Genomic DNA, 178,363 nt, shown 5'->3' on the forward strand with positions numbered 1-178,363 from the left:
AGCACGACACCGCGATCGCCACCGGGCAGGACGCACCGTGCCGCGGCAGCCGGACGACGCGCACGTCGTGGCAGAAGTACTTGCCGCCGAACTGCGCGCCGATCCCGAACGACTGGGTCAGCTCGAAGACCTGCTGCTCGAGCTCGAGGTCGCGGAACCCGTGGGCCGCCATCGAGCCCTCGGTGGGCAGGTGGTCGAGGTAGTGGGCGCTGGCGTACTTGGCGGTCTTGAGCGCGTACTCCGCCGAGGTGCCGCCGATCACCACCGCGAGGTGGTACGGCGGGCACGCCGCGGTGCCGAGCGAGCGGATCTTCTCGTCCAGGAAGCCCAGCATCCTGGCCGGGTTGAGGATCGCCTTGGTCTCCTGGAACAGGAACGACTTGTTGGCCGAGCCGCCGCCCTTGGCCATGAACAGGAACTTGTACTCCGGCGTGCCGCCCGCCGGCGTCGGCGTCGAGTAGAGCTCGATCTGGGCCGGCAGGTTGCTGCCGGTGTTCCTCTCCTCGTACGTCGTCAGCGGCGCGAGCTGGGAGTAGCGCAGGTTGAGCCGGGTGTAGGCGTCGAAGACACCCCGAGAGATCGCCTCGGCGTCGTCGACGCCGGTCAGCACGCCCTCGGACTTCTTGCCCATCACGATGGCGGTGCCGGTGTCCTGGCACATCGGCAGCACGCCGCCGGCGGAGATGTTGACGTTCTTGAGCAGGTCGAGCGCCACGAACCGGTCGTTGCCCGAGGATTCCGGGTCGTCGATGATCCGCCGCAGCTGGGCGAGGTGGGCCGGCCGCAGGTAGTGGCTGATGTCGTGCATCGCCTCGGTGGTCAGCCGCTGCAGCGCCTCGGGGGCGACCTGGAGGAACGTCCGTCCGGCCACCTCGACGGTCGAGACCCCCTCGGTGGTGACCAACCGGTAGGGCGTGTCGTCGGGCCCGGTCGGCAGCAGGTCGGAGTAGCGGAACTCGGGTCCCGTCGGCACAGCGCTCACGACCGATCAGGGTAGTTGCTCCTACTCTGGTGGGGTGAACGAGCCGGAGCACCTGCGCATCTCCGACGCCGAGCGCCACGAGGTCGCCGAGCTCCTGCGGCGCGCCGCGGGCGAGGGTCGCCTCGAGCTCGACGAGCTCGACGAGCGGCTGGAGGCGACGTACGCCGCCCGCACCTACGCCGACCTGGTGCCACTCACCAGCGACCTGCCGTCGTCCTCGACGCCGGCGCGCGTGTCACCGGCGGCGTCCCCGCCGGTGCCGGCCGGCCCCGCGGTGCCCCGTCGGTCGCGCCACCTCGCGATGATGGGCGGGATCGACCGCCGGGGCGCGTGGACGGTGCCGCCGGCGATGTCCGTCACCTGCTTCATGGGTGGAGCCGACCTCGACCTGCGCCGCGCCCGCTTCACCGCGCGGGAGACGGTGCTCACCGTCCACGCGTTCATGGGCGGCGCGTCGATCGTGGTCGGTCCCGACGTCGACGTGGTCGTCGAGGGCACCGGCGTCATGGGCGGCTACTCGGCCCCGTCCGACCGGGTGGAGGCCGAGCTCACCGCCGACTCGCCGGTGCTGCGCATCCGGGGCGTCGCGGTCTGGGGTGGCGTCTACGTCGAGCGCCGGCCGCTGGACGACGGCCCGCGCCGCTCCGGCAAGGGTCACCGGCTGCACTGACGACACCGGCGTGGGACCGTGGTCCCGTGAGCCAGCCGCCCGGTGACCAGCCCGACCAGGTGCCCCCCGCCCAGCAGCCCTGGCCGGCCCCGCCACCCGGAGCAGGTCAGCCGGCCTGGGGACCGCCGCAGCAGCCCCCGGCCTACCCGCCCCCGGCCTACCCGCCGCCGGCGTACCCCCAGCCCGGCTACCCGCCGCCCCACCACCCCTACGGTCCGCCGCCGATGGCGCCGCCGCCCCGGCGCGGCCGCGGCTGGCTCGTGCTGGCTCTGGTGGCCGGCGTCCTGGTGATCGCGCTGGCGGTGCTGGTGCCGGTGCTGGTCGTGGGCTCCGACGACGACGACGAGGACGCCGGTGGCGACCGGTCGTCGCAATCGGCCGACCCGGACGACCCGACCGACGAGACGGGGGAGCCGACGGCCGACCTGTCGGAGGTCGTCGTGTACGACGACCTCGTGCCCCAGCACGTCGAGACCGACGTCGACTACGAGCAGGTGCCGCCGGTCGGCGGCGACCACTACGCCGAGTGGCTCGAGTGCGGCGTCTACGACGCCCCCGTGCCCGACGAGAACGCGGTGCACGACCTCGAGCACGGGACGGTGTGGATCACCCACGACCCCGACCTCGACGAGGGCGACCTCGAGCTGCTCGCCGAGCAGCTGCCGCAGAACGGCATCATGTCGCCCCTCGACGACCTCCCGGCGCCAGTGGTCGTCACCGTCTGGGGCCGCCAGCTCGCGCTGACCGGCGCCGACGACCCGCGCCTGGCGCTGTTCGTCGAGGAGTTCGACGACGGCGTGACCGCCCCCGAGCCGTACGCCTCCTGCGCGGGCGGGACCGCCGAGGCGCCGCGCTCGTCCTAGCCCGGACGCAGCGACGCCCGCGGTCCCGCGACGAGGTGTCGTCCGGGACCGCGGGCGTCGTCGACGTCGCGGGGCTGGCTCAGCCGGCGGCGGCGGGCTGCTCGGCAGCGGCCTCCATGGCGTCACCCTCGATGCGGCCGGCGCGGCTGCGGTCGACGGTGAGGTTCTCGCCCGTGGCGGGGTCGAAGAGGTGCATCTTGGCCGTGTTGACCCAGATCTCCGCCTCGTCGCCGGCCCTGATCGCGCTGGCGCCGTCGAGGCCGACGACCAGCTGGGTGCGCAGCGACTCGCCGTCGAGGTCGCGCTCGAGCTGCTGCAGCTGCGTCTGCACCTCGGGCGGCGCCTCGAACGGGATGTAGGCGTAGGCCTCGTTGCCGAGCCACTCGACCACGTCGACGGTGGTCCGGAAGGTCGAGCCCTTGACGTCCTTGTCGACCACCGAGGCGTCCTCGAAGTGCTCGGGGCGGATGCCGGCGATCAGCAGACCCCGGCCCTGGGCCTTCTCGGCCTTCTCGGGCGGGATCTCCACCGAGCCGAACGGCAGCTTGACGGAGGTGCCCTCGACGGTGGCCGGCAGGAAGTTCATCGGCGGGCTGCCGATGAACCCCGCGACGAACAGGTTGCCGGGGTTCTCGTAGAGCTCGCGCGGGGAGGCCAGCTGCTGCAGGACGCCGCGCTTGAGGACCGCGACCCGGTCGCCGAGCGTCATCGCCTCGGTCTGGTCGTGGGTGACGTAGACCGTCGTGATGCCGAGCCGCTTCTGCAGCCGCGCGATCTCGCTGCGCATCTGGCCCCGGAGCTTGGCGTCGAGGTTGGACAGCGGCTCGTCGAAGAGGAAGGCGTCGGCGTCGCGCACGATCGCGCGACCCATCGCCACCCGCTGGCGCTGACCACCCGAGAGGTTGCCGGGCTTGCGGTCGAGGTGCTCGTCGAGCTCGAGCGTCTTCGACGCCGCGCGCACCTTCTCGTCGACCTCGTTGTCGGGCCGCTTGGCCAGCCGCAGCGGGAACGCGATGTTCTCGTAGACGGTCAGGTGGGGGTAGAGCGCGTAGTTCTGGAAGACCATCGAGAGGTTGCGGTCGCGCGGGGCCAGGTCGTTGACCCGCTTGTCGCCGATCATCATGTCGCCGGAGGTGATGTCCTCGAGGCCGACGATCATCCGCAACAGGGTCGACTTCCCGCAGCCCGACGGGCCGACGAGGATCATGAACTCGCCGTCCTGCACGTCGATGCTCACGTCGTTGACGGCCGGGAAGCCGTCGCCGTACTTCTTGACGATGTTCTTCATGTCGATAGCAGCCATGGCTCAACCCTTCACTGCGCCGGAGGTCAGGCCGGCGACGATCTTGCGCTGGAAAATCAGGATGATGATGATGATCGGGATCGTGGAGACGACGGCGCCCGCCGCCAGCAGCGAGGCCGGCCGGTTGAACGGGTCGGCACCCACGAAGAACGAGAGCGAGGCCGGGATCGGCCGCGCCGCCTCGGTCGAGGTGAGCGAGATCCCGAAGACGAAGTCGTTCCAGGCGAAGAAGAACGTCAGGATCGCCGCGGTGAACACCCCGGGCGCCGCCAGGGGCACGATGACCCGCCGGAACGCCTGCCACGACGTGGCGCCGTCGACCTGGGCCGCCTGCTCCATCTCCCACGGGATCTCCCGGAAGAACGCCGACAGGGTCCAGATCGCCAGCGGCAGCGTGAAGGACATGTAGGGGATGATCAGGCCGGGCCAGGTGTCGTAGAGCCCGAACGTGCGCCACATGTCGAACAGCGGCCCGACCAGCGAGACCACCGGGAACATCGCGATCACCAGGGCCATCGTGAGCACGAGCTTCTTGCCCTTGAAGTCGAGGCGGGCGATGGCGTAGGCCGCCAGCGTCGCCAGGATCACCGAGAGCGTCGTGGCGATCAGGCTGATGCCGATCGAGTTGATGATCGCGCGGCGGAACTGCTCGTTGTCGAGCACGTCCTTGTAGTTCTGCCAGCCGGCGCCGGCCCCGTCAGCGGGGAAGAACCCCGGGCTGCCGTTGGTGATGGCGTCCTGGGACTTGAACGACAGCGAGATGATGAACACGATCGGCAGCAGGCACCACACCATGATCATGGCGATGCCGACCACCATTCCGAGCTTCTGCTTCATCTCTCAGTCCTCCTGTCGGGCTGCGGCGAGGTTGACCCGGAACAACCGCATGATGAGGAACGCCACCACCAGCACCGAGAGGAACAGCAGCACCGACAACGCGGAGCCGATGCCGAGCTGGAACTGCTCGATCGTCTGCCGGTAGGTCAAGAAGCTGATCGACTCGGTGTTCACGGCTCCGGCGGTCATCACGAAGATGTTGTCGAAGATCCGGTAGGCGTCGAGGGCGCGGAACAGGACCGCCACCATGATCGCGGCCCGCATGTTGGGCAGGATCACCCGGAACAGGCGCTGGAACCAGGTGGCGCCGTCGACCTTGGCGGCCTCGATCATGTCCTCGGAGACCTGCGCCAGGCCGGCGAGCAGCAGCAGCGACATGAACGGCGTGGTCTTCCAGATCTCGCTCACCATGATCGCGATCACCGCGGGCGTGGTCTCGCCGAACCAGTTGAAGTCGTCGCCGATGAACGGCAGCCAGCCGTTGACGTAGCCGTTGCTGAAGCTGAACGAGAACTGCCAGGCGAAGCCCGAGACCACGGTGATGATGCCGTAGGGGATCAGGATCGAGGTGCGGATGACGCCGCGGGCGAAGATCACCTTGTGCATCACCATCGCGAACGCGAAGCCGATCACCAGCTCGACCGCGACCGTCACGACCATGTAGAGCACGGTGACGCCGGTGGTCTTCCAGAACAGCGGGTCGGTCAGCGCGACGCCGTAGTTGCTCAGCCCGATGAACTCGCGGTCGTCGGGTGCGGTGAGGGAGTAGTTGAACAGCGAGAGGTAGAGCGCCCGGAGCATCGGGAACGCCGTCACCAGCAGCATCAGGATGACCGCGGGGGCCACCAGCCGCTGGCCCAGCCGGGCTTCTGCCTTCATCCGGTCGCTGGCGACCGCCTTGGGCGGGCCGCCCTTCCCGCGCTTGCTCTTCGTCTGGTCCAGGGGAGCGACGGTGGCTTGCTCGGTCACAGGAGTGCCTTCCCGTCGAGGACGTCCCGCAGGAACTTCGCCGACTCCTCCGGGGTGGAGTCGGGGTCGACGCTGGTCGGCGAGTGCCACCGGCTCTGGATGGCCTGGGAGATGAGGGCGTAGTAGGCGCTCTTGGGGCGCGTGCCGCCGTCCCGGAGGCTGTCCTGGAAGAGGGTGAGCAGCTCCTGCGGGTAGGCCTCGGTGAGCTCGGGCGAGGCGTAGGCGTCCTCACGGGCCGGCATCAGCCCGTCGGTGACGGCCAGGGCCGTCTGCGCCTCGGGGGTGGTGACGCACTGGGCCGCCTCGAGCGCGAAGTCGGGGTGCTCGGTGAAGGCGCCGACCCCGATGTCGATGCCGCCGACCGGCGGCTTGGAGGGCTCGCCCTCGACCGTCTGCGGGTAGCGGGCGAAGCCGAGGTCGTCGAACTGCTCCTGGGTGAAGGTCTTGCCCTCGCCGGGCTCGTAGTTCTTGTAGACGAAGGTCCAGTTGGTCATGAACTCGCCCGCGCCCTCCTCGGGGAACATCTGCCCCAGGCTGGTGCCCTCGTTGGACACCGACAGGTCGGGCTGGGCGGCCGCGGAGTCGGCGAGCTTCTGGATCACCGCGGCGGCGGCGCGCCCGGCCTCGGAGTCGATCTCGACCTGGGCGTCCTTGCCCTCCTCGGTCTTGGAGACGATGCTGCCGCCGGCCCCCTGGATGAGGGAGTTGATGAGCACGACGTAGGCCTCGTACTTGTTGCCCTGGATGCCGACCGTGCCGCCGTTGTCGGCCGCGGCGTCGATCACCTGGTCCCAGGTGACGGGCTGGGTCATGTCGAGGCCGGCGGCCTCGGCGAGCGACTTGCGGTACCAGAGCACCTGGGTGTTGGCCCACTGCGGGGCGGCGTACACCTGGTCCTCCCACATCACGGTGTCGAGCGGTCCCTCGAGGACGCCCTCGGTGACCTTCTCGCCGGCCTCGCCCTCGAACGGCTTCAGCCAGCCGGCGTTGGCGAACTCCGCCACGAACACCGGGTCGAGGCTCATCAGGTCGGTCGAGGAGTCCTCGGCCGCGAGACGTCGGGCGAGCTGGGTGCGCTGGTCGGTCGCGGTCGCCGGCAGCAGCTGGATCTCGATGTCGTACTCGTCGGTGCTGCACTCCTCGGCGAGCCCGGTGAGGGTCTCCTGGCCGTCGGGGTTGATGTACCAGTTGAGCACCGGCTTGCCCTCGCTGCCGCACGCGGACAGCAGGGTGCCGCTGAGCACCAGGACCGAGGCCACCGCGAGCGCCTTGTGCGGTCGCCTGCGTGGTTGCCGGAGACGGCCACGACGCGTCGGGCGCCCCGAACGCCTGCTACTGCTCGGATCCATCGACGAACACCTCCCGATTGTGTACCTCGTCACACCGTCGTTGCACACCTTGTCCCCCTTGGTCGGTGATGTCCAGACCATCCGAGGGGTGGCGTCGCACGTCGTCGCAGGTCAGCGGGGGAGTGCTCGGTGGGCGTTGGCGACGATCGCCTGGGCGAAGGTCTCGAACAGCTCCGGGGGCAGGTCGTGGCCCATGCCGTCGATGAGCAGCAGCTCGGCGCCGGGCACCGCGCTGGCGGTGGCGCGACCGCCGGAGACGTGCACCATCCGGTCGGCCAGCCCGTGCACCACGACCGTCGGCACCTGCAGCGCGCGCAGCCGCGCGGTGCGGTCGCTGGTGCTGACGATCGCCACCATCTGGCGCGTCAGCCCGGGCTGGGACACGCCGCGGTCGTAGGTCTCGGCGGCGCGCTGCTCGGCCTTCTCCTGCGGCTGGCGGTAGCCCGGCGACCCGATCAACCGCCAGGTGGCGACGCTGGAGCGGATGTAGCCCTCCCGGCCCTGGCTGCTCGCCAGCAGGGTGCGGAACAGCACGGGGTGCTGCCAGCCCACGGTGCGGCGTCCGGTCGTGGACATGATGCTCGCCAGCGAGCGCACTCGCGCCGGCTGCTGGATCGCCATGGACTGGGCGATCATGCCGCCCATCGAGGCGCCGACCACGTGGGCCGAGTCGAGGCCGAGGTGGTCGAGGAGCCCGAAGGCGTCGCGGGCCATGTCGTCGATCGTGTACGGCGCCCGCACCGGGATCCCGGCGAACGCCCGCACCAGCAGGCGCCGCGTCACCCGACCCTCCCCGCGGCTGGACCGCCCGGCGTCGCGGTTGTCGAAGCGGACGACGTGGAAGCCGCGGCGCGCGAGCATCTCGCACAGCTCGTCGTCCCACCACGTCATCGGGGCGCCGAGCCCCATCACCAGCAGCAGCGGCTCGTCGGCGTCGTCGCCGAAGGTCTGGTAGCACAGCTCGACGTCGGCCGAGATCGGTGCGAACAGCTCGCCGGACACGGCTACGGGCGGAGGGCTGGTCGGCACCGCTCCATTCAAGCAGGCGTCTTACGGGGCGGTTCCTGCCACGCACGGGGGTCCTCGGGACGTAACGTGCGTCACATGAGTGACAGTGCGCTGGGGTCGTTCCTGCTGCCCGACGGGTTCCGGCGCCCCGCGCTGGCCGCCGTCCTGCGCGAGGGCAGCGTGGTCACCGAGGCCGGCCGCTACGCCGTCCGCGTCCACGACGACCGACGCACGCGGCGCGCCCGCTCCTGGACCGAACGGTCCGTGGAGCAGCCGGCGGAGCCGGTGGTCCTGGTGCCCGGCTTCCTGGCCGGTGACGGCACGCTGGCGCTGATGGCGCGCTCCCTGCGGGCCCAGGGGTTCCGCACCTACCGCTCCCACATCCGCGCCAACGTCGGCTGCACCTACGACGCCGCGACCCAGCTCGAGTCGCGCCTCGAGGCGATCTCGCTGCGCCGGGGCACCCGCGTCCAGGTCGTGGGCCACAGCCTCGGCGGCATGATCGCCCGCGGCATCGCCGTACGCCGTCCCGACCTGGTCTCGGGCATCGTCACCCTCGGCAGCCCGATGCTGGCCCCCGCCGCCCACCACCGCCTGCTCTCGTGGGGCGTCGACGGCCTGGTGCGGCTGAGCAGCGCCGGCGTACCGGGCCTGATGTCGGCCGACTGCGTCGCTGGCCCCTGCGCCCGGCGGAGCTGGGACGAGAGCCGCGAGCCGGTCCCGGTCGGCACCGGCTTCACCGCGATCTACAGCAGGCGCGACGGCATCGTCGACTGGCGCGCCTGCGTCGACCCCACCGCCGAGGCCGTCGAGGTCACGGCGTCCCACTGCGGCATGGCTCTCGACCCTCGGGTGATCGACCACGTCGTCGCCGCCCTGCACCGCCAGATCGACTCCGCGCAGCTGGGGTTGCGGTCGGCCTGAGCTCCGACGCTGGTAGGGACGACGCTGGTCGAGGAGGTTCCGCCAGGAACCGTCTCGAGACCGCTGGTACCTGCACACGTCACTCCGTGGCCCGAGGGTTTCGAGACGCCGAGGGCCCGGGCCGGATCTGACGGTGGTCGAGGAGGTTGCGCTGGCAACCGTCTCGAGGCCACGGCGGCGGCTCCGGCCTCTGCTGTAGCCCGAGGGTTTCGAGACGCCGAGGGCCCGGGCCGGAGCAAGCTCCGTCCGGGCCCTCGGCTCCTCAACCTGGTGGGTCGTGTTGACCCGGTCCGAGCAAGCTCGACCCGGGTCAGGACCCACCGAAGTCGATGGCGGCGAAGGGGCGGAGCTTCTCGAGCCGGTGCTCGGAGGTGATCGAGCGGATGGTGCCGGAGCGCGAGCGCATCACCAGGGAGTGGGTGCTGGCGCCGCCGGCGGAGTAGCGCACGCCCTTCATCAGCTCACCGTCGGTGATGCCGGTGGCGACGAAGAAGCAGTCGTCGCCGGTGACCAGCTCGTCGGTGGTCAGGACGGTGTCGGGGGAGAGGTCGTGGCCGGCATCGATCGCGCGCTGGCGCTCGTCGTCGTCCTGCGGCCACAGCCGGCCCTGGATGACGCCGTCGAGGCACTTGAGCGCGCAGGCGGCGATGATGCCCTCGGGCGTGCCGCCGATGCCGAGGAGCAGGTCGATGCCGGTCTCGGGGCGGGCGGCCATGATGGCGCCGGCGACGTCGCCGTCGGAGATGAACTTGATCATCGCGCCGGTGGCACGGATCTCCTCGACGAGGGTCTGGTGGCGGGGGCGGTCGAGCAGCACCACGGTGACGTCGGAGGCCTTCTTGCCCTTGGCCTTGGCGACCTGGTGGATGTTCTCGGCCACCGGGTTGCGCAGGTCGACGACGTCGGCGGCCTCGGGGCCGGTGACGAGCTTCTCCATGTAGAACACCGCCGACGGGTCGTACATCGAGCCGCGCGGGGAGACCGCGAGCACCGAGACGGCGTTGGTCATGCCCTTGGCGGTCAGGGTGGTGCCGTCGATCGGGTCGACCGCGACGTCGCACTCGGGGCCGGTGCCGTCGCCGACCTCCTCGCCGTTGAACAGCATCGGCGCGTTGTCCTTCTCGCCCTCGCCGATCACGACCGTGCCGCGCATGCCGATCGAGGAGATCATCACCCGCATCGCGTTGACCGCGACGCCGTCGGCGCCGTTCTTGTCGCCCCGGCCGACCCACCGGCCGGCCGCCATGGCCGCGGCCTCGGTGACCCGGACCAGCTCGAGCGCCAGGTTGCGGTCGGGCGAGCTGGGGGCGACGGCGAACTGCGGCGGTACGGCGGTGGGGCTCATGCGCCGGATGCTATCGGCCGCGGCGACCCGGGCGGGTGGCGCGGACACCTGGGCAGGCGGTGCCGCCGGCCCACCTGGGAGGATGGCGAGGTGAGCGAGAGAGGCGCGCGCTACGAGCGCTCGTTCAACGGACTGGTCGGCGCCATCATCGTCACGGTGGTGGCGGTGGTCGGGTTCGTCGTGTTCACGAGCATCTTCCGCGACCCGGCCGAGACCGAGCTGGAGTCCCAGGACTACCTCACGACCGTGCGCGACCTGCAGGCCGGCGGGGTCGACGTCGTCCACCCGGCCGACCTGCCCGAGGGGTGGCGGGCCACCGACGTCCGGTACGACCCGGGGGAGCGGCCGCGGTTCGAGCTCAACCTCGCCACCGGGGACGGGTCGTTCGTCGGGCTGCGCCAGGTCGACGCCGACGTCGACGACCTCCTCGACGAGGCCGGGCTCGAGGACGCCGACGAGGCCGATCCGCTCACCGGCGTCGGCGCCGTCGCCGACCCGTGGGACGGGTGGAGCGATGCCGACGGCGACCACGCCTACAGCGCCGACGTCGACGGCGAGACCGTGCTGGTCTACGGGTCGGTGCCGGCCGACGACCTGGCCGACCTCGTCGGCCGGCTCAGCGTGGAGCCCGTGCCTCAGGAGAGCCCGAGCCCGTCGGGCCGGTGACGGCCTCGAAGCGCTGCCGGGCACCGTCGAGCCAGTCCTGGCAGGTCGTCGCGAGCGCCTCGCCCCGCTCCCAGAGCGCCAGCGACTCCTCCAGGGTCGTGCCTCCGGCCTCGAGACGACGGACGACGTCGACGAGCTCTTCTCGGGCCTCCTCGTAGGTCTGGGCCTGGTCGGTGGCCTGGTCGGGGTCGGGGGTGGTGGTCATGCGGGGTCCTCCTCGGTGGACGTGACGTCGGCGTGCACCCGGCCGTCGGCCACCCGCACGCTGACCCCGGCGCCGGCGTGGACGCCGGCCACCGAGGTCACGACGTGGCCGTCGACGTCCTGGAGGACGGCGTAGCCCCGCTCGAGGGTGGCGAGCGGCGAGAGCGCGCGGGCGCGGGCGCGCTGGTGGGCGATGTCGTCGGCGGCGCGGTCGAGCCGGTGCACCAGGCAGCGTCGGGCGCGCTCGCGCAGCATGGCGAGCTCGTGGTCGTGGCGGTCGACCAGCGTGCGGGGGTCGGCGAGCGCCGGCCGCGAGCGGAGCGCGTCGAGCCCGGCCTGCTCCCGCGTGAGGCTGCCGTGCAGCAGCGATCGGAGCCGATCGCGGGCCGCGGCGACGGCGTGGGCCTCGGCGGCGACGTCGGGGACGACGAGCTTGGCGGCGTCGGTGGGTGTGGAGGCGCGGACGTCGGCCACGAGGTCGAGCAGCGGCTGGTCGGGCTCGTGGCCGATCGCGGAGACCACCGGGGTGCGGGCCTTCGCCACCGCCCGGAGCAGGCCCTCGTCGCTGAACGGCAGCAGGTCCTCGACCGACCCGCCGCCGCGGGCGATCACGACCACGTCGACCTCGTCGTCGCGGTCGAGGCGCGCGAGGGCCTCGATCACCTCGCCGGCCGCGCGCGAGCCCTGCATGGTGGCGTGCACGACGGTGAACTCGACCGCCGGCCACCGACGCTTGGCGTTGTCGAGCACGTCGCGCTCGGCGGCCGACCGGGGTGCGGTGACCAACCCGACCCGGCGGGGCAGGAACGGCAGCGCGCGCTTGAGGGCGTGGTCGAAGAGCCCCTCGGCCGCCAGCAGCTGGCGTCGGCGCTCGATGCGGGCGAGCAGCTCGCCGAGCCCGACCATCCGGATCTCGCGGGCGTGGAGCGACAGGCTGCCGCGGTTGGCGTAGTAGGACGGCTTGGCGTGCACCACGACGCTGGCGCCCTCGACCAGCGGCGGGTTCATCGAGTCGACGAGGGCACGGGGTGCGGTGACCTGCACGGAGATGTCGGCGACGGAGTCGCGCAGCGTCAGGAACACCGTCGCCAGCCCGGGTCGCTTGCTGAGCTGGGCGACCTGGCCCTCGACCCAGACCGCGCCGAGCCGGTCGATCCAGCCCGAGATCGCGTTGGCGACCTGCCGGACGGGTGCCGGCTGCTCGGCGGACGACTGGAGGGCCATGCGCGCGAGGTTACTGGGGCGTGCCGACGGTCCACGCGTCCTCCAGCAGGCGGCCGGCCTGGGCGAGGGTCAGGCCCAGCCGGCGGGCGGTGGCGGCGTACTCCGCGGCGGCGTCGACGGCGTCGGCCGGCGCGCTCGCGGCGGCGATCGACGTGCCGCGACGACCCTCGGTGACGACGACGCCGTCGGCCTCGAGCTCGGTGTAGACGCGCTGCACGGTGCGCACCCCGATGCCGAGGTCGGTCGCGAGCCGGCGGACCGTGGGCAGCCGGGTCCCCGCGGCGAGGTCGCCCGAGGCGGCGCGCCCGGCGATCTGGGCGCGCAGCTGCTCGTAGAGCGGGGTCGACGCGTCGGGATCGAGGGGGTGGATGGTCACCGTCGCAGGCTACGGGCTGGTAAGACGGACCCGTGACCTATGCGCTGGTGGTCGGGGAGTCGCTCGTCGACGTGGTGACCGACGCGTCGGGCGCGACGGTCGAGCGGCCCGGGGGCAGCGCCGCCAACGTCGCCGTCGCGCTGGCGCGGCTCGGCCGGCCGGTGCGGTTCGCCACGGCGTACGCCGACGACCCGCGGGGCGCGGCGGTCGCTGAGCACCTGGTCGCCTCGGGCGTCGTGCTGGCGACCGACCCGCACGTGCTGACCCGGACCTCCTCGGCTGCCGCGACGATCGGTGCCGACGGCTCGGCGTCCTACGTCTTCGACCTCGACTGGCGGGTCGGACCGGTCGACCTCGACGAGGACCCGCTGTTCGTGCACGTGTGCTCGATCGGTGCCGTGCTCGAGCCCGGGGCCGACGACGTGCTGGCGCTGCTCGACCGCCTCGGCCCCGCCACCACCGTGACCTACGACGTCAACGCCCGCCCGGCGATCACCGGCACGGGTCCCGAGGTCGTCGGGCGCGTGGAGTCGGTCGCCCGGCGGGCGCACGTGGTCAAGGCCAGCGACGAGGACCTCGCCGTGCTCTACCCGTCGTACGCCGTCGCCGAGGCCGCCGCCCACCTGCGCTCGCTCGGCGCGCGGGCGGTGGTGGTGACGCGGGGCGCCGACGGCGCGACCTGGACCGACGCCGACGGCACCGTCACCGGCGCGGCGACCCCGACCACCGTCGTCGACACCATCGGTGCCGGCGACACGTTCTCGGCGGCGATCATCGATGCGCTCTGGTCGGGCCTCGACCCGGCCGCCACCGTCGCCCACGCCGCTCGCGCCGCCGCGGTCACCGTGTCGCGCCTCGGCGCCGACCCGCCGACGCGCGCCGACCTCGGATAGCCCCTACGGCGCCAGCCAGGAGTGCACGAGCGGGACGACCGAGGCGCCCTCACCGGAGGCGGCGGCGACGCGCTTCATCGAGCCGGCGCGGATGTCGCCGACGGCGAAGACGCCGGGGACCGTGGTGGCGAGGTCGGCCGGCGGGAGGCCGTCCTTCCAGGCCGACTGCGGCACGTCGCGGCCGGTGAGCACGAAGCCGTGGGAGTCGCGGGCGACGCCGCCCGGCAGCCAGTCGCAGTGCGGCTCGGCGCCCAGGAGCAGGAACAGGCCCTGCACCTCGCGGCGGGTGACGGCGCCGGTGGCGGTGTCGCGGACGTCGAGCCACTCGAGGCGGCCCTCGCCGCCGCCGTCGGCGATCTCGGCGCAGGTCTGCACCTCGATCCGCGGGTTGTAGGTGATCTCGGTGACCAGGTAGGACGACATGGTCTCGCCCAGCGACGGACGCCGGACCATGATCGTCACCGACGCGGCGAAGCGGGCGAGGTGGATGGCGGCCTGGCCGGCGGAGTTGCCGCCCCCGACCACGACGACGTGGTAGCCCTGCATCTCCCGCGCCGACGACAGCGCGGAGCCGTAGTTGACGCCCAGGCCGACCAGGTCCTCGACGCCCTGGCAGCCGAGCTTGCGGTAGGCCACGCCGGTGGCGATCACGACCGAGCGGGCCGCGACGACGCCGTCCTCGGTGCGCAGCAGGTGGTGGCCCTCGGGGCTGTGCTCCAGGGCGTCGACCTCCCAGCCGGTCATGAACTGCACACCGAAGCGGATCGCCTGGTTGCGCGCCCGCTGGGCGAGCCGCATCCCCGAGATGCCACGGGGGAAGCCGAGGTAGTTGCGGATCATCGACGACGTCCCGGCCTGCCCGCCGACGGCGTCGGCCTCGAGCACGACCGTGGAGAGGCCCTCGCTGCCGCCGTACACCGCCGCCGCGAGGCCGGCCGGGCCCGCGCCGACGATGGCGAGGTCGACCACGCCCTCCACCTGGGGCTGGCCGGGCGTGCCGAAGATCTGGATCGCGACCTCGCGCACCGACTGGGGCGCGTACGCCGGGCGACCCATCGTCCGCACCAGCGGCCAGGTCACGGTGCCGCCTGCGCCCTCGTGCTCCTCGACCACCTCGCGACCCTCGTCGGTCTCGGGCTCGAAGACGCGGGTCGGCAGGCCCATCCGCGTGGTGAACTCGCGCACGGCACTGGTCAGGGCGTGGCCGGCAGGGGAGACGATCCGCACCATCTCGACCTCGGGCGCCGCGACCGTGGAGCCCCAGTCGGAGAGGAGCTCGGTGATCGCGCCGTGGAACTCCTCGTCGCGGACGCCGCGGGGCATCAGCAGGTAGGCGTCGTACTTGCCGGTGGCCAGGCCGGGCCGCAGCGCCGGGGCCTGCTCCTGGAACCGCGCGTACGGCGCCGCGATCACGCGCCGGGCGGTGGGCACCTTCTTGCGCCAGTGGTGGAAGGCCTCGAGCGGGTGCGCGTCCGGCAGGTCGCCGTCCTGGACGAAGAGGGCGACCGTGCCGCCCTCGGACTTGACCTGGAGGACGACCTCGATCGCCTCGGCCGCCGAGCGGGCGGTGCGCAGGTCGTAGTCGCGGGCGTAGCGCCCGAACTCGTCGAGGAGGAAGTCGGAGTGCTGGGCCGAGACGAGGAGGATGACGGGATCGGACACCCGCGCATTATGGCGCGGCCGGATGTCCGTCCGGTGACCTCAGTCGCGCCAGAGCAGGAGACGCAGCAGGTGCCGGGCGGCCTGGCGGGTCACAGGAGCACCATCAGCAGCACGATCAGGGCGGTGACCGCCAGGGACAGGAGCAGGGAGCCGACGCAGCCGAGCCGGTTGCTGAAGAAGAACACGGTCAGGTCCTCGGGTAGGAGGGTGGAGGGGCGGGGGAACGGCGACGGCGCGACCTCGTCGAGGCCGCGCCGTCACCGGTCGATCAGTGGCGGTTCGCGCCACCGTTGTCGTGCTCGTCACGGTCGTAGAAGTCCCGGCTGCCCGACTTCGCCAGGCCGCGGCTGACCAGGTAGCCGATGGTCAGCAGGGTGACCAGGAACCAGGCGTCCTGGGGTCCGAAGTCGCTCTCGCCGTCGGAGACGGCCGAGGCGACGAGGACGCCGATCACGGCGACGACGTAGGCGATCAGCTCGGTGGTCTTGAACGACGCCTTGGTCTCGGTGCTGACGCGCCGGGCGCTGGTGGGGTTGTGGTTGGTCGTGGTGCTCATGGTGTTTTCTCCTCATGGATAGACGCACGCCGAGGCGGTGGGAACGGGACCGGGTCGGTCCGGGGCGCGGGCGCAGTTGGGGGGAGCCTCGTCCGTACTCACCGGTGTCCCTTCCGGCTGGCAACCAACAACCCGTTCGGGTGATAGCGCCCCGGTGCGGCCGTGATCCACGTCTCCGCGGCGGCCGCTGCGACCGGCCGGCCCGCGTGCGGGAGGATGGACCGGTGCGCCTCCGGATCGACCTCGCCTACGACGGCAGCGGGTTCCACGGGTGGGCGGCCCAGCCGGGGTTGCGGACCGTGCAGGGTGAGCTGGTGGCGGCGCTCGCGACGGTGCTGCGGCTCCCGCCCGGGCAGGTCGCGGTGGTCTGCGCCGGACGCACCGACGCCGGCGTCCACGCTCGGGGCCAGGTCGTGCACACCGACGTCGCCGACGACACGCTGCCCGACCGGCTGGTCCGCCGGCTCAACGGCGTCCTGCCCCCCGACGCGCGGGTCCGCCGCGTGGCCGGGGCGCCGCCCGGGTTCGACGCCCGCTTCGGGGCGCTGTGGCGCCGCTACGCCTACCGCGTCGCCGACGCGCCCGACCTGCTCGACCCCCTGTCCCGCGCGCACGTCCTGGCCTGGCCCCGACCGCTCGACCTCGAGGCGATGAACCAGGCCTCGGCGCTGCTGGTCGGGCGGCACGACTTCGCGTCGTTCTGCAAGCAGCGTGCGGGTGCCACCACGATCCGCACCCTGCTCGAACTGTCCTGGACCCGTGACGAGGCCGGCGTCGCGGTCGCGACCGTGCGCGCCGACGCGTTCTGCCACAGCATGGTGCGCTCGCTGGTGGGCTGCCTGCTGGCGGTGGGGGAGGGACGCCGTCCAGCCTCCTGGGCGGCGGACGTCCTGCGCGCGGAACGCCGTGACGCCGCGGTCGCCGTCGTCCACGCCCACGGCCTCACGCTCGAGGAGGTCGCCTACCCGCCCGACGACGAGCTCGCCCCGCGGGCCGCGCAGACGATGGCGCGCCGGGTGCGCGGTGACGTCGATGGCTGAGGAGCACTACTTCACCGCCGACCCGTCGGTGCCGTTCAGGCGGGCCGCGGTCGAGGTCGACGTGTGGGGACGCCGGATGACGCTCGACACGGGCTCCGGCGTCTTCGCCCAGGGCCGGCTCGACGTGGGGACCGCCGCGCTGTTCCGCGAGACCCCTCCGCCGACGGGCGACGTCGCGTCGGTGCTCGACCTCGGCTGCGGCTACGGCGTGATCGGGCTCGCCGTGGCGCTCGCACTGCCCGCGGCCCGGGTGACCGCGGTCGACGTCAACGAGCGCGCGCTGCTCCTGACCCGCGACAACGCCGCCGCCCTCGGCGTCGTCGACCGCCTGGTGGCCGCGACCCCCGAGGCGGTCGACCCGGCGGCGACGTTCGACGAGATCTGGTCGAACCCCCCGATCCGGATCGGCAAGCCGGCCCTGCACGACCTGCTGCTGACCTGGCTCCCGCGCCTCGCGCCGGGCGGTCGCGCCGTGCTGGTGGTCGGCAAGAACCTCGGTGCCGACTCCCTGCAGCGCTGGCTGGGGGAGCAGGGCTTCCCGACCGAGCGGCTGGCGAGCGCCAAGGGCTTCCGGGTGCTGGAGTCGCGCCGCGCCTGAGGGTGACGGTGGTCGAGCCGGGTGCGGAACGAGCCCGGGTCGAGACCCGGGCGATGGGAGGCACCCTGCGGGGGTCTCGACTCGTCCTCGCTGGCGCTCGGACGGCTCGACCAGCGTCGGGTGGCCGCGGTGGTCGAGCCGGGTGCGGAACGAGCCCGGGTCGAGACCCGGTGCGGGAAGGCACCCTGCCGGGGCGGCTCGAGCCAGCGGGGGCTAGAAAAACACCCCGGCGCGCGCCGTGCGTGAGCACGACGCGCGCCGGGGCGCTGATCAGGTGCGGGTCAGCGCTTGAACGTGACCGTGACCGTGCTGCGTCCGCCGCCGTTGAGCGCGACGACCAGCAAGCCCTTCACCTGGGCCCGCTTGGCGAGCACCTTGCGGGCCTGCTTGTTGAGCGAGATCCGCACGGTGCCGGTCTTGCCACCGGCGATGGAGACCTTGCCGGAACCCAGGACCTTGCCGCTGTACTTCAGCGTCACGGTTCCGACGCAGCGCACCCCGACGGGCTTGCAGGTCGCCTTGGCCGTGCCGACGCGTCGTGCCTTGTCGGCGTCGACCTTGCGCGGGTTGACCGTGAGGACCGGCGCCGGCGCCGGCGCCGGCTTGGCCTTGACCACGACCTGGACGGTCGTCTCGCTGGGGTTCACCGAGTCGTTGCCGGCGTAGCCCACCGTGAGGGTGCGCGTACCGACGGTGGTCAGCGGACCGGCCTTGACCGTCGCCTTGCCGTCGACCAACGTGCCGGTGCCGACGGTCGTGGTGCCGTCCTTGACCGTGACCTCGCCGGTGGGCGTGGCGCCGTCGGCGGCCACGGTCACGGCGATGTCGGTCGTGCCGCCCACCTGCACCGTGGACGGGGTCGCCGTCGCGGTGGTGGTGGAGGTGGCGACGTCCGGCTCCTCCAGGTTGTTGATCCGGACGTTGCGGAAGTAGACCTGGTCCTCGGCGGCACCGTGGGTCTGCAGCCCGATGTAGGACGGCAGGTTCATCCGGTTGGCGTCGGTGTCGAGGAAGTCGTTGATCAGGGAACCGTTGAGGTAGACCCGGATCCGGTCACCCTCGACCCGGATGTCGTAGCTGTTCCACTGACCGTTTGCCTTGAGCGCGGCGTCCCGGGCGGCCTTGTCGGCGCCCTGGAAGTTGTAGATCGCACCGGTCGTCTTGTTGTCGGCGTCGGTCTCGTCGATCTGGACCTCGTGACCCTTGTCGATCGGGCCCTGCGTGCCGCCCTGCGGGTCCGGGAACCCGACGAAGACACCGGAGTTGCCGTTGCCGGGCTTCATCCACTCGAGCTTCAGCGAGTAGTCGTGGTCGATCGGGTCGGTGTGCCACAGCAGACCGAAACCACCAGCGGTGAGGATCGAGCAGCGCACGTTCTCCGGAGCCGTCGCGGGCTGGTGGACCATCTCGCCGCCACCGGCCATCCGCCAACCGTCGGTGAGGTCGGCGCGGGTGCCGTCGTACAGCACCTCGTAGCCCGCCTCGGCGGTCGTGGGGACGCAGGTGTCGGCCGGGAGGGCGGTGTCGGTGACGAGGAAGTCGTCGAACCGGGCGATCTCGCTGCCCGCGCCGTTGTAAGCCGCCAGCCCGAGCATCGGACGGTTGATCCCGGTCAGGCCGAAGGTCGACCCACCCGGCTGCGGCCCGACGTTGACCCACGTGGTGCCGCCGTCGACGGAGTACTGACCACGCAGCGCCGACCCGTCCGAGATCAGCTTGAGCCGGACGCCGGTGACGTTGGCGCCGACCGGCAGCTTCGTGACCGGCTGGCTGTAGGCCAGCCCGCCGCCGGTGATCTTGCCGAGCTCGACGACCCAGCCTTCCTGCGGGTGGTTCATCACGACGAGCTTGCCGTAGTTCTGGCCGTCGCCGTAGGCCACGAGACCGGACTGGATGTAGTCGTCGGTGCCGTCGACGGCGACCGTGGTCTCGACGGTCCAGGTGTTGTCGGCCTGCGGGGTCTTCTGCAGGACGAGGTTCTCGACGGAGGTGGTGCCACCGCTGAGGTCACCGGCCCGGGCGTTGATCTCCAGCTTGCCGCCGGCGAGGCGGTAGCCGGCGCGGACCTCGTTGACGACGTTCCAGCGGCACGGGTCGAGCGCGGCACCGTCGAACTCGTCGTTCGCCGCGACCGGCTCGGTGCCGCAGTCGAGGGCCCCGGGCATCCGGACGGCGAGGTGGTCGATGTTGACGTTGCCCTCGTCGCCGGTGGCATAGGCGATCTTGACCGTGTTCTCACCCAGCTCGAGCGGCAGGACGACGTCCTTGGTCAGCCAGGTCTTCCAGCTGCCGCCCGGCGGGAAGGCGACCCGCTGCACCTGGTCGCCGACCGTGACCGTCATGTGCTTGGTCTGGTTGGGCTGCGGGTCGGGACCGTTGGCGAACCGGATGGTCGTCGGGTGGTCGCCCGCCTCGGCGGCGTGGACCTTCATCGTGGTGCTCGCACCCTGGTTCCAGGTGCCGCCCATGAAGCCGCTGCCGGTGTAGCCGGCGTGCTCCGTGTCGGCCTTGGCGCCGTTCTCGAGCTCGCCGTCCTCGGCCTCGTAGAGAGTGCCGCGCTCGGGGACGAACTTGAGGAGGTCGAGGTTCACGTTGCCGTCGTCGTCGGCGTCGTAGCGCAGGACGACGTTGTTGAGCCCCTCGGTGAGGTCGACCTTGAAGCGGAACGTGCCCCAGGTCTTCCAGGTGCCGGTCGAGGGCAGCGAGATCTGCTGCTCGACGCCGTTGACGACGAGCGAGAGCTTCTTCGGGCCCGCGAACGGGTCGGGTCCGTTGGCGTAGCGCAGCGCGACCTCGTGCTCACCGGCCTCGGTGGCGGTGACCGCGGTGGTGATCGAGGCGCCTACCGTGTTGAAGCCACCGACGAAGCCGGTGCCGCTGTAGCCGGCGTGCTCGGTCTGCGGGGTGGCCGTGCCGCCGAGGACCTGGTCCTCGAGCTCGTACAGGCCGGGAATGGCCGGCGGGGCGGGCGGGGCGACGTAGCCCGGGTAGCTGTTGAGGGTGTACCAGGCCTCGGTGTTGTAGAGCGGGTCGCCGTCGGCCGAGGCGAAGGGACGCGGGGAGCGCAGGTGCACGACCCGGTCGGGCTTCAGGCCGTCGACCGCGAGGGTGACGGTGGTGCCGTCAGCCGACGCGGTGGCCGAGGTGACGTCGAGGGTCTCCTGGTCCAGCTTGTCGCCGCCGTACGCCGCGGTGGCGCGGTAGCGCCACTGCTCGACCTCGTACTTGGTCTCCAGCTCGGCGATCGTCGCGGCCGAGACGGGCTCGGTGTAGGTGATCTCGAAGCCGCCCTCGACGACCTCCATCGACTTCATCTCGAAGGCGGTCTGGCCGGTGGGGACCAGCATCTGCAGGCCGTAGGGCAGCTTGCCCGACTGCTCCCAGTTGCCGCCGCCACCGATGCCGCCGATGACGATCGTGCCGCTGGGGTCCATGAGGACCTCGTTGACGCCGGCCTCGAGGCCCTGCGTGCTGCGGAACAGCGCGCCCTGGTACTCGCCCTCGACCTTCTCGAGGAAGGCGCGCTGCAGGCCGCCGTAGGTGACGTCACCGATGAGCAGCTGGTCGGCGAAGGGCCCGTCGGGGACCATCACCGGCGTGCTCGGCGAGTTGGCGATCTCGTTCTGCGGCATCCACAGGACCGGCTTGGTCACCGGGCTGCTCTGGAACGGGCCGGCCGGGTTGGTGCGGTGCTCGAAGAACCGGCCCTGCTTGATGTGCACGAGCTTGGACGACGGCAGCCAGCCGCCCTGGTTGTCGGTGACGAAGACGCCGTCCTCGGGCCCGAAACCGATGCCGTTGGGGGTGCGCAGGCCGCCGGCGACCACTGTCGCCTGACCGGTGGTGTCGTCGATCTCCACCGTGTTGCCGCGCATCTGGACCCCGCCGGCGCCGAGCGGCGCCTGCTGCGGGTTGGTCGTCGCGCCGCCGTAGTCGATCGACACCGAGGTGTTGAGGATGAACTTGCCGTCACGGTGCAGCAGGCCGAAGGCGAACTCGTGGAAGTTGCCGCTGGTCGGCACCTCCCACAGCCGGAACTCGGAGTCGAGCTCGGGGTCGGCGTCGGTGTTGTCGAGCCGGATCAGCCCGTCCTTCTCGGAGACCCAGTACTCCTTGGTGCCGTCGCTGTTGGTGTCGACGAGGGCGAGGCCCTGGGGCTCGCGCATGCCGCCGTAGAGCTTGGTCCTGACGATGTCGGCCGGGCCGTCGGCGGTGCGGGCGCCCGCGAGGCGCCACAGCTCGCCCTCGGAGGTCTGGTTGGTCGGGCTGCCGGTGCCGCCCCAGGTGAGGACGAGCAGGTCGTCGCCCTCCCAGGCCAGGCCGGTCACGTCGGGCTGCCAGCTCGGGTCGCGCAGGGTGACGAGCTTGTAGGCCGGGTTCACGGTGTTGAGCGGGAGGCCGTCACCGGGGGCGTCGTAGGCCCCCTCGCACTCCTTGGTGCCGGGGGCGACGACGCGGGTGACGCCGGACTTGGTCGAGAGGACGTCGTTGCCGACGAGGCTGAAGGTGCTCTGGCCGGGCTTGCGCCACCGCAGGGTGAGCTCCTGGCCGTTGGTCGCCTCGAAGAACTCCGTGCGGAGGTCGTGCACGCCGGCGGTCAGCGTGACCGAACCGGTCTTGGCCACGGCGCCGTGCAGACCGTCGTTGTTGATGATCTGCTTGCCGTCGATGAACAGCCGTGAGCCGTCGTCGCTGGTCAGCTGGAACTCGTAGGTGCCCTCGACGTCGATCGTGAGGTTGGCCAGCGCGTGGGCGATGAAGTTGTCCGCCATCGCGTCCTGGGTGCTGCTGAACTGGGCGTTGGTCGTCCAGTTGATGTTCGGCATCAGCTTGTCGACGTTGGGCGTCGTCGCCGGCTTGAGGGTGCAGAGCGAGGTGAGTCCCGCGGCGACCCGGTAGACGCGCATGGTCACGCCGGGCTCGTCGCCAGCAGGCGGAGCCAGGCTGGCCACCGCGGCGCCGGCGCCCGAGGCCGGTGCCGCCATCGCGGCCATGACGCCGGCGCCGAGGGCGACGGCAAGACCGCCGGAGAGGAGGCGGCGAGCGCGGCTCCTCACGGGCGGGTGGTGCAAGGGAGAAGCGGGCACGTCGAGGCGTCCTTCCGGAGTGGTGACAGCAATCACAGACTGCTCCCCTGCATTATGCCGACCGTCACACGACTTTTGTCTAGGGATCGGACGAAACTTTCCGAGATACCGTCCAAAGGGTGACGGACCGTCGCGACGTGCACCCGCACCACCTGATGCGTGCGCTCCTGGCCGACCCGCTGGTGCGCGACGTGCTGCGCGACCTCGCGACCGACCCCGACGAGCTGCGGCTGACCCTCGACCGGCGGTGGTTGGCCGCGGCGGACACGATCGAGGTCGAGGAGATCGAGGCGGTCGGGATCGACCTGCCGAGCGTGCTGGTCGCCGTCAACCCGCCCTTCGACCATCCACCCGACTGGGGCGGGCGGCAGTTGACCGAGGCCACGCGCGAGCTGTTGATCAGGGCCCTCGGGCTCCGCGGGACCACCGCCGGACCGCGGGTCACCACCGGCCACCTGCTCCTGGCCCTGATGACCACCCGCGACGGCATCGTCGCCGGCACCTTCCGCGACCACGGCCTGCGGCTGCGCGCCGTCCGGCCGGTGGTCGAGCGGTGGAGCACGCGCGGCTGAGACCCCTGCGGTCAGCGGGACGCGGCGCGGGCGCCGTCCGGGCCGCGCTTGCCGCCCTTGCCGCTCTTGCCGGTCTTGCCGCTCTTGGCTGGTGCCGCCGGGGGTGGGAGAGGCGGAGGGGGCGGACGGAACGGGCGCCACCAGTTCCAGGTGCCGAGCAGCGTCATCACCGCGGGCAGCAGCAGGCCGCGCACGACGGTGACGTCGAGCAGGACCGCCACGCTCATCCCGATGCCGATCTCCTTGACGGCGACCAGCTCGCCCACGGCGAAGCCGCCGAAGACGATGCCTATGCAGATCGCGGCGGCGGTGACGACGGGACCGGTGGAGGTGATGCCGACGAGCACGGCGCGGTCGTTGGCCTCGCGGCTGTCGTCGCGGCGCCGGTCCCACTCCTCCTTGATCCGGGAGAGCAGGAAGACCTCGTAGTCCATCGACAGGCCGAAGACGAGGACGAGCAGCAGCAGGGGCGTGGTGAGGTCGAGGGCCCCCCAGGGCTCGAAGCCGAGCGGCCCGGAGCCCCACCCCCACTGGAACACCGCCACCAGCACGCCGAGGGTGGCGGTGAGGGTGAGCAGGTTGAGCAGCAGCGCCTTGACCGGGACCACGACCGACCCGGTGAGCACGAGCAGGAGCGCGATCGTGGCCAGCACGATCAGCACCAGCGCGACCGGGAGGCGCTCGGCGGTGGAGGCCTTGGCATCGACCAGCTCAGCGGCCGGGCCGCCCACCTGCAGCGGCAGGCCGTCGAGGTCGCGGACCGCGCGGACGAGCTCCTGCGCGTCTGGCCCGTCGGGCTGGCCCTCGGGCACGACCTCCACCCAGGTCACGCCGTCGAGGTCCTCCAGGACGAAGGCGCCGGCGGCTCCCGGCAGCTCGTCGAGCTCGACGAGCAGTGCCTGCACCTCCTCGACGGCCGGGTCGCCGTCGACCAGCACGGTGAGCGGCCGGAGGGCGCCCTCGTCGAACGCCTCGTCGACCAGCTCGGCGGTCTCCCGTGCCTCGCTGCCGGCCGGCAGGGCGCGCTCGTCGGAGTTGGCGAGCTCGAGCTGCAGCAGCGGGACGCCGAGCACCAGCAGGGTGCCGACCACGGCCACCGTCACCGCGACCGGGCGCCGCTGGGCGAACCTCGCCAGCCCGGCCAACGTGCCGGGGGTCCGGCTGCGGGCGCGTGCGCGCCAGACCCAGGTACGCCGGCCGCGTGCGGGGATGTGGCGGTGGGTCACCGCGACGAGGGCCGGCACCAGGGTCAGGCCGGCCACCGTGGCCAGCGCGACCACGAGTGCGCCACCGAGCGCCATCGCGGACAGGAGGGGGTCGGCCAGGACGACGAGGCCGGTCATCGCGGTGCCCACCGCGAGCCCGGAGACGATCACGGCCCGTCCGGCGGTGGCCGTCGTCCGCGAGAGCAGCGTCTCCACGGTCGCCTTGCGGTCGGCGGCCGCCTCCTCGCGGTAGCGGAAGACGATCAGCAGGCTGTAGTCGACGGCGAGGCCGATGCCGAGCAGCGTGACGATGTTGACGGCGTACTCGCTGACGGCCACGGCGCTCGCCGCGGCGGTCAGGGCCAGCAGGGTGGTGGCGATGACCGCGACGGCGGCAGCGAGGGGGAGCGCCGCGGCGCGCGCCCCGCCCAGGACCAGGAGCAGCGCGACGCAGAGGAACACCAGTGCGACGACCTCGCCCCGGACGGTGTCGGCGATGGCCTGGTCGGCGAAGTCGCGCTCGGCCAGCACCTCGCCGCCGACGAGCACCTGCGGGGCGTCGATCGTGCGCAGCACCTCGGCCACCCGGTCGGCGACCGCGACGGCCTCGTCCTCGCCGAGGTCGCGCTGGAGCTCGACCTCGACCAGGGCCGTGGTGCCGTCGCCGCCGGCCGGTCCGCCGCCGCTGTAGGGGTCACCGACCCGCGCGACTCCCTCGATCCCGCGGATCTCGGTGACCGCCTGGGTGAACTGCTCGAGGAGCCCGGTGCTGAACAGGTCCTGACCCCCGATGACGGCCACGACCGTCTCGCCCTCGGGCACGAGACGGTCGAGGCGCTCGGTGACCTCGGTCGACTCCAGGCCGGGACGGGTGCCGTCGATCGGCTCGGTCTTGTCGTAGACACCGCCACCGAGCACGGCGCCGGCCACGGCCACGAGGGTCCAGCAGGCCAGCACCAGCCGGCAGTGGCGGGCGACCCAGGCGCCCAGTCGCTGCAGCACTCGTCCCCCGTCCCGACCACGGCACCGCCGGCACCGCCGGCATCGCCGGCCCCGGCGGCACGGCGGGGACGATGATGCCAGCCCGGGTCGGGCGGGGGCGTCGGGCCCGTGCTGGGTCGGCTGCTTGATGGGGCGGTGACGTCTGGTGGTCGTGGGGCGGGGCGGGCGGGATTTCACCGGTTCACCGGTGAAATCTGGTGCGCGTGGGATCGGGGGCGAGGTTTCTCCGGTCCACCGGGGAAGTCTGAACTTCCCGGGCAATGCATTGCCCGGGAAGTTCAGGTATTGCCTGGGGAGTGGTGCGCCCGGGCCTGGTGTGACGCGTGGGATCCCGGGGGGTGCGGGATTCCCCGGTTCACCGGGTAATCCCGCACCCGGGGCCCCCGACCTCACACGAACGCGCTGATCCCCGTCTCGGCCCGCCCGATCAGCAGCTTCTGCACCTGGCTCGTGCCCTCGTACAGCGTCATCACCCGGGCGTCGCGCAGGTACTTCGCGGCGGGGTACTCATCGACGTAGCCGGCGCCGCCGTGGATCTGGATCGCCAGGTTGGCGGCGCGGACGGCGGCCTCGGAGGCGAACAGCTTGGCCTTGGACGCCGCGACGCCGAACGGCTCGTGCCGGTCGACGAGGTCGGCGGTGCGCCAGACCAGCAGCCGTGCGGCGTCGGCGTCGAGCGAGATGTCGGCGATCATGTCCTGCACCAGCTGGAAGCCGGCGATCGGACGGCCGAACTGGGTGCGCTCCTTGGCGTAGGCGACCGACGTCTCGAGGCAGCCCTGGACGATGCCGACGCAGCCGGCGGCGACGGCGAGCCGCCCCTTGTCGAGGGTGGACATCGCGACCTTGAAGCCGCGGCCCTCGCCCTCGGGGCCGCCGAGCATCGCCGACGCCGGCACGCGGACGTCGTCGAGGAACAGCTCGGCGGTGGCCTGGCCGCGCAGGCCGAGCTTGCCCTTGATCTCGCGGGCCTCGAAGCCGGGGGCGTCGGTCGGGACCAGGAACGCCGAGATGCCGCGGGCGCCGGAGTCGGGGGCGCCGGTGCGCGCGAAGACGAGCGCGACCTGGGCCCAGGTGCCGTTGGTGATGAACAGCTTCTGCCCGGTGATCAGCCAGTCGTCGCCGTCGCGGACGGCGCGGGCGGTCAGGTTGCCGGCGTCGGAGCCGGTGCCGGGCTCGGTGAGCCCGAAGCAGCCGAGCACCTCGGCCGAGGCGATCGGGGGCAGCCACTCGCGCTTCTGCTCCTCGGTGCCGTGGAACAGGATCGACTTGCCGACCAGCCCGCTGCTCACCGAGACGATGCCGCGCAGGGCCGAGTCGGCCCGGCCCAGCTCCTCCATCGCGAGCGCGTAGGTGACGTAGTCGCCGCCGAGGCCGCCGTACTCCTCGGGGATGGTGAGCCCGAAGAACCCGAGCGCGGCCATCTTGGGCACGATCGCGAGGTCGACGGACTCGTCGCGGTCCCACTGCGTGCGGTGCGGGACCGCCTCGCGGTCGAGGAAGTCGCGGGCCGCCTGCCGGAAGGCGGTCTGCTCGTCGGTGAGGCTGAGGTCCATCAGGTGCCCTTCGTGGTCGCGTCGAGCCCGGCGGCGAGCAGCGGCTCGACGGCCTCGCCGACCCGGTCGAACCCGTCGCCGACGGTCTGGCCGGCGAGGAAGCGGTGGTGGATGCCCTCGAGGATGACCGCGATCTTGAGGTAGGCCAGCCCGAGGTGGAAGGACAGGTCGCCGAGCGGGCGACCGCCCGCACGCTCGTACGCCGCCAGCTGGGCGTCGCGGTCGGGGTAGCCCGGCGCGCGGCTCGCGTCGGCGACGGCGCCGCCGCCGGTGATGCTGCCCAGGTCGTCGTAGACCAGCAGCAGCGCGACGTCGGTGAGCGGGTCGCCGAGCGTGGCCATCTCCCAGTCGACGACCGCCTTCACCGGCCCACCCGACGACCGGGCGTCGCCGGGCACGGTGAGCAGGTTGTCGAGGCGGTAGTCGCCGTGCACGATGCCGGGCGGGCCGTCGGGCGGCACTGACCCGGCGAGCCGGGCCAGCAGGGCGTCGGCGTCGGGGAGCGGGCGGGTGGCCGACCCCTCGAGCTGGCGGCCCCAGCGGCGCACCTGCCGCTCGAGGAACCCGGTGGGCCGCCCGAAGTCGCCCAGCCCGACCTCCTCGGGGACCACGGCGTGCAGGCGCGCCAGCACCTCCGCCATCGCGGCCGCGAGCCCGGCGGTGCGCTCGGGTCCGACCTCCTCGAGCTGTGCGGCGGTGCGGTAGGCCTCGCCGGCGACCTTCTCCATGACGTAGAACTCCGCGCCGAGCACGGCGGGGTCGGCGCAGTGCGCGAAGGTCGCCGGCACGGGCACGTCGGACCCGGCCAGCGCCGACATCGCGGTGTACTCCCGGCCCATGTCGTGGGCGGTGGCCTGCACGTGGCCGAGCGGGGGGCGGCGTACGACGAACGTGGAGGTGCCGTCGGTGACGGAGTAGGTGAGGTTGGACTTGCCGCCCGAGATCAGGGACGCCTCGACCGGGCCGGCGAGCTCGCCCGGGCGGACGTCGTCGTACCAGCGCCGGAACGCGTCGGCGTCGAAGCCGGGCACCGCTGACGGACTCATGACAGCCCGTCGACCTTGGACTGCAGGCGCCGCATGCCGGCGAGCCACCGGTCGGTGTCGGCCGCTCGGGCGGCGTAGTAGCCGGCGACCTCGGGGTGGGGGAGCACCAGGAACCGCTCGTCGTCGAGGGAGGCCGCCCAGGCGTCGGCGACGGCGTCGGGACTCAGCGCCTCGTCGCGGGAGAGCAGGTCCTTGAGCGGTCCGGCCTGGTCGAGCATCGCGGTCTGCACGCCCTGGGGGCAGATGGCCTGGACGGCGACGCCGCGGTCGCCGTAGGTGACCGAGAGCCACTCGGCGAACCCGACGGCCGCGTGCTTGGTGGTGGAGTACGCCGCCGCACCGACCATCGTCAGCAGCCCGGCCGCCGAGGCGGTGACGACGAAGCGACCGCCGCGGCCGTCGCCCGAGCCCTCGAGCCACGTCGGCACGAGCGCGCGGGCGGCGCGGACGTGGCCCATCACGTTGACGTCGAGCATCCGGGCCCACTCGTCGTCGGGCAGCTGCAGGCTGTCGGGCGTCGTCCGGTCGATGCCGGCGTTGGCGCAGTAGACGTCGATGCGCCCCAGCGCGTGCGCGGCGGCGGCGATGAGCTCGTCGACGCCGGCGGTCGAGGAGCAGTCGCCGGGCAGCGGGACCGCCCCGATCTCCGCCGCGGTGGTCGCGAGCCGGTCGGCGTCGAGGTCGTTGACGACGACCCGGGCGCCCTCGGCGACCAGGCGCGAGGCGAGGGCGCGGCCGATCCCGCCGGCCGCGCCGGTGACGACGGCGCCCTTCCCGTCGAGCGCCTGGTGCCCCATCAGTGCCCGCCCATCAGTGCTGGCCCTGCAGGCTGATGCCGCCGTCGGCGACGATGGTCTGCCCGGTCAGCCACGACGCCTCGTCGGAGAGCAGGAACGCCACCAGCGCGCCGATGTCGTCGGTCTCGCCGAGCCGCTTCATCGGGTAGGCGGCCGACGCCTCCTCCTCGCGGCCGACGTAGAGCGCCTCGGCGAACCTGGTCTTGACCACGGCCGGGGCCACGGCGTTGACCCGGATGGCCGGGGCGAGCTCCTGGGCGAGGGTCTCGGTGAGGGAGACCAGCGCGGCCTTGCTGGCGCCGTACATCGAGATGAACGGCGCCGGCCGCACGCCGGAGAGCGAGGAGACGTTGACGACCGCGCCGCCGTGCTCCTTCATCCGGGCGTGGAACGCCTCCTGGGTCCAGGCCAGGGCCGCGACCACGTTGACGTCCATGATCTTGCGGGCGGCGTCGAGGTCGAGGTCCATCAGCATCCCGAACGCCGGGTTGATGCCGGTGTTGTTGACCAGGAGGTCGAGGCTGCCGAACGTCTCGACCGCCGCCGCCACGGTCTCACGGCGGTGGTCGGGGTCGGCGGCGTTGCCGGGGACGCCGAGCGCGTGCTCGGCCCCACCGAGGGTCTCCACGGCCTCGGCCAGCGCCTCCGGCCTGCGCGCGGTGATCACCACGCGCGCGCCCTCCTCGACCAGGCGCTGCGCAACGCCCAGGCCGATGCCGCGGCTGGCGCCGGTGACGACGGCGGTCTTGCCGGCCAGGCCCCTCATCCGATGGTCCGCAGGTGAGGGTGGTCGAGCCCGGCGAGCGCCAGCGAGCCCGGGTCGAGACCCGGTGAGGTGCACGGGTACGGCGAGCACGGACCTTGCGGGGGCCTCGACTCGCGGTGACTTCGTCCCCGCGGCTCGACCACCGTCGCCAGGCCGCTCACACGCCCGCCGCCACGTCGAGCGGGTCGATGGCGTCGTACGACGTCAGCCGCGCGTCGAGGGCGCGCAGGTGGTGGCCGGCGTCGCCGAGGAGGTGGTCGAGGACGGTGAGGTGGGCGGTGAAGGTGCCGACGTTGTACTCCGCCGTCATCGCGATCCCGCCGTGCAGCTGGATCGCCTCCTGGCCGACGTGGCGTCCGGCCCGGCTGACCTGCAGGCCCACGCGCGCCGCTGCGTCGGCGACCGCGTCGGGGTCGCCGCCGGCGACGACCATGGTGGCCCAGTCGACCAGGCTGACGGTGAGCTCCTGGCTGGTGTACATGTCGGCGGCCCGGAAGGTGAGCGCCTGGAAGCTGTTGAGCGTGACGCCGAACTGCTTGCGGTTCTTGAGGTAGTCGACGGTCGCCGCGAGCTGGGTCTGCATCGCCCCGAGCGCCTCGTTGGCGGCCATGATCCGGGTGACGTCCTGGATCGTGGCGATGCTGCCGGTCACGTCGGCGCCGGCCGTGCCGAGCGGCGTGGCGGGCGTGGCGTCGAAGGTGATCCGCGCGGCGCGGCCGCCGTCGGGCAGCGGGTAGCCGTCGCGCTGCACCGACGACCCCGACGACCCCGACGACAGCGCGTCGCCGGAGACCACGAACAGCCCGGTGCCGCCGCCCTCGAGCGCCCCGGACACGACGAGGACGTCGGCCCGGGCGCCGTGCAGGACGGCGTCCTTGGTGCCGGTGAGCGTGCCGTCGGCAGCCGCGCGGACGTCGTGGGCCGACGGGCTCCAGCGGCGGCCGGGCTCGTCGTGGGCGAACGCGAGCACGCTCCGGCCCTCGGACAGCGCGCCGAGGAGCTCCTGGCGCTGCTCGGGCGTGCCGACCGCGGAGACCAGCCCACCGGCGTACACGACCGAGGCGAGGTAGGGCTCGGGGGCGAGCACGCGACCGAGCTCGCGGCACACGATCGCGATCTCGACGGGGCCGGCGCCGACGCCGCCGTCGTCCTCGCTGAACGGCAGGCCCAGCAAGCCCATCTCGGCCATCTGGGCCCAGAGCCGCTCGTCGAAGCCGGGGTCGGCCCCGGCGGTCTGGCGGCGGTGCTCCCAGTCGGCGTAGGCCTTGCCGACCAGTCCTCGCACAGCGTCGCGGAGGGCGGTCTGCTCGTCGTCGTAGCTGAAGTCCATGTCCGTCTCCTAGTCGGTCCGGCTCAGAGCCCGAGGATGCCGCGGCTGATGATCTGGCGCTGGATCTCGTTGGACCCGCCGTAGATCGACGCCTTGCGGAGGTTGAGGTAGATCGGCGTGCTGCGGCGGTACCAGTCCAGCGTGGCGTCACCCTCGCCCGAGGCGAGGGTGGCCGGCCCGCCGAGGTCGATGACGAGCTCGCTGACCGCCTGCTGCAGCTCGGTGCCCTTGAGCTTGAGCACCGACGACGCCGGGTGGGGCTCGCCGCCGGCCGAGTGGGCCGCGACGCGCAGCGCGGTGAGCTCGAGCGCGAGCAGCTCGTTCTCGAGCTCGACGACCCGCGCCCGGAACAGCGGGTCGGCCGCGATCAGGTCGGCGGCGCGCTCCTTGGCCCGGGCCAGCACCCGCTTGGTGGCGCCCACCGGTGCCACGCCCACACGCTCGTTGCCGAGCAGGAACTTGGCCTGGGTCCAGCCGCTGTTGAGCTCACCGACCATGTTCCCCGCCGGCACCCGCACGTCGTCGAACCACACCTCGTTGACCTCGTAGCCCCCGTCGATCAGCTCGATCGGCCGCACCTCGACGCCCTCGGACCGCATGTCGATGAGCAGCATCGAGATCCCGGCCTGCTTCTTGACCTCGGGGTCGGTGCGCACGAGCGTGAAGATCCAGTCGCCGTACTGGCCCAGCGTCGTCCAGGTCTTCTGACCGTTGACCACCCAGTGGTCGCCGTCGAGGACGGCGGTGGTCCGCAGGCTCGCCAGGTCGGACCCGGCGTCGGGCTCGGAGAAGCCCTGGCTCCAGAAGATGTCGACGTTGGCGGTCTTGGGCAGGAACTCCTCCTTCTGCTCCTGGGTGCCGAACTGGGCGATGACCGGGCCGATCATGCTGGCGTTGAACGCCAGCGGCGTCGGCACGCACGCGGCCTGCATCTCCTCGTGCCAGATGTGGCGCTGCAGCTCGGTCCAGCCCCGGCCACCCCACTCCTCGGGCCAGTGCGGTACGGCGAGGCCGGCCGCGTTGAGGGTCCGCTGGCTCTCGACGATCTGGTCACGGGACAGCTCGCGCCCCTCGGCCACCGTGCGGCGGATCTCCTCGGGCACCTGGGTGGTGAAGAACTCGCGCATCTCCTCGCGGAACTTCTGGTCCTCCTCGGACAGGGCGAGCTGCATGCGGGCCTCCTGGATCGGCGATCTGTGGCAGGTGGGGACGGTCACACCCATCTAACTCGCCAGTAGCAACGGCCCGCCAGGGGCCCGTCAACAAGCCTGATCGGCGCGGACGTGGAGCACACCCACCACGCCGCGGTGGTCGGAGGCACCTCGGGGGGTCAGGCGGGCCCATCGCGGCACGGCGCGCTCGAAGTAGAGGTAGTCGATGCGCTCGGTGCGCGAGAAGTTGGTCGGTCCGGGCCGGCCGACCACCTCGCGCCACAGGTCGCGCAGGTGGGTGCGCAGCACCCGGTCCTCGGGCGAGCCGGGCCCGGCGTTCATGTCGCCGCCGACCACGGTGGCGCACGCGGGGTCGCCGACCAGCGCGGACACCCGGGTCGCCTGGCGCAGGGTCCCGCGGCCGGGGTTGAGGTGCGTCGTCCACACGTCGAGGCCGCCCACGCGCGTCGACAGCCGGACCCGCATCGCGCCCCGGGCCCGGGTGCCGGGCGGGGTGAAGAGGTCGTGGCGCCGCACCTGGGTGATCGGGAAGCGCGACAGCACCGCGTCGCCGCGGCTGCCGAACCGGGTGCGGCTGTTGGCGTCGTACACCGCGGTCATGCCGAGGCGGCGGGCCAGGTGGCGGGGCTGGTGGATCCCGCCCGTGCTCCGGCGGTCGTCCACCTCGTTGAGCAGCACCACCTGCGCGCCGCTGCGGGCGATGTCGGCCGCGACGCGGTTGATGCCGCCCGAGCCGTAGCGGATGTTGTACTGCAGGAACCGCACCCGCAGCGGCTCGGTCGCTGCCCGTCCGCTCCGGTCGGGAGCCACGTGCGCGGTGGCGACCGCACCACCGGTGGCCCGCGCGGGCACCTCCACGAGGGCGGTGCCGGCCAGGCAGAGCACGGCGACGAGTGCGACCGTGCGGAGCGGGGACGACCAGGACGAGCGTGTGTGACGGAGCATGCCTCAGGTGTAGCCCGCGCTCGTGAGAGCCGTTCTCATCTTTGCGGGCTGCCGGTCAGCAGCCCCGTGCCGGGGAGAGGTCGAACACGCCGAGGACGGCGTGGTGGTCGGAGCTGCGCAGCGGCTCCACCCGGATCGAGAGCGGGGTCGCGTCGGTGTAGTAGAGGTAGTCGATCCGCTCGATGCCCTGGTAGTTGGTGTATCCCGGGCCCCGACCCACCGCCCGCCACGCGTCACGCAGCGAGTTGCGGCGCAGCGCCTCGTCGACGGGCGTGCCCGGCCCGTCGTTCATGTCGCCGCCGACGATGGTGGTGCAGCCGGGATCGCCGACGGTCTCGGCCACCCGCTCAGCCTGCGGGACGGTGCCGGCACCGGGGTTGAGGTGGGTCGTCCACACCTCCAGGCGCGTCGTCGGGGTCGTCACCAGCACCCGCATCAGGCCCCGGGGCTGGGTGTCGGCGGGCCACGGGAGGTCGTGGCGCACGGGCCGGGACAGCGGGTACGTCGACAGCACGGCGTTGCCGCGCGAGCCCTGCGGGGTGCGGCTGTTGGCGTCGTACTCCCAGGTCATCCCGAGCCGGCGGGCCAGGCGACGCACCTGGTGGACGCCGCCGGTGCGGGTCTGGTCGTCCACCTCGTTGAGCAGCACGACGTCGGGGCGCGCGAGCCGGATGTCGCTCAGGACGCCGTCGAGACCCACGGAGCCGTAGCGGATGTTGTACTGCAGGACCCGCAGGCGCAGCGGCGGGGCCGGCGGCGCGACCCGAGGCCGGTCGACGTGGCGCACCGGGGCGACCGAGGTGGCGGCGGTGGTCGTGGTGGCGGGCACGGGGGGGACGGTCCCCCGGGACCGGGGGTCGGCCGTGGGCCCGCACGCCGCGAGGACGGCGACGACGGCTGCCAGGACGGCGACCAGGACGACGGGGCGGACGGCTGCGGAGGGGGCGGGACGACGGTGCGCGTCGGTCATGCCCGAGGTCTATCGAGTCCAGGATGCGGGGGACCGCCGACGCCGTGGCCGGTGGCCGTCCAGTCGTCGACGGGCAGAGGTCCGGCAGCCCACGCGGCGGCGGACGGACGTCGGACGGTCGGTGACCAGCGGATGACCGGCAGGTCCGTGGTCCGACCTGGCGGCGGAAAGCCGGTGCGCCGGAGCCCGGTCGTGCCGGATGATGGTCGCTCGTGGGACATGTGGACGTGAGCGGGATCAGGTACGAGCTCCCCGACGGGCGGGTGCTGCTCGACGACGTGTCGTTCCGGGTGGGGGAGGGCGCCAAGGTCGCGCTGGTCGGGGCCAACGGCGCCGGCAAGACGACGTTGCTGCGCATCGTCACCGGCGACCTCCAGCCCCACGCCGGCGCGGTCACCCGCAGCGGCGGGCTCGGCGTGATGCGCCAGGACGTCAAGGCCGGTCTGGGGGCCGACGGTGCGGAGCCCACGGTGGCCGACCTGCTGCTCAGCGTCAGCCCGGCACGCATCCGCGAGGCTGCCGGCCAGGTCGACCGGTGCGAGCTCGCGCTGATGGAGACCGACGACGAGAAGACGCAGATGCGCTACGCCGAGGCCCTGCACGAGTACGCCGACGCGGGCGGCTACGACCTCGAGGTCACCTGGGACGTGTGCACGATCAAGGCGCTCGGCGTGTCCTACGACCGCGCGAAGTACCGCGAGCTGCGCACGCTCTCCGGCGGTGAGCAGAAGCGGCTGGTGCTGGAGTACCTGCTCGCCGGCCCCGACGAGGTGCTGCTGCTCGACGAGCCCGACAACTACCTCGACGTACCCGGCAAGATCTGGCTCGAGGACCGCATCCGCGCCTCGGACAAGACCATCCTGTTCATCAGCCACGACCGCGAGCTGCTCGACAACACCGCCACGCACGTCGTGACCGTCGAGCTCGGCCACGCCGGCAACCTGGTGTGGACCCACGTCGGCGGGTTCGCCAGCTACCACGCGGCGCGCAAGGACCGGTTCGCGCGCTTCGAGGAGATGCGCAGGCGCTGGGACGAGGAGCACGCCAAGATCAAGGCCCTCGTGCTGCGGATGAAGATCAAGTCGGAGTACAACGACGGGATGGCCAGCCAGTACAAGGCCGCCCAGACCCGGCTCCGCAAGTTCGAGGAGATCGGGGCGCCCACCGAGCAGCCGCGCGAGCAGCAGGTCTCGATGCGGCTCAAGGGCGGCCGCACCGGCAAGCGTGCCGTCGTCTGCACCGACCTCGAGCTCAGCGGGCTGATGCGGCCCTTCGACCTCGAGGTCTGGTACGGCGAGCGGGTCGCCGTCCTGGGGTCCAACGGCTCCGGCAAGTCCCACTTCCTGCGCCTGCTGGCCGCCGGCGGCAGCGACCCCGACGTCGAGCACCAGCCGGTCGGCGACCTGCGGATCGAGCCGGTCCACCACCGGGGCAAGGCCAAGCTCGGCGCCCGCGTGCGCCCGGGCTGGTTCGTGCAGACCCACGAGCACCCCGAGCTGACGGGCCGCACCCTGGTCGAGATCCTGCACCGCGGCGACGGCCGGGCCGACGGCATCGGGCGCGCCGGGATGGGCCGCGAGCAGGCCAGCCGGGTCCTCGACCGCTACGAGCTCAGCGCCCAGGCCGAGCAGAAGTTCGAGTCGCTGAGCGGCGGTCAGCAGGCCAGGTTCCAGATCCTGCTGCTCGAGCTCAGCGGCGCGACCCTGCTGCTGCTCGACGAGCCGACCGACAACCTCGACGTGCAGAGCGCGGAGGCGCTCGAGGAGGGGCTGGAGGCGTTCGAGGGCACGGTGCTCGCGGTGACCCACGACCGCTGGTTCGCCCGCGGCTTCGACCGGTTCCTCGTCTACGGCGCCGCCGGGGAGGTCTACGAGTCCGACGGCCCGGTCTGGGACGAGGGACGGGTCGTGCGGACGCGATGAGCAGCCTGGAGATCAGCGACCTCGACCCGCACGACGAGGCGGGCCTCGCCGCCTGGTACGACGCCTACCGCGCCGCCGCCGAGGCCGCCGTCGGCGTCGCGGAGGCGGGGGTGCACTCGCTGGCCGAGACCCGAGTGCAGTGGCAGCAGCCCACGTCCGACGAGCGCAAGCTCGGGCTGGTCGGGCGGGTCGACGGCGAGGTCGTCGCCATCGGCGCGGTCGACCTCCCCCTGCGGGACAACCTGACCAGTGCCCACGTCGAGGTGGCGGTGGCGCCGGCCCACCAGGGTCGCGGCCACGGGCGGGCGGTGCTGGCCGCGGCGGAGGCGGTCGCGGCGGCCGAGGGGCGCACCCTGCTCGGCGCCGACATCGCCTGGCCCTACGAGCACGGCACCGACGGCACCGGCGCCCGTGGCGTCGCCTTCGCCACCGCGGCGGGCTTCCGGCTCGGGCTCAGCGACGTCCAGCGGTGGCTCGACCTGCCGGTCGACGACGCGCTGCTCGACCGGCTCGCCGCCGAGGCCGCGCCGCACCACGAGGGCTACGCGCTGCGGTCGTGGACCGGCCCCGTGCCCGACGACCTCGCGCCCGGCTGGGTCGAGCTCGACGGCAGCCTGATGACCGAGGCGCCGGTCGGCGACCTCGAGATCGAGCCGCTCGACGCCGACGTCGCCCGGCTGCGCGAGCAGGAGGCGAGCCTCGCCCGCCAGGGCCGCACGGCGTACCACTCGGTCGCGCTCGACGCCGCCGGCACCGTCGTCGCCTACTCGATGATCGTGCAGGGCGGCACCAGCACGGCCTACCAGTGGGGCACCCTCGTGCACCGCGACCACCGCGGCCACCGCCTCGGCCTCGCGGTCAAGGTGGCCAACCAGCGCCTCCTCCAGCGCGAGCGACCCGACGCCGTCCGCGTCGCCACCTGGAACGCCGAGGTCAACGACCACATGATCGGCGTCAACGAGCTGCTCGGCTTCCGCCCCGTCTCCCGTCTCGGCGAGTTCCAGAAGCGCCTCGCCCGCTGACCCGTCGCCACGAGCCGACGGGTCACCGTGAGATCGACGCTGACCCGTCGCAACGAGCCGACGGGTCACCGCGAAATCCGCGCTGACCCGTCGCAACGAGCCGACGGGTCACCGTGAAACCCGCGCTGACCCGTCGTACATGTACGATGGGTCAGCGGAAAATGAGCGTCGACCCGTCGTACATGTACGACGGGTCGGCGTGCGGGCCACGCCGACGGCCGCTGGTCGAGAGATGACCGGCGGCCGCCGGGGGTTGCCCTCCCCAGGGCAGCTCGGGGGTCCGGGTCAGGGCGTGGCGCCCGCGTCGGAGTCGAGGGTGAGGGAGACGGTGTCCTCGCGGCCGTCCCGCTCGTAGGTGAGGGTGACCTCGTCGCCGGGACGGTAGGACCGCACCGTGGCGATCAGCGAGTCCGACCCGGTGATCAGGGTGTCGTCGACCTGGGTGATGACGTCGCCGTCCTCGAGCCCGGCCTGGCCGGCGGCCGAGCCGTCGGTGACCTGCGAGACCTGGGCGCCGTCGGTGACCATCGCGCCGTCGGAGGCGGCGACGTCCTGCACCGAGACGCCGATCCGGGCGTGCGTGGGCGTCTCGCCGTCCTTCATCTGCTCCACGACCGGTAGCACCTGGTCGATCGGGATCGCGAAGCCCAGGCCGATCGACCCGGCCTCGCCGCCGCTGGTCGGCGTCGACTGGATGGAGGAGTTGATGCCGATCACGTGGCCGTCGAGGTCGACCAGCGGGCCGCCGCTGTTGCCGGGGTTGATGGCGGCGTCGGTCTGGATCGCCGGGTAGACGGTGGCGTTGCCGCGCTCGTCGGTGCCGACGTCGACGGGGCGGTCCAGGGCGCTGACGATGCCGGAGGTGACCGTGGCGTCGAGCCCGAACGGCGAGCCGATCGCGACGACCTCCTCGCCGACGTCGACCGCGCCGGACTCCCCGATGGTCGCCGGCGTCAGGCCGTCGACGTCCTCGGCCTGGATGACCGCGGTGTCGGTGAGCGGGTCGGTGCCGACGATCTCGGCCGCGGCGTGGCTGCCGTCGGAGAACGACACGGTGATCGCGCCGCCGCCCTCGGCCACCTCGACGACGTGGTTGTTGGTGAGGATCAGCCCGTCGGAGCTGAGGACGATCCCCGAGCCCGACCCCGACCCCGCGCCCCCGCTGACGTCGAGCTTGACCACCGACGGCAGCACCGACGCGGCGACCTGCTCGACCGTGCCCTGGCCCGCCGGCTCGTCCTCGCCGCGGCTGACCACCGGCGAGGCGGTCACGGTCGTGCCGCTGCTCGGGGTGGTCTCGTCACCGTCCAGGGCGTCGTACGCCGCCGCGCCGCCGACACCCGCGCCGCCGCCGACCACCAGCGCGGCCACGACCACCGCCGCCGCGAAGCCGCGCCGTCCGCGCCTCGGGGGCAGCAGCCCGGCCTGCTGCGCGAGCGGCGAGTACGGCGGGGGAGGCGGCGGTGTCTGCGGGTAGTCCTCGAACCGCGGGCCAGGCGTCGGGGGCGGCATCTCGTTCATGTCTCGAGCATGTGCCGCGTCCCTATGACCCGGCTGAGACCGCGCTGGGCAGTGGAGAAGAACCTGGGCGGTCAGGCGATCGGCGCCACGCGCGTCCACGGCGAGGTGTGGTCGCCGCACAACGTGCCGACGAGCACCGACGGCATGCCGGGGATCCGCGTGACCAGCGGCGCGAGGGCGTCGCGCGGCCACGCGAGGGGAGCCAGGTCGCTCTGGAACACCGGCATCATGAGCCGCGTCGTCCACTGGTACCACCGCACGTGCGCCGCGCGCCGCCGGGCGTACGCCGGCAGCGCCGTCGCCAGGTCGGCCCCGGCGCCGAGCGCGTCGGCCAGCACCCAGGCGTCGGCCAGCGCGAGCGAGGTGCCGGTGCCCAGCTGCGGGCTCATCGCGTGGGCGCTGTCGCCCACGAGCGCGGCGGCGTGGCGACCGCTCCCGTCGCCCAGCCGGTACGGCGCCCGGACGACGACGTCGCGGTAGGTCGCCGGCAGCAGCACCTCGACGCGGTCGAGCAGGTCGGCGTACGGGCCGGCGTGGGGCCGGGCCCGGTCGCGCCAGGCCGGCAGCCCGGCCGCGACCGTGGCGGCCATGTCCCGCCGGCGCACCGACCAGAACAGCGACGTCCGGCCCCGACCGGTGGGCAGGACGCCCAGGTAGGTGCTGGTCCCGCTCAGGCACTGGTAGAGCGAGTCGGCGGCGGCCTCGGCGGCGTCGTCGACGATGGCCCAGAGGGCGCCGTACTCGTAGGGCCGGTCGCGCGAGGTCACCCCCATGCTGCGCCGCACCGGCGACCGGGCGCCGTCACACCCCACGACCAGGTCGTACGACGCGACGTCACCGCCCGCCGACTCGACCGTCATCCCGCGCGGGGTCGGCCGGACGCCGGTGACCGCGACGCCGGGCCGGACCGGCACGCCGCGGCGGCGGACGGCGTCGTGGAGCAGCGTGAACAGGTCGCCGCGGTGCACGCCGAGCGCGGGCGCGGAGCCGGGGCGGGCGTCGTACCCGAGGTCGACGAGGCGCCGACCCCCGACCGTGACGATCTCGACACGGCCGACCGGTCGGGACACCGCGCGCAACGGCTCCAGGAGACCCAGCCGTGAGAGCACCTGCTGCCCCATGCCCTGCAGCCAGATCCCGGCGCCGACGGCCCCCGGGTCCTCGGCCTGCTCGAGCACCTCGACGTCGTGACCGGCGTCGGTGAGCAGGCAGGCGAGCGTCGCCCCGCCCATCCCCAGCCCCACGACGCCGACCCGCACCCCCCGATCCAACCAGCAGGTGTCGGTGGTCGGTGGCAGCCTGCGCCGCATGCCCGCCGACGTCGACCAGCGCACCCACTACTGGATCAACACGATCAGCCTCGAGCACGTGCTCCTCGGGGTGGAGGGCGGCTTCACGCAGGCCGACCACGGGCGCGACACGCGGTTGCGGCGGCTGGGCCGCGGCGACGGCATCGCGTTCTACTCCCCGCGCACGGCGATCCGCACCGGTCGGGTGCTGCAGCAGTTCACCGCGCTCGGCGTGGTCGCCGACGACGAGCCCTACCGGGTCGAGGTCGGCGACGTCCGGCCCTGGAGGCGGCGGGTGGAGTTCGAGCAGGTGGCGCCGGTGCCGGTCCGGCCGCTGCTGCCGGTGCTCGGGTTCGTCGACGACGAGGAGCGGTGGGGGTTGCCGTTCCGGCGCGGCCTGTTCGAGGTCGCGGCGGGCGACTTCGCCGCGATTGCCGGGGCCATGCGCGACGCGGCCGATGAGTCGGGACGGGTGATCGGGTCGGGGTCACCATGAGCAACGCGCGTCTGGTGCCCGTCGGCGACGTCGAGCTGTGCGTCGAGTCCTTCGGCGACCCGGCCGACCCCACCGTCCTGCTGCTCTCCGGTGCCGCCGCGTCGATGGACTGGTGGCCGGCCGACCTCTGCGGGCGGCTCGCGGCGGGTGGTCGGCACGTCGTCCGCTACGACCACCGCGACACCGGCCGGTCGACCACCGACCCGCCCGGCCGGCCGTCCTACGACGCCAGCGCGCTCGACCGCGACGCCGCCGCGCTCGTCGGGGCGCTCGGCGTGGGGCCGGCCCACCTGGTCGGGGTCTCGATGGGCGGCGGCATCGCCCAGGGCCTCGCCCTGCAGCACCCCCACCTGGTCGCGTCCCTGACCCTGGTCGCCACCAGTCCGGTCGGCGGTGTCGACGGCGTCGACGGCGTCGACGGCTCGGCGCTGCCCGGCCCCGCGCCGGTGGCGGCGGCGTACTTCGCGTCCCCGCCGCCCGAGCCCGACTGGGGCGACCGCGAGCAGGTCGTCGGCTGGCTCCTCGCCGGCGAGCAGGCGTTCGCCGGCCCGCTCGGCGTCGACGCCGACGACGCGCGCGCCGCCGCCGGCGCGGCGTACGACCGCAGCACCGACGTCGCCGCGGCCGGCAACCACTGGATCGCGGTCGGCGCGGGCGACGACGACGGGCCCGCGCTCGACGTCCGCGAGATCAGGGCTCCGACGCTGGTGGTGCACGGCAGCCACGACCCGATGTTCCCCCTCGCCCACGGCGAGGCGCTGGCGGCGAGCATCCCGGGTGCCCGGCTGCTGGTGGTGGACGGCATGGGCCACCAGGTGCCGCCCCGGTCGACGTGGGAGGCGGTGGTGCCGGCGGTGGTCGCGCACACCTCGCGCTGACCCGCCATGCTTGCCCGATGACCACCGCCCGCCTGGTGCCCGTCACCACCGAGATGGACGGCGAGGAGCTCGACGCCGAGGACGCCTGGCACCTGGTGCGCCGCCACGGGGTCCGCACCGTGCTCACCGGCGCCTTCGTCCGGTTCCGCTACGGCGACGGCTTCACCAACAGCCGGGCCCTGGCCCTGCAGACCTGCCTCGGTGTCGTGCCCTTCCTGCTGGCGGCGACCGGCCTCGCGGCCGACGTCGACGACTCCCGGTGGTCGCGCGTGGTGGCGCGGACCGTCCAGGCGGTGACCCCCGGCGGGGACGACGACGACGCGCTGGCCGGCGCCGTTGCGGGCGGGTCGGAGCGCAGCGGCGAGGTGGCGCTGGTGCTCGGCCTGCTGCTCGCCCTGGTCACGATGGCCACCGCGATGGCGCAGGTCGAGCGGGGGAGCAACCGGATCTACGGCATCCGCCGCGACCGCCCGGCCCTGGCGAAGTACGGCCGTGCCGCGGTGTTCACGGCGGTGCTGGCGCTGCCCGTGGGCGCGGGCTTCTTCCTGCTGGTCGCCGGCGACGCGTTCGGCGACGCGATGGTGGCCGAGTACGGCTGGTCCGACACCGCGCAGACGACGTGGGCCTTCGCCCGCTGGCCGGCCGGGCTGCTGCTGCTCGTGGTGACCGTCGCGGTGCTGCTCGACCACGCGCCACGCCGCCGGCAGCCGGCCCTGTCGTGGCTGGCACTCGGCGCCGTCGTGGCGGTGGCGCTGAGCATGGCGGCCGCCGGCGGGCTCGCGCTCTACGTCAAGCTGAGCGCGTCGTTCGACAGCACCTACGGCCCGCTCGCCGGCATCGTGGCGCTGCTGCTGTGGAGCCTGATGTCGTCGATCTCGCTGCTCTTCGGGGTCGCGGTGTGCGCCCAGCTCGAGGCGCTGCGCGCCAACCTGCCGGAGCCGGCGGAGCCCGACCCGGGGCGCCCCCAAGAGACCCTGGTCGAGGACTGAACCCCGGGTGCGTGCAGATCTGAGACGTCGTCGCCGCCTGTTCACCTGCGTTCGGAAGAGTCCGCCGCCGTGCCCCACGAGACCCACCACCACCACGAGGACGAGGTGTCCGGCGTGACCGTCGACCCGCTGCGCCGGGGCGCCTGGGCTCCGGCGCCGCGCACGCTGGTGCAGATCTTCCGCGCGACCGCGGCGCAGGCGGCCGACGAGCCCGCCGTCGACGCCGGCACCGGAGTGATGACCTACGCCGAGCTCGAGGAGGAGGCCGACGGCCTGGCCGCCGAGCTGGCCGCCCTCGGCGTGGGTCCGGGCGACAAGGTGGGTGTCCGGGTCCCGTCGGGCACGACCGACCTGTACGTCGCGATCATCGGCATCCTGCTGGCCGGGGCGGCGTACGTGCCGGTCGACGCCGACGACCCCGACGAGCGGGCCCGGCTCGTCTTCGACGAGGCCGACGTGGCGGCCGTCGTCGGCGCCGACCGGGCGATCGCCGCCCGCCGCCGTACCGACCCCGTCGAGCCGTCCGACCCGGGTCTCGACGACGACGCGTGGGTCATCTTCACCTCGGGATCGACCGGCAAGCCCAAGGGCGTGGCGGTGACGCACCGCTCGGGCGCGGCGTTCGTCGACGCGGAGTCGCGGATGTTCTGCCAGGACCAGCCGCTCGGCGTGGGCGACCGGGTGATGGCCGGGTTGTCGGTGGCGTTCGACGCCAGCTGCGAGGAGATGTGGCTCGCCTGGCGCTACGGCGCGTGCCTGGTGCCGGCGCCGCGGGCGCTGGTGCGCAGCGGCATCGACGTCGGGCCCTGGCTGGTGGCCAACGGGGTCACGGTCGTCTCGACCGTGCCGACCCTGGTGGCGCTGTGGCCGGCGGAGGCGCTGGCCGCGGTCCGGCTGCTGATCATGGGCGGGGAGGCCTGCCCGCCCGAGCTCGCCGCCCGGCTGGTCGCGCCCGGCCGCGAGGTGTGGAACACCTACGGCCCGACGGAGGCCACGGTGGTCGCCTGCGGCACCGAGCTCACCGGGGAGGGGCCGGTGCGGATCGGGCTGCCCCTCGACGGTTGGGACCTGGCCGTCGTCGACGCCGAGGACCGGCCCGTCGCCGCGGGCGAGACCGGGCAGCTGATCATCGGCGGCGTCGGGCTCGCGCGCTACCTCGACCCGGTCAAGGACGCCGAGAAGTACGCGCCGATGCCCACCCTCGGCTGGGACCGCGCCTACCGCAGCGGCGACCTCGTGGTCAACGACCCCGCCGGCCTGCTGTTCGGCGGTCGCGCCGACGACCAGGTCAAGCTCGGCGGACGCCGGATCGAGCTCGGCGAGGTCGACAGCGCGCTGCTGGGTCTGCCCGGCGTCCACGGCGCCGCGGCCGCGGTCCGCAAGAGCCGCGCCGGCAACAGCCTGCTCGTCGGCTACGTCGCCGTCGACGACACCTTCGACCAGACCGCCGCGCTGGCGAGCCTGCGCGCGACCATGCCGGCCGCGCTGGTGCCGCGGCTCGCGGTGGTCGACACGCTGCCGACCCGCACCTCCGGCAAGGTCGACCGCGACGCCCTGCCGTGGCCGCTGCCGCGCGCCGCGGTCCCCGCGGCGGGGCTCGGAGAGACCGCGCAGTGGGTGGCCACGCTGTGGCTCGACGTCCTCGGCGCCGCGGTCGACACCCCCGACGCCGACTTCTTCGATCTCGGCGGCGGCAGCCTCACCGCCGCCCAGATCGTCTCCCGGCTGCGCGAGCGCCACCCCGAGGTCGTGGTGGGTGACGTCTACGAGCACCCCACCCTCGGCGGGCTCGCCGCCCACCTCGACGCCTCGACGTCGTCCGGCGACGGCCCGGCCAGTGACCGCAGCGTGCGCCCCACCCCGCTGAAGACCCAGGCGGCGCAGGTCGTCGCGACGGTGCTGGTGCGCTGCCTGGCCGCCCCGCGCTGGGTCTTCTGGGTGGGCCTGACGAGCCTGCTGCTCGGGTCGCTCGACGGGCTGCGCTGGCTGCCCGACCCGCCGGTGTGGCTGCTGGTGGTCCTCGGGGCGTTGTTCGTCCTCCCGCCCGGTCGGATGGTCGTCGCCGCGGGCGCGGTGCGCCTGCTGCTGCTCCCGGTCGAGCCGGGGGAGCACCCGCGCGGCGGCAAGACCCACCTGCGGCTGTGGCTGGCCGGTCACGTCGCCGACGAGCTCGGCGCCACCGGGCTGGCCGGAGCACCGTTGATGACCTGGTACGCCCGGCTCCTCGGCGCCCGGATCGGTCGCGACGTCGACCTGCACTCCGTCCCGCCGGTCACCGGCCTGCTCACCCTGGGCCGGGGCTGCTCGATCGAGCCCGAGGTCGACCTGACCGGCTACTGGGTCGACGGCGACGTGCTGCACCTCGGCGAGGTCCGGGTCGACGCCCGCGCCCGCGTCGGTGCGCGGTCGATGCTCTGCCCCGGTGCCCACGTCGGCGCCGACGCCGAGGTCGCGCCGGGCTCCTCGGTCTTCGGCACCGTGCCCGCGGGCGAGTTCTGGTCGGGGTCGCCGGCGGTCCGCACCGCCGACGACGCCCGCGGCCCCTGGTCCGACCGGCCGGCCGCCAGCCGGGCCTGGGTCGGGGCCTACGTCGTCACGGCGGCCACCCTGGCCGCGCTCCCGCTGGTCTCGGTCCTGGTCGGCGCGCTCCCGCCGCTCCTGCTGGCCGACCGTCCCGGCGACCCGGCCGACGTCCTGGGGCTGCTGGTGTGGCTGCCGGTCTCGACCGTGCTCGGCCTGGTGACGCTCGCCGCCCTGGTGCTGGGCGTCGTCCGCGTGGCCGGTCGTGCCGTCGTCACCGGCGTGCACCCGGTGCGCAGCCGCTCCGCCCTCGCGGTCTGGGCGACGATGCGGGTGCTCGACGACGCCCGCACCTGGCTGTTCCCGCTCTACTCCTCGACCCTCACCCCCGTGTGGCTGCGGCTGCTCGGGGCCCGGATCGGCAAGGACGTCGAGGCCTCGACCGTGCTGATGATCCCGTCGCTGACCCAGGTCAACGACGAGGCGTTCCTCGCCGACGACACCCTGATCGGCGGCTACGAGCTCGGGGGCGGCTGGCTGCGGGTGGAGCGGGTCAAGATCGGCAAGCGGGCCTTCGTCGGCAACTCCGGGATGGCCGCGCCCGGCCGCCGGGTGCCCAAGGCGTCGCTGGTGGCCGTGCTCTCGGCCGCGCCCCGGCGGCGTGCGGCGGGCAAGGGGGAGTCCTACCTCGGCAGCCCGCCGGCACCCCTGCGCCGTACGGCGGACGCCTCGGCCGACCACCGCACGTTCGACCCCCCGACGCGGCTGCGCGTCTACCGGGCGCTCGTCGAGGTCTGCCGCCTGGTGCCGCTGATGGTCTCGTTCGCGCTGAGCGGCGTGGTCGCCGTGGCGCTGCTCGGCCTGCTCGACGGGCCGGGAGCGCTGGTCGCGCTGCTGCTGGCCGGGCCGCTGCTCGTCGGCGCCGGCCTCGCGGCCGCCCTGGTCACGGTCGCGGCCAAGTGGGTGCTCGTCGGCCGGCTGCGCCCGGGCAGCCACCCGCTCTGGAGCGGCTTCGTCTGGCGCAACGAGCTCGCCGACACCTTCGTCGAGGTGGTCGCGGCGCCGTGGTTCGCCCGGGCCGCCAGCGGCACCCCGCTGCTCAACGCGTGGTTCCGGTTGATGGGCGCCACCATCGGGCGCGGCGTGTGGTGCGAGAGCTACTGGCTGCCCGAGCCCGACCTGGTCGAGCTCGGTGACGGCGCCACGGTCAACCAGGGCAGCGTGGTGCAGACGCACCTGTTCCACGACCGTCGGTTCGCCAAGGACGTCGTCGCCCTCAAGCGCGGCGCGACCCTCGGTCCCAACAGCGTCATCCTGCCCGCGGCGACGCTCGGACGGCACGCTACGGTCGGCCCCGTGTCGTTGGTGATGAGGGGCGAGTCGGTGCCCGACAAGACCGCCTGGATCGGCAACCCGATCGGTCCCTGGGCCGACAGGTGAGCAACGGTCTCCCCACCGCCGACCCCTACCTCCCCGGGCACGGCGACCCGTCCTGGAGCGCCGAGCACTACGACCTCGACCTCGACTACGACCTGGTCCGCAACCACCTGCGCGGCCAGGCCACCCTCCGCTGCCGCGCGGTCGAGGACTGCGCCCGCGTCGTGCTCGACCTGGCCGACCTGCGGGTCAGCAAGGTGCTGGTCGACGGCAAGCAGCCGGCGCGGTACGCCGCCCGCGGCGACCGCCTCGTCGTCACGCCCAAGCAGGCGCTGGACGCCGGGCAGGCCTTCGAGCTGCGGATCACCTACGCCGGCAACCCGCGCCCGCTCGTCGACAAGCACCACGGTGAGGCCGGCTGGGAGGAGCTCACCGACGGGGTCATCGTCGCCGGGCAGCCGCACGGTGCCCCGACCTGGTTCCCCTGCAACGACCGTCCCGACGACAAGGCGTCCTACCGCATCGCGGTCGCCGCCCCCCACGACTACACCGTCGTCGCCAACGGGGTGCAGGCCGCGCGCCGGCGTGGCTCGAGCGCGACCACGTGGGTCTTCGAGCAGGCCGAGCCGATGGCGACGTACCTGGCCACGGTGCAGATCGGCCGCTACGACGTCCGCGACCTCGGCTTCGAACCGCCGCTCCGGGCCGCGGTGCCGGCCGACGCGGGGGAGGGGTTCGAGGCGGCGTTCGGGCGCAACGCCGACATGCTCGCGACCTTCGCCGAGCTGTTCGGGCCCTACCCGTTCCCGACGTACGCCGTCGTCGTCACCGACGACGACCTCGAGATCCCGCTGGAGTCTCAGAGCCTCTCGACGTTCGGGCGCAACTTCATGACCGGCGACTGGGACTCGGTGCGGCTGGTCGCGCACGAGCTCGCCCACCAGTGGTTCGGCAACGCGGTCACGCTCCGGCGCTGGCAGGACATCTGGCTCCACGAGGGGTTCGCCTGCTACAGCGAGTGGATCTGGTCGGAGTCCTCCGGCGGCGACACCGCCGACGAGTGGGCCGCGCACCACCACGAGCGGCTCTCCGGGCTCGACCAGGACCTCCTGCTCGCCGACCCCGGTCCGGCCCTGATGTTCGACGACCGCGTCTACAAGCGGGGCGCACTGACCCTGCACGCACTGCGCCGCACCGTCGGCGACGACGCCTTCTTCGACCTCCTCCGCGCCTGGGTCGCCACGCACTCCGGCGGCAACGTCACCACCGCCGACTTCGTCTCGATGGCCGTCGAGCGCACCGGCCACGACCTCGCCGACCTGTTCGTGGCCTGGCTGCACCGCACGGCGCTGCCCGACCTGCCCTGACCTGAGACGCCGGACCCCACGGGGTCAGCGCATGTTCGCCCGGAACATCGTCAGCAGCCGGTGGGCCGAGCTCGTCGACCTGCCGGGCCCGGGACCCGAGCCCTCCTGCAGGAACGGGTCGAACCCGTCGGTCGCACGGGCCTCCTCCGCGCTGAGGTGCCGGAACCCCATCGACCAGTCCGGGAACTCCCGCTCCTCGGTCGGCTCCCGCAGCAACGGCAGCACGCCCCGGTGGCGCGGGTCGGCGCTGATCTTGGCGAAGGTGGCCTCGACCGCCTCGTCGGGACCCTCGAGGGTCTGGATGATGTTGCCGCCGCTGTACAGCAGCAACCCGGTCAGCCCCCGCGCCTCGTTCAGGGGACGCCAGGCGGCGAGCATCTCGCGCAGCCGGGGGACCTCGAGCAGCTCGGTCGCCGAGCTGACGTACGTGAGGGACAGCATCAGACCCAGCTCCAGGTGACGGGGGTGCGGGACGCCAGGCTATCGAGTGCCCGGACCCGCCGGTCCTCGGCGGGTGGCACGATGCGCGGGTGTCCGACTCGCCCCCGCCGTACCCGCCCCCGCCGCCCTCGCCACCTCCCGGCCCACCGGCGTCGTCGTCACCATCACGGCTCGGCTGGTACGTCGCCGGCGCGGCGCTCGTCCTGGTCCTCGCGACCGGCGGTGCCGTCCTCGCCCTCGGCGGCGGTGACGCGGGCACCGTCGAGGAGGTCGCCGACCAGGCGGTCGAGGCCGCCGCCGACCTCGACGTCGGTGCCGGCATCGACCTGCTGTGCACCGCGCCCACCGAGGAGCAGCGCCAGGAGCTCGAGGACCTCATCGCCGAGGGCCGGGACGCGAGCGGCAGCGACGACCCCGAGGTCGACTACGAGGTCAGCGACGTGGAGGGCGAGCAGACCGGCAGCTTCCGGGTGCGGGCGACCAGCGACGAGACGGGGCTCGAGGGCCGGGAGCTCGACGTGGTCGTCCTGGTCGAGGAGGACGACGGCCGCTCGTGCATCGCCGGGCTCGAGGACGGGGACACCGTCGGCGAGGACACGGATTGACCTTCCGGGTCGCGGCGGCCGGTTGCGTCGCGGTCGCTGCCCTGACGGCGTACGTCGTGCTCGCGAGCGGCGCCGACGTCGTCGGCCTGGCCGGCTGGCTGGGCAGCCACGGCCAGCCGGTGTACGCCGCCTGGCTGGTGTGGGTGGTCGCCGCACCCCTGGTGCTCGCCGGCACCGCGCTCGCCGCCCGGCGGACGCCGTGGCCGTGGGTGGTCGCCGTCACCGTCCAGCTGGCGAGCCTGGTGGCCGCGCAGGCCCGGCTCGGCCACCTCGTCGACGCGTGGTCGTGGGCGGTGGTGGCCGGGGCGGTGGTCCTCGGTCTGGTCTCGATCGTCAGCGTGGTCGACCACCGCTCCAGCGTGGTCGCGAACCCTCAGTGGAGGGTGGGTCGGTAGACGAGCTCCTGGGTGCGGCCGTCGAGCGTCCTGCACTCGAGGAGCTCCAGGTCATGGTCGCCCGCGCCCCCGAGGACCGGGTCGGTCCCGGTCCTCCCGGTGATGACGGGGAACACCGTCACCTGCACCCGGTCGACGAGACCGGCAGCGAGCAGGGCCCAGTTCAGCGACAGGCTGCCGTGCGAGCGCAGCGGCACGTCGGACTCCTCCTTGAGCCGGGCGACGACGTCGACGGCGTCCCCGCTCGCGACCGTCGCGTCCGGCCAGTCGAGCGGGCCGTCGAGCGTCGAGGACACGACCGTCGTGGGCAGGTTCGTCATCCGGGTCACCCACGGGTCCCGCACCTCGGACTCCGCGCTGCCCGTGGCCAGCATCTGCACGAACTGGCGGAACGTGGTGGCGCCGAGCACCAGCCGCTGCTCCTGGTCGTAGGTCGCCAGGCGGTGGTCGAGCAGCTCGGGACCCTGCTTGCCCCAGTAGCCGCCCCAGTCGCCGCCGGGGCCGTAGGAGCCGTAGCCGTCGAGGCTCGAGAAGACGTCGAACGTGTAGGTCGCGGTCATGGTGCTCCCGGTGGGTGGGGTGGGTGTGGGGGAGAAGACCGCGCCGGCCCGCAGAACTCGTCGCCGGCGGCGCAGACGACGACGTCGGCGGCCGCCTGCGCGGCCGACGTAGGCTCGCGGGCGATGACCCGCCCGGCCTCGCGCACCGCCGCTCGACGACGAGCGGCGGGCTGAACGTGCAACCCAGCCTCTTCGACACCGGCGGGCTCGGCGTCGACCCGACCTTCGCCTCGGCACGCCGGACCCGGCTCGACCGGCACTCGTGGGTCGAGCACGTGCCGGGCTGGTTGACGGGTTCGGGCGAGCTCCTCGACCACCTCCTCGCCGTCAGCGGGTGGGAGCAGCGCGAGCGCCGGATGCCGACGGGCACGGTGCCGGAGCCGCGGCTGACGATCGACGTGCCCGACCTCCGGGACGCGCCGCACCCGATGCTGCGCACGATCGCGGAGACCCTGTCGGAGCACTACGCGGTCGACTACGACGGCCTCTGGATGAACCTCTACCGCGACCACCGCGACAGCACCGGCTGGCACGGCGACGCCGCGTCGTGCCGCCGCCCGGAGTGCACCGTCCCCGTCCTCTCGCTCGGGGCCGACCGGCGGTTCCTGGTCCGCCCGGTCGACGGGGGCGCCAGCACCGCCTTCTCGCCGGTCTCGGGCGACCTCGTCGTGATGGGCGGTCGGTGCCAGCGCGACTGGCGGCACTCGGTCCCGAAGCAGACGCGGAGCACCGGACCCCGGATCAGCGTCAACTACCGGGCCAGCAGCCAGGCACGTCCTGGGTGAACGACGTCGCGACCGACGAGACACCGCCCAAGGGGTGGTGACCCCGGCGCCTCGGGCGATGAGGATCTCCGACCATGGCCGACCGTTCGCTCCGTCTGGCGATCCTGTCCTCGCGCGACCTGGTGGCCCACGGCCTGCGCGGCATGCTGGCCGGCCTCCCGGTCCCGGTCCGGTTCACCGACACCCTCGACGCCTCCTCCCCGGTCGACGTCGTCATCGTCGATGCCACCGGGACCCCCGACGAGGCGGCTCGCGGGCTCGAGCGCGTCACGGCGACCTCCCTGGCCCCCGTCGTCGTGCTCACCTCGCAGGAGTCTGCTCCCGGCTTCGACGCCTGGCGCCGGAAGGTCCACGCCTTCCTCACGGTCTCGGCGACCCGGGTCGAGGTCGTCGAGGTGGTCGCGGCCGCCCTGCGTGCGTCCGCGATCAGCCACGCCCGCCGTGCCCTGGCCGCGCCGCCCACCGCCGCCGGGTTGTCCCCGCGTGAGCGCGAGGTGCTGACCGGCGTGGCGGCCGGCAAGACGAACGTCGACATCGCCGCCGAGCTGTTCCTCGGTGTCAACACCATCAAGACCTACATCCGCACCGCCTACCGCAAGGCCGGCGTCCTCACCAGGCCGCAGGCCGTGATCTGGGCGCTCGCGCACGGTCTCGGCCCCGACGGCGCCGCCGCGGGAGGCCAGGACGAGGACGCCCGCTGGACGGGCACCGAACCGGCCTGAGCGGCACCACCGGTCGTGCGGGGGCCGGCGCGTTGCGGTGTCACTGCTAGAACTGGGCATGGCCACCAACGCGCTCGAACCCCACCCGCTCGTGCGACTGCTCGACACCCCGGCAGCGGACTTCACCTGCGGCCACCTGGTCACGGCGGTGGAGGAGCTCGAGCTGCGCCAGGTGAACCTGCGCTACGTCGGCGGTGACGGGCGGCTGAAGACGATCGCGTTCCCGATCAACTCCCGCGACCACCTCGTCCAGGTGCTCACGCGGGGCGAGCGGGTCGACGGGTCCAGCATCTTCCCGGGCACCGGGGCCGAGACCAGCGACGTCTACATCGTGCCGCGCTACCGCACGGCCTTCCTCAACCCGTTCGGTGAGCGGCCCTCGCTCGACGTCCTGTGCTCCTTCTACGACGAGGACGGCCGGCCCCTGGCCCACGCGCGCGAGCAGATCGTCCGCCGCGCCGCCGAGGCGCTCACCGCGGAGACGGGCCTGGTCCTCGAGGCGTTCGGCGAGCTCGAGTACTACCTCGTCGACGACCTCGACCCGATCTTCCCGGTGGAGGAGGAGCACGGCTACCAGGAGTCCTCGCCGTTCTCCAAGGGCGAGCGGGTGCGCGAGCAGGTGCTCGGCCACCTCTCCGCGATGGGTGTCCAGCTCAAGTACGCCCACGGCGAGGTCGGGAACATCCGCGAGGACGACCGGCAGCTGGTGCAGCACGAGATCGAGTTCTGGCCCGTCCCGGTCGAGCAGGCCGCCGACGCGCTCGTCCTGGCCAAGTGGGTCGTGCGCGAGGTCGCCCACGCGCACGGGCTGGAGGTCACCTTTGCGCCCTCGGTCAGCGGCGAGGGAGCCGGCAGCGGTCTGCACGTGCACAGCCGGCTGGTCCGCGACGGCGCCAGCGCGATCGTCGACGAGGACGGCATCAACGACACCGCTCGACGGTTGATCGCCGGCTACCTGTCGGCGGCCAAGGCCCTGACCGCCTTCGGCAACACCGTGTCGACGTCGTACCTGCGCTTCACCGAGGGCGACGAGTCGCCCGAGGGCATCAGCTGGGGCGAGACCGACCGCACCGGGCTGGTCCGGGTGCCGCTGGCCTGGGTGGGGGACGTGCTGCCCGGCATGGTCGCCCACGCCAACCCCGAGACCTCCGAGCCGGTGCCCGAGCCCGCCGTCCACCCCCAGACGGTCGAGCTGCGGCTGGCTGACGGCTCGGCTGACGTGCACCTGCTCCTGGCCGGGATGGCCGTCGCGGCCAGGCGCGGGCTGGCCGACCCCGACAGCCTCGAGCTCGCCGAGCGGCTGAGCACCGCCGAGCACGACGACTTCGAGCAGCTGCCGGCCTCGTGCTCCGAGGCGGCCGACGCGCTCGAGGGCGACCGCGCGATGTTCGAGGCCGACGGTGTGTTCCCGAGCGAGCTGGTCGACGCGATCCTCGAGCGGCTCCGCGAGGACGAGGACGACGCGCTGGTGAAGAAGGTCGCCAAGGACGACGACGCGCGCGCCGAGCTCGTACGCCGGCACTGGCACGTCGGCTGAGCGGCCCGGGTCAGGCCCCGGCGTCGGTGCCGGCGTCGGTGCCGGTGCTCGTGGCGACGAGCGTGTACAGCACCGGCAGCGGCTCGCCACCGAGCCGCACCCGGAAGCGCCCGTCGTCCTCGCGGGCCAGGACGTCGCCGCGCGGGTCGAACGAGGCGTCGAGGTGCTCGTGCAGGACGTCGACCCGGAGCCCCACGCGGGCCGCCGCGGTGACGACCTCCCCGAGGGAGTGCGCGTAGTTCACGCTGCCGCCGCTGCTCTGCTCGGCCGTGACGCCGGCGTAGGACTCGCTGTCCGCGAACAGGTGCGGCCCGTCGAAGGCGTAGGGGAAGTCGACACTGATCGGGTCGGTCGCGTCCATCATCAGGAAGAGCGGGTGCAGGTCGACCAGGACGAGCCGCCCGCCGGGTCGGAGCGTCGCGCCGACCGACCTCATCCAGGCCTCGAGGTCGGAGATCCAGCAGATCACGCCGATGGTGGCGTAGGCCAGGTCGAACCGCCCGGCCAGGTCGTCGGGCAGCCGCGTCGAGTCCGCCTCGACGTAGTCGACGGCCACCCCGCACCGCGCGGCCAGCTCCCGGGCCCGCTCGAGCGCGACCGGCGAGAAGTCGACGCCCGTCACCCGGGCGCCCTGGCGGGCCAGGCTGACGGCGTCCATGCCGAGGTGGCACTGGACGTGCAGGACGTCGAGCCCGTCGACCGCGCCGACCGCCTCGCGCACGGCGGCCGCCTCGACGTCGCTGAGCGAGGAGGTCCCGGCCCGCAACGCCTCGAGGTCGTAGTAGGCGTCGCCATGGCCGTGCACCGCGGCCAGGCCGTCCCAGTGGCTGACGTTCGCCGCGGTCGGGTCGGCGGTCGGGTCGGTGGTCGGGTCGGTGGTCGGGTCGTCCATGCGGCGAAGCATAGGTCCGCCGCGGCGCGGCGCAGGGGAGGATCGACACCCCGGCGGCCGCCCGGCCGTCGACCGACACGGGTCCAGGAGACGTCCGGGGTTCACCTGGCGGCGCCAGCGTGGGGTCATGCGCGTTGCGATCGTGACCGAGTCCTTCCTGCCTCAGGTGAACGGCGTCAGCAACACCGTCCGCCACGTGGCCGAGCGCCTGCGTGCCACCGGCCACGAGCCGCTGGTCATCGCGCCCGGTCCCGGGCCCACCAGCCACCGCGACGTCCGCGTCGTCCGGGTCAGGTCCGTCGGGCTGCCGGGCTACCGCTCGTTCCCGCTCGGGCTGCCCGACCCCGTCGTCCAGAACGTCCTGCGGGACTTCCGTCCCGACGTCGTGCACCTGGCCTCGCCGATCATGCTGGGCGCCGTCGGTCTGCGTGCAGCCCGGCGCCTCGGCATCCCCACCGTCGCGGTCTACCAGACCGACGTCGGCGGGTTCGCCCGCCAGTACGGCCTGCACGCGGAGTCGGCCGTCTCGGCGTGGGTGGGCCGCCTCCACCGGCGCGCCACCCGGACGCTGGTGCCGTCGACGGCGTCGTACCGGCAGCTGCAGGGGCTCGGCGTGGACGACCTGCACCTCTGGGGCCGGGGCGTCTCCCTCGACCTGTTCGGCCCCGAGCGTCGCGACGAGGGCCTGCGCGCCGAGTGGCTCGGAGCGGACGAGCCCGGCCGGTTCGTGGTCGGCTACGTCGGACGCCTGGCCCCCGAGAAGAAGGTGCACCGGCTCGCCGAGCTGGCCGACGTGCCCGGCGCCCGGCTCGTCGTCGTCGGTGACGGCCCCGAGCTGGGGCGGCTGCGCCGGCTGCTGCCCGACGCCCACTTCACCGGCCAGCTGCAGGGCGCCGAGCTGGCCCGCGCGTTCGCGTCCCTCGACGTGTTCGTGCACACGGGGGAGTCGGAGACGTTCTGCCAGACGGTCCAGGAGGCGCAGGCCAGCGGCGTCGCGGTGGTGGCGCCCGCGGCGGGCGGCCCCCTGGACCTCGTCGACACCGGTCGGACCGGGCTGCTGTTCGACGTCGCCGACCCCGGCTCGCTCCGTCGCCAGGTCGCCGCCCTGACCGACCCCACGGCCCGCGCCGGGCTCGCGGAGGCCGCGCTCGACCGGATCGCCCACCGCACCTGGCCGGCGATGGTCGACCAGCTGGTGCAGGCGCACTACCGGGCCGTGCTCGACGACCCGGCCCTGGACGCCGCTGCGTGACGACGCCGGGCAGTGCGTCCGAGCGCCGAACCGTGCGCCCGGGTGCGGTCAACACCGCCTTCGTGCTCGGCGGGCTGGCCGCCCTCCCGGTGACGGCGCGCCTGGTCGTGCACGTCCAGGGGCGCGTCGCGCGGGCGGCCATCGGCAAGCCGCTGGGCGAGAGCCCGCACGTCGCCGACCGGACCTACAAGAAGAAGCTCGGCGACCCCATCGACCTGCTCCTGCTCGGCGACTCGATCGCCGCCGGGCTGGGTGCGGACAAGGCCAAGCACACCCTGGGCGCTCAGCTCGCGTCGCGGCTGGCCAAGAGCACCGGACGGTCGGTGCGGCTGCTCACCGCGGCCCACGTGGGGTCGGAGACGTCGATGCTCCGCGCCCAGCTGTCCGCGCTCCCGGCGACGTACCACGCGGACGTCGCGGTCATCGTGGTCGGCGGCAACGACGTCACCCACCGGGTGCGGGTGTCGGAGTCGCGCCGGCACCTGGAAGAGGCGATCACCCACCTGCGGTCCCGGCACACGGCGGTCGTCGTCGGCACCTGTCCCGACCTCGGCGCGCTCACGGCCGTGCCGCAACCCCTGCGGACACTCGCCAGGCGGGCGTCGCGCCAGCTCGCCGTCGCCCAGCGCGAGGTCACCACGGTCAACGGCGGCATCGCGGTCAGCCTCGCCGCCGTCGTGGGTCCGTTCTTCATCGCCCAGCCCGACCACATGTTCTCCATCGACCGGTTCCATCCCTCCAGCGCCGGCTACGAGCGCACGGCCAAGGCGATGCTCCCGGGCGTCCTGGTCGCCCTGGGGCTCTCGGACTCGCTGCCGCACGGGGTCCACGGGCCGTCGACCACGCCGGCGCCCGGGTGAGGCACCGGGTCCGCCGTTCGGCTCCTGCGGGACGGCGGACGGCCTACCCTCGCTGCATGCTGCGCCTCGAGTGCCTCGTCGTCTCCCTCCTCCTCGGCGTCGCCACCGTCGTCGCCCCGGTCGCCGCCGGTGCTGCGACCATCCGCATCGACGAGCCCGACCGCGACGGCCAGCACGGGGCTGCGCTCGACATCACCACGGTGCGCGTCTCCAACAACGACCACGCGATCGTCACCACGATCACGTTCCGGCGCGTCACGACGGGCGACCTCGCCCTGTACTACCGGCCCGTGGGCGCCGACCCCGACGGCGTCGTCAAGGTGGTGAGCCGCCACCGGCCGCGCGGCGACCGCAACACCGTCGACACCGTCGACGGGCGCCAGCGCTGCGACGGGCTCCGGGTGACCTGGGACGAGACCACCGACAGCGTCCGGGTCCGGCTGCCCGCCCGGTGCGTCCACGGTGGTGACTACGGGGCGGTGCGGACCCGCCTGATCACCGAGATCGGCTCCGACGCCGACCTGGCACCCGGGACGCCTCGGGGCGGCTGGCCCTGGAGCCGAGCGGTCGCTCGCGGCTGAGGCGCCGCCGGCCCCGCGGGTGCGATACTGACCGCCGTGAAGGACCAGGCCCGGCGTGACCGGCAGACGGTGGAGATCGCCACCGTCCTGACCGTCGTCGTGGTCGTCGGCGCGGGCACGTTGGCCGTCGGCGCAGCCGCCACCGAGGTGAGCCCGTGGGCGGGCGTCCTCGTGGCGATGCTGGTGCTGGCGGTCCTCTACGTCCTCGTCGTGCCGCGCAGGTAGTCGACGTCGATCGGCGCGGGGGCGACGTCGAGCGCCACCCACCCGACGTACGCCGCCGCGAGGTCGAGCCGTACGACGGCGCGCACCGGCAGGCCGCCGGGCCCGGCGGGGTCGCGGGCCAGCCCCTCGCCGGTCGCCTTGAGCACGGCCTCGGTGCGGGTCCAGGCGACCGCGTCGCCGTAGTCGCCCGCGTGGACCTCGGCGCGCTCGACGTCGACGCCCACCGGACCGTCCCACGACCAGGCCACGACGACCAGCCCCTCGACGTAGGACAGGCTCACCGACGGCGCCGGGCCCTCGGCCGGCCGGACCCACGGCCGCCCGTGGTCGGCCGAGCCGCAGCGCGGGCACAACCGGCCCGCGGCGACCGCGCCGAGCTCGCGGGCCAGCAGCTCGTGGGCCCGCAGACGCAGCGAGGGTCGCGTGCCCCCGGAGAGGCACGCGACCCTCGCGCGGAGAACCGGGGGAGTCAGGTCAGGCCCAACGCTCCGACGCCGGCGTGAACGACAGCTCGCGGTCGCCGGTGTAGATCTGCTTGGGCCGGGCGATCTTCTGCTCCTTGTCCTGCACCAGCTCGAGCCACTGCGCGAGCCAGCCGGGGGTGCGGCCGATCGCGAAGAGCACGGTGAACATCTCGGGCGGGAACTGGAAGGCCTCGTAGATCAGGCCGGAGTAGAAGTCGACGTTGGGGTAGAGCTTGCGCTTGACGAAGTACTCGTCCTCGAGCGCGATCTTCTCCAGCTCGAGCGCGATCTCCAGGAGCGGGTTGGTGCCGGTGACCTCGAAGACGTCCTCGGCGGCCTTCTTGATGATCCGGGCCCGCGGGTCGTAGTTCTTGTAGACCCGGTGGCCGAAGCCCATCAGGCGCTCGTTGCCGTCCTTGACGCCCTTGATGAAGTCGGGGATGTTCTCCTTCGACCCGATCCGCTTCAGGGACTTCAGCACCGCCTCGTTGGCACCGCCGTGCAGCGGGCCGTAGAGGGCGCCGACGCCGGCCGCGACGGCCGAGTAGGGGTCGACCTGCGAGGAGCCGACCGAGCGGACCGCGTTGGTCGAGCAGTTCTGCTCGTGGTCGGCGTGCAGGATGAACAGCACGTCGAGGGCCTTGACGAGGCGCTCGTCGGCCTCGTACTTCTGCTCGCTCATCTTGAACAGCATCGAGAGGAAGTTGGCGGTGTAGCCGAGGTCGTTGTCGGGGTAGACGAACGGCTTGCCCTGGGCGTTGCGGAACGCCCAGGCGCCGAGGGTCGGCATCTTGGCGATCATCCGCACGATCTGCAGGTGGCGGGTGTCGGCGTCGGTGATCCGGCCGGCATCGGGGTAGAACGTCGAGAGGGCCCCCACCGACGCCATCAGCATCCCCATCGGGTGCGCGTCGTAGCGGAAGCCCTGCATGAACTCCTTGACGTTCTCGTGCACGAACGTGTGGTAGGTGATCTCGTGCACCCACGCGTCGTACTCGGTCTTGGTCGGGAGCGCCCCGTGCACCAGCAGGTAGGCCACCTCGAGGAACGTCGAGCCCTCGGCGAGCTGCTCGATCGGGTAGCCGCGGTACTCGAGGATGCCCTGGTCGCCGTCGATGTAGGTGACGGAGGAGCGACAGGAGGCGGTGTTGACGAAGCCCGGGTCGTAGACGGCGAGCCCGGGGGACTCCTCGTCGGTCCGGATCTTCCCGACATCGGCGGCCTTGATGGTGCCGTCGGTGATCGGGACGTCGTACTCCTGGCCGGTGCGGTTGTCGCGGACGGTGAGAGAGTCGGTCACCCGTCCAACGTAGTCGGCGTCCGCGCGACGCGGAATCCCGGGCACCACTGTGCGGACGCCGACCCGCCCGCGAGTGGCCGAGCCGGCCACGCGTGGGACGTCTCGGGCGTGGATTTGGCACGCCGTCGCCCGCAGCCGTAGCCTTGCTGGTCGCGTCCCTGCCGCGCCGCACCCCTGACCCGGGTGAGGTGCAGTCCCGGACGGCTCACCGGTCCGCCGGGGGGTCGAGCCGGGCCGAGTTCGTCAAGAGATGCGAGCACCACCTCCGACCGGGGCGGACCCCGGACCGGATCCTACGAACGCAGAAAGCAAGGTCATGGGTACCTACGCCCCCAAGCCCGGCGACATCACGCGCACGTGGCACGTCATCGACGCCGAGGACATCGTCCTCGGCCGTCTCGCCGTCGAGTGCGCGACACTCCTGCGCGGCAAGCACAAGGCCACCTACGCGCCCAACGTCGACGGTGGTGACTTCGTCATCGTCGTCAACGCCTCGAAGGTCGCGCTGGCCGGCAACAAGAAGCTGACCAAGAAGGTCTACCGCCACTCCGGGTTCCCGGGCGGTCTCACCGAGACCGCGATCGGCGACGTCCTGAGCAAGGACGCCCGCAAGGTCATCGAGAAGGCCGTCTGGGGCATGCTCCCCAAGAACAAGCTGAGCCGCCAGCAGCTGACCAAGCTCAAGGTGTACTCCGGCCCGGAGCACCCGCACGCGGCTCAGAAGGCCGTGCCCCACGAGATCAAGCAGATCTCCCAGTAATCACGACCTCCACTGAGACCCAGAGACTGAGCAGGTAGAAACCCATGTCTGAGAACGCTCTTCCCACCGACGGCGAGGTCGAGGAGACCTTCACCCCCGACGAGCAGGGCGTGTCCTACACGTCCGAGAGCGCCGCGTCGGCCGACACCCCGGCCCGTCCGGCGACCATCGCCCCCGCTGCGGCCACCGGCCGTCGCAAGGAGGCCGTCGCCCGCGTGCGCATCGCCCCCGGCACCGGCGAGTTCCGCATCAACGGCCGCTCGATGGACTCCTACTTCCCCAACAAGCTGCACCAGCAGGTGGTCAACGAGCCGTTCGCCGCCCTCCAGCTCGAGGGACGCTTCGACGTCATCGCCCGCATCCACGGCGGCGGCATCACCGGCCAGGCCGGCGCGCTCCGCCTCGGCATCGCCCGCTGCCTCAACGAGATCGACCTCGAGACCAACCGCCCCACGCTGAAGAAGGCCGGGCTGCTCACGCGCGACTCGCGCGTCATCGAGCGCAAGAAGGCCGGTCTCAAGAAGGCCCGCAAGGCGCCCCAGTTCAGCAAGCGCTGACCCCCGGCGTGCCGCGCATCTTCGGCACCGACGGCGTCCGCGGCCTCGCCAACGGCCCGCTCACGGCCGAGCTCGCGCTCGGCCTGGGCGTGGCCGCTGCGCGCGTGCTCGTCGACCACGGCGAGTACGCCGGGCAGCGGCCGTTGGCCGTCGTCGGCCGCGACACCCGGATCTCCGGGCAGTTCCTCGAGCACGCCGTGGTGGCCGGCCTGGCCGCTGCCGGGGTCGACGTCCTGCGGCTGCGGGTCCTGCCGACACCCGGCGTCGCCTACTTCACCGATGCGCTCGGCGCCGACGTCGGCGTGGTGATCAGCGCCTCCCACAACGCGATGCCCGACAACGGCATCAAGTTCCTCGCGCGCGGTGGCGTCAAGCTCGACGACGCGCTCGAGCGCGAGATCGAGGCGCAGATCGGCGAGGACTGGGACCGGCCCACCGGCGCCGCCGTCGGCCGGGTGCGGCCGTACGCCCCCACCGTCGAGGAGTACGCCGCCCACCTGGTGCGCACCCTCGACGGCCCGCTCGGCCGGCGCGGCCCGCTGCGCGTCGTCCTCGACTGCGCGCACGGCGCGGCGTTCGAGGTCGGACCCCGGGCGTTCGCCGACGCCGGCCTCGAGGTGGTCACCATCGGCGCCGAGCCCGACGGGCTCAACATCAACGACGGCTACGGCTCCACCCACCTGAGCCGGTTGCAGCGGGCCGTGGTCGACCACGGCGCCCACGCCGGCTTCGCGGTCGACGGCGACGCCGACCGCTGCCTGGCGGTCGACGCCACCGGCGCGATCGTCGACGGCGACCAGATCCTGGCGATCATGGCGCTCGCCCTGCGCGACGCCGGGCGGCTCTCCGACGACACCGTCGTGGCCACCGTGATGAGCAACCTTGGCTTCGTCAGGGCGATGGAGGCGGCGGGCGTCACCGTGCGCCAGACCGCCGTCGGTGACCGCTACGTGCTCGAGGACATGCGCTCCGGCGGGTTCAACCTCGGCGGCGAGCAGTCGGGCCACGTCATCATGCGCGACCACGCCACCACCGGCGACGGCCTGCTCACGGCCCTCCACGTGCTGCAGCGGATGGTCGTGACCGGCCGGTCGCTGCGCGACCTCGCCTCGGTCGTCACCCGGTTCCCGCAGGTGCTGGTCAACGTGCCCGGCGTCGACAAGGACCGCTGCGACGACCCCGAGCTGCTCGCCGCGGTCTCGGCCGAGGAGTCCCGGCTCGACGGCCAGGGCCGGGTGCTGCTGCGCCCCTCGGGCACCGAGGCCCTGGTCCGGGTGATGGTCGAGGCGGCCACCACCGACGACGCCCAGGGCACCGCCGACCGCCTCGCCGACGTCGTACGCCGCCGCCTGGCGCTCGCCTGAGCGGCGCGCCGCTCCTACCCCAGCCCGCCCGTCCCGAGGAGGACCCATGAAGCACCTGTCCCGCACCCGCCGCTGGGCGGCGCTGCCCGCCGCTGCGCTCCTGACCGTCTCGCTGGCCGCCTGCGGCGGTTCCGACGACGACGAGCAGGCGGAGGACCCGGCCTCGTCGGAGTCCGCCGAGCCCGAGGCCGGCGACCTGCCCGACTGGGCGCCTGCGATCGAGACCGACGGCGAGGACGTCGTCGGCCTCGACTTCACCGACGCCCCGGAGCCCGGCACCGAGCTCGAGGTGCACACGGTGACCGAGGGCGACGGCCCGCCGGTCGAGGCGGGCCAGCTGCTCACCGTCGACTACTTCGGCTCGGTCTACCAGGGCGAGGAGCCCTTCGACGAGACCTTCAGCGGCGAGCCGGCGCAGTTCCCGATCGGGGTCGGGCAGCTCATCCCCGGCTGGGACGAGGGCATCCCCGGCGTGCCGGTCGGCAGCCGGATCATCATGTCCATCCCCCCGGACCAGGGCTACGGTGACGCCGAGCAGGCCGGCATCCCCGGCGGCTCGACCCTGTACTTCGTCATCGACGTCGTCGACGCCCAGGACGCCTGAACCGCCGATAACCGGTTCCGCCGGGCGCGGGTCCGCTCCTAGGTTGGGGGGCGTGAGCACCGTGGTCCGCCCGTTCGACCCGACCGACGACGCGCAGGTGCGGGCCGTGTGGGAGGTCGGCCGCGCGGCCGAGGCCGAACGCCCCTACTCGACGTACCCGTCGTGGGAGGCCGCGCGGACGTTCCTGACGGCCGTCCAGCCCGACCGGGTGGAGCAGCGCTTCCTGGCCTGGGACGGCGCCGAGGTGGTGGGCTCCGGACTGCTGTCCGGTTCCACCGTCGACAACCCCACGCTCGCCCATGTCTCGGTCTCGGTGCGCCCGGACCGGCGCCGCGAGGGCATCGGCTCGCGGCTGCTGGAGCGCGTCGAGGCGGCGTCCGCCGAGCTGGGTCGCTCCACGGCCACCGCGGAGGTCTACGCCCCGGTCGACGGCACCAGCGCCGCCCTCGAGATGGCGGTGCGCCGCGGCTATGCCGTCGACATCGAGGACGGCGTCAAGGTGGCCGACCTGCAGGCCACCCGGTCCACCTGGCCCGACCTCGCGGCGGAGGCGGCGCCCCACCACCGCGGCTACCGGCTCCGGACGGCGTGGACGCCGCTGCCCGACGACCTCGTCGCCGCCTACTGCGAGGTCGACAACCGCTTCTACGAGCTGGCGCCCTCCGGTGAGCTGCAGCGCGAGGCCGAGACGATGGACCTCGAGCGCTACCGGGCCCGCGAGGAGGTCTTCGCGCGGGCCGGCCGGCTCGAGCTGGTCACGCTCGCCCACGACGAGCAGGGGCGCCCGGCCGCCCTGTCGGCGCTGGTCGTCAGCACCTCGGCGGCGCACCGCGCCCAGCAGGGCGGCACGATCGTGCTGCCCGAGCACCGCGGGCACCGGCTGGGGCTGGCCTGCAAGCTGGCCAACCACCGGGCGCTGGCCGAGCGGTTCCCCGACATCGAGTGGATCGTGACCTACAACGCCGACGTCAACACCGCCATGAACGCCGTCAACGACCGGCTCGGGTTCCGGGTCGTCGAGCGCTGCGTCGAGGTGGTCAAGCACCTGTGAGTGCGTTCATCCCGGTTCGCTAGGTTCGACCCTCCTGACGTGGAGGGGAGGGCAGCGATGCCGTACGAGGGTCCACCGCTGGTGGTCGAGGGACTGTCCAAGAGGTTCGGGTCGGTCGACGCCGTCGACGACCTCAGCTTCACGGTGCGGCCGGGCTCGGTGACCGGCTTCCTCGGGCCCAACGGGGCCGGCAAGACCACCACGCTGCGGATGCTGCTCGGCCTGACGACGCCGAGCGCGGGACGCGCCCTGGTGGGCGACCGGCCCTACGCGGCCCACCCGACCCCGGCCCGGGTCGTGGGGGCGGCCCTCGAGGCCTCGAGCTTCCACCCCGGACGCACCGGCCTGGGCCACCTCGAGGTGTACGCCGCCCAGGTGGGCGTGCCGAGGTCCCGCTGCCACGAGGTCCTCGAGCTCACCGGCATCGCCGAGGCCGCCGGGCGGCGCGTCGGCGGCTACTCGATGGGGATGCGGCAGCGGCTCGGGCTCGCCACCGCCCTTCTCGGCGACCCGCCCGCCGTCGTCCTCGACGAGCCGGCCAACGGCCTGGACCCCGAGGGCATCGTGTGGATGCGCACGCTGCTGCGCCACTTCGCCCGCGAGGGCCGCACCGTGCTCGTCTCCAGCCACGTGCTCGGCGAGGTGCAGTCGACCGTCGACGACGTCGTCGTGATCGCCCGCGGCCGGCTGGTGCACGCGTCCTCGCTCGACGAGCTGGCCGCCATGGCCGACACCGAGACCCACGTCGTCTCGCCCGACGCCGAGGGCCTCCGAGGGCTCTGCGAGCAGCGCGGCTGGGCGGCGGTGCCCGACGGCGACGGCGTACGCCTCGCCTCCGTCGACGCCGCCGAGGTCGGGCACGCCGCCCACCAGGCCGGCCTCGAGCTGCACCAGCTCGCCACCCGGGGGGTCGACCTCGAGCAGGTGTTCCTGCGGCTCACCGCCGACCGCCGGCAGGCCGAGACGCAGCCGGGAGCGGCGGCATGAGGGCCGCGCTGGTCGCGGAGTACCGCAAGCTGGTCTCGACCCGGCTCTGGTGGATCCTGCTGCTCGTGATGGCCGGCTACCTGGCCTTCCTCGGCCTGGTCCTCGGGTTCTCGGTGACCGTCGAGCCGAGCGCCGACAGCGAGGTCGTCCAGCTCCGGGGGGTCGACGCCGCGATCACCGTCTACTCGGTCATCAACGGCGCGGGCTACGTCTTCCCGCTGGTGGTCGGCAGCCTCGCCATGACCACCGAGTTCCGCCACCGAACGGTCACCCAGTCGCTCCTCGTCGATCCGCGACGCTCGGTCTTCCTCGGCGCCAAGCTGCTGGCCACCGTGCCGGTCGCGGCGATGTACGGCGTCGTCGGCACCCTCGCCGTCGTGGCCGCCGGCGCCACGCTGCTGGCGACCCGCGGTGACGGGGCCTACCTCGGCGACGGCGACGTGATCACCGCCCTGCTCGCCGGCGTCCTGGTCACGGTGCTCTGGGCGATGATCGGCGTCGCGTTCGGCAGCCTGGTCACCAACCAGGTCGCCGCGATCGTGGTGATCCTGGCCTTCACCCAGTTCGTCGAGCCGATCGCGCGGTCGGTGGCCGCGGCCGTCGACGCGCTCGAGCCGCTGGCGCAGTTCCTGCCCGGCGCCGCCGCCGACGCCGTCATCGGCGGCAGCTTCTTCGCCGGCTTCGGCGGCGGCGAGGTCGACCTCCTGCCGCGCTGGGGCGGGCTCCTGGTGCTGCTGGCCTACACCGCGGTGCTGGCCGCGATCGGTCGGTTCACGACGTTGCGGCGCGACCTGGGCTGAGGGTTCGTCCGAAACCTGCCGCACGTGCACGCCTCAGGGCGTACCGTCCGGCCATGCGCCCAGCTCGGAGTCGGTCGATCGTCCTGGCGTTGGTCGCCGCCCTGCTCGTGCTGGTGCCGCCCGTCCCTCGTCCGAGCGCAGCGTCCGACCCGGCGGACCCGGAGGCCGGGGGAGGCATCCGCGGGGTCGTGACCGACGGGTCGGGGGAGCCGGTCGAGGGTGCCCAGCTGACGATCGGGCTCGTCGACGGCGATCGGTCGCGCGTCTTCCTCACCGACGACGAAGGTCGGTACGACCTGCCGCTCGCGCCGGGTGTCTACTCCGTCTGGGCCGGTGCGCCGGACACCGAGCCGGAGCGCCTCGAGACGGTCGACACCGGGGTGGACGGCTACGCGGTGGAAGCGGGCCAGTGGCTGACGCTCGATCACCGCCTGCTGCGGGGAGCGCCGGTGACGGGACGGGTCGTCGATGGACGCGGAGAGCCCGTGCCCGGTGCGTCCGTGACGGTCGTCAGCACCGACGGCTCGCGGACCTACCCGCACAGCGACCCGGTGCGGACCGACGCCGACGGCCGGTACGCGGTCGCAGGCGTGATGCCGGGCCGGTACCGGTCCGCCGTGGTCGCTGATGGGTACGCCGTCGGCCTCTGGCCGGACGCCGGCTTCGAGCTGGAGGCGGGGGAGTTCGACGTCGTCGACGACACTGAGGTCGCGCTGGGCGAGACCCGGCTGCACCGGTCGGGCTCCGTCTCCGGCCGCCTCGTCGAGGACGGCTACCTCCAGTCGCCCGCGGCAGTGCTGCTCAGACCCGACCGGGCGGGCCGCCTCCAGGTGGTCTCGTCGTACCCCGCTGGCGTGCCCGACGAGTCGGGGCGGTTCGAGTTCACCGACCTCCCGCCCGGTCGCTACTGGCTCCGCGCCGGCTCGACCGAGTACGTCGAGTACTGGGCCGACTCGCCCACGGCCGGGGGAGCCGTCCCGATCGACCTCGCCGAGGGCCAGCGCCTCGAGCTGCCCGACCTCACCCTCCGTCCCGGACGGGTGGTCGGGACGGTGGTGACCGACGACGGCCAGCCCGCCGAGCAGCTCGAGATGCTCCTGGAGCGGCAGGAGGGGGCGCGCTGGCTGACGGTGGCCGAGGCGTACACCGACCAGACGGGGGACTACTCCTTCGCCGAGCTGTCGCCGGGCCGCTACCGGGTGGGCTTCCTGGACGGCGCCACCCACCGCCGCCGGACGACCGAGGTGGACGTCGAGTTCGGTGGGCCCCCGGTCCGGGTCGACGCGCGGCTGCACGGGCGCGGCACCCTCTCCGGCACCGTCCGGTGGCCCGACGGCGCCCCAGCAGTGGGGGCCAGCGTCGTGCTGTTCGGTCGTCGGCACGGCGTCTGGGTCCCTGCGTTCGGCGGGCACCCGGGTCCGGTCGGACGGGCCACGGACTCCTCGGGTCGGTACCGGTTCGAGCTGTCGGACGGTGTCTTCCGGGTCGGTGTGGCCCAGGCGGTCGGACTCGAGCCGCAGGTGTTCGCCGGTGGCCCGACGGTCGCCACGGCCGATGACCAGCCGGTCGTCGCCGAGACCGACCGCCGGGTCGACGTCGTGCTCCCGCGCCCGGGAACCGTGTCTGGCCGGGTCACCGATGAGTCCGGTCGCCCGCTCGCAGGCGTGACAGTCCAGGCCCTCCAGCGCGCCGGGGACTCCGTCGCTCCGCGCACCCGCACCAACCGCGACGGGCGCTACGTCATCGACCACGTGCACCCTGGCGGGTACCGCGTGGTCGCGGTCGTCGAGGGACGGGTCCCCGAGGTGTACCCGGACTCACCGCTCGAGCTGACGGGCCTGCGCGGGGGCACCCGGGTCCGTGTCGAGTCCGGCGCCACCCGCTCCGGTACCGACCTCGACCTGACGAAGGGTTCGACGCTGCGGTCGACCTTCGTCCCGCGGACCCGCGACCGGGTACGGGACGCCGACGTCCGGCTCTTCTGGCAGGACCGTGACCGCTGGGTCCCGGTCAGGCGCGGCGACGGCCTCGTGCAGACGGGACTGCCTGCGGGTAGGTACCGCCTGGCGTACCGGGCTGGGTTCGCCAGCGGTGCCCAGGTGGCCGTCGGGTACGGCCGGCCCGGGCCCAACCCCCGGCCCGATGGCCGGGTCGTCACGCTCGACGGCGTCCGGTCCGCCAGGGTGCGCACGGTCGTCGACCCACGGGGCGTCGTGAGCGGCCGGATCAGGCGCCCGGGTCCCTCGACGAGGGTCGCGATCGATCGCCGGGTCGGACGCTCCTGGCGGCCGGTCACCGTCGTCGGCGCCCACTCCACGGACACCGGACCGGTCTATGCCACCCCGGCCCTGCCGCCCGGGCGCTACCGGCTGCGGTTCTCCGGGCCGCTCCGGTTCCCTCTGACGGCGACCTCTGACGTCACTCCGTCGCGCCCAGCCCGGCGGGACGTGACCATGCCCGGCCTGTCGTGGGCGGGACGGATCGGTCCCTCCCAGGTCGGCACGGTCGTCCGCGCCGTGCGGCCCGACGGGACGGTCGCGGCGCTGACCCGGGTCGTCCCAGGCGCCGACGACCAGACGACCTTCGTCGTCGGTCCGCTCCACAGCGGGAGCCGGTACACGCTGGGTGTCCACGACCCGACCGGGAGGTACGAGGACTTCTACCTCGGGCCCCACGAGTGGGGCGGCGTGGGCCGGTACTTCAACACCACCTGGGTCCTCGGTCTGGCCGACGCAGCATTTCTAGAGCCCACCCGCGACGTCCCCTGGGCCGAGTTCCATGGTTCGGCGGCGCCGGGCCCGGTGCTGCACGGTCGGCTGCAGCGCCCCGACGGCACTGCCTGGGACGGCGCCACCGTCCAGGTGCTGACGGTCCGCGACGGTCAGATGGAGACGGTGGTCGAGACCACCACGACCGGTCGCGGGTTCTGGCGGGCGGACGGCCTGGCGCCGGGCTCCTACCGGCTGCGCTACGACGTCCGGGACGACAGCACGCTCGACCCGGTGCTCCAGGTCGACGGTGGCTGCCGCCCTGAGGACGGACGAGCCCTGGTGATCGCCTCCGACGGCCTCGTGGACGCCGGGACGGTCCGCCTGGCAGCCCGTTCGAACCGGCCCCGCCCGGAGACCGCCCCCGTGATCTCGGGGTCGGCGGTCGTGGGAGAGGAGCTCGTCGTCACCCGCGGCCGGTGGAGCCCGTGCGACGTCGAGGTGCGGCACGAGTGGCTGCGCGACGGCCGGCCGGTCGTCGGCGCCACCGGATCCTCCTACCGCGTCCAGGAGGCGGATCGAGGGCATCGCCTGAGCGTGCGCACGGTGGTCGCGCCCGTCCAACGGGCCGGACGGTCACCCAGGTTCGCGTTCACCAGCGGGGAGACCGCTCCTGTCGGGTGAGTGTCGGCCAGCCCTCAGAGCTTGCGCAGCCGCACGTACCGCACCGAGTGGTCGGCGTCCTTGCGCATCACCAGCGTCGCCCGTGAGCGCGTCGGCAGGATGTTCTGCACCAGGTTGGGACCGTTGATGGTGTCCCAGATGCGGGTGGCCTCGGCGACGGCCTCCTCGGCGCTCAGGGCGCCGTACTTGGCGAAGTAGGAGTCGGGGTCGCGGAAGGCCGTCTCCCGCAGCCGCAGGAACCGCGAGATGTACCACTCGCGGATCTTGTCGCGCCCGGCGTCGACGTAGACGGAGAAGTCGAAGAAGTCGCTCAGCGTCAGGCCGGTGCGGCCGTCGTCGCGCACCCGTGCCGGCTGGAGGACGTTGAGGCCCTCGACGATCACGATGTCGGGGCGCTTGATCACGACCTTCTCGTCGGGCACGACGTCGTAGACCAGGTGGGAGTACGTCGGCGCCTCGACCTCGTCCTTGCCGGACTTGATGTCGACGACGAAGCGGAGCAGCGCGCGGCGGTCGTAGGACTCCGGGAACCCCTTGCGCTGCAGCAGGCCGCGGCGCTCGAGCTCGGCGTTGGGGTAGAGGAAGCCGTCGGTGGTGATCAGCGCGACGTTGGGGTGCTCGGGCCAGTGGGCGAGCATCTGCTGCAGCACCCGGGCGGTGGTCGACTTGCCGACCGCCACCGAGCCGGCCAGGCCGATGACGAACGGCGTGCGCGGCGGGGTGGGCTGGTGCAGGAACTGCTCCTGCTCGCGGTGCAGCCGGCCGGCCGACTCGACGTACAGGCTCAGCAGCCGCGACAACGGCAGGTAGACCTCCTGGACCTCCTCGAGGTCGAGGGCGTCGCCGAGCCCGCGCAGGGTCCGGATCTCGTCGGCGCGCAGCGGGTTGGTGGTCTCGTGGGCGAGCGCCGCCCAGGCCTCGCGGTCGAGCTCGATGTACGGCGAGGACTCGCGGCCGGCCTCGTCGAGGCGGGGACCCGTCGCTGAGCTCGAGCCCGATGACATGTCCGGATTCTTGCAGCCTGCGTGCCGGTGCCTCCGACGGGTCCGCGGCCCGTAGAGTTGGCGGCTATGTGCGGGATCGTCGGCTACGTGGGTCCGAGGCAGGCCCAGGACGTCGTCGTCGAGGGACTGCGGCGCCTGGAGTACCGCGGCTACGACTCCGCCGGGGTCGCCCTGGTGCTCGACGGCCGGGTGGCGGAGGCCAAGAAGGCAGGCAAGCTCGCCAACCTCGAGAAGGCCCTCACCGAGACGCCGCTGCCGGCGTCGCACACCGGCATCGGCCACACGCGGTGGGCCACCCACGGCGCGCCCAACGACGTCAACGCCCACCCCCACCTCGGCCACGGGCGCCGGGTCGCGCTGGTGCACAACGGGATCATCGAGAACTTCGCCGACCTGCGGGCCCGTCTCGAGGACGACGACCACGTGCTGGTCTCCGAGACCGACACCGAGGTGGTCGCCCACCTCGTCGAGCTGCAGGTCGCCTCCGGCGTCGACCTGACCACCGCCATGCAGCGGGTGTGCCAGGTGCTCGAGGGTGCCTTCACGCTGGTGGCGATCGACTGCCACGACCCCGACCGGGTCGTCGCCGCGCGGCGCAACAGCCCGCTGGTCGTCGGCGTGGGCGACGGCGAGAACTTCCTCGGCTCCGACGTGGCGGCGTTCATCGAGCACACCCGCGAGGCGATCGAGCTCGGCCAGGACACCGTCGTGACCATCACCCGCGACGCCGTCGAGGTGACCGACTTCGGTGGCAACCCCGCCGAGGGCCGCGCCTACCACGTCGACTGGGACCTCTCGGCGGCCGAGAAGGACGGCCACGACTGGTTCATGCGCAAGGAGATCTTCGAGCAGCCCAAGGCCGTGGCCGACTCGCTGCTCGGCCGGCACTCGCAGTCGGGGCTGCTCCAGCTCGACGAGATGCGGCTCTCCGACGAGGAGATCCGCGACATCGACAAGATCATCATCATCGCCGCCGGCACGTCGTTCTACGCCGGCATGGTGGCCAAGTACGCCATCGAGCACTGGACGCGGATCCCCGTCGAGGTCGAGCTGTCCTCGGAGTTCCGCTACCGCGACCCGATCCTCGACAACTCCACGCTCGTCGTCGCGATCAGCCAGTCCGGCGAGACCGCCGACACGCTGCAGGCCATCCGGCACGCCCGCACCCAGCGCTCGCGGGTGCTGGCGATCTGCAACACCAACGGCTCCACGATCCCGCGCGAGTCCGACGCGGTGATCTACACCCACGCCGGCCCCGAGATCGGGGTGGCCTCCACCAAGGGCTTCCTGACCCAGCTCGTCGCCTGCTACCTGCTCGCGCTGTACGTCGCGCAGGTCAAGGGCACCCGCTACGGCGACGAGATCGACGAGATCATGGCCCAGCTCGACGCCATCCCCGGCCACATCCAGACCGTCCTCGACGGCGCCCAGCAGGTCTACGACCTCGCGCACGAGCACGTCGGCACCCGCTCGGTGCTCTTCCTCGGCCGGCACGCCGGATACCCGGTGGCCCTCGAGGGGGCGCTGAAGCTCAAGGAGATCGCCTACCTGCACGCCGAGGGCTTCGCGGCCGGCGAGCTCAAGCACGGCCCCATCGCCCTGGTCGAGGAGGGGCTGCCGGTGCTGTGCGTCGTCCCTCCCCGCGGACGCGACCAGCTGCACGAGAAGATGCTCAGCGGCATCCAGGAGGTCCGCGCCCGCGGCGCCCGCACCATCTGCCTGGCCGAGGAGGGCGACACCCGCATCGAGCCGTACGCCGATGTGCTGATCCGCCTGCCCCGCGTGCCGGTGCTGCTCCAGCCCCTCGTCGCCACCGTGCCCCTGCAGCTGTTCGCCTGCGAGCTGGCCACCGCGCTCGGCCACGACGTCGACCAGCCCCGCAACCTCGCCAAGTCCGTCACGGTCGAGTAGTGGTCGAGGTCGCTGCGCGGGTCGCCGGGATGGTCCCGGACGTCCTGGCCCCACAAGACACGTCTCAGGGGCCATGTCGTCCGGGACTGTCCCGCGTCGGGGTCCGGTGACCGTCCGATGGCGGTGATCGGGGTCGGGATCGACGTGTGCGACCTCGACCGGTTCGCGGCGTCGATGGAGCGGACGCCGGGCCTGCGCGAGCGCCTGTTCACCCCGGCCGAGGCGACCCGGCCGCTGGCGTCGCTGGCGGCGCGGTTCGCCGCCAAGGAGGCGCTGGCCAAGGCCCTCGGCGCGCCGGGCGGGCTGAGCTGGCACGACGCCGAGGTGTTCTCCGAGGAGAGCGGCCGCCCCCGCCTCGAGCTGCGCGACACCGTCCGCGCCCGCGCCGACGAGCTCGGCGTCGTCCACGTGCACGTCTCGCTGTCCCACGACGCCGGCATCGCCTCCGCCGTCGTGGTGCTGGAGTCCTGAGGGCGGAGGGGTTCGCGGCTCGTCCTGGCGGTTCGGGGGCGTTGCAACACCCCCGAGGCGCAGGATTCCCCGGTGCACCGGGGAGTCCTGCACCGGCGCGCGATCGTCACCCCACGCCCGACGCCGTTACCCCGCACGCACCCGTCCGACCCGTCCCGGAAACATCGCGTCCCTACGTTCGCGGTCTCGGGCCACAGGGACGAACGACGAAGGGACGTGCGTGAGCACACGCAGGCAGGGCACGCGCAGGCAGCTGGCGGCGGCAGTGGCGGGGACGGTCGCGCTGGCGGGGGTGACGGTGGTGACGACGACGGTGCCGGCACCGGCCGACGACGCGGGTCGGGCGGCGGGGTCGGGCGGGGCGATGCTGGCGCCGTACTTCGTCGAGAGCGACCTCACCGGCGACGACCAGGTGACCGAGGCCGACCTCGACCTCGCGGTCGACGCCCTCGGTACGGTCGCGGCCGACCCCGGGTGGGCGGCGGTCGCCGCCGCTGACCAGGACGGCGACGGCGTCCTCACGATGACCGACGTGGCCGACCTCGCCCAGCGGGTGCTGTACGACGACGGGCCGTTCGAGCTGGTCGAGGCCTCGGCCGTCGACATGCAGAAGGCGATGAACGCCGGGGTGCTCACCTCCGTGCAGCTCACCCAGGCCTACCTCGACCGGATCGCGGCGTACGACGCCCTCAGCGGCGGCGACCGCGCCCGTCCGCTCAACTCGATCATCACCACGGGCGACGCGACGGCGCTGGCGGCCGCGGCGCGCAGCGACGCCCTGCGGGCGGCGAACGGCGGGCCGCGCAGCATGCTCGACGGCATCCCGGTGGTCGTCAAGGACAACTACGACACCGAGGACATGCCCACCAGCGCCGGGCACGGCAGCTGGGAGCGCAACCAGACCGAGGACGACGCGGCCATGGTCGCCGGGCTGCGCGACGCCGGTGCGGTCGTCCTGGCCAAGGCGAGCCTCGACGAGTGGGCGCTCGGCTTCGCCTCCGAGTTCACCTCCGGCGTGCCGGCCGGCAGCAGCAAGCTGGTCGCCAGCCCCTACGCCCCCGGCCGGACCGCGGGCGGCTCGAGCGGCGGCACGGGCGCGTCGATCTCGGCCAACCTCGGCGCCATCGGGTTCGGCTCCGACACGGGCGGGTCGATCCGGGTGCCGTCGTCGTACAACCAGCTCGTGGGGGTGCGCCCGACCGTCGGGCTGGCCAGCCGCGACGGGATCGTGCCGCTCGCGCTGAGCCAGGACACCGGCGGTCCGATGACGCGCTCGGTCACCGACGCAGCGGTCGCCCTCGACGCCGTCGTGGGCGTCGACCCCGCCGACCCCGTCACCGCCGAGCAGCAGGGCAAGGTGCCGGCGTCGTACACCGAGTACCTCGACCCGGACGCCCTCGAGGGCAAGCGCTTCGGCTACCTGACGACCATGGTGCCCACCAACAACGCCGCCACGCAGCGGCTCTTCGCCCAGGCCGTCGCGGACCTGCAGGCCCGGGGCGCGGTCGTCGAGCCGATCACCACGACCGCGCTCAACGCCACCCTGGCCGAGCCCAGCGGGAGCACCAACGAGTTCAAGCACGACCTCGACCTCTACATCGAGGACCACCTCGACCCGACGGTGGCGACCCGCGACCTGGCCTCGATCGTCGCCTCGGGACGACTCGTGCCGGGCCGCGCGGGGACCTACACCTCCCGCAACGCGGTCACCCCGGAGCAGTACCAGTCCTGGATGGCCAGCCACACGGCCGCCATCGCCGCGGGCGAGACCGCCCTGACGGGCCTGCTCGACGGCAACGACTGGGACGCGATGATCTACCCGTCGACCAACGGCTACGGGACGATCGGCACCAACATGCGGCTGAGCCCCAACACCGGCATGCCGGCCGTCACCGTGCCGATGGGGCAGGCCAACGCCAGCGAGGCCATCCCCGGCGCCGGGGTCAACCTCGAGCTCGTCGGGCGCAACTACAGCGAGGGTGAGCTCCTCGGGATCGCCTACGCCTACGAGCAGGCGACCCACCACCGCACCACGCCGGCGCTCTACCCGGCGCTGGCGCCCGCGCCGCCCGCTCCCCGTGAGGGCGTCGTGGCCGACCGCGCCGCCGGCTACACCGTGACCGTCTCCGACGCCGCGGTCGAGATCGGGGACGAGGTCACCGTGACGGTGGCGACCGACGCAGCCGCCGACCTCTACGCCTACGACCTCGACCTCGGCTTCGACCCCGAGGTGCTGCGGTACGACGGCGCGTCCACCACCGCCGCGATGCCGTACGGCGTGGTGGAGCCCGGTGACGGCACCGTCTCGCTCGTCGGCTCCGAGCTCGGCTCGTCGCCGGCCACCTCGGGCGCCACGACCCTGGCGACGCTCACCTTCACCGCGGTGGGGGAGGGCACGGCCGACGTCGTCGCCGACCCGCTCGTCACGGTGGCGGGCGACCTCGACACCGCCACGGTCGACGACGTCGGCTCGGCCACCATGGCGGTCGGCCTGCGCGCCGCCCCCGTCGCCACCACCGCCCCGGTGGTCACCGGCACGGCGCGGGTCGGGCAGACGCTCACCGCCACCGACGGCGCCTGGACGCCCGCGGGTGCCACCCTCACCCGCCAGTGGCTGCGCGACGGCACGCCGGTCGCGGGCGCCACCGGCGCGACGTACGACGTGGGGGTCGCCGACCTCGGTGCCGTGCTCGGCGTCCGGGTGACCGCGACGCTCGACGACCACGCGCCGGGCACGGCCACCTCGGCCGGGCGCACGGTCCGCGCGGCGCTGACCCGCACCAGCGCGACGGTCTCGCCGGCCCGGCCGCGGGCGGGCACCCGCCCGACCCTGGTCGTCCGCGTCACCGCGCCCGGCGTGACGCCGTCCGGCACGGTCTCGGTGACCTACGCCGGCCGGACGGTGCGCACCCGGCCGCTGCGCCTGTCGGCCGGTCGCGCCACGGTGTCGCTGCCGCCGCGCCGCGTGGGGACCTACCGCCTGAAGGTCGCCTACACGCCCGCGGCCGGGTTCGGGCGCAGCAGCACCAGCCGCACGGTGACCGTCCGTCGCTGACGGCGGACGCGCGTCCTGCCTCACGCTCCCCACTAGCGTGGAAGCGTGAGGCAGGCGCACACCGCGGACCAGGTCCGGGCAGCCGAGGCGGCGCTGATGGCGACGCTGCCCCCCGGCGCGCTGATGCAGCGGGCGGCGCACGGCCTGGCGCACGCGGTGCTCGGCCTGCTCGCCCCCGGCACCTACGGACGACGGGTGCTGCTGCTCGTCGGCCCGGGTGACAACGGCGGTGACGCCCTGCACGCCGGCGCCGTGCTCGCCCGCCGCGGCGTCGCGGTGTCGGCGTGGCTGCTGTCCGACCGCGTGCACGAGGAGGGCCTGGCGGCGCTGCGCAGCGCCGGCGGCCGCACCACGACCACCGCCCCCGGGCACCGTCCCGACGTCGTGGTCGACGGGGTGGTCGGCATCGGCGGCCGCCCCGGCCTGCACACCGGGGCCGTCGCCGCTCTCGAGCACGTCGCCGGCGTGCCGCTCGTCGCGGTCGACACCCCCAGCGGTGTCGGGGTCGACACCGGCGAGCTGCCCGCCGCCGGGACCCACGTGACCGCCGACGTCACGATCACCTTCGGCACCCACAAGGTCGCCCACCTCGTCGACCCGGCAGCCGCGGCTGCCGGCGCGGTGCACCTCGTCGACATCGGCCTCGGCCCGCACCTGCCGCCCCCGGCCGTCGAGGCGCTGCAGCCCGCCGACGTCGCCGCGGTCCTGCCGCGGCCGACGCGCGACGCGCAGAAGTACTCCCGCGGCGTCGTCGGGGTCCGCGCCGGCTCGGCGACCTACCCCGGCGCGGGCCTGCTCTCGGTGGCCGGCGCTGGCTGCGGCCTCGCCGGCATGGTCCGGTACGTCGGCGACGACGCGGTCGGTGACCTCGTCCGCGCCCAGCACCCCGAGGTCGTCGGCCCGGGTCGGGTGCAGGCCTGGGTGGTCGGGTCGGGCAGCGGCGACGGCGCGGCCGGCACGCTCGCCGAGGCGCTCGCCGACGGCGTACCGGTCGTGGTCGACGCCGACGCGCTCGTCCACGCACCCCGCGACCGGCCCGACACCGTCCTCACCCCGCACGCCGGCGAGCTGGCCCGGATGCTCGACGTCGACCGCGCCGACGTCGAGGCCCGCCCCCTCGCGCACGCCCGCGCCGCCGCGGAGACCTACGGCTGCGTGGTGCTGCTCAAGGGCCGGCACACCCTGACCGTGCACCCCGACGGCCGGGTGCGGGCCACCACCACCGGCACGCCGTGGCTGGCGACCGCCGGTGCCGGCGACGTCCTCGGCGGCGTCATCGGCGCCCTGGCCGCCGCGGGCCTCGACCCCTACGACGCCGCGAGCGTCGGCTCGTGGCTGCACGGCGCGGCGGCGACCCACGCCTCGGCGGGCGGGCCGATCACCGCCGGTGACGTGGCCGATGCCGTGCCGCAGGTCGTGCGCGACCTGCTGCGACAATCGCTCCCATGACCCGGGCCGAGATCGTCGTCGACCTCGACGCGGTCCGCCACAACGTGCGGCTGCTCCGTGAGCTGACCGGGGTCGCGATGATCACGGTCGTCAAGGCCGACGGCTACGGCCACGGCATGGAGCAGGTCGCCCGTGCCGCCCGCGAGGCCGGTTCGGAGTGGCTGGCGGTCGCCACCCTCGACGAGGTACGCCGCCTCCGCGCGGCCGGCGACACCGGCCGGCTGCTCACCTGGCTCACCGTCCCCGGCGAGGACTACGACGACGCGGTGCGCGCCGACGTCGACCTCACCGCCTACTCCGTCGCCGAGCTCGACGAGATCTCCGCGGCCGTCACCCGGGTCGGCCGTCCGGCCCGCGTGCAGGTCAAGGTCGACACCGGCCTGCAGCGCGGCGGCGCCGCGCGCGCCGACTGGGAGCCGGTGCTGACCCGCGCCCGGACCGGCGAGGAGGCCGGCCACTGGCGGGTCACCGGGCTGTGGTCCCACCTCGCCTGCGCCGACGAGCCCGACCACCCCGCCAACGACGCCCAGCAGGCGGCGTACGACGACGCGCTCGTGCTCGCCGACGAGGTGGGCCTGCGACCCGAGGTGCGCCACCTCGCCAACTCCGCCGCGGCGATCCTGCGCCCGCAGGCCCGCTACGACGCCGTCCGCGTCGGCCTGGCGACCTACGGGCTCGACCCGGCCCCCACCGTGGCGCACGGCACCGACCTGCGACCGGCCATGACGGTGCGGGCCGAGCTGGCGCTGGTCAAGCACCTCGGGGCCGGCGACTCCGTCTCCTACGGCCACACCTGGACCACGCCCGCGCCCACCACCGTCGGTCTGGTGCCGGCCGGCTACGCCGAGGGCGTGCCGGTCACGGGCAGCAACCGGCTCGAGGTCGCCGTCGACGGTGTGCGCCGGCCGGTGCGCGGACGCGTGTGCATGGACCAGGTGCTGGTCGACCTGGGCGGCACCACCCCGCCGCCGGGCACCGAGGTGGTGCTGTTCGGGCCGCCCGGCGAGGGCCGCGCCACCGCCCAGGACTGGGCCGAGGCGTGCGGCACCATCAACTACGAGATCGTCACCCGGATCGGAGGACGCATGTCCCGTCGCTACCTAGGTCTGGACGAGCACGCATGAGCGCCGGTCACAGCGGGCGCCGCTGGCTGATCGGGTCGCTCGGTGGCGCCGTCGGCATCGCCGCTGCCGGCACCGCCGTCGGACTCCTGCGCAAGCAGCGGTCGGTGAGCCGGGTCGCCGGTGACTCGGTGCCGTTCGGCTCCCTGCGGTCGACGCCGATCACGGTGGTGGCCGACGACGGCACGCCGCTGCACGTCGAGATCGACGAGGCCGACGCCGAGGGCGCCGAGCCGGCGTCCGGGGGCCCGCACGGCCGGACCCTGCCGGTGACCGTGGTCTTCATCCACGGCTACTGCCTCCACCTCGACGCCTGGCACTTCCAGCGCGCGGCCTACCGCGGCCTGGTGCGCGCGGTCTACTACGACCAGCGCTCCCACGGGCGGTCGGGACGCTCCGACCGCACCCACGCCACCATCGACCAGCTCGGCCACGACCTGCGCTCGGTCATCGAGCACACCGTGCCCGACGGACCGGTGGTGCTCGTCGGCCACTCGATGGGCGGGATGACGGTCGTCGCGCTCGCCGAGGCCTACCCCGAGCTGTTCGGCACCAAGATCATCGGCGTCGCACTCATCTCGACCACCGCCGGCGGCCTCGACCCCAGCCGCGTCCTGATGCCGCTGCTGCCGGCCCGGCTCACCAACCGGTTCACCCACCGGGCCGTCGCCACCCTGGCCCACGGCCACGGCGCCGTCGACCAGGTACGCCGCGTCGGCCGCTACATCGCCAACGCCGCGACCAACCGGTTCGCGTTCGGGGGCGACGTACCGGACTCCTACGTCTCCTTCGTCGACGACATGCTCGCCGCAACGCCGTTCGAGGTGGTGGCCGACTTCTTCCCGAGCTTCCACGGCCTCGACAAGTTCCACAGCGTCGAGGTGCTCGACGAGGTGCCGGTCTCGATCATCTGCGGCAGCGTCGACAAGCTCACCTCGCTCGGTCACTCCCGCAAGCTGCACGTGCGCATCCCCGGCTCGCGGCTGATCGAGCTCGAGGGCGCCGGGCACATGGTGCCGCTGGAGCGGCACGACCAGGTCAACGCAGAGCTCGACCAGCTGATCACCGCCGCGACCACCCGGGCAGCCAGCCGGTGAGCCGCCGGTGACGGTCTCCGTGCGCCGCGTCGGCCCGGAGTCGGCGGCCGCGGTGCTGGGGATCGTGCGTGAGGCGTTCGGCAGCCGCCCGCCGCTCGACCCGCCCGCCGACGCCCTGGGAGAGACCGAGGCCTCGATCGCGACCCGGCTGGCGCTCGGCGGCGGCCTGGTCGCCCGCGTCGACGGCGAGCCGGTCGGCGCGCTGATCCTCGACTCCGTCGGCGACGCCCTCTACCTGCGCCGCTTCGGGGTCGTCACCGCCGCCCGGGGCCACGGCGTCGCGGGGGCGCTCATCCAGGCGGCGTCGGAGGCCGCGGCCGCGGTGGGCAAGCCCTGGCTGCGGGTCGTGGCGCGCGAGGAGCTGCCGCGCACCATCGGGTTCTGGGTGCACCGCGGCTTCGTGCAGACCGACCGGCGCTCGCCGTACGTCGAGCTGGTGCGGCCGGTGCCGGTGGTCCACCACGTGCCCACCGCCGACGACATGCGAGCGCTCGGCGCCCGCCTGGCCGCCGACCTGCGCGCCGGGGACCTCGTGGTGCTCACGGGCGACCTCGGCGCCGGCAAGACGACGTTCACCCAGGGCCTCGGCAGCGGGCTGCACGTCGAGGGTGCGGTGACGTCGCCGACGTTCGTCATCGCCCGTGAGCACGTCGCGGCCGGCGACGGCCCGGGGCTCGTGCACGTCGACGCCTACCGCCTGGGCGGGGCGGCCGAGCTCGACGACCTCGACCTCGACACCACCCTCGACGCGGCCGTCACGGTGGTCGAGTGGGGCGAGGGCCTCGCCGAGGACCTCGCCGACTCCCGCGTCCAGGTCCGGATCACCCGCGCCGTCGACGCCGGCCCCGACTCCGACGCCCGGACCGTCGAGGTCGTCCGGCTCGGCCCGCGGTGGGCCACCACCTGAGCCCGACTATCGTCGGCCCGTGCTGCTCGCCTTCGACACCGCGTCCCCCCAGGTCACCGCGGCGCTGCTCGACGACGAGGGCGGCGTGCTCGCCGAGCTGGTCTCCGCCGAGACGATGCGCCACGGCGAGCAGCTCGCCCCCCTGGTCGAGCAGGTGCTCGCCGACGCCGGGGCGACCCGCTTCGACGTGACCGCCCTCGCCGTCGGGGTGGGCCCCGGTCCCTACACCGGCCTGCGGGTCGGGCTCGTCACCGCCCGGACCCTCGGGTTCGTGCTCGACGTGCCGGTCTACGGCGTCTGCAGCCTCGACGCGCTCGCCGTGGAGGCCGTCGACACGGGCGCGGTCGACGGGGCCTTCGTGGTCGCGACCGACGCGCGGCGCAAGGAGGTCTACCTGGCGTCGTACGACGCCGACGGCAGCCGGGTCGAGGGCCCGGCCGTCGACCGGCCGGCGTCGGTGGCCACCGGCGCGCCGGTGGTGGGGGAGGGCGCGGTGCTCTACCCCGAGGCGTTCCCTCGGAGTGTGGGGCCGGTGCGCCCGAGCGCCGGCTGGCTGGGCCGCGCGGTCGTGGAGGAGCGGGTCGAGCTGCTCGACCCCGAGCCGCTCTACCTGCGGCGTCCCGACGCCGAGGTGCCCGGCACCCCCAAACCGGTCTCGTGACCCTCGCGATCCGGCCCGCCACCCCCGCCGACGCCGACGTGCTGGCCGACCTCGAGGCCGACAACCTGGGCCCCGACGCCTGGCCGCCGGGGCTCGTCGCCTCCGGGGTCAGCGGTGGGCTGCCGACCATCTCCTGGTTCGCCGCCGAGTCGGGTGGTGCCGTCGTCGGCTATGCCGTCGCCAGCGTGGTCGCCGACATCGCCGAGCTGCAGCGCATCGCGGTCACGCCGCCTCACCGGCGTACCGGTGTGGCCGGCGCGCTGCTCGACGCCGTGACGGCCGCCGCCCGAGCCGGCGGCGCCGACCGCCTCCTCCTCGAGGTGCGGGAGGACAACGACGGCGCCCTGGCGTTCTACGCCGACCGCGGGTTCGCCGAGATCGACCGACGCCGCCGCTACTACCGCGACGGCGCGACGGCGGTCGTGATGCGGCTCGACGTCACGGGCTGAACCCGTAGACGTCGTCGGCGTCCGAGCCGGGCACCGGGCCGGCGACCACCTCCTGGCTGCCGTCGGCGCCGAGACGGACGATCTGCCACGTCTGCTCCTCGTAGAGGTGCACGATGACGAGCAGGTGCTCGTCGTCCTGCCAGGTCTGGCCGACGACCGCGCCACCGTCGGGCTCGTAGCGCGCCAGCTCGCGGCCCCGGTCGTCGACGATGGCCGCCCACGCGTTGCCGAACCCGTCGAGGTAGGGGTGCGACGTCCCGGCCAGCCGCCCGTCGGGGGAGACGTCGAGGAAGGAGTAGTCGCAGCTCTCGACGAGCAGGCGCTGGGCCTCCAGGTCGTAGAGACCGCCGCACGACTCCTGGTCGGCGGGGATCGAGGTGAGGACGGCCGCGACCCCCGCGTCGTTGACGTCGTTCACGCCGAGCAACCCGTCGGGCAGGACGGTCGTCGAGCCGTCGGCGTCCACCACCCGCAGCCCGTCGTCGACCGACTGGTCGTCGAGCCAGACCCGGCAGTCGCTGCCCGGCTCGCAGGTCGGACCGCCGGTGACGGCGACGACGGAGGCGTTCGGGCTCAGCCCCGAGGCCAGCACCGACTCACCGCCGTCCCACATCGCGACCACGTCGCCGTCGGGGTCGACGTAGACCGCCACGTCCTGGTCGCCGTCGGAGATGGGCAGCGCCCGGACCTTGAACGAGTCGGTGACCGCCCCGTCGGGGTCGATGACGTCCACGACGTACTCCAGCGCCTGCTCGTCGTTCCTGCCTGCCAGCACGCGGTCGGCGACGGCGGTGGCGACCTGGTAGTCCCGCGGCAGCGGCACCGCGGTGCCGTCGGCCCGGTGGTACGTGCGCCTCTCCAGGTAGCCGACGCCGAGCGCGCCCGGGTCGGTCGGCGGCGCCGGCGTGGCCGAGTCGGTAGCGGTCGCGCTGCCGGTCGTCGACGGACCCACGAAGTCGCGCTCCGCGGCTCGGCCGTCGCCGAGCCCGTTGGCGGCGGCGACCGCCACCGGGACGATGACAGCGGCGGCGGCGAGCACGCCGCCCGCCACGACCGCCCGACGCTTGCGCTTGATCCGCACAGCCCTGCCCCTCACCTGGTCGATGGTCAGCGGCGCCTCGTGCAGGTCGCGGACGCGGCGGTCGAACTCGCTGCTCATCTCGCTCTCCCAGGGGTCGCTGCTGCGGTTGCTCTCGTCGAACACGTCGTCGTTCATCGGGTCTCCTCCGGTCGTCCGGGGTGCAGGTGGGCCGGCACGCGCTCGCGCAGGGCGGCGACCGCGCGGCTGCACTGCGACTTCACCGTCCCGACCGAGATCCCGAGGACGTCGGCCGTCTCGGCCTCGCTCAACTGCTCGTAGTAGCGCAGGACGACGACCGCCCGGGCCTTCGGCGGCAGCGACTGCACGACCTCCCACAGGGCGCTGTTCCCGCCGTCGTCGTAGCGGTCGACGTACGCCGTCTCCGGCACCACGTCGCTGGCGTGCTCGCGCTTCTTCCACGGCCGCCGCCACAGCGAGTTGTTCTCGTTGACCATGATCCGCCGCACGTAGGCGTCGACCGAGTTGCGGTCGTGGACCTTGTCCCACGCGAGGTAGAGCTTGGCCAGCGACGTCTGCAGCACGTCCTCCGCGGTGTGCCGGTCGCCGGTCAGCAGGTACGCCGTGCGCAGCAGGCTCGGCTGTCGCGCCTGCAGGTACTCGGTGAACTCGGCGTCCCGGCGGGCGTCGTTCGTCATGGCGTCAGTCTCGGGTCTGTCCCGACTACCCAGCAGCATCATTTCGGGCCTCCTGCGGTCACGCCACCAAGACGCACCTGCGGCTGAGAAGGTTGCAAGGACGCCGCGGTGGTCGAGTCGAGACCCGGTGGGGGACTCACGGTGGTCGAGCCGGGCGAGCGCCAGCGAGTCCGAGTCGAGACCCGGTGAGGTGTTCGGGGGCGGTGGGTGCCGACCGTGCGGGCGTGTCGACTCGCCGAGACTTCGTCCCCGCGGCTCGACCACCGTCGCAGCCCGGTTGACCCGTGCTGTTGCATGGGACCTGCCACCCCCAGCCGTCCCCAGGAGTTCGCATGCAGCAGGTCCAGGCCGTCGTCGCCAAGGCGAAGGGCGCCCCCGTCGAGCTCGTCACCATCAACGTCCCCGACCCCGGACCGGGCGAGGCCGTGGTGCAGGTGCAGGCGTGCGGGGTGTGCCACACCGACCTGCACTACCGCGAGGGCGGGATCAACGACGAGTTCCCCTTCCTGCTGGGCCACGAGGCCGCGGGGGTGGTGGAGGCCGTCGGGCCCGACGTGACCGGCGTGGCGCCGGGGGACTTCGTGGTCCTCAACTGGCGTGCGGTGTGCGGCGAGTGCCGGGCGTGCCAGCGCGGTGAGCTGCAGTACTGCTTCAACACCCACAACGCCACCCAGAAGATGACGCTCGCCGACGGGCCGGACGCCGGCACCGAGCTGAGCCCCGCGCTCGGCATCGGCGCCTTCGCCGAGAAGACGCTGGTCGCGGCGGGCCAGTGCACCAAGGTCGACCCGGCGGCCCGGCCGGCGGCGGCCGGGCTGCTCGGCTGCGGCGTGATGGCCGGCATCGGCGCGGCGATCAACACCGGGGCGATCACCCGGGGCCGCAGCATCGCGGTGATCGGCTGCGGCGGTGTCGGCGTGGCCGCGGTCGCGGGTGCCGCGCTGGCCGGGGCGAGCCCGATCATCGCCGTCGACATCGACCCCAAGAAGCTCGAGGCCGCCACCAGGCTCGGTGCCACCCACACGATCGACTCCTCCCAGGTCGACCCCGTCGAGGAGATCAAGCGCATCTGCGCCGAGACCTACGCCGGGGCCGAGGGTGCCGACGTCGTCGTGGAGGCCGTCGGCCGCCCCGAGACGTGGAAGCAGGCGTTCTACGCCCGCGACCTGGCGGGCACCGTCGTCCTGGTGGGCGTGCCCACGCCCGAGATGACGCTCCCCGACATACCGCTGATCGACGTGTTCGGCCGCGGCGGTGCCCTCAAGTCGAGCTGGTACGGCGACTGCCTGCCGTCGCGCGACTTCCCGGTGCTCGTCGACCTCTACCTGCAGGGCCGCCTCGACCTCGACGCGTTCGTCACCGAGGAGATCGGGATCAACGACATCGAGGCCGCCTTCGACAAGATGCACGACGGCGGCGTCCTGCGCTCGGTCGTGATCCTCTGATGGGCACGCTGCGGATCGACCACGCGGTGGTCTCGGGCACGTTCAGCCTCGACGGCGAGACGCACGACGTCGACAACAACATCTGGGTCATCGGTGACGACGACGAGTGCCTCGTCATCGACGCACCCCACGACGTCGACGCCATCCTCGACGTCGTCGCGGGCCGACAGGTGAAGGCGATCGTCCTCACGCACGCCCACGACGACCACAGTCGGGTCGCGCCCGCGCTGCGCGAGAAGGTGACCGCACCGATCCTGCTGCACCCCGACGACAAGCCGGTCTGGGAGCTCACCCACCCCGACCACCTCTGGGACGTCGACCTCTCCGACGAGCAGAGCCTCAAGATCGCCGGGGCCTCGGTCAAGGTGCTCCACACGCCGGGCCACGCGCCCGGCGCGGTCTGCCTCTACGTGCACGACCTCGGCGCCGTGTTCACCGGCGACACGCTCTTCAACGGCGGCCCGGGCGCCACCGGACGCAGCTTCAGCGACCGACCCACGATCGAGGCCTCGATCCGGGCCAAGCTCTTCGCGCTGCCCGACGACACGGTCGTGCACACCGGCCACGGCGACGACACGACCATCGCGGCCGAGCGGGAGGGGCTCGACGGCGGGGCGTAGACGTCCGTCCACGGTCCGCCTCCCGTTTGTCGGTGGTCGCTGCGGGTAGGTCCACCTCGCCGATCGACCGAGAGGACCGGTCCCCATGGGGAAGAACGACCGACGGTGGCTGGCACCACGAGAGCATCGGACGCTCCGCACGAGGACACGTCGCGACCACGGCCGGGTTCTCGTCGTCGTCGGCGTGATCCTCGCTGCCGGGAGCGGCTGCTCCGCCGAGCCGGAGCCGTCGCCGACCGCCAGCGCGCCCGGCGTCGGTGCGGCGCCCTTCGAGCCGGGGGAGTGCGACCGGATGGGTCTGGGCGGGACCGGCCCCGACCTGGACGCCCGGCTCGAGTCGTCGTCGACGCCGGCCGAGGTGGTCCGGACCACCGGCGGCGGTCGTCTGCTGTCGTGCTCGTTCGGGTGGCGCGACCCCGCCGGGCAGCTGAGGCAGGCCGAGCTCGCGCTCGCCGTCGAGCGGTTCGACGAGCTGGACGACCTCGACCGCCGGTGGGACTCAGCGCGACAGACACCGGTCGAGCTCGTCGACATCGTGGGAGCCCCCGACCCGATCGCGCTGACCACGCGTCCGCCCGCCGGCCGCTGGGACGATGCGGTCGCGGGTGCCTCGGCCCGGACGGTGACCGGCGCCGGCCCCGCGGGCGACCGCGAGCTCGTGCAGGTGCTGCTCCGGGCCCGGGTCCGCCGGGGCGACGCGCTGATCGACGCCTCGCTGACCTACCAGGTCCCCACCGCGGCGACCACCCGCGAGGATGCGCTCGAGCAGGTGCAGACCGTGGTGGACGACCTGCTCGAGCAGGTGCCGAGCGACTGACCCGTCCGGACGTGGGGCACGGGGCGTGACGTCTCAGAAGGGCTCGACCAGCAGGCAGGTGCCGCGGCCGTCGACGCGGGTCAGCACGATCGTGGCCTCGGCGTCGCCGGCGAGCGCGAGGCGCTTGCGCAGCTGCTCGGGGACGACGTCGACGCCGCGCTTCTTGATCGTCAGCCGGCCGACGCCCCGCTCGCGCAGCGCGGCCTTGAGCTGCTTCTCGCGGTAGGGCAGCTCCTCGACGACCTGGTAGCCGCGGGCGAACGGCGTGGAGAACGACGCGTCGGAGGTGACGTAGGCGATGTGCTCGTCGACGAGGCCGCCGTCGACGCCCGCGGCGACGGCGGTGACCAGCCCGGCCCGGATCACGGCGCCGTCCGGCTCGTAGAGGTAGGCACCCACCTCGCGGACGCCGACGGCCGCGGCGCCGGGGTCGTCCTCGTCGGTCAGCGTCGCCAGCCCGCCGTCGCCGATGACCGTCGCGCGCCGGGCCGTGGTGGCCAGCCGGCCCGACCACAGCGCGGCCTCCTTGACGTCGCCGTGGTCACTGACCCACTCGGCCTCGACACCGTCGGGCACGAGCGAGTGCGGGATGCCCGGGGCGACCTTGACGCAGGCGTCGCGCGCCAGCAGCGTCTCGACGAACGCCCAGGGCGGCGTCCAGTCGTCGACGTGGAACGTGCGGCCCGCGCCCGTGCGCCGCGCCGGGTCGGCGTAGGCGACGTCGAACGGCGTGGTGTCGACCCGGGTCGCGTCGGCGACGCTGACCGCACCCGCGAGCCCGAGGGCGGCCAGGTTGGCCTCGGCGATCGCGACCCGCACCGGGTCGAGGTCGAACCCGACGCAGGTGATGCCGGCCTCGGCCACGGCGACCAGGTCGCCGCCGATCCCGCAGCCCAGGTCGACGTGGGTCCGGGTGTCGAACGCCGTCAGCCGCCCGACGCGGTGGCGGGCGACCGCGAGCCGGGTGGCCTGCTCGAGCCCGTCGGGGGTGAAGTACATCCGGGCCGCGCTGGGTCCGAGCTTGGCGGCCGCCCGCTGTCGCAGCTCCACCTGGGTCAGGGCCGCGGCGACGTGCTCGGGGGAGGCGGTGCGGCGCAGCACGTCCTGGACGTGCAGCGCGTCGCCCTCGACCGCGGCGGCCCGGGCGAGCAGACCCTGGCCCGCGTCGGTCAGCAGCCAGCGGAACGCGTCGAGGTCCATCCCGGGATCCTCGCAGCCCCGGACCCCTCCTGGCACTCGCCGACCGGGAGTGCTAGTTTCGAGGCTGGCACTCTCGAGGTGAGGGTGCCAGCACCTCGCGACGTACGACCCCCGCGACGGCGTACCCGCGATCCCCAAACGTCAGCACGAGCCACCAACGAAAGTGGAGGTTGATCCGAAGTGTCGGTCAACATCAAGCCTCTCGAGGACCGCATCGTCGTCAAGGCCCTGGAGGCCGAGCAGACCACCGCCTCCGGTCTGGTCATCCCGGACACCGCGAAGGAGAAGCCCCAGGAGGGCGAGGTCCTCGCGCTGGGCCCGGGCCGCGTCGACGACAACGGCAACCGCGTCCCGCTCGACGTCAAGGTCGGCGACAAGGTCATCTACAGCAAGTACGGCGGCACCGAGGTCAAGTACGCCGGCGAGGAGTACCTCATCCTCTCCGCCCGCGACGTCCTCGCCGTCGTCTCCTGATCTGCCGGGTCGTCCGCCCCCGCGTGAGCCCCGGCTCACCCGGGGGCGGGCGACCCGAACTCGTTCCACCCACCTGTCCTAGGAGCTAGATACCAGATGCCCAAGATCCTGGAGTTCGACGAGAACGCCCGCCGCGCACTCGAGCGCGGTGTCGACGCCCTCGCCAACGCCGTCAAGGTCACGCTCGGTCCCAAGGGCCGCTACGTCGTCCTCGACAAGAAGTGGGGCGCGCCGACCATCACCAACGACGGCGTGACCGTCGCTCGCGAGATCGAGCTCGACGACCCCTTCGAGAACCTCGGTGCCCAGCTGACCAAGGAGGTGGCCACCAAGACCAACGACGTCGCCGGTGACGGCACCACCACCGCCACCGTGCTCGCCCAGGCGATGGTCCACGAGGGCATCCGCGCCGTCGCGGCCGGCGTCAACCCGATGGGCCTCAAGCGCGGCATGGACGCCGCCGCCCAGGCCGTCAGCGACGCCCTGCTCGAGGCCGCCCGCGAGGTCGAGACCCGCGAGGACATGGCCTCGGTCGCCACCATCTCCAGCCGCGACAGCCACATCGGCGACCTGCTCGCCGACGCCTTCGACAAGGTCGGCAAGGACGGCGTGATCACGGTCGAGGAGTCCAACACCATGGGCACCGAGCTCGAGTTCACCGAGGGCATGCAGTTCGACAAGGGCTACATCAGCCAGTACTTCGTCAGCGACCCGGAGCGCATGGAGGCCGTCCTCGACGACCCCTACATCCTGCTGCACCAGGGCAAGATCTCGGCCGTGGCCGACATCCTGCCGCTGCTGGAGAAGGTCATCCAGGCCGGCAAGCCGCTGTTCATCCTCGCCGAGGACGTCGACGGCGAGGCGCTGTCGACCCTGGTCGTCAACAAGATCCGCGGCACCTTCAACGCCGTCGCCGTCAAGGCCCCGGCCTTCGGCGACCGCCGCAAGGCGATGATGCAGGACATCGCGACCCTCACCGGCGCGCAGGTCATCGCCCCCGAGGTCGGCCTCAAGCTCGACCAGGTCGGTCTCGACGTGCTCGGCACCGCCCGTCGCGTGGTGGTCACCAAGGACGAGACCACCATCGTCGACGGCGCCGGCGACAGCGCCGAGGTCGAGGCCCGGGTCAGCCAGATCAAGGCCGAGATCGACTCCACCGACTCCGACTGGGACCGCGAGAAGCTCCAGGAGCGCCTCGCCAAGCTCGCCGGCGGTGTCTGCGTGATCAAGGTCGGCGCCGCCACCGAGGTGGAGCTGAAGGAGAAGAAGCACCGCATCGAGGACGCCGTGTCCGCGACGCGTGCGGCCATCGAGGAGGGCATCGTCCCCGGCGGTGGCTCCGCGCTGATCCACGCCGTCTCCGTGCTCGACGACGACCTCGGCCTCACCGGCGACGAGGCCGTCGGCGTCCGCGTGGTCCGCAAGGCCGCCGACGAGCCGCTGCGCTGGATCGCCGAGAACGGCGGCGTCAACGGCTACGTCGTGACCACCAAGGTCCGCGAGCTCGGCGTCGGCAACGGCTACAACGCCGCCACCGGCGAGTACGGCGACCTGGTCGCCCAGGGCGTCCTCGACCCGGTCAAGGTCACCCGATCCGCGCTGGTCAACGCCACCTCGATCGCGGCCATGCTGCTGACGACCGAGACGCTGATCGTGGAGAAGCCCGAGGAGGAGGACGAGGCCGCCGCCGGCGGTCACGGCCACGGTCACGGCCACTGAGCCGACCGCTCACCTCTCCACGGCGGCCCGGTGCTTCGGCACCGGGCCGCTGTCGTGCGTCCGGGGGGTCGTCCACAGGCGCGGGCGGGGGTCGTTTGTCCTCGACGGGCGGAGGCATCCCGTGGTGACCCGACCACGAGGAGGACCCCGTGAACGCCAAGCCGGAGACCTACGGCGCCACCACCCCCGAGCCCACCCGCACCATGTGGGCCGACACGACCCAGCTCTACGAGACCGCCCACACCTGGCAGTGGACCGTCTCCGACGACCTCTACGCCGCCGCGAGCCAGGCCGGCGTCGGGCTCGGCAAGGGGTCGCTGTGCGGACTGGCGATGAGTGCGGTCTGGAGCTGCCACGACGCGTTCGTGCAGCACGCCGTCGACCAGCTGATGGTCGGCTCGGCCACCGCGGCCGAGATGGGTGACCGGTTGCGGCGCACCGCCGACGACTGGGTGCGCACCGACGAGGGTGCTGCCGAGGCCACCGACCGGCTGCGGAGCCGGCTGTGAGCGACGTCGACCTCCCGCCCGAGCTGGCCGGCGCGCTGGGCGGCCAGGCGGGGCTGCTGCTGTTCACGACGCCGGACGAGTGGCTCGACCAGGTCCACGAGGCCACGGCCGCGCTGGCCACCGCGCTGGAGAACGCGGCCGCCGCGGCGTCCCGCGAGATCGAGGACCTCGACGACTCCCGGTTGGCGGTGCTCGGCGGCGTGGTCAGCCTGCCCCTCGGCGGGTTGATCGCGTTCCAGTCCGACCAGGTCAAGGACGGGCTCCGCGACAAGCTCGCCGACGCGGTCGCCGCGCTCACGGGCAAGCTCTCCGAGCTGGCCACCGAGCTCGAGCGCGTCACCAGCACGCTGCTCGGCGACCCCGCCGGGTTGGTCGACCTCGCCGAGGCCTACCTGGCGGCGAAGCAGACGCTCGACGGGGCGACCCACCTCGGCCGCCGCGAGGGCGGCCAGCTCGACCTCCACTGGGACGGCCGGGGCCAGCGCGCCTTCGCCCTCGTGGCCGAGGAGCAGCTGATGGCGATGACGGACTTCTCGATCCGGCTCCGGGCCGCGGCGGTGCTCCTCAGCGAGGCGGCCGAGGCCATCAAGCTGACGTGGAGCGCGATCATGGAGGCGCTGGTGGCCCTGCACGCCCGGCTCGTCGAGGAGCTCGCCTCCGCCTTCGACGCCGGCAACATCGCGACGCTGGAGATCGGCCCGGCCATCGGCCTGGTCAGCGTCGCCATCGACCACCTCAACGCGTGCACCGCCCCCGTGCGGGAGATGAACTCCAGCGCCGAGACCGCCGACCGGACCCAGTGGCTGACGCTCGGCTCGTCACCGGCCCTCGAGGGCGGCACCGACTGGCCCCGTCTCCAGGCCCAGCACGTGCGGCTCTACGCCCCGGCCGGGGCGTGGGAGCTGTGAGCGGGTTCCGCCGGGCCCTGGTCGCAGCCGTCCTGGCCGCGCTGGTCGGCGTCGCGCCCGCCGCCTGCACCGACCGCGCCGGCCGCACCGACGACGGCCCACGCGACCGCCGCGGCCTGGCCGACGTCGCTGTCGGCGAGGTCGAGGTCGACCTCGCGGCGGGCGCCATGGTCACCGGGACGGCGGTCGAGGAGCTGGCGGGTGACGACGGGGGCGTGGTGCGGCTGCCGACGCCGGCGGGGCGGGTGACGGTGGCGGTGAGCGGCCCGGGCCGGCACCTGCACGACGACTTCAGCGACGACGGGCCGCCTGCGGTGCCCGACGACCGCGAGGTGCGCACCATCGCCTGGCTGGCCGAGGGGGGCGCGCTCTTCCAGGTCACCGGCCGGCGCGGGCCCTGGTCGCTGTCGCTGCTGGCCGACGGTCGGCGGATCCCGCTCCGGGAGGGGGAGTCGGCCTCGGTGCCCATCAGCTCGGGCGGGCTGGCCCACGCCGTCGTGGTCCCGCGCGGTGCCCGGCTGGCGGTCGCCCTCGTCTTCGAGGGACGCGAGCGCGTGCTGCCGATCGGCTGAGCCCGCACTGGCACGATGGCGCGGTGAGGGGAGCGGTGGCCGACAAGCGTGCGCTCCTGCTGCTCCCGGTGGTGCTGGCGCTGCTGTCGTCGATCGGGCCGTTCACCATCGACACCCCGTTCCCGGCGTTCGAGGACATGAGCCGCGAGCTCGCCGTCGACGGCGACCAGATGCAGCTCGTCGTGAGTGCCTACCTGCTGGCGTTCGGCCTGATGAGTCCCTTCCACGGGCCCATCTCCGACGCCGTCGGGCGGCGACCGGTGATGGTGGCCGGCGTCTGCCTGTTCGCCGTGGCCTCGGTCGGCTGCGCGCTCGCGCCGACGTTCGAGCTGTTGCTGGTGTGCCGGGTCCTGCAGGGCCTCAGCGCCGGCGGCGGCGTGATCGTCAGCCGCACCGTCATCCGCGACCTGTACGACGGCGACCAGGCGCAGCGGCTGATGAGCAGGGTGATGATGATCTTCGGGATCGCGCCCGCGGTGGCACCGATCGTCGGCGGTCTCCTGCTCCAGGTCGGCCCGTGGCCGCTGATCTTCTGGTTCCTGGCCGTGCTCGGCCTGCTGCTGGCCGTCGTCGTCGTGGTGCTGCTGCCCGAGACCCACCCCGTCGAGCGGCGGATCCCGTTCTCGGCCCGGTCGCTGGTCGCCAGCATGACGGCGGTGGGACGCCACGGGCGCTTCCACCTGGTGGCCTGGGGTGCGGCGCTCGGCTTCGCCGGGCAGTTCCTCTACATCGGGGCCGCCCCGATCTTCATCGTCGACCTGCTCGGGCTCGGCGAGCTCGACTTCTGGGTCTTCTTCGTGCCGATGATCGTCGGCCTCACCGCCGGTGCCTGGGTGAGCGGTCGCGCCGCCGGGCGGGTGCGCCGCGGCGTGCTGATCACCGTGGGGATGGCGTTCGCCGTCGTCGGCGCGGCGGTCAACGTGGCGCTGGCCGCGGTCCCCGCGACCGCGGCCGAGCTGCCCTGGGCGGTCGTCGGGCCCGCGCTGATCGCGGTGGGCACCGGGACGGCGTACCCCTCGCAGCAGCTGATCCTGCTCGACATGTTCCCGGCCGCGCGGGGTTCGGCGGTCTCGATGTTCACCTTCTTCACCCTCGTGCTCAACGCCGCGGTGGCCGGCGTCGCGGCACCCCTGGTCACCGGGAGCGTGCTGACCATGGCCATCGCCTCGCTGGCGCTGGTGGTGTGCGGGCTGGGGTCGTGGGCGGTGCACCTCGCGCTCGGCCACCGCGACCGCGCCGCGGTGACGGTGCCCGAGACGCTCACCCCGACCGACTCGCTCTGAGCAGGCCGCCCGACCTGGACCAACCGTGCCCGCGCGACCGTGCTTCGTGCCAGGGTGGACCCGTCAGCCGGCCCTGGGAGGAGCGATGGACGACGCCGCTGCGGCGCGACCACGGGTGCTCGTCGCGCTCCTCGCCGTCCTGCTCGTGGTGGTCCTGCTGTTCGCCGCGGTCCTCTACGACGACCGGCGCGACGCCGCCGGCATCGAGCCCCAGCGACCGGCCGACATCGGCAACGTCGGGTGGACCGACGACCTCGCGGGGCGCGCGGTCCAGGCGGCGCGGGCCGCCGCCCGCACCTACTTCACCCTCGACCACCGGCGCGTCCAGACCGACATGGCGGCCATGCGGGCCCTCGGCACCCCCGCCTACGTCGATGAGTACGACGCCGACGCCAAGGCCCTGGCCCGGCGGATCGTCACCGGACGGCTGAGGCTCTCTGCCGAGCTGCCCCGCGACGGCGCCGCGACCGAGTACCTCGTCACCGACCGGGCCCGGGTGCTGGTCTCGGTCGAGGTGACCACGCAGCGCGGTGACGCGCGACGCACCACCAGCTACCGCACCCGCGTCGCCCTCGACCTGGTCGAGGGCGACTGGCTCGTCTCCGCGCTCGAGGAGGTGGCCTGAGGTGTCCGTGCTGCACGACCGGGTGGTCCTCGTCCTGCTGGCGCTCGTGCTGGCCGGGTCGGGGCTCTGCGTGGTCATGGCGCTCACCCGCGCCGACGCGCGGGGTGCCGCCGACCCGCCGGCCGCGGTCGGACCCGACGGGCCGGCGTACGTCGCGGCCGACCTCGTCGGCCCCGGCGGCGACGCCCTCGCCGCCGCGGTCGACGCCATGCCGCTGGCGTTCGGCTACGACCACCGCAGGCTGCGCGCCGACCTGGACGCCGCGACGGCCACCATGACCCGTTCCTACGCCGCCGAGTTCACCCGCGCGTTCGACCGCCGGGTGCGTCCGTTCGCCGCCCGGCGCGCGGCGGTCGCCGAGGGCGTGGTGCGCGGCGCGGGACTGGTCCGCACCCGCGACGACACGACCGCGCTCTGCCTGGTCTACGTCGACCAGCTGCTGGTCCGGGCCCGCGACCTGCGCCGCCGCGACGCCCCGCAGGTGCTGGGCGCCAACCGGCTGCTCGTGTCGCTGGTGCTCCGCGGCGGGGAGTGGCGGGTCGACGGCATCGACGCCGTGCCCGGCTAGCTCCGGCGGCTGGTCAGCAGGTCGTCGGGCACCGTTACACCGCGGACTTGCGACCGAAACCCGACGGGGGCAGCCTCGGTCCCATGCTGTGGAGAGTGCGCGCGACGTTGCCCGACCGGCCCGGTGCGCTGGCGGCGCTCGCGCGCGAGTGCGGTGCCGCGGGGGTCAACATCTCGGGGTTCCAGGCGTTCCCCGACCACGAGCAGGTCACCGACGAGCTCGTGGTCCGGACGCCGGACGGCTGGGGGGCCGACGACCTCGCGGCCCTGGTGGAGCGCGCCGGCGGCAGCCAGGTCGTGGCGTCGCGCTGCACCGAGGAGGCGCTGGTCGACCAGCCGACCCGCTACGTCGAGGCGGCCCGCGCCGTGCTGGCGCAGCCGGCGTCGTTCCCCGACGTGGTCGCGCACCTCTTCGACGCCGACGTCCACCCCGGCGACGAGCAGCAGGACGTGCTGGAGATGAGCGTCGGCGACGTCGCGGTCCAGGTCCGCCGGGTCGCCCCGTTCACGCCGGTCGAGCGCGCCCGCGGCGTCGCGATGGCCGACCTGGTCAGTGACGTGCTCGGCCGCGAGCGACCGGCCTTCGCCCCCTCGGCCGCACGGCGGATGGGCAGCGGCGCGAGCCCGGCGTACGTCGTCGACGGCGGGCGGGTGACCGCCCTCGCCGACGGCGTCGCGATCGGCCACGCCCTGGTCGCGGCGTCGGACGACCCGACCGTCCACACGATCGAGATCGAGGTCGACGCCGCCTGGCAGCGCCGCGGCGTCGGCACCCGGCTGCTCGGCGACGCCGCCCGGGTGGCGCGCGGGCTCGGCGCCGACGAGGTGGTGCTCACCACCGCCCACGACAACCGTGCGGTGCTGCCGATGGTGCTGGCGGCCGGGATGCGCGGGCGGATCCGGATGGCGGGGGAGACCCTCACCGTGCGCATCTCGGTCACCGAGCTCAAGCCGCACCGCTCCGACGCGGCGTCCTGAGGGTCCTCGGCGGTCACCGCCGGCCGGCCTGCACCCAGGGGTGGCGGCCGTCCTCCGGCGCCGGTGCTGTGTCGGGGCTCACGCCCTAGACTGGGGTGGTGGAGGTCCCCGAGAAGTTCGCCGCCCTTGGTCTCACCTACGACGACGTCCTGCTGCTGCCGGGTCACTCCGACCTGGCTCCCGACGAGATCGACCTCACGACGCGGTTGACCCGCGAGATCGAGATCAAGGTCCCGATCATCAGCGCGGCGATGGACACGGTCACCGAGTCGCGGATGGCGATCGCCATGGCCCGCCAGGGCGGGCTCGGCGTGCTCCACCGCAACCTCTCGATCGAGGACCAGGCCTACCAGGTCGACCTGGTCAAGCGCACCCAGACCGGGATCATCTCCAACCCGGTCACCATCGGTCCCGACGCGACGCTGGAGGACCTCGACCGGATCTGCGGCGAGTACCGCGTCTCCGGTCTCCCGGTCGTCGACACCGACATGCGGCTGCTCGGCATCTGCACCAACCGCGACCTCCGGTTCACCCCCGTCGCGGAGTGGGCCACGACCAAGGTCGACGAGGTGATGACGCCGATGCCGCTGGTCACCGGACCGGTCGGCATCTCCCGCGACGACGCGACGTTGCTGCTGCGCAGGCACAAGCGCGAGCGGCTGCCGCTGGTCGACGAGCAGGGCCGGCTCGGCGGGCTGATCACGGTCAAGGACTTCGTCAAGGGCGAGCAGTTCCCGCTCGCCTCCAACGACGGGCAGGGCCGGCTGATGGTCGGCGCCGCGATCGGCTACTTCGGCGACGCCTGGCTCCGTGCCACCACCCTGGTCGAGGCCGGCGCCGACGTCCTGGTCGCCGACACCGCCCACGGCAACGTGCGGATGCTGCTCGAGATGGTCCAGCGGCTCAAGTCCGACCCGGCGACGCGTCACGTGCAGGTGATCGGCGGCAACGTCGGCACCCGCGAGGGCGCCCAGGCCTTCGTCGACGCCGGGGCCGACGCCGTCAAGGTCGGTGTCGGGCCGGGGTCGATCTGCACGACCCGGGTCGTCACCGGCGTCGGCGTACCCCAGATCACCGCCGTCTACGAGGCCTCCCTGGCCTGCAAGCCGGCCGGCGTCCCCGTGATCGCCGACGGTGGCCTGAAGCACTCCGGCGAGATCGCCAAGGCGCTCGTCGCCGGCGCCGACTCGGTGATGGTCGGCTCGCTCCTGGCCGGCTGCGAGGAGTCACCCGGCGAGCTGGTCTTCGTCAACGGCAAGCAGTTCAAGGCCTACCGCGGCATGGGGTCCCTGGGCGCCATGTCGAGCCGCGGCAAGAAGTCCTACTCCAAGGACCGCTACTTCCAGGCCGAGGTGCTCAGCGACGACAAGATCGTCCCGGAGGGCATCGAGGGCCAGGTGGCCTACCGCGGCCCGCTCGCCGCCGTCGCCCACCAGCTCATCGGCGGGCTCAACCAGTCGATGTTCTACGTCGGCGCCCGCACCGTCCCCGAGCTGCAGGAGCAGGGCCGCTTCGTGCGGATCACCTCCGCCTCGCTCAAGGAGAGCCACCCCCACGACGTCCAGATGACCGTCGAGTCGCCCAACTACACCGGCGCCTGAGGCACTGCCCCGGGTGCCGACGATCTGACCGGACCCGCGGGTTCTGCCAGAATCCACGCCATGACCGAGATCCAGATCGGCCAGGCCAAGCGCGCCAGGCGGGCCTACTCCTTCGACGACATCGCGATCGTGCCGTCCCGGCGCACCCGCGACCCCGAGGAGGTCAGCATCGACTGGCAGATCGATGCCTACCGCTTCGCCCTCCCGGTGCTGGCCGCACCGATGGACTCGGTGATGTCACCGGCCACCGCGATCGCGCTGGGCCGCCACGGCGGCCTCGGGGTGCTCAACCTCGAGGGTCTGTGGACCCGCTACGACGACCCGAGCGAGCTGCTCGCCGAGGTGGCCGGGCTCGAGGGCGTCGACGCGACCGCCCGGTTGCAGGAGATCTACACCGAGCCGGTCAGGCCCGACCTGATCACCGAGCGCCTGCGCCAGGTGCGTGACGCCGGCGTCACCGTCGCCGGGTCGCTGTCGCCGCAGCGCACGAAGGAGTTCGCCAAGGTCGTCGTCGACGCCGGCGTCGACATGTTCGTGATCCGCGGGACGACGGTCAGCGCCGAGCACGTCTCGAGCGTGGCCGAACCGCTCAACCTCAAGGAGTTCATCTACGAGCTGGACGTGCCGGTCATCGTCGGCGGCTGCGCGACGCACCAGGCGGCCCTGCACCTGATGCGCACCGGTGCGGCCGGCGTCCTGGTCGGGTTCGGCGGGGGCGCGGCCCACACCACCCGCACCGTCCTCGGGGTCGCGGTGCCGATGGCCAGCGCCGTGGCCGACGTCGCCGCCGCCCGCCGCGACTACCTCGACGAGTCGGGTGGCCGCTACGTCCACGTCATCGCCGACGGCTCGATCGGCAAGTCCGGCGACCTCGCCAAGGCCGTGGCCTGCGGCGCCGACGCGGTGATGGTCGGCTCGCCGTTCGCCCGCGCCACCGACGCGCCGGGCCACGGCTTCCACTGGGGCGCCGAGGCCACCCACGAGGCCCTCCCGCGTGGTCAGCGGGTGCGGCTCGACCAGGTCGGCACGCTGGAGGAGATCCTGTTCGGCCCGTCCCGGGTCGCCGACGGCACCATGAACCTCATCGGCGCGCTGCGTCGCTCGATGGCCACCACCGGTTACAGCGACCTCAAGGAGTTCCAGCGGGTCGAGGTCGTCCTCGGCTGACCCGGTCGCCTCGCCGGGTCTCGACTCGGCCACCGTGGGCCACTGACGGTGGTCGAGCCGCGGGGACGGAGTCTCTGCGAGTCGAGACCCCCGCAGGGCGGTCACCTCGCCGGGTCTCGACTCGGGCTCGCTGGCGCTCGCCCGGCTCGACCAGCGTGGGTGACCGGTCGAGCCGCGGGGACGAAGTCTCCGCGAGTCGAGACCCCTATAAGGTGCCCACCTCGCCGGGTCTCGACTCGGGCTCGCTGGCGCTCGCCCGGCTCGACCACCGTGGGTGACCGAACGCTGGTCGAGGAGGCCGGCCACGGCCGTCTCGAGACCACCGCTGGACGCCCGACCGTCAGCGCTCGACGAGGTCGGCCGTGCCACCGTGGGCGTGGACGGCGGCGCGGATCGAGGCCCGCGCCTCGAGCAGCCGCTCGCGGCTCAGCGGTCCGGTGTCCCGCCGGAGCGCCCGGGAGATCCGCTGGACGCGGATCGGCCCGCCGGCGCCGTACACGTTCCACACCGTCGGCACGTACGCCGCCGCCCGGGCGACGAACCGGCCGTCGGGCTGCTCGCGGAAGGTGAACCGCACGGTGATGCCCTCGTAGGTGTCGGTGCGGAACGTCTCCTGCTGGGCGACCATGTTGCCCATCCCGTAGGCGACCCAGGTGCCGTGCACCCGGGTGACCGGCTGGACGACGTGGGCGTGCTCGCCGAGCACGAGGTCGACGTCGGGGGAGCGGGTGAGCCGCTCGACGAGGGCGACCTGCTCGGCGGTCGGCTCGTGGTCGTACTCCGCGCCGCCGTGCAGGTGGACGACGACCACGTCGGCACCGGCTGCCCGGGCGCGCCGCGCCTGCGCCAGCAGGTTGTCGGCGTCCCACATCGACACCGACCACGGCCGCCCCTCGGGCAGCGGGAAGCCGTTGAGGCCGTACGTGCCGGCCACGACGCCGACCCGGACGCCGGCGTCGGTGGTGAGCACGACCGGACGGCGGCGCTCGGCCGGGCTGCGGAAGGTGCCGACGTGCGCGACGTCGTGACGGTCGAGCAGGTCGGCGGTGTGCTCCAGGCCCTCCCAGCCCTGGTCGACGGCGTGGTTGGACGCGGTGGTGCACGCGTCGAAGCCCATGCTCGCGATCCAGGGGGCGACCTCCGGCGGCGCCGCGAAGACCGGGTAGCCCTGCAGTGCCTCCCCGGGCCGGGCGAACGGCACCTCCTCGTGGCAGATCGCGACGTCGGCCTCCTCGACCAGCGGCCGGAGGTCGGCGAACATCGGGTCGAAGTCGTACGGCGCGCGCCCGGTGCGCGCCGCGTCGGCCGCCGCGCTCAGCCACACGGTGTCGTGCCAGAGCAGGTCGCCGCCCATCAGGATGCTGACCTCGCGCGGCTCCGACGGCCGCGCGCGGGGAGGCTCGGGCGTCGGCACCGGCTCCGGCTCCGGGGCGGGAGCAGCCGACCCCAGGTCGGCTGCGAACGTGGCGCCGGGCGCGGGCGCCGGCTCGGGTGCCGGTGCCGCGACGCTGCTCGCGGCGACGCTGGCGCAGACGAGCAGGGCGGCGCCGGCCAGCAGCCGTCGTGAGGTCACGCCAAGGAGACGCACGAGGCGCCCATCTGGTTGCCTGACCGGCACAGGCCGTGCGAGGTCTCAGGCGGTCCAGCGCACCGCGTCGTAGATCAGGTCGGCCATGGGGTGGACGCCGTGCAGGTCGCGCCGCTCGTCGAGCAGGTGGGTCACCGAGGCGGTGACGCGGGCCGCGTGGCTCTCGCGGCGGGCGGCGACCTCGTCGGTGGGGCTGGTGTGGTCGGTCATGGGTCCTCCGAATCATTCACAAGTAACTAACTGTAGATACTAGTGCATGAGGTCGACTCCTAGGGTGGGGTCGTGCCTGCCCACGTCGAGTCCGTCGCCGAGGCGTGGGAGCGGCGCCGGTGAGCACGGTCGCGGCGGTGCGCACCCGGCGCCTGAGCCTGCCGTTGCACACCCCGTTCGTGACCGCGTTGCGCCGCACGACGACGGTCGAGACGCTGCTGGTCGAGGTCGTCGACAGCGACGGCGTCTCCGGGTGGGGCGAGGCCCCCCAGGTGTGGCGGGTCACCGGCGACTCCCTCGCCGGGTCGCAGTCCTGCGTGGACGGGCCGGTGTCCGAGGCGTTGGTGGGGCGCTCCGCCGACCCCCGCACGGCCGCCGGGCTGGTGCAGCAGGCCGTCGTCGCCAACCGGTCGGCCAAGATGGCCGCCGACACCGCCCTGCACGACCTGGCTGCCCGCCGCGCCGGGCTGACGCTGGCCCAGCACCTGGCGGCGTACGCCGGGGTCACGACGCTGCCGCCCGGGCACGTCCGCACCGACGTCACGCTCGCCGCGGGCGGCCCGCACGAGCTGGCCTCGGCCGCGGTGGCGCGCGTCGCCGACGGGTTCAGCACCCTCAAGGTCAAGGTCGGCGCTGCCGACGCCGCCACCGACGTGGCCGGGGTGCTGGCCGTGCGCGCCGCGATCGGGCCCCACGTCGCGCTGCGGCTCGACGCCAACCAGGCCTGGGACGCCTTCGCCGCGGTCCGGGTGATCAGTGCTCTCGAGGACGCCGGCGCCGACCTCGAGCTCGTCGAGCAGCCGGTACCGGCCCACGACCTGCTCGGGCTGGCCCACGTGACCGCCCACGTCGGGACGCCGGTGATGGCCGACGAGTCGGTGTTCGTCCTGGAGGACCTCGTCGACGTCGTGCGGCACGACGCGGCCGACCTCGTCAACGTCAAGCTCGCCAAGTGCGGCGGACTGACCCCGGCCCTCGAGCTGTTGCGGGTCGCCCACCTGCACGGCTTCGGCACGGTGGTGGGCTCGATGCTGGAGTCGCACGTCGGCGTCGGCGCGGCGGCCGCGCTGGTGGCGGCCGTGGGCACCACGAGCCTGCCCGACCTCGACGCCGCGTGGTGGGCGAGCGCCTCGCCGTACGTCGGTGGGCCGGCGTACGACGGCGACCGGCTCGTGCTGTCCGACCGACCCGGCCTCGGCATCGAAGGAGCCAGCAGGTGAGAGCCATCCGCGTCACCGGCGTCCACGCCGCCCCCGACGGGGCGGCCGAGCAGGTCACCCAGCTCCTGCCCGGCGAGCGGGTCGAGGTGCACGAGCGTGAGGGGGACTGGCTGCGCGTCACCGCGCCCGACCAGTGGTCCTCCCAGGACCCGCTCGGCTACCCCGGCTGGGCGCCCGTCGCCGACCTCGCCCACGACGAGGACAGCGTCGTCGAGATCGCCCGCACCTACCTCGGGACGCCGTACGTCTGGGGCGGGCTGACCGCCGCCGGCATCGACTGCTCCGGCCTGGTGCACGTGGCGTTCCGCGCGGTCGGGGTGGCGGTGCCGCGCGACGCCTCCGACCAGGCAGGAGCGTGCGAGCCGGTCGAGCTCGGTCGCGAGCGTCCCGGCGACCTGTGGTTCTTCGCCCGCGACGGCGCCGGCACCCGGATCACCCACGTCGGGTTCTGGACCGGCCCCGGCACGCTGCTGCACGCACCCGACTCGGGGCCGCTGCGGCGCGTCGTGGAGGAACCGCTGCCCGACGAGCGGCGGTCGACGTTGGTGGCGGCGGGGCGGTTCTAGCCGCTGTGGTGCCACGGGTAGGGAGGAGGATCATCGGCGTCGGGCGCCGATGTTCCTCCATCGTGTGGAGCTCGAGCGAGGCAGGACGCGCCGCACGCGGTCACCACCCCCACCCACCCCCGGGCAGCGAGGACGACGCCGACGGCGTGTGCCAGCCGACACGGGCGCAGCACCTGGCTCCAGCCGACGCGGAGCGTGAGCCGCCCTGAGGTTGCCGCAGCCACGTCACGCTCGAGGTCGGCTCCTCGGTCGGTCGGGTCGTCGTGGCCGAGCCGTCCGTCGAGCTCGACGAGGACGTCGTGGTCCGGGTACTCGACGTCGCGGTGGACGTGGCCGCCGACGACCGACTCGCGTACCTGCCGCTCACCTCGCGGCAGGCCGTGCGCCCGCTCGACGTCCCGCAGGTAGCGCCACTCCAGTGCGGAGTGGGCGCCCGTGGCGACGTCACCCACCACCTCGGCGAGGAAGCGCCGGCGGGGGATCCGGGGACGTTCCGCCAATGCGTGACGCAGACGGTCCGGCGTGGTGCGTCGGCGTTGCACGGCCCGGGCCAGCACCGCGACCGCCTCGTCGTCGCGCGCCGTCGCGGCCACGTCGAGGACGGCGCGCTCGACGCGCACGCGGGGCGGCGAGAGGTGGTGGAGCACCTCGGCGTCGTAGCGCGTGATCCGTCGTGAGATGACACCCGGCGGGTCGTCGACCCGGCGGGACCCAGCCACCACGGTCCGGATGGGACGGTCGTCCTCGTCGGCGAGGCCGTGCGCGACCAGCGCCGAGACGTCGGCCAGGGCCGAGGGTGCGTGCACGAGCACCGCCGCCCACGCACGTTGGTGCCACGTCAGCGGGCCGGTGTGGTCGATGTAGACGCCGGGGTGGACGCGCCTCCACCGACGACGCCGCAGCTGGCGCTCGACGAGCAGGTCGTCCCCGCCATGGGCCCGGACCTGGGCGCGCGAGACGAGTCCGCCCTGTCGTGCCGCGGTCGCCGCGAGGCCCTGCTCGTCCATGCGCGCACGATCTCGCTGGACGCCTGGCCCCGCCACCGACGCCTCCCGACCTGTGGAGAAGCCCTGCGGACGCAGGAGGATCGTCGGCGTCTGACGCCGAAGTTCCTCCGCGCAAACCCTCAGCCCGCGCGCCGGACGACGACCCGGCCCGCGTCGACCTCCCAGCGCTGGTCGAGCCGGACGTTCTCGAGCAGGCGGCGGTCGTGGGAGACGAGCAGGAGCGCGCCGTCGTAGGACTCCAGCGCCTGCTCGAGCTGCTCGATGGCCGGCAGGTCGAGGTGGTTGGTGGGCTCGTCGAGGACGAGCAGGTTGACACCGCGGGCCTGCAGCAGCGCCATCGCGGCGCGGGTGCGCTCGCCGGGGGAGAGGCGGCCGACCTCGCTGCCCACCTGGTCGGCCTTGAGGCCGAACTTCGCCAGCAGCGTGCGCACCTCGGCCGGGGTCCAGTCGGGCACGGCGGCGCCGAACGCCTCGCCGAGCGGTACGTCGTCGGCGAGCCCGGTGCGGGCCTGGTCGATGACGCCGAGGGCGACCGAGGCGCCGAGGGAGGCCGTGCCGGAGTCGGGGACGTCGTCGCCGAGCAGCAGCCGGAGCAGGGTGGTCTTGCCGGCGCCGTTGGGCCCGGTGATCCCGATCCGCTCGCGCGCCGAGACCTGCAGCGACACCGGTCCGAGGGTGAAGTCACCGAGGTGCCGCACCGCCTCGTTGAGGGTGGCGACCACCGAGCTCGACCGCGGCGCGGCGGCGATGTCGAACTGCAGCACCCACTCCTTGCGCGGCTCCTCGACCTCCTCGAGCCGGGCGATCCGCGACTCCATCTGGCGCACCTTCTGGGCCTGCTTCTCCGACGACTCCGTGGCGGCCTTGCGCCGGATCTTGTCGTTGTCGGGGCTCTTGCGCATCGCGTTGCGGGTGCCCTGCGAGCTCCACTCGCGCTGGGTGCGGGCGCGGGCGACGAGGTCGGCGCGGGTGCCGGCGTACTCCTCGTACGTCTCGCGGGCGTGGCGCCGCGCGACCTCCCGCTCCTCGAGGAACGCCTCGTAGCCGCCGTCGTACACCGAGACCTGGTGCTGGGCCAGGTCGAGCTCGACGATCCGCGTGACGCACCGCGCCAGGAACTCGCGGTCGTGCGAGACCAGGACGACGCCGCCGCGCAGTCCCTGCACGAACGACTCCAGCCGGGCCAGCCCGTCGAGGTCGAGGTCGTTGGTCGGTTCGTCGAGCAGCACCAGGTCGAACCGGCTGAGCAGCAGCGCCGCGAGCGCGACCCGCGCCGCCTGCCCGCCCGACAGCGACGTCATCAGCGCCTCGGGCCCCACGTCGAGGCCGAGGTCGGCGAGCACCGGTCCGACCCGGTCGTCGAGGTCGGCGGCGCCGCTGGCCATCCACCGGTCGAACGCCACGGCGTACGCGTCGTCGGCGCCGGGGTCGCCCGAGCCGAGCGCGGCGGCCGTGGTCTCCATCGCGGCGGTGGCCTCGGCCGCGCCGGTACGCCGCGCGACGTACGCCGCCACCGTCTCGCCCGGCACCCGCTCGTGCTCCTGCGGCAGCCAGCCCACGAACGCGTCGCTCGGCGCGGTCGTCACCGACCCGTCGATCGGCGTGTCCTGGCCCGCGAGCAGCCGCAGCAGCGTCGACTTGCCCGCGCCGTTGGCGCCGACGACGCCGACGACGTCGCCCGGCGCGACCGTGAGGTCGAGGCCCTCGAACAGCACGCGGTGCCCGTGCCCGCCGGCGAGGTCCTTGGCGACGAGGGTGGCGGTCACCGGCCGATCGTAGGGTCAGGGCAGGGCAGCCCCGTCACCCGACGTCGACGAACGCCCGTTCCACGATCGCCTCCAGGTCGAGCCCGGGCGGCAGCGTGCCGAGCGCGCCGCCCCAGTGGCGGGCGAGCCGCGAGGCGCAGAACGCGTCGGCCACCGCGGCCGGGGCGTGCTGGACGAGCAGCGAGCCCTGCAGCACCAGGGCCAGCTGCTCGACGACCCGGCGGGCGCGCAGCTCGACGTCGTCGACGTCGGAGAGCTCCTTCTTGACCAGGGCGACCGCGTCGTCGAGGCGGTGGTCGGCGCCGGCGGCGAGCTCGACCTCGGCGAAGAACCGCTCGAGCGACTCGGGCTCGCGACCCATCGCGCGCAGGGCGTCGAGCGCGGCCACGTTGCCCGAGCCCTCCCAGATCGAGAGCAGCGGCAGCTCGCGGTAGATCCGCGGCATCCCGGACTCCTCGACGTAGCCGTTGCCGCCGAGGCACTCCATCGCCTCGCCGGCGTGGGCCGGCCCGCGCTTGCAGACCCAGTACTTCGACACCGCGAGCGCCAGCCGCCGGAACGACGCCTCCTCGAGGTCGCCCCGCACGGCCCGGTCGGTCGCGCCGGCGAGCCGCATCGCCACCGTGGTGGCCGCCTCGGACTCCACGACGAGGTCGGCGAGGACGTTGCGCATCAGCGGCTGGTCGACCAGCGCCCGGCCGAACGCCGAGCGGTGCCGGGCGTGGTGCACGGCCGCCACCGTCGCGGTGCGCATCCCGGCGGCGGTGCCGAGGGTGCAGTCGAGACGGGTCAGGTTCACCATCTCCACGATCGTCCGCACCCCGCGGCCCTCCTCGCCGACGAGCCACGCCACGGCGCCGTCGTACTCGATCTCGGAGGAGGCGTTGGACCGGTTGCCGAGCTTGTCCTTGAGCCGCATCAGGTGCATCGGGTTGCGCTCCCCGTCGGGCAGCACCCGCGGCACGAGGAAGCACGAGAGGCCGCCCGGAGCCTGGGCGAGCGCCAGGAACAGGTCGCTCATCGGCGCGGAGGTGAACCACTTGTGCCCGGTCAGCCGGAAGCTGCCGTCGGGCTGCGGCACCGCCTGCGTCGCGTTGGTGCGGACGTCGGAGCCGCCCTGCTTCTCGGTCATCGACATCCCGGCGATCAGTCCGGACTTCGTCGTCGGCACCCGCAGCCCGGGGTCGTAGGAGCGGGACGAGAGCAGCGGCTCGTAGGCCGCCGACAGGTCGGGCGCGGCCCGCAGCGCCGGGACGACGGCGTAGGTCATCGAGATCGGGCAGCCGTGCCCGGCGTCGACGTTCCACACCGCGAACTTCGCGGCCCTCGCGACGTGCGCGCCGGGCCGGTCGTCGGCCCACGCCGCCCCGTGCAGCCCGTGCCCGACCGCGGTGGTCATCAGGGAGTGGTACGCCGGCACGTAGTCGACCTCGTCGACCCGGTGGCCCCAGCGGTCGTGGGTGCGCAGCACCGGTGGGACGCGCTCGGCGAGGCGGCCCCACTCCTGCGCCTCCTCGGTGCCGGCGAGCCGGCCGAGGGCGTGCACCTCCTCGAGCGCCCAGCCGGCGCCCTCGCGCTCGACCGCGGCCAGCAGCGCGGGGTCCTGGGCGGTGTCGTGGCCGACGAGCGGCGGGACCTGGTTGGTGACGTCGTGGGTCTTCACGCGGGGGCTCCTAGGGATCGGACGACGACGGCGGTCAGGGCCGGCACGACGCCGTGCGGCGCCGAGGTCAGCAGGGGGACGACGAGCGCCTCGGCCATCGCGCCGACGACCGCCGCGGCGGTGACCTCGGGGTCCTGGTCGGGCAGGGTGCCGTCGGCGACGGCCTCGGTGACGACGGCCGCGACGACCTCGCGGTAGGCGAGCCGGAAGTGCAACCGCTCGGCCTCGACAGCCGGGTCGACGGGCTCGGCGAGCAGGGCGTAGGCCAGGCGCGGGGCACGGAAGGCGCGTCCGGCGAAGGTGTCGACGAGCCGCGAGGTCCGGGTGACGACGTCGCCCGGACCGGCGACCGCGGCAGCCACCGCGTCGACCTCGCGCTGCGCGGCGTCACGGAAGACCGCGACCAGCAGCCCGCCCTTGTCGGGGAAGTGCCGGTAGACCGTGCCGGTGGCGACCCCGGCCTCGCGAGCGACCGCCGCGACCGTGCACGCCCCCCAGCCGCCGACCGCCACCAGGTCGTGACCGGCCGCGACGATCCGGTCGCGCGTGGCGTCGAGCCGCTCCTGCACGGCGGTCGTCCTCCGGTAGGCCACCCAACAAGTGAACCTCGGTTCATTCCTTGACGCAAGGCTCGACCAGCGTGGTGCACCGGTGGTTGAGGAGGTTGCGCTGGCAACCGTCTCGAAACCACCCGAGCGTGCGCACCTCGCCGGGTCTCGACCCGGGCTCGCTGGCGCTCGCCCGGCTCGACCGGCGTCGGGTGGCGCTACGGGCAGGGCTCGGGGCTGCCCTGCTCGACGGTGCCCTGGCACAGGCCGTAGCGCAGCAGCGCCTGGCGGAAGAAGCGGATCTTCGCGGGGGAGGGGCGCTCGTCGCGGTGGGCGCTGGAGAGCAGGTTCCGGGTCATGCCGGGGTCGGCGTAGAACTCGGTGAACACCGTGGCCCCGCCGGCGCCGTACCACTCGACGTAGGCCTCGCGGCCGCGCTTGACGACACGCCAGGACCGGAGGTTGGAGGCGAGGGGGCCGGACTCGCGGCGCGAGATGCCGCTGTTCTCGTTGTAGAACTCGGCGAAGACGAACTCGCGCTCGTGGTCGCCGAGCAGGGAGTGGCCGTCGAGCTGGTGACCGGGCACCACGCCGAGCACGTCGTACAGGGTGGCGGCGATGTCGATGAGCGCGACCGGCTTGCGCTCCACCCCGGCCGGGTGGCCCGGGAACCAGCCCAGCATCGGGATGTTGGTGGCGGCCGGGTAGGGGATCGACTTGCCCTCCCAGTTGGCCTGGCCACGGTCGGTGTAGCCGTTGTCGCTCGTGAAGATGACCGCGGTCCGGTCGAGGGCGCCGGCCTCCTCGAGCCGCTCGAACGCCGCCGCCATCTGGTCGTCGACGTCGTAGAGGGACCGGACCTTGGCGGTGAACAGGCGCTGGTAGTAGGCGCGGGAGTAGCGCTTGCCGTGGAAGATCGGCAGCTTGTCGCGGGCGAAGTCCTCCGGGGCGTAGCGGAACGGCGGCACCGGGTCGTCGGCGTGCGCGACCGACGGCGGCGGCAGGTCGGCGACGGTGTCGCCGATGCCCTGCTTGTGGGGGGCCACGAAGGCGTCGTAGACGTAGAACGGGTCACCGGTGGCGAGGTGCTCGTCGAGGTAGTCGTCGAGGAGGGCCCCGTTGGTCTCGGTGGTGCTCAGCCCGGTGTCGGGGGTGTACTTGGCGCCCTCGTCGTCGTAGAGCTTGAACCGGCCGGCCGGGCCCTTGTAGGAGTTCCAGAAGTCGAACTCCGCGAACCCGTTGTCGCGCGCGTCGTCGCCGTAGTACTCACTGGCCTCGATGCCGTTGAGGTGCTTGCCGATGCCGTAGGTGTCGATGCCGAGCAGCCCGAGGTCGTGCTGCACCGTGTCGCGGACGTCGAGGTTGCGCGCGGTCGTCTGGCTCACGACCCGGTTGTTGTGGGAGAGCTGCCCGGTCTGGATCTGCACCCGGGCCGGGCAGCACACGGGGGTCGAGGTGGTCGCGTTCTCGTAGCAGGTGCCCTGCTCTAGGAGCCACCGGCTGCTGCGCGGGAGGTAGAGGTGGGCCTCCGCGCACTGGAAGTCGCTCATGTCGTCGACGAGGAAGACGATCGCGTTCTGCACCTGCTGCCCGCTGCGCTCGGCCTCGGCCGGGGAGGAGTGGGCGCGGTCGCTGATCACGTTGGCCACCAGCCCGCCGGCGACCACGAGGACGACGACCAGCACGGTCAGCCAGCGGCCGAGGCTGCGCTCCTCGCCGACCGGTGCACCGGGGCCGCCGGAGCCGTCGGGACCGCCCGGCGCCCGGGGCGACGGGGCCGATGCGGGGCCGAGACCGAGGGACACGGCGCCGAGTACATCATCCGGGCGGAGGCGTCCCGAAAACGCGCGGCGGGTGCTCATGGGCACGGGACGGCGTCGCCGCCCTCGGCGGTGCCGGCGCACCGCGAGAGTCGCTCCAGGTGGTGGTGCAGCGAGCGGACCAGCCGGGCCGGTGGCCGCCAGCCCCGGTGGCCGCGCCAGAGCAGGTTCCGGAGCATGCCAGGGTCGCCGTACAGCTCGCGGGTGAGGATGCTGCCGTCACCGCGGTACCACTCGACGTAGGTCCACCGCCCGCGCTCCAGCAGCCGCCACGACTTCATGTAGGTGGTGACGCGGCCCGACTCGTGGAGCACCAGGCTGTCGGACTCGGCGTGGAACTCGCCGTAGACCGCGGCGCGCCGGTGGGGACCGAGCAGCGAGTGCCCGTCGAGGCGGTGACCCGGCTCGACGTCGAGGACGTCGTACAGGGTGGCCGGTACGTCGATCAGCTGCGCCGCGCGCCGGTCGACGGCGGGCGGGCGGCCCGGGTACCACGCCAGCATCGGGACGTCGGTCGCGGCCGGGTAGGGGATCGCCTTGCCCTCCCAGTTGGCCTGGCCGCGGTCGGTGTAGCCGTTGTCGCTGGTGAAGACGACCGCGGTCTCGTCGAGGACGCCGGCGTCCTCGAGCCGCCGGAAGACGGCCGCCACCTGGTCGTCGACGTCGTACAGCGTGCGGATGCGGGCGGTCCACAGCCGCTCCAGGAAGCCCGGACCGCGGCGCGGCGAGCGGAACATCGCGAGCTTGTCGCCGGCGTCCCGCTCCGGCGCGTACCGGAACGGCGGCACCGGCGCCGTCGCGTTGGCCGGCGTCGGCAGCGGCAGCGCGTCGGCCGAGATGCCGGCGGTCTGCTTGTGCGGGGCGAAGAAGGCGTCGTAGACGAAGAACCGCTCGCCCGAGTCGAGGTAGTCGTCGAGGACGGCGTCCATCAGCGCGCCGTTGGTCTCCACGCTGGACAGCCCCGTGTCCGGCACGTACGGCGTGCCCTCGTCGTCGTACATCAGGAACTCGCCGGGCCCGAGCCGGTAGGAGTTCCAGAAGTCGAAGTCCTCGAAGCCGTTGTCGAGCGCGTCCGGCCCGAAGTACTCCTCGGCCCGGACGCCGTTGAGGTTCTTGCCGATCCCGTAGGTCCGCAGCCCGGCCCGGCCGAGGTCGTGCTGCACCGTGTCGTGGGCGTCGAGCCGACGGGCGTCGCGCTGGGTGCGCACGCCGTTGTTGTGCGGCAGCTGACCGGTCTGCACCTGGGCGCGCGCCGGGCAGCACACCGGCGTCGCCGTGGCGGCGTTCTCGTAGCAGGTGCCGTGCTCGCTGAGCCAGTGCGCGCTGTCGGGCAGGAAGTCGGCGACGGCCGAGCACGGGAAGTCGCTCATGTCGTCGACGAGGAAGACGATGGCGTTGCGCGCGGTGCCCGGCGCCGACCAGGGCCGCGGACCCCAGCCCGGCGCCACGGCGGTCGCGGGGTCGTTCGCGACCCCGTCGCCGGTGGACGCCGCGGGCCGACCGCCGGGGACGACGGCGAGCAGGGCGGCGAGGCACAGCAGTGCCACGGCCGTCGTCGATGCGCGAATCACACACCGTTGACGTCGCGAGCGGGCGAAACGTTGCCTCCGTCCACGAACTCGCTGCGGCTCACGGCCGGGCGACCGCCGCCATTGACAACTAGAACACGTTCCACTGAGACTCGCGGCGTGACCCACGCCACACCCCCGGCCGCCGACCTGCGTCTGCAGCGGTCGAGCCGCGACGCCTCGACGGTCCCCGGTCTGCTGGCCGAGTGGCTCGCCGGGCTGCTGCCGGCCCACGCCGAGCCCGAGGTCGTCCTGCACTCCGGCATCGACGCCAACGGGATGAGCTCGGAGACCCTCGTCCTCGACGCCACCTGGACCGACAACGGCACCCGCGCCACCCACGAGTACGTCGCCCGCGTGGCACCGGCGGCCGCCGACTTCCCGGTGTTCGCGACGTACGCGCTGCCGGACCAGTACGACACGATGCGCCTGGTCGCCGACCGCAGCGACGTCCCGGTGCCCGCCGTCGGGTTCCTGGAGCCGACCGGGTCGGTGCTGGGCACGCCGTTCTTCCTCATGGACCGCGTCGACGGCGTGATCCCGCAGGACGTGCTGCCCTACAACTTCGGCGACAACTGGCTGCACGACGCGAGCCACGACGACCAGCGGCGGCTGCAGGACGCCTCGGTCGCGGTGATCGCCGACCTGCACGCGATCCCCGACGCGGCCGAGACCTTTGCGTTCCTGGACAAGCAGGAGCCGGGAGAGACCCCGCTGGCCCGCAACCTCGCCCACGTCCGCGCCTGGTACGACTTCGCCGTCCCTGACATCGGCCGGTCGCCGGTCACCGAGCGCGGCCTCGACTGGCTCGAGGCCCACCTCACCGAGGCCGAGTCCGGCGGCAGCGGCGACGTCGTCCTGTGCTGGGGCGACGCCCGCATCGGCAACATGATCTACCGCGACCTCGAGCCCGTCGCGGTCCTCGACTGGGAGATGGCCACGATCGGCCCGCGCGAGCTCGACGTGTCGTGGATCGCCTTCGCCCACATGGTCTTCGAGTCGATCACCGGCGTCCTCGACCTGCCCGGCATGCCCCACTTCCTGCGCGAGGACGACATCAGGACGACCTACGAGGAGCTCACCGGCGTCACCCTCGCCGACCTCACCTGGTTCCACGTCTACAACGCGGTGCAGTGGTGCATCGTCTTCATGCGCACCGGCGCGCGGCAGATCCACTTCGGCGAGATCGAGCGCCCCGACGACATCGAGAGCCTGATGCACCACAAGCCGCTGATGGAGTCCATCCTCGAGCGGGCGGGCGCCTGAGGTGCCCACGCAGCACGGGCTGAGCGCCCTCGACGAGTACCCGATCCACCAGGCGCCGCTCCCGGCGACGTACGCCGCCTCGAGCGACCGCAACTTCTACGACCGGTCCTACTTCAACGCCCACGACCGCACCGGCGATGTCTTCGCGATCTTCGGGCACGGCTACTACCCCAACCTCGGCACCAAGGACGCCTTCTTCCTGGTCCGCCGCGGTGACGAGCAGACCGCCGTGCACCTCGGCGACCCGATCGACGACGACCGCCTCCACCAGCACGTCGGGGCCTACCGGGTCGAGGTGCTCGAGCCGCTGCGGCGGGTCCGGGTCGTGCTGGAGGAGACCGAGGGGATCAGCGCCGACCTCACCTGGGACGGGTCGTTCCCGGCGCTGCAGGAGGTCCCGCACGTGATGCGGTCGGGCTCACGGGTCACCCTCGACGCCCAGCGCTTCGCCCAGGTCGGCACCTGGGCGGGCCACCTCACGGTCGACGGCGCCGAGATCGCGGTCACCCCCGACCGCTGGCTGGGCAGCCGGGACCGCTCCTGGGGCATCCGTCCCGTCGGCGAGGCGCCGCCGGCCGGTGCCCCGGCCACCCCGGAGTTCGAGGGCATGTGGTGGCTCTACGTGCCGATGCGCTTCGACGACTTCATGCTCTGCCTGATCATCCAGGAGGAGCCCGACGGCTACCGCTCGCTCAACGACTGCCACCGGGTCTGGGCGGACGGCCGGATCGAGCAGCTCGGCTGGCCGCACGTCGCCGTCCGCTACGCGCCCGGCACCCGCGTCCCGACCGGCGCGACGATCACCTGCACCACCCCCGACGGCAAGCCGTTCGTCGTCGAGGTCGAGTCGTTGCTCCCCGTGCCGCTCCACGTCGGCGGCGGCTACGGCGGCGACCCCGACTGGACCCACGGCGTCTGGCGGGGCGCCGGCTTCACCGAGCGCGTCACCTACGACCTCGGCGCGCCCGAGGTCGACGGCCGGGTGATGTTCGGCGTGATCGACCACGTCGGCCGCGCCGTGGTCGACGGCCAGGAGGGCTGGGGCCTCCTCGAGCACGGCGCCCTGGGTCGCCACGACCCCAGTGGCTTCGCCGACTGGTTCACCCTCGCCCCCTGAGAGAAGGAGACAACCCCATGACGACCCTCGACCGCGACACCTTCTTCATCGACGGCGACTGGGCCGCGCCGGCGTCGGGCCAGACCCTGCAGGTGGTCTCGCCCCACACCGAGGAGGTCGTCGCCACCGTTCCGGAGGGCACGCCCGCCGACATCGACGCCGCCGTCGCAGCGGCGCGGCGCGCCTTCGACGAGGGCCCGTGGCCCCGGTTGTCGCCGGCCGAGCGGATCGACGTCGTCCAGGCGTTCTCCACGCTCTACGCCGGCCGGCTCGCCGAGATGGCCGACCTGATCACCACCGAGATGGGGTCGCCGACGTCGTTCGCCAACCTGGCCCAGGCGCCGGCGCCGTGGATGCAGATCGAGGCGTTCCTGACGATCGCGCGCGACTACCCCTGGGAGGAGACCCGCCCCGGCGCCCTCGGGTCGCCGGTCGTCGTGCGCCGCGAGCCGGTAGGCGTGGTCGCGGCGATCCCGCCGTGGAACGTCCCGCAGTTCACGATCGTGTCCAAGGTGGTCCCGGCGATCCTGGCCGGCTGCACGGTGGTGGTGAAGCCGGCCCCGGAGACCCCGCTCGACGGCTACCTGCTCGCCGAGCTGCTCGCCGAGGCCGGCGTGCCGGCCGGCGTGGTCAACATCGTCGCCGGCGGCCGCGAGGTCGGCGAGCACCTCGTCGCCCACCCCGGTGTCGACAAGGTCGCCTTCACCGGTTCCACCGCCGCGGGCCGCAGGATCGCCGCCGTCTGCGGCGAGCAGCTCAAGCGGGTCAGCCTCGAGCTCGGCGGCAAGTCCGCCGCCATCGTGCTCGACGACGCCGACCTCACCACCGCGATCGAGGGCCTGAAGTTCACCGCCCTGATGAACTCCGGGCAGGCCTGCGTCGCGCAGACCCGCATCCTGGCCTCCCGGGCCCGGTACGACGACGTGGTCGGGGCCCTGGCCGAGGCCGTCACCGGCATGCAGGTCGGGGACCCGGCCGACCCCGCCACCGAGGTCGGACCGCTCGTCGCGCAGCGCCAGCAGGAGCGCGTGGAGAAGTACATCGCGCTCGGCCAGGAGGAGGGCGCCCGTCTCGTCGTCGGCGGCAACGGCATGCCCGAGGGCCTCGACCGCGGCTGGTACGTGCGCGCCACCGTCTTCGCCGACGTCGACAACCGGATGCGCATCGCCCAGGAGGAGATCTTCGGGCCGGTGCTGTCGGTGATCCCGTTCGACGACGTCGACGACGCCGTCCGGATCGCCAACGACTCCGACTACGGCCTGGCCGGCACCGTCTGGACGGCCGACCGGGACGCCGGCCTCGACGTCGCCCGCCGGGTCCGCGCCGGCACCTACGGCGTCAACACCTACACGATGGACTTCGCCGCCCCCTTCGGCGGCTTCAAGGCCTCCGGCCTCGGCCGCGAGTTCGGCCCCGAGGGGCTCGGGGAGTACACCGAGCTGAAGTCGATCTACCTCGAGGCGCCTGCCTGAGCAGGCGAGGGCGGACCTCGGGCGCGGGGCTGTGCACCCGGACCCGGCTCGTCACAGGTAGGCACCCTCGGTGAGGGTCTCCTGCCACTTGCCGCGCGCGCTCGCTGCCAGCACCGCGGCGGTCGTGACGTCGCCGCGCGTGTCGAGGTATGCGCGCCGGGCGAGGTCACGCAGGTCGGCGCCCGTGGCGCCGGCGGTGGCCCGGGCCAGCCGCGCGTGGTCGAGGTCGGGGAACCGGGAGAGGTGCCGGCGCAGCACCCTCTCGCGGGCGGCCGTGGCGGGAGGTCCCATCTCGAGGACCGCGTCGAAGCGGGTGGCGCGGACGGCGGCGGGGTCGATGCTGCGCGGGGCGTTGGTCGAGGCCATCACCACCACGCCCTCGGCGAGCGCCATCGTCTCGTCCATGCTGGTCAGGAACTCCTGCAGCACGTCGGCGTCGCCACCCTGACGCGTGCCGACGACGAGGTCGAGGTCGTCGATGATCACCAGTGTCGGCGACAGGCGGGCCGCCAGCCGCAGCAGCGGCCGCAGGTAGCGCCGGGCGCAGGTGGCCTGCGGGACGAGGACCGTCGCGCGGCCGCCCAGCTCACGGGCCACGATCCGGGCGAGCTGGCTCTTGCCCGTGCCCGGCGGACCGACGCAGAGCAGGCCGGACGACGCGGCCAGGCCCTCGGCGGCCAGCACGTCGGCCAGCTCGAGGGCGCCGTGCACGTGCCGGTCGACGACCTGCCAGGTGTCGTCGGGGACGACGAGGTCGTCGCGTGTCGAGCGGCCGGCGTACCACCGGTCGAGGACCATGCCGAAGCGTCCGCCGACGACCTGGAACTGACCGCCGCGGAAGGGCGAGCCCGAGCCGATGGTGTGCTCGACCCAGCCCTGGAACGCGGGCAGCAGGTGGGAGGTGTCGGCGAGCGGCGCCAGGGCCTCGACCACGAACGTCCAGTCCTCCGCGTGCAGGCGCAGCACGACGTCGTCGTCGCCGACCAGCCCGGCGGGTGCGTGCACGAGTGCGGAGTCGAGGACCAGCAGGTCGCCGTCGCGGCCCGGCACCAGGCTGCGACCGGGGAGTCGGCGTCCGTCGGCGCCGGCGAGCAGCCGGTCGGGCTCGGCGGCGACGACCTCGGCGAGGACCGCGCCCACGGCGTGGAACTCGACCTGGTTGAGGTGGCGGGTCAGCACCCCGAGGGTCGCCGCGGGGACGCCGAGCGCGGCGGCGGCCACGTCGGTCGGGGTCTGCTGGTGCGGCGCGAGGGCCGCGGTGTCCTGGAACGTCATCGCCGAGAAGGGTGACAGCGCCCACCGGCACTTCTCGACCGGTTATCCGCGACGGGAGTCAGGCGAGGGGGCCGAGGACGTCCCCGACCGCAGCGTCGAGCGCCAGGGTCTCGAGCACGGTGAGCAGCTGCCGCTCCTCGTAGCCGAAGTGCGACTCCATCACCGCGTCGATCCCGTCGAGGTGCTGCTTCAGCACGGGCGGGTCGGCGCCCCCGTCGAGGGCCGCCTGCAGGGCGCGCAGGAGGTGCTCGACCATGCTGTGGTCCTGACGCAGGTAGCGCAGGGTCTCGGTCAGCTCCGGGTGCCGTCGCTCGATCTCGGGGAACAGCACGCGGTCCTCGCCGCGGTGGTGCCGGCTGAGCGCGACGCAGAAGCCGTGGCAGTAGAGCAGGAGGTCGCGGGTCGCCGTCGACGGGTCGACCGACCCGTCCTCGGCTGCCGCACGCGCCACGGCGAGGGCGTCACGCAGGCGCTGGTGCACCCGTCTCATCTCGGCCGCCCAGGCGACCATCCGTGCGGCCTCACCCACGGGTGGGGCGACGGGAGGGGGTCATCTCGACCACCTTCCGGTCCGGCACCTCCATGCCTGACCCGGTCGGCCACCGGCACGCGATGCTGCCGAGAGCCTACGACGGGTCGGGCGGGATGTCGTCGACCTCGAGACGACGGCCGCCCTTGACACTCGGAATCGATGTGTAAAGAAACACACAGGTGACCGATCGGTAGCAGCCGAGACCCCCGTCACATACTCTCGGTACTTATGGCCCCTCAGAACCCGACACCCGCAGGTGGACCACTGGTGGAGGGGCCGGCCGATCCCGAGCACGACCCCACCGCCGCCTACGCGCTCGAGCCCGGCTACGTCGAGGGGCTGACCTCCCGGCTGACCGCGACCAGCGGCCGGACCGTGGCGCTCACGAGCCCGCTCGACGGCGCGCCCCTGGCGCACGTGCCGCAGTCGAGCCACGACGACGTGGCCGCGGCGTTCGTCCGGGCCCGTCGTGCGCAGGCGGTGTGGGCGCGCACGCCGATCGACGAGCGGGCCGCCATGCTGATGCGCCTGCACGACCTCGTCCTCGACCGCCAGGACGAGATCATCGACCTGATCGTGCTGGAGAGCGGCAAGGCCCGCAAGCACGCCTTCGACGAGCCGCTCCACATCGCGCTGACCGCGCGCTACTACGCCCGCACCGCCCACCGGCACCTCGACACCCAGCGCCGGCTCGGCGTCGTGCCCGGGCTGACCCGGGTCGAGGTCAACCGGGTGCCCAAGGGCGTCGTCGGCATCATCTCGCCGTGGAACTACCCGTTCACGATGGCGCTGTGCGACGGCCTGCCCGCGCTGCTGGCCGGCAACGCCGTGGTGACCAAGCCCGACGCCCAGACGATGCTCACCGCGCTGCTCGGGGCCCGGCTGCTCGACGAGGCCGGCTTCCCGAAGGACCTGTGGCAGGTCGTCGCCGGCGCCGGTCGTGACCTCGGCGCGCCGATCATCGAGCGCTCCGACTACGTCTGCTTCACCGGGTCGACCGCCACCGGCAAGATCATCGCCGCCCAGTGCGCCGAGCGGCTGATCGGGTGCTCGCTCGAGCTCGGCGGCAAGAACCCGCTGCTGGTGCTGCGCGACGCCGACCTGGAGAAGGCCGCCGAGGGCGCCGTGCGGGCGTCGTTCTCCAACGCCGGGCAGCTGTGCGTCTCGATGGAGCGGATGTACGTCGCCGACCAGGTCTACGACCGGTTCGTCGAGCGCTTCGTCGCCCGCACCCAGGCGATGACGCTGGGCGCCACGCTCGACTGGGAGAACGACATGGGCTCCCTGATCAGCCAGGACCAGCTCGACACCGTCAGCGCCCACGTCGACGACGCCGTGGCCAAGGGCGCCCGCGTGCTCACCGGCGGGCGGGCCCGGCCCGACCTCGGCCCGTTCTTCTACGAGCCGACCATCCTCGAGGGCGTCACGCCCGAGATGACCTGCTTCGGCCAGGAGACCTTCGGCCCCGTCGTCTCGCTCTACCGCTTCCACGACGAGACCGACGCCGTCGCCCGCGCCAACGACGGCGAGTACGGCCTGAACGCCTCGATCTACAGCCAGGACGGCGCCCGCGCCCGCGACATCGCCCGCCACGTCCGGTGCGGCACGGTCAACATCAACGAGGCGTTCGGGGCGACGTTCGCCAGCATCGACTCCCCGATGGGGGGCATGCGCGAGTCGGGGATGGGACGCCGGCAGGGCAGCGAGGGCATCCACCGCTACACCGAGTCGCAGTCGGTCGCCACCCAGCGGCTGCTGCGCTTCGCGCCGGTGCTCGGCATGTCCGACGAGACCTACGCCAAGGTGATGACCGCCAACCTCCGCCTGCTGAAGAAGCTGGGACGCCCATGAGCACCGACGGACCACCCTTCGACTTCGACGTCCTGGTCATCGGGTCGGGCTTCGGCGGGTCCGTCGCCGCCCTCCGGCTGGTCGAGAAGGGCTACACGGTCGGCGTGCTCGAGGCCGGCCCGCGCTTCGAGGACGCCGACTTCTCCTCCGGCACGCTCGACGTCAAGAAGTACCTGTGGGCACCGGCGCTGGGCTGCTACGGCATCCAGCGCATCGACGCGGTCCGCGACACGATGATCGTGGCGGGCGCCGGCGTCGGCGGCGGGTCGCTGGTCTACGCCAACACGCTCTACGAGCCGCTCGAGCAGTTCTACAAGGACCCCCAGTGGGCCGGCATCACCGACTGGAAGGACGAGCTGGCGCCGTACTACGACCAGGCCAAGCGGATGCTCGGCGTCGTCGACAACCCGGTCCGCACCCCCGCCGACGACGTGATGGAGCAGGTCGCGACCGACATGGGCGTGGCCGACACGTTCCACCCCACGCCGGTCGGGGTGTTCTTCGGCGGGCCGTCCGCCAAGCCCGGCGAGCAGGTCGAGGACCCGTTCTTCGGCGGCGAGGGCCCGACCCGCAACGCCTGCCTCAACTGCGGCGAGTGCATGTCGGGATGCCGGCACAACGCCAAGAACACCCTGGTCAAGAACTACCTCTACCTCGCCGAGAAGCGCGGGGCGAAGGTGCTGCCGCTGACCACCGCCACCCGGATCAGCCCCCGAGAGGGCGGCGGCTACGACATCGCGGTGCGGTGGACCAAGGCCAAGCGCGCCACCAGGAGGAACACCCGCACCCTCACCGCCGAGCACGTCGTGATGGCGGCGGCGTCGCTGGGCACCCAGAAGCTGCTGCACCGGATGAAGGACGAGGGCCACCTGCCCCGGCTCTCGGAGCGGCTCGGCTTCCTCTCCCGCACCAACTCCGAGTCGATCCTCGGCGCGATCGCCCCCCGGAAGGACAAGACCGACTACTCCTACGGCGTCGCGATCACCTCGAGCTTCCACCCCGACGAGCACACCCACATCGAGCCGTGCCGCTACGGCAAGGGCTTCAACACGATGGCGATGCTGCAGACCGTGCTCACCGACGGCGACCTGCCCGTGCCGCGGTGGCAGGTCTGGCTCAAGGAGCTGTGGAAGGAGAAGCGCAACCTCTTCGAGCTCTACGACCTCGCGCACTGGTCGGAGCGGGCGGTCATCGCGCTGGTGATGCAGACCCTCGACAACTCGATCACCACCTACGGCAAGCAGACCCCGTTCGGGTGGCGGATGACGTCGCGGCAGGGACACGGCGCCCCCAACCCGACCTGGATCCCGGTCGCCAACGAGGCCGTGCGCCGGATCGCCGGTGTCCTCGGCGGCACCCCGGGCGGCAACATCGGCGAGCCGTTCAACATGCCGCTGACCGCCCACTTCATCGGCGGCTGCGCCATCGGCACGTCGCCCGAGACCGGTGTCGTCGACCCCTACCAGCGGGTCTACGGCCACCCCGGGCTGCACGTCGCCGACGGCTCGGCCATCTCGGCCAACCTCGGCGTCAACCCGTCGCTGACGATCACCGCCCAGGCCGAGCGGGCGATGGCGCTGTGGCCCAACAAGGGCGAGCCCGACCGCCGCCCCGCCCTCGGGGAGGACTACCGGCGCATCGAGCCGGTGGCCCCGCGCGCGCCGGCGGTGCCGTCGTACGCCCCGGGTGCGCTGCGGCTGCCGATCGTCGGGGTCTCCTGAGGACCTGGAGCGGGCGGGTCAGTACGCCCCGCGGTGGCCGATGACGGCCCGGACGGTCCGCAGCACGATGGACAGGTCGAGGGCGAGCGACCAGTTGTCGACGTAGCCCACGTCGAGCCGCACGGTCTCGGTCCAGGACAGGTCGGAGCGCCCGGAGACCTGCCAGAGCCCGGTGAGTCCCGGCCGCACGACCAGGCGGTGCCGGGCGTCGGCGCCGTACTGCTCGACCTCCTGGGGCAGGGCCGGGCGCGGTCCCACGAGGGCCATCTCGCCGCGCAGCACGTTGACCAGCTGGGGCAGCTCGTCGAGGGAGTAGCGGCGGAGCACGCGCCCGACCGGGGTGATCCGCGGGTCGTCGCGCTGCTTGAACAGCACGCCTCCCGCGACGTCGTTGCGCACCGGGAACGCCGGCCGGGTCGACGCCGGAGCGGTCGCCATGGTCCGCAGCTTGACCATGGTGAAGGTCCTGCCGTCGAGCCCCACCCGGGTCTGGCGGAAGAACGCCGGACCGCGGCTCGTGCCGCGGACCACCAGGACCAGCCCGAGCAGCACGGGACCGAGCAGGAGCAGGGCGACCGCGGCGGCGGCCCGCTCGAGGACCGCCTTGACCGCCCGGCGTGGGCCGGTGCGGACCGCCCCGCGCACCTGCACCAGCCCGAGCCCACCGGCCCCGGTCAGCGAGGTGCGGGCGGCGCAGACGTCGAGGAGCCCGGTGCCGACGTAGAGGTCGACCCCGGCGTCCTCCGCGCTCCACCCCAGGCGGCGCAGCCGGGCCGGGTCGAGGCCGGCGCCGGGCAGCACCGCGACGGCGTGCGCACCGCTGGCCAGGGCGAGCGCGACCAGGTCCTCGTCGTCGGGCGCCGGTCCGTCCGGCCCCGTCACGTGGGACGCCGCGAGCGCGAAGCCCGACCGCGGCTGCCGGACCTCGGCGGTCGCCGGGCCCAGGTCGGCCTCGCTCCCGACGAGCACGACGCGTGTCTGCGGCCGGGTGCGCAGCCACTCGACGACGAGCGCCACGCCCGTCAACGCGGCTGCCAGCAGGGCTGCGCGGTGCGGCGGGAGCGCCGGCGTCGGGCCCGCCGCGGCGAGCGCGGCGACCAGGCCGAGCGCGGCGCCGGCCCGCAGGACGCTGGTGGAGCCGAGCAGCACGACCCACAGGAGCGGGACCCCGACCAGCGCCGCGGCGTGCGGCTGCCCGCCGGGACCGTGCACCAGGACGACGCCCGCGGCGGCGGCCGCTGCGTCGGCCAGGAGCCACGCCTGCCGACCGGCTCGGCGCCGCGACCGGTGCGGCACCGCCGCGGCGGCCACGTCCACGAGCGGTCGGGGACTGGCGGCGAGGGGCACCGGGTGCCGCGCCGCCCAGGGGATCGTCGTGGTCACGGGCCGGGCTCCTTTCGTCCGAGGTCGGTTCACCGTAAGGACGCCCGGCGGCCGCGGCATGCCGCATATGGGAGATCTGCGTCAGCGTGCCGGCGGGCGCCACCCGACGTCGTTGGCGCGGCCGACCGCGGCGATCTGGGTGCCGACGCCGAGCTTCGACAGGATCGACCTGACCTGGGTGCGCACCGTCGCCTCGCTGACCCCGGACTGCGCCGCGACGACGCGGACGGGGCGACCCTCGACGAGCTCCGCGAGCACGGCCGCCTCGCGCGGCGTCAGGGTCTCGAGCCGCGCCAGGGTCTCGCGGCGGTCCCGCTCGTCGTCCTGGTGGGCCGCCAGCGCGTCCCGCTCGCCGACCGACATGACCGGGAGGCCGGCCGCGAGGCGGTGGACGGTCGAGAGGATCTCGACCAGCGGCCGGGACCGGCTGTGCACGGCGGCGGCCCCGGCCCGGACGGCGGCGCCCCAGTGGCTCCGGGACGACGACGAGGTCATGGCGACGACCGCCACCCCGTTGCGCGCGAGCGGGGCGACGTACCGCATCCCGTCGCCGTGCGCGCCGCGGTCGACGTCGACGAGCGCGATGTGCGGGCCGGCCTCGACCACGGCCCCGAGGGTGGCGGCGAGCGTGGCGCTGCGGGACGTGGGGATCGGGCTGGGCACGGTGTAACCCGCGGCCGCCAGGGTCAGCTCGAGCGACTCGCGCAGCACCGCGTGCGCCTCGACCACCACCACGCGCGTCACGGGTCGCCCGGGCGTCGACGCGTTCATCCGTGTCGTCCTCCGCCCGCTGCCTCCCGAGCCCCACGATCGGCCCACCCTAGGAAGGGTGGCGAGCGAGGCGCTCCGCTGCCGCGCGCGGCTCTCCGATTCTGGGTAGCGCCTCCCCAAACTCGGGGACCTGGAGGACCGGTCCGTGCCGGGGAGGTCGACGCCCGGGCGACGATGACCGGACGCCGTCCGTGGGAGCCCTCGACGGCGTGGCGCCGCGCGCCGGCGTCTCGCCCGGCCTCCCAGGAGGTGCACCGATGCAGGTCACCAGTAGTTCCCCCGCCCCCCGGCAGGCGTCGCCTGCCCCGGGCCCGCTGCGCGTGCTCGTGGTCTCCGACCAGCCACTCGTGGCCGACGCCGTGCGCACCGCCCTGCGCAGCCAGGCCGTGGAGGCGGTCGGCGCCACGATGCCGCGCGGCCCGGTCACCGGGAGCCAGGTCGCCCGCCTGCGTCAGCTGCGGCCCGACGCCGCACTGGTCCTGTCGGACCTGACCCCCGGGCCGCGCCTCGTGGCGGCGCGGTCGCTCGTCGAGAGCCTCGCCCTGCCGACGGTCGTGCTCGCCGAGACCGACGACGAGGCCCTGTGGGGGGCCGTGCTGGCGAGCGGTGCGACGGCCGTGCTGTCGGCCGGCTCGTCCCTCGACGAGACGGTGCGACTGCTCCGCGAGGTCCATGGCGGGGCCGCGGGGCTTCCCCGGCAGCGGCGGGAGGGGATGGTCCGGCTCTGGCTCCGAGAGGAGGAGATCCGCACCGACCTGGCCGACCGGCTCGGATCCCTCAGCCCGCGGGAGATGGAGGTGCTCCGGCTCCTGCACCGCGGCTGGACCGTGCCCGCGATCGCGGCCGGGTCCGGCGTCGCGGTCGTCACCGTGCGCAGCCAGGTCCGCTCCGTGCGGCGCAAGCTGGGCGTCGGCTCGCAGCTGGCCGCGGTCGCCGTCTACACCCGCTGCGTGGGCTCGAGCCCCGAGGCCGACCTCACGTAGCGCCGACCGGTGCTCGGGCAGCGCCAGCCCCCGTCGTCGGCCACGAGCCGCACCCCGGCGTGACCGACCCAGCCGACCTGGCGGGCCGGCACCCCGACGACGAGGGCGAAGTCCGGGACGTCGCGGACCACGACGGCACCCGCGGCGACCATCGCCCACCGGCCGACCCGGACCGGCGCCACGCACACGGCGCGGGCACCGATGCTGGCCCCCTCCCGCAGCAGCACGCCGACGGACTCCCAGTCCTCGGCGTCCTTGAGCCGCCCGGTCGGGGTGACGGCTCGGGGGTGGAGGTCGTTGGTGAGCACCGCCGCCGGGCCGACGAAGACCCCGTCCTCCAGCACGGCCGGCTCGTAGACCAGGGCGGCGTTCTGCAGCTTGCACCGGTCGCCCACCCGCACCCCCGGACCGACGTACGCCGCGCGACCGATGACGCACTCCCGGCCCACCCGGGCGCCGTCCCGCACCGACGCCAGGTGCCACACCCGGGTGCCCGGGCCGACGACGGCCCCCGGTTCGACGTCGGCGCCGGGGGAGACCTGGGCGGGAGCGAGCGGGGGAGCGGTGGCGACGGCGTCGGTCATGGGCCCATCCCAACCCCCGACCACGCGGCGCCGCCCGAGCCGGGCCGCCGGGTACCCGATCGTGGGGAAACGCGTGCCCCCGACGAGACGGGGTGGCTCCGGTCGCGCGGAAGGTGGTGGTCCCGTCTGCAGCAAGGTGCGTCCCGTGGTCACCCTCCGTCGTCTCGTCGTCCCCGCAGCCCTGCTGCTCCTCCCGTGCGCGCTGGTCACGATCGGCTCCGGGCCGGCCTCGGCGGTCGACGACCCCTGCGGGCCGCAGGGCAACGCCATCACCTGCGAGAACGCCGCCGACGGCACCCCCGACGAGGAGTGGGACGACATGTACGGCGCCGGCAGCGACGCCATCCAGGGCTTCTCGACCGACATCAGCGTCAACGTCGGCAACCGGGTCGACTTCAAGATCGACACCGCCGCGACGGCGTACACGGTCACGATCTACCGGATCGGCTACTACGACGGCGACGGCGCCCGGCGGATCACCTCGGTGCCGGTGTCCGCGAGCCTGCCGCAGCACCAGCCGCAGTGCATCACCGACGTGACCACCGAGCTCTACGACTGCGGCAACTGGGCGGTCTCGGCCTCCTGGAACGTGCCGGCGAGCGCGGTGTCGGGGGTGCACGTCGCGCGCCTGGAGATCCCCTCGACCGGCGAGGCCAGCCACATCACGTTCGTGGTGCGCGACGACTCCAGCCATGCCGACGTCGTCTTCCAGACCTCCGACCCGACCTGGCAGGCCTACAACCTGTACGGCGGCTCGAGCTTCTACCACGGCGGCGCCAACGGCCGCGCCCACAAGGTGAGCTACAACCGGCCGGTGCTCACCCGGGGTGTCCCGGGCGGGCGGGACTTCTTCTTCGCCAACGAGTACCCGCTGATCCGCTTCCTGGAGAAGAACGGGTACGACGTGACCTACCAGGCCGGGGTCGACACCGACCGCCGCGGCCACCTGCTCCGCAACCACCGGACGTTCCTGTCCGTCGGGCACGACGAGTACTGGAGCGGCGCCCAGCGCGCCAACGTCGAGGCCGCCCGTGACGCCGGGGTCAACCTGCAGTTCCTCAGCGGCAACGAGGTCTACTGGCGCACCCGGTACGAGCCGTCTGCCGACGCCAGCCACACGCCGTACCGGACCCTGGTCTCCTACAAGGAGACGTGGGGCAACGGCAAGATCGACACCACCTCACCGGAGTGGACCGGCACCTGGCGCGACCCCCGGTACGCGGCGCCGGCCGACGGCGGCGGCCGCCCGGAGAACGCCCTCACCGGCGTGCAGTACCAGGTCAACCACGACGACCTCGCGGTCACCGTCAGCGCGGGTGAGGGCCGGCTTCGACTGTGGCGCGGCACCGGTCTGGCCTCCCTGCCCTCGGGCACGTCGGCGACGCTGGCCCCCCACACCGTCGGCTACGAGTCCGACGAGGACGTCGACAACGGGTTCCGGCCACCGGGCCTGGTCCGGCTTTCGACGACGACCGGGCCCACCCCGGAATACCTGGCGGACTACGGCAACACCGTCGTGCCCGGGACCACGACGCACCACCTCACGCTCTACCGCGCGGCGAGCGGGGCGCTGGTCTTCGGCGCCGGCAGCGTGCAGTGGACGTGGGGCCTCGACGCCGTGCACGACAGCCCGTTCCCGGACGAGCCCGCGGACCGGCGGATGCAGCAGGCCCAGGTCAACCTGCTCGCCGACATGGGCGCCCAGCCGCGCAGCCTCAGCAGCGACCTCACCCGCGCGACCCCGTCCACCGACACGACCGGGCCGACCACGACGATCACCAGCCCGGCCTCGGGGGCCGTGCGCGCCAACGGCTCGCGACTGACGGTGTCCGGGACCGCGACCGACGGCGGCGGTGGCCGGGTGGCCGGCGTCGAGGTCAGCACCGACGACGGTGACTCCTGGCACCCCGCGACCACCCTGGACCTGATGACGGGCGCGTGGACCTACACCGCCGCGCAGCGCGGGGTGGGCTCGGAGACGATCCGCGCGCGGGCCAGCGACGACAGCGCCAACACCGGTCCGGTGGCGACCCGGGCGGTCGTCGTCACCTGCCCGTGCACCGTCCACGGGAGCGACGTGCCGGCCGTCCCGACGACCGACGACGCCTCCGCCGTCGAGCTCGGCCTGCGGTTCACGGCGGCCGAGGACGGGTTCCTCACCGGCGTCCGCTTCTACAAGGGTGCCGGCAACACCGGGACCCACGTCGGCTCGATGTGGAGCGCGGACGGCGAGCGCCTGGCGACCGCGGACTTCACCGGCGAGAGCGCGACCGGCTGGCAGCGCGCGGACTTCGCCAGCCCGGTCGCGGTGGAGGCCGGCGAGACCTACGTGGCGTCGTACACCGCGCCGGCCGGGCACTACGCGATGCAGACCGACGCCTTCTCCTCGGCGACCTGGCGGCGCGCGCCCTTCACCGTGCCGGGCGGGTTCGGTGCCCCGCCCTCGGGCCGGTACGGCGCCCCGGGGCGCTTCCCGCAGGAGTCGCACCGCAACACCGGCTACTTCGTCGAGCCCGTCTACAGCCCCACCGACACCTCTCCGCTGACCCTGCTCGCGCGGTCGCCGCTGGCGGGGTCGTCGAGCGTCCCGCGCACCACCACCGTCACCGCGCGCTTCTCGCGGCCCGTGGTCAGCTCGGCGATCACCGTGGTCGACGCCGCGGGCACCGCGGTCGCCGGCACCCGGTCGTACGACGCCGCGACCCGCACCGCGGTGTTCACGCCGTCCTCGCCGCTGGACGGCGGGATCCGCTACACCGCGACGGTCACCGGCACCGACAGCGGCGGCGTCACGCTCAGCGGTGCGGGACCCTGGACCTTCACGACCGCGGTGCCCCCGGGGCCGGTGGGCGTGTGCCCGTGCTCGCTGTTCTCCGACGAGACGGTGCCGGGCGCGCCCGAGGTCGACGACGTCGCGGTGACCCTCGGGACCCGGTTCACCAGCGACGTGGCCGGCACGGTCACGGCGATCCGCTTCCACAAGGGGCCGGCCAACACGGGTCCGCACGAGGCGGCCCTCTGGTCGGCTGCGGGTGACCGGCTGGCGTGGGGCACCCTGTCCACCGAGACGACGACGGGGTGGCAGACGCTCGTCCTGGCGGAACCGGTGCCGATCTCGGCCGGCGTCGAGTACGTCGCGGCGTACCGCACCACGACCGGCCACTACTCCCTCAGTCCGGGCGCGTTCTCCGGCGCCGACCTGTCGCGGCCTCCGCTGCGGGTCTCCGCCAGCGCCGGCAGCTACACCTACGGCTCCGGGTTCCCCGGGTCGCGCTCGTCGTCGAGCTACCTGGTCGACGTGGTCCTCGACCGCGCCCCGCCCGTCATCTCCGTCGTGGCCCAGGACCCGCCGGCCGGGGCGCTCGAGGTGCCGCGGAGCAACCCGGTGCGGGTCTGGTTCAGCACGGACGTGCAGCCGGGTGCCACGCTGAGCGCCGACGTCGGCGGCCAGCCCGTCGCCGGCAGCACCGAGCTCTCCGGCGGCGGCACCCGGCTCACGTTCCGCCCGGCGGCCCTGCTGCCGGCGTCGAGCGTGGTGACGGTGCGACTGGCGGGGGTGCGCTCGACGTCGGGCGCCGTGCTGCCCGACCGCACCTGGACCTTCACCACCGCGGGTCCGGGACCCGGTGCGCAGACCCTCTTCGGCGACGCCGTGCCGGGCGTCTCGAGCGACGACTCGTCGTCCCCGGTCGAGCTCGGCACCGCCTTCGTGCCGAGCCGCGACGGCACCGTGACGGCGCTGCGCTTCCTCAAGGGCCCCGGCAACGGCGGCACCCACGTCGGCACGCTGTGGGACGACACCGGCGCCGTGGTGGCCCGGGTGACCTTTGCCGACGAGACCCCCGACGGGTGGCAGCGCGCCCGGCTGTCGACGCCGGTGCGCGTCGTCGCCGGCAGGGAGTACGTCGTGTCGTACCTCGCCCCCCAGGGCCACTACTCCTACTCGCTCGACTACTTCGCGCAGCCAGTGACCTCGGGTCGGCTGGTGGCGCCAGGGGGTGACAACGGCCGCTACCGCTACGGCGCCGCGGGCGGCTTCCCGACCTTCAGCCACCGCTCGGCGGCCTACTTCGCCGACGTCGAGTACGTCCCCGACGCGCCGACCATCGCGGTCACCTCGAGGGCGCCGGCCCCCGGTGCCACCGGCGTGGCGGCCGGCGCCCGGCCGGCCGCGGCGTTCAGCGCGCCCGTCCACCCCCAGGCGGCGCTGAGCCTGCTGGTGGGTGGGCAGCCCGTCGCCGGCAGCAGCCAGCTGTCCGAGGACGCCCGCCGGGTCACCTTCGTCCCCGCCACGGCGCTGCCGCCCGACGAGACGGTGACCGTGCGGCTGCGCGGGGTCGTCTCCACCGACGGGGTGGTGCTGCCCGACGAGGACTGGACGTTCCGCACCGCGACCGCCCCGGTGACGCTGAGCTCGCTGTTCACCGGCCTGACGCCGGCGGTGGCCTCCGCCGCCGAGTCCGACCCCCTGGAGCTCGGGACCGCGTTCACGCCGACCGCGGACGGCGCGGTGACCGCCATCCGGTTCTACAAGGGCCCCGGCAACACCGGCCCGCACACCGGGACGCTGTGGTCGGCCGCCGGTGCGCCGCTGTCCCGCGTCGTGTTCAGCGGCGAGAGCGCGACGGGCTGGCAGCAGGCCGAGCTCGCCACGCCGTACCCCGTCACCGCAGGGGAGGACTACGTCGTGTCCTACCTCGCCCCGCGCGGCCACTACTCCGTCACGTCCGGCTTCTTCGGGGACGCCTGGACCCGAGGTCCGCTGACCGCGCCGGCGTCCGGCAACGGCCGCTACCGCTACGGCGCGGACGGTGGCTTCCCGACCTCCAGCTGGGGTGCGGCGAACTACTTCGTCGACGTCGTCCTGCGCACCCCCTGACGTCCCCAATTGTGGACATAGGCACGGGCGCCGGGTGCCCGGGGCCCGTGCCGCGGCCTTCGATGGTCTGCGTCCGGCCGCCCCAGTCAGGAGCCCTCCGATGCCCGCAGCGCAGCCACCCACGACGTCCGTGCCGGGCGTCGCCGACCCCCTCGGCGTCGTCGTGGTGGGGGCCGGCTACTGGGGACCCAACCTGGTCCGCAACCTCGCCGCCTCCCCCAACTGGGAGCTGCTGGCGGTCTGCGACCTCGACCTGGAGCGCGCCCGCGAGGTCGCGGCCGGGACCGGCGCCCAGGTCACCGGCTCGCTGGCCGAGGTGCTGGCCCGCGGCGACGTCGACGCCGTGGCCGTCGCCACCCCGGCCCGCACCCACCACCCCATCGCCGTCGAGGCCCTGCGCGCGGGCAAGCACGTGCTGGTCGAGAAGCCGCTCGCCGACAGCGTCGGGTCGGGTCGCGCCATGGTCGACCTGGCCCGGGAGCAGGGCCTGGTCCTGATGGCCGACCACACCTACTGCTACACGCCGGCCGTCACGAAGATCCGCGAGCTCGTCGCCGACGGCGCCCTCGGCGAGATCCTCTACGTCGACTCGGTGCGGATCAACCTGGGCCTGGTCCAGCCCGACGTCGACGTCTTCTGGGACCTGGCCCCGCACGACCTGTCGGTGCTCGACCACGTGCTGCCCGGCGGGCTGCGGCCGCTCGGGGTCGCCGCCCAGGGCGCCGACCCGGTCGGCGCGGGCCGCCCCTGCGTGGGCTACCTGAGCCTCCCGCTGCCCGGCGGTGCGATGGCGCACGTCCACGTGAACTGGCTCAGCCCCACCAAGATCCGCCAGATGGTGGTCGGCGGCAGCGAGCGCACCCTGGTCTGGGACGACCTCAACCCCCAGCAGCGGATCAGCGTCTACGACCGCGGGGTCGACCTCGTCCAGCAGTCGGTCGACACCGCGGACCGTCGCACGGCGTCGGTGTCGTACCGGCTCGGCGACACCTGGTCGCCGGCCCTGCCCGAGCGCGAGGCGCTCGCCGCGATGGTGCAGGAGTTCGCCGCCAGCATCCGCGGACAGCGCGCCCCCGCGACCGACGGTGCGGCCGGGCTCCGGGTGCTCTCGGTGCTGGAGGCCGCGGCCACCAGCCTGCGGGCCCGCGGTGCGCTCGTCGACGTCGCGAGCCTCGACCGGCCGCTGGAGATCGTCCGATGAGCGCGACGGCGGCGCTGGCCGGGGCCCGGGTGCTCGTCACCGGCGGGGCCGGGACCATCGGCTCCACCCTCGTCGACCAGCTGCTCGCCGCGGGCGTCGGGCACGTCGACGTCCTCGACGACCTGGTCCGCGGCCGGGTGGCCAACCTGGAGACCGCCGTGGCCGGCGGCCGGGTCCGGCTGGTGGTCGGCGACATCCGCGACCGCGACCTGGTCCACGACCTCACCCGGGGCCATGACCTCGTCTTCCACCAGGCCGCGATCCGGATCACCCAGTGCGCCGAGGAACCCCGGCTGGCGCTCGAGGTGCTCGTCGACGGCACCTTCAACGTGGTCGAGGCCGCCGCCGACGCCGGGGTCGACAAGCTGGTGGCCGCGTCGTCGGCGTCGGTGTACGGCCTCGCCGAGCAGTTCCCGACGCCGGAGCGCCACCACCACCACGACAACGACACGCTCTACGGCGCGGCCAAGACGTTCGGGGAGGGCCTGCTGCGCAGCTACCGCGCGATGCGTGGCCTCGACCACGTCTCGCTGCGCTACTTCAACGTCTACGGACCGCGGATGGACGTCCACGGGCTCTACACCGAGGTGCTGGTGCGGTGGATGGAACGCATCGACGACGGGCTGCCGCCGCTCGTCCTCGGGGACGGGCGCCAGACCATGGACTTCGTCTTCTCCCGCGACGTCGCCCGCGCCAACGTGCTGGCGGCGGCGGCGCCGGTGCGCGAGGGCGTCTACAACGTCGCGGGCGGCACGGAGACCAGCCTCCTCGGTCTCGCCGAGGCGCTGCTGCGGGTGATGGACAGCCCGCTCGGGGTCGAGCACGGCCCCGCGCGGGCGGTCAACGGCGTCACCCGGCGACTGGGGGACACGCGCGCCGCCGAGCGGGACCTCGGCTTCGTCGCCGAGGTCGGTCTCGAGCAGGGGCTGCGCGAGCTGGTCGCCTGGTGGCGCCCGCTGCGCGAGGAGATCCGTGCCTCGCGCCCGTTGGCGGTCGGGCGGTGACCGCCGTGACGGACGGGGCCGGCCCCGACGTCGGGACCGCGCGCATCGACGTCATGCGACCGTGGCTGGGGGAGGAGGAGGTCGCCGCCGTCACGGCGGTGCTGCGCTCGGGCTGGGTGGCCCAGGGGCCCCGGGTCGCGGAGTTCGAGGCGGCCTTCGCGCGGGTGCAGCAGGCCGAGCACGCCCGTGCGGTCTCCAGCTGCACCACCGCCCTGCACCTCGCGCTGGTGGCCGCCGACGTACGTCGCGGTGACGACGTGGTGGTCCCGTCGTTCTCCTTCGTCGCCACCGCCAACGCCGTCGCGCACGTCGGGGCCCGCCCGGTGTTCGCCGACGTCGACGCCACCACGGGCAACGTGACCGCCGCGACGATCGAGCGCGCCCTCACCCGCCACACCCGGGCCGTGGTGGTCGTCGACCAGGGCGGCGTCCCGGTCGACCTCGACGACGTGCGCGCGCTGTGCGACCCGCTCGGGCTGCCGGTCGTCGAGGACGCCGCGTGCGCCGCGGGATCGACCTACCGCGGCGCCCCCGTCGGTGCCGGCGCCGAGGTCGCGGCGTGGTCCTTCCACCCCCGCAAGGTGCTGACCACCGGCGAGGGCGGGATGGTGACGACGCGGCACGCCGCCTGGTCCGACCGCGTCCGCCTGCTGCGCGAGCACGCGATGAGCGTCTCGGCCGCCGAGCGGCACGCGAGCCTGCTCGCGCCGCCCGAGCAGTACGCCGAGGTCGGCTTCAACTACCGGATGACCGACCTGCAGGCCGCGGTCGGCCTGGTCCAGCTCGGCCGACTGCCCGCGGTCGTGCGGCGCCGGCGCGAGCTGGCCGCGACGTACGCCGCGGCGCTGGCCGACGTCCCCGGGCTGCGGGCCGTCACCGACCCGCCCCACGGCGAGAGCAACTTCCAGTCCTACTGGGTCGAGGTCGGCCCGGACCACCCGCTCGACCGCGAGGGACTGATGGCCGCGCTGGCCGCGGCCGGCGTCTCGGCCCGTCGCGGGATCATGGCGATCCACCGGCAGCCGGCGTGGGCGGGGCAGGCGGTCCCGGGCTCGCTGCCGGTCACCGAGCGGCTGACCGACCACACCCTGATCCTGCCGCTGTTCCACGAGCTCACCGAGGGCCAGCAGGCCCGGGTGGTCGACGTGCTCGTCGGGTCGGGACGACGGACGTGACCGGCCGGCGCACCGTCGCGCTCGTCGCGGCCGGCGGGCTCGCCCGCGAGGTCGTCGCCGCGCTGCGCAGCGCCCGGTGCGCCGACCGCGTGGTCCTGCTCGACGACGATCCGCGGCGGTGGGGCACCTGCGTCGACGACGTCCCGGTCGTCGGGGGCCTCGAGCACGTGCGTGACCTGCCCGACGCGGGCCTCGTCGTCTGCGCGGGCCGCGGCGTGGTGCGCCGCCGGCTCGTCGCGCGGCTGGAGGCGCTCGGGGTCGACGCCGACCGGTTCCTCTCAGTCGTCCACCCCAGCGTCGACGTCCCGGCGGGCTGCCGGGTGGAGGCGGGTGCCGTGCTGCTGGCCCAGGTGGCGCTCACCGCCGCCGTCCGGGTCGGCCGGCACGTCGTGGTGATGCCGCACGTCACCTTGACCCACGACGTGGTCGTCGACGACTTCGCGACCCTGTGCGCCGGTGTCCGGCTCGGCGGCGGTGTGCACGTCGGCGCCGCGTCGTACCTCGGCATGGGCGCGTGCGTGCGCGAGGGGCTGGCCGTGGGTCCCGGCGCCGTGCTCGGGATGGGCGCGGTGCTGACCCGGCCGCTCCCGCCGGGCCAGACCTGGGTCGGCGTGCCGGCCCGACCGCACGCCCCCGGCCGGGCGGGGGCTGCGTGATGCGCTTCCGTCGACCGGTGCCGCTGCGCACGCGACCGAGCGTCTCGGTCGTGGTGCCGTGCTACCGCTACGGCCACTACCTGCCGGCCGCCGTGGCCAGCGCCCTGGACCAGCCCGGTGTCGACGTCGAGGTGATCGTCGTCGACGACGCCTCGCCCGACGACAGCGCCGACGTCGCCCGCGCGCTGGCCGCGGCGGACCCGCGGGTCACCGTCGTGGTCCACGAGGAGAACCAGGGCCACATCCGCACCTACAACGACGGGCTCGACCGGGCCCGCGGCGACCTCGTCTCCCTGCTCTCCGCCGACGACCTCCTGACCCCGGGCTCGCTCGCCCGCGCGGCCGCCGTCCTCGAGGCGCACCCGCGGGTCGGGCTCGTGTACGGCTACGCCCGGTCCTTCACCGACGAGGTGCCGCGCACCGACGGCCGCGTGCGCAGCTGGAGCGTCTACCCGGGCGCGCAGTGGCTGGGCCTGGCCGCGCGGCGGGGCCGCTGCTTCCTGAGCAGCCCCGAGGCCGTGGTGCGGCGTGAGGTGCTCGACACGGGCGCCTACGACCCGCGCCTGCCGCACAGCGCCGACTTCGCCCTGTGGCTGCGCGCCGCGGCCGGGTGGGACGTCGCCCGGGTCAACGGCCCGGTGCAGGCCTGCTACCGCGTGCACGACGCCAACATGCACCTGACGACGTACGCCGGCTGGCTCACCGACCTCGAGGAGCGGCGCCGCACCTTTGACCTCTTCCTCGCCGAGACGGCCGAGGGCCGGCCCGCGCTGCAGGCCCACCACCCCCGCGCGATGCGGGCGCTGAGCCGCGAGGCGGCCCGGCGTGCGGTGGCCGCGCGGTGGGAGGGGCACGCGGAGGAGGCTCTCGCCTACCGCGCGTTCGCCCGGCCGCTGTGGCCCGACGGCCCGGACCTGGCCTGGCGCCTGGAGGGACGGCTCGCCTCCTGGACCGGTGCGCGACCGGCACCGGCGCCCCTGCGGACCACCGGGCACGCCGTGGGCCGGGCCGGGCACCACCTGCGGTGGCGCTTCGAGCGGAGGTACGGCACGTGAGCGGGCGCGTCGGCCGGGGGCTCGCCTGGAGCCTCGCGGGCACCGTGGTGCTGCGCCTGGGCAGCGTGGCCACGTCGATCCTGGTGGCGCGGCTCATCGCCCCCGACGAGCTCGGCGTCTACGCCGTCGCGCTGACGGTCTGGGCGGTGCTCGGGACCCTGGCCGAGCTCGGTCTCGGGGCCGACCTCGTGCGGGCCGCCGACCCCCGCGCCCAGGCGCCGACCGTCGCCACCCTCGGCGTGCTGAGCGGCGCGACGCTGGCCCTGACGATGCTGCTCGCCGCCGGCCCGATCGCGCAGGCGTTCCGCAGCCCCGACGCCGGTGGTGTCATCGTCGTGATGGCGCTCGGCCTGGCCGTGTTCGGGTTCTCCATCGTCCCGGCCGCCCTGCTCCAGCGCGAGTTCCGCCAGGGCACGCTCCTGGTGGTCAACGGTGCCGGCCTGCTCGTCTCGGCGGTCGTGGTCACGGTCCTCGCGCTCCGCGGGGCGGGCCCGGTGTCCCTGGCCTGGGGGCAGGTGGCCAGCCAGGCCGCCGTCGTCGTCGGGCTGCACCTGGCGGCCCGGCACCGACCGCGGTTCGGCCTCGACCGCGCGGTCGCCCGGGCCTCGCTGGCCTTCTGCGTCCCCCTGGCGCTCGCCAACCTGCTCTCCTGGACGCTGCTCAGCGTCGACAACCTGCTCGTCGCACGCGTCCTCGGCCCCGCCGAGCTCGGTCTCTACCTCCTCGCCTTCAACGTCTCGTCCTGGCCCATGAGCGCGCTCGGACAGGCGCTGCGGGTGGTGGCGCTGCCGGCCTTCGCGCGCCAGGAGGACCCCGCCGAGCGCGACCGCATGCTGCTGCGCGCCGTCGGGCCGGCCACCGCGGCCGCCTGCCTCATGGGGCTCGCCCTGGCCACCCTGGCGACGCCGCTGGTCGTCGTCCTCTACGGCGAGCGCTGGTCCGGCGCGGCCCCGGCGCTGGCCGGGCTGGCCGTCTTCGGTGCCCTGCGGGTGCTGCTCGACCTGGTGGCCACGTTCCTGGTGGCCGTCGGCGCGACGGCCGCCGTCCTCGCCGTCCAGGTGCTCTGGCTGGTGACACTGGTGCCGGCCATGTACGTGGGCCTGGCCACCGGCGGCCTGGCCGCGGCGGGCTGGAGCCACGTCGTCGTCACGCTCGTCGTCGTCGTCCCGGCCTACGGCGTGTGCCTGCGGCGGGCGGGCGTGGACACCTCGGCCCTGCTGCGGGCCACGATCGTCCCGCTGGCCGTGGCCGTGCCCGCCGCGGCCGCCTGCTGGTGGGTGGGCGCGCGCTCCGGACCGCCCCTGCTGGTGCTGGGGGCCGGCGCGCTGGTCGCGCTGGCGACCCACGTCCTGCCCCTGGCCCGGTGGTGGCGCCGCCGGCTGGTCGACCTGCGCCGGGTCGCCGACCGACCCGTCCTCCCCACTGCCTCCCGCCCCGACGAAGGAGTTCCCGCATGAGCAGCACTGCCACCGACCACGGCGGCGAGACCGGACCGGTCCCGCTGGTCGACCTCCGTCCGCAGCTCGACGAGGTCGGGGCCGAGGTCCGCGAGGCCGTGATGGCCGTCCTCGACAGCGGTGCCTACGTCCTGGGCCCGGCGGTCTCCCGCTTCGAGGAGGAGTACGCCGCCTTCTGCGGCACCGACCACTGCGTCGGCGTCGGCAACGGCACCGACGCGCTGGAGCTGGCCCTGCGCGCCGCCGGCGTCGGCCCCGGCGACGAGGTCGTGGTGCCCGCCAACACCTTCGTGGCCACCGCCGAGGCGGTCGTGCGGGCCGGCGCCCGGCTGGTCCTGGTCGACTGCGACGAGGACCTGCTCGTCGACGTCGACGCCGTCGCCGCCCGCACGGGCCCGCGGACCCGCGCGGTCGTCGGCGTGGACCTCTACGGGCAGGCGGCGCCGTACGAGCGGCTGCGCGAGGTCGTCGGCCCCGACGTCCTGCTGGTCGAGGACGCCGCGCAGTCGCAGGGCGCGACCCGCCACGACCGCCCGACCGGGGGACTGGCCGACGTGGCCTCCACCAGCTTCTACCCCGGCAAGAACCTCGGGGCGGTCGGCGACGCCGGTGCCGTGACCACCGATCGCGACGACGTCGCGACCCGGGTGCGGATGCTGCGCAACCACGGCGGCACCGAGCGCTACCGCCACGACCTGGTCGGCACCAACTCGCGGCTCGACTCCGTCCAGGCCGCGGTCCTGTCGATCAAGCTGACCCGGCTGAAGGAGTGGAACGCGCAGCGTGCCGGCGCCGCCGACCGCTACGCCGACCTGCTCGCAGGGCTGCCGCGCCTGGTCGTCCCGCGCACCGTCACCGGCAACCAGCACGTCTGGCACCTGTACGTCGTGCGCGTGCCGGAGCGCGACCGGGTGCAGCGCGCGCTGGCCGGCGAGGGCATCGGCACCGGCTTGCACTACCCGGCCCCGGTCCACCTGCTGCCGGCCTTCGCCCACCTGGGCCTGGGGCCGGGCAGCTTCCCGGTGGCCGAGCGCGCCGCGACGGAGATCCTGTCGCTGCCGATGTTCCCCGGCCTGCGCCTGGACCAGCAGGTGCGGGTCGCCGCCGCCCTGGCCGCCGCACTGGGAGGCCCGTCGTGATGCGTCCCACCGCCCACGTCGGCGACCGCTGGCGCCAGGTCCGCCGGCTGCTCGCCGCCGAGGGGACCGCCGGGCTGCGCCGTCGGGTGCGGGTGCGCCTGGCCGAGGCGCTCGTGCCGCCGGGCTCGAGCGCGCTGGCCGTGACCGCCGAGGAGGTCGACCGCGCCACGGCCGTCGCCTCCGGCGCGGTGCCGGCGCCCGCCCCCGTGCCGCACCGTCCCGGCGACCCGCTGCGCGTGGCGTGGGTGTGCACGCCACCGGCCCCCGGATCCGGTGGGCACACGACGATGTTCCGGCTGGTCGCCGCGCTGGAGGAGGCCGGGCACCGGTGCGACGTCTACCTGCGCGAGCAGCACGGCTGGTCGGTCGAGCAGCACCGCGCCACCATCCGGGCCCACTGGCCGGAGGTCCGCGCGGGCGTGCACGACGCCGCCGACGGCATCGCCGACGCGCACGCCGTGGTGGCCACCGGCTGGGAGACCGCCTACGCCGTCCTCGCCTCGCCGGCCCGCGGGCGCCGCTGCTACCTGGTGCAGGACCTCGAGCCGATGTTCTACCCGGCCGGGAGCGCCGCGCTGCTCGCCGAGGCGACGTACGGCTTCGGCCTGCACGCGATCACCGCGGGCCCGTGGTTGGCCGAGCGGTTGCGTCACGACCACCGGGCGCGGGCCGACCACTTCGACCTGGGCTGTGACCTGGCGGTCTACCGCGCGTCGGGTGCCGCGGCCGTCGGCGAGCGTGACGGCGTGGCCTACTACTGCCGCCCCGGCACGCCCCGGCGTGCGCACGAGCTGGCCCTGCTCGCGCTGGCGCGGTTCGCCCGGTCGTACCCGGACGTGCCGATCCACTGCTACGGCACCGTCGTCGCCGACCTGCCCTTCGCGGCGGTGCAGCACGGACGCCTCCCACCGGACGAGCTGTCCCGGCTCTACCAGCGCTGCGTCGGCGGCCTGGTGCTCTCGGCCACCAACGTGTCCCTCGTCCCGCTGGAGATGCTCGCGGCCGGTTGCGTGCCGGTCGTCAACGACGCCGCGCAGCACCGGGCGGTCCTCGACAACCCGCACGTCCGCTACGCCCGGCCCACGCCCCGTGACCTGGCGGCGGCCCTGGGTGAGCTGGTGGAGCAGGGCCCGGCCGACCGGTACCTCCGGGCGGCGCGGGCGGCCGCGTCGGTCGGCGACGTCGGGTGGGAACGCGCCGGCCTCCAGGTGGAGCAGGCCCTGCTCCGCGTCGTCGCCGGTCAGGGCCAGGAGCGCGAGGAGGTGTCCGGTGTACCTCGCTGACGCGTTCGCGGTGCTGCTGCGCCGCTGGGTGGTCGTGGTGCTGGGCCTGGCCGGCACCGCCGCCGCCTGCCTCGCCGTCACCAGCTACGTCGAGCCCGACTACCAGGCCTCGGGACAGCTGTTCTTCCTGTTGCCCCCCGAGGCCACCGGGATCGCGACCCCCACCAGCCCGTTCCTCAACATCCAGTCCGGCATGTCGACCACGGGCTCGCTGGTCGCGGGCTCCGTGGGCACCAAGGAGGTGCGGCGCGAGCTCGCCGAGCGCGGCATGGACGCCGAGTACGCCGTGGCGCTCGCCCCGGAGGCCGGGCCCCTGCTGGTCGTGACGGCCAAGTCCAAGGACCCCGAGGTCGCCCTGGCCACCCGCGACGCCGTGATGGAGCTGGTGGCGTCGGAGCTGCTGCGGATCCAGGAGGAGGCCCGGGTCCCTTCGCGCCAGCTCATCAGCGCCCAGGTCAACAGCACCTCCGACCAGGCCGAGGTGCTGCCCGGCAGCAGGCTGCGGGCGCTCGCGGGGGCGGCGGGCTGCGGGTTGCTGCTCACCCTGCTGCTCGCCTTCGGCGGTGACCGGTTCGCCGCGCACCGGGCCCGCAAGCGCGCGACCCGCGACGCCGACGAGGACGCCGACGAGGACGAGGACGCCGACGAGGACGCCGACGAGGAGCCGCCCGCTCGGGGTCCCCGGCGCCGGCCGAGCGCGCTGGCGAGCTGACGCATGGGGGCGCGGTGGCGGCGGCTGGTCGGCCGGCTCGGGCGGTCCGAGCGCGGAGCGCCGCGGGCCGCGGCGTACTTCCTGGTCGGGTACGCCGTCCTGCTCCTGGCCATCCCCTCGCAGCTCGTCCTGCCGGCGCTCGGTGCGCCCGGCACGCCCGCCAACCTGTGGGCGCTCGGCGGCCTGGTGTGCTGGGTCTGCGCCACGGTCGGCGGGCTGAACCCGGTCCGCGGCCTGACGGCGACCCGTGCCGCCGTCGGCGTGCTGACCGCCGCGGTGCTGGCGTCGTACGCGAACGGCACGACGTCGGGGTGGTACGCGCCGCCGGACGTGCGCCAGACCACCGACGAGCTGTGGACGCTGGTCCCGTCGACCGTGGCCGAGACCACCGCCACGATGATCACCGCCGCCGACCGCGGCCTGCTGTCCTTTGCCGGGTGGATGGCGGTGCTCCTGATCGCCAGCGAGGGCCTGCGGTCGTGGCGCGACCTCGAGCTGGTCGTCGGCTGGCTGGCCTGGCTCGGCGCCGGCCTGGCCGGGCTGGGGCTGCTGCAGTTCGGGTGGGGGATCGACATCGCGCGCTACATCCAGGTCCCCGGCCTGTCCGCCAACGCCGAGTTCGGCACCGTGCTGTCGCGCTCGGTGCTCAACCGGGTCTCCGGCACGGCCGTCCACCCGATCGAGTTCGGCGTCGTGCTGGCCTGCCTGTTCCCGCTCGCCCTGCACCACAGCGTGCACCGGTGGGGGAGACGGGGGGCACTGGTGCCGGCCGCGCTGGTCTTCGTGGGCTCGACCCTGGCGGTCTCGCGCTCGGCGGTGCTGGTGCTGGCGGTGACCCTCGTCGTGCTGGTGCTCGGCTGGCCGGCGCGCTGGCGGCTGCGCGCGCTGGTGCTCGCGCCGTTCGCGGTGGTCGCCCTGCGGCTGGCGATCCCGGGTCTCGTCGGCACGATCGTGTCGCTGTTCCGCAACGTCGGCAACGACCCCAGCGTCAGCGGCCGCACTGACGACTACGGCGTGGTCCTCGGCCTCTACGAGGAGCACCGGTGGCTGGGCCGGGGACTGTTCACCTTCGTGCCGCGGCACTACCGCATCCTCGACGACCAGTACCTGATGATCCTGCTCGAGCTGGGGGCCATCGGCCTGGCCGCGGTGCTGCTGCTGGTGCTCACCGGGTTCGGCAACGCACGGCGTGCCCGGCGCCGGGCCCGCAGCGCTCGGTCGCGCCACCTCGGGCTCGCGCTGTCGGCAGCGATCCTGGGCAGTGCGGTCGGGGTGGTCACCTTTGACGCCTGGTCGTTCCCGATGGCCGCCGGGACGTCGTTCCTGCTGCTCGGGCTCGCGGGCGGGGCGGCCCAGCTGGCCGTCGAGCAGCAGCCCCGCGAGGTGCTCGAGGTGCCGCTGCCCGACGTGCTGCCCGACGTGCTGCCCGACGTGCTGGACGCGTCCCGCGGGGCGGCGCCGTGAGCGCGCCGGACCTCCCGGTGCTGGTCGCCGTGGTGTCCTACCGCAGCGCGGAGGTGCTGCCGGGGCTGCTGGCGAGCCTGCCGGCGGCGATGGCCGGCGTCCCGTGGCGCACGGTGGTCGCCGACAACGCCTCCGACGACGACAGCGTGGCGGTGGTCCGACGGGTCGCGCCCGACGCCCTGGTCGTGCAGACGGGTCGCAACGCCGGCTACGCCGCCGGGATCAACGCCGCGGTCGCGGCCGGCGGCCCGCACCGCGCCGTGCTGGTGCTGAACCCCGACGTCCGCCTCGACCCCGGGTGCGTCCCGGTGCTGCTCGCCGAGCTCGAGCGCCCGGGCGTGGGCATCGCGGTGCCCCGCCTGCGCGACGCCGCGGGCGCGCGCATCGACTCCCAGCGTCGCGAGCCGAGCCTGGTCCGGGCCGTCGCCGACCTGGTCCTCGGCGCCGGCCGCGCCGGCCGGGTGGGCCGCCTCGGCGAGGTCGTCACCGCCGAGTCGGCGTACGCCGTCGCCTGCGAGACCGACTGGGCCGAGGGGTCCACCCAGCTGGTCAGCGCGGCCTGCTGGGCGCGGGTCGGCCCGTGGGACGAGTCCTACTTCCTCTACTCCGAGGAGACCGACTTCGACCTGCGGGCCCGCGACGCCGGGCTCGCGACCCGCTACGTCCCGGCCGCGGGGGCCGTGCACCTCGAGGGCGGCTCGGCCGGCTCGGCGCGGCTGTGGCCCCTGCTCGTGGTCAACCGGGTGCGGCTGCACCGCCGCCGCCACGGCTTCCCGGCGACGGTGCCCTTCTGGACCGTCACCGTGCTGCGCGAGGCCAGCCGCGCCTGCCTCGGCCGGCCGGCCAACCGCGCCGCCCTCCGGGCCCTCCTCGACCCGGTCCGGATGCGCGCACCCGCCGGCCCGGAGTGGCTGCGCGGCTAGGGGGTCGGAGCGGCACCACCCCGTCAGCCAGCGGGTCACCGCAGCCGCTTGGCCAGGCCGACCAGCTCGCCGCGGGCGCGGCGGTGCCACGGCGGCGGCAGCAGCACCTCGCGGCGGACGTCGTCCAGGGTGTCGGTGGAGCGCAGGCTGAACCGGGGCTGCAGCCACGCCCCGTCGCGGGCCCACCGGCGGTCGCTGGTGTGCACGCTGCGGTAGCCGCGGCGGCGCAGCGCGGCGAGCACGCGGCGGTCGTAGCGGCCGAGCGGCAGCGCGGCGTCGAGGACCGGGGAGCCGGTGACGGCCTCCAGGGTCGTGCGGGCGGAGCCGAGCTCGTGCTCGCGGGCGCGCTCGTCGAGGCCGCGCCACGGGACGTGGTCGTGACCGTGGGTGCCGACGGTCATCCCGCTGTCGTGCAGCACCCGGACCTGGTCGCGGGTCACGCTCCCGGGCTCGTCGAGGCGCCCGGCCAGGACGAAGAAGGTGGCCCGGAGGCTGCGCTCGAGCAGCGCCGGCAGCGCCACGGCGGCGTCGGAGGCGTTGCCGTCGTCGAAGCTCAGCCGCACCCGCGGGTCGTCCGCGACCTCGTCGAGGACCCGGTGGAACAGGTCCTCGGAGACCCAGTACGCCGACTCGCCGGGCTCGCGCTCGGGCCCCGGCGTCCCGATGCCGTGGAAGCAGAGGTTGACGCGGGGCGCCGGGTCCGCGGGTGCCGGCCTCACCGGTCGGTCGGCCCCACCCGGGTCGAGGCGTCCCGGCCCCAGGCGGCCGCGCCCGGGGGCGGGGTGCGCCGGGCCAGGACCGCGGCCCAGCCGGTGATGGCGGCGTAGACGACGCCCGCGGGGACGAGCCACGGCCGGGGCAGGACCACCTCGCGCAGCCACGCCGCGCGGTCGGGCGGGCGCACCCGGGCGCCCGGGAGGGCGGTCGCCGGGCTCGGGCCGGCCCGGCGCAGGGCGGCGTTCCCGCGCCGCACCCGGACCAGTCGGCGGACCAGGTCGGCCGTGCGCAGCGGCGCGGCCACGACGGTGGCGATCCCGGCGACCTGCACGCGCTCGGTGTCGGAGAAGAGCGCGTCGAGGAACAGGTCGTCGGCCACCACGTCGGGGAACTCCTCGAAGCGGGCCCGCCCGGCTGCCGAGACGGCGATCATGCCGCGCCCGAACAGACCCCGCTCGAAGACGGGGAGCCGGCGGTGCACCGCGGTGTAGGCGCGCACGGGCCAGGGCCGCCCGGTCACGTCGACGTGTCGCACCGGCACCGCCACCAGCGGCGCGTCGGGACCGGTCAGGGCCGCGCAGAGGGTCCGCACCACGTCGGCGCCGACCGGGATGTCGGCGTCGAGGTAGACGCGGGGGAACGCCGTCGCCGCCCGGTCGCCGAGCCGCAGCGCCCCGGTCTTGCCGGGCCTCGCGGTCTCCAGGACGAGCACCCCGCCGTGCGTGCGCGCCTCGTCGGCGGTGCGGTCGGTGCAGCCGTTGGCCACCACCACCACCTCGAGCTCACCCGGTGTCGCGTCGGCGAGCAGGGTGGTCAGGCTCCGGCCGATGACGGCCTCCTCGTCGTGGGCGGCGATGACGACGCTCGCGCGCGCACTGGTCGGGGGATCGATGCGGGTCATGACCGCAGCCTGGGACGCCGTCCCGTCCGTCGCGGGCCGGCGCCGGGTGCGTCCCCAGGATTGGATACGCGCCGGGCCATGGCCGGGGCGACCGCAGCATCCGTCCCTACGGTCGGCCCATGCTCGCTGACGGCACGGTCCGGGTCGCGCCGGTCCGGGCGGAGGACCTCCCGGCGACGGGAGCGTTCCTGCACCGCCACCTCAACGCCCGCCTGAGCCCCGACGACTGGGCCGCGGCGGCGGTGCCGACCTGGCCGGTCGACGCGCCCAACCACGGCTTCCGGCTCCTGGCCGGCGACGAGCTGGTCGGCGTCCAGCTCGCCTTCTACGCCGACCGTCCCCTCGCCACCGGGACCGTCCGGACCTGCAACCTGGGCGCCTGGTGCGTGCTGGAGCCCTACCGCGTCCACGGCCTGCGGCTGCTGCGCGCGGTGCTCGCCCAGCGCGGGCTGGTGTTCACCGACCTCTCGCCGAGCGGCTCGGTCGTCGCCATCGACGAGCGCCTGCGGTTCCACCACCTCGACACCACGACGGCGCTGGTGGCGAACCTGCCGGGTCCGCGGCGCGCCCGGGTCCACACCGACCTCGACGAGATCGAGCAGCGTCTCGACGACGCCGGCCGGGTCCTGCTGCGCGACCACCGGCGGGCGCGCGCCGCCCACCACGTGCTGCTCGAGGCACCGACGGGGGAGTGCTGCTACGTCGTCTACCGCCGCGACCGGCGGCGCCGGGTGCGGCTGTTCGCCAGCCTGCTCCACGTCTCGCACCCGACGCTGCTGCAGCGGTGCCGCCACGACCTGGGCCGCCACCTGCTGGCCCGCGGGCTGCCGTTCACCCTGGTCGAGCTCCGGATCGGTGGCGCGCGGCCGGTCGGCTCGGTGCTGCTGCGCCACCCACGCCCCAAGCTCGTGCGCGCCGACCTCCCTCGCGAGGCGGTCGCCGACCTCGACGGGCTCTACAGCGAGCTCGCCCTGGTGGCGTGGTGAGCACCGGACCCGACCCCGTGACCCCACCCCGTGACCCGACCGTGAGGAGACCAGCATGCGCGTCCACCTGCACGACCTGATCGACGAGCAGGCCGCCCGCCACCCCGCACGGCCGGCCGTGACCGACCGCGGCACGACCCTGCGCTACGACGAGCTGGCCGCCCGGGTGCGCCTCCTGGCCGCCGGCCTGCGCGGCCTCGGGCTGGCGCGCGGCGACCGGGTGGGGATCTGGCTCGACAAGAGGATCGAGACCGTCGAGTCCCTCTTCGCCGCCTCCGCGGCCGGCGGCGTGTTCGTGCCGGTCAACCCCGCGCTCAAGCCGGCCCAGGTGCGGCACGTGCTCGGTGACTGCGAGGTCCGGCTGCTGGTCACCACCGGCGCACGGTGGGCGGCCCTGGCGTCCGACCCGGGACCGGTGGGCCGGGTCGAGACGGTGGTCCTCGTCGACGACACCGGGCACAGCCGCCTCGACGCGGGTGGGGCCGTGCTGGTGCCGTGGGCCGAGGCCGTCTCGGTCGGGGCCGCCGCCGACGACCCGCCCTACCGCGGGGTCGACCTCGACATCGCCGCCATCCTCTACACCTCCGGCAGCACCGGGCCGCCCAAGGGGGTCGTGCTCACCCACCGCAACCTGCTCGTCGGCGCCGAGAGCGTGAGCGGCTACCTCGGCCACCGTCCCGACGACGTGGTCCTGGCGGCGCTGCCGCTCAGCTTCGATGCTGGACTCAGCCAGCTGACCACCGCGTTCGCCGTCGGCGCCCGGGTGGTGCTGATCAACTACCTGGCGCCCGTCGACGTGGTCCGGCTCTGCGTCGAGGAGGGCGTCACCGGGCTGACCGCCGTACCCCCGCTGTGGGCCCAGCTCGTCGCCACCGCCTGGCCCGACGACGGCGTCCGGCTGCGGTACGTCGCCACGACCGGCGGCCGCCTGCCCAGCGCCACCCTGGCCCGGATGCGCGAGCTGTTCCCGCAGGCCCGGCCCTACCTGATGTACGGGCTCACCGAGGCGTTCCGCTCGACCTACCTCGACCCCGACGAGGTCGACCGCCGTCCCGGCTCGATCGGCAAGGCGGTGCCGGACGCCGAGATCCTGGTCCTGCGTCCCGACGGGACCCCCGCCGGCCCCGGGGAGGAGGGCGAGCTCGTGCACCGCGGGCCGCTCGTCGCCCTGGGCTACTGGAACGACGCGGAGCGGAGCGCCGAGCGCTTCCGGCCGCTGCCCGGCACCGTGGCCCGGTGGCGGACCCCCGAGCTGGCCGTCTGGTCGGGCGACACCGTGCGCACCGACGCGGACGGCTTCTTGTACTTCGTCGGGCGCCGCGACGAGATGATCAAGACCTCCGGCTACCGGGTCAGCCCCACCGAGGTCGAGGAGGCCGTCCACGACAGCGGCCTGGTCGGGGAGGCCGTGGCGCTCGGTGTCGACGACGACCGGCTCGGTCAGCGGATCGTCCTCTTCGTCACCCCGCGCTCCGAGGGCGAGTCCGACCTCGCCACCAGCGGCGCCCTGCAGGCCGACCTGCGCCGCCGGCTGCCGCGCTACATGGTGCCCGGCGAGGTCCGCGTCCGCCCGCGGCTGCCGCGCTCGCCGAACGGCAAGCTCGACCGCCTGGTGCTCCGCCAGGAGGTCTCGTGAGCACGCTCGACCACCGCACGGCAGCCGACGGCACCCGGCGCCACGTCGAGCGCCTCGGGACCGCCGAGGGCCAGCTGCTGGTCGGCGGCGTCCCCGTGGAACGGCTCGCCGCCCGGGTCGGCTCGACTCCCTTCTTCGCCTACGACCGGGCGGCGGTGAGCGCCACGGTCGGCGACCTGCGCGCGCGGCTGGGCGGTGCGGTCGAGCTCGGGTACGCCGTCAAGGCCAACCCGATGCCGGCCCTGGTCGGTCACCTGGCCGGGCTCGTGGACTGGCTCGACGTGGCCTCCGCCGGCGAGATGGCCGTCGCGCTCGACGCCGGCACGCCTGCGGGGCGGGTCAGCTTCGCCGGACCGGGGAAGACCGACGCCGAGCTCGCCCGCGCCGTCGCCGCCGGCGTGCTGGTCGAGCTCGAGTCGCCCCGCGAGGCGGGCCGGGTGCTCGAGGCCGGCGAGCGGGTGGGGGTCCGTCCGAGGGTCGCCGTCCGGGTCAACCCCGACTTCGCCGTCCAGGGCTCGGGGATGCGGATGGGTGGCGGTCCGCAGCAGTTCGGCGTCGACGTCGAGGAGGTGCCGCACCTCCTGCTCCTCCTCACCGACCTGGACCTCGCCGTGGAGGGCTTCCACCTCTTCGCCGGCTCGCAGAACCTGCGCTCCGAGCTGGTCCGGCAGGCGCAGGAACGCACCGTGGACCTCCTGCTCGCGCTCGCCGACCGGCTGCCCGCGCCGGTCCGCTACCTCAACGTCGGCGGCGGCCTCGGGATCCCGTACGCCGAGCGCGACCGGCCGCTCGACCTCGACGACGTGTGCGCACCGCTGCGGCGACTGGTCGAGACGCGGGTGCGCACGGCCCAGCCGGACGCGCACGTCGTGATGGAGCTGGGCCGCTACCTGGTCGGCGAGGCCGGCGTCTACGTGACCCGGGTCGTCGACCGCAAGGTGTCGCGCGGGCGGACCTACCTCGTCGTCGACGGCGGGATGCACCACCAGCTCGCCGCGTCCGGCAACCTCGGCCAGGTCATCCGGCGCAACTACCCGCTCACCATCGGCACCGCCGCCCGGGCGCACGACGCCGGCGGCGAGCCGGAGGTCGAGGTCGTCGACGTGGTCGGCTGCCTGTGCACGCCGCTCGACGTCCTCGGTCACGCCGTCGAGCTGCCACCCGCCGACGTCGGCGACCTCGTCGTGGTCTTCCAGGCCGGTGCCTACGGACGCACGGCCAGCCCCCAGCAGTTCCTGGGCCACCCGGCCCCGGCCGAGGTCCTCCTCTGAGACGACCGCTCCACCCGCCCACTCCCACCACCCACACCTGGAGGACCCCGTGACCGAGACCGAGACCGAGACCGTCATCCCCGTCGCCGAGGTGCGCACCGTGCTGGTGCGCACCCTGGGCATCGAGGACCGTGCCCACCTCGTCGATGCCAGCACCCCGCTGCTCGGCGACCTGCCCGAGCTCGACTCCCTCTCGGTGCTCGAGCTCGCCGTCGCCCTCGAGAGCAGGTTCGGGATCGTCGTCGACGACGCGGACTTCACCGCCGAGGTCTTCGCCACCGTCGGCAGCCTGGCCGCCTTCGTCGCCGAGCGGTCGGGTTGATCGTGACGGGCAGCCACCCGCCGGCCGGGGTCCTCGCCCTCTCGGCTGCCCCCGGGGCGCAGCACGTCGTCGACGACCTGCTCGACCGTGGCCTCGAGGGGGTCGCCGACGACACCCGCCGGACCCGGCACGGCGGACTCGCGCTGGCGACCTGGGGTGCCGCGACGCCGCCCGGGACCGCCGACACCCTCGTGCTCGGCCGCGAGGTCCGTTGCCACGACCGCGCGCTCGACGTCGCCGAGGTCCGGCGTGCCCTCCTGGAACCCCGGCCCGGGGTGCTGGCCGGGATGCTGCCGCCGTTCGCGGCGCTGGCCCGCGACCACGAGACCCTGCGAGCGGCGGTCGACCCCCTCGGCATGCGCCAGCTCTACCAGCGCCGCGGTCCGGGCTGGGTGGCCCTGTCGACCTCGGCCCGGGTCCTCGCCGCGCTCACCGGGACCGGCCTCGACCTCGACGCCGTGGCGGTGCAGTGCCGGCTCGGGTGGCAGCTCGGACGACGCACGCTCTTCACCGGGGTCGAGCAGGTACCGGCCGGCTCGCTGCTGACGCTGCGCGGCGGCCTGGCCGAGCGCGTCGACGTCCGCAGCCCCGCCGACGAGCGACCGACAGACCTGCACGCGACGGTGACGGCGACGCGCGACCTGCTTCGCGGCTACCTCGGCCGCTGGCTCGACGACCACCCCGACCCGGTGCTGCAGCTGACCGGCGGCCAGGACTCTCGCCTGCTCCTGTCCGCCATCGAGCCCCGCCGGCGCCGCGGGCTGCGGGTGATGACGCTCGGCGTCCCGGGCAGCCCCGACGTCGCCCTCGCCGCGGACCTCGCGCGCCGCGAGGGACTGCGCCACGAGGTGCTGCGGCTCGACGGTCTCGACGAGCTCGACCCGGCTCGGGCGTGGGCGCTCACCACGGCGGCCGCCGGCCGCCTGGAGCTGGTCGCCGACCCGGTCGCCCGCGCCGCCCTCGACCTGGCCGAGACGCGCGCCCAGCCCGGTGCCCGGCTCTCGGGCCTGGGCGGGGAGATCGCCCGCGGCTTCTACTACCTCGGCGGGCACGACCGAGCGCCGGTCACCCGTCGGCGCGCCGACCGGCTGGCGTCCTGGCGGATGTTCGCCAACGAGGCGGTCGACGACCAGGCGCTGCGCCCCGACTTCGCGGACTGGTCGCGGGCCGTGGCCCACCACGAGGTGCACCGGTGGCTGGCCGCCTCCGGCGACCCCTGGCTCGCGGCCACCGACCGGTTCTACGTCGAGCAGCGCATGCAGCGCTGGGCCGGCGCCACCGAGACCGCGGTCTGCGACCGGACGGCGGTGGCGAACCCGATGCTCGACGACCGCTTCGTCGGTGCCGTCACCGCGCTGGCCCCCGAGCACAAGCGGCACTCCCGGTTCCTGGGGCGGCTCTCGGTCGCCCTCGACCCCGGGCTGGCCGACCTGCCGCTCGACGGACGGCCCTCGCCGCGCGAGCACGTCGACGACGGGTGGCCCTCCGTCGTCCACCGCGGGCGCGCGCTGGCCGCGAGGACGGGCCGCAAGGCCGCCCAACGGCTCGCCGGCGGGCGCCGCCCGCCGGCCGGCGGGGCGGTGCTGAGCGACCTCGTCGCCGAGCACTGGCGCCGCCACCCCGAGCTGCTCGAGCCGGTACGCCGGGCAGGCCTGCTCCGCCCCGACTGGCTCGAGCGCGTGGTCGCCGGCGACGTCCGGCCCGACCCCGCGACGGTCGCCCTGGTCGCCAACCTCACGCTCGCCGCCGACGTCGTCCACCGGCGCGAGCCCGTGCGCGCGTCCCCAACTTGAGGGACGCGGGCGTGTCCCGGGTGCCGCCGCGTGGCTACCGTCCATCGCGAGGGAGGGGCCGAACGCGGCCCCGCTCCGCGGGCCGCCCCGGTGCGTGGACGCCGTACGACGTCGCTCGGGAGCGCGTGCCCTCGGCGTGCGACCGGGCCGGAGCCCCATGCCCAATCCGCCCCTGGCCACCCCACCCCGGCGCCGAGCGCCGCTCCCCGCGGTCGCACTCGCCGCGGCGGGATCCACGGTGCTCGTGATCCTGGTGACGCTGCTCTCGGCAGCGCCTGCCCAGACGCGCCCCGGTGACCCGCCGTCGTCCGCCGCCGAGCGGCCCGCACGCCCGGCGCTCCCGCGGGTGGCGACGGCGGCGACCACGGGCGTGCCCGACGGGATGCGGCTGCGCCCCTACCGCGGTCCGTGCACCATCACCCGCGACGGCACCCGGCTCGTCGGTCGGACCATCCGCTGCGACCTGCGGATCCGGGCGGCGAACGTCGTCATCCGCCACTCCTACGTCGTCGGCAGCATCGACAACTCCGGCAGCAGCGACTCCTCCTTCCGGCTGCAGCGCTCGACCGTCGACGCCTCCCCGGGAGGGTCGACCGACCTGGTCACCGTGGTCGGCGAGGTGCGCTTCCGGGTCGTGCGCTCCGAGATCCGCGGCGGCAACCGCAGCATCAACTGCTGGCGGTCCTGCACCGTACGACGCTCCTGGGTGCACGACCAGGACACCGACCGCAGCGGCCGCACCCACGAGTCCGGCATCCGGATGGGCAGCCGCGGCCGGTTCGTCGCCAACCGGATCGCCTGCGACGCCCCCGACGTGCCGCCCGACGCCGGCTGCTCGGCCCCGATGACCGGGTACGGCGACTTCGGGCCCGTGCGCGACAACCTCGTCCAGGGCAACCTCTTCCTGGCCACCACGGGCGGCACCTGCGCCTACGGCGGGTCCTCGGGCGGCAAGCCCTACTCCGACGACGCGGCCAGCATCCGCTTCCTCGACAACCGCTTCCAGCGCGGCCGGACCGGCCAGTGCGGCTACTGGGCCCCGGTCATGGACTTCGACCGCTCGGCGCCCGGCAACGTCTGGCGCGGCAACCGCTGGGTCGGCGGCGGGGCGGTGCGCCCGTGAGCGGCGCGCACCGGGGACCCGTCCCGCCCACCCGCCGTCGCCGGCCGGCGGTCCTGTCGGTGCTGGTCGCGGCCGTCGTCGTCGCCGGCTCCGTCGCGGCGTTCGCGGCCACCGCCCGGCACGACCCGGGGCGTGGCGCCGCTCCGACGCCGGGCTACGGCATGTTCGCCGCCGACGTGGTGCCCGACTCGCCGGTCGACCGCGACCGCACCGCCGCCACGCTCGGCGTCAGCTTCTCCACGGCACAGGCCGGGGTGGTCACCGCGGTGGAGGTATACCGGGGGAGTCGCGACGTCCTGCTCGAGGACGGCGCCCTGTGGTCGTCGGCCGGCGCGCTCCTGGCCACCGCCGACTTCGCGGACGACCCGGGCACCGGCTGGGTCAGCGCCACCCTCTCCGAGCCCGTGCGGCTCGAGCCCGGCCGGCGCTACGTGGCGTCGTACGACGCACCCCGGGGTCGCTACGCCGGCGACAACGGGGCGCTCTCGCCCCAGCGGCCGGTCGTGCACCGCGACCTCACCGCGTGGCGGGGGGTCTACACCCGACGCGACGGCGGCTTCCCGACGCAGACCTTCCGCGACTCCAACTACTACGTCGACGTCCGGTTCGTGCCGGACGAGGACGGCTCGCCGACCCCGGGTCCCGACCCGAGCGGGCCCCCGTCCTCCGAGCCGCCGACCTCTGGACCGACCACCGGGCCGACCACGGAACCGACCACCGAGCCGACGACCGAGCCGACCACCGAGCCGACGACGGAGCCGACGACGGAGCCGACGACCGAGCCCACCCTCGAACCGGAGCCGGAACCCGAGCCGGAACCCGAGCCGGAACCCGAGCCGGAACCCGAGCCGGGCGGCACCCACCCCGACGCCGCCTCGACGGGCGTGCCCGCGGGCACCGTGCTGACGCCGTACACCGGTCCCTGCACGATCACCCAGTCCGGCACCGTCATCGAGGCCAGGACCGTGCGGTGCAACCTGGAGATCCGGGCATCGGGCGTGCAGATCCGCAGCTCGGTCGTGGAGGGCACTGTCGGCAACGACGAGAACACCGGCGGCCGGTCCTTCTCGATCACCGACAGCGAGGTCCGGGTCGGCGACCGTCCCGGCACCGGCATCGGCTCCCGCGACTTCGTGGCGACGCGCGTCGAGGTGACCGGCGGCAACCGCTCGATCAACTGCTGGATGGCCTGCGTCGTCCGCGACTCGTGGGTGCACGGCCAGTTCACCGACGAGACCGGCGTCCACCACGAGTCGGGCATCCGGGTCGGGGCCGGCTCGACCATCGTGGGCAACACCATCGCCTGCGACGCGCCCGACGTCCCGCCCGACGCCGGCTGCTCCGCCGGCCTGACCGGGTACGGCGACTTCGGTGCCGTGCGTGACGTGCTGGTCCAGGACAACCTGTTCCTGCCGTCGACCGGCGGCACCTGCGCCTACGGAGGCTCCTCGGGTGGCAAGCCGTACTCGCAGCAGGCGACGGCGATCCGGTTCCTCGACAACGTGTTCTCCCGTGGCCGGACCGGCCGGTGCGGGGCGTACGCCCCGGTGCTGGACTTCGATCGGTCCGCACCCGGCAACCAGTGGAGCGGCAACGTGTGGGACGACGGGGGCGAGGTGCGGCCCTGACCGAAATTTGGGGATAGCCGAAAACGGGCCCACGACACGGGTCCGGCGGCCTCCCAGGGTGAGGGACATGAAGCCCATGCCCAGCGCCGCAGGCTCCGCCCACGTCCTCGTCATCGTGCAGAACCTGCCGGTGCCCCTCGACCGCCGGGTGTGGCTGGAGTGCCAGGCCCTGCGGTCGGCGGGGTACGCCGTCACCGTCATCTGCCCGCGGGGTCCGGGTGACCCGGCCCGCGAGACGATCGACGGCGTCCGGGTGCACAAGTACCACCCGGCCCCGCCGGCGTCGGGCGTCCTCGGCTACCTGGTCGAGTTCACCTACAGCTGGGCGCGCACGGCCCTGCTCTCGCGGCGCGTCTGGCGCGAGCGTCCCTTCCAGCTGCTCCAGGCCTGCAACCCCCCGGACACCTACTGGGCGCTGGCCCGGCTGTGGAAGCGGCGCGGGGTGCGCTTCGTCTACGACCAGCACGACCTGAACCCCGAGCTGTTCCTCTCGCGGTTCGGGGAGCCCGAGGGCCGGGTGGGCCGGGCCCAGCTCGGCTTGCTGCGCTGGCTGGAGCGCCGGACCTACGCCACCGCCGACCACGTCATCTCGACCAACGCCTCCTACCGGCGGGTCGCGGTCGAGCGGGGGGAGGTCGATCCCGCCGACGTCACCGTGGTGCGCAGCGGTCCGGACACCCGGACGATGCGCCCGGTCCTGCCGGCGCCCGGCAGCGGCCCGGCGCGGCGGCACCAGCTGGCCTACCTCGGCATCATGGGCCCCCAGGACGACGTCGAGGTCGTGCTGGAGGTGCTCGACGAGCTGGTCCGGCGCCGTGGCCGCGACGACGTCGAGGCAGTGCTGATGGGCTTCGGTGACTGCTACGACGACCTGGTCGCCCGCTCCCACGAGCTCGGGCTGGACGACGTCGTCACGTTCACCGGGCGGGTGGGGCCGGCGGAGATCGCCACCCGGCTCAGCGCCGCCGCCGTCGGGTTGTCACCCGACCGCAAGACGCCGCTCAACGACGTCTCGACGATGAACAAGACGATGGAGTACATGGCCTACGCGCTGCCCTCGGTCGCCTTCGACCTGGTCGAGACCCGGGTCTCCGGCGCGGACGCCTGCCTCTACGTGGCCTCCGGTGACGTCGGTGCGTTCGCCGATGCCGTGGAGCGGCTGCTCGACGACCCGGACCTGCGCTGCCGACTGGCGCGGGCCGCGCGGACCCGCGCCAGCGAGGTGCTCGACTGGCGCCCGCAGGCCTCGGCGTACGTCGGCGTGTACGACCGGCTGACCGGGCGGGACCGCCAGGAGGTCCCCCGGACAGCTCCGGGGACGGCGTTCGTCGACGTCGACGACGACGAGGAGCTGCAGCGCTTCGTGCTCGGCCGCGGACCGCTCCCGGCGGCCCACGGCGCGCAGGCCCTCGGCGCGTGAGGGGGCCGGCCATGCGCGTCTCGGTCGTCGGGTGCGGCTACCTCGGAGCGGTGCACGCCGCGGCGATGGCGGTCCTCGGCCACGACGTGGTCGGGGTCGACGTCGACCAGGACAAGGTCGAGCAGCTCGACCTGGGCACGCCGCCGTTCTACGAGCCCGGGCTGGCCGCGCTGCTGCTCCGGGCGCGGTCGACCGGCCGGCTGCGCTTCTCGACCGACCCCACGGCCGTCGCGGGGGCACGGGTGCACTTCGTCTGCGTCGGCACCCCCCAGCGGCCGGGCTCGGGCGCGGCCGACGTGCGCTTCGTCGAGGCGGCCACCGAGGCCCTCGTGCCCCACCTGCGGCCCGGTGACCTGGTCGTCGGCAAGTCGACGGTCCCGGTGGGCACCGCCGAACGCCTGCACGACCGGGTCGTGGCCGGGGCGCCGGGTGCCACGGTGGCCTGGAACCCCGAGTTCCTCCGGGAGGGACGCGCCGTCGAGGACACCCTGGACCCCGACCGGCTGGTGGTCGGGCTGGCCGACGACGAGCACCGCGACCACGCCCGGACGGTGCTGCGGGAGGTCTACGCCGTCGTCCTCGAGCGGGGGTGCCCGCTCGTCGAGACCGACCTCACGACCGCCCAGCTGGTCAAGGTGGCGGCCAACGCGTTCCTGGCCACCAAGATCTCCTTCATCAACGCGATGGCCGAGGTCTGCGAGGCCACGGGCGGTGACGTGGTCGCCCTGGCCGACGCGATCGGCCGCGACGCCCGGATCGGGCCGGCCTTCCTCGGTGCGGGCCTCGGGTTCGGGGGCGGCTGCCTGCCTAAGGACATCCGGGCCTTCCGGGCCCGCGCCGAGGAGGTCGGCGCGGGGGCCGCGGTCGGCTTCCTGCGCGAGGTCGATGACATCAACCTGCGCCGCCGGGAGCGGCTCGTCACGCTGGCGGTCGAGGCGTGCGGGGGTGCGGTGACGGGTCAGCGGATCGCCGTCCTCGGGGCGGCCTTCAAGCCCGGCAGCGACGACGTCCGCGACTCACCGGCCCTCGACGTCGCCGCGCGACTGGGGCGGCTGGGCGCCGAGGTCGTGGTCACCGACCCGCAGGCGGTCGAGAACGCCCGCCGGTCCTGCCCCGACCTGAAGTACGCCCGGTCGCCTGAGGAGGCGGTCCTCGGGGCCGACCTGGTCCTGCTGACCACGGAGTGGCCCGAGTACGTCGCCCTCGACCCGGCCGTCGTCGGCCGGCTGGTCGCGGTCCGCCGCGTCCTCGACGGCCGCAACGTGCTCGACCGGGCCGCCTGGAGCGCCGCCGGCTGGCGGCTGCGCTCCCTCGGACGCCGCTGACCCCGCCCCGGCTGCGCCCGGAGCGCGGGTCAGCGGACCACGCTCGGCGACCAGGCCTGCTCGATGAGCAGCCGCGGCGTCGCGGTGGGGGTCGTCTCGAGCGACCACACGTCGGTGACGCCGGGCTCGTCGGGGCGCGGGACGCCGTACAGCAGGGTGTCGTCGTCGAGCCACTCCACCTGGTCGTCGATGCTGCGGGTCTCGCCGTCGAGCACGGTCCGCCGGCCGGTGGCGAGGTCGAGCACCGCCGGCGTCCAGGAGCGGTCGGACCCGCGTCCGTCGGCCTGCTTGAACGCGACCCGGGTGCCGTCGGGGGAGAGCGCGGGGCACTCGACGTCGGCCGCCACCGTGGTGAGCGTGCGGGTGGTGAGGTCGCCACGGGCCAGGTAGGTCCGCCCGCCGGTCGCCACGGTCACGTAGAAGGTGCGGTCGTCGTCGGCGAACGTGACACCCCAGACGTTGCGGTCGCGCGGGCGGGCCGGCTCGCCCTCGAGCACCAGCGCGAACTCCTCCAGGTTGCCGTGGTCGACGCCGTCGGTCCGGCGCACCTCGGTCGCGGTCGAGAAGCCGTGGGAGAGGTAGGAGTGGCCGCTGACGAACGACGTGGTGGCGACCAGGGTCCCGTCGGGGGAGAGCCGGGTCCGGCTCGGCACGCCGGGCAGCGGCGACGAACCGGTCTCCCGCCACGCCTCGTCGAGCTCCACCGCGGAGTACGACGTGAGCACCCCGCGGCCCGTGCGCAGGCACGACCGCTCGGTGCGGGTGGCCGCCACCCGGTCGCACACGACGCCGGTGAAGGTGCGCGGCCCTCCCGGGTCGGCCAGCGGGACGGTCGCGACGACCCCGGTCTCGCTGTCGAGCCCGGTGTGGCGGAAGACCACCACCGGGCCGTCGGCCGGCGACGACGTCTCGACGGTGACCGACGGCGCCGTCCGGGCGCGGTTCCGGCCCTGCTCGCGCTCCTGGACGACGTAGGCGCCGCTGCCGCCCAGGAGGACGACCGAGAGCGCGGCGAAGGCCGCCACCCGACTCCGACCGGTCATCCGACGTCCCGACGGTCGAGGGTCCGGACGGCGCCGAGGCCGACCGGCACGGCGACGGCCAGGGCAGCGGCCACGCCGAGCAGGGCCGTCACGGGTCCCACCAGGACCCACAGCACCCCGAAGCCGACCGCGGCGAGCAGTCGTGCGACGGCCACCGACGTCTGGGCCACGGCGATGCCGCTCGCGCGCAGGTGCGGCGGCACGACGCGAGCGGCCACGGCCGCGAGGACGCCGTCGGTGGCGGCGTAGAAGGTGCCGAGCAGCACCACGGTGACCACGGTGCCGGTGGTGACCGCGGCGGGGGCGACGACCGCCGCCGCGACGTAGGCACCGGCGAGCGCCAGGTGCCCGAGGACCAGGACCCGCGCCCGGCCCCACCGGTCGGCGGCGCGCCCCAGGGGCCAGGCGAGCAGCAGGTAGACGGCACTGGTGGCGACGTAGAGCACCGGGAACCAGTGGATGGCGAACCCGCCCGACTCGAGCAGCACCAGGTAGACGAACCCGTCGCCGACGGTCAGCAGCCCGAGGGCGGCGGCCACCAGGGAGACGCGCACCAGGCCGGGGGTGGCGCAGGCCCGCCAGCGGATCCGCTCGGTCCCGGCGGGCGCCGCCTCCGCCCCGGTCTGCCGGGGCACGAACAGGACCAGGAGCGCCAGGCCCATCACCGCGAAGGCGACGGAGAGCACCATCACCGACTGGTAGCCGCCCGGCACCCACCACAGCACCACGAACGCCATCACGGGCCCCAGGAACGCCCCGACCCCGTCGAGCGCGCGGTGGACCCCGAACGCACGACCCAGGTGGTCGGGGTCGGAGTCGGCGGTGATCATCGCGTCCCGGGGGGCGGTCCGCACGCCCTTGCCGACCCGGTCGAGGGTGACGACGGCCGTGATGGCCGCCATCCCGGTGGCGAGGGGCAGGAGCACCCGGGCGAGGGCGGAGGTCCCGTAGCCGGCCACCGCCACCCACTTGGGGCGCCGGGTGCGGTCAGCGGTCCAGCCGGCGCCGATCCGGACCAGGGCGCTGACGCCCTGGTAGAGACCCTCGACGACCCCGTAGGCCGCGGGTGAGAGCCCGACCACGACGGAGAGGTAGAGCGGCAGCACGGCCGCCACCGACTCGGAGGAGACGTCGGTGAGCAGGCTGACGAAGCCGAGGACGACGACGGTGCGGCCCACGGGTCGTCCCGGGACCTGCGCAGGACGCGGTGGAGCGGCACCGGCCGGACGGTCGCGCAGCGACAGGTACACCTCGGCTCACCGCCGCCCGGCGCCGTCCGTGCGGAGCCGCGCCACTCAGGAGGTCCGGATCCGGTGCTGGTCGACCGGGGGGTTCCAGCCGATGCTGAGCGCCAACCCGACCGCGGCGATCTGCGAGCTCACCTCGAGCTTGGCGAGGATCGACTTCACCTGGGTCCGGACGGTCCCCTCGGAGACGACACCGAGCCGGGCGATGTCGCGGACCGTGCGGCCCGCCATCAGGTGACCCAGGACCTCCCGTTCACGGGCGGTCAGGCTCTCCACGCGGCGGCGCCGGTCGTGGACGTCCTGGCGCTCGCTGTGCCAGTGCTCGAGCAGCTCCTCGCGCTCCTCGACGTCCATCACGGGCAGCCCGTTGCTGATGCGGCGGACGACGCTGAGGATGTCGTGCAGCGGCTGGGTCTTCGACATGGTCTTGCGGGCCCCGTTGCGGATGCACTCACCCCAGCGAGCCGGCTCCGTCGAGGCCGTCACGACCACCACGTTGGCGCCCATCCGCGCGATCGGGTTGACCAGGGTGGTGCCGTCGCCGAACGGGCCGAGGTCGAGGTCGAGGAGCACGATGCGGGGCCGCAGGCGTCCGACGGTGGTCAGGAGCTTCGCGGTCCCGGCGGCCGACATCGGCACGGGCAGCCGGCGGACGTCGTAGCCCTCCATCGACATCGTGATCTCGAGCGACTCCGCGAACAGTGCGTGGTCCTCGATCAGCAGGACGCGGGTGCCTGCCACGCCGGCACGCGTCATGGTGCCACCAACGCCGGCGAGGCGGTCGGCGCGTGCGTCGGGGCACCGGACGGCAGGGTGAGCACGAAGGTGGTGCCGACGGCGGTGGGCACGAGCGCCACGGAGCCGTCGAGCCCGTGCAGCAGCCGCTCGGCGAGGTTCAGCCCGATGCCCTGGCCGAGCGACTCGCGGCGGCGGCCGCCCCACGCGAACAGCTCCGGACCCAGGTCACCGCTGACGCCGGGGCCGTCGTCGGAGACGACGATGCAGACGGTGTCGTCCGCGCCGACCCGGACCGAGAGCTCGGCGTCGGCGTCGGGAGCGTGCTTGCGGGTGTTGTCGAGCAGGATGCTGACCGCCTCGGCGATGTCGTCGGCCCTCCCCGTCGCGGTCAGGCCCGACGGCCGCCACGCGACCGGGTGACCGACCGCCTCGTGGGCGATGACGAGCGGTTCGAGGACCAGGTCGAGGTCGACGGGCGAGACGGGTGCCCGCGACGCCGACGGATCGGGGGGAGCCGACCCGCGCTGGTCGGGCTCCGGCGGGAGGTCGGGGGTGGCGGCCGGCGGCGACGCCGGCTGGTGGGTCAGCACCCGGGCCAGGCGGGCCGACTCCCGGTCGAGCATCCACTCGAGCCGGAGTCGTCGCGGGGTGGCCAGGTCGCCGCCGTCGTGGATGAGGTGGGAGGCCGAGGCGATCCCGGCGATGCTGTTGGCCACCTCGTGCAGCCGTTCCTGCTGGTCGCGCAGGGTCTCCTGGGCCAGGGCCAGCCGTCGGCACACCAGGTCGAAGTACTCGGCCTGGTCGCGGATGGCCGAGCGCAGCCGGCCCAGCGTGGTGCCGACCAGCAGGGCCGTGCCCGCGACCGCCGCCGCGGCCAGCGCCACGCCGGCGACGTCCGACCCCGTGCGGTGGGCGGTCCCGACCTGGCTGACGGTGAGCAGGGCGAACGCCACGGCGGGCTGCACCGACCCGTAGGCGAGGCCGTGCGCGCGGACGGCGTGCACCGCCACCGACGCGCACGCCAGGACGACCAGGACGTGCCCGGCCAGCGCCAGGCGGTCGTCGACGTCGACCGTGGGGAGCCGTTCGGGGACGACGAGGTAGAGCACCGTCAGGGCGGCGGCCACGACCGCACCGGGGACGATCGGGTCCAGGGTCCGGCACCGCAGCCGGGTGAGGACGGTGAGCGCCGCGATCGCGGCGAGGTCGGCCAGCACGAGCCAGTCGGCCTGGTTGAGGTGTGCGTCGCTGGTGCCGCTGTGCAACGTGGCGACCCCGAGGCACCGCGCGCCGACGACCGCCGCGCCCAGGCTCAGCCAGCCCATCGCCAGGTCGTCGGTCAACCGGTACTGGATGTAGGCGGCCAGCCCGGCCAGCAGCACCAGCACGGCGATGGTCACCTCGGCGACCACCGCGGCCCTGATCGACCCGGGCCGGCCGTCCGACCAGAGAGCGAGCAGCGGGGGTGCCGTGGCGATGCCCAGCACCGCGACGTACCCCCGCCAGGTCCAGGTCGAAGCAGGATGGCGCGTCATGAAGTCCCCTCGATCGCCGCCCCGAGACGCCGAGTGTCCTGGCGTGTTGACCATGTCGGGAGGTCGGCGTGGCCGGCCCCCCAGCAGGTGCGCCAGCTCGGCGCATCGTGTCCTTCGCACCGGTCGTGCGGTCCGACGAGGGCCGCTCCGGTACCTGAAAAGTAGGATGACGCGGAGGGCCTGACTAGGCTTTCAGCCCAGATACCCCAAATTAAGTACCAGACTTCTGGCGGTTCGCGCCTCATCCTCAGGGGTGCTATCGCCGATGCCCCCCTGGGTGTCCCCATGATTGTGCCCGATCGGGCACCGCGCCGGTCGGGCTCGAGTGGTCAGAACGCCGCGGCGGCGCGGCGGTACTGCACCGGCCACAGCGCGCTGTCGGTCTCGCCGAGCTCGTACGCCGCCCGCAGGGGCCAGTGCGGGTCGCGGAGCAGCTCGCGCCCCAGGAGCACCACGTCGGCCGAGCCGTCGGCCAGGATGTCCTCGGCCTGCTTGGGGTCGGTGATCAGGCCCACCGCGCCGACGGGGATGCCGGCCTCGGCGCGGATGCGGTGCGCGAACGGCACCTGGTAGCCGGGGCCGACCGGGATGTCGGTGACCACGTTGCCGCCGGTCGAGACGTCGACCAGGTCGACGCCGGCGTCGCGCAGCAGCGCGGAGAGGCGGACGGTCTCCTCGGCGCTCCACCCGCCGTCGACCCAGTCGGTGGCGGAGAGGCGCACGACCACCGGCACGCCGGCGCCCACGCGGGCGCGGACCTCGCCGACCACCTCGAGCAGCAGCCGCACGCGGTGCTCGAACGGACCGCCGTACTCGTCGTCGCGGTGGTTGCTCAGCGGGGAGAGGAACTCGTGGAGCAGGTAGCCGTGGGCGGCGTGCACCTCGAGGACGTCGAAGCCGGCCACGACGGCGCGCTCGGCGGCGTCGCCGAAGGCGGAGACGACGCTGTCGATACCGGCCCGGTCGAGGGGGGCGGGGTCCTCGCGGAGCCCGGCGAACGCGGCCGCCGACGGGGCGACCGGCTGCCAGCCGCCGTCGGCGTCGCCGACGCCGCCGCGCTCCCCGGTGAAGCCGGAGTACGTCGACGCCTTGCGCCCGGCATGGGCCAGCTGGACGCCGGCCGCAGCGCCCTGGCCGTGCAGGAAGGTCACGATGCGGGCCCAGGCGGCCTGCTGCTCGTCGTTCCACAGCCCGGTGTCCTCAGGCGAGATCCGGCCCTCGGGGACCACGGCGGTCGCCTCGGTGATGACCAGGCCGGCACCGCCCCGCGCGAACGAGCCGAGGTGCACCAGGTGCCAGTCCTCCGGCACGCCGTCCGTGGCGGAGTACTGGCACATGGGCGCCACCCACACCCGGTTGCGCAGGGTGACGTCGCGCAGGGTGATGGGGGAGAAGAGCTGGCTCACGGCGGGGTGCCTCCGAGGTCGGGACGGGTGGACGATCACGGGGCCAACCCGCCCCGGAGCCCCGGGATTCCGCCGACGGGACCGGTGTGGTCCAGCCCACGTGGACCGTCTCGGAAATCTTTTCCGGTGGTGCGTAACCCGTTGGGGTGGTCGTCGTTGAGACTGTCGAACTCGGAGATACACGCTCCCTCCTGAAGGCCCGAGTTCAACGGTCCGGCGATGTCCAACATCCGCGTGGACGCGCAAGGCCCCGCCAACCTCCCTCCCCGGCGGGGTCTTGCTGCTTTTCCCGGCCAGGGCAGGCGTGCTGGGGGAGTCAGCCGTGGAGGTCCCAGGGCATCTCCCGGCCGAGGAGCTCCTCGAGCCGGGCCACCTCGGGCCGGTAGTGCGCGGCGAGGGCCGCGCGGTCGTCGTCGGCGACGTCGATCGTCCAGCGGGACCAGCCGCGGGCTCGCTCGGGGAACGCCTCCATCACCCGTCGGGCGCGGGGGGAGGCGTGCCGCCGACGGATCTCGAAGTGGCTGCCGCGCTCGTTGCGGGCCAGGTCGAGGTCGGCCGGCTCGAACCCGGGACGCACGCCGACGTGCTCGAAGACCCGGCGCAGGGTCGCCGGCTTGGCGGCGTCGGGCCGGATGTCGTCCTCGTAGACCAGGAACAGGAACCGCTCGAGCGGGAAGTGCGCGAGCCACGCCGCGAGCTGGGTGCCGTGGTCGCCGAACTCCCGGATGTCGGGGTAGCGCTCCACCGCGCCGAGCAGCCCCACCGACGGCGGGTAACGGCCCGCCGACATGTGGTGGAAGTAGGCGCTGACGGCCCGGTCGACGGGGTGCCGCAGGCAGACCACCAGCCGGAGATCGGGGTACCCCGCCGCGACCCGGCCCGCCGAGCCCAGGTAGTGGTTGGTGGTCGTCGTCCCCTCGGTCCACCAGTAGTTGGGGGTGAACTCGCCGACCGCACGGTGCCGCGGGCGCACCCGGAACTGGTCCTCGTACCACCCGAGACCGCGGTCGTAGGCCTCGCGGTGGTTGAAGAACTGCAGCTCCTTCCGGCGGCCCGTCGCCACCTGCGGGTGCTGGCCGACCGCCCGGGCCAGCCAGGTGGTGCCGCCCTTCTGCACGCCGATGCAGAGGAAGGTGGGCGCGGGCACGGCCGCGAGTCTAGGAGAGCGGCCCGCTCGATAGGCTGCCGCCATGACGGCGCCCGACAGTCCTGCCGAGCACGACCTGGTCCTGGTGGTCGACTTCGGCGCCCAGTACGCCCAGCTGATCGCGCGCCGCGTGCGCGAGGCGCGGGTCTACTCCGAGATCGTCGCCCACCACGTGCCCGTGGCGGAGATGCTGGCGCGCAACCCCAAGGCGATCATCCTCTCCGGCGGCCCGTCGTCGGTGTACGCCGAGGGCGCACCCGGCATGGACAACAGCCTCTTCGACGCCGGCGTGCCCGTGTTCGGCATGTGCTACGGCTTCCAGCTGATGGCGCAGGGCCTCGGCGGCGAGGTCGCGGCCACCGGGGCGCGGGAGTACGGCCGCACCGCGGTCACCGTCGGCACCCAGGGCACGCTGCTCGACGGCCTGCCCGACAGCCACACGGTCTGGATGTCCCACGGCGACTCGGTGACGGCCGCACCCAGCGGTTTCGAGGTCCTCGCGGCCACCGCCGGCACCCCGGTCGCGGCGTTCGAGTCGCTCGACCGCCGGATGGCCGGCGTCCAGTGGCACCCCGAGGTGCTGCACACCGAGCACGGCCAGCAGGTCCTCGAGCACTTCCTGCACGACATCGCCGGCTGCCGGCAGACGTGGACGATGCTCAACATCGTCGAGGAGCAGGTCGAGGCGATCCGCGCCCAGGTGGGGGAGGGCCGCGCGATCTGCGCGCTGTCCGGCGGCGTCGACTCCGCCGTCGCGGCCGCGATCGTGCAGCGCGCCATCGGCGACCGGCTCACCTGTGTCTACGTCGACCACGGGATGATGCGCCAGGGCGAGACCGAGCAGGTGCGCCACGACTTCGAGGAGGTCTTCGACGTCCTCGACGTCGTCGACGCCGAGGACCAGTTCCTCGGCGCTCTCGAGGGGGTCCGCGACCCCGAGGAGAAGCGCAAGATCATCGGCCGCGAGTTCATCCGCACCTTCGAGGCCGCCGAGGCCCGTGTGTTCGGTGAAGCGGCCGCCGGCACCACGGCGTACCTCGTGCAGGGCACGCTCTACCCCGACGTCGTCGAGTCGGGCGGCGGCGCCGGCACCTCCAACATCAAGAGCCACCACAACGTCGGCGGCCTGCCCGACGACCTCGACTTCGAGCTGATCGAGCCGCTGCGCACCCTGTTCAAGGACGAGGTCCGCGCCGTCGGCGAGCAGCTCGGCCTCCCGTCGACCATGGTGTGGCGCCAGCCGTTCCCCGGCCCCGGCCTCGGCATCCGGATCATCGGCGAGGTGACCCGCGAGCGCCTCGACGTGCTGCGCCAGGCCGACGCGATCGCCCGCGAGGAGCTGACCCGCGCCGGCCTCGACCGCGACATCTGGCAGATGCCCGTGGTGCTGCTGGCCGACGTCCGCTCGGTGGGCGTCCAGGGCGACGGCCGCACCTACGGCCACCCCGTCGTGCTGCGCCCGGTCACCAGCGAGGACGCCATGACCGCCGACTGGGCCCGCCTGCCCTACGACCTGATGGAGCGCATCTCCACGCGGATCACCAACGAGGTCGCCGAGGTCAACCGGGTCACCGTCGACATCACCTCCAAGCCGCCGGGCACCATCGAGTGGGAGTGACCCGGTCACGCTGACACCCGCGGCGACCTAGGTCGTCACGATCTGCGGGGTCCCGTCCTGCGCCGGTGCCGGTCGACCCAGCAGGTACCCGGACGCGAGGTCCACGCCGACGTCGCGGACCACCTCGAGCTGCCCCGGCGTCTCCACGCCCTCGGCGACGGTCTCGACGCCCATCGCCCTGGCGAGGTGGACGATCACCTCCACCGTGGCCCGCCCGGACGCCGTCTCGATCTCGGAGACGAACGACCGGTCGATCTTCAGCACCGAGACGGGCAGCATCGCCAGCCGCGCCAGCGAGCTGTACCCGGTGCCGAAGTCGTCGATGGCGACGTGGACGCCGGCAGCGTGCAGGAGCCGGAGCTCGCGCACGGCGACCGCCTCGTCAGCGAGGACCGACTCGGTGACCTCGATGCCGATCCGTCGCGGGGGCGTGTCCTCGCGGACGAGCAGGTCGAGCACCGACTCGGCGTACCCGGGCACGAACTCACGACCGGAGACGTTCACCCACACGGTGAAGTCGGGCAGGTGCCTCCACCGCACCGCCTGTCGGCAGGACAGCTCCATGACGTGCCGACCCAGGTCGTGGATTAGCCCGGACTCCTCGGCCACCGGGATGAACGCCTCGGGCGAGACGGGTCCGGACCCGGGGCGCGTCCAGCGGGCGAGGGCCTCGACCCCCCGCAACCGGTCGCCCTCGACGGCGAGGATGGGCTGGTAGTGGGTCTCGACCTCGTCGCGTGCCAGGGCTTCGCGCAGCGCGGACTCCAGCACGATTCCGTCCAGCAGCCGTTGGTGGCTCTCGGCGTCGAACCAGGTGATGGTGTTCCCGCCGGCGCCCTTGGCGCGGTAGAGGGCGGCGTCGGCGTCCCGCAGCAGCGTCTCGACGGTCGCTCCGTCGCTCGAGGTGGCGATGCCGATGCTCATCGTGGTGCTGAGCCGGTGCCCGCCCACGTCGACCGGTTCCATCACCACCGAGCGCATGCGCTCGGCGACCACCTGCGCCTCGGCGGGGTTGGCACCGCGCAGGAGCACGACGAACTCGTCGCCTCCCTGTCGGGCCAGGACGTCGCCGCCCCGGAGCTGGCGTGCCAGCCGGGCGCCGACCTCGGCGAGGAGCGCGTCGCCGAAGGCGTGCCCCAGGGAGTCGTTGACCAGCTTGAACCGGTCCAGGTCCATGAACATCACGGTGACCGGTCGCCCGGCCGCCGCCATCGTGGCGTCCCCGATCCGGTGGAACTGCCACCGGTTGGCCAGGCCGGTCAGTGGATCGTGGGTCGCCTGGTAGGCCAGCTGCTCGCGGGCGCGTTCGGCCTCTTGGTGCGAGCGGCGCTCGGCCCGGAACAGCCGCTCCCGCTCGCCGTGACGGGCGCGGCGCTCGGTGACGTCCTGGAAGTAGATGACGATGCCCACCGACGCGGGCTCGGCGCGTACCTCGAACCACTTGTTGAGCGGCTCGGGGTAGTACTCCTCGAAGCGTTCGGTGACCTGGTCCTCCAGCACGCGGCGGTAGACCTCCTCGAACCTCGTCCCGACGCTGTCGGGGAAGGCCTCCCAGACGCTGCGGCCGAGGAGCTCGGGCGCCGTGCTGTCGAGGATCCGGGCCGCCTGGCGGTTGAGGAACGTGAACCGGTAGTCGTGGTCCAGGAGCACGAACCCGTCGCTGATCGAGTCGAGCATCGAGACGAGACGCCCCTCGGCCTCATGAGCCCTCGTCACGTCGACGACCACCCCGCGCGTGCTGACCACCGTCCCCTCCCGGTCGCGGACCACGTCGGTGGTGCGCGACAGCACGTGCCGCACGGTGCCGTCGTCGAGCACGATCCGGTAGGCGTGCTCGTTCGGCTCTCCCGTCGCGCTCAAGGTGGGCAGCACCGCCGCCCGGTCGTCGGGGTGGACCCGTCGGTGCCACGTGTCGTACGGCGTCTCCCCGGGCCGGTCGGCGGCGAAGATGTGGGCCAGCCGCGCGTCCCAGGAGAGCTCGCGGGTGGCGGGGCGCCACGAGAAGGCGCCGATGCCGGCGCGCTCCACCGGCTCCCACGGTGACGTGGTGGCCGCCGCGGGCGAGCCATGCTCGGGCTCGGCGAACATGCTGCACGGTAGCAACTGGTGCGGCGCGGGGACGGTGGGTCGGGAAAAGTTACCCTCGCCGGGTGAACTCACCGCTGGGGTGCCCGACGTGCAACGAGGACCTCGCCACCGTCGGCGACGACGCGTTCCGCTGCTCCGAGAACCACCACTACACGGTCGTCGGGCTGGCGCTGACCACCAACATCGCGGCGCTGCGGGCCCTCTGGATGGCGATCCGGGCCCTCGAGGACGACGCCGCCAGCCTGACCTACATGGCCACGCACTACGGCGACGACTACGGCATGTCGTCCGAGGCGCGGCGCGCGGAGGCGACCGCGGCGCTCGAGGCCGCCGAGCTGCTGAGGCGGCAGGCGCAGCGGGCGCAGGACCGGCTCGATGCCCTGCCCGACGCACCCTCGGCCGACCGCGAGGACGGCAGCCAGAACGGACGCGGCGGGTGAGGCGGTCACGATGCCCCAGGTGACGGCCGAGACCTGGGTGCCGGTGCCACCGGCCACCGCGTTCGCGGTGTCGCAGACCACCGGTGAGGTGCGGCTGCGCTGGGACCCGTTCATCCGCTCCCAGCGGCTCCTCGACGCCGAACGGCCCGGCACCGGCGTGCACACCTTCACCCGGGCCCGCCTCGGACCGTCGATGGTCAGCCGCTACGTCTCCTACCGGCCACCGACCTCGGTGGGGATGACGATGGAGGAGGGGCCGTGGTTCTTCGCCTCCTTCGGCGGCGGGTGGCGGTTCACCCCCGCCGAGCGCGACGGCGTCGCGGGCACGCGGGCGGTCTGGAAGTACACCTGGACGACCCGGCCGTCGTGGCTCTCGCCGGTGGCCGACCGCGTCGGGCGGCTGGTGCTGGGCCGGGAGATCCGGACCAGGATCGCCGCGTGGGCAGCGGCGTGCGCGGACCCGGTGGTGCTGGCGGCCGTCGCCGAGCAGACCTGACGGGTCACGAACGACCGATGCCCATGGACAGCAGCACGCCGAGCACGGCGTCGAGCAGGCCCCAGCCGTCGTCCTCCGGCACGACGTCGGGCGGGCCGTCCACCACCAGCGGGTCGGTCGGGGGACCGAGCACCCGCTCCACCGTCGCACGGACGTCGTCGTCGAGGGGCCACTGGCCGCTGCAGGACCCCAGGCGGTAGACGAACGCCTCCTCGGCGTAGGGCGCGAACAGGTACTGCTCGCCCACGGGCGACCCGTCGCCGGCGCACATGTCCACGGCGGAGGACGCGCTCACCAGCTCGACGTGGCTCGTCACGACCCCGGCGTACACCTCGTCCACGGCGACGGTCGTGTGCACCTCGTCGCCGTCGAGGTCGGAGTCGGCGACGGTGCCGACGAAGACGTCGCCGCCCGCGCGGAGCGTCGCAGGCAGGTCGGGCTCCTCGCAGGAGCAGGCGTGCGCGGGGGCCGCGGCGGTCACCGCGACGAGCAGCGGCAGCACCAGCGTCCCCAGGAGGGCGGTGACGAGTCGGGCGGTCATGCTCCTCCGACGCGGCCGGCCCGGCGCTGGTTCCTAGTGCCCGGGTGCCGTCTTCTCGCCCTCGTGCCCGCTCGGCTCGGCCTCGAGCCGGCGCATCACCGGCGTGGCGGTGACGCCGTGGACGATCACCGAGAGGGCGATGGTGAACGCCACCACCGACCACACCTGGTCGGCGTCGGGGAACTCCGCCTCGTTGGTCGCCCAGGCGATGTAGTAGAGGCTGCCGACGCCGCGGACGCCGAAGAACGCGACGGCGATCCGGCCGCGGGTGCTGAGGCCGCCGGCGAGCGGGTCCTGGCGGGGCAGCACCGCGAGCGAGGCCCACGACACCAACGGACGCAGCACCAGCACGAGCGCGACCCCGAGGAGGGCGCCGCGCCAGTCGAGCGCGTCCAGGATCCCGGAGGAGAGCGCGATGCCGAGGAGGAGCAGCACGATCAGTGTGAGCAGCCGCTCGAGCCGCTGGATGACGTCGTGCATCGCGCGGTGGTACTCGTGGCGGTGCTCGGCCGAGCGCAGCGCCATCGCGCAGGCGAAGACGGCGAGGAAGCCGTAGCCGTGCGCGAGCTCGGCGGCGCCGTACGCCGTGAGGAGGGCGGCGAGCGCGATCAGGGGCTCGCTCTGCGCGGCCAACCGCACCGTCTCGCGCCGGCTCCGGAAGGCGATCCGGCCCAGGCCGCGCCCGACCAGCACCCCGACGAGCACGCCGACGACGATCTCGACCACGACGTACAGGCCGAGGAACTCGCCGGCACCGGCCCAGAACGAGGTCCCGGCCAGCACGATCACGGCCAGGTGGACGAACGGGAACGCCAGGCCGTCGTTGAGGCCGGCCTCCGAGGTGAGCGCGAACCGCACCTCGCCGGCCTCGTCGACCGAGGTCGAGTCCTCGGCGTAGGGGACCTCGTCGGGCTCGTCGTCGGCGATCGAGGACCCTGGGCCGCCGACCTGGACGTCGGAGGCCAGCACGGGGTCGGTGGGGGCGAGCACGGCGCCGAGCAGCAGGGCGGTCGCGGGGGCCAGCCCCAGGGCGCCCCAGCCGAGCAGCGCGACCAACCCGATCGTCACCGGCATCGCGACCCCCAGCAGCCGCCACGTCGCCGACCAGCGCCGCCAGGTGGAGGGGTGGAGCAGGTCCAGCGGGCGGTCGATCGCCAGCCCGACGCCCATCAGGGCGACGATCACGGTGAGCTCGGTGACGTGCTGGATCACCAGCCGGTCGGCGGCGTCGGAGCTGTAGACCACCAGCGAGTCGGTGACGGGGGTGAAACCGAGCCCCACGCCCACCAGGAGCAGCACCATGGCGGGGGAGAGGGCGAACCGGTGCAACAGGGTCGGCAGGGCGACGGCCAGGAGCAAGGAGATGCCACCCAGCAGGTAGAAGGTCTCGGCGGTCATCTCGTGCCACCGTGTCGGACGGCGACGACCCGCGATAGCCCCGCGCGGGTGAGCATGGCCGAACGGCCTCGCCCGGCCCGGGTTGCCCGTAGCGTGTGGGTCGTCCGTCCCTCCGGTCACCGCCAGGCTCGCCTGCCGGTCCCCGCCACCTCGACCCGACAAGGCCGACCATGAAGCTCCGTGCCCGTCGCCCGCTCGCCGCGGCCGCCCTCCTCGCGCTCGTGCTGGTCCCGGCGATGGCCGAGGCCCGGGTGATCAACGGCAACGCCCGGAACAACGTGCTCACCGGCACCAACGCCGGCGACCGGATCACCGCCGGCGCCGGGAACGACCGGGTCACCGCCAGGGGCGGCAACGACCGCGTCGACGCCGGCACCGGCGACGACGTCGTCAGCGGGGGCAACGGCAACGACACGATCCTGCTCGGCCTCGGCAACGACGCCGTCGACGCCGGCACCGGCGACGACGCAGTCAACGCCGGGCTCCAGCACGACACCGTCCGCCTCGGTGACGGCAACGACCGGGTCGAGGCCGGGGAGGGCAACGACCGGCTCTGGGGCAGCACCGGCAACGACTACCTCAAGGCCGCCGCCGGCAACGACCGCGTGTGGGGCGAGACCGGCAACGACGAGATCGACGGCGGCGCCGGCGACGACCTGGTGCTCGGCGGCGACGGCGCCGACAAGGTCGGCGGCGGCGACGGCACCGATCGGGTCTACGGCGGGCCCGGCAACGACGTCCGGCTCAGCGGGCTCGGCGGCAACGACGAGGTCTACGGCGAGGACGGCGACGACCGCCAGATCATCGGCGACTCCGGCAACGACAAGCTCGACGGTGGGGCCGGGAACGACCTGCTGCACGGCTCGTCCGGCAACGACCGGGTGCTCGGCGACGTCGGCGACGACTACGTCCAGGGCGGCCCGGGCGACGACCGGGTCATCGGCGGGGAGGGTCGGGACCAGGTCGACGGCGACGACGGTGCCGACTTCATCGACGCCGGCCCCGGCGACGACTCGTGCCCTGGCTTCGACGACCGCACCGACCAGAACACCTGCACCGCGTTCCCGGCAGGCGGCGGTGGCATCAACGTGACCGGTGACGCCGGCGACGACGTGATCTACCCCGGCGACGGCATCGACAACGTCTTCGGCGAGGAGGGTGGCGACACCTTCGTCGTCGTCGACGACGGTGCCTACGACCGGATCTTCTGCGTCGACTCCTTCAGCGGCGGCATCACCCCGCACCCGCGCGACCGGGTGGTCTACGTCGGCCGGACCCTGGACGTCAGGGACGACATCCGCAACTGCGGCAACCAGGTCGCCGTCCTCACCGAGGCCGAGTTCGGCCGGCAGTACCCCGACCTCCCGCTCCCCACCACCGCCTACGTGCCGCCGGTCCAGGTGCCCCGGGCCTCCCTCGGCCTGTTCTGACCCCCGTCCGACGGCCACGGCCGTCTCGAGACCACGCCGTACGTCGCCCGCTCGCCGTCGGCGGGCACCTCACCGGGTCTCGACTCGGGCTCGCTGGCGCTCGCCCGGCTCGACCAGCGTCATCGGCGGTCGAGCGGCGCGCCTCCGACGTTGGTCGAGGAGGCCGGCCACGGCAGTCTCGAGACCACGCCGTACGTCGCCCGCTGGCCGTCGGCGGGCACCTCACCGGGTCTCGACTCGGGCTCGCTGGCGCTCGCCCGGCTCGACCAGCGTCATCGGCGGTCGAGCGGCGCGCGACCGACGATGGTCGAGGAGGCCGGCCACGGCCGTCTCGAGACCACGCCGTCCGACGCCCGATCGTCAGGGCTGGGCCGGGGCCATGACCTCCTCGGCGAAGCGCTGCAGGCCGTGCAGCTTCTGCTCCAGGGTGGCGTCGAGGCCGCTGTAGTAGGCCCACGGCATCGTCCAGACGTCGGTGATGCCGGCGTCCCGCGCGGCCGCGAAGTGCTCGGGCGTGAACGCGTCGGAGAGCGCGGTGATGACCTCGAACGGCTCGTCGCCGCGGCCGGCCTCGACGCGCAGCTCGCGCAGCCGGGCGGCGTGGCGTGCGGCCTCCTCGAGCGTGTAGATGTCGCCGCACCACCCGTCGTGGCGCACCGCTCGGCGGAAGGCGGCCTCCGACAGGCCGCCGACCAGCACCGGGACCGGTCCCGGGGGAGAGGGGTTCATCTGCATCCGCGGGGCCGTGTAGAACTCGCCGGCGAACTGCGTGACGCCCGGCTCCCACAGCGCCTTCATCAGCGCGAGGCCCTCGTCGGTGCGCCGACCGCGGGTGCGGAAGTCGGCGTCGAGGAGGTCGAACTCCTCGCGGCACCACCCGATGCCGACGCCGAGCGAGACGCGCCCGCCCGACAGGGCCGCGGCCGTGCCCACGGACTTGGCGACCTGGAAGGGGCTGCGCAGCGCCGCGACGTACACGGAGGTGAAGAAGCGGATCCGCGTGGTCACCGCCGACAGGGCGCCGATGAGCACCCACGGGTCGGGCCACTCGGCCTCGATGTCCCAGCGGCGGGCGCCGTCGGGCGTGTACGGGTACGGCGTGCTCAGCTCCTCGAGGTCGACGACGTGGTCGGGCACCGAGATGGCGTGGTACCCCAGCTCGTCGGCCGCGCGCGCCAGCGGCAGCAGCTGGTCGGTCGGCTGGAACGCGGTGACGATCGAGAAGCGCACCGCGCCAGCCTAGGTGACCGAACTAGAACGTGTTCTCGCCATCGGCGCGGCCGTTGAGCAGCTCCTCGATCACCTCGTCGGGCGGGACGCTGTCGTCGAGCATCGGGTCGTCGTCGGAGATGACGTGCACCGCGGCCTCCTCCGCCGATGCGGCGGCGCCGTCGATGCCGACGTCGGTGGCCACCAGGTCCTTCTCGGTGTCGGTGTGGGCGCCCTCGTCGGGCGCGACCAGGCGCCCGGAGCGCTGGTCGCCGACCTCGTGGTCGGTGAGGTCCTCGTCGAACCTGGCGGCGTCCTCGATCAGCTCCTCGATCGGCTTGGCCGTCGGGTCGGGCACCTCCTGGGCCAGGCGCTGCTCGAGGGTCTCCCCGACCGCCTCCTCGTACGGCGTGTTGCCGTAGCCCTGGGCGGCCGACCAGTTCTCGGGCGGGTTGTAGCCCCGGTCGAGCTCGTCGACGACGTCGCTGCCGTCGCCGGAGACGAGGTCGTCCCCGCCGACGGGCTGGTTCTCGTCGTCGACGCTGTAGTCGCCGTACGACTCCGAAGCGGTGGTGGGGTCCTGGTCGGCGGGAGCAGATGACTCGGTCATCCCCCCAACGTAGAGAGGCCGCCGCGGCGCCGGATCACGCCCTAGGGTGAGCGGATGGGACGGGCCATCCACCACTGGGACCTCTGGGTCGGCGACGCGGCCCGCGCGGCCGACGAGTGGGGCTGGCTGCTGGGCGAGCTGGGGTGGGAGGTCGACGTCCCCGGGTCGTCGTGGGTGCACCCCGACGGGACCTACCTGTTCGTCGAGCGCTCGCCCGACCAGGTCGACGAGCCCTACGAACGACTGCGCCCGGGTGTCAACCACATCGCGTTCGTGGTGGACACCCGGGCGCTGCTCGACCGCATCCGGGCCGAGTCGACTGCTCACGGTTGGCACGAGATGTACGCCGACCGCTACCCGCACGCCGGCGGCGACGACCACACCGCCCTCTACCTCGAGAGCTCCGAGGGGTTCGAGGTCGAGGTGGTCGTCGAGCCGGGCTGAGTCAGGTCAGACGCGGCTGCCGCGGCGGCTGTTGAAGATGCTGTAGCCACCGGGGCCGATGGCCAGGCCGGCGACGATGCAGACGATGCCGAGCAGGATCTGACCCTGCAGCAGCTGCACGACTCCGAAGATGACGAGGATGACGGCGAGGATCCACAACAGGAAGCCCATGGTCTTGCTCCTACCTACTGGTTGGCCTGTGCCGGAGGGCACGATGGGGGTGGGCCATGCCCGGATCTCGGGCACTGACGAAGATCCCGCCCGCCGGGTGGCAGTCGCCTCACCCTGTCGGGCGCAACGGGTGATGTAACACAACGGCACCCTGGGGGCATGGCCGAGCACACCGACGCCCGCCCCTGGGTACCCGCCGATCCGACCCCCGCCGCGCTCGCCGAGGCGCTCCAGCAGTGCGAGGGCTGCGAGCTGTTCCGCGACGCGACCCAGGCCGTGCCGGGCCGCGGGACCTACGACGCCCGCCTGCTGCTGCTGGGGGAGCAGCCCGGCGACCAGGAGGACCGTCAGGGCCTGCCCTTCGTCGGCCCCGCCGGCCGGGTCCTCGTCGACGCGCTCGACGAGGCCGGGGTCGACCGCGCCGACGTCTACGTCACCAACACCGTCAAGCACTTCCGGTGGCGCTCCGGCGGGGGCAAGCGCCGGCTGCACCAGTCGCCGGGTCGCGCGCACGTCGAGGCGTGCCGCCCGTGGCTCGACGCCGAGCTGCAGCTCCTGCGACCCCACGGAGCGGTGCTGCTCGGCGGCACCGCCGGCAAGGCGCTCTACGGCACGGGGTTCCGCGTCGGTGAGGCGCGCAGCGTGCTCCGCGACTGGCCGGCCGAGAAGTACCCCGTCGCCCACCCGCCGGGCTGGGTCCTCGCCACCCTCCACCCCTCGGCGGTGCTCCGTGCCGACCCCGCCGACCGCCAGCAGATGTACGACGGCCTGGTCGCCGACCTGCGGCTGGCGGCGGAGAGCCTGACCTAGCGAGCCGCGGGCACGCCGTACGTCGTGGTGCGCTCGCGCACCGGTCGGTCGATGCCGGCGCCGATCTCGACGAGCTCCGCGACCGTCTTGGCCGAGCCGTGCTCGGAGCCGGCCATCCGCGAGATGGTCTCCTCCATCAGCGTGCCGCCGACGTCGTTGGCGCCGGACCGCAGCATCAGCCGGGTGCCCTCGACGCCGAGCTTGACCCAGCTGGTCTGGATGTTGCGGATCCGGCCGTGCAGCAGGATGCGGGCCATCGCGTGCACGGCGCGGTTGTCGCGCAGCGTGGGGCCGGGGCGGGCGACGCCGGCGAGGTAGATCGGTGCCGAGGTGTGGATGAACGGCAGCGGCACGAACTCGGTGAAGCCACCGGTCTCGTCCTGGATCCGCGAGAGCACGCGCAGGTGCCCGACCCAGTGCCGCGGGTTGTCGACGTGGCCGTACATCATCGTGCTCGTCGTCGGGATCCCGACGCGGTGAGCAGTGCTCACGATCTCGATCCAGGTGCGGGCGGGCAGCTTGCCCTTGGTGAGCACCCAGCGGACCTCGTCGTCGAGGATCTCCGCCGCGGTGCCCGGCAGCGAGCCGAGGCCGGCCTCGCGGGCCTTGATCAGGAAGTCCTCGACCGACAGGCCGGTGCGCGCGGTGCCGTTGACGACCTCCATGGGGCTGAAGGCGTGCACGTGCATGTCGGGCACTCGCTGCCGGACCGCACTGACGAGGTCGAAGTACGCCGTCGCGGGCAGCTCGGGGTCGATGCCGCCCTGCATGCAGACCTCGGTGGCGCCGAGGTCCCAGGCCTCCGCGGCGCGGTCGGCGACCTCGTCGAGGGAGAGGCTGTAGGCGTCGGCGTCGGTACGCCGCTGGGCGAACGCGCAGAACCGGCACCCGACGTAGCAGACGTTGGTGAAGTTGATGTTCCGGTTGACGACGTAGGTCACGTCGTCGCCGACGGTCTCGCGGCGCAGGTCGTCGGCGAGCCGGCAGACCTGGTCGAGCAGGTCGCCGTCGGCGGTCATCAGGGTCAGCGCGTGCTCGTCGGACAGGTTGCCGGGGTCGGCCTCGGCCGCCCGCAGCGCCGCGACCCCCGCCGACGGCGGCTGAGGTGCGAGCGAAGCGCGCCTCGAAGCCCCGTCGCTCGCGGCGGCCGCCTGCTTCACCTCGTCCCAGTCGCCGTAGACGTCGGCGAAGTCCGAGCGCCGGTCGTCGGTGCGGCCGTCGGTGTCGACCCCCGCGTGCAGGTCGGTGCGACCCACGGAGGCGAACCCGCCGTCGGGTTCCTGCCACGGCAGCCCGGTCGGGCGGACGCCGGGGCGGGCCAGCCCCTGGTCGGTGGCGAGCGCGGCCACGTGACCCGAGACCCGCGGGTCGAGCCAGGGCTCGCCGGCCCGGACGTACTCGGGGTGCACGGTCAGGCGCGGCTGCAGGTCGAAGCCGCACTCGGCGGTGGTGGCGCGCAGCCGCTCGAGCGAGGGCCACGGCCGTTCGGGGTTGACGTGGTCGGGCGTCAACGGGGAGACGCCGCCCCAGTCGTCGACGCCGGCGTCGAGCAGGGCGCGGCACTCGGCCAGGTCGACGAGGTTGGGCGGGGCCTGCACCCGTGCCTTCGGGCCCAGCATCAGCCGGGTCACCGCGATCGCGGCGCGGTAGTCGTCGAGGCCGAGGTCGTCGGTGTGGCGCATCGCGGTGTCGGGCTTGGCACGGAAGTTCTGGACGATCACCTCCTGGACCGACCCGAACTGGGTCGAGACCTTGCGCAGCGCGAAGATCGTCTCGGCCCGCTCGGTCAGGGTCTCGCCGATCCCGACCAGGATGCCGGTGGTGAACGGGATCGAGAGCCGGCCGGCGTCCTCGAGCACCCGGAGGCGGACGTCGGGGTCCTTGTCGGGCGAGCCGTGGTGGGCCTCGCCCTTGGTCTCGAAGAGCCGGCGCGAGGTGGTCTCGAGCATCATCCCCATCGACGGCGAGACCGGCTTGAGCCGGTTCATCTCCTCCCAGGACATCACGCCCGGGTTGAGGTGCGGCAGCAGGCCGGTCTCCTCGAGCACCCGCACCGCCATCGCGCGGACGTAGGCCAGCGTGGAGTCGTAGCCCTGCTCGTCGAGCCACTCCTGCGCCTCGGGCCAGCGGTCCTCGGGCCGGTCGCCGAGGGTGAACAGCGCCTCCAGGCACCCCATCGCCGCGCCCTCGGTGGCGATCGCGAGGATCTCGTCGGGGGAGAGGTACGGCGCCCGCCCGGCGCGCGCCGCCTGGCCGGGCGTCTCGACGAACGTGCAGTAGTGGCACCGGTCGCGACACAGCCGGGTGACCGGGATGAACACCTTGGGGGAGTAGGTCACCACCCCGGGTCGCCCTGCGGCCACCAGGCCCGCGTCGCGCACCCGCGCCGCTGCCGTGGTCAGCCGGTCGAGATCGGCGCCCGTGGCGGCCAGCAGCGCCGTCGCCTCGGCCACGTCGAGCGCGGCCCCGCGCTCCGCCCGGGCGAGCGCACGGCGTACCTGCTGCGGGGTCGGGGCGTCAGACATCACGTGAACGGTAAGCGCACGTGGGCCAGGGCGATTCCCTGGCCCACGCACTGGAACGCGTTCTACCTCGGCAGCCCGCTCACACCGAGACGGGCTTCTCGAGCGACGGCCGCTCGTCGCCCGGCTCCTCGCGGTCGAGGTCGTCGGGTCCGAGGGGGCGGTCGTCGGGGTCGATCTTGCTGGGCCACCAGATCTTCGCCCCGAGGTCGAGGTTGAGGGCGGTGACCAGCACCGACCGCACGATCATGGTGTCGAGCAGCACGCCGAGCGCCACCGCTACCCCGAGCTGGGCGAGGAACACGAACGGGATCGACCCCAGCACCAGGAAGGTGGCCGCCAGCACGAGGCCGGCCGAGGTGATCACGCCGCCGGTGGACGACAGGGCGATCAGCGTGCCCCGGCGGGTGCCGTGGTTGACCGTCTCCTCGCGGACCCGGGTCATCAGGAAGATGTTGTAGTCGATGCCCAGGGCCACCAGGAAGACGAACGCGAACAGCGGGAAGCCGGGGTCGACCGCCGCCGTGGTCGGCCACTGGTCGAAGACCAGCGGCAGCACGTGGTCGAACAGCAGCGCCGAGAGGCCCAGGGCGGCGCCGAACGACAAGATCACCGTGCCGATCAGCAGCAGCGGCGCCAGCAGCGACCGCAGCAGGCCGATGAGGATCAGGAACACCACGACCAGCACGATCGGGATGATCACCCGGTTGTCGCGGTTGGCGGCGTCCTTGGTGTCGAGGTAGAACGCCGACCCGCCGCCGACCGCGGCGTCGGCCCCCTCGACCGCTCCCACCGCGTCGCGGGTGTTCGTCACGATGTCGAAGGCGGCCGTGGAGGAGATGTCCTCGCCGACCGGTGCCTCGACGTAGGAGCGGTCGGCGCTGACCTCGGTGACGTCGCCGACCTCGCCGAGGCCGTCGACCGTGCCGATCGCCTCGACCACCGCGTCCATCTGGTCGGTGGCGGCGACCACCTGGACCGTGTTGGAGGTGTCCTGCAGGCCGTGCTCGACCAGCACCCGCTGGCCGACGATGGAGTCGAACTCCTGGGTGTAGGAGTCCTCGGTGGGGAGGCCGGCGGTGTCGAGCTTGATCACACCGAGGCAGGCGAGCGCCAGCAGGACGGCGGTGCCGACCCAGACGACCCGCGGCCGCGGGACGATGCGCCGCCCGACCCGGGCCCAGAAGCCGCCCCGGGTCGGCTCCTCGGAGCCGAAGGAGGGGCGCTTGGGCCAGAACAGCCACCGCCCGCAGATCACGAGCAGCGCGGGCAGCAGCGTGACCATGATCAGCACGGTCACCGCCACGCCCACCGCGAGCACCGGACCGAGCCCGGCGGTGGAGTTGAGGTCGGCAAAGACCAGGCCGAGCAGGCCGACCACGACGGTCGCCGCGCTCGCCAGGATCGCCGGCGCCGCGCGGTGCAGCGCGAACGCCATCGCCTCGTGCCGGTCGTCGTGGCGGCGCAGCTCCTCGCGGTAGCGGGCGACGAGCAGCAGGGCGTAGTCGGTGCCGGCGCCGATGACCAGGATGCCGAGGATCGCCTGGCTCTGGCCGTTGACGGTGAGGTCGGCGTACTTCGCCAGCAGGTAGATGACACCCGCCGAGACCGTGTAGGCGACGGCCGCGCTGAGGATCGGCAGCACCCAGAGCACGGGGCTGCGGTAGGTGAGCAGCAGGATGACGATCACGACCAGGAACGTCGCGCCCAGCAGGGCGCCGTCGACGCCCTCGAAGACCTCGGAGGCGTCGGCGGCCTGCCCGCCGAACCCGGCGAGGTGGACGTCGACGCCGTCGATCTCGGCGATCTCCCGGATTTCCTCGGCCGCGGCCGGGATCTCGGCCCAGCCGTCCTGGCCGAAGTTGAAGGTGAGGTAGAGGTAGGCGACCTCGCCGTCCTCGGAGACGACGGGCGGGATCTTGGCGCCGCTGGCGGCCGCGGCCTCGCGCTTGGCGGGGGTGAGCACGCCGTCCTCGGTGACGCCGTCGATGTCGGCCATCGAGGTGGCCTGCTCCTCCATGGCGGTGAAGTCGTCCTCGGTGAGCCCACCGGCGCGGTGGTAGACGACCAGCGTGGGGATGTCGTTGGGGTCGACGGTCGCGGACAGCTCGTCGGCGACCTGGGTCGACTCGGCCGACTCGGGCAGCCAGGACGAGGCCTCGTTGTTCTGGACGTCGGCCAGCTTGGAGCTGAACGACCCCATGACGCCGGCGATGACGAGCACGCCGACGAGGACGATCCACTTCGTGATGGGGCCGGTCAACGATCCGGCGATCTGACGGTGCATGGGTGTCACCCTTCCAGGTGGTACCGACATTCGGCATCAGGGTTTTCCCGGATAGACCGGAGGTGCCCGATGAACTCATCGCGGCCGACACCCCCCTCTGCCCGAAAGGGCAGGTCCCGCACGATGCACGCTGGTCGAGGAGGTCCCCACGCTGGTCGAGGAGGCCGGCCACGGCCGTCTCGAGACCACCGATGGGCTCGACCGTTGGCGCGGGCCCCGATCGCTGACACAGTGCGGGACATGTATCCCGGCACCTGGGCGCAGAGCCATCCCGACAAGCCCGCGCTGGTGATGGCCGGCTCGGGGGAGACCCGCACCTACGCCGAGCTCGACGACCGCAGCCTGCGGCTGGCCAACCGGCTACGCGCCGCGGGACTGCGCCGGGGCGACGTGGTGGCCATGATCAGCGACAACCGGCCCGAGACCTACGAGGTCTACTGGGCCGCGCTGCGCTCGGGGCTCTACATCACCGCGGTCAACCACCACCTCAGCGCCGACGAGGCGTCCTACATCGTGCGCGACTGCGGTGCCCGTGCCCTGGTGGTCTCCGCCGCCAAGGCCGACCTGGTGGCCGGCCTCGACGTCGACGTCGCGGAGCGCCTCGCCTTCGGCGGTCCGGTCGCCGGCCACGACGACTACGAGTCCGCCCTCGCCGCCGCCGGCGACGACCCGCTCCCGGAGCAGCCGCACGGCGACGACCTCCTCTACTCCTCGGGCACGACCGGGCGTCCCAAGGGCATCAAGCTCCCGCTGCCCGACTACGCCGTCGACGAGCCCGGCTACAAGTACGTCGCGATCTTCGGCGCCCTCTACGGCTTCGACGAGTCCACCGTCTACCTCTCGCCGGCGCCGGTCTACCACGCCGCCCCGCTGCGCTTCGGCGGCGTCATCCACGCCCTGGGCGGCACGCTGGTGATGATGGAGCGGTTCGAGCCGGAGGCGTTCCTCGAGTCGGTGCAGGAGCGCCGGGTCACCCACACCCAGGTGGTCCCGACGATGTTCGTGCGGCTGCTCAAGCTCGACGACGCCGTGCGCACGTCGTACGACGTGTCCTCGCTGCGCTGCGTCGTGCACGCGGCCGCGCCGTGCCCGGTCGAGGTCAAGCACCGGATGATCGAGTGGCTCGGCCCGATCATCAACGAGTACTACGCCTCCACCGAGGCCAACGGCGGCACCATGATCGACAGCGAGCAGTGGCTGGCCCACCCGGGGTCGGTCGGGGTGCCGCTGATCGGCACGCCCCACGTCTGCGACGACGCCGGCCGCGAGCTGCCGGCCGGCGAGGTCGGCACCCTCTACTTCGAGCGCGAGGAGTTCGAGGGGGCGTCGTTCGAGTACCACAACGATCCCGAGCGGACCGCCGCCACCCAGCACCCCGAGCACCCCAGCTGGACCACGGTCGGCGACCTCGGCTACCTCGACGACGAGGGCTACCTCTACCTGACCGACCGCAAGGCGTTCATGATCATCAGCGGTGGCGTGAACATCTACCCGCAGGAGGTCGAGGACCTCTTCTCGCTGCACCCCGCCGTGCTCGACATCGCGGTGCTGGGAGTGCCCGACGACGAGATGGGGGAGCGGGTGGTGGCCTACGTGCAGCCCGCGCCGGGGGTGGTCGGTGACGACACCCTCGTCGAGGAGCTGACGGCGTTCGCCCGCGACCGGATCGCCCACTTCAAGGTGCCGCGCGAGATCCACTTCCGCGACGAGCTGCCCCGTACGCCGACCGGCAAGATGGTCAAGGGCCGGCTGCGCGACGAGCACGCCGGAGGCCGGTCGACGTCGTGATCGTCGCGTGGTCCACGACCCCTGGGACTTGCCCCGCACCCGGGTGAGGGGTGAGTCTCGGGCATGACCGACACCCCTTCCCGCGTCCGCCAGCTCCGAGTGATCATCGAGGCGGACGACTACGACGCAGCAGTCGCCTTCTACCGCGACGTCCTCGGGATGGGTGAGCTGGCGGCGTTCGCCGAGGGCGGCGACGACAAGGTCTCGATCCTCGACGCGGGCCGGGCGACCCTCGAGATCGCCAGTCCCGTCCACAAGGACGCCATCGACCCGGTCGAGGGTGTGACCGAGGACAGCCCCCGGGTGCGACTGGCTTTCGAGGTGGACGACTCCGCCGCTGTCGCCGACGACCTCACGGCGCATGGCGCCCGGGTGGTCGCGCCTCCGATCTTGACGCCGTGGAAGTCGATCAACGTGCGTCTCCACGCCCCCGCGGACCAGCAGATCACCTTGTTCCAGGAGACCGTCGACGCCGACGAACGCGCCCGCCTGGACGGCTTCACCACCGACGACCGGCGCTGAGCTCCGCCGCCGAGCGCGGAGGGCACCTGGAGCGTCAGCGCCGGTAGCGCAACCGCACGAGCGAGACCAGGTAGGCCACTCCGCCCAGCGCCCCCAGCTGGTAGTAGGGGGACCCGTCCTCGCCCTGGGCGATCTCGACGACGAACATCAGCAGCACGGCGAGCAGCGTCGTCATCCCGGCCACCAGGGCGGCTGACCGGTCGATCTCGTTGATGCGCTCATCCGTGCGGTCGCGCAGGCCCGCGGCGGTCTCGCTCCATCGAGCGGCCACCTGGAAGACGACCGCCACCCCCAGCATCAGTGCCAGGCCCCACCACCCGAAGCCCGGGTCGTCCCCCAGCAGTCCCGCCACGAGGTAGGCCAACCCGGCGAGCACGGCCGCGCCGGGCACGAGCCACCTCGTGGTGGCGGATGTCGTCCTGTCATGCGTCGGCATCGAACACCTCTTCCACGGTCTTGTCGAAGAATCGAGCGAGGGCCAGGGCCAGCGGCAGTGAGGGGAGGTAGCGCCCGGCCTCGATGGAGTTGACGGTCTGTCGCGACACGCCGACGGCGTCCCCGAGCGCAGCCTGGGAGAGGCCGCTCGCGACCCGCAGCTCCCTCACGACGTTCCGCATGTGTCAAGGGTGCTTTACACCGTGCATGGTGTCAAGCGTGCTTTACATCTGACGAGCTCGCCGACCGTGTCCCCTCGACGTCCTGGCCGGTGTGCTCCCCGCGGGCCAGGTGAGGTCCTTGGATGAGTTGACGCGCCAGCCGTCGCCAGTCCTGCGCGCATCGGCCTCCGCCCGCAGCTCCGCGACGAGTTGTCCACAACCCCTGTGGTTGAGCGGGAAACCCGCCGCAAACTGTCGGTGGTCGGTGCTGGAATAGTCTCATGGCCGAGCACACCGACACCCCCCGATCGGGACACCCGATCGAGGCGTTCCTGTGCTCGGTGCTCGACGACCTCCAGGCCCTGGCCGAGGTCCCGGCCTGGTCCATGGACCCGGTCACCACCACCCGCGTCGTCGGACTCGCCGCCCGGGTCGCCGCCGGCATCGCCGAGGTCGAGGCCCGCACCATCGGCCACGCCGAGGTCCTCGACCTCCCCGGCACAGCCCAGTGCCGCGACCTACGACGGTGGCTGCAGCAGACCACCGGCGTCACCCGCCGCACCGCTGCCGCGAAGACCAGGTTGGCGGGAGCGCTCGCCGGCCTGGAGCCGACCCGCGCCGCGACCGCCCGCGGTCAGATCCACGCCGAGCAGGCCCACGCCATCGCCGACCACCTCACCCGCCTCGACGACGACCACGTCCCCGCCGCCGACCGGGCCCGCGCCGAGGCGTTCCTCCTCGACCACGCCACCACCGGCGGCATCGACGCCGACGACCTCGCCCGGCTCGGCCACGCCATCGCCGAACGTCTCGACCCCGACGGCGCCGATCAACGCGAAGCCCGCGCCCTCGAGGCCCAGGAAGCCCGCGCCCGGAAGAAGACCCGCCTCACCATGGTCGACGCCGGCGACGGCCTGACCCACGGCCGGTTCACGCTGCCCACCCACGTCGCGGAGATGTTCCGCAAGCAGCTCCACGCCCTCGCCGCCCCCAAGCACGTCCGCGCCCACCACGGCCCCGGCACCTACGACTGGCAGACACCCTCAGCCGACAGGCTCGGTCAGGCGTTCACCGAGTGGATCGAGACCTACCACCCAGACCAGCTCCCCCAGATCGGCGGACTCTCCGCGACCGTCATCGCCGTCGGGGACCACGACATCCTCACCGGCAAGGTCGAGGCCGCCGCCCTGGACACCGGCACCAAGATCTCCCACACCGAGTACCTACGTCTGGCCTGCGGGGCCGGTGTCATCCCCGCCTGGATGAACGCCACCGGCGAAGTGCTCGCCCTGGGCCGCAAGCACCGCTTCCACACCACCGCCCAACGCCTCGCCGCCATCGTCGAACAACGCCACTGCCAACACCCCGGCTGCGACACCCCCGGCTACCTCTGCCACACCCACCACCGGGTCCCGTGGCAGGACGGCGGCACCACCGACCTCCGCAACACCCAGCTCCTCTGCCCCTACCACCACACCCGCACCCACCAACCCGGCACGCACCCCATGCGAACGTGA

Annotated in this window: 157 protein-coding genes (1 of these 157 running past the window's edge); 93 read left to right on the forward strand and 64 right to left on the reverse strand. The window is 73.9% G+C overall.

All coding sequences use genetic code 11. The features are described from left to right. Positions 1-973, reverse strand: partial view of a fumarate hydratase gene (locus tag AC4MBH_RS12155; RefSeq protein WP_491795297.1) — the 5' portion only. It extends 734 nt beyond the left edge of the window; the window shows 973 of its 1,707 coding nt (coding positions 1-973); the start codon lies at positions 971-973; its stop codon lies off the left edge, out of view. Positions 974-1,016: 43 nt separating this feature from the next. Here AC4MBH_RS12155 and AC4MBH_RS12160 point away from each other — a divergent pair, with 43 nt between their 5' ends. Both AC4MBH_RS12160 and AC4MBH_RS12165 read left to right on the forward strand, forming a co-directional pair. Beyond that, complete coding sequence (locus AC4MBH_RS12160) at positions 1,017-1,652, forward strand: DUF1707 SHOCT-like domain-containing protein (protein ID WP_491795134.1); 636 nt, start codon at positions 1,017-1,019, stop codon at positions 1,650-1,652. A gap of 26 nt (positions 1,653-1,678) precedes the next feature. After that, positions 1,679-2,515, forward strand: a complete 837-nt coding sequence (locus AC4MBH_RS12165) for a thioredoxin-like domain-containing protein (protein ID WP_491795135.1) — start codon at positions 1,679-1,681, stop codon at positions 2,513-2,515. Positions 2,516-2,594: 79 nt separating this feature from the next. Here AC4MBH_RS12165 and AC4MBH_RS12170 read toward each other — a convergent pair whose 3' ends face one another. The 5 genes from AC4MBH_RS12170 to AC4MBH_RS12190 form a co-directional block, all read right to left on the reverse strand. Further along, entirely contained in the window at positions 2,595-3,818 is a 1,224-nt protein-coding gene (locus AC4MBH_RS12170; RefSeq protein ID WP_491795136.1) for an ABC transporter ATP-binding protein, read from the reverse strand. 3 nt (positions 3,819-3,821) lie between these two features. After that, the gene (locus AC4MBH_RS12175; protein ID WP_491795137.1) at positions 3,822-4,655 is read right to left on the reverse strand and encodes a carbohydrate ABC transporter permease; all 834 of its coding nucleotides are present in this window, start codon (positions 4,653-4,655) and stop codon (positions 3,822-3,824) included. A gap of 3 nt (positions 4,656-4,658) precedes the next feature. Then, complete coding sequence (locus tag AC4MBH_RS12180; RefSeq protein ID WP_491795138.1) at positions 4,659-5,624, reverse strand: carbohydrate ABC transporter permease; 966 nt, start codon at positions 5,622-5,624, stop codon at positions 4,659-4,661. Further along, positions 5,621-6,883: an extracellular solute-binding protein gene (locus AC4MBH_RS12185; protein WP_491795139.1), complete on the reverse strand. Its 1,263-nt coding sequence runs from the start codon at positions 6,881-6,883 to the stop codon at positions 5,621-5,623. The genes AC4MBH_RS12180 and AC4MBH_RS12185 overlap by 4 nt, the downstream gene beginning before the upstream one ends. A 201-nt stretch (positions 6,884-7,084) precedes the next feature. Beyond that, entirely contained in the window at positions 7,085-8,002 is a 918-nt protein-coding gene (locus tag AC4MBH_RS12190; protein ID WP_491795140.1) for an alpha/beta fold hydrolase, read from the reverse strand. Between the two features lie 75 nt (positions 8,003-8,077). Here AC4MBH_RS12190 and AC4MBH_RS12195 point away from each other — a divergent pair, with 75 nt between their 5' ends. Next, positions 8,078-8,905 carry an alpha/beta fold hydrolase gene (locus AC4MBH_RS12195; RefSeq protein ID WP_491795141.1) on the forward strand — a complete coding sequence of 276 codons (828 nt, stop codon included), beginning with the start codon at positions 8,078-8,080 and terminating at the stop codon, positions 8,903-8,905. Positions 8,906-9,215: 310 nt separating this feature from the next. Here the strand turns inward: AC4MBH_RS12195 and glpX are convergent, their stop codons facing one another. Next, the gene (gene glpX / locus AC4MBH_RS12200) at positions 9,216-10,250 is read right to left on the reverse strand and encodes a class II fructose-bisphosphatase (protein WP_491795142.1); all 1,035 of its coding nucleotides are present in this window, start codon (positions 10,248-10,250) and stop codon (positions 9,216-9,218) included. 90 nt (positions 10,251-10,340) lie between these two features. Here glpX and AC4MBH_RS12205 point away from each other — a divergent pair, with 90 nt between their 5' ends. Then, the gene (locus tag AC4MBH_RS12205) at positions 10,341-10,916 is read left to right on the forward strand and encodes a DUF4245 family protein (RefSeq protein WP_491795143.1); all 576 of its coding nucleotides are present in this window, start codon (positions 10,341-10,343) and stop codon (positions 10,914-10,916) included. Here AC4MBH_RS12205 and AC4MBH_RS12210 read toward each other — a convergent pair. The 3 genes from AC4MBH_RS12210 to AC4MBH_RS12220 are packed head-to-tail and all read right to left on the reverse strand — an operon-like array spanning position 10,867 to position 12,720. Continuing rightward, the gene (locus tag AC4MBH_RS12210) at positions 10,867-11,121 is read right to left on the reverse strand and encodes an exodeoxyribonuclease VII small subunit (protein WP_491795144.1); all 255 of its coding nucleotides are present in this window, start codon (positions 11,119-11,121) and stop codon (positions 10,867-10,869) included. The two genes, AC4MBH_RS12205 and AC4MBH_RS12210, sit on opposite strands and share 50 nt — an antisense overlap. Beyond that, entirely contained in the window at positions 11,118-12,344 is a 1,227-nt protein-coding gene (xseA, locus tag AC4MBH_RS12215) for an exodeoxyribonuclease VII large subunit (RefSeq protein WP_491795145.1), read from the reverse strand. Before xseA ends, AC4MBH_RS12210 begins: the two co-directional genes overlap by 4 nt. 10 nt (positions 12,345-12,354) lie before the next feature. Further along, positions 12,355-12,720 (reverse strand): GntR family transcriptional regulator, encoded by a 366-nt coding sequence (locus AC4MBH_RS12220; RefSeq protein ID WP_491795147.1) that lies wholly within the window; start codon positions 12,718-12,720, stop codon positions 12,355-12,357. A 32-nt stretch (positions 12,721-12,752) separates the two neighbouring features. Between AC4MBH_RS12220 and AC4MBH_RS12225 the strand changes: the two genes are divergently transcribed. Continuing rightward, positions 12,753-13,613 (forward strand): PfkB family carbohydrate kinase, encoded by an 861-nt coding sequence (locus tag AC4MBH_RS12225; RefSeq protein WP_491795148.1) that lies wholly within the window; start codon positions 12,753-12,755, stop codon positions 13,611-13,613. A gap of 3 nt (positions 13,614-13,616) precedes the next feature. Here the strand turns inward: AC4MBH_RS12225 and AC4MBH_RS12230 are convergent, their stop codons facing one another. After that, the gene (locus tag AC4MBH_RS12230) at positions 13,617-15,275 is read right to left on the reverse strand and encodes an NAD(P)/FAD-dependent oxidoreductase (protein ID WP_491795149.1); all 1,659 of its coding nucleotides are present in this window, start codon (positions 15,273-15,275) and stop codon (positions 13,617-13,619) included. Positions 15,276-15,543: 268 nt separating this feature from the next. Continuing rightward, complete coding sequence (locus AC4MBH_RS12235) at positions 15,544-15,831, reverse strand: hypothetical protein (protein WP_491795150.1); 288 nt, start codon at positions 15,829-15,831, stop codon at positions 15,544-15,546. Positions 15,832-16,055: 224 nt separating this feature from the next. On the opposite strand from AC4MBH_RS12235, the gene truA reads away from it, so the two are divergent. Then, a complete protein-coding gene (gene truA / locus AC4MBH_RS12240; protein ID WP_491795151.1) occupies positions 16,056-16,871 on the forward strand; it encodes a tRNA pseudouridine(38-40) synthase TruA in 816 nt (271 codons plus the stop codon). Further along, positions 16,864-17,469: a class I SAM-dependent methyltransferase gene (locus tag AC4MBH_RS12245; protein WP_491795152.1), complete on the forward strand. Its 606-nt coding sequence runs from the start codon at positions 16,864-16,866 to the stop codon at positions 17,467-17,469. Before truA ends, AC4MBH_RS12245 begins: the two co-directional genes overlap by 8 nt. A 281-nt stretch (positions 17,470-17,750) precedes the next feature. Here the strand turns inward: AC4MBH_RS12245 and AC4MBH_RS12250 are convergent, their stop codons facing one another. Next, positions 17,751-22,526, reverse strand: a complete 4,776-nt coding sequence (locus tag AC4MBH_RS12250; protein ID WP_491795153.1) for a 3-keto-alpha-glucoside-1,2-lyase-like domain-containing protein — start codon at positions 22,524-22,526, stop codon at positions 17,751-17,753. 149 nt (positions 22,527-22,675) lie between these two features. On the opposite strand from AC4MBH_RS12250, the gene AC4MBH_RS12255 reads away from it, so the two are divergent. Further along, the gene (locus tag AC4MBH_RS12255) at positions 22,676-23,128 is read left to right on the forward strand and encodes a hypothetical protein (protein WP_491795154.1); all 453 of its coding nucleotides are present in this window, start codon (positions 22,676-22,678) and stop codon (positions 23,126-23,128) included. 11 nt (positions 23,129-23,139) lie between these two features. On the opposite strand, the gene AC4MBH_RS12260 is transcribed toward AC4MBH_RS12255, so the two are convergent. The 9 genes from AC4MBH_RS12260 to AC4MBH_RS12300 all read right to left on the reverse strand — a co-directional run bounded on the left by AC4MBH_RS12260 (position 23,140) and on the right by AC4MBH_RS12300 (position 33,917). Beyond that, the gene (locus tag AC4MBH_RS12260; RefSeq protein WP_491795155.1) at positions 23,140-25,335 is read right to left on the reverse strand and encodes an MMPL family transporter; all 2,196 of its coding nucleotides are present in this window, start codon (positions 25,333-25,335) and stop codon (positions 23,140-23,142) included. Between the two features lie 389 nt (positions 25,336-25,724). Further along, entirely contained in the window at positions 25,725-26,891 is a 1,167-nt protein-coding gene (locus tag AC4MBH_RS12265) for an acyl-CoA dehydrogenase family protein (RefSeq protein WP_491795156.1), read from the reverse strand. Next, a complete protein-coding gene (locus tag AC4MBH_RS12270; RefSeq protein ID WP_491795157.1) occupies positions 26,891-27,937 on the reverse strand; it encodes a phosphotransferase family protein in 1,047 nt (348 codons plus the stop codon). The genes AC4MBH_RS12265 and AC4MBH_RS12270 overlap by 1 nt, the downstream gene beginning before the upstream one ends. Continuing rightward, positions 27,934-28,734 (reverse strand): SDR family oxidoreductase, encoded by an 801-nt coding sequence (locus tag AC4MBH_RS12275; protein ID WP_491795158.1) that lies wholly within the window; start codon positions 28,732-28,734, stop codon positions 27,934-27,936. The genes AC4MBH_RS12270 and AC4MBH_RS12275 overlap by 4 nt, the downstream gene beginning before the upstream one ends. 13 nt (positions 28,735-28,747) lie before the next feature. Next, positions 28,748-29,500, reverse strand: a complete 753-nt coding sequence (locus AC4MBH_RS12280; protein WP_491795159.1) for an SDR family oxidoreductase — start codon at positions 29,498-29,500, stop codon at positions 28,748-28,750. Positions 29,501-29,657: 157 nt separating this feature from the next. Then, a complete protein-coding gene (locus AC4MBH_RS12285; RefSeq protein ID WP_491795160.1) occupies positions 29,658-30,830 on the reverse strand; it encodes an acyl-CoA dehydrogenase family protein in 1,173 nt (390 codons plus the stop codon). Positions 30,831-30,853: 23 nt separating this feature from the next. Next, positions 30,854-32,002 carry an acyl-CoA dehydrogenase family protein gene (locus AC4MBH_RS12290; RefSeq protein ID WP_491795161.1) on the reverse strand — a complete coding sequence of 383 codons (1,149 nt, stop codon included), beginning with the start codon at positions 32,000-32,002 and terminating at the stop codon, positions 30,854-30,856. Between the two features lie 87 nt (positions 32,003-32,089). Then, positions 32,090-32,947: an endonuclease/exonuclease/phosphatase family protein gene (locus tag AC4MBH_RS12295; protein WP_491795162.1), complete on the reverse strand. Its 858-nt coding sequence runs from the start codon at positions 32,945-32,947 to the stop codon at positions 32,090-32,092. A gap of 55 nt (positions 32,948-33,002) precedes the next feature. Beyond that, on the reverse strand, positions 33,003-33,917 hold the full coding sequence (locus AC4MBH_RS12300; protein ID WP_491795163.1) for an endonuclease/exonuclease/phosphatase family protein: 915 nt from the start codon (positions 33,915-33,917) through the stop codon (positions 33,003-33,005). 212 nt (positions 33,918-34,129) lie between these two features. On the opposite strand from AC4MBH_RS12300, the gene AC4MBH_RS12305 reads away from it, so the two are divergent. Both AC4MBH_RS12305 and AC4MBH_RS12310 read left to right on the forward strand, forming a co-directional pair. Next, on the forward strand, positions 34,130-35,839 hold the full coding sequence (locus tag AC4MBH_RS12305; protein ID WP_491795164.1) for an ABC-F family ATP-binding cassette domain-containing protein: 1,710 nt from the start codon (positions 34,130-34,132) through the stop codon (positions 35,837-35,839). Next, a complete protein-coding gene (locus AC4MBH_RS12310) occupies positions 35,836-36,861 on the forward strand; it encodes a GNAT family N-acetyltransferase (protein ID WP_491795165.1) in 1,026 nt (341 codons plus the stop codon). Before AC4MBH_RS12305 ends, AC4MBH_RS12310 begins: the two co-directional genes overlap by 4 nt. A 285-nt stretch (positions 36,862-37,146) precedes the next feature. On the opposite strand, the gene AC4MBH_RS12315 is transcribed toward AC4MBH_RS12310, so the two are convergent. Further along, on the reverse strand, positions 37,147-38,382 hold the full coding sequence (locus AC4MBH_RS12315) for a S1C family serine protease (protein WP_491795166.1): 1,236 nt from the start codon (positions 38,380-38,382) through the stop codon (positions 37,147-37,149). Positions 38,383-38,453: 71 nt separating this feature from the next. Beyond that, entirely contained in the window at positions 38,454-39,641 is a 1,188-nt protein-coding gene (locus tag AC4MBH_RS12320) for an FAD-dependent oxidoreductase (RefSeq protein ID WP_491795167.1), read from the reverse strand. A 49-nt stretch (positions 39,642-39,690) separates the two neighbouring features. Between AC4MBH_RS12320 and AC4MBH_RS12325 the strand changes: the two genes are divergently transcribed. The 5 genes from AC4MBH_RS12325 (at position 39,691) to AC4MBH_RS12345 (ending at position 47,298) form a co-directional block, all read left to right on the forward strand. Further along, complete coding sequence (locus AC4MBH_RS12325; protein WP_491795168.1) at positions 39,691-40,167, forward strand: EVE domain-containing protein; 477 nt, start codon at positions 39,691-39,693, stop codon at positions 40,165-40,167. After that, complete coding sequence (locus AC4MBH_RS12330) at positions 40,164-41,045, forward strand: alpha/beta fold hydrolase (RefSeq protein ID WP_491795169.1); 882 nt, start codon at positions 40,164-40,166, stop codon at positions 41,043-41,045. Before AC4MBH_RS12325 ends, AC4MBH_RS12330 begins: the two co-directional genes overlap by 4 nt. 17 nt (positions 41,046-41,062) lie before the next feature. Next, on the forward strand, positions 41,063-42,034 hold the full coding sequence (locus tag AC4MBH_RS12335) for a YihY/virulence factor BrkB family protein (protein ID WP_491795170.1): 972 nt from the start codon (positions 41,063-41,065) through the stop codon (positions 42,032-42,034). A gap of 69 nt (positions 42,035-42,103) precedes the next feature. Beyond that, entirely contained in the window at positions 42,104-45,994 is a 3,891-nt protein-coding gene (locus tag AC4MBH_RS12340; RefSeq protein ID WP_491795171.1) for a Pls/PosA family non-ribosomal peptide synthetase, read from the forward strand. Beyond that, positions 45,991-47,298: a M1 family metallopeptidase gene (locus tag AC4MBH_RS12345; protein WP_491795173.1), complete on the forward strand. Its 1,308-nt coding sequence runs from the start codon at positions 45,991-45,993 to the stop codon at positions 47,296-47,298. Before AC4MBH_RS12340 ends, AC4MBH_RS12345 begins: the two co-directional genes overlap by 4 nt. 24 nt (positions 47,299-47,322) lie before the next feature. Here AC4MBH_RS12345 and AC4MBH_RS12350 read toward each other — a convergent pair whose 3' ends face one another. Next, positions 47,323-47,739 (reverse strand): BLUF domain-containing protein, encoded by a 417-nt coding sequence (locus AC4MBH_RS12350; RefSeq protein WP_491795174.1) that lies wholly within the window; start codon positions 47,737-47,739, stop codon positions 47,323-47,325. 89 nt (positions 47,740-47,828) lie between these two features. Here AC4MBH_RS12350 and AC4MBH_RS12355 point away from each other — a divergent pair, with 89 nt between their 5' ends. Next, the gene (locus AC4MBH_RS12355; protein ID WP_491795175.1) at positions 47,829-48,344 is read left to right on the forward strand and encodes a hypothetical protein; all 516 of its coding nucleotides are present in this window, start codon (positions 47,829-47,831) and stop codon (positions 48,342-48,344) included. After that, entirely contained in the window at positions 48,341-48,739 is a 399-nt protein-coding gene (locus tag AC4MBH_RS12360; protein ID WP_491795176.1) for a hypothetical protein, read from the forward strand. The genes AC4MBH_RS12355 and AC4MBH_RS12360 overlap by 4 nt, the downstream gene beginning before the upstream one ends. On the opposite strand, the gene AC4MBH_RS12365 is transcribed toward AC4MBH_RS12360, so the two are convergent. Then, positions 48,718-49,299, reverse strand: a complete 582-nt coding sequence (locus tag AC4MBH_RS12365; protein ID WP_491795178.1) for a dihydrofolate reductase family protein — start codon at positions 49,297-49,299, stop codon at positions 48,718-48,720. The genes AC4MBH_RS12360 and AC4MBH_RS12365 overlap by 22 nt on opposite strands. Positions 49,300-49,475: 176 nt before the next feature. On the opposite strand from AC4MBH_RS12365, the gene AC4MBH_RS12370 reads away from it, so the two are divergent. The 3 genes from AC4MBH_RS12370 to AC4MBH_RS12380 all read left to right on the forward strand — a co-directional run bounded on the left by AC4MBH_RS12370 (position 49,476) and on the right by AC4MBH_RS12380 (position 52,343). Further along, the gene (locus AC4MBH_RS12370; protein WP_491795179.1) at positions 49,476-50,084 is read left to right on the forward strand and encodes an alpha-ketoglutarate-dependent dioxygenase AlkB; all 609 of its coding nucleotides are present in this window, start codon (positions 49,476-49,478) and stop codon (positions 50,082-50,084) included. A 74-nt stretch (positions 50,085-50,158) separates the two neighbouring features. Next, entirely contained in the window at positions 50,159-50,806 is a 648-nt protein-coding gene (locus AC4MBH_RS12375; protein ID WP_491795180.1) for a helix-turn-helix transcriptional regulator, read from the forward strand. 58 nt (positions 50,807-50,864) lie between these two features. Further along, positions 50,865-52,343 (forward strand): glutamine synthetase beta-grasp domain-containing protein, encoded by a 1,479-nt coding sequence (locus AC4MBH_RS12380; protein WP_491795181.1) that lies wholly within the window; start codon positions 50,865-50,867, stop codon positions 52,341-52,343. 10 nt (positions 52,344-52,353) lie between these two features. Here AC4MBH_RS12380 and AC4MBH_RS12385 read toward each other — a convergent pair whose 3' ends face one another. Beyond that, positions 52,354-53,235, reverse strand: coding sequence for a class I SAM-dependent methyltransferase (locus tag AC4MBH_RS12385; protein ID WP_491795182.1), 882 nt, complete (start codon positions 53,233-53,235; stop codon positions 52,354-52,356). Between the two features lie 127 nt (positions 53,236-53,362). On the opposite strand from AC4MBH_RS12385, the gene AC4MBH_RS12390 reads away from it, so the two are divergent. From AC4MBH_RS12390 to AC4MBH_RS12405, 4 genes are read left to right on the forward strand one after another with little or no spacing between them, the layout of a single operon-like run. Then, positions 53,363-54,487, forward strand: a complete 1,125-nt coding sequence (locus AC4MBH_RS12390; protein ID WP_491795183.1) for a glycosyltransferase family 4 protein — start codon at positions 53,363-53,365, stop codon at positions 54,485-54,487. A 32-nt stretch (positions 54,488-54,519) separates the two neighbouring features. Next, positions 54,520-55,347, forward strand: coding sequence for an SGNH/GDSL hydrolase family protein (locus AC4MBH_RS12395; protein ID WP_491795184.1), 828 nt, complete (start codon positions 54,520-54,522; stop codon positions 55,345-55,347). A gap of 56 nt (positions 55,348-55,403) precedes the next feature. Beyond that, positions 55,404-55,928, forward strand: coding sequence for a hypothetical protein (locus tag AC4MBH_RS12400; RefSeq protein WP_491795185.1), 525 nt, complete (start codon positions 55,404-55,406; stop codon positions 55,926-55,928). A gap of 36 nt (positions 55,929-55,964) precedes the next feature. Next, positions 55,965-56,153, forward strand: a complete 189-nt coding sequence (locus AC4MBH_RS12405; protein WP_491795186.1) for a hypothetical protein — start codon at positions 55,965-55,967, stop codon at positions 56,151-56,153. On the opposite strand, the gene AC4MBH_RS12410 is transcribed toward AC4MBH_RS12405, so the two are convergent. Continuing rightward, positions 56,126-56,434 carry a hypothetical protein gene (locus AC4MBH_RS12410; protein WP_491795187.1) on the reverse strand — a complete coding sequence of 103 codons (309 nt, stop codon included), beginning with the start codon at positions 56,432-56,434 and terminating at the stop codon, positions 56,126-56,128. The genes AC4MBH_RS12405 and AC4MBH_RS12410 overlap by 28 nt on opposite strands. 193 nt (positions 56,435-56,627) lie before the next feature. Next, positions 56,628-57,917, reverse strand: coding sequence for a citrate synthase (locus AC4MBH_RS12415; RefSeq protein ID WP_491795188.1), 1,290 nt, complete (start codon positions 57,915-57,917; stop codon positions 56,628-56,630). A 316-nt stretch (positions 57,918-58,233) separates the two neighbouring features. Between AC4MBH_RS12415 and rplM the strand changes: the two genes are divergently transcribed. The 8 genes from rplM to AC4MBH_RS12455 are packed head-to-tail and all read left to right on the forward strand — an operon-like array spanning position 58,234 to position 67,432. Next, positions 58,234-58,677 (forward strand): 50S ribosomal protein L13, encoded by a 444-nt coding sequence (gene rplM / locus AC4MBH_RS12420; RefSeq protein WP_491795189.1) that lies wholly within the window; start codon positions 58,234-58,236, stop codon positions 58,675-58,677. Between the two features lie 44 nt (positions 58,678-58,721). Next, positions 58,722-59,234, forward strand: coding sequence for a 30S ribosomal protein S9 (rpsI, locus tag AC4MBH_RS12425; protein WP_491795190.1), 513 nt, complete (start codon positions 58,722-58,724; stop codon positions 59,232-59,234). 8 nt (positions 59,235-59,242) lie between these two features. Further along, a complete protein-coding gene (gene glmM, locus AC4MBH_RS12430; RefSeq protein ID WP_491795191.1) occupies positions 59,243-60,598 on the forward strand; it encodes a phosphoglucosamine mutase in 1,356 nt (451 codons plus the stop codon). Positions 60,599-60,644: 46 nt separating this feature from the next. Further along, positions 60,645-61,202 (forward strand): FKBP-type peptidyl-prolyl cis-trans isomerase, encoded by a 558-nt coding sequence (locus AC4MBH_RS12435; RefSeq protein ID WP_491795192.1) that lies wholly within the window; start codon positions 60,645-60,647, stop codon positions 61,200-61,202. 52 nt (positions 61,203-61,254) lie between these two features. Beyond that, entirely contained in the window at positions 61,255-62,253 is a 999-nt protein-coding gene (locus AC4MBH_RS12440) for a GNAT family N-acetyltransferase (RefSeq protein WP_491795193.1), read from the forward strand. Positions 62,254-62,310: 57 nt separating this feature from the next. Then, positions 62,311-63,240: an ABC transporter ATP-binding protein gene (locus tag AC4MBH_RS12445; RefSeq protein ID WP_491795194.1), complete on the forward strand. Its 930-nt coding sequence runs from the start codon at positions 62,311-62,313 to the stop codon at positions 63,238-63,240. Beyond that, positions 63,237-64,040, forward strand: a complete 804-nt coding sequence (locus AC4MBH_RS12450) for an ABC transporter permease (protein ID WP_491795195.1) — start codon at positions 63,237-63,239, stop codon at positions 64,038-64,040. The genes AC4MBH_RS12445 and AC4MBH_RS12450 overlap by 4 nt, the downstream gene beginning before the upstream one ends. A 53-nt stretch (positions 64,041-64,093) precedes the next feature. Beyond that, complete coding sequence (locus AC4MBH_RS12455) at positions 64,094-67,432, forward strand: carboxypeptidase regulatory-like domain-containing protein (RefSeq protein WP_491795196.1); 3,339 nt, start codon at positions 64,094-64,096, stop codon at positions 67,430-67,432. Between the two features lie 14 nt (positions 67,433-67,446). On the opposite strand, the gene coaA is transcribed toward AC4MBH_RS12455, so the two are convergent. Further along, the gene (gene coaA, locus AC4MBH_RS12460) at positions 67,447-68,436 is read right to left on the reverse strand and encodes a type I pantothenate kinase (protein ID WP_491795197.1); all 990 of its coding nucleotides are present in this window, start codon (positions 68,434-68,436) and stop codon (positions 67,447-67,449) included. A gap of 66 nt (positions 68,437-68,502) precedes the next feature. Here coaA and glmS point away from each other — a divergent pair, with 66 nt between their 5' ends. The 9 genes from glmS to rimI all read left to right on the forward strand — a co-directional run bounded on the left by glmS (position 68,503) and on the right by rimI (position 79,557). Beyond that, positions 68,503-70,347: a glutamine--fructose-6-phosphate transaminase (isomerizing) gene (gene glmS, locus AC4MBH_RS12465; protein WP_491795198.1), complete on the forward strand. Its 1,845-nt coding sequence runs from the start codon at positions 68,503-68,505 to the stop codon at positions 70,345-70,347. Positions 70,348-70,464: 117 nt separating this feature from the next. Next, positions 70,465-70,818, forward strand: coding sequence for a holo-ACP synthase (locus AC4MBH_RS12470; protein WP_491795199.1), 354 nt, complete (start codon positions 70,465-70,467; stop codon positions 70,816-70,818). 220 nt (positions 70,819-71,038) lie between these two features. Continuing rightward, entirely contained in the window at positions 71,039-73,873 is a 2,835-nt protein-coding gene (locus AC4MBH_RS12475) for an amidase family protein (RefSeq protein ID WP_491795200.1), read from the forward strand. A gap of 45 nt (positions 73,874-73,918) precedes the next feature. Then, positions 73,919-75,322, forward strand: coding sequence for a bifunctional ADP-dependent NAD(P)H-hydrate dehydratase/NAD(P)H-hydrate epimerase (locus tag AC4MBH_RS12480; protein WP_491795201.1), 1,404 nt, complete (start codon positions 73,919-73,921; stop codon positions 75,320-75,322). Further along, complete coding sequence (alr, locus tag AC4MBH_RS12485; RefSeq protein WP_491795202.1) at positions 75,319-76,446, forward strand: alanine racemase; 1,128 nt, start codon at positions 75,319-75,321, stop codon at positions 76,444-76,446. The genes AC4MBH_RS12480 and alr overlap by 4 nt, the downstream gene beginning before the upstream one ends. After that, on the forward strand, positions 76,443-77,540 hold the full coding sequence (locus AC4MBH_RS12490) for an alpha/beta fold hydrolase (protein WP_491795203.1): 1,098 nt from the start codon (positions 76,443-76,445) through the stop codon (positions 77,538-77,540). Before alr ends, AC4MBH_RS12490 begins: the two co-directional genes overlap by 4 nt. A 7-nt stretch (positions 77,541-77,547) precedes the next feature. Continuing rightward, the gene (gene tsaE, locus AC4MBH_RS12495) at positions 77,548-78,447 is read left to right on the forward strand and encodes a tRNA (adenosine(37)-N6)-threonylcarbamoyltransferase complex ATPase subunit type 1 TsaE (RefSeq protein WP_491795204.1); all 900 of its coding nucleotides are present in this window, start codon (positions 77,548-77,550) and stop codon (positions 78,445-78,447) included. 19 nt (positions 78,448-78,466) lie between these two features. Continuing rightward, positions 78,467-79,108 carry a tRNA (adenosine(37)-N6)-threonylcarbamoyltransferase complex dimerization subunit type 1 TsaB gene (gene tsaB, locus AC4MBH_RS12500; RefSeq protein ID WP_491795205.1) on the forward strand — a complete coding sequence of 214 codons (642 nt, stop codon included), beginning with the start codon at positions 78,467-78,469 and terminating at the stop codon, positions 79,106-79,108. Then, entirely contained in the window at positions 79,105-79,557 is a 453-nt protein-coding gene (rimI, locus tag AC4MBH_RS12505; RefSeq protein WP_491795206.1) for a ribosomal protein S18-alanine N-acetyltransferase, read from the forward strand. The genes tsaB and rimI overlap by 4 nt, the downstream gene beginning before the upstream one ends. Here the strand turns inward: rimI and AC4MBH_RS12510 are convergent. Both AC4MBH_RS12510 and AC4MBH_RS12515 read right to left on the reverse strand, forming a co-directional pair. After that, complete coding sequence (locus AC4MBH_RS12510; protein WP_491795207.1) at positions 79,547-80,773, reverse strand: hypothetical protein; 1,227 nt, start codon at positions 80,771-80,773, stop codon at positions 79,547-79,549. The genes rimI and AC4MBH_RS12510 overlap by 11 nt on opposite strands. Beyond that, entirely contained in the window at positions 80,770-81,294 is a 525-nt protein-coding gene (locus tag AC4MBH_RS12515; RefSeq protein ID WP_491795208.1) for a SigE family RNA polymerase sigma factor, read from the reverse strand. The genes AC4MBH_RS12510 and AC4MBH_RS12515 overlap by 4 nt, the downstream gene beginning before the upstream one ends. A gap of 332 nt (positions 81,295-81,626) precedes the next feature. Between AC4MBH_RS12515 and AC4MBH_RS12520 the strand changes: the two genes are divergently transcribed. The 3 genes from AC4MBH_RS12520 (at position 81,627) to AC4MBH_RS12530 (ending at position 84,176) form a co-directional block, all read left to right on the forward strand. Next, complete coding sequence (locus AC4MBH_RS12520) at positions 81,627-82,739, forward strand: S-(hydroxymethyl)mycothiol dehydrogenase (RefSeq protein WP_491795209.1); 1,113 nt, start codon at positions 81,627-81,629, stop codon at positions 82,737-82,739. Further along, positions 82,739-83,359: an MBL fold metallo-hydrolase gene (locus AC4MBH_RS12525; protein WP_491795210.1), complete on the forward strand. Its 621-nt coding sequence runs from the start codon at positions 82,739-82,741 to the stop codon at positions 83,357-83,359. Before AC4MBH_RS12520 ends, AC4MBH_RS12525 begins: the two co-directional genes overlap by 1 nt. A gap of 184 nt (positions 83,360-83,543) precedes the next feature. After that, entirely contained in the window at positions 83,544-84,176 is a 633-nt protein-coding gene (locus tag AC4MBH_RS12530; RefSeq protein ID WP_491795211.1) for a hypothetical protein, read from the forward strand. Between the two features lie 33 nt (positions 84,177-84,209). On the opposite strand, the gene AC4MBH_RS12535 is transcribed toward AC4MBH_RS12530, so the two are convergent. Next, positions 84,210-85,376: a THUMP-like domain-containing protein gene (locus tag AC4MBH_RS12535; protein ID WP_491795212.1), complete on the reverse strand. Its 1,167-nt coding sequence runs from the start codon at positions 85,374-85,376 to the stop codon at positions 84,210-84,212. A 180-nt stretch (positions 85,377-85,556) separates the two neighbouring features. Here AC4MBH_RS12535 and groES point away from each other — a divergent pair, with 180 nt between their 5' ends. From groES to AC4MBH_RS12590, 11 genes are all read left to right on the forward strand, one after another. Further along, positions 85,557-85,850, forward strand: a complete 294-nt coding sequence (groES, locus tag AC4MBH_RS12540; protein ID WP_491795213.1) for a co-chaperone GroES — start codon at positions 85,557-85,559, stop codon at positions 85,848-85,850. Between the two features lie 96 nt (positions 85,851-85,946). After that, complete coding sequence (groL, locus tag AC4MBH_RS12545) at positions 85,947-87,569, forward strand: chaperonin GroEL (RefSeq protein WP_491795214.1); 1,623 nt, start codon at positions 85,947-85,949, stop codon at positions 87,567-87,569. 149 nt (positions 87,570-87,718) lie between these two features. Then, positions 87,719-88,078 (forward strand): hypothetical protein, encoded by a 360-nt coding sequence (locus AC4MBH_RS12550; RefSeq protein ID WP_491795215.1) that lies wholly within the window; start codon positions 87,719-87,721, stop codon positions 88,076-88,078. Then, the gene (locus tag AC4MBH_RS12555; RefSeq protein WP_491795216.1) at positions 88,075-88,986 is read left to right on the forward strand and encodes a hypothetical protein; all 912 of its coding nucleotides are present in this window, start codon (positions 88,075-88,077) and stop codon (positions 88,984-88,986) included. Before AC4MBH_RS12550 ends, AC4MBH_RS12555 begins: the two co-directional genes overlap by 4 nt. After that, entirely contained in the window at positions 88,983-89,558 is a 576-nt protein-coding gene (locus tag AC4MBH_RS12560) for a hypothetical protein (RefSeq protein WP_491795217.1), read from the forward strand. Before AC4MBH_RS12555 ends, AC4MBH_RS12560 begins: the two co-directional genes overlap by 4 nt. A gap of 23 nt (positions 89,559-89,581) precedes the next feature. Further along, on the forward strand, positions 89,582-90,841 hold the full coding sequence (locus tag AC4MBH_RS12565; protein ID WP_491795218.1) for a multidrug effflux MFS transporter: 1,260 nt from the start codon (positions 89,582-89,584) through the stop codon (positions 90,839-90,841). Between the two features lie 85 nt (positions 90,842-90,926). Further along, on the forward strand, positions 90,927-91,466 hold the full coding sequence (locus AC4MBH_RS12570; protein ID WP_491795219.1) for a hypothetical protein: 540 nt from the start codon (positions 90,927-90,929) through the stop codon (positions 91,464-91,466). A gap of 1 nt (position 91,467) precedes the next feature. Then, positions 91,468-92,034, forward strand: a complete 567-nt coding sequence (locus tag AC4MBH_RS12575) for a hypothetical protein (RefSeq protein ID WP_491795220.1) — start codon at positions 91,468-91,470, stop codon at positions 92,032-92,034. 83 nt (positions 92,035-92,117) lie between these two features. After that, positions 92,118-93,011 (forward strand): GNAT family N-acetyltransferase, encoded by an 894-nt coding sequence (locus AC4MBH_RS12580; RefSeq protein ID WP_491795221.1) that lies wholly within the window; start codon positions 92,118-92,120, stop codon positions 93,009-93,011. Positions 93,012-93,109: 98 nt separating this feature from the next. Beyond that, positions 93,110-94,612, forward strand: a complete 1,503-nt coding sequence (gene guaB, locus AC4MBH_RS12585; protein WP_491795222.1) for an IMP dehydrogenase — start codon at positions 93,110-93,112, stop codon at positions 94,610-94,612. A 60-nt stretch (positions 94,613-94,672) separates the two neighbouring features. Continuing rightward, entirely contained in the window at positions 94,673-95,779 is a 1,107-nt protein-coding gene (locus tag AC4MBH_RS12590; protein WP_491795224.1) for a GuaB3 family IMP dehydrogenase-related protein, read from the forward strand. A 340-nt stretch (positions 95,780-96,119) separates the two neighbouring features. Here the strand turns inward: AC4MBH_RS12590 and AC4MBH_RS12595 are convergent, their stop codons facing one another. Together AC4MBH_RS12595 and AC4MBH_RS12600 are read right to left on the reverse strand one after the other, a co-directional pair. Beyond that, positions 96,120-97,367, reverse strand: a complete 1,248-nt coding sequence (locus AC4MBH_RS12595) for a CapA family protein (RefSeq protein ID WP_491795225.1) — start codon at positions 97,365-97,367, stop codon at positions 96,120-96,122. A 45-nt stretch (positions 97,368-97,412) separates the two neighbouring features. Beyond that, positions 97,413-97,577, reverse strand: a complete 165-nt coding sequence (locus AC4MBH_RS12600; protein ID WP_491795226.1) for a hypothetical protein — start codon at positions 97,575-97,577, stop codon at positions 97,413-97,415. A gap of 119 nt (positions 97,578-97,696) precedes the next feature. On the opposite strand from AC4MBH_RS12600, the gene AC4MBH_RS12605 reads away from it, so the two are divergent. Further along, on the forward strand, positions 97,697-98,797 hold the full coding sequence (locus AC4MBH_RS12605; RefSeq protein WP_491795227.1) for a dipeptide epimerase: 1,101 nt from the start codon (positions 97,697-97,699) through the stop codon (positions 98,795-98,797). After that, the gene (locus AC4MBH_RS12610) at positions 98,794-99,363 is read left to right on the forward strand and encodes a C40 family peptidase (RefSeq protein ID WP_491795228.1); all 570 of its coding nucleotides are present in this window, start codon (positions 98,794-98,796) and stop codon (positions 99,361-99,363) included. The genes AC4MBH_RS12605 and AC4MBH_RS12610 overlap by 4 nt, the downstream gene beginning before the upstream one ends. Here the strand turns inward: AC4MBH_RS12610 and AC4MBH_RS12615 are convergent. The 6 genes from AC4MBH_RS12615 to AC4MBH_RS12640 form a co-directional block, all read right to left on the reverse strand. Beyond that, the gene (locus tag AC4MBH_RS12615; RefSeq protein ID WP_491795229.1) at positions 99,360-100,370 is read right to left on the reverse strand and encodes a hypothetical protein; all 1,011 of its coding nucleotides are present in this window, start codon (positions 100,368-100,370) and stop codon (positions 99,360-99,362) included. The genes AC4MBH_RS12610 and AC4MBH_RS12615 overlap by 4 nt on opposite strands. Positions 100,371-100,489: 119 nt before the next feature. After that, positions 100,490-102,136, reverse strand: coding sequence for an ABC-F family ATP-binding cassette domain-containing protein (locus AC4MBH_RS12620; protein ID WP_491795230.1), 1,647 nt, complete (start codon positions 102,134-102,136; stop codon positions 100,490-100,492). 34 nt (positions 102,137-102,170) lie between these two features. After that, a complete protein-coding gene (locus AC4MBH_RS12625) occupies positions 102,171-103,799 on the reverse strand; it encodes an acyl-CoA dehydrogenase family protein (RefSeq protein ID WP_491795231.1) in 1,629 nt (542 codons plus the stop codon). After that, entirely contained in the window at positions 103,796-104,392 is a 597-nt protein-coding gene (locus tag AC4MBH_RS12630; RefSeq protein ID WP_491795232.1) for a TetR/AcrR family transcriptional regulator, read from the reverse strand. The genes AC4MBH_RS12625 and AC4MBH_RS12630 overlap by 4 nt, the downstream gene beginning before the upstream one ends. Before the next feature lie 173 nt (positions 104,393-104,565). After that, the gene (locus AC4MBH_RS12635; protein ID WP_491795233.1) at positions 104,566-106,152 is read right to left on the reverse strand and encodes a sulfatase-like hydrolase/transferase; all 1,587 of its coding nucleotides are present in this window, start codon (positions 106,150-106,152) and stop codon (positions 104,566-104,568) included. A 53-nt stretch (positions 106,153-106,205) separates the two neighbouring features. After that, a complete protein-coding gene (locus AC4MBH_RS12640; protein WP_491795234.1) occupies positions 106,206-107,714 on the reverse strand; it encodes a sulfatase-like hydrolase/transferase in 1,509 nt (502 codons plus the stop codon). A 141-nt stretch (positions 107,715-107,855) separates the two neighbouring features. Here AC4MBH_RS12640 and AC4MBH_RS12645 point away from each other — a divergent pair, with 141 nt between their 5' ends. Genes AC4MBH_RS12645 through AC4MBH_RS12655 form a run of 3 tightly spaced genes read left to right on the forward strand, consistent with a single transcriptional unit; the run spans position 107,856 to position 111,590 of the window. Next, positions 107,856-109,001 carry a phosphotransferase family protein gene (locus AC4MBH_RS12645; RefSeq protein WP_491795235.1) on the forward strand — a complete coding sequence of 382 codons (1,146 nt, stop codon included), beginning with the start codon at positions 107,856-107,858 and terminating at the stop codon, positions 108,999-109,001. Between the two features lies 1 nt (position 109,002). Next, a complete protein-coding gene (locus tag AC4MBH_RS12650; RefSeq protein ID WP_491795236.1) occupies positions 109,003-110,118 on the forward strand; it encodes an Rv3169 family protein in 1,116 nt (371 codons plus the stop codon). A 17-nt stretch (positions 110,119-110,135) separates the two neighbouring features. Continuing rightward, the gene (locus tag AC4MBH_RS12655; RefSeq protein ID WP_491795237.1) at positions 110,136-111,590 is read left to right on the forward strand and encodes an aldehyde dehydrogenase; all 1,455 of its coding nucleotides are present in this window, start codon (positions 110,136-110,138) and stop codon (positions 111,588-111,590) included. Between the two features lie 51 nt (positions 111,591-111,641). On the opposite strand, the gene AC4MBH_RS12660 is transcribed toward AC4MBH_RS12655, so the two are convergent. Then, entirely contained in the window at positions 111,642-112,865 is a 1,224-nt protein-coding gene (locus AC4MBH_RS12660) for an AAA family ATPase (RefSeq protein ID WP_491795238.1), read from the reverse strand. A gap of 58 nt (positions 112,866-112,923) precedes the next feature. After that, positions 112,924-113,355: a hemerythrin domain-containing protein gene (locus AC4MBH_RS12665; RefSeq protein ID WP_491795239.1), complete on the reverse strand. Its 432-nt coding sequence runs from the start codon at positions 113,353-113,355 to the stop codon at positions 112,924-112,926. Between the two features lie 270 nt (positions 113,356-113,625). Here AC4MBH_RS12665 and AC4MBH_RS12670 point away from each other — a divergent pair, with 270 nt between their 5' ends. Beyond that, complete coding sequence (locus AC4MBH_RS12670) at positions 113,626-115,248, forward strand: succinic semialdehyde dehydrogenase (protein WP_491795240.1); 1,623 nt, start codon at positions 113,626-113,628, stop codon at positions 115,246-115,248. Further along, entirely contained in the window at positions 115,245-116,969 is a 1,725-nt protein-coding gene (locus AC4MBH_RS12675; protein ID WP_491795241.1) for a GMC family oxidoreductase N-terminal domain-containing protein, read from the forward strand. Before AC4MBH_RS12670 ends, AC4MBH_RS12675 begins: the two co-directional genes overlap by 4 nt. Positions 116,970-116,987: 18 nt before the next feature. On the opposite strand, the gene AC4MBH_RS12680 is transcribed toward AC4MBH_RS12675, so the two are convergent. Beyond that, positions 116,988-118,352, reverse strand: coding sequence for an exopolysaccharide biosynthesis polyprenyl glycosylphosphotransferase (locus tag AC4MBH_RS12680; RefSeq protein WP_491795242.1), 1,365 nt, complete (start codon positions 118,350-118,352; stop codon positions 116,988-116,990). A gap of 81 nt (positions 118,353-118,433) precedes the next feature. Beyond that, positions 118,434-119,123 carry a helix-turn-helix transcriptional regulator gene (locus AC4MBH_RS12685; protein WP_491795243.1) on the reverse strand — a complete coding sequence of 230 codons (690 nt, stop codon included), beginning with the start codon at positions 119,121-119,123 and terminating at the stop codon, positions 118,434-118,436. Between the two features lie 257 nt (positions 119,124-119,380). Between AC4MBH_RS12685 and AC4MBH_RS12690 the strand changes: the two genes are divergently transcribed. After that, positions 119,381-120,106, forward strand: a complete 726-nt coding sequence (locus tag AC4MBH_RS12690; RefSeq protein WP_491795244.1) for a helix-turn-helix transcriptional regulator — start codon at positions 119,381-119,383, stop codon at positions 120,104-120,106. Here AC4MBH_RS12690 and AC4MBH_RS12695 read toward each other — a convergent pair. Next, positions 120,061-120,690, reverse strand: a complete 630-nt coding sequence (locus tag AC4MBH_RS12695) for an acyltransferase (protein ID WP_491795245.1) — start codon at positions 120,688-120,690, stop codon at positions 120,061-120,063. The genes AC4MBH_RS12690 and AC4MBH_RS12695 overlap by 46 nt on opposite strands. Before the next feature lie 145 nt (positions 120,691-120,835). On the opposite strand from AC4MBH_RS12695, the gene AC4MBH_RS12700 reads away from it, so the two are divergent. The 12 genes from AC4MBH_RS12700 (at position 120,836) to AC4MBH_RS12755 (ending at position 137,638) form a co-directional block, all read left to right on the forward strand. Beyond that, entirely contained in the window at positions 120,836-125,569 is a 4,734-nt protein-coding gene (locus AC4MBH_RS12700; RefSeq protein WP_491795246.1) for a DUF4082 domain-containing protein, read from the forward strand. A gap of 100 nt (positions 125,570-125,669) precedes the next feature. After that, positions 125,670-126,770, forward strand: a complete 1,101-nt coding sequence (locus AC4MBH_RS12705; protein WP_491795247.1) for a Gfo/Idh/MocA family protein — start codon at positions 125,670-125,672, stop codon at positions 126,768-126,770. Further along, a complete protein-coding gene (locus tag AC4MBH_RS12710; protein WP_491795248.1) occupies positions 126,767-127,774 on the forward strand; it encodes an NAD-dependent epimerase/dehydratase family protein in 1,008 nt (335 codons plus the stop codon). The genes AC4MBH_RS12705 and AC4MBH_RS12710 overlap by 4 nt, the downstream gene beginning before the upstream one ends. Next, positions 127,771-128,949, forward strand: a complete 1,179-nt coding sequence (locus AC4MBH_RS12715) for a DegT/DnrJ/EryC1/StrS family aminotransferase (RefSeq protein ID WP_491795249.1) — start codon at positions 127,771-127,773, stop codon at positions 128,947-128,949. The genes AC4MBH_RS12710 and AC4MBH_RS12715 overlap by 4 nt, the downstream gene beginning before the upstream one ends. Beyond that, positions 128,946-129,605 (forward strand): NeuD/PglB/VioB family sugar acetyltransferase, encoded by a 660-nt coding sequence (locus tag AC4MBH_RS12720; protein ID WP_491795250.1) that lies wholly within the window; start codon positions 128,946-128,948, stop codon positions 129,603-129,605. The genes AC4MBH_RS12715 and AC4MBH_RS12720 overlap by 4 nt, the downstream gene beginning before the upstream one ends. A 17-nt stretch (positions 129,606-129,622) precedes the next feature. Continuing rightward, positions 129,623-130,660, forward strand: coding sequence for a glycosyltransferase family 2 protein (locus AC4MBH_RS12725; protein ID WP_491795251.1), 1,038 nt, complete (start codon positions 129,623-129,625; stop codon positions 130,658-130,660). Beyond that, a complete protein-coding gene (locus tag AC4MBH_RS12730) occupies positions 130,657-132,117 on the forward strand; it encodes an oligosaccharide flippase family protein (RefSeq protein ID WP_491795252.1) in 1,461 nt (486 codons plus the stop codon). Before AC4MBH_RS12725 ends, AC4MBH_RS12730 begins: the two co-directional genes overlap by 4 nt. Continuing rightward, a complete protein-coding gene (locus tag AC4MBH_RS12735) occupies positions 132,114-133,256 on the forward strand; it encodes a DegT/DnrJ/EryC1/StrS family aminotransferase (RefSeq protein WP_491795253.1) in 1,143 nt (380 codons plus the stop codon). Before AC4MBH_RS12730 ends, AC4MBH_RS12735 begins: the two co-directional genes overlap by 4 nt. Beyond that, a complete protein-coding gene (locus tag AC4MBH_RS12740) occupies positions 133,256-134,539 on the forward strand; it encodes a rhamnosyltransferase WsaF family glycosyltransferase (RefSeq protein ID WP_491795298.1) in 1,284 nt (427 codons plus the stop codon). Before AC4MBH_RS12735 ends, AC4MBH_RS12740 begins: the two co-directional genes overlap by 1 nt. Further along, positions 134,526-135,251 (forward strand): hypothetical protein, encoded by a 726-nt coding sequence (locus tag AC4MBH_RS12745; RefSeq protein WP_491795254.1) that lies wholly within the window; start codon positions 134,526-134,528, stop codon positions 135,249-135,251. Before AC4MBH_RS12740 ends, AC4MBH_RS12745 begins: the two co-directional genes overlap by 14 nt. 3 nt (positions 135,252-135,254) lie before the next feature. Continuing rightward, positions 135,255-136,715 (forward strand): O-antigen ligase family protein, encoded by a 1,461-nt coding sequence (locus AC4MBH_RS12750; RefSeq protein ID WP_491795255.1) that lies wholly within the window; start codon positions 135,255-135,257, stop codon positions 136,713-136,715. Continuing rightward, complete coding sequence (locus AC4MBH_RS12755; RefSeq protein WP_491795256.1) at positions 136,712-137,638, forward strand: glycosyltransferase; 927 nt, start codon at positions 136,712-136,714, stop codon at positions 137,636-137,638. Before AC4MBH_RS12750 ends, AC4MBH_RS12755 begins: the two co-directional genes overlap by 4 nt. Before the next feature lie 35 nt (positions 137,639-137,673). On the opposite strand, the gene AC4MBH_RS12760 is transcribed toward AC4MBH_RS12755, so the two are convergent. Then, positions 137,674-138,357 carry a polysaccharide deacetylase family protein gene (locus AC4MBH_RS12760; protein WP_491795257.1) on the reverse strand — a complete coding sequence of 228 codons (684 nt, stop codon included), beginning with the start codon at positions 138,355-138,357 and terminating at the stop codon, positions 137,674-137,676. Continuing rightward, a complete protein-coding gene (locus AC4MBH_RS12765; protein WP_491795259.1) occupies positions 138,354-139,256 on the reverse strand; it encodes a glycosyltransferase in 903 nt (300 codons plus the stop codon). The genes AC4MBH_RS12760 and AC4MBH_RS12765 overlap by 4 nt, the downstream gene beginning before the upstream one ends. A 119-nt stretch (positions 139,257-139,375) precedes the next feature. Here AC4MBH_RS12765 and AC4MBH_RS12770 point away from each other — a divergent pair, with 119 nt between their 5' ends. The 9 genes from AC4MBH_RS12770 to AC4MBH_RS12810 all read left to right on the forward strand — a co-directional run bounded on the left by AC4MBH_RS12770 (position 139,376) and on the right by AC4MBH_RS12810 (position 150,760). Further along, the gene (locus tag AC4MBH_RS12770; RefSeq protein ID WP_491795260.1) at positions 139,376-140,242 is read left to right on the forward strand and encodes a hypothetical protein; all 867 of its coding nucleotides are present in this window, start codon (positions 139,376-139,378) and stop codon (positions 140,240-140,242) included. Positions 140,243-140,297: 55 nt separating this feature from the next. Continuing rightward, a complete protein-coding gene (locus tag AC4MBH_RS12775) occupies positions 140,298-141,878 on the forward strand; it encodes an acyl-CoA ligase (AMP-forming), exosortase A system-associated (protein WP_491795261.1) in 1,581 nt (526 codons plus the stop codon). Continuing rightward, positions 141,875-143,149 carry a pyridoxal-dependent decarboxylase, exosortase A system-associated gene (locus AC4MBH_RS12780; protein WP_491795262.1) on the forward strand — a complete coding sequence of 425 codons (1,275 nt, stop codon included), beginning with the start codon at positions 141,875-141,877 and terminating at the stop codon, positions 143,147-143,149. Before AC4MBH_RS12775 ends, AC4MBH_RS12780 begins: the two co-directional genes overlap by 4 nt. 49 nt (positions 143,150-143,198) lie before the next feature. Further along, on the forward strand, positions 143,199-143,471 hold the full coding sequence (locus AC4MBH_RS12785) for an acyl carrier protein (protein ID WP_491795263.1): 273 nt from the start codon (positions 143,199-143,201) through the stop codon (positions 143,469-143,471). A 2-nt stretch (positions 143,472-143,473) separates the two neighbouring features. After that, complete coding sequence (locus AC4MBH_RS12790) at positions 143,474-145,264, forward strand: asparagine synthetase B family protein (protein ID WP_491795264.1); 1,791 nt, start codon at positions 143,474-143,476, stop codon at positions 145,262-145,264. Between the two features lie 157 nt (positions 145,265-145,421). Next, positions 145,422-146,387 (forward strand): hypothetical protein, encoded by a 966-nt coding sequence (locus AC4MBH_RS12795; RefSeq protein ID WP_491795265.1) that lies wholly within the window; start codon positions 145,422-145,424, stop codon positions 146,385-146,387. Continuing rightward, positions 146,384-148,015 (forward strand): DUF4082 domain-containing protein, encoded by a 1,632-nt coding sequence (locus AC4MBH_RS12800; RefSeq protein ID WP_491795266.1) that lies wholly within the window; start codon positions 146,384-146,386, stop codon positions 148,013-148,015. The genes AC4MBH_RS12795 and AC4MBH_RS12800 overlap by 4 nt, the downstream gene beginning before the upstream one ends. A gap of 67 nt (positions 148,016-148,082) precedes the next feature. Next, a complete protein-coding gene (locus AC4MBH_RS12805; protein ID WP_491795267.1) occupies positions 148,083-149,435 on the forward strand; it encodes a glycosyltransferase family 4 protein in 1,353 nt (450 codons plus the stop codon). Positions 149,436-149,446: 11 nt separating this feature from the next. Next, positions 149,447-150,760: a UDP-glucose dehydrogenase family protein gene (locus AC4MBH_RS12810; RefSeq protein ID WP_491795268.1), complete on the forward strand. Its 1,314-nt coding sequence runs from the start codon at positions 149,447-149,449 to the stop codon at positions 150,758-150,760. A gap of 29 nt (positions 150,761-150,789) precedes the next feature. Here the strand turns inward: AC4MBH_RS12810 and AC4MBH_RS12815 are convergent, their stop codons facing one another. The 6 genes from AC4MBH_RS12815 to AC4MBH_RS12840 all read right to left on the reverse strand — a co-directional run bounded on the left by AC4MBH_RS12815 (position 150,790) and on the right by AC4MBH_RS12840 (position 157,876). After that, positions 150,790-151,803 (reverse strand): TolB-like translocation protein, encoded by a 1,014-nt coding sequence (locus AC4MBH_RS12815; protein ID WP_491795269.1) that lies wholly within the window; start codon positions 151,801-151,803, stop codon positions 150,790-150,792. Then, a complete protein-coding gene (locus tag AC4MBH_RS12820; RefSeq protein ID WP_491795270.1) occupies positions 151,800-152,981 on the reverse strand; it encodes an MFS transporter in 1,182 nt (393 codons plus the stop codon). Before AC4MBH_RS12820 ends, AC4MBH_RS12815 begins: the two co-directional genes overlap by 4 nt. Positions 152,982-153,098: 117 nt before the next feature. Then, positions 153,099-153,791, reverse strand: coding sequence for a LuxR C-terminal-related transcriptional regulator (locus AC4MBH_RS12825; protein ID WP_491795271.1), 693 nt, complete (start codon positions 153,789-153,791; stop codon positions 153,099-153,101). Between the two features lie 11 nt (positions 153,792-153,802). Next, positions 153,803-155,323 carry a sensor histidine kinase gene (locus tag AC4MBH_RS12830; protein WP_491795272.1) on the reverse strand — a complete coding sequence of 507 codons (1,521 nt, stop codon included), beginning with the start codon at positions 155,321-155,323 and terminating at the stop codon, positions 153,803-153,805. A 329-nt stretch (positions 155,324-155,652) separates the two neighbouring features. Further along, positions 155,653-156,729 carry an NADH:flavin oxidoreductase/NADH oxidase gene (locus tag AC4MBH_RS12835; protein WP_491795273.1) on the reverse strand — a complete coding sequence of 359 codons (1,077 nt, stop codon included), beginning with the start codon at positions 156,727-156,729 and terminating at the stop codon, positions 155,653-155,655. Between the two features lie 316 nt (positions 156,730-157,045). Further along, positions 157,046-157,876 (reverse strand): sulfotransferase family protein, encoded by an 831-nt coding sequence (locus AC4MBH_RS12840; RefSeq protein WP_491795274.1) that lies wholly within the window; start codon positions 157,874-157,876, stop codon positions 157,046-157,048. Positions 157,877-157,919: 43 nt separating this feature from the next. Here AC4MBH_RS12840 and guaA point away from each other — a divergent pair, with 43 nt between their 5' ends. Continuing rightward, a complete protein-coding gene (guaA, locus tag AC4MBH_RS12845) occupies positions 157,920-159,494 on the forward strand; it encodes a glutamine-hydrolyzing GMP synthase (RefSeq protein WP_491795275.1) in 1,575 nt (524 codons plus the stop codon). A 27-nt stretch (positions 159,495-159,521) separates the two neighbouring features. Here guaA and AC4MBH_RS12850 read toward each other — a convergent pair whose 3' ends face one another. Further along, positions 159,522-161,582, reverse strand: coding sequence for a putative bifunctional diguanylate cyclase/phosphodiesterase (locus AC4MBH_RS12850; protein ID WP_491795276.1), 2,061 nt, complete (start codon positions 161,580-161,582; stop codon positions 159,522-159,524). A gap of 62 nt (positions 161,583-161,644) precedes the next feature. Here AC4MBH_RS12850 and AC4MBH_RS12855 point away from each other — a divergent pair, with 62 nt between their 5' ends. Both AC4MBH_RS12855 and AC4MBH_RS12860 read left to right on the forward strand, forming a co-directional pair. Next, entirely contained in the window at positions 161,645-162,022 is a 378-nt protein-coding gene (locus AC4MBH_RS12855; protein ID WP_491795277.1) for a hypothetical protein, read from the forward strand. Between the two features lie 10 nt (positions 162,023-162,032). After that, positions 162,033-162,518, forward strand: a complete 486-nt coding sequence (locus AC4MBH_RS12860; RefSeq protein ID WP_491795278.1) for an SRPBCC family protein — start codon at positions 162,033-162,035, stop codon at positions 162,516-162,518. A gap of 4 nt (positions 162,519-162,522) precedes the next feature. Here AC4MBH_RS12860 and AC4MBH_RS12865 read toward each other — a convergent pair whose 3' ends face one another. Further along, positions 162,523-163,059: a hypothetical protein gene (locus tag AC4MBH_RS12865; RefSeq protein WP_491795279.1), complete on the reverse strand. Its 537-nt coding sequence runs from the start codon at positions 163,057-163,059 to the stop codon at positions 162,523-162,525. Between the two features lie 33 nt (positions 163,060-163,092). Then, positions 163,093-164,457 carry a cation:proton antiporter domain-containing protein gene (locus tag AC4MBH_RS12870; protein ID WP_491795280.1) on the reverse strand — a complete coding sequence of 455 codons (1,365 nt, stop codon included), beginning with the start codon at positions 164,455-164,457 and terminating at the stop codon, positions 163,093-163,095. Between the two features lie 170 nt (positions 164,458-164,627). Here AC4MBH_RS12870 and AC4MBH_RS12875 point away from each other — a divergent pair, with 170 nt between their 5' ends. Continuing rightward, complete coding sequence (locus tag AC4MBH_RS12875) at positions 164,628-165,887, forward strand: calcium-binding protein (RefSeq protein ID WP_491795281.1); 1,260 nt, start codon at positions 164,628-164,630, stop codon at positions 165,885-165,887. Positions 165,888-166,247: 360 nt separating this feature from the next. Here AC4MBH_RS12875 and AC4MBH_RS12880 read toward each other — a convergent pair whose 3' ends face one another. Both AC4MBH_RS12880 and AC4MBH_RS12885 read right to left on the reverse strand, forming a co-directional pair. Next, positions 166,248-167,117, reverse strand: a complete 870-nt coding sequence (locus tag AC4MBH_RS12880; protein WP_491795282.1) for a TIGR03619 family F420-dependent LLM class oxidoreductase — start codon at positions 167,115-167,117, stop codon at positions 166,248-166,250. Positions 167,118-167,139: 22 nt separating this feature from the next. Next, complete coding sequence (locus tag AC4MBH_RS12885) at positions 167,140-167,706, reverse strand: DUF5709 domain-containing protein (protein ID WP_491795283.1); 567 nt, start codon at positions 167,704-167,706, stop codon at positions 167,140-167,142. 54 nt (positions 167,707-167,760) lie between these two features. Between AC4MBH_RS12885 and AC4MBH_RS12890 the strand changes: the two genes are divergently transcribed. Beyond that, complete coding sequence (locus AC4MBH_RS12890; RefSeq protein ID WP_491795284.1) at positions 167,761-168,150, forward strand: VOC family protein; 390 nt, start codon at positions 167,761-167,763, stop codon at positions 168,148-168,150. A 6-nt stretch (positions 168,151-168,156) separates the two neighbouring features. Here AC4MBH_RS12890 and AC4MBH_RS12895 read toward each other — a convergent pair whose 3' ends face one another. Further along, positions 168,157-168,321 carry a GPGG-motif small membrane protein gene (locus AC4MBH_RS12895; RefSeq protein ID WP_491795285.1) on the reverse strand — a complete coding sequence of 55 codons (165 nt, stop codon included), beginning with the start codon at positions 168,319-168,321 and terminating at the stop codon, positions 168,157-168,159. Positions 168,322-168,480: 159 nt separating this feature from the next. On the opposite strand from AC4MBH_RS12895, the gene AC4MBH_RS12900 reads away from it, so the two are divergent. Further along, positions 168,481-169,131, forward strand: coding sequence for a UdgX family uracil-DNA binding protein (locus AC4MBH_RS12900; protein WP_491795286.1), 651 nt, complete (start codon positions 168,481-168,483; stop codon positions 169,129-169,131). On the opposite strand, the gene AC4MBH_RS12905 is transcribed toward AC4MBH_RS12900, so the two are convergent. Both AC4MBH_RS12905 and AC4MBH_RS12910 read right to left on the reverse strand, forming a co-directional pair. Continuing rightward, on the reverse strand, positions 169,128-171,656 hold the full coding sequence (locus AC4MBH_RS12905) for a bifunctional FO biosynthesis protein CofGH (RefSeq protein ID WP_491795287.1): 2,529 nt from the start codon (positions 171,654-171,656) through the stop codon (positions 169,128-169,130). The genes AC4MBH_RS12900 and AC4MBH_RS12905 overlap by 4 nt on opposite strands. 79 nt (positions 171,657-171,735) lie before the next feature. Beyond that, positions 171,736-173,940 carry an MMPL family transporter gene (locus tag AC4MBH_RS12910; RefSeq protein WP_491795288.1) on the reverse strand — a complete coding sequence of 735 codons (2,205 nt, stop codon included), beginning with the start codon at positions 173,938-173,940 and terminating at the stop codon, positions 171,736-171,738. A gap of 240 nt (positions 173,941-174,180) precedes the next feature. On the opposite strand from AC4MBH_RS12910, the gene AC4MBH_RS12915 reads away from it, so the two are divergent. Both AC4MBH_RS12915 and AC4MBH_RS12920 read left to right on the forward strand, forming a co-directional pair. After that, positions 174,181-175,728, forward strand: a complete 1,548-nt coding sequence (locus AC4MBH_RS12915; RefSeq protein WP_491795289.1) for an acyl-CoA synthetase — start codon at positions 174,181-174,183, stop codon at positions 175,726-175,728. A gap of 63 nt (positions 175,729-175,791) precedes the next feature. Continuing rightward, positions 175,792-176,250: a VOC family protein gene (locus AC4MBH_RS12920; RefSeq protein WP_491795290.1), complete on the forward strand. Its 459-nt coding sequence runs from the start codon at positions 175,792-175,794 to the stop codon at positions 176,248-176,250. A gap of 34 nt (positions 176,251-176,284) precedes the next feature. On the opposite strand, the gene AC4MBH_RS12925 is transcribed toward AC4MBH_RS12920, so the two are convergent. Both AC4MBH_RS12925 and AC4MBH_RS12930 read right to left on the reverse strand, forming a co-directional pair. Continuing rightward, positions 176,285-176,641 carry a hypothetical protein gene (locus AC4MBH_RS12925; RefSeq protein WP_491795291.1) on the reverse strand — a complete coding sequence of 119 codons (357 nt, stop codon included), beginning with the start codon at positions 176,639-176,641 and terminating at the stop codon, positions 176,285-176,287. Between the two features lie 31 nt (positions 176,642-176,672). Further along, positions 176,673-176,867: a helix-turn-helix transcriptional regulator gene (locus AC4MBH_RS12930; RefSeq protein WP_491795292.1), complete on the reverse strand. Its 195-nt coding sequence runs from the start codon at positions 176,865-176,867 to the stop codon at positions 176,673-176,675. 260 nt (positions 176,868-177,127) lie between these two features. On the opposite strand from AC4MBH_RS12930, the gene AC4MBH_RS12935 reads away from it, so the two are divergent. Beyond that, a complete protein-coding gene (locus AC4MBH_RS12935) occupies positions 177,128-178,363 on the forward strand; it encodes an HNH endonuclease signature motif containing protein (protein WP_491795293.1) in 1,236 nt (411 codons plus the stop codon).

The sequence above is a fragment of the Nocardioides sp. WJ219 genome, assembly GCF_058559815.1.

Excerpts from the sequence above, each read along its gene's own strand:
- AC4MBH_RS12170 (WP_491795136.1), bottom strand. The coding sequence starts at position 3,818 with ATGGCTGCTATCGACATGAAGAACATCGTCAAGAAGTACGGCGACGGC.
- AC4MBH_RS12175 (WP_491795137.1), bottom strand. The coding sequence starts at position 4,655 with ATGAAGCAGAAGCTCGGAATGGTGGTCGGCATCGCCATGATCATGGTG.
- AC4MBH_RS12195 (WP_491795141.1), top strand. The coding sequence starts at position 8,078 with ATGAGTGACAGTGCGCTGGGGTCGTTCCTGCTGCCCGACGGGTTCCGG.
- glpX (WP_491795142.1), bottom strand. The coding sequence starts at position 10,250 with ATGAGCCCCACCGCCGTACCGCCGCAGTTCGCCGTCGCCCCCAGCTCG.
- AC4MBH_RS12210 (WP_491795144.1), bottom strand. The coding sequence starts at position 11,121 with ATGACCACCACCCCCGACCCCGACCAGGCCACCGACCAGGCCCAGACC.
- xseA (WP_491795145.1), bottom strand. The coding sequence starts at position 12,344 with ATGGCCCTCCAGTCGTCCGCCGAGCAGCCGGCACCCGTCCGGCAGGTC.
- AC4MBH_RS12235 (WP_491795150.1), bottom strand. The coding sequence starts at position 15,831 with ATGAGCACCACGACCAACCACAACCCCACCAGCGCCCGGCGCGTCAGC.
- AC4MBH_RS12245 (WP_491795152.1), top strand. The coding sequence starts at position 16,864 with ATGGCTGAGGAGCACTACTTCACCGCCGACCCGTCGGTGCCGTTCAGG.
- AC4MBH_RS12265 (WP_491795156.1), bottom strand. The coding sequence starts at position 26,891 with ATGGACCTCAGCCTCACCGACGAGCAGACCGCCTTCCGGCAGGCGGCC.
- AC4MBH_RS12270 (WP_491795157.1), bottom strand. The coding sequence starts at position 27,937 with ATGAGTCCGTCAGCGGTGCCCGGCTTCGACGCCGACGCGTTCCGGCGC.
- AC4MBH_RS12275 (WP_491795158.1), bottom strand. The coding sequence starts at position 28,734 with ATGGGGCACCAGGCGCTCGACGGGAAGGGCGCCGTCGTCACCGGCGCG.
- AC4MBH_RS12280 (WP_491795159.1), bottom strand. The coding sequence starts at position 29,500 with ATGAGGGGCCTGGCCGGCAAGACCGCCGTCGTCACCGGCGCCAGCCGC.
- AC4MBH_RS12285 (WP_491795160.1), bottom strand. The coding sequence starts at position 30,830 with ATGGACTTCAGCTACGACGACGAGCAGACCGCCCTCCGCGACGCTGTG.
- AC4MBH_RS12290 (WP_491795161.1), bottom strand. The coding sequence starts at position 32,002 with ATGCAGCTCGCCCTGTCCGAGGAGGACCAGAAGTTCCGCGAGGAGATG.
- AC4MBH_RS12295 (WP_491795162.1), bottom strand. The coding sequence starts at position 32,947 with ATGCTCCGTCACACACGCTCGTCCTGGTCGTCCCCGCTCCGCACGGTC.
- AC4MBH_RS12300 (WP_491795163.1), bottom strand. The coding sequence starts at position 33,917 with ATGACCGACGCGCACCGTCGTCCCGCCCCCTCCGCAGCCGTCCGCCCC.
- AC4MBH_RS12310 (WP_491795165.1), top strand. The coding sequence starts at position 35,836 with ATGAGCAGCCTGGAGATCAGCGACCTCGACCCGCACGACGAGGCGGGC.
- AC4MBH_RS12315 (WP_491795166.1), bottom strand. The coding sequence starts at position 38,382 with ATGAACGAGATGCCGCCCCCGACGCCTGGCCCGCGGTTCGAGGACTAC.
- AC4MBH_RS12325 (WP_491795168.1), top strand. The coding sequence starts at position 39,691 with ATGCCCGCCGACGTCGACCAGCGCACCCACTACTGGATCAACACGATC.
- AC4MBH_RS12330 (WP_491795169.1), top strand. The coding sequence starts at position 40,164 with ATGAGCAACGCGCGTCTGGTGCCCGTCGGCGACGTCGAGCTGTGCGTC.
- AC4MBH_RS12335 (WP_491795170.1), top strand. The coding sequence starts at position 41,063 with ATGACCACCGCCCGCCTGGTGCCCGTCACCACCGAGATGGACGGCGAG.
- AC4MBH_RS12350 (WP_491795174.1), bottom strand. The coding sequence starts at position 47,739 with ATGCTGTCCCTCACGTACGTCAGCTCGGCGACCGAGCTGCTCGAGGTC.
- AC4MBH_RS12365 (WP_491795178.1), bottom strand. The coding sequence starts at position 49,299 with ATGACCGCGACCTACACGTTCGACGTCTTCTCGAGCCTCGACGGCTAC.
- AC4MBH_RS12375 (WP_491795180.1), top strand. The coding sequence starts at position 50,159 with ATGGCCGACCGTTCGCTCCGTCTGGCGATCCTGTCCTCGCGCGACCTG.
- AC4MBH_RS12380 (WP_491795181.1), top strand. The coding sequence starts at position 50,865 with ATGGCCACCAACGCGCTCGAACCCCACCCGCTCGTGCGACTGCTCGAC.
- AC4MBH_RS12385 (WP_491795182.1), bottom strand. The coding sequence starts at position 53,235 with ATGGACGACCCGACCACCGACCCGACCACCGACCCGACCGCCGACCCG.
- AC4MBH_RS12390 (WP_491795183.1), top strand. The coding sequence starts at position 53,363 with ATGCGCGTTGCGATCGTGACCGAGTCCTTCCTGCCTCAGGTGAACGGC.
- AC4MBH_RS12400 (WP_491795185.1), top strand. The coding sequence starts at position 55,404 with ATGCTGCGCCTCGAGTGCCTCGTCGTCTCCCTCCTCCTCGGCGTCGCC.
- rplM (WP_491795189.1), top strand. The coding sequence starts at position 58,234 with ATGGGTACCTACGCCCCCAAGCCCGGCGACATCACGCGCACGTGGCAC.
- rpsI (WP_491795190.1), top strand. The coding sequence starts at position 58,722 with ATGTCTGAGAACGCTCTTCCCACCGACGGCGAGGTCGAGGAGACCTTC.
- AC4MBH_RS12435 (WP_491795192.1), top strand. The coding sequence starts at position 60,645 with ATGAAGCACCTGTCCCGCACCCGCCGCTGGGCGGCGCTGCCCGCCGCT.
- AC4MBH_RS12445 (WP_491795194.1), top strand. The coding sequence starts at position 62,311 with ATGCCGTACGAGGGTCCACCGCTGGTGGTCGAGGGACTGTCCAAGAGG.
- AC4MBH_RS12450 (WP_491795195.1), top strand. The coding sequence starts at position 63,237 with ATGAGGGCCGCGCTGGTCGCGGAGTACCGCAAGCTGGTCTCGACCCGG.
- AC4MBH_RS12455 (WP_491795196.1), top strand. The coding sequence starts at position 64,094 with ATGCGCCCAGCTCGGAGTCGGTCGATCGTCCTGGCGTTGGTCGCCGCC.
- coaA (WP_491795197.1), bottom strand. The coding sequence starts at position 68,436 with ATGTCATCGGGCTCGAGCTCAGCGACGGGTCCCCGCCTCGACGAGGCC.
- glmS (WP_491795198.1), top strand. The coding sequence starts at position 68,503 with ATGTGCGGGATCGTCGGCTACGTGGGTCCGAGGCAGGCCCAGGACGTC.
- AC4MBH_RS12470 (WP_491795199.1), top strand. The coding sequence starts at position 70,465 with ATGGCGGTGATCGGGGTCGGGATCGACGTGTGCGACCTCGACCGGTTC.
- alr (WP_491795202.1), top strand. The coding sequence starts at position 75,319 with ATGACCCGGGCCGAGATCGTCGTCGACCTCGACGCGGTCCGCCACAAC.
- AC4MBH_RS12490 (WP_491795203.1), top strand. The coding sequence starts at position 76,443 with ATGAGCGCCGGTCACAGCGGGCGCCGCTGGCTGATCGGGTCGCTCGGT.
- AC4MBH_RS12510 (WP_491795207.1), bottom strand. The coding sequence starts at position 80,773 with ATGAACGACGACGTGTTCGACGAGAGCAACCGCAGCAGCGACCCCTGG.
- AC4MBH_RS12515 (WP_491795208.1), bottom strand. The coding sequence starts at position 81,294 with ATGACGAACGACGCCCGCCGGGACGCCGAGTTCACCGAGTACCTGCAG.
- AC4MBH_RS12520 (WP_491795209.1), top strand. The coding sequence starts at position 81,627 with ATGCAGCAGGTCCAGGCCGTCGTCGCCAAGGCGAAGGGCGCCCCCGTC.
- AC4MBH_RS12525 (WP_491795210.1), top strand. The coding sequence starts at position 82,739 with ATGGGCACGCTGCGGATCGACCACGCGGTGGTCTCGGGCACGTTCAGC.
- AC4MBH_RS12535 (WP_491795212.1), bottom strand. The coding sequence starts at position 85,376 with ATGGACCTCGACGCGTTCCGCTGGCTGCTGACCGACGCGGGCCAGGGT.
- groL (WP_491795214.1), top strand. The coding sequence starts at position 85,947 with ATGCCCAAGATCCTGGAGTTCGACGAGAACGCCCGCCGCGCACTCGAG.
- AC4MBH_RS12570 (WP_491795219.1), top strand. The coding sequence starts at position 90,927 with ATGGACGACGCCGCTGCGGCGCGACCACGGGTGCTCGTCGCGCTCCTC.
- AC4MBH_RS12580 (WP_491795221.1), top strand. The coding sequence starts at position 92,118 with ATGCTGTGGAGAGTGCGCGCGACGTTGCCCGACCGGCCCGGTGCGCTG.
- AC4MBH_RS12590 (WP_491795224.1), top strand. The coding sequence starts at position 94,673 with ATGACCGAGATCCAGATCGGCCAGGCCAAGCGCGCCAGGCGGGCCTAC.
- AC4MBH_RS12600 (WP_491795226.1), bottom strand. The coding sequence starts at position 97,577 with ATGACCGACCACACCAGCCCCACCGACGAGGTCGCCGCCCGCCGCGAG.
- AC4MBH_RS12615 (WP_491795229.1), bottom strand. The coding sequence starts at position 100,370 with ATGGACGAGCAGGGCCTCGCGGCGACCGCGGCACGACAGGGCGGACTC.
- AC4MBH_RS12655 (WP_491795237.1), top strand. The coding sequence starts at position 110,136 with ATGACGACCCTCGACCGCGACACCTTCTTCATCGACGGCGACTGGGCC.
- AC4MBH_RS12660 (WP_491795238.1), bottom strand. The coding sequence starts at position 112,865 with ATGACGTTCCAGGACACCGCGGCCCTCGCGCCGCACCAGCAGACCCCG.
- AC4MBH_RS12665 (WP_491795239.1), bottom strand. The coding sequence starts at position 113,355 with ATGAGACGGGTGCACCAGCGCCTGCGTGACGCCCTCGCCGTGGCGCGT.
- AC4MBH_RS12670 (WP_491795240.1), top strand. The coding sequence starts at position 113,626 with ATGGCCCCTCAGAACCCGACACCCGCAGGTGGACCACTGGTGGAGGGG.
- AC4MBH_RS12675 (WP_491795241.1), top strand. The coding sequence starts at position 115,245 with ATGAGCACCGACGGACCACCCTTCGACTTCGACGTCCTGGTCATCGGG.
- AC4MBH_RS12685 (WP_491795243.1), bottom strand. The coding sequence starts at position 119,123 with ATGAACGCGTCGACGCCCGGGCGACCCGTGACGCGCGTGGTGGTGGTC.
- AC4MBH_RS12690 (WP_491795244.1), top strand. The coding sequence starts at position 119,381 with ATGCAGGTCACCAGTAGTTCCCCCGCCCCCCGGCAGGCGTCGCCTGCC.
- AC4MBH_RS12695 (WP_491795245.1), bottom strand. The coding sequence starts at position 120,690 with ATGACCGACGCCGTCGCCACCGCTCCCCCGCTCGCTCCCGCCCAGGTC.
- AC4MBH_RS12705 (WP_491795247.1), top strand. The coding sequence starts at position 125,670 with ATGCCCGCAGCGCAGCCACCCACGACGTCCGTGCCGGGCGTCGCCGAC.
- AC4MBH_RS12710 (WP_491795248.1), top strand. The coding sequence starts at position 126,767 with ATGAGCGCGACGGCGGCGCTGGCCGGGGCCCGGGTGCTCGTCACCGGC.
- AC4MBH_RS12735 (WP_491795253.1), top strand. The coding sequence starts at position 132,114 with ATGAGCAGCACTGCCACCGACCACGGCGGCGAGACCGGACCGGTCCCG.
- AC4MBH_RS12740 (WP_491795298.1), top strand. The coding sequence starts at position 133,256 with ATGCGTCCCACCGCCCACGTCGGCGACCGCTGGCGCCAGGTCCGCCGG.
- AC4MBH_RS12750 (WP_491795255.1), top strand. The coding sequence starts at position 135,255 with ATGGGGGCGCGGTGGCGGCGGCTGGTCGGCCGGCTCGGGCGGTCCGAG.
- AC4MBH_RS12765 (WP_491795259.1), bottom strand. The coding sequence starts at position 139,256 with ATGACCCGCATCGATCCCCCGACCAGTGCGCGCGCGAGCGTCGTCATC.
- AC4MBH_RS12770 (WP_491795260.1), top strand. The coding sequence starts at position 139,376 with ATGCTCGCTGACGGCACGGTCCGGGTCGCGCCGGTCCGGGCGGAGGAC.
- AC4MBH_RS12775 (WP_491795261.1), top strand. The coding sequence starts at position 140,298 with ATGCGCGTCCACCTGCACGACCTGATCGACGAGCAGGCCGCCCGCCAC.
- AC4MBH_RS12795 (WP_491795265.1), top strand. The coding sequence starts at position 145,422 with ATGCCCAATCCGCCCCTGGCCACCCCACCCCGGCGCCGAGCGCCGCTC.
- AC4MBH_RS12805 (WP_491795267.1), top strand. The coding sequence starts at position 148,083 with ATGAAGCCCATGCCCAGCGCCGCAGGCTCCGCCCACGTCCTCGTCATC.
- AC4MBH_RS12810 (WP_491795268.1), top strand. The coding sequence starts at position 149,447 with ATGCGCGTCTCGGTCGTCGGGTGCGGCTACCTCGGAGCGGTGCACGCC.
- AC4MBH_RS12815 (WP_491795269.1), bottom strand. The coding sequence starts at position 151,803 with ATGACCGGTCGGAGTCGGGTGGCGGCCTTCGCCGCGCTCTCGGTCGTC.
- AC4MBH_RS12830 (WP_491795272.1), bottom strand. The coding sequence starts at position 155,323 with ATGACGCGCCATCCTGCTTCGACCTGGACCTGGCGGGGGTACGTCGCG.
- guaA (WP_491795275.1), top strand. The coding sequence starts at position 157,920 with ATGACGGCGCCCGACAGTCCTGCCGAGCACGACCTGGTCCTGGTGGTC.
- AC4MBH_RS12850 (WP_491795276.1), bottom strand. The coding sequence starts at position 161,582 with ATGTTCGCCGAGCCCGAGCATGGCTCGCCCGCGGCGGCCACCACGTCA.
- AC4MBH_RS12860 (WP_491795278.1), top strand. The coding sequence starts at position 162,033 with ATGCCCCAGGTGACGGCCGAGACCTGGGTGCCGGTGCCACCGGCCACC.
- AC4MBH_RS12865 (WP_491795279.1), bottom strand. The coding sequence starts at position 163,059 with ATGACCGCCCGACTCGTCACCGCCCTCCTGGGGACGCTGGTGCTGCCG.
- AC4MBH_RS12870 (WP_491795280.1), bottom strand. The coding sequence starts at position 164,457 with ATGACCGCCGAGACCTTCTACCTGCTGGGTGGCATCTCCTTGCTCCTG.
- AC4MBH_RS12875 (WP_491795281.1), top strand. The coding sequence starts at position 164,628 with ATGAAGCTCCGTGCCCGTCGCCCGCTCGCCGCGGCCGCCCTCCTCGCG.
- AC4MBH_RS12885 (WP_491795283.1), bottom strand. The coding sequence starts at position 167,706 with ATGACCGAGTCATCTGCTCCCGCCGACCAGGACCCCACCACCGCTTCG.
- AC4MBH_RS12890 (WP_491795284.1), top strand. The coding sequence starts at position 167,761 with ATGGGACGGGCCATCCACCACTGGGACCTCTGGGTCGGCGACGCGGCC.
- AC4MBH_RS12895 (WP_491795285.1), bottom strand. The coding sequence starts at position 168,321 with ATGGGCTTCCTGTTGTGGATCCTCGCCGTCATCCTCGTCATCTTCGGA.
- AC4MBH_RS12900 (WP_491795286.1), top strand. The coding sequence starts at position 168,481 with ATGGCCGAGCACACCGACGCCCGCCCCTGGGTACCCGCCGATCCGACC.
- AC4MBH_RS12905 (WP_491795287.1), bottom strand. The coding sequence starts at position 171,656 with ATGTCTGACGCCCCGACCCCGCAGCAGGTACGCCGTGCGCTCGCCCGG.
- AC4MBH_RS12910 (WP_491795288.1), bottom strand. The coding sequence starts at position 173,940 with ATGCACCGTCAGATCGCCGGATCGTTGACCGGCCCCATCACGAAGTGG.
- AC4MBH_RS12915 (WP_491795289.1), top strand. The coding sequence starts at position 174,181 with ATGTATCCCGGCACCTGGGCGCAGAGCCATCCCGACAAGCCCGCGCTG.
- AC4MBH_RS12920 (WP_491795290.1), top strand. The coding sequence starts at position 175,792 with ATGACCGACACCCCTTCCCGCGTCCGCCAGCTCCGAGTGATCATCGAG.
- AC4MBH_RS12930 (WP_491795292.1), bottom strand. The coding sequence starts at position 176,867 with ATGCGGAACGTCGTGAGGGAGCTGCGGGTCGCGAGCGGCCTCTCCCAG.
- AC4MBH_RS12935 (WP_491795293.1), top strand. The coding sequence starts at position 177,128 with ATGGCCGAGCACACCGACACCCCCCGATCGGGACACCCGATCGAGGCG.